Annotated in this window: 212 protein-coding genes, 5 tRNA genes, 3 pseudogenes and 1 riboswitch (2 of these 221 cut by a window edge); of the genes and pseudogenes, 103 read left to right on the top strand and 117 right to left on the bottom strand. The window is 62.8% G+C overall.

The genetic code is table 11. The features are described from left to right. Positions 1-118, top strand: the 3' portion of a protein-coding gene (locus tag I6L36_RS10645) for a hypothetical protein (protein WP_029313599.1). 308 nt of this gene lie to the left of the window's left edge; only the last 118 of its 426 coding nucleotides appear in the window; its start codon lies beyond the left edge, outside the window; the stop codon is at positions 116-118. A gap of 23 nt (positions 119-141) precedes the next feature. Next, complete coding sequence (locus I6L36_RS10640) at positions 142-756, top strand: superoxide dismutase (RefSeq protein ID WP_109112885.1); 615 nt, start codon at positions 142-144, stop codon at positions 754-756. A gap of 53 nt (positions 757-809) precedes the next feature. On the opposite strand, the gene I6L36_RS10635 is transcribed toward I6L36_RS10640, so the two are convergent. The 8 genes from I6L36_RS10635 to I6L36_RS10600 all read right to left on the bottom strand — a co-directional run bounded on the left by I6L36_RS10635 (position 810) and on the right by I6L36_RS10600 (position 11,864). Beyond that, a complete protein-coding gene (locus I6L36_RS10635) occupies positions 810-1,748 on the bottom strand; it encodes a vancomycin high temperature exclusion protein (RefSeq protein WP_109112881.1) in 939 nt (312 codons plus the stop codon). Between the two features lie 156 nt (positions 1,749-1,904). Further along, on the bottom strand, positions 1,905-4,652 hold the full coding sequence (locus tag I6L36_RS10630; protein ID WP_109112882.1) for a collagenase: 2,748 nt from the start codon (positions 4,650-4,652) through the stop codon (positions 1,905-1,907). Positions 4,653-4,828: 176 nt separating this feature from the next. Further along, positions 4,829-6,229 carry an o-succinylbenzoate--CoA ligase gene (menE, locus tag I6L36_RS10625; protein ID WP_109112883.1) on the bottom strand — a complete coding sequence of 467 codons (1,401 nt, stop codon included), beginning with the start codon at positions 6,227-6,229 and terminating at the stop codon, positions 4,829-4,831. Positions 6,230-6,232: 3 nt separating this feature from the next. After that, positions 6,233-7,162: an o-succinylbenzoate synthase gene (menC, locus tag I6L36_RS10620; protein WP_109112884.1), complete on the bottom strand. Its 930-nt coding sequence runs from the start codon at positions 7,160-7,162 to the stop codon at positions 6,233-6,235. After that, complete coding sequence (gene menB, locus I6L36_RS10615) at positions 7,162-8,010, bottom strand: 1,4-dihydroxy-2-naphthoyl-CoA synthase (protein WP_010672740.1); 849 nt, start codon at positions 8,008-8,010, stop codon at positions 7,162-7,164. The genes menC and menB overlap by 1 nt, the downstream gene beginning before the upstream one ends. A gap of 4 nt (positions 8,011-8,014) precedes the next feature. Further along, positions 8,015-8,779, bottom strand: a complete 765-nt coding sequence (gene menH, locus I6L36_RS10610) for a 2-succinyl-6-hydroxy-2,4-cyclohexadiene-1-carboxylate synthase (RefSeq protein WP_109112378.1) — start codon at positions 8,777-8,779, stop codon at positions 8,015-8,017. Further along, entirely contained in the window at positions 8,769-10,499 is a 1,731-nt protein-coding gene (menD, locus tag I6L36_RS10605; RefSeq protein WP_109112377.1) for a 2-succinyl-5-enolpyruvyl-6-hydroxy-3-cyclohexene-1-carboxylic-acid synthase, read from the bottom strand. Before menD ends, menH begins: the two co-directional genes overlap by 11 nt. Positions 10,500-10,532: 33 nt before the next feature. Continuing rightward, positions 10,533-11,864 carry an isochorismate synthase MenF gene (locus tag I6L36_RS10600; protein WP_109112376.1) on the bottom strand — a complete coding sequence of 444 codons (1,332 nt, stop codon included), beginning with the start codon at positions 11,862-11,864 and terminating at the stop codon, positions 10,533-10,535. Positions 11,865-12,074: 210 nt separating this feature from the next. On the opposite strand from I6L36_RS10600, the gene I6L36_RS10595 reads away from it, so the two are divergent. After that, on the top strand, positions 12,075-12,980 hold the full coding sequence (locus I6L36_RS10595) for a 1,4-dihydroxy-2-naphthoate polyprenyltransferase (RefSeq protein ID WP_029313608.1): 906 nt from the start codon (positions 12,075-12,077) through the stop codon (positions 12,978-12,980). A gap of 202 nt (positions 12,981-13,182) precedes the next feature. Here I6L36_RS10595 and I6L36_RS10590 read toward each other — a convergent pair whose 3' ends face one another. Further along, positions 13,183-14,577 (bottom strand): PepSY domain-containing protein, encoded by a 1,395-nt coding sequence (locus I6L36_RS10590; RefSeq protein WP_069651995.1) that lies wholly within the window; start codon positions 14,575-14,577, stop codon positions 13,183-13,185. A 255-nt stretch (positions 14,578-14,832) separates the two neighbouring features. Here I6L36_RS10590 and I6L36_RS10585 point away from each other — a divergent pair, with 255 nt between their 5' ends. Next, positions 14,833-15,255 (top strand): hypothetical protein, encoded by a 423-nt coding sequence (locus I6L36_RS10585; protein WP_069785431.1) that lies wholly within the window; start codon positions 14,833-14,835, stop codon positions 15,253-15,255. 9 nt (positions 15,256-15,264) lie between these two features. On the opposite strand, the gene I6L36_RS10580 is transcribed toward I6L36_RS10585, so the two are convergent. Together I6L36_RS10580 and dbpA are read right to left on the bottom strand one after the other, a co-directional pair. Next, positions 15,265-15,555, bottom strand: coding sequence for a YkgJ family cysteine cluster protein (locus tag I6L36_RS10580; protein ID WP_039039772.1), 291 nt, complete (start codon positions 15,553-15,555; stop codon positions 15,265-15,267). An 85-nt stretch (positions 15,556-15,640) separates the two neighbouring features. Continuing rightward, complete coding sequence (gene dbpA, locus I6L36_RS10575; protein ID WP_039039771.1) at positions 15,641-17,020, bottom strand: ATP-dependent RNA helicase DbpA; 1,380 nt, start codon at positions 17,018-17,020, stop codon at positions 15,641-15,643. A 525-nt stretch (positions 17,021-17,545) separates the two neighbouring features. On the opposite strand from dbpA, the gene I6L36_RS10570 reads away from it, so the two are divergent. Together I6L36_RS10570 and I6L36_RS10565 are read left to right on the top strand one after the other, a co-directional pair. Continuing rightward, the gene (locus tag I6L36_RS10570; protein WP_010672751.1) at positions 17,546-18,751 is read left to right on the top strand and encodes a NupC/NupG family nucleoside CNT transporter; all 1,206 of its coding nucleotides are present in this window, start codon (positions 17,546-17,548) and stop codon (positions 18,749-18,751) included. 119 nt (positions 18,752-18,870) lie between these two features. Beyond that, entirely contained in the window at positions 18,871-19,884 is a 1,014-nt protein-coding gene (locus I6L36_RS10565; protein ID WP_052815087.1) for an IS110-like element ISAeca3 family transposase, read from the top strand. A gap of 313 nt (positions 19,885-20,197) precedes the next feature. On the opposite strand, the gene I6L36_RS10560 is transcribed toward I6L36_RS10565, so the two are convergent. From I6L36_RS10560 to I6L36_RS10550, 3 genes are all read right to left on the bottom strand, one after another. Continuing rightward, a complete protein-coding gene (locus I6L36_RS10560; protein ID WP_103259422.1) occupies positions 20,198-20,755 on the bottom strand; it encodes a cytochrome b/b6 domain-containing protein in 558 nt (185 codons plus the stop codon). A gap of 47 nt (positions 20,756-20,802) precedes the next feature. Then, positions 20,803-21,072, bottom strand: coding sequence for a PepSY domain-containing protein (locus tag I6L36_RS10555; protein ID WP_010672753.1), 270 nt, complete (start codon positions 21,070-21,072; stop codon positions 20,803-20,805). A gap of 121 nt (positions 21,073-21,193) precedes the next feature. Then, positions 21,194-21,646, bottom strand: a complete 453-nt coding sequence (locus tag I6L36_RS10550) for a YaiI/YqxD family protein (protein ID WP_039039769.1) — start codon at positions 21,644-21,646, stop codon at positions 21,194-21,196. A gap of 131 nt (positions 21,647-21,777) precedes the next feature. Between I6L36_RS10550 and zntB the strand changes: the two genes are divergently transcribed. After that, complete coding sequence (gene zntB, locus I6L36_RS10545) at positions 21,778-22,743, top strand: zinc transporter ZntB (RefSeq protein WP_174213885.1); 966 nt, start codon at positions 21,778-21,780, stop codon at positions 22,741-22,743. Between the two features lie 9 nt (positions 22,744-22,752). Further along, a complete protein-coding gene (locus tag I6L36_RS10540) occupies positions 22,753-23,271 on the top strand; it encodes a mechanosensitive ion channel domain-containing protein (protein WP_052815684.1) in 519 nt (172 codons plus the stop codon). 36 nt (positions 23,272-23,307) lie between these two features. Here I6L36_RS10540 and I6L36_RS10535 read toward each other — a convergent pair whose 3' ends face one another. From I6L36_RS10535 to I6L36_RS10515, 5 genes are all read right to left on the bottom strand, one after another. Next, complete coding sequence (locus tag I6L36_RS10535; protein WP_010672757.1) at positions 23,308-23,556, bottom strand: hypothetical protein; 249 nt, start codon at positions 23,554-23,556, stop codon at positions 23,308-23,310. A gap of 69 nt (positions 23,557-23,625) precedes the next feature. After that, a complete protein-coding gene (locus I6L36_RS10530; RefSeq protein WP_109112374.1) occupies positions 23,626-25,416 on the bottom strand; it encodes a sodium:proton antiporter in 1,791 nt (596 codons plus the stop codon). A gap of 94 nt (positions 25,417-25,510) precedes the next feature. After that, the gene (locus I6L36_RS10525; RefSeq protein ID WP_010672759.1) at positions 25,511-26,032 is read right to left on the bottom strand and encodes an MltR family transcriptional regulator; all 522 of its coding nucleotides are present in this window, start codon (positions 26,030-26,032) and stop codon (positions 25,511-25,513) included. A 97-nt stretch (positions 26,033-26,129) separates the two neighbouring features. After that, positions 26,130-27,275 (bottom strand): mannitol-1-phosphate 5-dehydrogenase, encoded by a 1,146-nt coding sequence (locus I6L36_RS10520; protein WP_010672760.1) that lies wholly within the window; start codon positions 27,273-27,275, stop codon positions 26,130-26,132. Positions 27,276-27,312: 37 nt separating this feature from the next. Further along, on the bottom strand, positions 27,313-29,241 hold the full coding sequence (locus tag I6L36_RS10515; RefSeq protein ID WP_052815686.1) for a PTS mannitol transporter subunit IICBA: 1,929 nt from the start codon (positions 29,239-29,241) through the stop codon (positions 27,313-27,315). Between the two features lie 697 nt (positions 29,242-29,938). Between I6L36_RS10515 and I6L36_RS10510 the strand changes: the two genes are divergently transcribed. Continuing rightward, complete coding sequence (locus tag I6L36_RS10510) at positions 29,939-31,276, top strand: IS4-like element ISAeme15 family transposase (protein WP_041205620.1); 1,338 nt, start codon at positions 29,939-29,941, stop codon at positions 31,274-31,276. Between the two features lie 49 nt (positions 31,277-31,325). On the opposite strand, the gene I6L36_RS10505 is transcribed toward I6L36_RS10510, so the two are convergent. From I6L36_RS10505 to I6L36_RS10495, 3 genes are all read right to left on the bottom strand, one after another. Further along, positions 31,326-33,347 carry an exoribonuclease II gene (locus tag I6L36_RS10505; RefSeq protein WP_049637234.1) on the bottom strand — a complete coding sequence of 674 codons (2,022 nt, stop codon included), beginning with the start codon at positions 33,345-33,347 and terminating at the stop codon, positions 31,326-31,328. Positions 33,348-33,433: 86 nt separating this feature from the next. Further along, entirely contained in the window at positions 33,434-34,333 is a 900-nt protein-coding gene (locus I6L36_RS10500; RefSeq protein ID WP_010672764.1) for a LysR family transcriptional regulator ArgP, read from the bottom strand. A gap of 233 nt (positions 34,334-34,566) precedes the next feature. Continuing rightward, positions 34,567-35,196: an acyl-homoserine-lactone synthase gene (locus I6L36_RS10495; RefSeq protein WP_029313613.1), complete on the bottom strand. Its 630-nt coding sequence runs from the start codon at positions 35,194-35,196 to the stop codon at positions 34,567-34,569. Between the two features lie 64 nt (positions 35,197-35,260). On the opposite strand from I6L36_RS10495, the gene I6L36_RS10490 reads away from it, so the two are divergent. The 3 genes from I6L36_RS10490 (at position 35,261) to I6L36_RS10480 (ending at position 39,033) form a co-directional block, all read left to right on the top strand. Beyond that, entirely contained in the window at positions 35,261-36,043 is a 783-nt protein-coding gene (locus I6L36_RS10490; RefSeq protein WP_010672766.1) for a LuxR family transcriptional regulator, read from the top strand. Positions 36,044-36,305: 262 nt separating this feature from the next. After that, on the top strand, positions 36,306-36,926 hold the full coding sequence (gene lysE / locus I6L36_RS10485; RefSeq protein ID WP_042864503.1) for an L-lysine exporter: 621 nt from the start codon (positions 36,306-36,308) through the stop codon (positions 36,924-36,926). Positions 36,927-37,053: 127 nt separating this feature from the next. Continuing rightward, positions 37,054-39,033, top strand: coding sequence for a bifunctional 2',3'-cyclic-nucleotide 2'-phosphodiesterase/3'-nucleotidase (locus tag I6L36_RS10480; protein WP_162540585.1), 1,980 nt, complete (start codon positions 37,054-37,056; stop codon positions 39,031-39,033). Positions 39,034-39,147: 114 nt separating this feature from the next. Here I6L36_RS10480 and lpxL read toward each other — a convergent pair whose 3' ends face one another. Then, entirely contained in the window at positions 39,148-40,071 is a 924-nt protein-coding gene (lpxL, locus tag I6L36_RS10475) for an LpxL/LpxP family Kdo(2)-lipid IV(A) lauroyl/palmitoleoyl acyltransferase (protein ID WP_010672769.1), read from the bottom strand. 248 nt (positions 40,072-40,319) lie between these two features. Between lpxL and hldE the strand changes: the two genes are divergently transcribed. Beyond that, positions 40,320-41,747, top strand: coding sequence for a bifunctional D-glycero-beta-D-manno-heptose-7-phosphate kinase/D-glycero-beta-D-manno-heptose 1-phosphate adenylyltransferase HldE (hldE, locus tag I6L36_RS10470; RefSeq protein WP_039039759.1), 1,428 nt, complete (start codon positions 40,320-40,322; stop codon positions 41,745-41,747). A gap of 154 nt (positions 41,748-41,901) precedes the next feature. Here the strand turns inward: hldE and tolC are convergent, their stop codons facing one another. Then, entirely contained in the window at positions 41,902-43,227 is a 1,326-nt protein-coding gene (gene tolC, locus I6L36_RS10465) for an outer membrane channel protein TolC (protein ID WP_109112518.1), read from the bottom strand. 306 nt (positions 43,228-43,533) lie between these two features. Between tolC and nudF the strand changes: the two genes are divergently transcribed. From nudF to parC, 11 genes are all read left to right on the top strand, one after another. Next, entirely contained in the window at positions 43,534-44,175 is a 642-nt protein-coding gene (gene nudF / locus I6L36_RS10460; RefSeq protein ID WP_162540584.1) for an ADP-ribose diphosphatase, read from the top strand. A 99-nt stretch (positions 44,176-44,274) separates the two neighbouring features. After that, positions 44,275-44,721 carry a DUF1249 domain-containing protein gene (locus I6L36_RS10455; RefSeq protein WP_039039758.1) on the top strand — a complete coding sequence of 149 codons (447 nt, stop codon included), beginning with the start codon at positions 44,275-44,277 and terminating at the stop codon, positions 44,719-44,721. 27 nt (positions 44,722-44,748) lie between these two features. Continuing rightward, positions 44,749-45,567: a 3',5'-cyclic-AMP phosphodiesterase gene (cpdA, locus tag I6L36_RS10450; protein ID WP_041214382.1), complete on the top strand. Its 819-nt coding sequence runs from the start codon at positions 44,749-44,751 to the stop codon at positions 45,565-45,567. A 9-nt stretch (positions 45,568-45,576) separates the two neighbouring features. Continuing rightward, a complete protein-coding gene (locus tag I6L36_RS10445; protein WP_109112516.1) occupies positions 45,577-46,164 on the top strand; it encodes a YqiA/YcfP family alpha/beta fold hydrolase in 588 nt (195 codons plus the stop codon). A gap of 2 nt (positions 46,165-46,166) precedes the next feature. Continuing rightward, the gene (locus tag I6L36_RS10440; RefSeq protein WP_109112515.1) at positions 46,167-46,790 is read left to right on the top strand and encodes an NUDIX hydrolase; all 624 of its coding nucleotides are present in this window, start codon (positions 46,167-46,169) and stop codon (positions 46,788-46,790) included. 36 nt (positions 46,791-46,826) lie between these two features. After that, positions 46,827-47,231 (top strand): GFA family protein, encoded by a 405-nt coding sequence (locus tag I6L36_RS10435; protein WP_103243792.1) that lies wholly within the window; start codon positions 46,827-46,829, stop codon positions 47,229-47,231. Between the two features lie 170 nt (positions 47,232-47,401). Next, positions 47,402-47,644, top strand: a complete 243-nt coding sequence (locus tag I6L36_RS10430; protein ID WP_039039819.1) for a DUF1656 domain-containing protein — start codon at positions 47,402-47,404, stop codon at positions 47,642-47,644. Then, complete coding sequence (locus I6L36_RS10425; protein ID WP_109112514.1) at positions 47,637-48,503, top strand: HlyD family secretion protein; 867 nt, start codon at positions 47,637-47,639, stop codon at positions 48,501-48,503. Before I6L36_RS10430 ends, I6L36_RS10425 begins: the two co-directional genes overlap by 8 nt. A gap of 1 nt (position 48,504) precedes the next feature. Beyond that, a complete protein-coding gene (locus I6L36_RS10420) occupies positions 48,505-50,508 on the top strand; it encodes an FUSC family protein (protein WP_216987123.1) in 2,004 nt (667 codons plus the stop codon). A 113-nt stretch (positions 50,509-50,621) separates the two neighbouring features. Then, positions 50,622-52,532, top strand: a complete 1,911-nt coding sequence (gene parE, locus I6L36_RS10415) for a DNA topoisomerase IV subunit B (protein ID WP_042015440.1) — start codon at positions 50,622-50,624, stop codon at positions 52,530-52,532. Positions 52,533-52,705: 173 nt separating this feature from the next. Next, positions 52,706-55,000: a DNA topoisomerase IV subunit A gene (gene parC / locus I6L36_RS10410; RefSeq protein WP_109113122.1), complete on the top strand. Its 2,295-nt coding sequence runs from the start codon at positions 52,706-52,708 to the stop codon at positions 54,998-55,000. Between the two features lie 24 nt (positions 55,001-55,024). On the opposite strand, the gene I6L36_RS10405 is transcribed toward parC, so the two are convergent. Further along, on the bottom strand, positions 55,025-56,638 hold the full coding sequence (locus I6L36_RS10405; protein ID WP_049636888.1) for an IS1634-like element ISAs25 family transposase: 1,614 nt from the start codon (positions 56,636-56,638) through the stop codon (positions 55,025-55,027). A 427-nt stretch (positions 56,639-57,065) separates the two neighbouring features. On the opposite strand from I6L36_RS10405, the gene I6L36_RS10400 reads away from it, so the two are divergent. Further along, positions 57,066-58,270, top strand: a protein-coding gene (locus tag I6L36_RS10400; RefSeq protein WP_216987122.1) for an IS3 family transposase whose coding sequence is annotated in 2 segments (ribosomal slippage) — positions 57,066-57,384 and positions 57,384-58,270 — 1,206 coding nt in all. Because the reading frame shifts where the segments join, the coding sequence is not laid out codon by codon here. A gap of 222 nt (positions 58,271-58,492) precedes the next feature. Here I6L36_RS10400 and I6L36_RS10395 read toward each other — a convergent pair. Both I6L36_RS10395 and I6L36_RS10390 read right to left on the bottom strand, forming a co-directional pair. Continuing rightward, complete coding sequence (locus I6L36_RS10395; protein ID WP_109111733.1) at positions 58,493-58,867, bottom strand: hypothetical protein; 375 nt, start codon at positions 58,865-58,867, stop codon at positions 58,493-58,495. A 148-nt stretch (positions 58,868-59,015) separates the two neighbouring features. Continuing rightward, positions 59,016-59,267 (bottom strand): hypothetical protein, encoded by a 252-nt coding sequence (locus tag I6L36_RS10390; protein ID WP_039039818.1) that lies wholly within the window; start codon positions 59,265-59,267, stop codon positions 59,016-59,018. A 246-nt stretch (positions 59,268-59,513) separates the two neighbouring features. Here I6L36_RS10390 and I6L36_RS10385 point away from each other — a divergent pair, with 246 nt between their 5' ends. Further along, on the top strand, positions 59,514-59,837 hold the full coding sequence (locus I6L36_RS10385) for a hypothetical protein (RefSeq protein ID WP_045523112.1): 324 nt from the start codon (positions 59,514-59,516) through the stop codon (positions 59,835-59,837). 85 nt (positions 59,838-59,922) lie between these two features. Here I6L36_RS10385 and I6L36_RS10380 read toward each other — a convergent pair whose 3' ends face one another. The 4 genes from I6L36_RS10380 to I6L36_RS10365 are packed head-to-tail and all read right to left on the bottom strand — an operon-like array spanning position 59,923 to position 62,467. Continuing rightward, positions 59,923-60,825 carry a hypothetical protein gene (locus I6L36_RS10380; protein ID WP_109111734.1) on the bottom strand — a complete coding sequence of 301 codons (903 nt, stop codon included), beginning with the start codon at positions 60,823-60,825 and terminating at the stop codon, positions 59,923-59,925. A gap of 11 nt (positions 60,826-60,836) precedes the next feature. After that, positions 60,837-61,604, bottom strand: coding sequence for a hypothetical protein (locus I6L36_RS10375; protein WP_010672787.1), 768 nt, complete (start codon positions 61,602-61,604; stop codon positions 60,837-60,839). 12 nt (positions 61,605-61,616) lie between these two features. Further along, positions 61,617-62,159 (bottom strand): hypothetical protein, encoded by a 543-nt coding sequence (locus tag I6L36_RS10370; protein ID WP_109111735.1) that lies wholly within the window; start codon positions 62,157-62,159, stop codon positions 61,617-61,619. Between the two features lie 23 nt (positions 62,160-62,182). Then, the gene (locus I6L36_RS10365) at positions 62,183-62,467 is read right to left on the bottom strand and encodes a DnaJ domain-containing protein (RefSeq protein WP_005305278.1); all 285 of its coding nucleotides are present in this window, start codon (positions 62,465-62,467) and stop codon (positions 62,183-62,185) included. A gap of 267 nt (positions 62,468-62,734) precedes the next feature. Here I6L36_RS10365 and I6L36_RS10360 point away from each other — a divergent pair, with 267 nt between their 5' ends. Next, a complete protein-coding gene (locus I6L36_RS10360; protein ID WP_109111736.1) occupies positions 62,735-63,145 on the top strand; it encodes an EF-hand domain-containing protein in 411 nt (136 codons plus the stop codon). A gap of 77 nt (positions 63,146-63,222) precedes the next feature. Here I6L36_RS10360 and I6L36_RS10355 read toward each other — a convergent pair whose 3' ends face one another. The 4 genes from I6L36_RS10355 to I6L36_RS10340 all read right to left on the bottom strand — a co-directional run bounded on the left by I6L36_RS10355 (position 63,223) and on the right by I6L36_RS10340 (position 66,978). Beyond that, positions 63,223-63,675, bottom strand: coding sequence for a protein disulfide oxidoreductase (locus tag I6L36_RS10355; RefSeq protein WP_254203474.1), 453 nt, complete (start codon positions 63,673-63,675; stop codon positions 63,223-63,225). A 74-nt stretch (positions 63,676-63,749) separates the two neighbouring features. Continuing rightward, entirely contained in the window at positions 63,750-64,490 is a 741-nt protein-coding gene (locus I6L36_RS10350; RefSeq protein ID WP_109111738.1) for a DsbA family protein, read from the bottom strand. A gap of 10 nt (positions 64,491-64,500) precedes the next feature. After that, on the bottom strand, positions 64,501-66,543 hold the full coding sequence (locus I6L36_RS10345) for a protein-disulfide reductase DsbD (protein WP_109111739.1): 2,043 nt from the start codon (positions 66,541-66,543) through the stop codon (positions 64,501-64,503). 54 nt (positions 66,544-66,597) lie between these two features. Continuing rightward, positions 66,598-66,978, bottom strand: coding sequence for a hypothetical protein (locus I6L36_RS10340; RefSeq protein WP_039039817.1), 381 nt, complete (start codon positions 66,976-66,978; stop codon positions 66,598-66,600). Positions 66,979-67,141: 163 nt separating this feature from the next. On the opposite strand from I6L36_RS10340, the gene I6L36_RS10335 reads away from it, so the two are divergent. The 4 genes from I6L36_RS10335 (at position 67,142) to pspG (ending at position 69,213) form a co-directional block, all read left to right on the top strand. Continuing rightward, positions 67,142-67,870, top strand: coding sequence for a 1-acylglycerol-3-phosphate O-acyltransferase (locus I6L36_RS10335; protein ID WP_039039739.1), 729 nt, complete (start codon positions 67,142-67,144; stop codon positions 67,868-67,870). A 206-nt stretch (positions 67,871-68,076) separates the two neighbouring features. After that, positions 68,077-68,739, top strand: coding sequence for a phage shock protein PspA (gene pspA, locus I6L36_RS10330; protein WP_010672795.1), 663 nt, complete (start codon positions 68,077-68,079; stop codon positions 68,737-68,739). Between the two features lies 1 nt (position 68,740). Beyond that, positions 68,741-68,947 (top strand): PspC domain-containing protein, encoded by a 207-nt coding sequence (locus I6L36_RS10325; protein ID WP_010672796.1) that lies wholly within the window; start codon positions 68,741-68,743, stop codon positions 68,945-68,947. A gap of 47 nt (positions 68,948-68,994) precedes the next feature. Further along, positions 68,995-69,213, top strand: a complete 219-nt coding sequence (pspG, locus tag I6L36_RS10320; protein ID WP_010672797.1) for an envelope stress response protein PspG — start codon at positions 68,995-68,997, stop codon at positions 69,211-69,213. Between the two features lie 50 nt (positions 69,214-69,263). Here pspG and I6L36_RS10315 read toward each other — a convergent pair whose 3' ends face one another. Next, positions 69,264-69,599, bottom strand: a complete 336-nt coding sequence (locus tag I6L36_RS10315) for a GIY-YIG nuclease family protein (protein ID WP_052814382.1) — start codon at positions 69,597-69,599, stop codon at positions 69,264-69,266. Next, a complete protein-coding gene (gene rarD / locus I6L36_RS10310; protein WP_109111740.1) occupies positions 69,596-70,489 on the bottom strand; it encodes an EamA family transporter RarD in 894 nt (297 codons plus the stop codon). Before rarD ends, I6L36_RS10315 begins: the two co-directional genes overlap by 4 nt. A gap of 102 nt (positions 70,490-70,591) precedes the next feature. Here rarD and I6L36_RS10305 point away from each other — a divergent pair, with 102 nt between their 5' ends. Next, entirely contained in the window at positions 70,592-71,182 is a 591-nt protein-coding gene (locus I6L36_RS10305) for a uracil-DNA glycosylase family protein (RefSeq protein ID WP_103243779.1), read from the top strand. On the opposite strand, the gene I6L36_RS10300 is transcribed toward I6L36_RS10305, so the two are convergent. Beyond that, on the bottom strand, positions 71,179-72,036 hold the full coding sequence (locus I6L36_RS10300; protein ID WP_216987121.1) for a DMT family transporter: 858 nt from the start codon (positions 72,034-72,036) through the stop codon (positions 71,179-71,181). The genes I6L36_RS10305 and I6L36_RS10300 overlap by 4 nt on opposite strands. Before the next feature lie 91 nt (positions 72,037-72,127). On the opposite strand from I6L36_RS10300, the gene I6L36_RS10295 reads away from it, so the two are divergent. After that, the gene (locus I6L36_RS10295) at positions 72,128-73,045 is read left to right on the top strand and encodes a LysR substrate-binding domain-containing protein (RefSeq protein ID WP_042014956.1); all 918 of its coding nucleotides are present in this window, start codon (positions 72,128-72,130) and stop codon (positions 73,043-73,045) included. Between the two features lie 92 nt (positions 73,046-73,137). Here the strand turns inward: I6L36_RS10295 and znuB are convergent, their stop codons facing one another. Further along, positions 73,138-73,917, bottom strand: a complete 780-nt coding sequence (znuB, locus tag I6L36_RS10290) for a zinc ABC transporter permease subunit ZnuB (protein ID WP_010672803.1) — start codon at positions 73,915-73,917, stop codon at positions 73,138-73,140. 9 nt (positions 73,918-73,926) lie between these two features. After that, positions 73,927-74,691 (bottom strand): zinc ABC transporter ATP-binding protein ZnuC, encoded by a 765-nt coding sequence (gene znuC, locus I6L36_RS10285; RefSeq protein WP_109111741.1) that lies wholly within the window; start codon positions 74,689-74,691, stop codon positions 73,927-73,929. A gap of 94 nt (positions 74,692-74,785) precedes the next feature. On the opposite strand from znuC, the gene znuA reads away from it, so the two are divergent. Continuing rightward, positions 74,786-75,724 (top strand): zinc ABC transporter substrate-binding protein ZnuA, encoded by a 939-nt coding sequence (gene znuA, locus I6L36_RS10280; RefSeq protein WP_109111742.1) that lies wholly within the window; start codon positions 74,786-74,788, stop codon positions 75,722-75,724. 76 nt (positions 75,725-75,800) lie between these two features. Then, positions 75,801-76,475 (top strand): transglutaminase-like cysteine peptidase, encoded by a 675-nt coding sequence (locus I6L36_RS10275; protein WP_109111743.1) that lies wholly within the window; start codon positions 75,801-75,803, stop codon positions 76,473-76,475. On the opposite strand, the gene I6L36_RS10270 is transcribed toward I6L36_RS10275, so the two are convergent. Together I6L36_RS10270 and I6L36_RS10265 are read right to left on the bottom strand one after the other, a co-directional pair. Further along, complete coding sequence (locus tag I6L36_RS10270) at positions 76,470-77,411, bottom strand: TAXI family TRAP transporter solute-binding subunit (protein WP_109111744.1); 942 nt, start codon at positions 77,409-77,411, stop codon at positions 76,470-76,472. The two genes, I6L36_RS10275 and I6L36_RS10270, sit on opposite strands and share 6 nt — an antisense overlap. Continuing rightward, positions 77,408-78,718, bottom strand: a complete 1,311-nt coding sequence (locus tag I6L36_RS10265) for a LapD/MoxY N-terminal periplasmic domain-containing protein (protein ID WP_109111745.1) — start codon at positions 78,716-78,718, stop codon at positions 77,408-77,410. Before I6L36_RS10265 ends, I6L36_RS10270 begins: the two co-directional genes overlap by 4 nt. A gap of 270 nt (positions 78,719-78,988) precedes the next feature. On the opposite strand from I6L36_RS10265, the gene mepM reads away from it, so the two are divergent. Further along, positions 78,989-80,326, top strand: a complete 1,338-nt coding sequence (mepM, locus tag I6L36_RS10260) for a murein DD-endopeptidase MepM (RefSeq protein WP_109111746.1) — start codon at positions 78,989-78,991, stop codon at positions 80,324-80,326. A 63-nt stretch (positions 80,327-80,389) separates the two neighbouring features. On the opposite strand, the gene I6L36_RS10255 is transcribed toward mepM, so the two are convergent. Then, entirely contained in the window at positions 80,390-81,334 is a 945-nt protein-coding gene (locus tag I6L36_RS10255) for a D-2-hydroxyacid dehydrogenase (protein ID WP_043152907.1), read from the bottom strand. 161 nt (positions 81,335-81,495) lie between these two features. Here I6L36_RS10255 and I6L36_RS10250 point away from each other — a divergent pair, with 161 nt between their 5' ends. From I6L36_RS10250 to I6L36_RS10240, 3 genes and pseudogenes are all read left to right on the top strand, one after another. Next, on the top strand, positions 81,496-82,077 hold the full coding sequence (locus tag I6L36_RS10250) for a YjaG family protein (protein WP_042864483.1): 582 nt from the start codon (positions 81,496-81,498) through the stop codon (positions 82,075-82,077). 225 nt (positions 82,078-82,302) lie between these two features. Next, positions 82,303-83,646, top strand: a pseudogene (locus I6L36_RS10245) (potassium channel family protein). A 237-nt stretch (positions 83,647-83,883) separates the two neighbouring features. Further along, the gene (locus I6L36_RS10240; protein WP_109111747.1) at positions 83,884-84,483 is read left to right on the top strand and encodes a Yip1 family protein; all 600 of its coding nucleotides are present in this window, start codon (positions 83,884-83,886) and stop codon (positions 84,481-84,483) included. 109 nt (positions 84,484-84,592) lie between these two features. On the opposite strand, the gene I6L36_RS10235 is transcribed toward I6L36_RS10240, so the two are convergent. Continuing rightward, entirely contained in the window at positions 84,593-84,925 is a 333-nt protein-coding gene (locus I6L36_RS10235; protein WP_039039727.1) for a hypothetical protein, read from the bottom strand. Positions 84,926-85,307: 382 nt separating this feature from the next. Here I6L36_RS10235 and I6L36_RS10230 point away from each other — a divergent pair, with 382 nt between their 5' ends. Further along, the gene (locus I6L36_RS10230; protein WP_109111748.1) at positions 85,308-86,801 is read left to right on the top strand and encodes a histidine-type phosphatase; all 1,494 of its coding nucleotides are present in this window, start codon (positions 85,308-85,310) and stop codon (positions 86,799-86,801) included. A gap of 53 nt (positions 86,802-86,854) precedes the next feature. Here I6L36_RS10230 and I6L36_RS10225 read toward each other — a convergent pair whose 3' ends face one another. Continuing rightward, positions 86,855-87,730 carry a DMT family transporter gene (locus I6L36_RS10225; RefSeq protein ID WP_109111749.1) on the bottom strand — a complete coding sequence of 292 codons (876 nt, stop codon included), beginning with the start codon at positions 87,728-87,730 and terminating at the stop codon, positions 86,855-86,857. Positions 87,731-87,826: 96 nt separating this feature from the next. Here I6L36_RS10225 and I6L36_RS10220 point away from each other — a divergent pair, with 96 nt between their 5' ends. Beyond that, positions 87,827-88,285, top strand: a complete 459-nt coding sequence (locus tag I6L36_RS10220) for an Lrp/AsnC family transcriptional regulator (RefSeq protein ID WP_039039724.1) — start codon at positions 87,827-87,829, stop codon at positions 88,283-88,285. Positions 88,286-88,372: 87 nt separating this feature from the next. On the opposite strand, the gene I6L36_RS10215 is transcribed toward I6L36_RS10220, so the two are convergent. The 4 genes from I6L36_RS10215 to treR all read right to left on the bottom strand — a co-directional run bounded on the left by I6L36_RS10215 (position 88,373) and on the right by treR (position 93,310). Further along, a complete protein-coding gene (locus tag I6L36_RS10215) occupies positions 88,373-88,993 on the bottom strand; it encodes a sugar O-acetyltransferase (RefSeq protein ID WP_029314833.1) in 621 nt (206 codons plus the stop codon). Further along, positions 88,993-90,657, bottom strand: coding sequence for an alpha,alpha-phosphotrehalase (gene treC, locus I6L36_RS10210; RefSeq protein ID WP_109111750.1), 1,665 nt, complete (start codon positions 90,655-90,657; stop codon positions 88,993-88,995). Before treC ends, I6L36_RS10215 begins: the two co-directional genes overlap by 1 nt. A gap of 88 nt (positions 90,658-90,745) precedes the next feature. Next, complete coding sequence (gene treB, locus I6L36_RS10205) at positions 90,746-92,176, bottom strand: PTS trehalose transporter subunit IIBC (RefSeq protein ID WP_039039721.1); 1,431 nt, start codon at positions 92,174-92,176, stop codon at positions 90,746-90,748. 186 nt (positions 92,177-92,362) lie between these two features. After that, positions 92,363-93,310 carry a trehalose operon repressor TreR gene (treR, locus tag I6L36_RS10200; protein ID WP_041211765.1) on the bottom strand — a complete coding sequence of 316 codons (948 nt, stop codon included), beginning with the start codon at positions 93,308-93,310 and terminating at the stop codon, positions 92,363-92,365. A gap of 134 nt (positions 93,311-93,444) precedes the next feature. Between treR and I6L36_RS10195 the strand changes: the two genes are divergently transcribed. The 3 genes from I6L36_RS10195 to ansB all read left to right on the top strand — a co-directional run bounded on the left by I6L36_RS10195 (position 93,445) and on the right by ansB (position 95,889). After that, positions 93,445-94,395 (top strand): AEC family transporter, encoded by a 951-nt coding sequence (locus I6L36_RS10195; protein WP_010675784.1) that lies wholly within the window; start codon positions 93,445-93,447, stop codon positions 94,393-94,395. 111 nt (positions 94,396-94,506) lie between these two features. Further along, entirely contained in the window at positions 94,507-94,701 is a 195-nt protein-coding gene (locus tag I6L36_RS10190) for a heavy-metal-associated domain-containing protein (protein ID WP_109111751.1), read from the top strand. 129 nt (positions 94,702-94,830) lie between these two features. After that, complete coding sequence (ansB, locus tag I6L36_RS10185) at positions 94,831-95,889, top strand: L-asparaginase 2 (RefSeq protein WP_109111752.1); 1,059 nt, start codon at positions 94,831-94,833, stop codon at positions 95,887-95,889. A 94-nt stretch (positions 95,890-95,983) separates the two neighbouring features. Here the strand turns inward: ansB and I6L36_RS10180 are convergent, their stop codons facing one another. After that, positions 95,984-96,970, bottom strand: coding sequence for a sodium:calcium antiporter (locus I6L36_RS10180; protein ID WP_162540489.1), 987 nt, complete (start codon positions 96,968-96,970; stop codon positions 95,984-95,986). Between the two features lie 89 nt (positions 96,971-97,059). After that, positions 97,060-97,166: riboswitch (yybP-ykoY riboswitch) on the bottom strand. 191 nt (positions 97,167-97,357) lie between these two features. Here I6L36_RS10180 and I6L36_RS10175 point away from each other — a divergent pair. Beyond that, positions 97,358-97,945, top strand: a complete 588-nt coding sequence (locus I6L36_RS10175) for a superinfection exclusion B family protein (RefSeq protein WP_010675780.1) — start codon at positions 97,358-97,360, stop codon at positions 97,943-97,945. 64 nt (positions 97,946-98,009) lie between these two features. Here I6L36_RS10175 and I6L36_RS10170 read toward each other — a convergent pair whose 3' ends face one another. From I6L36_RS10170 to I6L36_RS10160, 3 genes are all read right to left on the bottom strand, one after another. Further along, positions 98,010-98,468: a methylglyoxal synthase gene (locus tag I6L36_RS10170; protein WP_041211864.1), complete on the bottom strand. Its 459-nt coding sequence runs from the start codon at positions 98,466-98,468 to the stop codon at positions 98,010-98,012. Positions 98,469-98,718: 250 nt separating this feature from the next. Continuing rightward, a complete protein-coding gene (bfr, locus tag I6L36_RS10165; RefSeq protein WP_010675778.1) occupies positions 98,719-99,198 on the bottom strand; it encodes a bacterioferritin in 480 nt (159 codons plus the stop codon). A 131-nt stretch (positions 99,199-99,329) separates the two neighbouring features. After that, positions 99,330-99,536, bottom strand: a complete 207-nt coding sequence (locus tag I6L36_RS10160; RefSeq protein ID WP_039039715.1) for a bacterioferritin-associated ferredoxin — start codon at positions 99,534-99,536, stop codon at positions 99,330-99,332. A 138-nt stretch (positions 99,537-99,674) separates the two neighbouring features. Here I6L36_RS10160 and I6L36_RS10155 point away from each other — a divergent pair, with 138 nt between their 5' ends. The 6 genes from I6L36_RS10155 to I6L36_RS10130 all read left to right on the top strand — a co-directional run bounded on the left by I6L36_RS10155 (position 99,675) and on the right by I6L36_RS10130 (position 106,618). Further along, positions 99,675-99,989: an HlyU family transcriptional regulator gene (locus I6L36_RS10155; RefSeq protein ID WP_041211748.1), complete on the top strand. Its 315-nt coding sequence runs from the start codon at positions 99,675-99,677 to the stop codon at positions 99,987-99,989. Next, positions 99,986-102,058 (top strand): tRNA(Met) cytidine acetyltransferase TmcA, encoded by a 2,073-nt coding sequence (locus I6L36_RS10150; RefSeq protein WP_109111754.1) that lies wholly within the window; start codon positions 99,986-99,988, stop codon positions 102,056-102,058. Before I6L36_RS10155 ends, I6L36_RS10150 begins: the two co-directional genes overlap by 4 nt. 367 nt (positions 102,059-102,425) lie before the next feature. Further along, complete coding sequence (gene coxB / locus I6L36_RS10145; RefSeq protein ID WP_223931077.1) at positions 102,426-103,556, top strand: cytochrome c oxidase subunit II; 1,131 nt, start codon at positions 102,426-102,428, stop codon at positions 103,554-103,556. A gap of 9 nt (positions 103,557-103,565) precedes the next feature. Beyond that, positions 103,566-105,164 (top strand): cytochrome c oxidase subunit I, encoded by a 1,599-nt coding sequence (gene ctaD / locus I6L36_RS10140; protein WP_069784288.1) that lies wholly within the window; start codon positions 103,566-103,568, stop codon positions 105,162-105,164. Between the two features lie 9 nt (positions 105,165-105,173). Beyond that, positions 105,174-105,734, top strand: a complete 561-nt coding sequence (locus I6L36_RS10135; protein WP_109111755.1) for a cytochrome c oxidase assembly protein — start codon at positions 105,174-105,176, stop codon at positions 105,732-105,734. Positions 105,735-105,736: 2 nt separating this feature from the next. Next, on the top strand, positions 105,737-106,618 hold the full coding sequence (locus tag I6L36_RS10130) for a cytochrome c oxidase subunit 3 (protein WP_042864889.1): 882 nt from the start codon (positions 105,737-105,739) through the stop codon (positions 106,616-106,618). An 8-nt stretch (positions 106,619-106,626) separates the two neighbouring features. Here the strand turns inward: I6L36_RS10130 and I6L36_RS10125 are convergent, their stop codons facing one another. Continuing rightward, the gene (locus I6L36_RS10125) at positions 106,627-106,833 is read right to left on the bottom strand and encodes a DUF2909 family protein (protein WP_109111756.1); all 207 of its coding nucleotides are present in this window, start codon (positions 106,831-106,833) and stop codon (positions 106,627-106,629) included. Between the two features lie 18 nt (positions 106,834-106,851). Here I6L36_RS10125 and I6L36_RS10120 point away from each other — a divergent pair, with 18 nt between their 5' ends. Genes I6L36_RS10120 through cyoE form a run of 4 tightly spaced genes read left to right on the top strand, consistent with a single transcriptional unit; the run spans position 106,852 to position 110,028 of the window. Next, positions 106,852-107,577, top strand: coding sequence for an SURF1 family protein (locus I6L36_RS10120; RefSeq protein ID WP_254052343.1), 726 nt, complete (start codon positions 106,852-106,854; stop codon positions 107,575-107,577). Further along, entirely contained in the window at positions 107,574-108,056 is a 483-nt protein-coding gene (locus I6L36_RS10115; protein WP_109111758.1) for a hypothetical protein, read from the top strand. Before I6L36_RS10120 ends, I6L36_RS10115 begins: the two co-directional genes overlap by 4 nt. Positions 108,057-108,115: 59 nt before the next feature. Beyond that, entirely contained in the window at positions 108,116-109,126 is a 1,011-nt protein-coding gene (locus I6L36_RS10110; RefSeq protein WP_109111759.1) for a heme A synthase, read from the top strand. Further along, a complete protein-coding gene (cyoE, locus tag I6L36_RS10105) occupies positions 109,123-110,028 on the top strand; it encodes a heme o synthase (protein WP_109111760.1) in 906 nt (301 codons plus the stop codon). The genes I6L36_RS10110 and cyoE overlap by 4 nt, the downstream gene beginning before the upstream one ends. 122 nt (positions 110,029-110,150) lie before the next feature. On the opposite strand, the pseudogene I6L36_RS10100 reads toward cyoE, so the two are convergent. From I6L36_RS10100 to nhaC, 7 genes and pseudogenes are all read right to left on the bottom strand, one after another. Further along, a pseudogene (locus tag I6L36_RS10100) lies at positions 110,151-111,553 on the bottom strand (gamma-aminobutyraldehyde dehydrogenase). A 29-nt stretch (positions 111,554-111,582) separates the two neighbouring features. Beyond that, a complete protein-coding gene (locus I6L36_RS10095) occupies positions 111,583-112,398 on the bottom strand; it encodes an ABC transporter permease (RefSeq protein ID WP_109111761.1) in 816 nt (271 codons plus the stop codon). A 7-nt stretch (positions 112,399-112,405) separates the two neighbouring features. Then, positions 112,406-113,374 (bottom strand): ABC transporter permease, encoded by a 969-nt coding sequence (locus I6L36_RS10090; protein ID WP_109111762.1) that lies wholly within the window; start codon positions 113,372-113,374, stop codon positions 112,406-112,408. Further along, entirely contained in the window at positions 113,371-114,384 is a 1,014-nt protein-coding gene (locus I6L36_RS10085) for an ABC transporter ATP-binding protein (RefSeq protein ID WP_109111763.1), read from the bottom strand. The genes I6L36_RS10090 and I6L36_RS10085 overlap by 4 nt, the downstream gene beginning before the upstream one ends. A 72-nt stretch (positions 114,385-114,456) precedes the next feature. Then, positions 114,457-115,591 (bottom strand): annotated as a pseudogene (locus tag I6L36_RS10080) (ABC transporter substrate-binding protein). 196 nt (positions 115,592-115,787) lie between these two features. Beyond that, positions 115,788-116,711, bottom strand: coding sequence for a LysR family transcriptional regulator (locus I6L36_RS10075; RefSeq protein ID WP_109111764.1), 924 nt, complete (start codon positions 116,709-116,711; stop codon positions 115,788-115,790). 105 nt (positions 116,712-116,816) lie between these two features. Continuing rightward, positions 116,817-118,226, bottom strand: a complete 1,410-nt coding sequence (gene nhaC, locus I6L36_RS10070; RefSeq protein ID WP_109111765.1) for a Na+/H+ antiporter NhaC — start codon at positions 118,224-118,226, stop codon at positions 116,817-116,819. 299 nt (positions 118,227-118,525) lie between these two features. Between nhaC and I6L36_RS10065 the strand changes: the two genes are divergently transcribed. Then, positions 118,526-118,735 carry a hypothetical protein gene (locus I6L36_RS10065; protein WP_052814427.1) on the top strand — a complete coding sequence of 70 codons (210 nt, stop codon included), beginning with the start codon at positions 118,526-118,528 and terminating at the stop codon, positions 118,733-118,735. Here the strand turns inward: I6L36_RS10065 and I6L36_RS10060 are convergent. The 9 genes from I6L36_RS10060 to rsmC all read right to left on the bottom strand — a co-directional run bounded on the left by I6L36_RS10060 (position 118,732) and on the right by rsmC (position 123,713). After that, positions 118,732-119,004, bottom strand: a complete 273-nt coding sequence (locus I6L36_RS10060; protein WP_029314828.1) for a late competence development ComFB family protein — start codon at positions 119,002-119,004, stop codon at positions 118,732-118,734. The two genes, I6L36_RS10065 and I6L36_RS10060, sit on opposite strands and share 4 nt — an antisense overlap. Positions 119,005-119,104: 100 nt before the next feature. Continuing rightward, a tRNA-Leu gene (locus tag I6L36_RS10055) sits at positions 119,105-119,190 on the bottom strand. Between the two features lie 71 nt (positions 119,191-119,261). Then, a tRNA-Leu gene (locus I6L36_RS10050) sits at positions 119,262-119,347 on the bottom strand. Positions 119,348-119,392: 45 nt separating this feature from the next. After that, positions 119,393-119,478 (bottom strand) — tRNA-Leu (locus tag I6L36_RS10045). Positions 119,479-119,523: 45 nt separating this feature from the next. Continuing rightward, positions 119,524-119,609, bottom strand: a tRNA-Leu gene (locus tag I6L36_RS10040). 55 nt (positions 119,610-119,664) lie between these two features. Then, positions 119,665-119,750, bottom strand: a tRNA-Leu gene (locus I6L36_RS10035). Between the two features lie 116 nt (positions 119,751-119,866). Continuing rightward, positions 119,867-121,327: a glycogen synthase GlgA gene (gene glgA, locus I6L36_RS10030; protein WP_039040607.1), complete on the bottom strand. Its 1,461-nt coding sequence runs from the start codon at positions 121,325-121,327 to the stop codon at positions 119,867-119,869. Continuing rightward, entirely contained in the window at positions 121,317-122,534 is a 1,218-nt protein-coding gene (glgC, locus tag I6L36_RS10025; RefSeq protein WP_109111766.1) for a glucose-1-phosphate adenylyltransferase, read from the bottom strand. The genes glgA and glgC overlap by 11 nt, the downstream gene beginning before the upstream one ends. A gap of 150 nt (positions 122,535-122,684) precedes the next feature. Continuing rightward, positions 122,685-123,713: a 16S rRNA (guanine(1207)-N(2))-methyltransferase RsmC gene (gene rsmC, locus I6L36_RS10020; protein WP_109111767.1), complete on the bottom strand. Its 1,029-nt coding sequence runs from the start codon at positions 123,711-123,713 to the stop codon at positions 122,685-122,687. Positions 123,714-123,991: 278 nt separating this feature from the next. On the opposite strand from rsmC, the gene dapA reads away from it, so the two are divergent. From dapA to I6L36_RS10005, 3 genes are all read left to right on the top strand, one after another. After that, the gene (gene dapA, locus I6L36_RS10015; protein WP_103243756.1) at positions 123,992-124,864 is read left to right on the top strand and encodes a 4-hydroxy-tetrahydrodipicolinate synthase; all 873 of its coding nucleotides are present in this window, start codon (positions 123,992-123,994) and stop codon (positions 124,862-124,864) included. Positions 124,865-124,959: 95 nt separating this feature from the next. Beyond that, positions 124,960-126,606: a diguanylate cyclase gene (locus tag I6L36_RS10010; protein ID WP_109111769.1), complete on the top strand. Its 1,647-nt coding sequence runs from the start codon at positions 124,960-124,962 to the stop codon at positions 126,604-126,606. Positions 126,607-126,742: 136 nt separating this feature from the next. Next, complete coding sequence (locus I6L36_RS10005) at positions 126,743-127,333, top strand: HAD family phosphatase (protein ID WP_043152842.1); 591 nt, start codon at positions 126,743-126,745, stop codon at positions 127,331-127,333. Positions 127,334-127,469: 136 nt separating this feature from the next. On the opposite strand, the gene hfq is transcribed toward I6L36_RS10005, so the two are convergent. Then, a complete protein-coding gene (hfq, locus tag I6L36_RS10000; RefSeq protein WP_039040603.1) occupies positions 127,470-127,829 on the bottom strand; it encodes an RNA chaperone Hfq in 360 nt (119 codons plus the stop codon). Between the two features lie 176 nt (positions 127,830-128,005). On the opposite strand from hfq, the gene I6L36_RS09995 reads away from it, so the two are divergent. From I6L36_RS09995 to I6L36_RS09985, 3 genes are read left to right on the top strand one after another with little or no spacing between them, the layout of a single operon-like run. Continuing rightward, positions 128,006-129,277, top strand: a complete 1,272-nt coding sequence (locus I6L36_RS09995) for a paraquat-inducible protein A (protein WP_043152840.1) — start codon at positions 128,006-128,008, stop codon at positions 129,275-129,277. After that, positions 129,270-130,916 carry an intermembrane transport protein PqiB gene (gene pqiB, locus I6L36_RS09990; protein WP_069651939.1) on the top strand — a complete coding sequence of 549 codons (1,647 nt, stop codon included), beginning with the start codon at positions 129,270-129,272 and terminating at the stop codon, positions 130,914-130,916. Before I6L36_RS09995 ends, pqiB begins: the two co-directional genes overlap by 8 nt. Continuing rightward, positions 130,916-131,485: a membrane integrity-associated transporter subunit PqiC gene (locus I6L36_RS09985; protein ID WP_043152838.1), complete on the top strand. Its 570-nt coding sequence runs from the start codon at positions 130,916-130,918 to the stop codon at positions 131,483-131,485. The genes pqiB and I6L36_RS09985 overlap by 1 nt, the downstream gene beginning before the upstream one ends. 55 nt (positions 131,486-131,540) lie before the next feature. Here I6L36_RS09985 and ompA read toward each other — a convergent pair whose 3' ends face one another. Together ompA and I6L36_RS09975 are read right to left on the bottom strand one after the other, a co-directional pair. Further along, a complete protein-coding gene (gene ompA / locus I6L36_RS09980) occupies positions 131,541-132,572 on the bottom strand; it encodes a porin OmpA (protein ID WP_109111770.1) in 1,032 nt (343 codons plus the stop codon). Between the two features lie 279 nt (positions 132,573-132,851). Further along, the gene (locus I6L36_RS09975) at positions 132,852-133,859 is read right to left on the bottom strand and encodes an SGNH/GDSL hydrolase family protein (RefSeq protein WP_109111774.1); all 1,008 of its coding nucleotides are present in this window, start codon (positions 133,857-133,859) and stop codon (positions 132,852-132,854) included. A gap of 234 nt (positions 133,860-134,093) precedes the next feature. Here I6L36_RS09975 and I6L36_RS09970 point away from each other — a divergent pair, with 234 nt between their 5' ends. Then, positions 134,094-134,474 carry a YgiW/YdeI family stress tolerance OB fold protein gene (locus tag I6L36_RS09970; RefSeq protein WP_039040598.1) on the top strand — a complete coding sequence of 127 codons (381 nt, stop codon included), beginning with the start codon at positions 134,094-134,096 and terminating at the stop codon, positions 134,472-134,474. A 57-nt stretch (positions 134,475-134,531) separates the two neighbouring features. Here I6L36_RS09970 and mltC read toward each other — a convergent pair whose 3' ends face one another. From mltC to I6L36_RS09945, 5 genes are all read right to left on the bottom strand, one after another. After that, complete coding sequence (mltC, locus tag I6L36_RS09965) at positions 134,532-135,635, bottom strand: membrane-bound lytic murein transglycosylase MltC (protein WP_010675743.1); 1,104 nt, start codon at positions 135,633-135,635, stop codon at positions 134,532-134,534. A gap of 119 nt (positions 135,636-135,754) precedes the next feature. Next, positions 135,755-136,027 carry an oxidative damage protection protein gene (locus I6L36_RS09960; protein WP_010675742.1) on the bottom strand — a complete coding sequence of 91 codons (273 nt, stop codon included), beginning with the start codon at positions 136,025-136,027 and terminating at the stop codon, positions 135,755-135,757. After that, the gene (gene mutY / locus I6L36_RS09955) at positions 136,024-137,109 is read right to left on the bottom strand and encodes an A/G-specific adenine glycosylase (protein ID WP_109111771.1); all 1,086 of its coding nucleotides are present in this window, start codon (positions 137,107-137,109) and stop codon (positions 136,024-136,026) included. The genes I6L36_RS09960 and mutY overlap by 4 nt, the downstream gene beginning before the upstream one ends. A 167-nt stretch (positions 137,110-137,276) precedes the next feature. Beyond that, positions 137,277-137,960, bottom strand: coding sequence for a GspB family T2SS assembly factor variant ExeB (exeB, locus tag I6L36_RS09950; RefSeq protein WP_010675740.1), 684 nt, complete (start codon positions 137,958-137,960; stop codon positions 137,277-137,279). Continuing rightward, a complete protein-coding gene (locus tag I6L36_RS09945; protein ID WP_162540490.1) occupies positions 137,960-139,603 on the bottom strand; it encodes an ExeA family protein in 1,644 nt (547 codons plus the stop codon). Before I6L36_RS09945 ends, exeB begins: the two co-directional genes overlap by 1 nt. A 229-nt stretch (positions 139,604-139,832) precedes the next feature. Here I6L36_RS09945 and I6L36_RS09940 point away from each other — a divergent pair, with 229 nt between their 5' ends. After that, positions 139,833-141,071: a multifunctional CCA addition/repair protein gene (locus I6L36_RS09940; protein ID WP_045522083.1), complete on the top strand. Its 1,239-nt coding sequence runs from the start codon at positions 139,833-139,835 to the stop codon at positions 141,069-141,071. 101 nt (positions 141,072-141,172) lie between these two features. On the opposite strand, the gene I6L36_RS09935 is transcribed toward I6L36_RS09940, so the two are convergent. Further along, positions 141,173-142,438, bottom strand: coding sequence for an inorganic phosphate transporter (locus I6L36_RS09935; protein WP_069784272.1), 1,266 nt, complete (start codon positions 142,436-142,438; stop codon positions 141,173-141,175). A gap of 25 nt (positions 142,439-142,463) precedes the next feature. Continuing rightward, positions 142,464-143,144 carry a TIGR00153 family protein gene (locus tag I6L36_RS09930; protein WP_010675736.1) on the bottom strand — a complete coding sequence of 227 codons (681 nt, stop codon included), beginning with the start codon at positions 143,142-143,144 and terminating at the stop codon, positions 142,464-142,466. A gap of 169 nt (positions 143,145-143,313) precedes the next feature. Between I6L36_RS09930 and I6L36_RS09925 the strand changes: the two genes are divergently transcribed. After that, positions 143,314-144,267 carry an inorganic triphosphatase gene (locus I6L36_RS09925; protein WP_216987120.1) on the top strand — a complete coding sequence of 318 codons (954 nt, stop codon included), beginning with the start codon at positions 143,314-143,316 and terminating at the stop codon, positions 144,265-144,267. 79 nt (positions 144,268-144,346) lie between these two features. Here the strand turns inward: I6L36_RS09925 and I6L36_RS09920 are convergent, their stop codons facing one another. The 7 genes from I6L36_RS09920 to hslR all read right to left on the bottom strand — a co-directional run bounded on the left by I6L36_RS09920 (position 144,347) and on the right by hslR (position 151,379). Further along, a complete protein-coding gene (locus I6L36_RS09920; protein ID WP_010675734.1) occupies positions 144,347-144,817 on the bottom strand; it encodes a glycine zipper 2TM domain-containing protein in 471 nt (156 codons plus the stop codon). 131 nt (positions 144,818-144,948) lie between these two features. Continuing rightward, entirely contained in the window at positions 144,949-145,401 is a 453-nt protein-coding gene (locus I6L36_RS09915; protein WP_010675733.1) for an N-acetyltransferase, read from the bottom strand. Positions 145,402-145,541: 140 nt separating this feature from the next. Beyond that, positions 145,542-147,344 carry an aminopeptidase P family protein gene (locus tag I6L36_RS09910; RefSeq protein ID WP_216987119.1) on the bottom strand — a complete coding sequence of 601 codons (1,803 nt, stop codon included), beginning with the start codon at positions 147,342-147,344 and terminating at the stop codon, positions 145,542-145,544. A 33-nt stretch (positions 147,345-147,377) separates the two neighbouring features. After that, positions 147,378-148,043 (bottom strand): GntR family transcriptional regulator, encoded by a 666-nt coding sequence (locus I6L36_RS09905; protein ID WP_029314822.1) that lies wholly within the window; start codon positions 148,041-148,043, stop codon positions 147,378-147,380. Between the two features lie 173 nt (positions 148,044-148,216). Then, positions 148,217-149,842 (bottom strand): phosphoenolpyruvate carboxykinase (ATP), encoded by a 1,626-nt coding sequence (gene pckA, locus I6L36_RS09900; protein ID WP_010675730.1) that lies wholly within the window; start codon positions 149,840-149,842, stop codon positions 148,217-148,219. Positions 149,843-149,991: 149 nt separating this feature from the next. Further along, positions 149,992-150,876: an Hsp33 family molecular chaperone HslO gene (gene hslO, locus I6L36_RS09895; protein ID WP_010675729.1), complete on the bottom strand. Its 885-nt coding sequence runs from the start codon at positions 150,874-150,876 to the stop codon at positions 149,992-149,994. Positions 150,877-150,980: 104 nt separating this feature from the next. Further along, entirely contained in the window at positions 150,981-151,379 is a 399-nt protein-coding gene (hslR, locus tag I6L36_RS09890; RefSeq protein WP_109112589.1) for a ribosome-associated heat shock protein Hsp15, read from the bottom strand. Positions 151,380-151,592: 213 nt separating this feature from the next. Between hslR and exeC the strand changes: the two genes are divergently transcribed. From exeC to exeN, 12 genes are all read left to right on the top strand, one after another. Next, on the top strand, positions 151,593-152,444 hold the full coding sequence (gene exeC, locus I6L36_RS09885; protein WP_272865916.1) for a GspC family type II secretion system variant ExeC: 852 nt from the start codon (positions 151,593-151,595) through the stop codon (positions 152,442-152,444). A 21-nt stretch (positions 152,445-152,465) separates the two neighbouring features. Beyond that, a complete protein-coding gene (gene exeD / locus I6L36_RS09880) occupies positions 152,466-154,520 on the top strand; it encodes a GspD family T2SS secretin variant ExeD (protein ID WP_010675726.1) in 2,055 nt (684 codons plus the stop codon). After that, complete coding sequence (exeE, locus tag I6L36_RS09875) at positions 154,520-156,025, top strand: GspE family T2SS ATPase variant ExeE (protein WP_042014784.1); 1,506 nt, start codon at positions 154,520-154,522, stop codon at positions 156,023-156,025. Before exeD ends, exeE begins: the two co-directional genes overlap by 1 nt. 1 nt (position 156,026) lies before the next feature. Then, positions 156,027-157,247, top strand: coding sequence for a GspF family T2SS innner membrane protein variant ExeF (exeF, locus tag I6L36_RS09870; protein ID WP_039040588.1), 1,221 nt, complete (start codon positions 156,027-156,029; stop codon positions 157,245-157,247). A 116-nt stretch (positions 157,248-157,363) separates the two neighbouring features. Next, on the top strand, positions 157,364-157,795 hold the full coding sequence (gene exeG, locus I6L36_RS09865) for a GspG family T2SS major pseudopilin variant ExeG (RefSeq protein ID WP_010675723.1): 432 nt from the start codon (positions 157,364-157,366) through the stop codon (positions 157,793-157,795). Positions 157,796-157,842: 47 nt separating this feature from the next. Further along, complete coding sequence (gene exeH / locus I6L36_RS09860) at positions 157,843-158,406, top strand: GspH family T2SS minor pseudopilin variant ExeH (RefSeq protein WP_039040587.1); 564 nt, start codon at positions 157,843-157,845, stop codon at positions 158,404-158,406. 74 nt (positions 158,407-158,480) lie between these two features. Then, positions 158,481-158,825, top strand: coding sequence for a GspI family T2SS minor pseudopilin variant ExeI (exeI, locus tag I6L36_RS09855; protein WP_039040586.1), 345 nt, complete (start codon positions 158,481-158,483; stop codon positions 158,823-158,825). Positions 158,826-158,869: 44 nt separating this feature from the next. Beyond that, positions 158,870-159,511 carry a GspJ family T2SS minor pseudopilin variant ExeJ gene (gene exeJ, locus I6L36_RS09850; RefSeq protein WP_109112590.1) on the top strand — a complete coding sequence of 214 codons (642 nt, stop codon included), beginning with the start codon at positions 158,870-158,872 and terminating at the stop codon, positions 159,509-159,511. 189 nt (positions 159,512-159,700) lie between these two features. Next, entirely contained in the window at positions 159,701-160,726 is a 1,026-nt protein-coding gene (exeK, locus tag I6L36_RS09845) for a GspK family T2SS minor pseudopilin variant ExeK (protein ID WP_041213947.1), read from the top strand. Positions 160,727-160,838: 112 nt separating this feature from the next. After that, positions 160,839-162,023 (top strand): GspL family type II secretion system protein ExeL, encoded by a 1,185-nt coding sequence (gene exeL / locus I6L36_RS09840; protein WP_080767872.1) that lies wholly within the window; start codon positions 160,839-160,841, stop codon positions 162,021-162,023. Beyond that, positions 162,020-162,511, top strand: coding sequence for a GspM family type II secretion system protein ExeM (exeM, locus tag I6L36_RS09835; RefSeq protein ID WP_010675717.1), 492 nt, complete (start codon positions 162,020-162,022; stop codon positions 162,509-162,511). Before exeL ends, exeM begins: the two co-directional genes overlap by 4 nt. Continuing rightward, positions 162,508-163,266: a GspN family type II secretion system protein ExeN gene (exeN, locus tag I6L36_RS09830; RefSeq protein WP_109112592.1), complete on the top strand. Its 759-nt coding sequence runs from the start codon at positions 162,508-162,510 to the stop codon at positions 163,264-163,266. The genes exeM and exeN overlap by 4 nt, the downstream gene beginning before the upstream one ends. A gap of 48 nt (positions 163,267-163,314) precedes the next feature. On the opposite strand, the gene I6L36_RS09825 is transcribed toward exeN, so the two are convergent. Beyond that, the gene (locus tag I6L36_RS09825) at positions 163,315-164,124 is read right to left on the bottom strand and encodes a helix-turn-helix transcriptional regulator (protein ID WP_109112593.1); all 810 of its coding nucleotides are present in this window, start codon (positions 164,122-164,124) and stop codon (positions 163,315-163,317) included. A 145-nt stretch (positions 164,125-164,269) separates the two neighbouring features. Between I6L36_RS09825 and tyrS the strand changes: the two genes are divergently transcribed. After that, the gene (tyrS, locus tag I6L36_RS09820) at positions 164,270-165,535 is read left to right on the top strand and encodes a tyrosine--tRNA ligase (protein ID WP_109112595.1); all 1,266 of its coding nucleotides are present in this window, start codon (positions 164,270-164,272) and stop codon (positions 165,533-165,535) included. Here the strand turns inward: tyrS and I6L36_RS09815 are convergent. Beyond that, positions 165,530-166,435 (bottom strand): LysR family transcriptional regulator, encoded by a 906-nt coding sequence (locus I6L36_RS09815; RefSeq protein WP_042864913.1) that lies wholly within the window; start codon positions 166,433-166,435, stop codon positions 165,530-165,532. The two genes, tyrS and I6L36_RS09815, sit on opposite strands and share 6 nt — an antisense overlap. Positions 166,436-166,551: 116 nt before the next feature. On the opposite strand from I6L36_RS09815, the gene I6L36_RS09810 reads away from it, so the two are divergent. Beyond that, complete coding sequence (locus tag I6L36_RS09810) at positions 166,552-167,658, top strand: NADH:flavin oxidoreductase (RefSeq protein ID WP_216987118.1); 1,107 nt, start codon at positions 166,552-166,554, stop codon at positions 167,656-167,658. Positions 167,659-167,737: 79 nt separating this feature from the next. Here I6L36_RS09810 and yrfG read toward each other — a convergent pair whose 3' ends face one another. Continuing rightward, positions 167,738-168,406: a GMP/IMP nucleotidase gene (gene yrfG / locus I6L36_RS09805; protein WP_109112759.1), complete on the bottom strand. Its 669-nt coding sequence runs from the start codon at positions 168,404-168,406 to the stop codon at positions 167,738-167,740. 147 nt (positions 168,407-168,553) lie between these two features. Between yrfG and nudE the strand changes: the two genes are divergently transcribed. The 3 genes from nudE to I6L36_RS09790 all read left to right on the top strand — a co-directional run bounded on the left by nudE (position 168,554) and on the right by I6L36_RS09790 (position 171,699). Next, entirely contained in the window at positions 168,554-169,153 is a 600-nt protein-coding gene (nudE, locus tag I6L36_RS09800; RefSeq protein ID WP_162540606.1) for an ADP compounds hydrolase NudE, read from the top strand. Between the two features lie 53 nt (positions 169,154-169,206). Continuing rightward, positions 169,207-170,019, top strand: coding sequence for a 3'(2'),5'-bisphosphate nucleotidase CysQ (gene cysQ, locus I6L36_RS09795; protein WP_010675709.1), 813 nt, complete (start codon positions 169,207-169,209; stop codon positions 170,017-170,019). Between the two features lie 411 nt (positions 170,020-170,430). Next, positions 170,431-171,699, top strand: coding sequence for an aromatic amino acid transport family protein (locus I6L36_RS09790; protein WP_109112760.1), 1,269 nt, complete (start codon positions 170,431-170,433; stop codon positions 171,697-171,699). An 84-nt stretch (positions 171,700-171,783) separates the two neighbouring features. On the opposite strand, the gene I6L36_RS09785 is transcribed toward I6L36_RS09790, so the two are convergent. The 3 genes from I6L36_RS09785 to metJ all read right to left on the bottom strand — a co-directional run bounded on the left by I6L36_RS09785 (position 171,784) and on the right by metJ (position 173,324). Beyond that, positions 171,784-172,122: a tRNA-binding protein gene (locus tag I6L36_RS09785; RefSeq protein WP_010675707.1), complete on the bottom strand. Its 339-nt coding sequence runs from the start codon at positions 172,120-172,122 to the stop codon at positions 171,784-171,786. A gap of 84 nt (positions 172,123-172,206) precedes the next feature. After that, the gene (locus tag I6L36_RS09780) at positions 172,207-172,965 is read right to left on the bottom strand and encodes an AraC family transcriptional regulator (protein ID WP_052815545.1); all 759 of its coding nucleotides are present in this window, start codon (positions 172,963-172,965) and stop codon (positions 172,207-172,209) included. A gap of 35 nt (positions 172,966-173,000) precedes the next feature. Next, complete coding sequence (gene metJ, locus I6L36_RS09775) at positions 173,001-173,324, bottom strand: met regulon transcriptional regulator MetJ (protein WP_005327165.1); 324 nt, start codon at positions 173,322-173,324, stop codon at positions 173,001-173,003. Between the two features lie 223 nt (positions 173,325-173,547). On the opposite strand from metJ, the gene metB reads away from it, so the two are divergent. Continuing rightward, positions 173,548-174,726, top strand: coding sequence for a cystathionine gamma-synthase (gene metB / locus I6L36_RS09770; protein WP_109112761.1), 1,179 nt, complete (start codon positions 173,548-173,550; stop codon positions 174,724-174,726). Next, on the top strand, positions 174,726-177,179 hold the full coding sequence (locus tag I6L36_RS09765) for a bifunctional aspartate kinase/homoserine dehydrogenase II (protein WP_109112762.1): 2,454 nt from the start codon (positions 174,726-174,728) through the stop codon (positions 177,177-177,179). The genes metB and I6L36_RS09765 overlap by 1 nt, the downstream gene beginning before the upstream one ends. Before the next feature lie 67 nt (positions 177,180-177,246). Here the strand turns inward: I6L36_RS09765 and I6L36_RS09760 are convergent, their stop codons facing one another. Both I6L36_RS09760 and I6L36_RS09755 read right to left on the bottom strand, forming a co-directional pair. Beyond that, positions 177,247-177,936, bottom strand: a complete 690-nt coding sequence (locus I6L36_RS09760) for an LrgB family protein (RefSeq protein WP_010675703.1) — start codon at positions 177,934-177,936, stop codon at positions 177,247-177,249. Next, on the bottom strand, positions 177,929-178,330 hold the full coding sequence (locus I6L36_RS09755) for a CidA/LrgA family protein (RefSeq protein ID WP_039040574.1): 402 nt from the start codon (positions 178,328-178,330) through the stop codon (positions 177,929-177,931). Before I6L36_RS09755 ends, I6L36_RS09760 begins: the two co-directional genes overlap by 8 nt. A gap of 128 nt (positions 178,331-178,458) precedes the next feature. On the opposite strand from I6L36_RS09755, the gene I6L36_RS09750 reads away from it, so the two are divergent. Continuing rightward, a complete protein-coding gene (locus I6L36_RS09750; protein WP_039040573.1) occupies positions 178,459-179,334 on the top strand; it encodes a LysR family transcriptional regulator in 876 nt (291 codons plus the stop codon). 15 nt (positions 179,335-179,349) lie between these two features. On the opposite strand, the gene I6L36_RS09745 is transcribed toward I6L36_RS09750, so the two are convergent. The 3 genes from I6L36_RS09745 to I6L36_RS09735 all read right to left on the bottom strand — a co-directional run bounded on the left by I6L36_RS09745 (position 179,350) and on the right by I6L36_RS09735 (position 182,578). Next, the gene (locus I6L36_RS09745; RefSeq protein ID WP_254203472.1) at positions 179,350-180,180 is read right to left on the bottom strand and encodes an ABC transporter substrate-binding protein; all 831 of its coding nucleotides are present in this window, start codon (positions 180,178-180,180) and stop codon (positions 179,350-179,352) included. After that, entirely contained in the window at positions 180,164-181,048 is an 885-nt protein-coding gene (locus I6L36_RS09740) for a hypothetical protein (RefSeq protein ID WP_254052370.1), read from the bottom strand. The genes I6L36_RS09745 and I6L36_RS09740 overlap by 17 nt, the downstream gene beginning before the upstream one ends. A gap of 102 nt (positions 181,049-181,150) precedes the next feature. Continuing rightward, positions 181,151-182,578: a PLP-dependent aminotransferase family protein gene (locus tag I6L36_RS09735; RefSeq protein WP_109112164.1), complete on the bottom strand. Its 1,428-nt coding sequence runs from the start codon at positions 182,576-182,578 to the stop codon at positions 181,151-181,153. A 252-nt stretch (positions 182,579-182,830) separates the two neighbouring features. On the opposite strand from I6L36_RS09735, the gene I6L36_RS09730 reads away from it, so the two are divergent. The 3 genes from I6L36_RS09730 to I6L36_RS09720 are packed head-to-tail and all read left to right on the top strand — an operon-like array spanning position 182,831 to position 184,511. After that, positions 182,831-183,298 (top strand): OsmC family protein, encoded by a 468-nt coding sequence (locus I6L36_RS09730; protein WP_216987117.1) that lies wholly within the window; start codon positions 182,831-182,833, stop codon positions 183,296-183,298. An 18-nt stretch (positions 183,299-183,316) separates the two neighbouring features. Continuing rightward, positions 183,317-183,754, top strand: a complete 438-nt coding sequence (locus I6L36_RS09725) for a rhodanese-like domain-containing protein (RefSeq protein ID WP_109112166.1) — start codon at positions 183,317-183,319, stop codon at positions 183,752-183,754. Then, complete coding sequence (locus I6L36_RS09720; RefSeq protein ID WP_232090081.1) at positions 183,744-184,511, top strand: GNAT family N-acetyltransferase; 768 nt, start codon at positions 183,744-183,746, stop codon at positions 184,509-184,511. Before I6L36_RS09725 ends, I6L36_RS09720 begins: the two co-directional genes overlap by 11 nt. A gap of 125 nt (positions 184,512-184,636) precedes the next feature. Here the strand turns inward: I6L36_RS09720 and ybaK are convergent, their stop codons facing one another. Beyond that, positions 184,637-185,107 (bottom strand): Cys-tRNA(Pro) deacylase, encoded by a 471-nt coding sequence (gene ybaK / locus I6L36_RS09715; RefSeq protein WP_109112167.1) that lies wholly within the window; start codon positions 185,105-185,107, stop codon positions 184,637-184,639. A gap of 221 nt (positions 185,108-185,328) precedes the next feature. On the opposite strand from ybaK, the gene I6L36_RS09710 reads away from it, so the two are divergent. Continuing rightward, positions 185,329-186,771: a sensor domain-containing diguanylate cyclase gene (locus I6L36_RS09710; RefSeq protein WP_216987116.1), complete on the top strand. Its 1,443-nt coding sequence runs from the start codon at positions 185,329-185,331 to the stop codon at positions 186,769-186,771. Positions 186,772-186,935: 164 nt separating this feature from the next. On the opposite strand, the gene ppc is transcribed toward I6L36_RS09710, so the two are convergent. After that, positions 186,936-189,569 (bottom strand): phosphoenolpyruvate carboxylase, encoded by a 2,634-nt coding sequence (gene ppc / locus I6L36_RS09705; RefSeq protein ID WP_010675692.1) that lies wholly within the window; start codon positions 189,567-189,569, stop codon positions 186,936-186,938. A gap of 213 nt (positions 189,570-189,782) precedes the next feature. Continuing rightward, on the bottom strand, positions 189,783-190,928 hold the full coding sequence (gene argE / locus I6L36_RS09700; RefSeq protein WP_052815516.1) for an acetylornithine deacetylase: 1,146 nt from the start codon (positions 190,926-190,928) through the stop codon (positions 189,783-189,785). 261 nt (positions 190,929-191,189) lie between these two features. On the opposite strand from argE, the gene argC reads away from it, so the two are divergent. The 5 genes from argC to argH all read left to right on the top strand — a co-directional run bounded on the left by argC (position 191,190) and on the right by argH (position 196,823). After that, complete coding sequence (gene argC, locus I6L36_RS09695) at positions 191,190-192,197, top strand: N-acetyl-gamma-glutamyl-phosphate reductase (RefSeq protein ID WP_042864921.1); 1,008 nt, start codon at positions 191,190-191,192, stop codon at positions 192,195-192,197. Between the two features lie 23 nt (positions 192,198-192,220). Further along, complete coding sequence (argB, locus tag I6L36_RS09690) at positions 192,221-193,000, top strand: acetylglutamate kinase (RefSeq protein WP_010675689.1); 780 nt, start codon at positions 192,221-192,223, stop codon at positions 192,998-193,000. Between the two features lie 25 nt (positions 193,001-193,025). Beyond that, entirely contained in the window at positions 193,026-193,943 is a 918-nt protein-coding gene (locus I6L36_RS09685; RefSeq protein ID WP_010675688.1) for an ornithine carbamoyltransferase, read from the top strand. Positions 193,944-193,999: 56 nt separating this feature from the next. Then, a complete protein-coding gene (locus I6L36_RS09680) occupies positions 194,000-195,235 on the top strand; it encodes an argininosuccinate synthase (protein ID WP_010675687.1) in 1,236 nt (411 codons plus the stop codon). A gap of 202 nt (positions 195,236-195,437) precedes the next feature. Beyond that, entirely contained in the window at positions 195,438-196,823 is a 1,386-nt protein-coding gene (gene argH, locus I6L36_RS09675; protein ID WP_216987115.1) for an argininosuccinate lyase, read from the top strand. A 113-nt stretch (positions 196,824-196,936) separates the two neighbouring features. Here argH and I6L36_RS09670 read toward each other — a convergent pair whose 3' ends face one another. The 3 genes from I6L36_RS09670 to I6L36_RS09660 form a co-directional block, all read right to left on the bottom strand. Then, complete coding sequence (locus I6L36_RS09670; RefSeq protein ID WP_216987114.1) at positions 196,937-197,659, bottom strand: hypothetical protein; 723 nt, start codon at positions 197,657-197,659, stop codon at positions 196,937-196,939. A 16-nt stretch (positions 197,660-197,675) separates the two neighbouring features. Then, positions 197,676-198,107, bottom strand: coding sequence for a hypothetical protein (locus I6L36_RS09665; protein ID WP_216987113.1), 432 nt, complete (start codon positions 198,105-198,107; stop codon positions 197,676-197,678). A 245-nt stretch (positions 198,108-198,352) separates the two neighbouring features. Beyond that, positions 198,353-199,057, bottom strand: coding sequence for a tetratricopeptide repeat protein (locus tag I6L36_RS09660; protein ID WP_216987112.1), 705 nt, complete (start codon positions 199,055-199,057; stop codon positions 198,353-198,355). 542 nt (positions 199,058-199,599) lie between these two features. Between I6L36_RS09660 and I6L36_RS09655 the strand changes: the two genes are divergently transcribed. Then, on the top strand, positions 199,600-200,235 hold the full coding sequence (locus I6L36_RS09655; RefSeq protein ID WP_052815511.1) for an FMN-binding negative transcriptional regulator: 636 nt from the start codon (positions 199,600-199,602) through the stop codon (positions 200,233-200,235). A 73-nt stretch (positions 200,236-200,308) separates the two neighbouring features. Here I6L36_RS09655 and I6L36_RS09650 read toward each other — a convergent pair whose 3' ends face one another. From I6L36_RS09650 to I6L36_RS09605, 10 genes are all read right to left on the bottom strand, one after another. After that, positions 200,309-200,770, bottom strand: a complete 462-nt coding sequence (locus I6L36_RS09650) for a hypothetical protein (RefSeq protein WP_216987111.1) — start codon at positions 200,768-200,770, stop codon at positions 200,309-200,311. A 136-nt stretch (positions 200,771-200,906) separates the two neighbouring features. Further along, a complete protein-coding gene (locus I6L36_RS09645; RefSeq protein ID WP_043154852.1) occupies positions 200,907-201,119 on the bottom strand; it encodes a hypothetical protein in 213 nt (70 codons plus the stop codon). A 94-nt stretch (positions 201,120-201,213) separates the two neighbouring features. Next, positions 201,214-201,552, bottom strand: a complete 339-nt coding sequence (locus I6L36_RS09640; RefSeq protein WP_216987110.1) for a DUF1294 domain-containing protein — start codon at positions 201,550-201,552, stop codon at positions 201,214-201,216. Further along, entirely contained in the window at positions 201,549-202,139 is a 591-nt protein-coding gene (locus I6L36_RS09635; protein WP_201933108.1) for a sugar O-acetyltransferase, read from the bottom strand. The genes I6L36_RS09640 and I6L36_RS09635 overlap by 4 nt, the downstream gene beginning before the upstream one ends. Before the next feature lie 134 nt (positions 202,140-202,273). Next, the gene (locus I6L36_RS09630; protein ID WP_128313080.1) at positions 202,274-203,527 is read right to left on the bottom strand and encodes an MgtC/SapB family protein; all 1,254 of its coding nucleotides are present in this window, start codon (positions 203,525-203,527) and stop codon (positions 202,274-202,276) included. Positions 203,528-203,747: 220 nt separating this feature from the next. Then, a complete protein-coding gene (locus tag I6L36_RS09625; RefSeq protein ID WP_039040560.1) occupies positions 203,748-204,584 on the bottom strand; it encodes a transporter substrate-binding domain-containing protein in 837 nt (278 codons plus the stop codon). Further along, a complete protein-coding gene (locus I6L36_RS09620; protein ID WP_109112179.1) occupies positions 204,581-205,342 on the bottom strand; it encodes an amino acid ABC transporter ATP-binding protein in 762 nt (253 codons plus the stop codon). Before I6L36_RS09620 ends, I6L36_RS09625 begins: the two co-directional genes overlap by 4 nt. Beyond that, a complete protein-coding gene (locus tag I6L36_RS09615) occupies positions 205,339-206,001 on the bottom strand; it encodes an amino acid ABC transporter permease (RefSeq protein ID WP_109112180.1) in 663 nt (220 codons plus the stop codon). The genes I6L36_RS09620 and I6L36_RS09615 overlap by 4 nt, the downstream gene beginning before the upstream one ends. Positions 206,002-206,075: 74 nt before the next feature. Then, positions 206,076-206,741 (bottom strand): amino acid ABC transporter permease, encoded by a 666-nt coding sequence (locus tag I6L36_RS09610; RefSeq protein WP_109112181.1) that lies wholly within the window; start codon positions 206,739-206,741, stop codon positions 206,076-206,078. After that, entirely contained in the window at positions 206,738-207,949 is a 1,212-nt protein-coding gene (locus tag I6L36_RS09605) for a threonine synthase (RefSeq protein WP_216987109.1), read from the bottom strand. The genes I6L36_RS09610 and I6L36_RS09605 overlap by 4 nt, the downstream gene beginning before the upstream one ends. 215 nt (positions 207,950-208,164) lie before the next feature. Between I6L36_RS09605 and I6L36_RS09600 the strand changes: the two genes are divergently transcribed. From I6L36_RS09600 to I6L36_RS09590, 3 genes are all read left to right on the top strand, one after another. Next, positions 208,165-210,312, top strand: a complete 2,148-nt coding sequence (locus tag I6L36_RS09600; protein WP_109113206.1) for a prolyl oligopeptidase family protein — start codon at positions 208,165-208,167, stop codon at positions 210,310-210,312. Positions 210,313-210,501: 189 nt separating this feature from the next. Next, positions 210,502-212,658 carry an AsmA family protein gene (locus I6L36_RS09595; RefSeq protein WP_216987108.1) on the top strand — a complete coding sequence of 719 codons (2,157 nt, stop codon included), beginning with the start codon at positions 210,502-210,504 and terminating at the stop codon, positions 212,656-212,658. Positions 212,659-212,796: 138 nt separating this feature from the next. Continuing rightward, a complete protein-coding gene (locus I6L36_RS09590; protein ID WP_041213919.1) occupies positions 212,797-213,531 on the top strand; it encodes an SDR family oxidoreductase in 735 nt (244 codons plus the stop codon). Between the two features lie 56 nt (positions 213,532-213,587). Here I6L36_RS09590 and glnE read toward each other — a convergent pair whose 3' ends face one another. The 3 genes from glnE to I6L36_RS09575 all read right to left on the bottom strand — a co-directional run bounded on the left by glnE (position 213,588) and on the right by I6L36_RS09575 (position 218,395). Further along, positions 213,588-216,461, bottom strand: coding sequence for a bifunctional [glutamate--ammonia ligase]-adenylyl-L-tyrosine phosphorylase/[glutamate--ammonia-ligase] adenylyltransferase (gene glnE, locus I6L36_RS09585; protein ID WP_254052362.1), 2,874 nt, complete (start codon positions 216,459-216,461; stop codon positions 213,588-213,590). A 135-nt stretch (positions 216,462-216,596) separates the two neighbouring features. Next, positions 216,597-217,037, bottom strand: a complete 441-nt coding sequence (locus I6L36_RS09580; protein ID WP_010675667.1) for a GNAT family N-acetyltransferase — start codon at positions 217,035-217,037, stop codon at positions 216,597-216,599. 107 nt (positions 217,038-217,144) lie between these two features. Beyond that, complete coding sequence (locus tag I6L36_RS09575) at positions 217,145-218,395, bottom strand: methyl-accepting chemotaxis protein (protein WP_109112033.1); 1,251 nt, start codon at positions 218,393-218,395, stop codon at positions 217,145-217,147. Positions 218,396-218,495: 100 nt separating this feature from the next. On the opposite strand from I6L36_RS09575, the gene I6L36_RS09570 reads away from it, so the two are divergent. The 5 genes from I6L36_RS09570 to I6L36_RS09550 all read left to right on the top strand — a co-directional run. Continuing rightward, on the top strand, positions 218,496-219,248 hold the full coding sequence (locus I6L36_RS09570) for a potassium channel family protein (protein ID WP_109112032.1): 753 nt from the start codon (positions 218,496-218,498) through the stop codon (positions 219,246-219,248). A 152-nt stretch (positions 219,249-219,400) separates the two neighbouring features. Further along, entirely contained in the window at positions 219,401-220,006 is a 606-nt protein-coding gene (locus I6L36_RS09565) for a TIGR04211 family SH3 domain-containing protein (protein WP_010675664.1), read from the top strand. A gap of 165 nt (positions 220,007-220,171) precedes the next feature. Next, positions 220,172-220,951 (top strand): NAD(+) diphosphatase, encoded by a 780-nt coding sequence (gene nudC, locus I6L36_RS09560; protein WP_109112031.1) that lies wholly within the window; start codon positions 220,172-220,174, stop codon positions 220,949-220,951. Positions 220,952-221,090: 139 nt separating this feature from the next. Continuing rightward, positions 221,091-222,158, top strand: coding sequence for a uroporphyrinogen decarboxylase (hemE, locus tag I6L36_RS09555; protein ID WP_109112030.1), 1,068 nt, complete (start codon positions 221,091-221,093; stop codon positions 222,156-222,158). A 152-nt stretch (positions 222,159-222,310) separates the two neighbouring features. Further along, positions 222,311-223,069, top strand: partial view of an ROK family protein gene (locus tag I6L36_RS09550; RefSeq protein ID WP_109112029.1) — the 5' portion only. 171 nt of this gene lie beyond the right edge of the window; the window shows 759 of its 930 coding nt (coding positions 1-759); it begins with the start codon at positions 222,311-222,313; its stop codon lies off the right edge, out of view.

Here is a 223,069-nt window from a genome sequence, read left to right as displayed (position 1 = left end):
CCGCAGCACCCGTACCGAGCTGCTCGCCTTTCTGGGCAAACACGGTCATCACGACGGTATCCAGCGCAGCCTGGGTCAATGTCTGTGTCAGACCGGCTCTGCCCATCAACTGCATTGAGCCCAACAGGAGAGACAATGAACATGAGCCATACCCTGCCAGCCCTTCCTTACGCCTATGACGCACTGGAACCCCATATCGATGCAAAGACCATGGAGATCCATCACAGCCGTCACCATCAGACCTATGTCACCAACCTCAATGCTGCCCTGGCCGATCTGCCGGAGCTGGCTACCCTGCCGCTGGAGGCATTGCTTGCCCGTATCGACAGCCTGCCGGCCCAGGTTCAGGGGGCGGTGCGCAATCACGGCGGCGGCCACGCCAACCACAGCCTGTTCTGGCAGGTGATGAGTCCACAGGGCGGCGGCGAGCCGGACGGCGAGCTGGCCACAGCGATGGAGCGAGATCTGGGTGGGCTGGAGGCCTTCAAGCAGGCCTTTACCCAGGCGGCGCTGAGCCGTTTTGGCAGCGGCTGGGCCTGGCTGGTGGTCGATGGGCGCGGCAAGTTGCAGGTGGTGAGCAGCGCGAACCAGGACAGCCCCCTGATGGAGGGGCTCACCCCGATACTCGGGCTGGATGTGTGGGAGCATGCCTACTACCTCAAGTACCAGAACAAGCGTCCCGACTACATAGCCGCGTTTTACAACGTGATCGACTGGGATGAGGTGGCACGGCGTTATGTGGCAGCGCTGGCCTGATCGCCGGAAATACCGAGCCCAATGAAAGAGACCCGCCTGTTGGCGGGTCTCTGCTATTGAGGAGTCAGTGTGCTGCCGGTTGGCTTTGCCGCACTGGCGGCAGCCGGATTATCCACGGGCGTAGCTTCGCTCGGCACGGCTGCGCTGGTGGCCAAGGCACTGCTGGTTGCAGCCGCCGCACTGGTGGCGGTTGCCGCGCTCACGGCCGCTGCCTGCTTGGCTTTCGGCTGATGAGGGGGCGGTGCAATGGGCAGGCAGGGCTGGCTCGCCCCTATGGTGCTCAACGCCTGGCAGGGGACCGGGCCGCCGATGACGATGGGCTCGCCGAGGAACTTGGGACCCTTGTCCAGCACGTAGAGGTCCAGCAGCCCCATCAGGCGGGCGAACACCTCGCGCACCCGGGTCTTGATGCCCTGATAGGCGCTGGGATCCACGGCGTTGAAGCCGACCGCCTCGATGCCGAAATGGCGGGCGATGAAGATGGCACGCTCGTTGTGAAAGGCCTGGGAGACCACGGTGAAGTGGGCCTGACCGAACACCTCCTTGGCACGCACGATGGAGTCCAGGGTCCGAAAGCCGGCGTAGTCGCTGTAGATGGCGTTGGCCGGGATGCCGGCCTGGATCAGGGCCCGCCGCATCTGGCGCGGTTCGTTGTACTGCACGGTGGCGTTGTCGCCGGAGACCAGGATGTAGTCCACCTTGCCGTTGTTGTAGAGCTCGGCGGCGGCCTTGATCCGGTATTTGAAGTAGTGGTTCGGGCTGCCGCCAATCAGGTATTTGGAGGTGCCGAGCACCAGGGCGACCCGGTTGTAGGGCACCGCGTTGACGTCGTCGTAGGTGTAGTGACGGGCGTCCGAGACGGTCCACTCGCTGTAGCCAAGCAGGGCGGCGATGGAGGCCAGCAACAGGCAGAGGCAGGCGAGCAGGATCTTGGCAAACTTCTTCATGCGCGGTGCGGTTCGGGTCTGAAGTAAGAGAAGACAGGGGGTCATTCTATTACAAGTTGTTGTGGCGCGTCAGGTTTGATGGCGGCGCAGGGGCTCACTCGGGCAGAGGTTGTCGCAGCGCGCGCCCCGATCCCGGGCTTATCAAACGGCTCCATAAACAAGGGGCGGCCATGGCCGCCCCTTGTCATAGCCGTCTCGTTCTCAGTGGGAAGAGTCGTTGGCCTTGCACTCGTCGGAGTCCTTGTTGGCTTCCCACCAAGGCAGCAGCTCGCGGCCGAGCCACTGCTGGTAGGCCTCGCTGTCATTGGCAATCAGCTGGTCCAGCTCGGCTTCGAAGGCGCTCATGGCCTGCTCTCGATCCGGGCCTCGCAGGGCCCGGGCCATGGCCAGCCAGCTGGCGCTGCGACCGGTTTCGTTCAGGAAGCGGTGCACCGTGTAGGACCAGGAGTAGACCATCTCGCCGCCCTTGTCGTAATCCAGGTGCAGGATGTCGGCCAGGGCCGGACGGTCGTTGGCCGGGCGGCCGGCGACGTTGTCCAGACCGCGGGCGAAGCACTGACCGTGGGCGATGAACTCCGCCAGCCCTTCCGACCACCAGGTGGTGCGGTTGAGCGGGTAGTGGCCGAAGCTGCCGTACTGGTTGAAGCGGCCGTCCAGGTAGTGCACGTACTCGTGGCGCAGGTTCCACACCTGGAACGCAGGGCGTTTCCACTCCGCCTCGTAGGCGAAGAAGCGGGCCTGGTTGCCGGGGCGCGCCGGATCCCCTTCGAGGTAGATGCCGCCGTTGTCGGTGGATACGCCGCCAAACAGAGCACTGCCGTAGCGTTTCCAGTCGGCAGAGGAGTTGAAGAGCACCAGTTCCAGCGCCTCGTTGTGATCATCCGCCACCGGCTGCCAGCCGGTCTCCATCTGCTGGTGGAACTGCTGCTCTTCGGCACCCAGCTCACGACAGATGCCCTCGGCCTGGCTCATGGTCAGGTCCTGGGCCCGCAGGCGCAGGGTCGGTGAGCAGGTGTGCTCGAAGGGCAGCACGTCCTCCACCCGGACAGGGGTGCAGAGCCCGGCGAAGTCACCGCTGATGCAGGCTTCGCTGGTGCGGTCCGTGTAGGTCAGGTAGTAGGTGGAGAGGGTCAGTGACATGTCTGCCAGCAGATCCTGGCTCTGCTGGCCACCGGGGATCAGGTCGTGGTGGCGAACCTGTGCGATGACGGAGTCATCCAGCAGCTTGCGATAGCCGTCGAGCTCGTCCTGTCGGGTGTAGCGGGCGACCCGGTAGAGGCGGGTGTAGGCATCCAGCACGTTGTTGAGCAGGAACAGATCGGCGCCATCCCTTCCTTGCCACAACGCGAGCTCGCTCATGCCGAGGGCGTGCAGCTGCTTGCGCAGCTCGCCATCCTGCTGGCGGAAGTCGTTGGCGAAGGGATCGCTGTAGTCGCTGGCGAAGTCGAGGAAGTTGAGCAGATCGAACAGACCGGTTGCCCAGGCGTGCTGACCGTTGATCTCGCTGGCATGGCGGGTGCTGTAGGCCAGCATCTGGTTGAACTCGCCGAGCAGGGTGCCAAAGCGGCTCTGCACTGCCGGGCTCTTGAACTGACCGTGCAGAGCGATGCTCCAGGCTCCCATGACGGCGCCTACTTCGTCGCTGGCCTGCTCCGGGAAGAGCAGCGGATGGGCACCGAGTGCCGTCAATGCCTCGGCCAGCGCCTCAGCAGCAGCCGGGCCGTCTTCCTTGTGCTTGCCGTAGTTGTGGTAGTTGTGGGCACGCACGTATTCCAGCAGCAGCTTCATGGCCGGATGAGCCGGCTGATTGGCCGCCAGCAGGCTCTGGATGCCGCGCGACACGGCCAGCAGCTTGGTGTCATCGTGACCATAGTTCTCCTGCCAGACCGGTGCGGGCTGGCCACTGGCATCCTGCATTATCTTGGCCGCTTCGGCGTCCAGTAGCTCGGTGCCCGGCAGATCCGTCTCGGAACAGGCGCGGCCGTCGGCACGGCGACAGTCGAGCTGCTCTTCCTTGCTGGCCAGCACGATGGGGCGGTTGAGCACCCGGCTCTCCTGCCACTCGGTTGTTTCCGGCAGGGTCTGCCATTCGCTGCCCCCCACCGGGTATTGATAGCCGGTGTCCTTCAAGACCACCTGCACTTCGCTGCCGGCGGGCAGGGTCTGACGGCACACCCGATAGCTGATGGTCTTGTCCCCTTCCTGACGGGTCTGGGGTTCATCGCACTCCTGTTGGGCCTTTGCCTGTTCCAGCAACCAGGTGTACTGACGCCAGACGTGCAACTCGCTCACCTGCTTGGCGGCCTGGCTGCCCGCGATGGGCTGCAGGCGGAAGAAGATCTGCTCGAGGCGGCCATCCCGTTCATTGGGGGTCTCTTCCAGCACCTTCAATTGCTGCCAGTTTTGCGGCTGGTACTGCCATGCCTGCTCGGCGCAGCGGCCTTCGGCGTTGAGCTCGCAGCGATCCAGCTCCTGCTCGCTGTGACCCAGGATGACCCGCTCAGCCAGCGGCAGACGATCCTGACGCGGCGCGGTCGGGGTGCCCGCCAGCGGCTCCCAGCGGCCCTGCTTCATGCCGTAGCCATAGTCATAGCTGCTGGCCGGGACGGCCTTGCCGGCCGGTACCACCTCTTCACAGCTAAGGTAGCGGATCTGCCAGCCCTGCTCGACCTTGAGCTGCGGCTCGCCGCACAGCTGCTCGGCCAGGGCCGCCAGGTTGGCGTCGCGCCAGTCGAAGCGGCGATACACCCTCAGCTGCTGATAAGAGGCGTCGCCGCTGCGGGCGCTCAGTTCAAAGGTCACTTCGGTGAGGCGATCCCCCAGCTGACGGCTGGATTCGCCTTTGAGTTGATACTGTTGCCAGTAGGAGGGGGAGTAGTTGGCCAGCGCCGAAGTGGCGAGCAGGCTAGGTGCTGCCAGGAGCAGCAGCCGGGGAGAGAGGTGCTTCATCATGATCCCTTTGGTGGATGGAGAGGCGTGGGGACCAGAGAGGTTATTGGGCTCCAAAGGAATATCAATTGGCCAGATGGCGCAGCGAAATGATGCATTCGGGAACAAACAACATAAAAACAGCCCCAAAGGGGGCTGTGTTGATAGCAAGGACTCCGCCCCATATGGGGGAGGCGTCACTCCTCTTGTCGCAAGCTGCGGGCGAGCAGGGTGCGGGAGGGTTTCAGATTGCCGCCGAGATCCGGCCAGGGATGCCACTGGTCCGGCACCATGAAGCCGGGTAACGACAGCCTGATCCAGGCGGCCAGTTCGGCAGGGGGGGCAGGTTCGCCGTGCCAGTCGATGAAGGCGGCGGGGCGCTGCCCCCACTCGTCGCTCGGGATGGGCACCACCAGCGCCTGGGCCACGGCGGGGTGATCCACCAGCCGCTGTTCTATGGTCTCGGGCTGGATGTTCTCCCCTCCCGAGATGAAGAGGTTGTCGAGCCGCCCCTCCACCACCAGATCACCCCCCGGAGTGAGGCGGCCCTTATCCCGGGTGTGGAACCAGCCCTCTTCATCGAGGGGGCGCACCAGCTCGCCTTCCCTGAAATAGCCGGCAAACAGGGTCTCACCGCGCACGCAGATCTCCCCCTGGCGGATGCAGACCTCCCGCCCCAGCAGCGGGCGACCCACCACGCCGGCGGCGCAGGGTTGCCCGGTGCAGACCTGGCTGCCCATCTCGGAGAGGCCATAGCTCACCTTGGGCTCCAGCCCCAGAGCGGTCAGCCGGTTGACCAGGGGCGCCGGGATGGCGGCGCCCCCGAGCAGCAGCTCTCGCACCCGGGTGCGGGATGGGTCGAACCCCTGTGCCAGCAGGCGCCAGAGCTGGGTCGGCACCAGCGAGAGGTGGGTGATGGGCTGATCCTCGAGCCGCGCCTTGAGGGGCCGGGTGCGATCGTCCAGCACCAGGGCGGCTCCCGCCAGGAAGACCCGAAACAGGATGGCGTAACCGCCGACGTGAAACAGTGGCAGGGAGAGCAGCCAGCCGCAGGCTTCGTCCAGGGGGATCAGGGTGGCGGAACCCCGGGCGGAGGCGAGGTGGTTGGCGAGGCGGTGGACCACCGCCTTGGGGGTACCGCTGGATCCCGAGGTGAGGATCATGTTGTTCGGCTGGTCGGGTACCAGCGGGGACTCCCCATCTGCGGCCAGCTCGCCCGTGAAGTCGAGGCTGAGGGCTTGCCAGTCGCCCGCCGGGATCTCGCCTGCCGACCAGAATGCCCGGGCCTCGAGCTGGCTCGCCAGTTCGCTGTGTCTGGTTGCCGGAAAGGCGGGATTGAGGGGGCAGAAGACGATGCCGCTGCGCACGCAGGCCCAGGCCAGCAACACATCCTCCAGGGCGCCGCGCACCACGGCGGCGAGATGATCTCCCCGTTCCAGCCCGGCTCGGGCGAGCTGATTGCACAGGCTGTTGAGGCGCAGGTCGAGGCGCTGGTAGCTAAGAGGCTCCCCGCTGTGGATGGCAATACGATGAGGGGCCAGTGTCGCCCAGCGTCGTACCGGGCAGGTTTCCTGCCGTGGGATCTGACGGGTCACCATGGGTCAGTCACGGTGAAACAGGGGGTCCATCCTGCCCGGATCGGGTTGCCCCTGCTTGTCCAGCAGATCCCTGGCCAGCCAGCGGCGGGTATCGAGGCCAGGGGCCTGATCCGGCGCCCACTCCCCCGCGAGGCGGGCGAGCTGGCCGAGGCCGAGACCGGACTCGAAGCAGGAGGAGACGATCACCTTGAGCTTCAGTTCGCGAGCGCGGGCCACCAGTGCCTCGCTGTTGGCCAGGGCGCCGAGCAGGGTCGGCTTGAGCACCAGGGCGTGCAGTTGCGGGATGGGCTCCCAGGGCTTGCCCTGGGCCAGCAGTTCGTCCAGCGCCACCGGCATGCCGGTGCGGCTGGCGACGAAGGCGATGTCCTCGAAGTCGGCGCACAGATCTTCGAGGTATTCGATGCGATTCGGATCCAGGTGGCCGCAGAAGGCCCAGGCCTCCTCGCGGGTCCAGCCCTGGTTGGCGTCCAGGACCAGCTTGAGGTTGGGGCGCCGATCGAGCAGCAGCCGGATCAGCGCCAGCTCGTCGCGCATGGGGTAGCGGGCTACCTTCAGCTTGGCCTTGAGGGGGGTCTCGTGCAGCCACTGCTTCCAGTTCTTGAGCAGCTCCTGGGGGGAGCCCTGGATCAGCGGATAGGGCTCGGGCAGGGGGGCACCCTGCTCGGGCCAGCTACGACGGGCGCAGTCGAGCCCGAACTGCACCGAGGGCAGCTGTGGCGTCGGGGTCTGTCCCCGCGCCAGCTGCGCCAGACAGTCGAGGGCCTCGGCCTGGGCGTCGGCCAGGGTCTCTTTGGAAAATCCTGGCAGGGGGGCTATCTCCCCCCAGCCATCGTCGATGCGTACCAGCAGGCCCTCGCGCGCTACCTGCAACTGACCGTGAAAGGCCAGGGGCTGGGTAAAGGGCAGTTGGTAGCGGTAGAGGGCGAGTGTCATCAGGGATTCCGCTTGTATTTGGAGAAGTCGGGACGGCGTTTCTCGTTGAATGCGTTGCGCCCTTCCTGACCCTCTTCGGTCATGTAGAACAGCATGGTGGCATTGCCTGCCAGCTCCTGCAAACCGGCCTGGCCGTCGCAGTCGGCGTTGAGGGCCGCCTTCAGGCAGCGCAGGGCCATGGGGCTGTGTTGCAGCATCTCGCGGCACCAGCGCACGGTTTCACGCTCCAGCTCGGCCAGGGGCACGACGGTGTTGACCAGCCCCATGTCGAGGGCCTGTTTGGCGTCGTAGAGGCGGCAGAGGAACCAGATCTCCCGAGCCTTCTTCTGGCCGACGATGCGGGCCATGTAGGAGGCGCCCCAGCCGCCGTCGAAGGAGCCCACCTTGGGGCCGGTCTGGCCGAACTGGGCGTTGTCGGCGGCGATGGTCAGGTCGCACATCATGTGCAGCACGTGGCCGCCACCGACGGCGTAGCCAGCCACCATGGCCACCACGGGTTTGGGGCAGGTACGGATGTCACGCTGGAAGTCGAGCACGTTGAGGTGATGGGTGCCTTCATCGTCCTTGTAGCCACCGTAGTCGCCGCGGATCTTCTGGTCGCCGCCGGCGCAGAAGGCCTTCTCGCCGAAGCCGGTGAGGATGATGGAGCCGACCTTGTCGTCGTAGCGGGCATCGGCCAGGGCTTGCAGCATCTCTTTCACGGTGCGGGGGCGGAAGGCGTTGCGCACCTGGGGACGGTTGATGGTGATCTTGGCAATGCCCTCTGGGGACTTGTGATAGAGGATGTCCTCGTAACCGGCGGAGCAGTCGTGCCACTCGACAGGGGCATAGAGCTCGGCTTCCGTCATTGCTTCAATCATGGATCTTCTCTTCTGGTTGGTGAGCCCACTCCTGCAGGAGCCGGGCAAAGGTATCGGGCTGGCTTGTGTGCAGATTGTGTCCGCCATCCAGAGCCAAGTGTTTGATATTGCAGCCTTGCTTTACCAACTGGCAAGCGAGGGCATGGAATTTGTGATCCCGGTTGCCGGAGACCCACTGCACCGGCAGCCGGGTATCCCGAAGCCAGGGGGCGAGATGCGGCTGCCGCCCCAGGGACGTGGCCCTCAGCATGGCGGCCACGGCCTTGCCGTCGTTGCCAAGGCGGCGTGCGGCCTGGCGGGTGCGGGCATCGTCGTCCAGGTCGGCGAAGACGCCCTGGCGGTACCAGTCGGCAAGCACCCGGGTCAGGGGCTCGCACTCGAAACGCCGGGCCCAGGCTTCATCGTGAGCGATGCGGGCCGGACGTTCACCGGCAGGCAGCCCGGGGTGGCAGTTCTCCAGCAGCAGGGCCTGCAACCCCGCCGGGGAATGGCTGGCGTGATGAAGCGCGAGCCGCCCCCCCAGCGAATACCCCACCAGCCGGTAGTGGGCGATATCCCGCGCGGCCAGCTCGTGGCAGAGCCAGCGATGGGCCTCGTCAAAGCCGCTCACCCGCAGTGCCCGGTTGCGGCCGTGGCCCGGCAGATCCAGGGCATGGCACGGGACGCCGGGCAGGGCCTGGATGACAGGTCGCCAGTCGTCAGCGTCCCCCAGCAGGCCGTGCAGCAGCACCAGCGGCGCGGCGGGATCAGAGACCACGGATAGCGGCTCCCAGTGCCTTGAGATCCTCGGCGACTTCACTGCTCGGTACCTTGATTTCAATCAGGGTTACCCCGTTTTTCAGGGCTGCGGCATAGTCCCGCTCAAATGCGTCGAGGGTGGTGGGGGTCCGGTAGTGCAGGCCGAACATGGCGGCGGCGTGCTCGAAGTGCAGGCCGTGGGGCAGGCAGTAGTAGGTCTCCAGCAGCGCGTCCTGGGTGGGCACAGGCAGCATGCGGAAGATGCTGCCGCCGTCGTTGTTGAGCAGGATCACCACCAGGGGGCGGCTCCCCTTGCCGAGCAGCGCCAGGCTGTTGAGATCGTGCAGGGCGCTGAGATCCCCGAGCAGCAGGGTGGTGGGCTCGCGACTGTCAGGCGGGACCGACTGTGCGAAGCCGTATGCGGTGGCGATAAGGCCATCGATGCCGGAGGCGCCGCGGTTGGTCATCACCCGGCTGGGGCCCTTGCCCACCTCGCCCAGCATGTCCATCAGCCGGGCCGGCATGCTGTTGCCGACGAACAACTGACCCTGGATGAGCTGATTCAGGCGGTGGCACACCCCTAGCTCCGAGAAGCGATCACAGGCGGTGCGGATCTGCTGGCTGATGGCCTGCTGGCGCGCGGCCAACTGGTGCCAGGGCTGCTGCGAATGGGGGATTGGATGGGCGGCCGCAAAGGCGGCGGGGTCGCACACCAGACGACGACGCAGCCGGTAGTCGGGGTCGAGGCGTGCCGGCTGCGGGTCCACCAGCCAGTAATCCTGCCAGGGGTGTTGTTTGATGAACTGGCCGAGGCGCTTGGAGATGAGGCGGGCGCCGAATTGCAGCAGTACCTCGGCGCGGGCCAGCTCGGCCACGAAGTCGCTGTGTTGCAGGGCGAGATCCGTGTGGACGAGGTTGCGATCATCGAAGCGGATCTGGCTTTGCAGATCTGCCAGCAGGGGCCAGCCGAGGCGGTCGGCCAGCTCGGCCACCGCCTTGCCTTGCACCGGATCCTGGATGCGTCCGGCGACGATGACACCGCGCTTGCCCTTCAGCTCCCCCCAGTCCGGCTGGGCGGGGCAGCCCGGCTCGCCCGCCAGCCAGGGGCTCCAGGGCTTGGCCGAGTGCAGCCAGTCGCCGAGGGGCGCCAGGTAATCGGAAAAGTCCAGATAGTGGTCGCCGGGGTAGAGGGGCTCGGGGTACATGCAGTTGAAATGCACCGGCCCCGGGGTGTGCGCCTGTCGGGCCAGGGCCTGATCCACCGAGCTCAGCACGAAGGCCGCCGGAATGGCGGGAGTGGGGCTCGGCAGATTTTGCTGATAGACGGGGTAGCGACCGAAGATCCCCGGCTGATCGATGGCCTGGTTGGCCCCGTTGTCGATGAGCTCGGGTGGCCTGTCGGCAGAGAGAATGATGAGCGGGACCCCGGTGAGCTGGGCTTCTGCCACCGCGGGCCAGAGGTTGGCCACCGCGGTGCCCGAGGTCATGATGACCGCCACCGGGCGGCCGCTCCCCTTGGCCAGCCCCAGCGCCATGAAGCCCAGACCCCGCTCGTCGAAGTGCAGATGGCGGCGAAAGCCCGGGTGGGCTGCGGCGGCCATGGTGAGCGGCGCCGAGCGGGAGCCGGAGGCCAGAGCGATGTCACGTACGCCGAGGCGAAAGAGCTCTTCCAGCAAGAGGGAGGACCAGACATGGTTGAAGGTGGCGTGATGGCTGGCAAAGGCGTGATGCGCGGACATGAAGCTCTCGCAGTGAGGAGTCGGTGAGAAACGCTATCCCAGCAGGGAGAGCACGTTGGCGATCTTGTTGTCGAGTTCGGCCCACTCGGCGGTGGGCTCCGATCCCGCCACTATGCCGGCACCGGCGAACAGGCTGATGCGCGGGCCCCTGATCCGGGCGCTGCGAATGGCGACGGAGAACTCCGAGGTCTCCCGGCTCAGCATGCCGCAGGCACCGGCATACCAGCCGCGATCATGGGGCTCGCATTCACGGATGAAAGCGAGCGCCGCCTCGCGGGGGGCGCCCCCCACGGCGGGAGTGGGGTGCAGGGCAGCCAGCAGTTGCCAGTCGCAGACGCCGGGTTTGAGCTCTGCCTCGATGTCGCACTTGAGGTGTTGCAGCAGCCGCAATTTCAGAATGCGCGGCTCGGTCAGGGTGGCATCGGTCGTGAGGGGGGCCAGGCGGCTGAGAATGTCGGCATGAACCAGCCGGTTCTCCAGCCGGTTCTTGCTGTCGGCCAGCAGCTCGGCGGCCAGGGCCGCGTCGGTCGCCTCATCCCCGGAACGGCGAATGGTGCCTGCCAGCGCCTCGGTAAAGAGGTGGCCCTTCTCCCGGCGGTAGAGGCGCTCGGGGGAGCAGGAGATGAAGCTCTGCTCGGGGGAGAACTGAAAGCCGAAGTGGAAGCACTCTTGGGCGTGGCGGGCCCACTGTGTCAGCAGGGACCAGGGGCAGAGGGGCGCATCGTGCGCCTCGCTCTGGAGCAGACTCTCCCGCGACAGCACCACCTTGGGGGTGCGGGCCTGGAAGTCGGGGGCCGTGACCTGCTCCACCAGGGTCTGCCACTGGGCAGGGCCCGGCAGGTCCTGGCGCTGCCATGGCCGCTTTTGCAGGGCGGGCAGAGGGGCCTCGGGTTGCAGGGCATCGAGCGCCGCCTCGGCGGCGCAGAGTTCGGCTTCGAATGCGTGACCCTCTTCCCGAGCGGGCAGCCAGAGATTGAGGCAGAGGCTGGTGCACTCCCCCCGGCGTACCAGCTCGATACGGGGCAGCACGAAGCGGCAGGGGCCAAAACCCTGCCAGCCGGGCAGATCCGGGTCGAACGCCAGGCCACCGTAGTAGCGAGGGCTGTCTTCACTGGCCGTGCCGGCAAGGTCGCAGACCCGCTGGATATCCTCCGGCCGGGTCAGCTCGTGAATGGCGCCAAGCGCCACGTACTCGGGGCTCTGTTGCCCTCTGGCGTGCCAATAGATGCGGGGGTAGAGCATCTGGGCCGCCAACCAGCCGGGAAAGACGTCGACGTGAGCGGCCACGCGCAGTCGCACGAAACCGCTGACAGTGCTGTGACGCAGGGCGTCCAGTTGTTGTTTGAGGTGGGTCTGAGCCAACATGGATGTCTAGTCTGAGCCGGATAATCGCGATCGCTCCGGGGGAGGATGGCGCAGGTTGATGCCAAAGGGCGACGATTTCCTATATATTATCTGCCCATTCGTCCATGTAAATTGCCCGGGGGAGCCGACGCCCCCGCGCAGCCAAGTATACCTAAATCCGGTTCGATAACCCTTAACACGATCAATATCTGATTGTTTGGCCATCACAATATGACAAATACCTTCTCTGTTTGGTTGCTGGCGGCGCGTTTGCGAACGCTGCCCCTGGCGTGCTCCTCCATCTTGCTGGGCTCGGGGCTGGCAGCCAGCCGGGGAGCGTTTGACGGCACCATCATGGGGCTCTCCCTGCTGACCGCCATCTTGCTGCAAATTCTCTCCAATCTGGCCAACGACTATGGCGATGCGGTCTCCGGTGCCGACAACGGGGAGCGGATCGGTCCCCAGCGCGCCGTGGTTTCCGGCCTCATCACCCGGCACCAGATGTGTGTGGCCATGGGGCTGACCGCCCTGGCGGCCGTGGTGAGCGGCCTCTCCCTGCTGGTCTGCGCCTTCGGGGAGGCGTGGCAGCAGATCCTGACGTTCATCCTGCTGGGGGGAGCGGCCATCGTCGCGGCCATCACCTACACGGTGGGCAAGAGCCCCTACGGCTATCGCGGCTTCGGGGACATCTCGGTATTCCTGTTTTTCGGCCTGCTGGGGGTGCTCGGTTCCTACTACCTCTTCACCCATAGCCTGGAGTGGGACCTGTTGCTGCCTGCCACCGCCTGCGGCCTGCTGGCGACTGCCGTGCTCAACATCAACAACGTGCGGGACATCGAGACCGATGCCGCCAGCGGCAAGATCACCCTGGCGGTACGCCTTGGCCGCAACCGGGCCATCGCCTATCACTGGGTCTTGCTGGGGGCTGCGCTGCTGGCGACCATCGCCTTCCTGCTGACCCAGCCTGCGAGCCTCTGGCCCTGGATCTTCCTGCCCGCCATGAAGCCCCTCACCGATGCCGCCCGTACCCTGCGAGAGAGTTTCGATGGCGAGGTGCTGACCGGCGCCCTCAAGAAGACCGCCATCAGCGCATTTCTGTTCAGCCTGCTGCTCTCCGCCGGGCTGGCGCTCACCTGAGGCCGACGCGTTTGGCAATGAAAAGGGCTCCCGAACGGGAGCCCTTTTTGCTGATGTGTCGATGCGTTGTTGTTCATCAGACCGATGTGATGATCGCCAGGGGAGGAGCATGCCGCCAGGCGAAGGATGATGCCAGGTGATGCAGACGACGAGGGCCCCCGACAGGGAGCCCTCGAGTGCATGAGGCGGGCTTGCCCCTGGGTCAGCTTGCCTGGGCTACGGCCGTGCGGCGAGAGAAGAAGAGACAGTCCAGCAGCCAGATGGCAACCATGGAGGCCCCCACCAGCGGGAAGCAGATCCCGAGCACGACCAGCACCGCGATGGCACTGCCCATGGGAGGCAGCTTGGCGGGCAGGGGCGGGGCGGCGAGGCGACCACTGGGACGGCGGCTCCACCAGATCCAGAGCCCGCTCACCGAGCTTGCCAGAATCATCAGGCAGATGAGCAGCATGACGAGCTGGTGCGGCCAGCCGTAGAGCTTGCCCATGTGCAGCATGACGCCGGTTTCCACCGTCTTGGCGACCGGGCCGTAATCCTGCCAGCGCACGTCGACCAGCACCTTGCCGCTGTATTGGTCGATGTGCAGGGTGGCGTCGTTGCGGGGATCATCGGCAAAGATGGCGATGGTATAGACGCCGGTTTCACCGACCGGGGGGGTGATGCTGTAACCCGGGCTGACCCCACGCTCGCTGGCGATGTCGACCACCTGTTGCAGCGGAATGCGATGGCTGGCCATGACCATGCCCTCGTGTCCGCCGCCATGGGTCATGGCGCTGTGATCATGGCTCTCTGCCGTGGGTTGGGAGCTCGGCATGGGCAGGGTCTCGGCTCCCCAGGAGACGGTCTGTTCGTGAGCCTGGTTGAGGCTGCGGGTGAGGGGGGCCGACTTGGGCACCTCGTTCCACATGGCCGCAGGGAAGCGATTCCAGACGTCGGCGAACTGGCCGCCCCAGAAACCGGTCCAGGTCATGCCCGTCAGCAGCAGCAGCAGCAGGAAACCTGCGCCCCAGAAGCCGACCACGGCGTGGAGATCACGCCACCAGAGACGGCCGCGCTGGTGCATTCTCGGCCAGAGGATGCCTCCCACACCCGGTCCCTTGCGGGGCCACCAGAGATAGAGTCCGCTGACGAGGAGCACGATTCCCCAGCCTGCGGCCAGCTCGATCAGGCGATCACCCGTGGTGCCAAGCATCAGCTCCGCATGGAGAGCGCGCGCCACCGCCTGCAGGTTCCACTTGTTGTCCATGGTACCGAGCAAGGCGCCGTTCGCGGGATCCATGAAGAGGGTCAGCTCCTGCCCTTCACGCATCACGACTATCTGGGCGCTCGCGTCCGCTGCCACCGGGGGCAGGTATTTGCGCAGGCTGGCGTCCGGCATGGCGATGGTTGCCTTGGCCAGCAGCTGGTCGGCACTCAGGGTCTGGGTGGCGGGCGTCACCTTCATCAGCTGGGGGTAGAGCAGGTTGTCCAGCTGCGGCTTGAACAGGTAGACGATGCCGGTGAGGGAGAGCAGGATCAGGAAGGGGGCGACGAAGAGACCGGCATAGAAATGCCAGCGCCAGATCCGTTGGTAATAACTTGCGTCTTGTTGCTTCATCGTTGTTCCCTGGGTGAACGCCAAAAGGTTTCAGTAGGTGGAATGTTTTGAGTGGCGCGGATAATAGCAGCAACGTTTTGTTAACTGCAACAGAACATGTCGAAGAAATGTACATTCCGCCACCGGGGTAAAAACGGGGGTTGAATGGAGCTTTCCGTTCACAATGCGGGGAGCTTCATGGACTTTTCGGGGATAAATTCTTACTTTGTGGCAACACAGGGCATATCAGCCGCAGCGAAGGACTCAAGGCAGGAGGTGAACGTGCAAGCACACGGCCATTTTGAGATGCAGCGACAAGGGCAACTGCTGATCTGTCGGCCGAGCGGCCCTTTCAACCTGGCAGGCGCCATGGCCTATGAGGGCAAGTTCAGCCAACAGATAAGCCGTTTGCAGGGAGCACCCTGGGGCATCGTCGAGGTCGCGACCGAGTTCGAGGCCGCCGGCCCCGAGGTGTTGGCCCGTTTTCGTCGCCAGTTCAACTGGTGCGCCACCCATGGCTGCGCCTTTCTGGCAGTGGTCATGATCGGGGATTTCAAACGTTATCTGGCGGATCACGTCTTCAGCGAGCTTCCCTTTCAGGAGGTGCGCTATTTCGAGGAGGAAGCGCAGGCCATCCACTGGCTGACACAGCGCCTCGAGGGGCTGCAAGGCAAGGAGAACCACGTCAGCACGGGTTGAACTTCCCGTTCATTCCAGCCTGATGAACCACTTGTCCCGCTCGTCGAGGCAGTCGGGCTCCCCCATCTCGAATTCACGGCAGATAAGCGGCCGCACCTCGTAGATGCGACACATCATGGTGTTGCGGTCGAGGGCGGCGCACCAGCCATCTTCCAGTCTGTGCATCACGGGCACTTCTCCTTCCCGCTCCTCGATATAGCGGTCCGGCACGCCGGTGTCGGTGAAGAGCATCACCTCGAGGCGGCAGCAGCAGGCTTCGCAGTTCTGGCAGCTCACATCGCTCTGGATTGCTTGGGTCATGTCACCTGTCTTGCCGCATGGCGGCGAATGATATGAAACAGGCGCCTGTCAGGCGCCTGTGGTCTGGCCGGGAGTGTGAAATACCTTAGCCCAGTTTGCGGGCACGGTAGCTGCGCCCCTTGATCTTGCCTTCCTGCAACCGCTTGAGGGCGGCGCTCGCCACCTGGCGCTTCACCGCCACGTAGGAGTACTGCTCGGAAATCTGGATTTTGCCCACATCGGCCCCGGCAATGCCGCCTTCGCCAGTCAGGGCGCCGAGGATGTCACCGGCACGCACCTTGCTTTTGCGGCCCGCATCGATGGAGAGGGTCACCATCTGCGGCGCGATCGGCTTGATGTCGCGGCCGATCCCGGCCAGGTCGCCCTGGGGAATGGGGGCCTGCTGGTACTCCTCGATGAAGTTGACGCGCTGGGCCTCGTTCGGCTGGTAGAGGCTCAGGGCCAGGCCCTGCTGGCCGGCGCGGCCGGTACGGCCGATGCGGTGCACGTGCACCTCGGGGTCGTAGGTGAGCTCGTAGTTGATGACGGCCCCCAGCTCCTTGATGTCGAGGCCGCGGGCCGCCACGTCGGTGGCGACCAGTATGGTGGCGCTGCCGTTGGCGAAGCGCACCAGCACCTGATCCCGCTCACGCTGCTCCAGATCGCCGTTCAGCGCCAGCGCCGAGAAGCCCTTGGCGGCCAGGTGATCGGCCACGTCGTTGCAGGCGCGCTTGGTGTTGCAGAACACTACACAGGAGCCCGGCTGGTAGTGGCTGAGCAGCCAGGTGAGGGCATCGAGGCGCTGGCCGGCCGGCACTTCATACAACTTCTGTTCGATGGCGCTCTCTTCGTGCAGGGACTCCACGCTCACCTCCACCGGGTTGCGTTGCACGCCGCGGCTCATCTGGGCGATCCCTTCCGGATAGGTGGCGGAGAACAGCAGGGTCTGGCGATCCCGCGGGGCATGGCTGATGACGCGGTTGATGTCTTCGCCAAAGCCCATGTCCAGCATGCGATCCGCTTCGTCCAGCACCAGCGTCTTGAGGTCGTCGAGCTCAAGGGTGCCCTGCTCCAGGTGCTTGAGGATCCGGCCCGGGGTGCCGACGGCGATGTGGGCGCCAAAGCCCAGGGTGGCGGATTGCGGTGCGGTCGGGGTGCCGCCGCACAGGGTCACCAGCTTGACGTTGGGCAGGGTGCGGGCAAGACGGCGGATCTCGGTGGCCACCTGATCCGCCAGCTCGCGGGTCGGACAGAGCACCAGCGCCTGCACGGCCAGCCGGTTGACGTCCAGCTTGGCCAGCAGACCCAGGCCGAAGGCCGCGGTCTTGCCGCTGCCGGTTTTCGCCTTGGCGATCAAATCTTTGCCGTCGAGCACCAGGGGCAGGCTCTGGGCCTGGATCGGGGTCATCTGCAGATAGCCCAGGCTGGCGAGGTTGTCCTGCAGGGCGGAGGAGAGGTTCAGGCTGCTAAATTCGCTGTTGTTCACAAAAGGACTCTATGTCGAAAAATCAGAAATGGGGGGGCGCGGTGCGCAAGGGGGCGCATCATACCAGAATGTGCCGCCGGATGCGGTGAATATTTGAACGGTTGGTGTCATGGGTTGCCGATGGAGGCTTCTGTCTGCGTTGGCGGGCTTGCGGTATGTAAAAAGAGCACAATGGAACAGGGTGGTCATGGCCAGATCATGATGAATGGCGAGAAAACGTTTTTAATTAAACATGTCCTGGTGATGATGAGTCATCGGAGGATGCCATATGGGATATAGCCGTTATGAAATATATACGAATGAGGGATAAAATGAATGAAAGAGCATAACTTATTGTTTTTTATTTATTTTTAAGCTTTCTCAATGACGATTAATAATCATGTGTCTTGGCAATTAATTTAAAAACGTTTGTATTATTCCGCATGCATATTTTTACCGCGGATTGTGATGATTCTCTGATTTTTAAATATGCAGTTCTTTATGATGGCGCCGGTCAAAAATAACAATTCAATGGGTGCTACTGGTATGGAATACGTTCATTTCGTGCTCGGACTCGTGATGGTCCTGGCATTGGCGTTGCTGGCAAACCGCCGCAACTGGAAACAGATCAAGCTGCGTTACATCGGCCAGCTGCTGGTGGTCGAGCTGGCGCTCGCCTGGTTCATGCTCAACTCCGAAGTAGGTCTGGCGGTGGTGGGTGGCTTTGCCGCCGGCTTCACCAAGCTGATGGAGTTTGCCAAGCAGGGGACCGACTTCGTGTTCGGCGGTCTGGTCAACGAAGGGGCCTTCTCCTTCTTCCTGATGGTGCTGATGCCCATCGTCTTCATCTCCGTGTTGATCGGCATTTTGCAGTACATCCGTCTGCTGCCCATCGTCATTCGTGGCATCGGCACCGTGCTGGCCAAGATCAACGGCATGGGCAAGCTGGAGTCCTTCAACGCCATCAGCTCCATGATCGTCGGTCAGTCCGAGAACTTCATCGCCCTCAAGAACATACTGCCGCACCTGAACGAGAAGCAGATGTACACCCTGGCGGCGACGGCCATGTCCACCGTCTCCATGTCCATCGTCGGTGCCTACATGCAGCTGATCGAGCCGCGCTACGTGGTGGCCGCGCTGGTGCTCAACATGTTCAGCACCTTCGTGGTGCTCTCCCTTATCAACCCCTACGAGCCCGACAATACCGTGACCGATGCCAAGGCGCTGGCCGAGGGTGACGAGCACCACACGCCGAAGAAGGAGAACTTCTTCGAGATGCTGGGGGAATACATCATGGCCGGTTTCACCGTGGCGGTGATCGTCGGTGCCATGCTGGTGGGCTTCATCGCCCTGATCGCCCTCATCAACTACCTGTTCGAGGCGGCGTTTGGCGTCAACTTCCAGCACGTCATGGGCTACATCTTCTATCCTGTTGCCTGGATCCTGGGCATCCCGGGCAGTGAAGCGCTGCAGGCCGGCTCCATCATGGCGACCAAGCTGGTGACCAACGAGTTTGTGGCCATGATGGATCTGGGCAAGATTGCCGCCGAGCTCTCCCCGCGCACCGTCGGCATCCTCTCCATCTTCATGGTGTCGTTCGCCAACTTCAGCTCCATCGGCATCATTGCCGGTGCGGTGAAGGCGCTCAACGAAGAGAAGGGCAACATGGTTTCCCGCTTCGGTTTGAAGCTGGTCTATGGCTCCACCCTGGTGAGCCTGCTCTCCGCCGTTATCGCCGGTGTGATGATCTAGGTCCTCCCCCCGCGCTGCTCATGACGACCCCCTGCCTTGGCAGGGGGTCTAATGAGATGGTCACCCCCACCCTGTGAGCGGTACGCTGACAGGGTGTTTTTCTTTCAGGAGAGGCCATCATGGAAAACGTTGCGCTTATTGGTATTGATCTCGGTAAACACTCTTTTCACATTCACTGTCAAGACCGGTTCGGCAAGGCTCTTCTTCGCAAGAAGTTCAACCGGACAAAGCTCATCGAATCCCTCGCAACTTTTCCTGTATGCACCATCGTCATGGAGGCATGTGCCGGAGCCCATTACATGGCTCGTCGGCTGGCTGAATTTGGGCATGAGAGTAAGCTCATTTCGCCTCAATTCGTGCGCCCATTCGTCAAGAGCAACAAGAACGACTTCATCGATGCTGAAGCTATTTGCGAGGCCGCCTGCCGTCCCTCCATGCGGTTTGTAACGCCCAAGACCGAAAGCCAGCAAACGTTGGGAGCACTGCATCGTGTGCGCGAATCGTTTGTGCGCGATCGGGTTAAGGCATCGAACCAGATACACGGCTTTTTACTCGAATTTGGCATCAGTCTGCCCGTCGGTCATGCCGCCATCAAGCGCCTGCCTTCTGTGATGGCTGAACACGAGTTACCAGCGCGACTGATTACCATGTTGGAGAGGCTGCATGCCCATTTCAAGTATCTGGAGCAGCAAATTGCCGAGATCGACAAGGAACTGGCCAGCCAGCTTGGCGATGACGATCTTGGTCAGCGTCTGATGACAATCCCTGGTGTCGGCCCGATCACTGCCAGCGTGTTGGCCGCCGAGCTCGGTGACGGAAAACACTATCGATGTAGTCGTGATTTCGCGGCGTCAGTCGGATTGGTGCCACGCCAGTACAGTACTGGGGGCCGGGCAAACCTGAAGGGTATCAGCAAGCGTGGCGACAAAAATCTTAGACGATTGTTGGTGCAATGTGCACGAGCCTATATGCAACGGCTAGAGCGGCAAACGGGACGATTGGCTGATTGGGTCAGGTCTATGTTGACTCGGCGACATTCGAATGTTGTGGCTTGTGCACTAGCCAACAAGTTGGCCCGCACGGCTTGGGCGCTGGCGGCACGGCATACCGAATTTCGGGCAATGCCAACCTGACGCGCCCCTATTTACTTTTGTACTGACACACCCACCTGGTTTTGCGACTGTGATATTGGATGACGTGAACGGCATACCGGCCTGACTGATAACCTGGTAAAAGAATAGGCTTTCTAGGCCGAGGGTCTTTTTAGGACAGTCAGGCGCGATTCTCATCGTGGCGCGGAGAACATTCTCCATCAAGACGCCGGATAGATTTAAGCAAGCCAACCACAACACCCGAAATCAAGGTTGCAAAAAAGGGGGTGACCATAGATTTTTTTGGGCAGATGAGCGGGTGAACAGAGGAGGGGACTGGTCGGCAGCCCGGCCATCAAGCGCGGGGGTCTTCCACCTTGATGTTGGCGGGGACCCGCTTTTTGCCCAGCACCATGGCGCGGACCAAATCGCTGCGGGTGAGGCGATCGGTCAGGAGTACCACTGCCGCATGGACGCCAACGGCGGCCATCAGGGTGTTGGCGATGATGCCGTGCAGCTCCTCCAGCCACTCCTCGCCCCAGAAGGCATCCCAGGTGGTGAGCCAGCCGGTGACGACGGTCCCGACCAGGGACAGCAGCAGCAGCCAGATCATCAGGGAGCCGACCGGATTGTGGCCGAGGTAGTAGGGGTGGCGCCCCTGGGCGAGCTGGCGCAGGTAGTAGCGGACCCGGGCAGGGGTTGGCCACCACTGGCCGAAGCGGGCGTAATAGGGGCCGATCAGCCCCCACAGTAGGCGGATGATGAGCAGGATGCCCACCGCGTAGCCAGCATATCTGTGGGGTTTGCTGCCCTCTTCCAGCACGAAGAAGTTGAGCAGGCAGAGGGTGACGGTCGCCCAGTGAAACACCCGGATGAGGGGATCCCAGACTTTCACTTCGGAGGCAGGTGTCATGGCAAGGCTCCATGGTGGGGGCCGGGGGAAGACCGGCCGGGGCGGCGTTACTCGTCGATCTCTTCTTTCACCTTTTTCAGGTCGGTCGGGTCGAAGTAGATCTCGACCTTGCGCTTCTCCTTGTCCCAGCCGTAGATCTCGTAGCAGCCGGTCTTGGTGGCCTTGAACTTCTTGATGTCGTAGCCCATCGCCTTGATCTGCTGCTGGGCGTCGGCTTCGCTCATCCACTTGCTCTTGTCGGCCTGGGTGCATTGGGGGTCGGCCAGGGCTGCACCGCTCAACAGGGGGATCAGTAACAACAGGGGGGTCAGTTTCATTGCTTGCTCCTTGCGGGTGGTTGGGTCAACAGTCGCAAGGCTAATCAAGGAGCATTAAGGAAGAATTAAGGGAAAAGGGAAATGAATGGCTCTCCCCGGCGGTGGGCCGGGGAGAGGGTGATCAGCTCAGCTTGCCCCTGACCAGCCACTTGTCCAGCGCATTGGCGAAGCGCTGCTTGTCGGCGGCGTTGAAGGGCGCAGGGCCACCGGTCTGGACGCCGGCAGAGCGCAGCTCCTCCATGAAGTTGCGCATCCCGAGCCGTGCCTGGATGGTCTCCCGGGTGTAGATCTCACCCCGGGGATTGAGCGCCTCGCCCCCGGCGTCGATGACCCAGGAGGCGAGGGGAATGTCGCCGGTGATCACCAGGTCGCCTGGCTTGACCTGCTGGGCGATGACATGATCTGCCACATCGAAGCCCTTTTCCACCTGCTGGGTCTTGATGAAGGGGGAGGGGGGGACTCTGAGCCCCTGGTTGGCCACTAGCGTGGTCACCACCTGGGCGCGGTGGGCGGCGCGGTAGAGGATCTCCTTGACCGGGATGGGGCAGGCATCGGCATCAACCCAGATGGGCATGGCATGGCTTCCTGTGTCTGGAACGGGTGGCGCATCTTAGCATGGCTGGTGCGGGGCGGCTGCCCCGGGGCTGAGTCGTCCCCGCCTTTGGTGTAAGCTGGGGCCTGCACATGAAACGAGAAGGAGACGAGATGGATCGGGTGCCCGGTGACGTGATTTATGGCCTGACCCTGGACGGCAAGGGGGGCATGACCCCGCTGGCCGAAGGTAGCGAGATCCCCTGTGCCCAGCCCGGCTGGCTGCATCTGGACTATGGCAACCCGGAGTCGGCGCGCTGGCTGCTGCAGACGCCGCTGCTGGGGGAGGCGGCCCGGGAGGCCCTGCTCGGCCAGAGCAATCGTCCCAAGCTGGTGCGGATGGGGGAGACGGTGCTGCTGATCCTGCGCGGCATCAACCACAACAAGGATCACAGGCCTGAAGAGATGGTGGCCCTGCGGATCTTCATCACGCCGGATCTCATCATCAGCAGCCGACGTCGTCCGCTGCTCTCCGAGAAAGATGTGTTCGAGCAGCTGTCGCTGGGTGGCGGTGCCGACACACCCGCCGACTGGCTGGTGGAGATATGCGACGCCCTGACCGACCGGGCCGGGGAGTTCGTCGAGGAGCTGCACGACCAGATCCTGGATCTGGAGGAGATGGTGCTGATGCGCGACCTGCCCGCCAACGGTCGGCTTGCGCGCATCCGCAAGCAGCTCATCATGATCCGTCGCTACCTCTCCCCTCAGCGGGATCTGGTGGCGCGCCTGGCCAACGAGAAGATCAGCTGGCTGGACGAAGATGACAGGCGACGCCTGCTCGACATCGCCGACCGCTTGCGGCGCTGGCTCGACGATCTGGATGCCGGGGTGGCGCGCACCGCCGTGCTGGCGGACGAGATCAACAACCTGATGGCGGAGGCGACCAACCGCCGTGCCTACCAGATGTCGGTGATGGCGCTGCTGTTCCTGCCCGCCAGCTTCCTGACCGGCCTGTTCGGCATCAACCTGGGGGGGATCCCCGGGGCCGAGAGTCCGACCGCCTTCTGGGTGTTCTGTGGCTTCCTGTTGGTGCTGGCGACCGGACTGGCGGTCTGGCTCAAGCACAGGCGCTGGTGGTAAGGAGTGAACATGACGACATGGGAATCTTTTGGCGTGACCCTGCTGCTGTTGCTGGGGCACACCCTGGTGCGCGGCCTCATTCACAAGAGCCTGATGGCCCTTGGCCAGAGCCGGCAGGTGAGCGAGAACCGGGTACTCTACGTGGAGCACGTATTCCACTTCCTGCTGGGCTGCGCCACCCTGCTGATCCTGGCCGGGGTCTGGGGGCTCGACTTCTCCCGGCTGGTGGTGCTTGCCTCCTCCTTCTTCGCGGTACTGGGGGTCGCCATGGTGGCCCAGTGGTCGATCCTCTCCAACATCACCGCCAGCATCACCATCTTCTTCGCCTTCCCCTACAAGATTGGCGATCGCATCCGCATCCTCGACAAGGATGACTCCGTCACCGGCATCATCACCGAGATCGGCCTCTTCTACGTGCGGGTGCGGGATGACAACGGCGATCTGGTCACCTATCCGGCCAACCTTATTCTGCAAAAGCCGGTGAGGCGGCTGGAGGGAAAGGAGGCTGAGCCTACGCAGCCGGAATGAGAAAAGGCTCCCTCGGGAGCCTTTTTCGATGGCTGTTCAGCGTTCGAAGAAGCGGTAGAGGTGCTCGACCTGGACGGGGCAGTCGGCCACCAGGTGGATGTGGTCCCGTGCCTCCTCGGTGGACGAGAAACTCATGGGGCACCCCAGGGTGTCCGTCATCACGTAGAGGTGGCCGTCCTGCCCCCTGAACTCCACGATCCAGCCGGGGGAGACGATGTCGTGCATGATCTCCGCCTCCTTGAACCTGTGCTGCTGGTGAAGCGCGCGCAATTCACTGACTGTCATGACATCCTCCTATGACTCATGGCGCCACCCTCAAGTCTAGTTCTCCTTCCCGGTGGCGCCGTCATCGGATCAGGGCACCGTCGCCCCCTCCCGGGGTGGCTGCAGGGCGATCAGCAGCTCCCCGGGCAGCGGCGTGACAGGGCCGGTGACCACCCTGGGTCTGGCCTTGGCATCCAGCACGAACAGAGGAATGGCGCCGGGATTGGCATCCTGATACTGGTCCCAGTCGAAGGTGTCGCTCAGGCGGGTCGCCTTGATCTGCCCGCCCCGGCTCAGCAGGCCGCTCAGCCTGGCGAAGTTGATGTCGGCACCGAACAGGTTCTGGCGGGCACGGAAGGTGGCGCTCTCCCGGTTGGCCTTGCCGTGCTGTTCGCTGGAACGCAGGGAGTGGACCTTCTCCTCCCCGTAGAGGTGGGCGAAGTGCAGCACCCCGAGGGCGTTGTTGTGGCGGCTTGGAGAGAGCGCCAGCACGGTGCTGATGCTGGTGAGGGGCAGGTGCCGTTCGGCGTGCTCCGACTGGGGGTTGCCGAAGTAGCAGGGCAGGCCGCTCATGCGGGCCAGCTTGCAGTGCTCCCAGGCAGGATCGGAGAGCTGCACCGGGATCCCCTGGTCCGCCAGCGCCTTGCCGATGGCCCGGGCCACCGAGTTGGCGCCGATGAGCAGCCAGACATTGGGGGCGCTCTGGCGCATGTCGAGCAATCTGGCCAATGGCGTGGCCGTCAGGCTCTGCAGCACCACGGTGAAGATGATGACCGCAAACACCAGGGGCACCAGCTTGTCGGCATCCTCGATGCCGGCCTCGTGCATGCTGATGGCGAAGGAGGCGCTGACCGCCGCCGCCACTATGCCCCGGGGGGCTATCCAGGCGAGCAGGGCGCGGGCGCGCCAGGGCAGGTCCGACCCCCGGGTCGAGACCAGGATGCAGAGCGGGCGGGCCACGAACTGCACCACGCACAGCAGGGCCAGCACCATGGGGCCGAGCTGCCAGAGCTGGGCCAGATCGAGGCGGGCCGCCAGCAGGATGAAGAGGGAGGAGATGAGAATGACGGCGAGATCCTCCTTGAAGGCCAGCACCTCCTCCAGATCCAGCCCGTCCTGGTTGGCGAGCCAGATGCCGAACACCGTCACCGCCAGCAGGCCGGATTCGTGACTGAGCCAGTCAGACAGGGTGAAGGTCACCAGCACCAGCGCCAGTACCCCGAACTTGTGCAGGCTGACCGGCAGCCAGTCCTTGCGGATGAGCAGGGTGGTGAGCCAGCCGGCACCGACCCCGATGAGCGACCCCACTCCCACCGTCTTGGCCAGGGCCAGCAGGGTATGACCGACCAGATCCCCCTGGCTGCCGAGGCGCACCGCCTCGAACACCAGTACCGCGAACAGGGCGCCGATGGGGTCGATGACGATCCCCTCCCAGCGCAGGATCTTGTCCACCTCCCGGACCGGGCGGATCACGTTGAGCATGGGGGCGATCACCGTGGGGCCGGTCACTACCAGCACGGCGCCGAGCACCATGGCGACCCGCCAGTCCAGCCCAAGCAGGAAGTAGCTGGCGGCGCCGATGACGGCAAAGCTGGTCACCATGCCGGTGGAGCAGAGGTTGCGTACCACCTTGCCGATCCCCTTGAGTTCGGTCAGGTGCAGGGTCAGCGCCCCTTCAAACAGGATGATGGCGACCGAGAGGGAAACCAGGGGAAACAGCAGATCCCCCAGCAACTGATCGGGATCGAGCAGACCGGTCACCGGGCCGAGCAATAGGCCGCTCAGCAACAGGAACAAAATGGCGGGAACGCGCACGGACCAGGCAAGCCATTGGGCGAGCAGGGAGATGAGGGCTATTCCGGCGAGGGAGAGAGCAATCATGCCAACCTCGTACAGGTGATGGGGTTGGACCTAGTGTAGCGGGGAAGGGGGGCAAGATGACACCCGCCAGGCGTGCAGGGGAGAGCCGCTCAGATCAGATGGGGCTCTCTTTGTGGAGTTCGGTGACGCAATCGGTCACCGCCAGCACTAGGGCGGAGCGCACCATCTGATCGAGCCGGTTGAGCTGCATCTGGTAGAGGGGCCAGTCCTCCTCGTTGGCCGGGGGATCCTGCGGCATCATGCTGCCCTGCTGGATGGCATTCAGGCGCTCGAGCAGATCGCGGACCGGCTTGTCGCTGAAGCGGTAATCCTTGGGGTCGCGTACCAGAAAGTCGCGGATCTTCAGGTACGCCTCGAGATCCTGATAGCGCTCGAGGGAGATGAGGCCGAGGGCGAAGATGAGCTTGAGGCGCACCTCCAGCTGGCCGAGGGGGCCGCTCTGGTTGAGCAGGGGTTCGATGGCGTATTTGACGGCATACTCCTCCTGACGAAAGGCTCGCCGCATCAGGGAGTCGACCGCCTCTTCCAGGATGGTCACGACCTCGAGAAAGAAGCCGCGGGGGCCATCCTGCTCGTTCAGTCGCTCCAGTACTTCATCTTCCTGGTGTGTGGTCATAAGTGCTTCGGGTCCGGCTGACAGGGGGAGAGCAGGCCCTCCCCCAGTTTGTATCGTACGGGGTCCGTCACGGGCGGTGTGACGCCACCCCATCAGGTCACTTCAAGTTGTTGTAACGGGCGACGATGGTGCGTACCACATCGCTGTGCTCATCCAGGCCGGTGACGCGGGCCAGGGTTCGTGCCGGACCAAGTTCCGCCAGCATGGCCTGCAGCTCCACCGCCTGGGGATCGTCCTCATTGCGGTAATGCAGTGCGGCGGCGATGCCCTCCTGCAGGTGATCGCTCGGCAGGCCGTACTCCAGGGTGCCGAGCAGCGGCTTCACCAGCCTGTCCCCCGCCGCCAGCTTGCGCAGCGGCTGGCGACCGACCCGGTCAATCTCGTCCACCAGATAGGGGTTGGCGAAGCGGGAGAGGATCTTCTCGATGTAGGCGGCGTGCAGGCGCGGGTCGAAGCCGTAGCGTTTCACCAGCACGGCCCCGCTCTCCTCCATGGCGCGGCGCACCTTGCTGCGGATCAGCGGATCCTCGATCGCCTCGCGCACGGTGCGATATCCCCTGAGCTTGCCGAGATAGGCGGTGACGATGTGGCCGGTGTTGAGGGTGAACAGCTTGCGCTCGACGAAGGCCATCAGGTTGTCGGTGGGCTCCATGCCCGCTACCTGGGGCATCTCCCCCTTGAACTGGGTCCGATCGACGATCCACTCGCTGAAGCTCTCCACCGTCACCTCCAGGGGATCGTCGTTCGCCGCGGCGGGCGGAACGATGCGATCCACCGCCGAGTCGACGAAGCCGACGCACTGCTCGAGGGTGGCATGATACGCGACCGGCAGGTACTTGAGTACCTCCTCCTTGAGGTGGCTGGTGCCGCGCACCATGTTCTCGCAGGCGATGACGTTGAGGGGAGTCAGGTTGCCAGCATCGAAGCGGGCCTGCAGCCCCTTGGCCAGGGTGCTGGCAATCTTGTCCAGGATGTTGGGGCCGACCGCCGTGGTGACCAGATCGGCGGTGATGATACGGGCGATCACCTCGTGTCCGGCGGAGCTGACGGCGGCAACGTTGCGCACCACGTCCAGCTTCTGATCCGTGCCCACCACGTGCACCTTGTACTCCTGGCGGTGGTTGAGCTGGTCGATCAGGGTCTCGTTGACGTCGGCGAAGGTGACCTGATGGCTGGCGTCAGCCAGCAGTTTGCCGATGAAGCCCCGACCGATGTTACCGGCACCAAAATGCAATGTTTTCATGATATTAACCTCTACAACCAAAGACGATGACGGATGATTACGCGGCCTGCTCGGCCCCCAGCAGATCCAGGAACTCCTGGGGATCCTGGGTGCTGGCCAGACGGTCGACGAGACCGGGCTCATCCAGTGCATTGGTCAGGCGGGTTATGACCTGTATGTGTTCATCGTTGCGGGCGGCAATGCCGATGACCAGGCGCGCTACCTCATCGGCGCCCTCGCCGAAGGCGACTCCGGCCGGGTACTGGCAGATGACGATGCCGGTACGCTTCACGTGCTCCTTGGCGGCGATGGTGCCGTGGGGCACGGCGATGGATTCGCCGAGGTAGGTGGAGACCAGCTGTTCGCGCTCCAGCATGGCGTCGACGTAGTCGGGCGCCACGTAGCCCCGCTCCGCCAGCAGCTTGCCGGCGGTCACGATGGCCGCTTCCTTGCTCTCGGCCTTGAGGCCCAGGTGCACGTCCTGCAGGCTCAGGGTGAAGACTTCCGGCTCCTGCGGATCGTAGCTGTCGTCGTTGGCCGCCACCAGCAGTTGCGGGTTGGCGACGTCATCGTTGGCCGCGTTGGCCAGGCTGAGGTTCTGCACCAGCTCCTGATAGAGGGCGTTGTCGAGGAAGTTGGTCAGCGAAATGTGCTGTGCATGCGGCGCATGGCGACGGGCACGGTCGGTGAGATCCTTGTGGGTGATGACCAGATCCACCTGATCGTCCAGGTTGTTGATGGCACGGTTGGTGACGCTGATGTCGAGACCGGCGGCCTGCACCCGCTTGCGCAGCATGCCGGCGCCCATGGCGCTGGAGCCCATGCCCGCATCGCAGGCGACGACGATGTTGCGCACTGCGGTCAGCTCGGTTTCCGGCTTCTTGGCGGCGGTGGTCTCGGGCTTGGCACCCTTCATGGCTTTCATCTTGCGGGTGGCTTCACCCAGGGCATCGGCCTCGTCGGCTTCCGGCTGCTGGGCACGGACGAACACGGCAGCGACCAGGAAGGAGACGGTGGCGGAGGCGACGATGGAGAGCAACACTCCGATGAGGGAGGCTTTCGGCGTCATCAGCAGCACGGCGAAGATGGAGCCCGGGGAGGCGGGGGAGACCAGACCGGCGTTGAACAGGGTCAGGGTGAAGACCCCGGTCATGCCGCCTGCGATCACCGCCAGGATGAGGCGCGGGTTCATCAGCACGTACGGGAAGTAGATTTCGTGGATGCCGCCGAAGAAGTGGATGATGGACGCACCGGCAGCGGACTGCTTGGCGGCACCACGGCCGAACACCATGTAGGCCAGCAGCACACCCATGCCCGGACCCGGGTTCGCTTCAATCAGGAAGAAGATGGATCGGCCCTGTTCGGTGGCTTGCTGGATCCCGAGCGGCGAGAAGATGCCGTGGTTGATGGCGTTGTTCAGGAACAGGATCTTGGCCGGCTCGACGAAGATGGAGGTGAGGGGCAGCATGTGGTTGTCCACCAGGAAGCCGACACCGCTCGCCAGCACGCCGGAGAGCACCTTGACGAAGGGACCGATGACGAAGAAGGCGAGAATGGCGAGCAACATGCCGATGATGCCGGCGGAGAAGTTGTTCACCAGCATCTCGAAGCCGCTCTTGACGCGACCTTCCATCGCCTTGTCGAAGCGCTTGATGGCCCAGCCACCCAGCGGGCCGACCATCATGGCGCCCATGAACATGGGGATGTCGGTCCCCACGATGACGCCCATGGTGGTGATAGCACCGACCACGGCCCCCCGGTCACCCCCGATCAGCTTGCCGCCGGTATAGCCGATGAGCAGCGGCAGCAGGTAGGTGATCATGGGACCAACCAGCTTGGCCAAGGTTTCATTGGGCAGCCAGCCAGTGGGGATGAAGAGGGCGGTGATGAAGCCCCAGGCGATGAAGGCGCCTATGTTGGGCATGACCATATTGGACAGGAAGCGTCCAAAATTCTGTATCTTGACTTTGGTATCCGGTGATAACATGTCGGGACCCCGTTTTAAGCCTGTGTGATTAAAAGTGGTAGTCGGGATGACGAGTTTTGCCGAACTCCCATCCCAGTCGTCTAAGCAACTTCAATCTACCAGCTTGTGATCAAATTAGGCTGAAAACGGGGTGTCTTGTGACCTGGGTCTCAAATACCCCGACCTCCCCCCTCCCGATATAGTGATGAAGATCACAGTTAGTCGCTGTATTTCGGCTACATTTCGATCTTCTCGCTTCTGGGTGTCAATTTTTTGTGATTGATGTCTCGTTTTGTGGTTTGCGAAAATGCGGTGTCAACGTGACTGTTGTCACAAAACCAAATTTTGCACTCAAATGAGTCATGGTTTGTCGCCTCGTATTTGCAAGGAATAACGATGGATATGCCGCAGTTCATCGTTAATCACCAATGAATCATTTATTTTGTAACCCACTTTCAGTTTTTCCCCCGAGAGGATCGGTTCTGAAAGGGCCTCTTGTGACGCCCGGGGGGCGGATCCTGATCCGCTCCCGTCTCGATCCTCCCTGCCGGTCGCGACGCAGGCAGGGGCCTGCGAGCGGGTCTCCCATCCCGTCTGCCCGCGGAGCGCAGCCATAAAAAAAGCCCGCAGGATGCGCAATGCTGATCAGTTAAGGATCCATTGACCGATCCTTCTGCTGTAGGACAATCCGGAACCAATCACTAGTTCCGGATTTTTTATGTCTATTGCAAACGATCTGAACGATGTTGTTGAGGCATCTGGCGACATGCTGGCTCGGCTGGCCATTTTTGCCGACCATATTCCCGACGAATGGATTACTGCCGCTGCCGCCTTGTCTGAAAAGGCCACTATCCGCCGACGCCGCTTACCTTCTGATATGGTCTTGTGGCTCGTCGTGGGGATGGCCTTTTTCCGCAATGAGCCCATCTCCGAGGTCGCTCGGCGCCTCAACATCTGTGCAGAAGGGTTGGCCAATGATGCCTTGCTCGCGGACAGTGCCCTGTCTCAGGCCCGTCAGCGACTCGGCAAACAGCCGCTCGAGTGGCTGTTCAAACAGTGCGCCGATGTGTGGGGGCGGGAACGTTATCCTGAAGACCATTGGCACGGTTTACAGGTCTTTGCCATCGATGGGGCCCTGTTCCGAACCCAGGATATGCCTGAACTCAGAGCACATTTCGGCTCGGGTAACACCTCAACCAACCGGCAGACACCCTACCCGATGCTGCGGTTGGTCACGCTCATGAATGTCCGCTCGCATGTCATTGCCAACGCGGCCATCAGCCCGTACCGCAAAGGGGAAATCCCCCTGGCCAGCGAGTTCATTCACTCATTGCCGGACAAGTCAGTGACCCTGCTGGATAAAGGCTTCTTCGGTGCCGACCTGTTGCTGCGTATTCAGGCCGAAGACACCGACCGTCACTGGCTCATCCCGGAACGCAAGGGGCTGGTATACACGGAACTTGAGCGCTATGGCGACGGTGACCGTCTGTTGCAAATGACGGTCTCGCCTCAGGCTAGCAAGAAAAACCCGGCGTTGCCGACACACTGGCAAGTTCGCGCAGTGACCTATGAGGTGGCAGGCAAGGAGAAAACGGTCTTTACCTCCCTGCCCGTGGCGCGATTCAGTGCAGCTCAGGTGGCGACCCTGTACCACGAGCGCTGGGAAATCGAGCTGGGATACCGGGATATCAAAAGCGCGATGCAGCACAACGCCATCACGCTGAGAAGCAAGAAAGTGGACTTGGTCTATCAGGAGCTGTGGGGATTGCTGCTTGGATACAATCTGGTCAGGCGGGAGGCCAGCCAGGCCGCCGTAGCCCATCAGCGAGCGCCCAATGAGGTGAGCTTTAAGTTTGCCTGTCAGTTCATCGCGAACCAGATGGCAGTGATGGCGGGCGCGTTATCGCCAGCCCATACGCCACGGAGGTTGGCGGAGTTGCGGGGCTGCATAGGCGTCATGTTCATAGAAAAACGCCCCAGGCCATCGAGACCCAGGGCGGTGAAGATATCAAAGACCCGTTTTCCGGTAAATCGCAATGCGGCTCCGCTTAAGTGAACAGCATTGCGCAGGATGCGGGCTTTTGCAGAGCAGACAAGCAGGGGGATCACTGCGCCTTGGGGGCCTCGTCGGCAGGCGCGGCATCGGCCTCGCTGGTCGGGGCCACCGGCGCCGGACCCGGCACCAGATCCACTGCCGGCTTGGCGATGAGGGAGCGGGTCTCTTCCACCGCTTCGGTCAGTTTGACCTCGATGATCTGGCCGAGCTCGTAGACCACCTCGGTCTTGTCCAGATAGACGCGGCCGTTGTCCCAGTTGCACTCCAGCCGATCCTTGTTGTCCAGGATATGGCGGGCGGGCATGAAGACCACGGCGCCGTTCTCCTGCAGGCGCAGCTTGAGGCCGGCGCGCATCACGTCGATGATCTCGGCGTTGAACACCTTGTCGGTGCCCGCATCGGCCTTGAGGTAGCGCACATAGAGCCAGTCGCCGATGTCGCGCTCCACCATGCGGTGCAGGCGGCGGCAGGCGGTCAAGTGCTCGGTCAGCTCCAGGCTGGGGCGCTCACCCGGGGTCTTGCCGGCGATGACCGCCTTGAGCAGGCGATGGTTGACCATGTCGCCGTATTTGCGGATGGGGGAGGTCCAGGTGGCGTAGGCATCCAGACCCAGGCCGTAGTGGGCACCCGGTTCGGCGGACATCAGGGCATAGCTCTGGAAGCGGCGGATCTTGCCGTCCAGCCAGCGGGTGTCCAGGTTGTCTATCCAGCGTCGCAGGGCGCAGAAGCCGGAGAGGCTGGCGATCTCTTCCTTCTCGAACGGGGCCTCGGCGGTCTTGAGCAGCTCGATGGCGCCGTCCAGGGACTCCTCGTCAAAGCCGGTGTGGACGTTGAAGATGCCGTAGCCGACCTCTTTGCCCAGCACGCGGCCGGCGCAGATGTTGGCGGCGATCATCGACTCTTCCACCATGCGGTTGGCGATGCGGCGCGGCTCCACGTGGATGGCCAGCACTTCGCCGTCTTCACCCAGCTCGAAGTCGTAGTCGGGTCTGTCCGGGAACACCAGGGCATGCTCGGTGCGCCACTTGATGCGGGCCTCCGTCATCGCCTTCATCAGGGGCAGCTGGGCCAGGACGCCGGCGTCGATATCCAGCGCTTTGCCGTGCTCGGCCCAGTCGGAGACGTCGTCATAGCTGAGACGGGCATGGGAATTGATGCGGGCGGCGAAGAACTCGGTCTCCTCCAGCAGCAGGCCGTCCTCGGCGATGAGCAGACGGGCGCACAGGGTGTTGCGCTCCTCGCCCTCTTTCAGGGAGCAGAGCTCGTCGGAGAGGGTGCGCGGGATCATGGGCACGTTGCGCCCCGGCATGTAGACGGTGAAGGCGCGCTGGGCGGCCTCCTTGTCCAGCTCGCTCCCCTCGGCCACATAGGCGGTCGGGTCGGCGATGGCTACCAGCAGCTCCCAGCCGTTCTCCAGCTTGGTGATGGCCAGGGCATCGTCCATGTCCTTGGTCTTGGCACCGTCGATGGTGAAGAAGGGAACCTGGGTCAGATCCCGGCGGGGCAGCTCTTCCTCTTCGATCACCTTCCACTCCGGCAGGTCCGCCGGTTCAATCTGGGCCAGGTTGTGGCGCGCGAGCACCACCCACCAGGGCACGTTGTGATCTTCCTGGGTGGCGATGAGCTGGGTGATCTCGGCGGAGAAGTTGCCGTCCACCAGGGCATGGCGCTTGAGGGTCGCCACCACCCAGTCCCCTTCCTTGAAGGATTTCTCGTCCAGACCCTTCTTGGCGCGGGCCTTGATGGCGTCCTTGATGAGGGGGTGGTCGGGCACCACGTTGAGGCGGTCGCGGAACATCTTCACTCGGCCGACGAAGCGGGTGACGGCCTGCTCCAGCAGGGCATCCGGCTCGGCCACCTCTTTCTCTTTTTCAGTGCGGATCAGGGCGCTCACCCGGTCACCGTGCATCACCTTCTTCATGTAGGGAGGCGGCACGAAATAGCTGGTCTTCTCATCGACCTCCAGGAAGCCGAAGCCCCGATCGGAGGCGCGGATCACACCCTCTTTCTTGGGGATGTTTTCGCGGATTTGTTGCTTGAGCTGGGCCAGCAGCGGATTGTCTTGGAACATAAATGGGGAACCTGAGTGGAGACCTGATGGTTAATCGCCCAGCACTATACGTTTTTACCCCCCCAAAGCCAAGGTGAATGGCCCCCTCAACGGGGTTGCAGTGCCCGTCGCCCCTGCTGGATCAGGCGCTGGGATATCTGCTTGTGCAGCCCCCGCTCCAGCACCCAGCGGTGCCAGTAGAGCTGCTCGACCAGGTGGTGATCCGGGTTGAGATCGAGCAGGCGCCCCTCTTCCAGTTGCTGGCGGATCTGCAATTCCGGGATGAGGCAGCAGGCCAGCCCCTGCTCCGCCATGGCGACGAAGGCCTCGGAGGATCGCACCGTGTGGCAGGGGTAGCCACCGGGGGGGAGGGCGAAATGACGGGCCATGTAGCTGATGTGCATGTCGTCGCGCTGATCGAAGGCCACCGCCGGCGCCTTGGCCAGGGCCGCCGCCGTGAGGCCGTTCGGGAAGTGGCGGGCGACGAAGGCGGGGCTGGCGGTAAGCAGATAGCGCATCTCGCCGAGTTCGTCGACGCAGCAGCCCGCCAGCGGCTGGGGTTGCAGGCTGACGGCGCCGAACGCCTGCCCCTCGCGCACCCGGTCCAGGGTGCGGCTCTCGTCATCCACCAGCAGGTTCAGCTCGATGGGGTATTGCTCCAGCAGTGGCGCCAGGGCGGGCAGAAACCAGGTAGCCAGGCTGTCGGCATTGACGGCGATGCTGACCCGGATGGGGGCCCTGGGCTCGTCGGGGGAGAGTTCGCCGGCCAGCTCCAGCTCCAGCTGGCGCACCTGGCGATAGTGGGCCAGCAGCTTCTGGCCGAGCCCCGTGGCCTGCAGCGGCTGGCTGCGGATGATGAGCGGCTCCGCAAACTGCTGCTCCAGCTGCTTGATGCGCTGGGAGATGGCGGACTGGGTGATGTGCAGGCGCTGGGCGGCGCGCTCGAAGTTTTGCTCCCGGATCACCGCGTCCAGGGCCAGCAGCAGCTTGTAGTCCAGCGTCTTCATCAGCATTCCTTATGAAAAGAGGGAGTTCAGCAAGAATGCTACTCAAGGGCGCGCCAGAGGACAACCTGACCGCCCCCATGAAGGGGGCCCGTCTCCGGGGCCGCCCCTGTGAGATGTGACAGTAGTCCTGACATGAGATTCATAAGATACTCACCCGGTCCGTTTTTGCATGGGGTGGAAACGGACCATAGCGAGCGTCTTGAATCCCGGGCCGGTCCCGGGACTTTTTTTGCTCAGATGACGGCGAGCAGAGCATCCCCCGCCGGCCGGTAATGGCCCTGCAGGGGGCGATGGACGGCGCGGTCGAAACGCTCGTCCAGGTGGAAGCGGATACCGACCCCGCGCACGGCCCCTAGATCCACCGCCTGGCGATGGCCGAGGCGTTCGATGGGCAGGCCGAGGCGACGGAAGATGCGCTCCACCGGCAGGCTGACCACGGCCACCAGCTCGCGGATCCCCTGCTCCCTGGCGAAGGCCAGCACCTCGCGGAAGATGACGCAGGTGAGTTCGCTGATGCCGTTCTCCAGGCGAGGGGCCCGGTCGGCGTCGATGGCGAGGCGGGTCAGCTCCCACACGTCGTTGCCGCGCGGCGGGGCTTCGCCAGCGAGGGCGGTGGGGAAGATGCTGGGCAGCATGTAATCCTGGGCGCAACTGAGCAGACGGATGCAGCCGCACAACCCCTGCTTGTCTTCAATCAGCACCCAGTGGGTGTCGGGCTTGTCGAAGTTGTCCCGCTCCAGGCCACGGCGGGATTCCACGTCCCAACCGAGTCGATCGGAGAAGACGCGGTTGCGAAATCGGTAGAGCTCGTTTTCGACCTCCCATCTGGGGTGTTCTTTCAATTTTCCTTTGAAAACAAGCATTCATGTCTCTCCATTTCATGGTTAGGCGCTATAATCCAAGGCCTTGGCCAGGGGAGGCTTGCCTATGACACGCGACCAACTGCTTGAGTACCTGGAACATTTCACGCTGGTGACCGATGGCAACCGGCTGTCCGAGCTCATCGGCCGCTTCACCCTGGGAATGGGCTACGACTACTACCGCTTCGCCCTCATCCTGCCCATGTCGATGCAAAGGCCCAAGGTGGTGCTGTTCAACCAGTGCCCCGACTCCTGGGTACAGGCCTACACCCTGAACAACATGCTGGCCTGCGATCCCATCATCCAGCTCGCCCGCAGGCAGACCCTGCCCATCTACTGGAACCGGCTGGACGAGAAGGCGCGCTTCCTGCAAGAGGGGAGCATGGATGTGATGGGGCTGGCGGCGGAATTCGGGTTGCGCAACGGCATCTCGTTCCCGCTGCACGGGGCGGCGGGGGAGAACGGCATACTCTCTTTCATCACCCGGGAGCGGGCATCGAGTGATCTGATGCTGGAGTCCTCGCCCATCCTCTCCTGGATGTCCAACTACATCTTCGAGGCGGCGATCCGGATCGTGCGCCAGAGCATGAGGGAGGACGATCCCCAGGAGCCCCTGACGGAGCGGGAGACCGAGTGCCTGTTCTGGGCCAGCGAAGGGAAGACATCGGGGGAGATCGCCTGCATCCTCGGCATCACGGAGCGCACCGTGAACTACCACCTCAATCAGGTCACCCGCAAGACGGGGTCGATGAACCGCTACCAGGCCATCGCCAAGGGGGTGAGCAGCGGCATCCTGCTGCCGAACCTGGAGCAGGTGGTGGTCACCAACTTCCCCTCCCTGTTGCAGTGAATACAGGCCCGGCGGCACCGGCTCGTCGCCCGGCATCCCCTCTGTCGCCATCACCGCTGTCCTGCGCCGTCCCATCCTGCCGCCGATTCTCGGGGCGGGGCTGTGACCCCACAATTGTCAGATCCTGCAATTGACAACCTTCTTTGTGTGGTTTCGGCCCGGTTTTCATCAGTTTTATGAATGCATCAGAAAATGAATGAATTTCTCTGATTGCCCGCGCCCCCTTATAGTGCGTTTCTCTCTTTCACAGGAACGCATCCCCATGTTCGCCACCACCCTGCAAGGCTTTACCCTCGGCCTTGCCATGATCATCCCCATCGGGGCCCAGAATGCCTTCGTGCTGAGCCGGGGCATTCACCGCAACCACCACCTGCTGACGGCGACCCTCTGCTGCCTGTGCGACCTCGTGCTGATCGGCATCGGGGTGTTCGGCGGGGCCAACCTGCTGGCAGCCAGCCCGATCGGCCTGGCACTGCTGACCTGGGGCGGCGTGCTCTTCCTCGGCTGGTTCGGTATCCGTTCCCTGCGCAGTGCCTGGCGCGGCCAGGAGGCGGCCCTGGCGGACTCGCCCCGGTTGATGGGGGTCAAGAGCGTGCTGGCCATGACCCTCGGAGTGACCCTGCTCAATCCCCACGTCTACCTGGATACCCTGATGTTGCTTGGCTCCTTCGGCAGCCAGTTTGCCGAGGAGCTCAGACCTGCCTTCGCGGCGGGGGCCATGCTGGCTTCTCTGGTCTGGTTCTACGGACTGGCGTTCGGGGCGGCGGCACTCTCCCCCTGGCTTGCCCGGGGCCGGGTGCAGCAAGCCATTGATCTTGTTGTAGGTCTCATCATGCTGGTGCTGGCGGCCAAGCTGGCATTGGGTGCTATATTGGCCTCATGAGGCTATTTTTGTGCCGGGCTTCATAAAAATGAGTCCCGGTGCCATCTGCTGACATATTCGTCTGTTAAATTCCCGGCGCTGGTAAAGCGTTACTCATAATAAAAGGGAAAAAACAGTGAATAACACCATGAAGCTGGGGGCTATTGCCGCCATCGTGCTGCTGTCTGCCTGCAGCAACGAGAATGACAGCAAGGCGCAGCCGGGGACCGTCTCCCTGCGCCTGATCCAGACCTCCGACATCCACTCCAACGTGCTGGGGTACGACTACTACCAGAACAAGGAGGATCGCAAGTTCGGCCTCTCCCGCACCGCCCTGCTGATCCGCGCCGCCCGCGCCGAGAACCCCAACAACCTGCTGCTCGACAACGGTGACCTCATTCAGGGCACGCCGCTGGCGGACTACATCTTCGAACAGTCCGGTGCCGGCTACCTCGAGAAGCAGGCGCACCCGGTGTTCAAGGCGATGAACGAGCTGGGCTACGACGCGGGCAACCTGGGCAACCACGAGTTCAACTACGGCCTGGACTACCTCGGCAAGGTGCTGGCGGGAGCCGACTTCCCCTATGTGAATGCCAACGTGTTCGAGGCGGGGGCCTTCAAGCGCGATGCCAAGGGACAGATTGACTGGAGCGGCAACAAGTTCACCCCCTATCTGCTGCTGGAGCGCGAGGTGACCGATGACAAGGGCCAGCGCCAGCGCGTCAAGGTGGGCATCCTGGGTCTGACCCCGCCCCAGGTGCTGCAGTGGGACAAGCGTCATCTGGAGGGCAAGGTGGTGGTGGCCGACATGGTCGAGACCGCCAATCACTATGTGCCCGAGCTGCGCGCCAAGGGCGCCGACATCGTGGTGGTGGTGGCTCACACCGGCATCAATGCCAGCAGCTATGAGGCCATGATGGAGAACTCCGCCTGGCATCTGGCCAAGGTGAAGGGGGTGGATGCCCTGATGCTGGGCCACGCCCACAAGAACTTCCCGGGTGACTTCCCGGATCTGCCGGAGGTGGACAATAAGGCCGGTACCCTGAGCGGCATCCCCACCGTGATGCCCGGCTACTGGGGCAACCACCTCGGCATCATCGACCTCAAGCTGGAACAGGTGGACGGCAAGTGGCAGGTGAAACAGAGCCAGGCCAGCCTGCGCAAGATAGACGCCAGCGAGGGCAGTGCGGTGGATCAGCGGGTGGTGGACCTGGTGCAGTCGGATCACGACGCCACCAACCAGTGGCTGGACGAGCCGCTCGGCAAGATCACCTCCCCCATCCACAGCTTCTTCGCCCTGGTGCAGGACGACCCCTCGGTGCAGCTGGTGAGCGATGCCCAGCGCCGCCACGCGGAGCAGTTGCAACAAGACGGCCTGCTCAAGGAGTCCTACCCGATCCTCTCGGTGGCGGCCCCCTTCCGTGGCGGTCGCAACGGCATCAACGACTTTACCTACGTGGCCCAGGGTGACATCTCCCTGCGCAACGTCTCCGACCTTTACATCTATCCGAACACCCTGCAGGTGGTCGAGGTGAACGGGGCCACCGTCAAGGAGTGGCTGGAGATGAGCGCCGGCCAGTTCAACCAGATCGACACCGGCAAGACAGAGGTGCAGTGGCTGGTGAACGAGAGCTTCCCCACCTACAACTTCGATGTGATTGACGGGGTCAACTACGAGGTGGACATCACCCAGCCGGCCCGCTACAGCAAGGACGGGGTCAAGGTGAGCGACGGCCAGCGCATCAGCGGCCTCACCTTCAACGGCCAGCCCGTGGACCCGGCCCAGAAGTTCTACGTGGTGACCAACAACTACCGCGCCAGCGGCGGCGGCCACTTCCCGGGCATCGACGGCAGCAACATCGTCCATGAAGATCCCTTCGAGACGCGGGAGATCATCGCCCAGTACCTGAAGGCCCAGTCTGCGGACAACCCGGCCGGCTTCAGCCCGGCGGCCAACAACAACTGGCACATGAAGGCCCTGCCCGCCAACGTGGACGTGCGCCTCTACTCCTCGCCGACCGACGAGGCCAAGGCCCTGGCGGGGGCGGATCTGTCGTACCAGTCCGCCCTGCCGATGGATGACGCCAAGCACCCCGGCTACGCCATCTACCGCCTGATCCGCCAGTAAGGCAGACGCTGGCAGCCAACAAAAAAGCCCTCGCAGTGCGAGGGCTTTTTCATGGGGCGCGGTGCCATCCTGTCCTGTCGTCTGGACTTGCCCGGTCGACGGGGCGGGAGGGCATCAGTAGTAGCCGGGATCGTCCGGATTGGGGCGGGTCTTGAAGCGGCGGTGCAGCCACATGTACTGCTCCGGCGCCTTGCGCACGGCGGCTTCAATCTCGCGGTTGGCGCGGCTGGCATCCGCCATGTCGTCACCGCTCGGGTAGTCCGCGAGCGGGGCCCCGATATGCAGGGTGTAGCCCTCCCGGGTACGGATGTTGTAGCAGGGCAGGGTGACGGTGTTCTTCACCCGGGCCAGGGTGGCGGTACCCGTGATGGTGGCGGCCTGCTCCACCGCGAAGTAGGGCACGAAGACGCTGGCATGGCTGCCGTAGTCGTGATCCGGTGCATACCAGAGGGCGTCGCCGTTGCGCAGCGCCTTGATCATCCCCTTCACGTCCATCCGGTCCACTAGGTATTTGTTGGAGGCGCAGCGACCGTGGTACTGGGCGTACTCCAGCACCGGATTGGTGTTGGGGCGATAGACACCGACCCCTGGGCGCACCAGGCCGAAGCAGCGGGCATTGAGCTCCAGCGTCAGGAAGTGGCAGGAGAGCAGCAGCATCCCCTGGCCCTTCTCCATGGCGTTGATGACGTGCTCTTCCCCTTCCACCTTCATCAGGCGGCGCATCCGCCAGTCTGGCCAGAACCAGGCCATGCCCACCTCGAAGATGGCGCAGCCCACGCTCTCGAAGTTCTGCACCAGGAGGGCTTCGCGCTCATCCCGGCTGAGCTCGGGCATCGCCAGCTCCAGGTTGCGGCGGGCAATCTTGACGCGGGATTTCAGCAGCTTGCGGGCCAGGGTGCCGAGCTGGCGGCCCAGCCACATCTGGCTGCGCCAGGGCAGCAACACCAGCAGCCAGAGCAGGGAGAGGCCCAGCCAGCTCCCCCAGTAACGGGGATGGAACAGACGGGGTTCGAGGCGGGGAGCGTGTTCTTGGGCCATGAAGAGTCTCTTGTTCGCAAAGGCAAAGGGGGGAGTCCGACCGAACCGGGGGGCCTGTGTGGGGTGGCCCGGCGCGGATGCGGTCACTCGCATGTGGAGGATTCTATCCGAAAAGCGGGGGCGGGCGCGAATCGCCGTCATCTGGTCAGAGGGGGCATCAGGGGGCAGGGCCGTGCTTTTTTCACGCCCCGGAAAAGAGTGTGATAAAATCGGCCGCTGAATTTTTCAGGTTTTGAGAGCCGATACAGATGAAAATCACCCTGCCCGAGTTTGAAAAAGCCCGCATCCTGGTCGTTGGCGATGTCATGTTGGATCGCTACTGGCATGGCCCTACCGGCCGGATCTCCCCCGAGGCGCCGGTCCCCGTGGTCAAGGTCGAACACATCGAGGAGCGTCCGGGTGGCGCCGCCAACGTGGCGCTCAACTCCGCCGCCCTCGGCGCCCAGGCCGTGCTGCTGGGCCTGACCGGTCAGGATGAAGCCGCCGATGCCCTCGCCAGCCAGATGGCCGGGGTCAAGGTGGCCTGTGATTTCGTGCGCCTGACCGACTATCCGACCATCACCAAGCTGCGGGTGCTGTCCCGCAACCAGCAACTGCTGCGTCTCGACTTCGAAGAGGCCTTCCACGACGTGGATGCCAGCCTGTTGATGGGCAAGGTGGAGCAGGCGCTGCCCCAGGCGGACGTGATGATCCTCTCCGACTACGGAAAGGGCGCCCTCAACGACGTGCCCGGCATGATCCGGCGTGCCCGCGCCGCCGGTATCCCCGTGCTGGTCGACCCCAAGGGGACCGATTTCGAGAAGTACCGTGGTGCCACCCTGCTGACCCCCAACATGTCCGAGTTCGAGGCCGTGGTGGGCAAGGTGAAGGGGGAAGAAGACCTGGTCGCCAGGGGGCTGGAGCTGGTCAAGCGCTTCGAGCTGGATGCCCTGCTGGTCACCCGTTCCGAGAACGGCATGACCCTGATCCGCGAAGGGCAGCCCGAGCTGCACCTGCCGGCCCAGGCCCACGAGGTCTATGACGTCACCGGTGCCGGTGACACCGTCATCTCCACCCTGGCGACTTCCCTTGCCGCAGGCAAGAGTCTGGATGAGGCCTGCGCCCTGGCCAACACCGCCGCCGGCATCGTGGTCGGCAAGCTGGGGACCTCCACCGTGAGCCCGGTGGAACTGGCCAACGCCCTCTACACCGAGCAGGAGACCGGCTTTGGCGTCATGTCCGAGGCCCAGCTCAAGGTGGCCGTCCAGGCCGCCCGTCTGCGCGGCGAGAAGGTGGTGATGACCAACGGCTGCTTCGACATTCTGCACGCGGGTCATGTCTCCTATCTGGCCAATGCGGGCAAGCTGGGGGACCGCCTGATCGTGGCGGTGAACACCGACGAGTCCGTGCGTCGCCTCAAGGGGCCGGGTCGCCCGGTCAACCCGACCGAGCGCCGTATGACTGTGCTGGCGGCCCTGGGTGCCGTGGACTGGGTGGTCCCCTTCAGCGAAGACACTCCCCAGCGTCTGATCGCCGAGATCCTGCCAGACCTCCTGGTCAAGGGGGGCGACTACAAGCCCGAAGAGATCGCCGGTTATGCCGAGGTGACCGCCAATGGCGGCGAGGTGCGAGTGCTGAACTTCGAGGACGGCTGCTCCACCACCGACATCATCAAGACCATCCGCGAACGCGGATAAGCGTAAAACCCGGCCAAGGCCGGGTTTTTTGATGGGGCTGCCGGGTCGGTGACATGGCCGCTGCCTGGCAGGCCCTGACCAACGCACTTCCAGCGGCGAACAGAGATGAAAAAGGCGACCCCGGGGTCGCCTTTTCTCATGGTGTGCGTCTGGCTCAGGACTTCTTGGTAACCTGGGCGGCGGGCATCAGACCCTGGTTCACCTCTTCCAGATCCTTCTGCTCCAGGATGCCGGCGGCCTGCTTGAGGGAGAGGATGCTGAGGATGTAGTTGTAGCGGGCCTCGGAGAGCTTCTGCTTGGCCTGATACAGCTTGCGGGTGGAGTCCAGCACGTCGACGATGGTGCGGGTGCCCACCTCGTAACCGGCCTCGGTCGCCTTCAGGGCGCTGTCGGCGGAGATGACGGACTGGCTGTAGGCGCGGACCGAGCCGATGCTGGCGTTCACGTTGTTGTAGGAGGAGCGGACCGTGCTCTGCACCGAGCGGAAGCTGCGCTCGAGCTGTTCGCTGGCGGCCACGTAGTTGAACTGTGCCTGCTTGACCTGGGAGGTGGTGGCCCCGCCGGTGTAGATGGGCAGCTTGAAGTTCAGGCCGATGTTGCCCTGATTGCTGTTGCTCTCGGGGTTGCGGATCTCGTCCTTGTAATCGTTGTAACCGGCGTTCAGGCCGGCGCCCAGATCCAGGGTCGGTTCATGACCGGTCTTGGCCAGATCGATCTGCTCCTTGGCGATGTCCTTGCCGATGCGGGCGCTGTGCAGCTCCAGGTTCTTGTCCAGGGCCAGTTCCAGCCACTTGTCGGAGTTGAACGCGGTCTTCTGCGGGCTGAAGCGATCGGTGTTGAGCACGTCCAGTTGACGGTGGTCGATACCGGTCAGCTCGCGCAGGCTCTCGTAGCTGTTGTCCAGGGTGTTCTCGGCATTGATCTCGTCCGCCAGCGCCTGATCGCGCTCGGCCTCGGCCTCGTGCACGTCGGTGATGGCGGTCAGGCCCACTTCGAAGCGCTGCTGGGTCTGTTCAAGCTGACGCTCGACCGCGGTCTTGTTGGCACGCACGAATTCCAGGGTATCCATGGCCTTGAGCACGTCGAAGTAGGCCTGGGCGGTACGCAGCATCAGGTTCTGGTACTCGAGGTTGTAGGCCACGTCGGACTGGGTGGCGCTCTTCTCGGTCAGATCCAGGTTGACCCAGTTGCTGCGACGGTAGATGGATTGATCCAGGGTCACGGAGCCGGTAGCGCCCGTGTTGGTCATGGTGTCGTTCTTGTTTTGCAGGTAGTTCAGGCCGGCGCCCAGGTTGATCTGGGGCAGCAGGGCTGCACGGGATTCGTTGATCTTCTCGAAGGCCAGGTCCCGCTTGGCCTTGGATTCCAGCAGCTGGGTGTCCTTGATCTGGGCCTGTTGGTAAATATCGAGCAGGTTTTCGGCATGAGCGGCGCCGCTCACACCCAGCATCACCATGACTGACAAGAGTGTTCTTTTCATATGATAGTTTTAACCTTTTGTATCAACCCAAAGCTGTCCGCTGGATGAAGGGGGGATTGTCACCGACCAAGCTTGATTTCAGCTTAACCACTCTACTATAAGCAGATTTCATTGCGAACTGTCTCTTTTCCAGCTGCGGAAACGTCAAGGTCCGGGGCGAGTTTTCTCGGCAACGCGCCTAGCCAAATGCCCTGTGGCTGCTAAAATCCTTCCCTCATCGTCGGCGAGAGCGAGTGAATGAATGTTCATTCATGCCCCCGAATATTATGGTCAAACCAAGCCAAGTCAAGCTGGCAGGAGTCTCGAATGTCACAGCAAGCCTTGCCTCAAACCTGCCACTACTCTAGCGATGATGTGAAAATCATTGAAAAATCAGCTGGATATAATGGCTTCTTCAAGGTGAATGTCTACCGCCTGCAACACAGGCTGTTTGCCGGTGGCTGGAACGCCCCCATCGTCCGGGAACTGTTCGAACGTGGCCATGCCGCCGCCCTGCTGCCTTATGATCCGGTGCGGGACGAGATCGTGCTGGTGGAGCAGTTTCGCATCGGCGCCATGGAGACCAGCTCCACCCCCTGGCTGCTGGAGCTGGTGGCCGGCATCATCGATGAAGGGGAGACCGCCGAGGCAGTGGTGCGGCGCGAAGCGGTAGAAGAGGCAGGGATCGAGGTGGGACGCTGCGAACACGCCATCAGCTATCTGGTGAGCCCGGGTGGCAGCACCGAGCGCATCGAGGTGTTCGTGGGCGAGGTGGATGCCAGTCAGGCCAAGGGGATCCACGGTCTGGCTGAAGAGGGGGAAGACATCCGGGTCCACGTGGTGAGCCGCGAGCAGGCCTATGCCTGGCTCAAAGAGGGGCGCATCGACAATGCCGCCTCCGTCATCGCCCTGCAGTGGCTGGCTCTGAACCACGGCGAGCTGCGGGCACGCTGGCTGGCGGGGCGCTGAGGTGACGCTCGTTCAGACCCGGGTCAGGTGCCCTGTGTCCGACTGGAACACTGTGCAGTGGGTCCACCCTTCATGGACCCTGATTGAGGGAGCCGCGACATGTCATTAGTCCAGAGCCCGATGAAGCGCTATGTGCCTGATTTGATGTCCTTGCAGCGTACTTGCGAGGTCAATTACATGGCGCTGATGAAACTGTTGCCGCCCGGCGGCAGCGTGGGTGCCGAGCGCCGCTATCAGGTCGGCAACGGCCTGCAGTTCCAGCTCACGGTGACCGAGGAGAGCCGCTTCACCAGCCAGGTGATCCTGGCCCAGCACAACCCCGAATTGCCGAGCTACTTGCAAGCCCGGATAGAGATTCGTTTGTATCATGATGTGCGAATGGCGGAAGTGTGTGCGGCGCAACAGATTTCAATGTTGCAACCACGTTATGATTATCCCAATCAAAAAATGCATCACAGGGATGAAAAGGAGCAGGTAAATCTATTCTTGGCCGATTGGTTGAGATTTTGTCTCAAACACGGCACCAGCCTGATTAACATCCTCTAGTCGAACCCATAAAAAAGAAGCGTGATTTTGGAAACAGAGCTACCTCAGGCGCCGGACGGCAGTGTGCGCCTGTTACAGATTACCGATACCCATCTCTTCGCCAGTGCCGAGGGGCGGCTGCTAGCCGTGCCCACGGCGCAGAGTCTGGCCGCCGTGCTGGAGCGGGTGCAGGCCAACGAGCACCCGTTCGATCTCATCCTCGCCACCGGGGATCTTTCCCAGGATCACAGCCCGGAGTCCTACCAGCGCTTCGCCTCCATGATGGCGCCCCTGGCTCGCCCCATCTACTGGTTGCCCGGCAACCACGACGACGGCCCCCTGATGACCGAATACCTCCATGCGGCCGGCATCAGCGAGGCCAAGCAACTGGTAGGCGAGCACTGGCAGGTGATCCTGCTGGATACCCAGGTGCGCGGCAAACCCCACGGGGTGCTGGGGGATCACCAGCTGGCGGCCCTGGATCAGGCCCTGCGCCAGCATCCCGAGCGCCATGCCCTCATCGCCCTGCACCATCAGGCGGTGCCGGTGGGCTGCGCCTGGCTGGATCAGCACAACCTCAAGAATGCCGACGACCTGTTCGCCGTGCTGGCCCGCCACCCGCAGCAGAAGACCATACTGTTCGGCCACGTCCATCAGGAGTTTGACGAGGTGCACCACGGAGTGCGGCTCATCGCCAGCCCCTCTACCTGCATCCAGTTCAAGCCGCTCTCCGACGGTTTCGCACTGGACGAATCCGGCCCGGGCTGGCGCTATCTCACCCTGCACCCGGATGGCCGGGTGGCGAGCCAGGTGTGGCGCCTGCCGCTGGGGCAGTTCGTGCCCGATCCCAATGCCACCGGTTACTGAGGGGTTGCCATGAAGCCCGTCCTGCTCTATCTGCACGGTTTCAATTCATCCCCCGGCTCTGCCAAGGCGCAGCAGATGGCGGCCTGGGTGGCCGAGAACAGGCCCGATATCGAGGTGGTGATCCCGCCCCAGCCCAACACCCCGGCGGCCGCCTGGGCTGCCATCGAGCAGGCCATCGCCGACCTGAAGGCCCGCCACGGCAGCGCCCTACGACTGGGCGCCGTGGGCAGCTCCCTCGGTGGCTTCATGGCCACGAGAGTGAGCGAGATGTACGGTTGCCGCGCCGCCCTCATCAACCCGGCGGTGCGCCCCCACGAGCTGCTCTGCGACTACCTCGGCCCCCAGACCAACCCCTACAGCGGCGAACGCTATGAACTGTTGCCCGGACACATGGACGAGCTGAGAGCGCTGGCGGTGCCGGTGACTGCCCCCGAGCGGCTCTGGGTGCTGCAACAGCAGGAGGACGAGGTGCTCGACTATCGCAAGGCGCTGGACGAATACCGCTTTGCCCGTCTCTCCCTGGAGTACGGCGGCGATCACGCCTTCACAGGCTTCGAGCGCTACCCCGCCCAGATCGTCCGTTTCCTCGGGCTCTAGCCGTGCAGCCGCCGTTGGCCGCCTTCCTCGAACAGGTGCTGGCCACGGCCCAGGCGGGGCTCACCTATTCCCGCGATCCCTTCGACATCGCCCGCTTCGAGGCGCTGCGAGCGGCCACGGTGACGCTCATCGCCAGCCAGAGCGAGCTGGCTCCCGATGCCATCGGCGACTGGATTGCCCTCGACAGCGGCTATCCCACCCCCAAGCTCGATGTGCGGGCCTTCATTCAGAACGACGCGGGCCATGTCCTGCTGGTGCAGGAGCGCAGTGACGGGCGCTGGACCCTGCCGGGGGGCTGGTGCGACATCGGCGATTCGCCTGCGGACGCCGTGGTGCGGGAAGTGAGCGAGGAGACCGGCCTCGCCTGTCGGGCGGTGCAGCTGCTGGCCCTGTTCGACAAGCTCAAGCATCCCCATCCCCCGCAGCTACCCCACGCCCACAAGGCCTTCTTCCTGTGCGAGGTGACGGGGGGCGCTCTGCTTACCGACACCGATGAAACCAAAGGGGCGGGGTACTTCCCCATCGACGCCTTGCCCGAACTCTCCCGCCACCGGGTGGTTGCGTCCCAGTTGCGCACCCTGCATGACCATCTGTCGCAGGGGCGGGGGGATACCCTGTTCGATTAACCGGTTCGCAGCCTGACACTGCGGCAAGGAGGCAGCATGATCAAGCGTATCGGCAATACCCCCATTCAAGAGAAACACAAGGCGAGCTGCCACTGCGGCGCCGTGGTGCTGGAGCTGACCCTGCCGGATGGCGTGGTGGATCCGCGCCGCTGCGACTGCTCCCTCTGCCGACGTCGTGGCGCCATCGTCGCCTCGGTGCCGCTCTCCGGCATCCGCATCCTGCAAGGGGAGGCGGCGCTTCGTTGCTACCAGTTCAACACCCGCACCGCGAAACACTACTTTTGCAGCGTCTGCGGCATCTACACCCATCACCAGCGCCGATCCAATCCGGCGGAATATGGCTACAACCTCGCCTGTCTGGAGGGGGTCAACCCGTTCGATCTGGGAGAGGTGCCGACCCGCGACGGGGTGCATCACCCGGCAGATACCGTAGCCGATTGAACGCGAGGTGACTGCCCGACGGGTGGCAGGGAGGACGGGCGAGGTGTTGCCGCGCCACTCCCGTGACGACGCCTCAGGGGGTCATCTGCCTGTGTAGCCCCCGCAATGGCTGTGTTAACCTTGCCCTGTCCGTCTCCCGGCGGACCCCGGCCTTTCTCTTCATTCCATCTCTGCCAACAGGGGGCACACCCGTGACGACTGCTTCAGCGCTGCCGGATCTGATCCTCGGGGCCTCGCTCTACTTTCCGCCCCTGTTCAAGGCCGTGCTGCTCGGCCTGCTGGGCTGGCTGCCGCTGCACCATCTGCTGCGGGACTGGCTCTACGGCGGCGAGGTCTGGCACCCCCTGCTGATGGATCTCTCCCTCTTCATCCTCGCCGTCAGCGGCGCCCTATGGATATTGCTACATGGCTAAATCACCCCTTGCGACCCTCAAATACTTCTCCACCCTGCTGGTCTTTGCCCTGGCGCTGGTGTCGCTCTGGTGGCTGTGGAACGACTACATGCAGGGCCCCTGGACCCGGGATGGCAAGGTGCGGGCCGAGCTGGTCAGCATCACGCCCCAGGTGTCGGGCAAGATCGTCAGGATAGGGGTCAAGGACAACCAGCTGGTGAAGGCGGGGGACCTGCTCTTCACCCTGGATCCCGAGCCCTATCGCATCGCGCTGGACAACGCCAGCGCGGCCCTGGCCAAGGCCAGGTCGGATCTCGACAAGGCGGAGCACGAGGCGAACCGTCGCCAGAGCCTCTCCCGCACCGTCATCTCCGCCGAGGCGGTGGATGAGTCCAGGCTCAATGCCCAGGCGATGAAGGCGGCCTATGAGGTGGTCCAAGCCAATCTGGAGCAGGCCAGATGGTCCCTTGCCCGGACCGAGGTCCACGCCGCGAGCGACGGCTACATCACCAATCTGCAGGTCAGGGTCGGCAACTACGCCACCGCCGGGGTGCCCCTGGTGGCTCTGATAGACACCCACTCCTTCTATGTGCAGGGCTATTTCGAAGAGACCAAGCTCAGGCACATCGCCCCCGGCAAACCGGCCGAGGTGGTGCTCTACAGTGGGGATCGGGTACTCAGGGGGGAGGTGGAAAGCATAGGGCGCGCCATTCACGATCAGAGCCTGGAAGGCAGCGAGGGGCTGCTGCTCGACGTCAAGCCGAACGTGCCCTGGGTGCGCCTGGCCCAGCGGGTGCCGGTGCGGATCAGGCTGCTGGCGATTCCCCCGGATCTGGTCTTGATCGCGGGCACGACCTGTACCATCACCATAGGGGACTAGAGTGATCCTCTCGCTCTGGCGCCAGACCCCCTGGGGCAAGGCCAACGGCGGCCAGTGGCGCTACGCCCTGCGCAATGCCCTGGCCATGTGCCTGTCGCTCTGGCTGGCGTTCGTGCTGCAACTCGACTCTCCCTACTGGGCCATGACCTCCGCCGCCGTGGTGAGCTTTCCCACCGTGGGGGGCGTCATCAGCAAGAGCCTGGGGCGGGTGGTGGGCAGCCTCATCGGCGCCATGGCGGCGGTGATGATCACCGGCCTTGGCATCGGTGATCCCTGGCTCTTCAGCCTGCTTATCGCCCTCTGGCTGGGGGGTTGCACCTACATCTCCAACCACCATCAGAACAACGTCTCCTACGGTTTCGCCCTGGCGGGCTATACCGCCGCCATCATCGCCTTCTCCTGCGTCAACCTGACCGACCCGCAGCATATCTTCGACATCGCCCAGGCCCGGGTGAGCGAGGTGATCGTCGGCATCCTCTGCGGCGGCCTGATGATGATGATCCTGCCGAGTTTCTCCGATGGCGAGACCCTGCTGGACTCCCTTGGCAAGAGCCAGACCCGGCTGCTGGAACATGCCCAGCTGCTCTGGCTCGGGGAGACGGGCGCCGATGTGCGCACCGCCCACGAGGGGGTGATCGGTCAGATCCTCACCCTGAACGTGCTGCGCATCCAGGCCGTCTGGAGCCACCACCGCCTGCGCCGCCACAACCAGTTGCTGAACTATCTGCTCCATCGCCAGCTGAGGATGGTCAGCCTCATCTCGGGGCTGCGCCGCATGCTGCAACACTGGCCAGAGGACGCAGTCGACCCGGCCCCCATGCTGGCCGCCGTGCTGCGGGAGCTGGGACAGGGGGGCTGCGACAAGCTGCGCATCGCCCGCCTGATGGCGCCCTTCGTGGCCCGTTCGGGGGACGATTATCGCTGTCAGGCCTTCTGGCTGCGGCTGCGCCACTTCTGCTGGAGCTACCTGGAGTGTCAGCGCTGGCTGGAAAGGCTGGCCCGCCACGATGGCCAGGAGTGGCCGGCGCCGCCGCGCCACAGCTCTCTGACCAGTCACACCGACGGCCTGGAGGCGGCCTACAACGGGGGGCGTACCTTCCTCTGCGTGATGCTGGGCTGCACCTTCTGGATCCACAGCCAGTGGGATGCGGGCGCTGCGGCCCTGACCCTGCTCGCCATCTGCTGCGTGCTCTATTCCGCCACCCCGGCCCCGGCCAAGGGGGCCCAGACCATGCTCAAGGCCATCGTGCTGCTCAGCTTTATCTGCTTCGGGGTCAAGTTCGGGCTGATGATCCGCATCGACGACTTCTGGATCTTCTGCGCCCTGCTGTTCCCCGCCCTCATCACCCTGCAACTGCTGAAATTGCAGCGACCCCAGGGGGCGGCGCTCTGGGGCCAGCTCATCGTGCTGCTCGGCTCCTTCCTCGCCATCACCAATCCGCCGAGCTACGACTACCTCGCCTTCGTCAACAGCAGCCTAGCGCAGGCACTGGGAGTGATGAGTGCAGGGCTGGCGTTCCAGCTCCTGAGGCCCAGCTCGGATCGGTGCAAGAGCCGCCGCCTGATGCATCGTCTGCGGCGGGATTTCGTGGACCAGCTGGCCCCGGCCCCGCAGCAGAGCGAGGGGGAGTTTGAGTCCCGGGTCTATCACGCGGTGAGCCAGCTCAGCCAGAGTCAGGATCAGGGGGCCCGGCTCTGGGTGCTGCGCTGGGGCGTGGTGCTGCTCAATTGCAGCCATATCGTCTGGCAGCTCAGGCTCTGGCGCAGCCGGGATCCGGCCCTCTATCTGGTGCGTGACGGCTGTCTGCGCTGCCTGAAAGGGATTCTGACCGAAGGGGGCGTGCAGCACGAGACCCTGGGGCGCACCCTGGCGGAGCTGGACCGCATCAGCCTGGGGCTGGGGGAACATGCAGATCCGGCGGCCCGGGCTCTGGCGGGGCTGGTGTGGCGACTCCACTGCTCCCTCTCCCAGCTTGTGCAGGCCCTGCCCGGGGAACCCGCCTGATCCCGGGCGGGGAGGCCGGAGCCCCTCTGGATCACCCTTTGCGAGCGCCCCATTTGTCCCGGGCCCTCCCAGCGAGTAAGATTCCCCCCAAACGTCAATTCGCAAGGCCCTCCATGTCCACTCAATACAATGCGGATGCCATTGAGGTCCTCAATGGCCTTGAACCGGTGCGTCGCCGCCCCGGCATGTACACCGACACCACCCGGCCCAATCACCTCGGCCAGGAGGTCATCGACAACAGCGTCGACGAGGCGCTGGCGGGTCACGCCCGCAATCTGGAGGTGATCCTGCACGAGGATCAGTCCCTCGAGGTGATCGACGACGGTCGCGGCATGCCGGTGGACATCCACCCGGAGGAAGGGGTCTCCGGCGTGGAGCTGATCCTCTGCAAGCTGCACGCGGGGGGCAAGTTCTCCAACAAGAACTATCAGTTCTCCGGTGGCTTGCACGGGGTGGGGATCTCCGTGGTGAACGCCCTCTCCGATCGGGTCGAGGTGACGGTGCGCCGGGACGGCCAGGTCTACGACATCGCCTTCGAGCGGGGCGACAAGGTGTCTGATCTGACCATCACCGGCACCTGCGGACGCCGCAACACCGGCACCCGGGTGCGCTTCTGGCCAGAGGCGCGCTACTTCGATTCGCCGCGCTTCTCGGTCTCCAAGCTCGAGCACCTGCTCAAAGCCAAGGCCGTGCTCTGCCCGGGCCTCACCATCAAGTTCCTCGACAAGAACACCGGCATCAAGCTGGAGTGGTGCTACGAAGACGGCCTCAAGGATTACCTCATCGATGCGGTCAAGCAGTTCACCTGCCTGCCGGAGCAGCCCTTCGTCGGCTCTTTCAGCTCCGAGCAGTCGGCGGTGGACTGGGCTCTGTGCTGGTTGCCGGAAGGGGGCGAATGCCTCGCCGAATCCTATGTGAACCTCATTCCCACCGCGCTCGGTGGCACCCATGTCAACGGCCTGCGCCAGGGGTTGCTCGACGCCATGCGCGAGTTCTGCGAGTTCCGCAACCTCTTGCCCCGCGGGGTCAAGCTCACCCCGGAAGACATCTGGGATCGCTGCGCCTACATCCTCTCCATCAAGATGCAGGACCCGCAGTTTGCCGGCCAGACCAAGGAGCGTCTGTCGTCCCGCCAGAGCTCGGCCTTCGTGTCGGGCGTGGTGAAGGATGCCTTCAGCCTTTACTTGAACAGCAACACCGAGCTGGCCGAACAGCTGGCGGAGCTCTGCATCTCCAGCGCCCAGCGCCGGATGCGCGCCGCCAAGACGGTGGTGCGCAAGAAGATAACCCAGGGCCCGGCCCTGCCCGGCAAGCTCACCGACTGCGGCTGCGCCGATCCCATGCAGGGGGAGCTCTTCCTGGTGGAGGGTGACTCCGCGGGCGGCAGTGCCAAGCAGGCGCGGGATCGCGAGTTTCAGGCCATCATGCCGCTGCGCGGCAAGATCCTGAACACCTGGGAGGTGGAGGCCGGTCAGGTGCTCGCCTCGCAAGAAGTACACGACATCTCGGTGGCGATCGGGCTCGATCCCGATTCCGACGACCTCAGTGGCCTGCGCTACGGCAAGGTGTGCATCCTCGCGGATGCGGACTCGGACGGTCTGCACATCGCCACCCTGCTCTGCGCCCTCTTTGTGAAGCACTTCCGCACGCTGGTGGAAAAGGGCCATGTCTATGTGGCCATGCCGCCCCTCTATCGTATCGACATCGGCAAGGAGGTCTTCTACGCCCTCGACGAGGACGAGAAGAACGGAGTGCTGCAACGGGTCGAGGCCGAGAAGAAGAAGGGCAAGGTGATGGTGACCCGATTCAAGGGGCTGGGTGAGATGAACCCGAAACAGCTGCGGGAAACCACCATGGATCCCAACACCCGCCGCCTGGTGCAGCTCACCATGGGCGCGGAAGGGGGGGCAGAAGGGGAAGATGGGGACGAGACCCTGCAACTGATGGACATGCTGCTGGCCAAGAAGCGCGCCGGTGATCGCCGCGAATGGCTGGAAGAGAAGGGCAACCTCGCCATCATCTAAAGCGAGTCGCAAGTACCCCGGCCCTCCCCTTCGCAAGGGGAGGGGGCCAAGCCTCTCCTCCCCCTCATGGAGGGGGAGGTTGGGAGGGGGTCTTGTGATTCACCGTCGGCCCCCTGCCGACCCGCATTTCCGGCGTGCCCTCTGAGGGCGTGCCATAGCAAGAGAACAACCTTATGAGTGATGCTATCGAGCTCAGTCTGGACGGGGTCGAGCGCCAGCCAATGCGCACCTTTACCGAACAGGCTTACTTGAACTACTCCATGTACGTCATCATGGATCGGGCCCTGCCGCATATCGGCGACGGCCTCAAGCCCGTGCAGCGGCGCATCATCTACGCCATGAGCGAGCTGGGTCTGTCGGCGCTGTCCAAGCACAAGAAGTCAGCCCGTACCGTGGGTGACGTGCTGGGTAAATATCACCCCCACGGCGACAGCGCCTGTTACGAAGCCATGGTGCTGATGGCCCAGCCCTTCTCCTACCGCTACCCGCTGGTGGACGGCCAGGGCAACTGGGGTGCGCCGGACGATCCCAAATCCTTCGCCGCCATGCGTTATACCGAGGCGCGCCTGTCGCGCTTCTCCGAACTGCTGCTCTCCGAGCTCGGCCAGGGCACGGTGGAGTGGACGCCGAACTTCGACGGCACCATGAAAGAGCCCGTGGTGCTGCCCGCCCGCTTGCCGCACATCCTGCTCAACGGGGTGACCGGCATCGCGGTGGGGATGGCGACCGACATCCCGCCCCACAACGCGCGGGAAGTGGCCCACGCCTGCGTGGAGCTTTTGGACAACCCCAATGCCGGCCTGGATGCCCTGATGGCACATGTGCAGGGGCCGGACTACCCGACCAACGCCGAGATCATCACGCCCCGCGATGACATCCGCAAAATCTACGAGACCGGCAAGGGCTCCATCAAGCAGCGGGCGGTGTGGTGCGAGGAAGATGGCGACATCGTCATCACGGCGCTGCCTCATCAGGCCTCCGGCGCCAAGATCATGGAGCAGATTGCCGCCCAGATGGTGGCCAAGAAGCTGCCCATGGTGACCGATCTGCGGGATGAATCGGACCACGAGAACCCGACCCGTCTGGTGATCGTGCCGCGCTCCAACCGGGTGGACGTGGAAGGGCTGATGGCCCACCTGTTCGCTACCACGGACTTGGAGAAGAACTACCGGGTCAACCTCAACATCCTGGGTCTGGACAACCGGCCCCAGGTGAAAGACCTCAAGACCATCCTCACCGAGTGGCTGAGTTTTCGCCGCGAGACGGTGCGCCGCCGCCTGCAGTATCGCCTCGACAAAGTGCTGGCGCGCCTGCACATCCTCGAAGGCTTGCTCATTGCCTACCTCAACATCGACGAGGTGATCGAGATCATCCGCACCGAGGAAGAGCCGGGTCGGGTGATGATGGAGCGTTTCAACATCAGCGAGACCCAGGCCGAGGCGATCCTCGAGCTCAAACTGCGCCACCTGGCCAAGCTCGAAGAGTTCAAGCTGCGCGCCGAGCAGAATGAACTGGCGGAAGAGCGCGACAAGCTGGAACTGATCCTGGGTTCCGAGCGCCGTCTCAGCACATTGCTCAAGAAAGAGATCCTGGCGGATGCCGAGAAGTACGGCGACGATCGCCGCACCCCGCTGGTGGAGCGCGCCACCGCCGTGGCCCTGACCGAGAAGGAGCTCACCCCGAGCGAGCCGGTGACCGTGATCCTCTCCGACAAGGGGTGGGTGCGCGCCGCCAAGGGCCACGACGTGGACGTGGAGGGCCTCTCCTACAAGGCGGGAGATGGCTATCTCGCCCACGCCCATGGCCGCAGCAACCAGCAGGCGGTGTTCCTCTCCACCCTGGGACGTACCTACTCGCTGGAGGCCCATACTCTGCCCTCTGCCCGCAGTCAGGGCGAGCCGCTCACCGGCCGCTTCGCGCTGGGGGCCGGGGAAGAGGTGCGCCATCTGGTGATGGGTAACGAGGGCGAGCCGTATCTCATCTGTTCTGACGCCGGTTACGGCTTCGTCTGCAAATATGACGACCTGATCGGTAAGAACAAGAACGGCAAGGCGCTGCTGACCGTGCCGGAAGGGGGCATCGTCATGGCGCCCCAGAGGATAGGCGCGCCGGACACGGATCTCTGCATGGCCATCTCCAACGAGGGGCGCATGCTGCTGTTCCCGCTCAATACCCTGCCGGTACTCGGCAAGGGCAAGGGCAACAAGCTCATCAGCATCCCCTCTGCTCGCGTGAAGGCGCGGGAGGAGTTTGTGGTGATGGCGGCCGTCATCCCGCAAGGCCAGTCCGTCACCCTGTTTGCCGGCAAGCGCAAGCTCACCCTCAAGCCATCTGACCTTGACTACTACCGCGGCGAGCGCGGCCGCCGCGGTGCCAAGCTGCCCCGCGGCTTGCAGCGCGTCGATCGTATCGAGATTGAACCCGCAGCCGGAACCGAACCGGCAGCCGGGGAAAATCAGGAAGGGTAATTAATCCGACATTCCGCACCTGATTTAGGAATAAATTTGCCGATAGCGCTCACCCAATACCTCCAAAATGATCTGCTGGTCTCCTGTTAGCTCCGTTACTTGTGGCGGAGCTTCTCCCAGTCGATATTCATGGATGCCACCAAAGCGCAAAAAGATCCAACGGGCCGTCGGCTGCTGGGTCGGTTTCTTTTTCATATCCGCCACACTGCGATTCTGCTCCACTAATCCCTGCCGGATCCGGTGCTCCAACGCTGCGTAAATCATCAGGCTACAGGTCATCACCATGAGCAACGCTTCAATCCGCTCCGGCTTTTTCAGGTACAGTGAGGAGGTTAAAAACTCCGGGCTCTTGAGAAAACGAAAGCCCCGTTCGACATTCTGCTGCGCTTTATAGGTGGCCAAAAGTTCGGCCATGGTCAGCGTATCGCTGTGGTCATTGGTCGCCAGGATGAACACCCCGGTCTGGTTGTGGGCCTCTTCAACGCAAGCCAGGCTAGTTGCCGCCAACCCAGTGATTTGAAACTGATGGCCAATTGGCTCTTCGCCACGCTTGGGTCTGCCACGTCCTGTATAAACGGGTTCACCTACCACTTCGGCATCCAGTTGCAGCAGCATCAAGCTGGCGGTAAAACAGCTCAACTCAGCTTGGGCATCCGCCTCACAAGCAAAGCGTCGGGCACACAATTTGGCGAAGGCTTTGAGCTCGCGGGTACTGTCTTTGAGCAGGTTTTTGGCCAATGTCTGCTGCTCGCGGTGGCTGGCTTGTTCGCTGCGCACCAGCAACCAACGTTGCGCGACCCCGGCATAATTCGCGTGTTGCCAACGGCCATGATAGCCATTGCCCAGAGCGGTCAGCGGTTGTGCACCTATGGTTGCCACGGCCTGCTTTGCCTCATTGAGAGTGACGGGCACCCGGGTCACAAATAGTTGCTGCTGTTGCGCCAGTAATTGCAAGGTATCGGCGCAGTACAGTGCGGCATCGCCGACCAGATAACGGCACTCCTGCGCGGCCTTGAGACTGCTCAAATGGCGACGAACGGTCTGGGCAAAGGCTTTGGTGTCATTACTATTGCCGCTCAGGGCCTGCATATAGACAGGTAGGCCGGCCTGATTTTCACAGATGAGCTCAAGGATCACTTGATTCAGCTCTGGCCGGTGATCACGACTATAACCACGCACCAGTTGCAGCTTACCGACCAGATCCCCATCGGCACAGTCATAGGCGCCATCGACGTGGAAGCTGGTAATATCGAGGTGCACTGCGGTGCTTTTGAGCCCCAGCCGCTCGACAACTTGCGCCGCCATCACCTGATACAAGGCGCTGACATCGGCCTCAAAGAGGGCATCGAGACAGCGACCGAGCACATCATCATTGAGGTCATCAGCACAGATCCCGGGGCCAATCAGGCGCTCAACCGGCTTGTTAGCGAAGAATTGCGGGAACATGTGCAGGGTGCTGCTGTGAAAGCCGAGGCCGTTCACTATCATGGCGACCAAGGCTTCACCATGTGAGACCTTGAAAGGCGGGGTTTTGGGGAGCAAGGCATCGATCATGCGGGCAATGCCCAGTTCCTGGCAGAGTGCGGCGACCAAACCAAGGTGATCGAGGTTACGGATCGAGATAGCGGGTGCGGCCATGATGATCTACCTGCAAAAGAGAGTAATAGATCAGAACGGCCGATCGCCGTCAAGCACTGAAAATAGCAAAATCAGGTGCGGAATGACGGATTAATATAGAAGGGCGCTAAAGCGCCCTTCATTTAACTGAAGTAATATGAGTGATAAATTTAAAGATAATATTTTCTAAGGAAAGTGCGAACAAGTATCCCACGAACAAAAAATGAAAATTTTAGTCATTTAATATCAATGGGTTACCAGTAAATGCTCTCGTGCCATATGACTTATTCGCACCTTCCTTAACGCTCTGCTGCTTGTCGGTGGCTTCTGTTGTGAGGGTTTGTTCCCCCTCATATCTAGATTGGCCCCTTGAAGATCCAGACACTTCGCCCCTCTTAACTTAAGAGGTAGTCTTGGAGCTATGTTCAGTACTAGTCACAACGAGAAGATGGTCGAAGTGTTAACAGGGGCCGAGCGCCGTCGACGCCGGACTCCACAAGAAAAGATCGCCATCGTGCAGCAGACCTTTGAGCCCGGGATGACCGTCTCTCATGTTGCTCGCTTGCACGACGTCAACGCAAACCAGCTTTTCAAATGGCGTAAGCAATTCCAAGAAGGGTCTCTCACGGCGATCACCGCCGGTGAGGATGTTGTTCCTGCTTCCGAGTTGGCTGCTGCCATCAAGCAGATCCGAGAGCTTCAGCGTCTGCTCGGGAAGAAGACCATGGAGAACGAGATCCTCAAAGAAGCCGTGGAGTATGGTCGAGCAAAAAAATGGATTGCGCATGCGCCCTTGTTGCCGGGGGACTACGATTAAGTGCTGTGAGCCAGGCTCTTAATGTATCGCGTGCGCAGCTATCCGTTCGTGTTCATCGAAAACCGGGTTGGCAAGATGGTCGTCATCATCGCCAGCGTGATGATGCAGCCTTACTTGGCCGTATCATGGAGGCGATGGCAGAGCTTCCCTCCTATGGCTATCGCCGGGTCTGGGCGCTGTTACGGCGTCAGTCTGAGGCAACAGAACAACCTGTGGTAAACGCTAAGCGGGTATATCGCGTCATGCGCGAACATGGCTTGCTGCTGGAAAGAAAACCAGCTGCACCATTGGCCCAGCAGGCACATAAGGGGCGTGTTGCCGTCAAGGAGAGCAATCGACGGTGGTGCTCAGATGGCTTCGAGTTTCGCTGCGATAACGGTGAAAAACTACGTGTCACGTTCGCCATGGATTGCTGCGATAGGGAAGCGTTGGACTGGGCGGCCAGTACTGGGGGTTACGATAGTGACACTGTGCAAGATGTCATGCTGAGGTCTGTCGAACATCGCTTTGGGGATTCGTTGCCGGCATCACCGGTGGAGTGGCTGACTGATAATGGCTCGGCGTATCGAGCCCATGAGACCCGCGCGTTTGCACGAGAAATCGGGTTGGAGCCCAGAACGACAGCAGTGAGAAGCCCACAGAGTAACGGTATAGCGGAGAGCTTCGTGAAGACGATGAAGCGAGACTATATCGAGATGATGCCAAAACCGGATAGCCGAACAGCGGTAGGCAATTTGGCTATCGCGTTTGAGCATTATAACGAGCACCACCCGCACAGCGCCTTGGGATACCGTTCACCACGGGAATTTCTGCGCAGTCGGGTATCACAACCCTAAGCGGGAAAAAGTGTCTGGACCTATGGGGTCAAATCCAATATCCGACCCTTCTCCCCTTATCTATGGCAAAGAGTGGGAGAAGGGAGCCCAGATCGCAGCAATTTTGGAATGTGTGACAGCTACACCGGTTGGCTGGCGGGATACGATCCCCTCTCCTCTTGGGAGAGGGTGAGGGGAGGCGCCGCTGGCTACAACACGCCAGGGGAATGGCACCGCCGCCAATCAGTTGTCGAAGTTCCACTCGATGGGCAGCTCAAGATCGAAAACAAGCTGATCTCCGTCGAGGGTGAAGGCCACGCTGGTCTGGTGCTGGTCGTATTCGTTGATAAGGCGGCAGCTCTCGGAAAAGTTGGATTCGTAGCCAAGGCGGGCAGTGCCGCCGGTGCGAGCCTCGTCGAGTTCCACCCCCAGCACCCGCAGGGGATCCTTCTGGCTGAGCTTGACCCGGCTGTCGCCCACATCCACCAGCCGCTCCAGCAGGGGGAAGAAGTCCTGCTTGTTGGCCTCGATGGCCCGGGCGATGGCTTGCTCCAGCTCGGTGGCGCTGGCAAGGGCGGGATCCAGCGTGTAGCGTGTCTGGATGCTTTCCTGAGTCATATTGTGCTCCTTGGGGCAATGAACCTGCGTCGGCCATCAGCACGATAGGCGGTGAGCAAGGCATGCCTAGCCATTAAATAAGGTGGTGATTCATTCTGGTGGATAAAACCATCACAAAAAACCGATGAAGGCAGCATATTGCTTCTCATCAGGCGGGAATGCGGCCATTGCGCACCAGGGCCCGGCGGATATTTTTGCACATCTTGCCGAAGCGGTTGAGCTCGTCGAAGCTGGGCGGGATGCCGCGATCGATCTGATATTGCCAGTAGCAGAGGTCCGTATCCACCAGCTCCATCAGCTTCTTGGGGCAGCCGATGCAGGTGTTGTCCGGCCCGCATTTGAAGGTATCCGGTTGATAGAGCGGAAATTCCGCCTTCACGGCGTCGATGATCTGCTGCATGGCGGTCATGCGGTCCGGCTTTCTGCTCACGGCTCGTTCCCCGGCGGCTTGTATGGGGGAGTCATTATATCCCTGACAAAATGTGGGCCAATGACGCTTAGGAGGTAGTCCGCCTTGCGTGCACGCCACCGCGCCCCGGATCCTGCGCCTGCTTCCCCCCTGGTGGCCTCTTCTGTCTGGCGCCGTTTCGGGTCATGATGAAAGCCCCGAACGAACCACTTTTTGACTGACTCCTCTGGAGGTGTGATGAGACCCTGTGCCCTGCTGTTGCTTTTTCCCCTGGTGTGCCAGGCCGAGGCCAGCCCGAGTGAACCCGTGCAGGAAGGTACCCTGGCCAATCAGCAGCTGATCCGGGATGCCATGGTGGGGGTCGCATCCTGGGTGGCCACCAAGGGGTGTGACGCGCCGGAGCGCTTCGTGCCCGTGGTGCTGCAACTTCCCGAGGGGGAGCCGGGCAGTCGCCACTGGCAGGAGCGCTGGACGGTGACGGGCTGTGGCAACGACTATCCCGTGGTGATCGATTTTCGGGAGACCGGGATGCAGAGCGCCATGTGGACCATTGCCCGATAGGGTCAGCGCCGCCATCTGCAAGCTGCAAAGATGACAACGCCCGGCAAGCCGGGCGTTGGAACAGGGTGAAGGGGAAAGCCCGTCATCAGAAGTCGTGGTAGAGGGGCCAGCCGAGCAGGGGGTGGCGGATCCCGGCGCGCATCTCCATGTTGTCGAGCTTCTCCGGCGAGGCGTTCTCTTTTTGCAGCAGCTGGTACTGGCGCACAAAGCCGAGGGTGTGCAGCAGGTTGGGCACAAAGCCCGGGCTCAGCTCCTGACGCAGGGCGGCGGCCATGTCGGCGGGCAGCGCGCTTAGCATCAGGGCCAGCTGGGCGGCGAGGTAGTCGGTGTCGTACCAGCCCTCGTCGAGCTCAATCTCCCGCGCCAGTTTGCGCTTGAGATCCTGCTTCACCTTGAGCGGGGCGGCGCCACTGCCCTTGCCGCAGAGGATCCGGTAGAGCAGCGCTTCGGCCAGCTTGTCCTCCATGGTGGGGTGGTCGCTCTCGCAGGCGAAGAAGTGCTGGTCGATGAGCGCCATCAGGCGGCTCTTGTTGTGCTCGGTCAGCGCCTTCTCGTACTCCTGCCACCCTTGCCACTCCTCCACATCGGGGGGGCTGGAGATCTTGTCCAAGAGCCGCGCATCCACGTCACCGTAGAGGCTGTTGCCAGCCTGCTTGGGGCTGACGGTGATGAGCATGGACCAACCCTTCTGGAACGGCTTGATGGGGCCTTCCGGCGCCTGCAACAGGGCCAGGGCCTTGGCCGGATCCCGTTGGGAGAGCTCCTGCAGACCGAGGCTCACCACGCCGATGACGTCGTGGGCGGCCTGCTCCAGCAGGTGCAGCTTGTACTTGTTGTAGTACTTGTCGGCGAATTTGAGGCTCATCAGCACCGCCTTGCCCTTGATGGCGGCGAGCTGCTGCTGGCTCAAGAGTTCGTTGTCGCGGCCAAAGCGCAGCACCTGGGTCAGAAAGGGGCCCTGGTTGGCATCGCGAATGACTAACTGCATGAATGGGCTCCTTAATCCAGAAAGCTGAACATGTCGTCGACGTCGCCGTACTCGTCTTCCTCGACCTTGTTCTTCTCTTTGGCCTGCATCACCAGCTCGGCGGCAAACTTGTTGATGATGCCGTCCCAGGTGGAGTGCTCGTTGCGCAGCAGCGACTTGATGGATTTTTCCACCTCGGGGGCCAGCTCGCGAATGAGCATCAAGAGGCTGCGGGGGTCGTCCAGCGCGTAGTCGTGGCTGTCTTCGGCCTGCTGGCGCTCGCTGTAGCGCAGGGACTCTTCGAGATCTTCCTCTTCGGCGTGCAGCACGTCGCGATAGCCCTCGTCCTCTTCATAGCGATCGCCGCGATAAAACTCGATAAAGGGGATGGCGAGGTAGAAGAGGCCGGCCGGATCCTCGGCCACGCACTCGAGGATCTCCCGCTGCTTGGCTTCGCTCTCCTGGGTGCGGATCAGGTAGTTGAGGAAGTCGAAGGTGTGCTGTTGCAGCTCGTCGGCGTTGTTCTTGATCGCCTCTTCCCAGTAGAGGGGCTGCTGGCAGACGATGTCGCGGATCCGCTCCGGGGTCATCAGCTCGGAGATGATGGAGGGGAAGGAGATGTCGTGCTGGCCGTTGATCTGAGTCAGGGTAACGATATCAATGTTTTCAATCACTTCTGCCAGCTGGTCGTCAGACATGGTCTTGGCGATCAGCTCGAACTTCTCGCTGGCCTGCTTCGGCTCGATGACGGCCAGCTCTTTGATCTCGATGGCGGTAATTTCTATCAGACTGTTGCTCATGCCTTGCCCCAATTAGAAACGGACTTCGTCGTACATATCCTGATCGCCGTCGTCATCACCATAGCGGTCACTGCCGCCGTGGTAGTCGGCGTCGGCATCTTCCCCGTCTTCCTCTTCTTCGTCCCGCAACTCATAGTCGTCATCACCGCGGTGGCTGCCGCGGGGCAGCGGGTTGTCCAGGAGGAACAGCACGGCGCAGGCCTCCATCAGCTGATCTTCGCTCTGTGTCCGCACCGCCTTGACCAGCGGCAGGATGGCGTTGTTGAAGCCGACGCTCACCTTGAACTCGTCCCAGGAGGGTTGCTCACCGCTGGCGAGCCACTTGTTCCACTGCGACTTGGCCTTGGGCGGGAACTGCACCCGGCCATAGAGGGCGAGCGGCAGGTATTCGGGCATGAACTCCAGCATGCTCATGTCGGCCAGCAGCAGGGCCTTCATCTGGTCGGTGAACTGCTCGAGCCCCCTGGGGTCGTCCTGATCCCGGTAGGATTCGATGTTCTCGCTGGCATCGCTTTGCAGGGCCTTGAGCCGTGCCTGGTCCCATTTTTTTTGCATAGTCGCTCTTCTTGCCTGGTGGCTCAGGGGTAGAACTGGTCCCACATCTCCTGCATGGCAGCAGCGGGATCGGTCACGATGACGTTGTTGAAATCCTTGATAAAAGCGGCCCGCTGTTTCGGATCGGACAGCACTTCATAAGCCTGCTTTACCTGGTGCAGCTTGAGGGCTGCCTGCTCTTTCTCTTCTTCGCTCGCCCCGTGCAGCTTGTCGGGGTGGTACTGGTTCGACAGCCGTCGATAGGCTTTTTTGATGTCGTTTTCACTGGCGTTGGACTTGACGCCCAACACCCGGAAGTAGTTGTTCATGACGGATCCTGCCTCACTGGCATGGTGGAATTCATCCTGTGTCGACCTGGTGGCGCAACGTCGGCAAACCAGGCTCGGCAAAAACCGGAGATTTTAACGGAAAGCCGGCGCCTCTGCCATGAAAGTGCGGTCTTTCTGTACGAAAAGAGCGGGCGGTGCGAGATGGCGGCGGGGCTACACTGGCAGAGGGGGGCGGCAGGCCCTGGCGTTGCCCGGCCCCCTCTTGTCCGAACCATCCGGATTCTGCCGTCACAAGGAGTCATCGCCATGGTCAAGTCCGCGTTTTTCGTGCTCGCGCTGGCAGGCAGTGCCGCCTCTGCCAGCGACATATTGCCCGCCTCGCCGCTGATGGGGGATGTCACCAGGGCCCAGTTCATGGAGCGCGCCGCCCAGCGCTTCGCCTTGCAGGACAAGAACGGTGACGGCGTGCTGTCGGTTGCCGAGAAAGAGGCCAACCTGGCAAAGCTGGCTGGCGTGATGCAACAGGCTGGCAAGCCGGTCCCGGAGGGGATGAGCCAGCTCAAGCCGTCGCGGGAGACCACCAGGGCCCAGTTCATGGCGCGGCAGGAGGCGCTCTTCTCTCGCCTGGACAAGAACGGTGACGGGGTGATCGGGGAGTCTGAGCGTCTCGACATCAAGGCCAATCTGGAGAAGCGGGCGATGGAGGCCGCCCAATAGGGCGGGTTGTCAGCCCTCTGATGAAAAAGAGCCCGGTAGCGATACCGGGCTCTTTGCATCTCTGGCATGAAGGGGGGCTACCAGCTTGCCCAGAGCAGCCGCAACCTGAGCCCCCAGGCGCTGCTCCAGCCGGTGGTGCTGCTCACCAGAGCCCCATCCTTGATGACGAGGAAGGTCGGCGTCACCCCCACCTGCCAGCGGGCGGCCAGATCCCCGAACTCGTCGTTGTGGGTGGGGAAGGTCAGCCCCTTCTTCGCCATCCCGGCGCGCAACGGCTCATCGCTGCCGGAGCGCAGTGCCACCGTCAGCACATTTTCACCCTCCTGCCAGAGCTGCTCCACCGTGGGAGTGGTGAAGCGGCACACCCCGCACCAGCTGGCCCAGTAGTAGACCAGCAGGGGCTTGCCGCGGCTCTGCTCGGTCAGAGTGGTGGTGGTGCCGTCCTGCAGGGTGAAGGGGGCCTCCATGGCCCCCGCCGGCAGCGTGGGGCTGCGCCACAGATCCACCAGGGTGGTGATGACAAGCGCCATCAGCAGCAGCCAGAGCGCCTCCTTGCCCCAGCGGCGCCAGCGGGGGCCTTTATGCCTGCATCCTCGGCCATGGCTTAGCTCCGCTTGGCCAGCTCGGCTTTCACCAGCTGCTCCAGCTCGTCATAGGGAATGGCGCCCGGCACCAGCTGGTTGCCGATAAGGGTCGCCGGAGTGCCCTGCACGCCGAGCAGGGTGCCGATGCGCAGGCTGTTGCGCAGCTCTTCGGTGGCCTTGCCTGCGGGCTTGAGGGTCAGGTTGTCGGTGGCGGCCAGCGCCTTGTTGATGTCCGTCTCGGTCAGCATCCCCTGCTTGCTCATGAGCTTGTCGTGCAGGGAGAGGAAGCGGGCAGGATCCTGTTGCCAAAGGGTCAGGCTGTACTGGGCTGCCTTGGCGGAGGTCTGTCCCTTGAACGGCAGCAACTTGATCACCAGCCCCAGATCGTCCGGATAGGCCGCGAGCAGCTTGGCGACCGCCGGGTCGAACTGCTTGCAGTAGGGGCAGTTGTAGTCGGTGAACAGCACCAGGGTCAGCTTGGGATGCTTGGCGCCGAGGCGCGGGCTGGTGGGGCTGTTGAACAGCACGTCCTGGTTGCCCTTGATGAAGTCACCCATCTGGGCCTGCTGGGTCGCGGCGTTCTGTTTCTCCCAGGATTCGGCTGCCTCGTCGAGGATCCCGGGGTTGGCGATCAGGGTCTCGCGAATGATCTCCTTGATGCGGGCCTCCTGCTCCGGGGTGAAGGGGGCGGCGTGCAGCGTGGGGGTGCCCAGGGTGGCGGCTACCAGGGCGGTGCAGAGGGTCAGGGTTCGCAGTCTCATGGCATTCTCCTTAGAAATGGGTGGCATCGGCCTGAACGAGGCCGGCCTTGTGCAAGCTGTCGAGCAAGTCGGCCTTGTCCAGCAGGGGAGAGAGGATCTCCCCTTCCGGCAGGCCGGGCCCGTAGATCTGGTTGAAGGGAACGGCGGCGGCGCCACGCTGGCGCAGGAAGGCGGAGATGGCATCGCTCGGCCGGCTCCAGTCGCCGCGAAGAGCCACCACGTCCGGGGCCGACAGGGCGCGCTGCACCTCGTCACGCAGCAGCACGTTGTATTTGTTGGCCTTGCAGGTGACGCACCAGTCGGCGGTGACATCCACGAAGACCCGCTTGTTCTGGGCCTGGGCGTCGGCGATGGCCTGCTCGGAGAGCGGCTGCCAGGCGATGCGATCGACGCTGCCACCCCCTTTCACCGTGAGGGCGCCCCCCAGCAGCAGGGCGCCGCCGATGAGTGCCGAGAGAGAGAGGGCCAGGGTGAAACCGCGCAGGCCATAGCGCCAGAGGATGCCCATCAGCAGCGCCAGCACCATGGCGGCCATCAGCCAGCCGGTGGCCGTGGTGCCCAGATGGTTGCCAAGCAGGCTCGCCAGCCAGAGGCTGGAGCCCAGCATCATCAGCCCGAGCAGGATGCGCAGTCGCTCCATCCAGCGGCCCGGTTTGGGCAGCCAGAGGGCGAAGCGCGGCAGGGCCGCCACCAGCAGCCAGGGCAGGCTCATGCCAAGGCCTAGGGCGGTGAAGATGAGCCAGAGCTGGCCGAGGGGCGCCGCCAGTGCAAAGGCCACCGCGGTGCCGAGGAAAGGGGCGGAGCAGGGGGTCGCGAGCAGGGTGGCGAAGCTCCCCTGCAGGAAGTGACCGCCGAGCCCCTTGCCGCCGCGGGTGGCGAGGCGAGTGTTGAGATCGCTGGGCAACCTTATCTCGAACAGCCCCAGCAGGTTGGCGCAAAACAGCAGGGTCACCGCCACCATGAAGCCGATGAAACCGGCGCTCTGGAACTGGATCCCCCAGCCGACCGCCCCTTGTGTGGCGCGCAGCATGCTGCTCATGACCGCCAGCACCCAGAAGGAGGTGATTATCCCGGCGCTGGCGGCGAGGAACTGTTTGCGCACGCCTCCTTGTTCGCTCTCTTGCTGCTGCAACACGGTGCCGAGTTTCAGGGCCAGCACCGGCAGCACGCAGGGCATCAGGTTGAGGATGAGACCGCCGAGCAGCGCCGCCCCCAGCAGCCAGAGAAGTGGCTGCTCGGGGGCCGGCAGGGCGAGGGGATCGGCGATGGTGGCGCGGGTCTGCCAGGCCTGCTCGCCGCTGGTGAGCAGCAGGCCGAGGGATTGACCGCGCAAGTCTGGGGCATCCCCCTGCCAGCCATCGCTGACCGGCACCCGGGCAATCAGGGTGGTGCCGCTTACCTCGAGCGCGGGCTTGCCGAACTCGGCCCCCTCCAGCGCATCGATGAAGAGCGCAGGCTCCTGCCACCCCTCGACCCGCTCGGCCCGCAGTTGCAGCTGGTTGTGCTGGTAGCCGAGCTCGACCCGGGTGTCGGCGGGCAGCGTCTGTGGCAGGGTGCTCATGGCCCGGGCCCAGGCGAAGTCGAAACCGGCCGGCGTCTGCCCATCCGCCGCCAGGGTGAAGGGGTAGTCGGTCAGGATGCAGACATTGCTGCAGGTGGAGAGGCGCAAGGTGCCCTTGAGCGGCTGCCCGGCCGGGTAGCCCAGGCTCAGGGGGAAGCGTACCTGCTCCTGATAGCCCTGGGTGTTGAGCCCGGCCACCTCGAAGGGGCGCGGCGTGGGCCAGTGCCACTGGAAGTCGCCGACCGGCTCATCCCACAGGATCTGGGGCGCAATGCCCCCTTCACCCGGGCTGTGCCAGTAGGTCTTCCAGCCTGACGCCAGCTGGACATCGAGCAGGATGCGGGTCTGATCCGGGACGCTGCGGTCGGCTTGCAGCCTGACCTTGGCGTGACTGTTCTGGGGGCGGGTGAGCCACCCCGTATCGCTGGCCAATCCGCTGGATTGCCACAGCAGGCTGCCCAGTAGCAGGGCTGCCTTGAAGAGATTCGACATGTGTTGGGTCTCGCAAAAAATGAGTGACAGCAGGCTGAAAAAGCGCGGCTGAACTCATTCCCGCCAGACGCAGAGGGTGAGGTGCAGTCGCCGCTCTGGCGGCGAGACATTGATGGGGGGAGGCAGTGCCGGCGCGCGCCGTGACAGGGGCACCAGCAGGGCAATCACGAAGGCGATGGCGAAGAAGAGTTGCTCCACGCACAGCAGACTGGCGGCGCTCAGCCACTTGCCGTTGAGCTGGCAGCTGTTGGGCTGCACACTGGCGGGCGTGCCCTTGTCAGCCTGGTCGTCGGCTGAGGCGAACTGGGGCAGGGTCTGGCAACTCACGGCGTGATCGAGCAGGGCGAGGCGGGCCAGCGGCTGGGCCGCGCAATTGAGCACCAGCAGGCAGACCAGCAGCAGGAGTCGTGTCGCCGCGCGTTGTTGCAAAATCATGCTCGCCCCGTTCATCAAGATGGCCACATCCTAGCGGGCAATGGCGGGTGGGGCAAGCCGGGGTGGCCGGTGGCGTCCGGGGCTGGTCGGTTCTGTCTGGCGAACGCTTGTTCGCTAAAAGGGGGACCAGTATACTGCGCCGAGTCAAATTCCGAGGTGTTCGATGCTCAAACTTGCCCGTGTGCTGCTGCTGGCACTGCTGCTCGTCTTCTGGTTCCTGTTCGGCCTGTTGCTTTGTCTGGTGCGCCCGCGCCACCCGAACAACGTCTATGTCTTCGCCCGCATGTATCATGCGGTCTGCCCGCTGATCGGCCTCAAGGTCCGGGTGACGGTGGCCGACGAGGTCAAATCGGTGGGGCCGGCGGTCTATGTCTGCAATCACCAGAGCAACTACGACATCTTCACCGTGACCGGCGCCGTGCAGCCCGGCGTGGTGGCGGTGGGCAAGAAGAGCCTGCTGTGGCTCCCCTTCTTCGGCCTCATCTTCTGGCTCTCCGGCAACGTGCTGATCGACCGCTCCAACCGCTCCCGCGCCATCGGCACCATCGGCCAGGTGGTGGATCGCATCAAGCATCGTGGCACCTCCATCTGGATGTTCCCGGAGGGGACCCGCTCCCAGGGGCGTGGTCTGCTGCCGTTCAAAGCGGGGGCCTTCCACACTGCCGTCCAGGCCGAGGTGCCCGTGGTGCCCATCGTCTGCTCCAGCTACTTCGGTCAGGTCGATCTCAACCGCTGGGACAACGGCGAGGTGCTGCTGGAGGTGATGGCCCCGGTGTGCAGCAAGGAGCACGGCGCCGCCGGCATCCGCGAGCTCTCCGACACCTGCCGGGAGAAGATGGAAGCCAAGCTGGCGGAGCTGGATGGCAAGCTTGGCCATCGGCCGGCGGCCTGAGCCCGGTTGCAGAGAAGAGAGGGAGCCGCTGGCTCCCTTTTTTATTGGTGAAAATCACCATCTTGTTGGTTTTTTTCACCACGTTGTATCCAATGGACATCCATCGTTAACTTTCATCTAATTGTAAATAAAGGAAAAAATGTTCTGGCACGGCTCTTGTAATGTCATGGGAAGAGAGTGACACCCCATCAACAAGGAGCCAGACCATGAGCGTATTCAGCCGCCTGACCGACGTGATCAATGCCAACCTGCACAGCCTGCTCGACAAGAGCGAAGAGCCGGAGAAGATGCTGCGGCTGATGATCGAGGAGATGGAGCAGGTCCAGGTCGAGATGAGAACCCAGGCCGCCCGCGTCATCGCCGAACAGAAACAGTTGGAGCGCCATCAGCAGGCGCTGCGCAACCAGATCCAGGAGTGGGCAGCCAAGGCCGAACTCGCCATCCAGAAGGGCCGCGAAGATCTGGCCCGTGCCGCCCTCACCGAGAAGCTGGCGGAGATGAAGCAGTGCGAGCGGCTGGAAGAGGACAAGGCGCGGGTGGCCGAAGTGCTGGCCCAGCTCACCGCCGACAGCGAGCGACTGGCGGCCAAGCTGACCGAGGCGCGGGAGAAGCAGAAGATGCTGACCCTGCGCGAGCAGACCGCCCACAGCCGCATCCGCGCCCGTGCCCAGGTGGACAACCAGCGCATGCACGAGCTGGTGGCCCGCTTCGACGGCTTCCAGAACCGGGTCGATCAGCTGGAGGCCCAGCTGGAGGCGGCGACCCTGGGGCAGAATCCGTCCCTTGAGGCCCAGTTCCGCGAGCTGGAGCTGAACGACGAGATTGAGCGGGAACTGGCCCGGCTCAAGGGTCAGAAGGTGGAGGCATAACATGACACCCTGGCCCAAGGATCTCGCCCATCGCAAGCTGACCGGGGTCTGCGCCGGTCTTGCCAGAGGGCTGGGGGTGTCCAGAGTGACGGTGCGGGTGGTGGCCCTGCTCGCCCTGATCCTGATGCCGCCGCTGGCCCTGGCGCTCTATCTGGTGGGGGTGCTCGTCATGCCTCCCCGCCGTGAACTTCAACGCTGGCTGGGGTGATCTCCGGATCGCCCCGTCGGCAAGTGCAAGCCCGTGAGGAGCACAACATGCTGGAATTTATCGTCTTGATCCTGGTGCTGATCGGCATGGCGCTGACCGGATTCACCGTGCTGGCCATGCTGCTGGTGAGCGGGGTCTTCGTGCTGTTTGGCGCCCTGGCCGGCATGTTTGCCCTCATCATCAAGCTGGCGCCCTGGTTGCTGGTGGTGCTGGTGGTGTGCTGGCTCCTCAGCAACAGGCGCAAGCAGTCGAACACCTACCGTTAAGCCCCCCTGATTTCGCATCCTTCCTTGGCCACTGCTTGCAGTGGCCCTTTTTATGGGGGCGACACAGGGTCGGTGTGCGGGGTGGCAAGCCAGGAAAGGCTCCAGCCATGCCACAGCGCCGGCTCGTGTACCAGGCGCTCCTTGAACGCCTTGCTCTGCTGCTTGAGGCGGTACTCGAGGCGCAGCGCCTCGGGTTTGCCGGGGACTTCCTGCTGCCATACCAGGGAGAGGGGTCCCTTGCCGCGCAGGGCTCTGGCCCCCTTGCCGCTCTGGTGCTGACGCAGTCGCCGCTCGGGATCCGTGCTGATCCCCGCATAGAGTGCCCCGGTGCCGGTGCGCACCAGATAGACAAACCAGCGGGAGGGAGTGGTGGTGGCGAGGGTCACGAGGTGCGCCACCTGGCCCGCTGGCGCCCAAGCCGGTGCAGGGGCAGCAGGCTCACCAGCAGGCCGGCCCAGACGAAGGCAAAGCCCACGGATTTCACCGGATCCGGGATCTCGCCAAACCAGAAGAGGGCGAGCAGGAAGGCGAGGCTCGGCTCTATGTATTGCAGCAGCCCCACCGTGCTCATGGGCGTGCGCGCCACCGCATAGCAGAACAGCCCCACCGGCAGCAGGGTGGCGGGGGCACTGCCCATCAGCAGCAGGCGCTCGGTCCAGTCACCGGCCATAAACTGGCTGGTGCCCTGCAAGGTCAGCCAGCCGATGATCAGCAGGGCGACGGGCAACTGCACCAGGGACTCCAGATAGAGGCTGGTACCGGCGTCCAGTCTCACCTTCTTCTTGATGAGGCCGTAGAGGGCGAAGTTGGCCCCCATCACGAGGGAGAACCAGGGCAGCTCGCCGTAGGAGAAGAGCATGTAGGCGAGCCCCGCCAGGGCGAGCGCCACCGCAAGGTGTTTTTGCGGGGTGAGCTTCTCTTTGAGGAAGAGCACCGCAAAAGCGATGTTGAAGAGCGGGGTCATGAAGAAGGCGAGGCTGGTGGCCAGCACCTGGCCCGTGGTCAGGCACCAGGTGAACATGCACCAGCTGATGGACATCACGGGGCCCGCCAGCAGCACGAGGCCGAGCTGCCGGGGATCGCCGCGCAGGGCCCCCCAGGGCACCCGCTGGCCGAGGAGCAGAAGCAGGCCTCCCAGCAGCACCACGGACCAGAGCACCCGGTGGGAGAGCAGTTCCCACATGTTGATCTCGGGCATGAACTGGTAATAGAGGGGCAGCATGCCCCACAGCACGAATGAGAGGGCCGCGCTGCCGGTGCCCATCCAGTTCTTCATCTGTCTCCGTTTATTAAACTAAACAATGGCGGCTGCATGATAAGTATCCGCCGCCCCTTTCACAAGCGGGAGCGGGGAGAAAACTCTGGTACTATCTGGCCCATGAACCGACTCGATCCCCTGTTTGAACAGATCCGGGCCTGCCGCCTGTGCGAGGCCCACCTGCCGCTCGGCCCAAGGCCGGTGATCCGCGGCAATGAGCGCGCCCGTCTGCTCATCATCGGCCAGGCCCCCGGCACCCGGGTACACGCCAGCGGCATCCCCTGGGACGATCCCTCCGGCGATCGCCTGCGCTTGTGGCTCGGGGTGGACAAGGCCACCTTTTACGATGAATCCCGCATCGCCATCATGCCCATGGGGCTCTGTTACCCGGGCAGGGGCAAGTCGGGGGATCTGCCGCCGCGCCCGGAATGTGCCCCCACCTGGCACGACAAGGTACTGATGCTGCTGCCCAACATCGAGCTGACCCTGCTCATCGGCCAGTATGCGCAGGCTTACTACCTGAGGGCGGCGGCGAAAGGATCGCTCACCGAGACGGTGCGACACTGGGCGGACTATGGCCCGGCCTGGTTGCCGCTGCCGCACCCGTCCCCGCGCAACACCCTCTGGCTCAGGAAGAACCCCTGGTTCGAGCAGGGGGTGATCCCCCATCTGCAGCAGCGGGTCGCCCCCCTGCTTGACTCGGCAGGCTAGAGCGCCGGCTCGGCCTGGGGCTTGGGCTTGCTGCGGGCCATGGCGACCAGCGGCAGTATGATGCACAGGCACCCCAGCAGCAGCGGCAGCCCCGGCTGTTCGTCAAACAGCCACACCCCGATGGCGACCGCCATCAGCAGCCCGGTGTACTCCGCCGAGGCGATCTTGCTCGCCTCCGCCTTGCGATAGGCCATCACGCACAGCCCCGCGTAGACCATGATGAGCGCCGAGGAGCCGAAGGCGGGCCACCACATCTGCCATTGCCACTCGCCCCCTTCCCACCAGGCCAGCGCCAGGATGAAGGGCATGCTCAGCACATTGGTGAAAAACAGGGTCTGGGCGATGGGCTGCTGGAGCGGGATGCGCTTGATCAGCAGGTTGTTGACCGCCAGGGAGAGCGCCACCCCGAGCGCCGCCAGGGCGGCCCAGTTTACCTCGGTCGGGCGCAGCACGATGAGCACCCCGACGAAGCCGAGCAGCGCCGTCAGCACCTTCTGGCGCGAGAGTGCCTCCCCCGCCAGCCAGACCGCGAGCGGCACCATCAGCAGCGGGGCGGCATAGAAGAGGGCGTTGGCGGTGGCGAGCGGCAGCCGGGTGAGGGCGACCACCATCAGGCAGACACCGAAGGCCCAGATATGGGCCCGCAGCAGGTGCCACTTGAGGGCTACCGGCGGGTTGCGCCGCCAGGACCAGAGCAGCCAGGGGGCGAGCAGCAGGGCCGCGGAGAGCTGGCGGAAAAAGACAAATTGGAAGATGGGCTGGTCCGGCTCCAGCACCTTGACCAGGGCATCGGAGAAGACCGCCACCATGTTGCCGAGCACCAGATAGAGGATGCCTATCCCGACTGCATTCATACCACCTCCAGATTCAGATGAGGGGAGGGTAGCCCGCGGCCTGTTATCCAGTAAAATGATAAAAAATCATCACGCATGAGAAATTTGGATAATGAAGCTGCCCCCCCTGCGCGCCGTTCAATATTTCGAGGTGGTTGCCCGCCTGCTGAGTTTTTCCCGCGCCGCCCTGGAGCTCAATGTCAGCCAGAGTGCGGTCAGTCACCAGATCCGTCTGCTGGAGGATTTTCTGGGGGAGCGGCTGCTGCTGCGCCAGGGGCGGCTGCTCTCCCTGACGCCCCAGGGGGAGATCTATTTCGAGGGGATCGCCGCCGGGTTGGTCCAGATTGCCCAGAGCAGCGAGCAGTTGCGCGGTGGAGGCGAGATGCGGGTGCGGCTCGCGGTCTACAGCTCCTTTGCGGTGAAGTGGCTGATCCCGCGCCTGGCCGGGCTGCGCCAGCTCTATCCCGAGCTGGATCTCAGCCTGGAGATGGTGGCGGAAGATCCCGAGCTCTCCGACAGGGTGGCGGACGGTTTCATCACCGTCTCCCCCGAAGGGCCGGGCTACATGCACGATCTGCTCTATCGGGAGCGGCTGATGCCGGTGTGCAGTCGCCGGATGTGGCAGCAGGTGGAAGGGGAGTGGCCCGCCACCCTGTGGCAGTTGCCGCTGCTCTCCATCCAGGCTATCTACCGCGAGAAGGGGGAAGATTGGCGGCGCTGGGCCGAAATGGGGGGGCTGACTATTCCCCCCGAGGCGAGGGTGCACCATTTCAGCCATATCCTGCTCGCGCTGGAGGCGGCGAACTGGGACCAGGGAATGGCGCTCATCAATGACTACATGTTGCAGCCGGAAGATCCGCGTCTGGTGCGGTTGCCCCTGCACGCCCTCGAGACCGGCGACAACTTCTATTTCGTCTTCAAGCGCTCGCGCGCCCATGAACCCGCCATCAGCCGGTTGCGTCAGTGGCTGTGGCAGGAGTCGCAGGCGAGCCTGAGACCCGGGGAAAACGAGCCTCTCAGGCGCGTCTGAACGTGCTGGGCGCCCTATGCAGAATGGACGGCACAGGAGTCTGATTCGGGAGGCCTGATGGCACTGGCGAGACCAGGGCCATCAGGAGCGGGTCAGGTGCGCTTGAACTGGCTCAGTACAAAGAGGGTGGTGGCGCAGACTACGACCGAGGGACCGGCCGGGGTGTCCTGATACCAGGAGAGGGCAAGGCCCCCCAGCACGGCGAGACAGCCTGTCAGGGCGGCAAAGCCGGCCATCTGCTCCGGAGTCTGGCTGAAGCGGCGGGCGGTGGCGGCGGGAATGATCAGCAAGGAGGTGATGATGAGCGCCCCGACGAACTTCATGGCCACGGCGATGACCAGGCCTATCAGCAACATCAGCACGCAGCGCAGCACATCCACCCGTACCCCTTCCACCCGGGCCAGCTCTTCCGAGATGGTCATGGAGAGCAGGGGATCCCAGAGTCGCCACAGGGTGAGCAGCACCAGGGCGCCGCCGCCGTAGATCCAGAGCAGGTCCATGGGCTGCACCGAGAGCAGGTCGCCAAACAGGTAGGCCATCAGGTCCACCCGCACGTTGTCCATGAAGCTCAGGGTGACCAGACCCAGCGACAGGGCGCTGTGGGCCAGAATGCCGAGCAGGGTGTCGGTGGCCACCTGCTGGTTGCGGCTCATGATGACCAGCAGCATTGCCATGGCGAGGCAGCAGACCACGACCGCCAGGGTGAGGTCCACCTGCAGCAGGATGCCGAGGGCGATGCCGAAGAGGCAGGCATGGGAGAGGGTGTCGCCAAAATAGGCCATCTTGCGCCACACCACGAAGCTGCCCAGGGGCCCGGCCAGCAGGGCGATGCCGAGTCCGGCCGCGAGGGCGTATAACAGAAAGCTGTCCACGTGAAGATCCTAGTTGTTGCGAGAGGGCAGGCGGATGACGGGAGCCTGCGGTTCATGATGATGGTGTTCGCCATCGCAGTGGTGATGGTGGGTATAGACCGCCAGCACCTCCCGCTCCGGTCGCCCGAACAGGCGGGCAAATTCCGGGTGCCGGGCCACGCTCTCCGGCTCGCCGTGGCAGCAGACGTGGCGATTGAGGCAGATCACCTCGTGAGTGCTGGCCATCACCAGGTGCAGATCGTGGGAGACCATCAGCACGGCGCAGTGGAACTCGGCGGCCAGCTGGCTGATGAGGGCATAGAGCTCGATCTGGCCCGTGATATCTACCCCTTGCACCGGTTCGTCCAGCACCAGCAGCTCGGGCTTGACCAGCAGGGCGCGGGCCAGCAGTACCCGCTGCATCTCGCCACCGGAGAGCTTCTGCATCCGGTTGTCCAGCAGATCCTGGGCACCGACCCGATTGAGCGCCTCCTCGATGGAGAGGCGGCTGTTTTTGCCAAGTTGCAGGAAGCGGCGCACCGTCAGGGGGAGGGTGGGGTCCAGATAGAGGCGCTGGGGTACATAGCCGATCCGCAGATCGCGGCGCCGGATGATGTCCCCCGAATCTGGGCGGAGCAAGCCCAGCACCAGCTTGCTCAGAGTGCTCTTGCCCGCCCCGTTGGGGCCGACCAGGGTGGTGATTTTGCCTTTGTTCAGGGTAAAGGAGACCTTGTCGAGCACGAGTCGTCCGTCAAATGAGAGACAGACCTCTTTCAGCTCCACCAGTTGGGTCATGACAGCTCCGGGGTTTACAGCCTGTGAGAGTTATAATATAACAGCGACGTTGGTTTGTTATATTATCACACACATACTCCCTGACGAGACCTCTATGCGAATTCTTGCTCTGATCACTGCCCTGATGGCGGTGAGTCTGCCTGTCCGTGCCCTCGAGGTGCTGACCACCATCAAACCCCTGGGCTTCATCGCGGCGGCGATCACCGATGGCGTGAGCGAGCCCGGGGTGCTGCTGCCCACCGGCGCGTCGCCCCACGATTTTTCCCTGCGCCCTTCCGACATGCGCAACATCAAGGAGGCCGATCTGGTGGTGTGGGTCGGTCCCGAGCTGGAAGGCTTCATGGCCAAACCCCTGGCCCGGCATCCTCATGTATTGACCCTGACCCAGGTTCCCGGCATGCCGCTGTACAACTATGCGACCCAGGGGGAACATGACGATCATCACCATGATGACAAGGATCATGACCATGCCGCCCACGACCACGGCTCGCACGACGAGGGCCATGAAGGGCACCACCACGAAGGGGTGGATCCCCACATCTGGCTGGGTCCAACCCAGGCCAAGGTGATTGCCAAGGCGATTGCGACCGAACTGGGCAAGCTGGATCCTGCCAACCAGGCGCGCTATGCCGCCAATCTCGCGGCCTTCGAGGGCAAGGTTGACGCCCTAGACAAGGTGATCGCCGTGCAGATGAAGGCGGTAGATCAGAAGGGCTACTTCGTGTTCCACGAAGCCTATGGATACTGGGAGCGCCACTACGGCATGAGTTCCAAGGGACACTTCACCGTGAGCCCGGAGCGTCGCCCGGGAGCCAAGACGCTGATTGACATCCGCAAGGCGCTGGAAGAGAAAAAGGCGAGCTGCATCTACGCCGAGCCGCAGTTCTCCCCGGCGGTGATCGAGTCGGTTGCCCGCAATACCGGGGCCAAGGTGCTGCTGCTGGACGAAGTCGGCGAGCAGGTGCCGCTCGGTCCGGACGGTTATACGCAATTCATGCAGCAGTTGGCGGACGCCTTCGCCCAGTGCCGCTAGGCCTTGCCCGACATTGACGATAGAGGCGGTGCGGCCAACTATACTGACCTCCAGCATCTGATATGGAGTGTCAGTCATGAAATGGTTGCTCGTCTCTGCCTGCACGCTGACCCTGCTGGGATCCGGCGTACAGGCATCCGGTCTTTCCGAACACATCGCCAGCCCGGAACTCAGGGCAAAAATGCAGGCGGTCTATGGCGCCAGAGCGATCCAGCGGTCCGAGGCCTTCTCTCGTCTGCTGACGCCAAGGGCCGGAACGACGGACCAGCAGAAGCTGGAGCTGGTGAACAACTACTTCAACAACCTGACCTACAGCGAGGATCCCAGACTGTGGGGGGATGATGATTATTGGGCCAATCCGCTGGAGTTCATCGGGGCGAGAGGCGGGGATTGCGAGGACTACAGCATTGCCAAGTACTACACCCTGATGGAGCTGGGGGTCGACGAGAAGAAGCTGCGGCTGGCCTATGTGAAGGCAATTCGTTACAACCAGTTCCACATGGTGACGTTGTACTTCCCGACCATCAAGTCAGATCCCCTGGTGCTGGACAACATCAATGGCCGCATCCTGCCGGGGAGCAAGCGCAATGATCTGCAGCCGGTTTACAGTTTCGATGCCAAAAGCATCTGGATCATGAAATCCCGCCGCGAGGGAACCCTGGCGGGGAGTGCCGATCGCCTGGCCCAGTGGACCTCGATGCAGAGCCGGTTCTCCAGCGAGCATCTGCGCTCCCCCCGTCGCCAGCTATAACTTGCCCGCCGCCTTCAACTCCTCGAAATATTTTCCCGCGCCCGGATGCTGTTCGACACTCAGCACCGGGCCTATTTTGTTGCGCGCCTTGTGAAACAGGTTCGCATAGCCATAGGTCTGTTCGTTGAAACTGGTTTGCTGGCTCAGCATGGCCCGGGTCAGCCGATAGACCTCGTCATCGGGAGTGGCGGCATTGGTCACCAGGGTGGCGGCGATGGCGAAGGTGGGGGTTGCCTTGAGGTTGCCCGGGTAGATGCGTGCCGGCACCTGGCTGCGCTGGTAATACCTGACCCCTTTGAGCAGCTGGTCCCTTACGGGCCCCTCGATCGCCAGGAAGCGCACGGCGCAGCGCTTGGCGGTGTCCAGCACGATGCGGTTGGGATGACCCATGACAAGGCCATAGGCATCGATCTGTTTATTGCACAACGCTTCGGTGAGATTGGCGACGCTCTTCAAATCGAGATCCTGCTCCTTTGCGCCCAGAACATTGAACAGGGCCAATGCCGTTTGACGAGTCCCTGAACTCTTCAGGCCCATGTCGATGGGGGCCAGCTTGAGCTGCTCCAGGGTGGTGATATCCCCATCGGCTCGCACCACTATGGTGAAAGGTTCGGCGTGGGTGGCAAAGAGCGCCCTCAGCTCGGGTTGTGGCTGGGCAGTGAAAGGCCCGGTGCCCTGGCTGGCCTGATAGAGCCAGTCGGACTGGACGAGCGCATAGGGTACCTCTCCCGTTTTCAGCTGGCGGAGATTTTCGATGGACCCGGAGCTGGCCTGTAGTTTGCAGGGCATCGTGGGGTCACTTTTTTTGGCCAGTCTGCAGAACTCCTTGATGACCTGGTAATAGATGCCTTGCTCCCCCCCTGTGCCTATGGTCATGGTGGTCGCGTGCAGGGTCGGTTGCCACAGCAGGGCGAGCAGCAGCAGCGGGATCCTCATGATGCATTCTCCTGAGTGGCATAACCATCGATGCCCCAACTGCGCAGCATGTCCACATCGCTTACGTCGCCGGCTTCCGCCAGCAAGGTGTAGCCGGAAGCATGGAGGCATTGGGAGAGCAGGTTCCAATAAAGGGGGGACTGGGTGAGCTGGCAACTGATGAAGACAGGTCTGATGGGGTCGAGCCTGGCCAGATTGTCGTTGTTCATCGGGATGTTGCTGAATGCCAGCTCAATCCCCTGGGACTGGAGTGCGGTCAGTCGTTCCTCGGCCAGGGGGGGGAAGATCGCCAGATCCCAGCGCCAGTCCAGCGTCTTGCCACGAGCGCTGGTCAGCACGGGGGCAAACTGCGCCCAGTCTGGGTGGCCGAGCAGGCTGAGAGGCAGCTGGAGCCCTTCCGCCTTCTGAGTCAGCCAGTCGTTGAGCAGCCCCCGAATTTCATCCGGCGAACTGTCCGTGGTGGGGGGGGGCTTGGGTAGCAGGCGGCTGTAGAGCCTGATACTCCCCTGAGTGGAGAAGAAATGCTGCTGATAGGTGTTGCCATCGGTGTCGACCAGCCCAACGAGCTTCTGGTGGGTCGGGAGAGCGTCGTGCTTGCCAAGCTGGGTGATCTTGAGCCGCTGTTGCAGCAGGTCCCGCTTGCGTTCAGAGACCAGCTGGTTGATGGAGACAACGACTTCCTGCAATTCGCGAAGCCACGGGGTTGGCAGGTTGCCGCTGAACTGGCGTTTGCGGATCCGGGCCAGTTGCAGACTGATCTGTTCGAGGGGGCGCAGCAGGCGGCGGCACACCCAGGTGATCACCAGGCTGAACACCAGCAGGCCGGCGAGCAGCGCAAGTCCGGTACGACTGATGGCGTTCCACAGATGTTGGTAGGCGTAACCCTTGTGTCCCTCGAGCGTGAGGGTACCGAGAATGCGCCAGCCGTCGGTCAACTCCTGCTCAATCTTGACCGGTGGCATGTCGATAACTGAGGGGAGCCAGCCTGGAACATTTTGCTGTGCGGTGTGGAACACCTTCTGGAACAGCACCTGGCCATCCGGATCCAGCAGAACGACGGAGTTGACGAAGCCTCCGTCGAACATGGCGTTCACTATGGTCTCGGCAAGGACCTTGTCATCGTTGAGCAGAGTGCCCTGCAGCACCAGCCCCAGTGCGGTGATGGCGGTTTCAAGGTTGGCCGACATCTGGTCGAGAATAGACTGTCGTACCGTCGTGATCTCCAGCACGAGCAGCAGCGCGGCGCCGATGGTGAAGAGGATTAGGATGATTACATTTAACAATTTTGCCAATTTTGCCAATGACATACCCACTCCATGGAGATGTTTTTGCAACATTTTCTGGGCCGGAGAGCACCACAACCGGACTTGGTTCTTAAAAATAGAAAAAAATGGCTGAAAATGACGATCATTTCTGCCCATGCTGGAAGGTTATGCATAAAATGTGAGTTTCGTGCATGGAGCTATGAACTTTTTGTAAGTATTTAGGTCTAAAAGCCAGATATTCGGTTTTCATAATAAAAACTCATAAAAACAGACCCACAACCACCACCCTTAGATCTAATAACAGGATAGCGGATGAAACGTCTCCGTCCCTTGGTAGCCCAGGCTGCCAATTGGGAACCCCCGGTTCCCCGCAAGCATTTCTATGCCATGCTATTGCTCACGGCCATGACGCTGTCAGCGGTAGCCGTATTGCCAGCTCCCGGTGACATCCTGGAGCGGCCACTGCGTCTGGAGTTGCCGATCGCCACCACGGGCACCGCAACCAACGAAGACAACACCGACTTCAACGACATTCCGGATCACGAGCTGGTCGAGTCAGCCGCTCCCGAAGACGACATCCCGGCCGATGCCACGCCTCAATGGCAAGATTACCGGGTTCGCAACGGCGAGAACCTGACCACCATCTTCAACAACTTGGGGCTGTCCACCACCACCCTCTACAAGGTGCTGGATGCGGATGCCAAGAACAACTTGGCGCGTCTCAAACCCGGTCAGACCATCGAGTTGCTGATCGATCAGGACAACATTCTGCAGCAGTTGAAGATCCGCCTGAACATCAAGCAGACCCTGGTGCTGGAGCGTACCGACGACACCTATAGCGCCAACATGCTCAATGAAGAGGTGGAGTGGCAACAGAAGAGCTATGACGGTGTCATCAACGGCAGCTTCTACGTCAGCGCCCGCAATGCCGGGATCCCGGCCAACCACATCCAGAAGATTGCCAACCTGTTCCAGTGGCGCCTCAACTTCGCCAAGGATTTGAAAAAGGGTGACAAGTTCAAGGTGCTGGTCCGTCAGGAGACGGTCGACGGCAAGAGTACGGGCAATACCCAGTTGCTGGGGGTCGAGGTGTTCAGCCAGGGCAAGGCCGTGTCAGCTTGGTTGTCGGAAGATGGCAACTATTATGACGGTCAGGCAAACAGCCTGGAGCGCGGCTTCCGCCGTTATCCGACTCACAGCCGTTACCGGGTCAGCTCCAGTTTCAACCCGAATCGCCGTCATCCCATTACCGGGCAGGTCCGGCCCCATGAGGGAACCGACTTTGCCTTGCCGGTAGGCACGCCCATCATGGCGACCGGTGACGGTGTGGTCCTCAAGGCAACCAGCCACCCGCTGGCAGGCACCTATGTCGTGATCAAGCACGGCCGTACCCTGATGACCCGTTATCTGCACCTGAGCAAGCTGCTGGTCAAGCCGGGCCAGAAGGTGAAGATGGGTGACAAGATTGCCCTCTCCGGCAACACGGGCCGCTCCACCGGTGCTCACCTGCACTACGAGGTGCGCATCAACAACCGCCCGGTGGATCCCATGAAGATCAAGCTGCCGATGGAGGAGCCGCTCTCCGGTAAGGACAAGCGTCAGTTCCTCGCCAAGGTGAAGAGCTACCGCAAAGAGATGGAGGCGGGCTGAACGGCTCCCTCCTGACGAAAAAGGCCCCGCAAACTGGCGGGGCCTTTTCATTGCAGAACGGCTTCAATAACCCTTGTCAAAGTCGATCCTGCCGTCCAGCTGCTGACCATCGATGAAGCGGATGTAGTTGCGGATGAAAATCTGGGCCACATCTTCCGGGAAGCTGTAGGCGCTGTTGTGGGGCGTCACGATGAGATTGGGCTGGTGCCAGAGCGGGCTGTCAGCGGGCAGGGGTTCCTGCTCGAACACATCGAGCACCGCCATGGCGGGCTTGCCGGCTTGCAGTGCCGCCAGCAGATCCCCCTCATGGACGGCATTGCCCCTGCCGACGTTGAAGAAGATGGCGCCCGGTTTGCAGTGGCCGAAGCGTTCGGCGGTGAAGAGATGGCGTGTCTCGCGGGTGGCGGGCAGCACGCTGACGATGACATCGGCCTGGGCCAGCATCTTGTTGAGTGCCGGCAATTGGTACACCTGATCGAACCCGGCACGCTCACGGCCACTGTGGCTGATGCCGAGCACCCTCATGCCAAAATGTTTGCCGGTGTGGGCGATATGCTGCCCTATGCTGCCGGTGCCGAGCAGCAGCAGCGTCTTTCCCTTCAAGCCCTGATAGGGATGGCTCTGCCAGACGCCCTGTTGCTGCTGCTCGCGATAGAGTGGCAACTGGCGGGTCAGGCTGAGCAGATGGCCGAACACATACTCGCTCATCAAGGGGCCGAAGATGCCGCGGACATTGGTGAGCAGGTAGTCGCGGCGGCAACTGGCGTCCAGCAGCACGTCGACCCCGGCATAAGTGGACTGGAGCCAGCTGAGCTTGCCGGCCTTGGCCAGCAGCGGCTTGGCCCGGGCAGGCTCGGCCATCAGGATATGAGCGTCACCGATAAGCTGTTCGGCCTCGGCCTGATTGTCGGCCCGAAGAATGTGCAGATGGGGAAGATGGGCCGCCTTGAGCAGGCGTTCATAGTGGCTGTTGTCCTGACTCAACAGCAGCAGGGTACGTTGGCTCATACTCTTGTTCCTTATCGTGTTTATGGCAAGGCGAGAGGGATGCTGTCTCCATCTTACCCCAGTTGATCGGGCAAGATAGTCGAGCAGGGCGCTTTTTCATTTTTAGACGGGGCCCTCGTGGGCTACAATCTGCCCCACATTTTGCAAAGGATCCGACTCCAGTGTTTGGTGACAAGTTTTATAAGCGACTGGCCGAGCTGCAGCCCTGGCAGCAAACCGTCTATACCCTGGCGCTGGCAGAGCGCATGTACCCCAACTATGTGCTCTTTACCCAGGCCTCCGGTTTCGGGGATGCGAGGGCATTCCGTCACGCGCTGGATCAGATGTGGAACTACCTGACGGTCAAGGGATCCCGCGTCAATCTTGGTGCCATTCTGGAAGCGTTTGAAGTCTACATTCCCGATCCCCGCAAGTTTGAATCCTACGGCGCCTATCCGGCACTGGACGCCTGCGTGGCGCTGGGTTGTGCCTACAACTCGGTGATCTGCCGGGTGGGGGAAGAGGCCAACGACGCCAGCCATGCGTCTGTCGGCACGGTCGCCGGCTTCATAGAGATGCTGGAAGAGCGGGATCTCAGCGATGAGGAGCTCTATGAGCACGAGTACATGGAGGCCGAGCTGGAGTTCCAGGTCGAACTGCTCAAACGGGTGGCCCATGAACGGGACAGCGATCGCATCCTTGCCATCCGCGCCTTCGCGGCCCAGGACGGCGTCTCCAACATCGGCATCAGCCTGGAGGCGTAACGCCATCGCGTACTGCCCATAGAAAAAGCTCCCGGTCGGGAGTTTTTTTTATCTCTGAGCGTTCATTTTTTGGTGTGTGAGAAAGCATTTATGCATTTTTTTCAAATGGTTAACTTTTTTTCTCCTGATTCTTAGGGGCCATTCGTTGCTGTTGTAAGCTCGCTTCTATTGGTTGCACTTGACAGAGAATCACCGACGAGAACATCTCCATTACTGAGGTCATCTATGAATGCAACAGAGCTTTGGCTGCTTTCCCCCGAGCAATTCAACGAGTGACGGCGTGAGAACGATTATCCCCGTATCTGGGCGCTGCTGGTGGCGTCGCTGCCCCATTTCGACGACTGGATGGCGGAGCAGAAGATAGAAAAAAGCGTGATCTTCCAGATCGGCATCGCCCGCTTCATCAGCTCCCGCTGCGTGCTGAGCCTTTGTGTCTACATGAGCGACGACAAGGTCCGCCTGTATGAGAGCGCCTCGAGTGCACTGGAATCCCTGCGCAAGAGCGGCCTCATCCGCTCGGAGACCCGTTTCGAGCCTTACAGCATGTGGCTGGCGGGAAAACATGGCAATGACGAGGTGAAACGGGTGCAAAGCCTGCTTTCGGTCTCGGAGAACAACAAGGGGGAGGCCCAGGTGCTGGGCAAGCATCGTTTGCTCAACATCGGCGGTGTTACCCTCAAAAGCCCCATCATCTCCGGCCGGTTGCTCGATTTTACCTGTCTCGACGAGCTCTCTCTCGATGGGGCCGTCAACAACTCCAAGGTTTATCTGTGGCACTGCTCGGCCAAGGGGGTCAGGGTCAATGGCGGGGTGATCGGGCTCGATCTGTTCGACTCCCTGCTGTGGGACCACAGGGCCTGGGCCAAGAAGCGGGAGCTGGCGCTGGAGGACGGGGTCTTTCAGGACTTCACCATAGAGTGCGAGGAGATCCGCTTCCACTCCTCCCGGGCGGTGCTGAAAAACTTCAGCGTCAGCGCCAAGAACTTCGATGCCACCATGGAGCACACCAACCTGGACAAGGTGGAGGTGGTCTACAACGACAATGGGCGGATCGACCACAACGAGGCGAGCAAACTCTATCGCAATGCCAAGCGTCTCTTCTCCAGCGTGGGTGACACCGTCGACGCCGGCGAGTGCTACTACAAGGAGAAGCTGCACGAGATGAAGTCCCTGGCGAGCCCGCGGGAGCTGTTCCGGGAGCGCTGGTTGCGCAGCGGTCCGATGACGAAGTGCTGGCTCTCCCTGTTGTGCTATCTCAAGTACGCGGGCAAGTTCATCAGCTTCATCACCTGGGGGTTTGGGGAGCGTCCCATCAGAAGCCTGCTGATGTCGATGGGGGTGATCCTGCTGGCGACCCTGACCTATTTCCTGGCACCGGAGTCTGCAACCCACGGCCATCTGGGGCGCTCCCTCTATTTCAGCATCGTCACCTTCGTGACCCTGGGTTATGGGGACATCTCCCAGACCTCCTCGCCGCTGCAACTGCTGTCGGCCATCGAAGCCTTCTGCGGCATGTTCCTGACCGGTCTCTTCCTCGCGGGTTTTGCCTCTAAAACCAAGCAGTATTGACGGGAGCGCCGACGGCGGGTGCCATCAGTGCCCGCCTCCGGTGCCCTCCTGCTGTCTTCCCATCCCTCCCGGCTGTCCCGGCGACCTTGCTTGACGCAGCGGCGGTGGAGCGACTTTATTTAAAGTCATCGCATGCCATGACAAGCGATGGCGCCACCAGCGCCCGGACATGACGCAATCAGAGGAGAAAGCCCGGTATCGATCCGCCAACCACCGATGTAGAGAAGGAATAACGCTATGATATTGAATCACTTATGGGGATTGTATGCCCATCCCCACACCGAATGGCATACCATAGACGAGCGGCACGACAGCTTCACAAACAGTCTGACCCACATCCTGCTCGTGGCCCTTATCCCTCCCATCTGCGCCTACTATTCCGCCGTTCACATCGGCTGGAGCATCGGGGTCGGCGATCCCATCACCCTGACCGCCAACAGTGCATTCAAGCTGTCGGTCGCCATGTACGTGACCCTCATCATCGGCGTGCTGGCACTCTCCTATCTGGTGCACTGGATGGGGCATACCTTCGGCTCGGATCCCAGCTACACGACCTCGCTGGAGCTGGCGGCCTACACCTCCACGCCACTCTTCATGGTGGGCTTCTCCGCTTTCTTCCCGCATCTCTGGTTCGTGATGCTCATCGGTTTGGTCGGGCTGACCTATTCCGTCTACCTGCTCTATATCGGCGTGCCCATCCTGATGCACATCACCAAGGAGCAGGGATTCATCTACGCCAGCTCAGTGGTGACGGTCGGCCTGGTGTTGCTGGTCTGCGTGCTGGCTGCCACGGCCATCCTGTGGGGATCCGGTTTCGGTCCCGTCTTCACCCAGTAGCCGTGCGTGCCGACGGCAACGACGACAAGGGCGCCTTGATGGCGCCCTTGTCGTTGATCTCTCGCCTGGTCGGCGTGTCTAGACCAGGGAGGGACGTCGTCTGCGTTGATCAGCGGGGATTGCCGCTGCCGATGCCGAACGGGATGCGGTAATCGCTGCTCTGATCGCCGAGGCTGACGGTCAGGTTGCCCTGGGCGCGACTCGGGATCTGTACCTGCTGGGTACCCATCAGGTTGGCGTGGACGGAGGCCACCAGATCACCGGATTCATCGCGCACCTCCAGCATGGGGTTGGCCTTGCCGGCCATGGCGGCGCTGGCATGCCAGTTCACGAACAGCACACCCGGGGTGGCGTTGAAGTCGGCGGGGACGGAAGCCTGGGCAACACCGGCACTCATCAGGCCTGCAACGGCCAGCATCTTGATCACGTTTTTCATGTTCATTCACTCTCTTGGTTTTTATGTCATTGGCAAGGCCTGACAGGCCTGCATCAATGCATCCTTGCAAGAGGTCATTCAAATGGTGTGTTGTTTTGTCACGGATGTTTGTCGCCCATATATATGAGGGACTGCCATGAACGACCAATTGTTTTGCGGCTTGGCGCTCCTGCCTAAGCGATGCGTGAATATTAAGCGCCTCACCCGGTCATTGTTAGCGAGATAAACTGGCCTACACGTTCAAAAAATATGAATGATGTTTTGTGGGGGGACATAGACGGGTTGGAGGGGAGTCACCCTTCCGGAGAGAGGTGCATGTCCCAGACCTGACACCAGATTGTCACATCCGGTGCGTACTGTGCGGCTTCATTTTCACACTGGTTCAAGGATGACTATGTTTCGCGTCTCTTCCCTTGCCGCCTGCGTGGCGGCCACCCTGCTGAGCGGCTGCAATTCGGGCAACGACTCCTCCTCGCCTGCCGTCGGCGACTATCAATACAGCACCAAGGCGGTCTATGCCGCCCGTCAGGCAATGAACAGCTATGAGGTTGCCCCTGAAGGCTTTAGTCCCGTCTTCACCGAACTGGTGGCACGCCATGGCTCCCGCTCGCTGTCCAGCCCCAAATACGATGTGCTGACCAAGCTGGTGTGGGAGGAGGCCGCGAGACAGGGTGCCTTGACCGAGCTGGGCCAACTGCTCGGCGCCAAGGTGGACGCCGTCACGGCCGCCAACCAGACCCTCGGCTATGGCCTGCTGAGTGCGCTCGGCAAGGAGGAGCACGCCAACCTGGCGACCCGGCTCGCCGAACGGCTGCCCACCCTGCTGGCCACTGAATCGACTCCCCTCTGCCTCAAGGTCGAGACATCGGGCAAGGATCGCGCCAACGAAAGCGCCTACTTCTTCATGCAGAGCCTGGCCAAACGGGTCTCTCTGGTGACCGACAGCCCCGACTGTTACGTAAGCCAGGAGAACCCTTCCGAGATCGACAAGGGGCTGCGCAACAAGTTCGAGCTCTACTTCCACAAGACCGAGCCGCAGGGGGAGTACACCCGGTATCTGCCCACCTTCCAGGCCTATCAGGCCTTTGTCGGGGACGAAGACAACGGGGTGGCTCCCGCTCCCGAGCTGACCGAGGCCCTCGATGCGCTCAAGGCCCTGCCCAGGACCCGGGTGATGGCCCGCGAGATGCTCGAGCGTCTCTACAGCAAGGCCTTCGTCGACGAGCTGGCCGCCGGGGTGGATTACGTGGCGGTGAATCCGGAAGACGGCGGCAAGACCCATGTGCGCGACGAGGTGGACGCCGCCCTCATGCTCTACAACCTCTTCATCATCGGCCCGGGGATGATCCGGGAGGCGCAGGCACAAGGCGGGTCCTGGGATCTCGAGCAGTTCATCACGCCAGAGGAGTCTGCCTGGTTCTCCTACCTTTCCGATGCCGAGGACTTCTACGAGAAGGGGCCGAGTGTTGCCAGCCAGAGCGCCACCTACGCCGTGGCCCAGCCCCTGCTTGACGGCCTCTTCAACGAGGTTCAGACCCAGGTGGTGGAAGAGGCGGGTGAGCATGTCGCCAAGCTGCGCTTTGCACATGCGGAGACCCTGATCCCGCTGGCGGCCCTGATGAAGCTGGAAGGGAGCCGCCAGAGCGCCCAGCCCGGCGTGCTGATGAGCCAGGAAAACAACGAATGGCGTGGCGGCTGGGTCTCTCCCTATGCGGCCAACATCCAGTGGGATGTCTACCGCAACGAGGCCGGCCGGGTGCTGGTGAAGATGCTTTACAACGAGAAGGAACTCGCCTTCAAGGCAGGTTGCGCCCCCATTGCGGTGGGCAGCTTCTTCTATGACTTCGGCGAGCTCAAACGCTGTTACGACTACTCGTCCTGACGCTCTCGTGCCATCCCCGGGGCCGGTCATCGCCGGCCCCGATTTTTTTTGGTTCAGGCGGAGCCGGCTTGTCGACGACCCGCCTGCCAGGTGGTGCCCATGGAGGCGGCGATGATGGCGGTTATCCCGAGCCATTGGGACGGGGGCAATTGTTCGCCCAGCCATACCAGTCCCATCAAGGCTCCCATGGCCGGTTCACCGCTGGTGAGAATGCCGTAGCTCTTGAGGGGAAGGCGGCGTAGGGCAAACATCTCGAGAGAGTAGGGGATGGCGCTCGAGAGCAGCCCCACCCCGATGATGGTGAGGATCACGGGGACGGTGAATGACGCCTCGATCGCACCCTCCAGCCCGAAGGGCAATACCAGCAGGGTGCCCACCCACATGCCCAGCGCCGGAGCCTGTGCGCCCAGCAAGGCTCCTGCCCGCTTTCCGGTGAGCATATAGAGCCCCCAGAAGAGGCCAGCCCCGAGAGCCAGTGTGGCACCCAGGGGATCGATGGCCTGCTGTGTTGCCCGCAGGGGCAAGAGCAGCAGCAGCCCGGCGATGGCCAGTATCAGCCAGATGAAGTCTGCCCGGTGGCGTGAGGAGAGCAGGGCTACTGTCAGGGGGCCGATGAACTCGATGGCCAGGGCAACACCGAGGGGAATGCGTGCGATGGCGAGATAGAAGAGCAGGTTCATGGCCCCAAGCGACAGGCCGTAGGGGATGGCGCCCAGCAGGGTGCGTCGGTCGAGGGGGACACGCCAGATGCGAAACACCAGGGAGAGAAGGAGGGCGGCGCACCCCAGCCGGAACAGGGTCGTGCCTGCGGCTCCGAGCAGGGGAAACAGGGATTTGGCCAGGGAGGCGCCGAGGGTGATCGACAGCATGGCGAGCAGGACGGCCAGAAGAGAGGAGAGGGCATTGGGATTGGGTTGCATGGTATTCATACCGGGCAGGACGATGGGCAGTAAAATATATCTGGAGACTTGGGTAAAACCGGTCTAATACTGGCCTTGTGCGATAATTTTTATCTAATGAACCCCATGACCGACAAATTTGATCTGCTCATCCTCGCCGAGCTGCAACAGGATGCCCGTCTGCCCACGCCGGAGCTGGCCCACAGGGTCGGTCTTTCCGCCCCAGCCTGCTACCGCCGCGTCCGCGCCTTGCGGGAGTCCGGTCTCATCGAGCGGGAAGTGGCGCTGGTGGCACCGTCCACCATGGGCTGGCCCATCACCATGCTGGTGCTGGTGACCCTGGAGCGGGATCATGGCCGCATCGTCGATGAGATGATCGCCAGCCTGCAGCGGGAACCCGAGGTGATGGATCTCTGGTATGTGACGGGGGAGCAGGACTTCGTGCTGCAAGTGGCCGCCAGGGACATGCAAAGTTACGAGCAGTTCACCCGTCGGGTGCTCCATGCCAGGGACCAGGTGCGCAGTTTCAAGACTCTGGTGGTCATGGGACAGCACAAGCGTTGCGGCGCCTTGCTGCCCGGGTAAAGAGGGGGTTGCGCCGAAGCCTTGCAGGCATTGCGGGAGCGCCGTCAGGGAAAGGAACAGGGGCAGGTACGGCCTGCCCCTTCTGTGTCAGCCAGGTTCCCCGGGCGCCAGCTCCTCTGCCGTCATGGGGCGCAAGACCCGGCAGGGATTGCCGACCGCCACCACGCCTGCCGGAATGTCTCTGGTGACAACGGACCCCGCCCCGATGACGCTGTTGTCCCCTATGGTGACGCCCGGGCAGATGACGACGCTGCCCCCAATCCAGACGTTGTTGCCGATGCGCACCGGCTTGCCGAACTCCACCCCCTTGATGCGCGGCGCTACCGCCACCGGGTGGGTAGCGGTGTAGATCTGCACTCCGGGGGCCAGCAGCACGTTGTCGCCTATGTGTACCTCGCACACATCCAGGATGGTGCAGTTGAAATTGGCGTAGAAATTCTCGCCGACAAAGATGTTGGCGCCATAGTCGCAGAAGAAGGGGGGCGTGATGAAACAGCGTTCTGCGCGGCCACCCAGCAGGCGGGTGAGGCGCTCATCCCAACCAGGGGCATCGGTTCGCTCCCGGTTCAGTTCTCCCAGCAGGGCGCGGCACTGCTCCCGCGCAGCCCGCAGTTCGGGGTCCCCTGCATCATAGGGCGCTCCCGCCACCATCTTCTGCCACTCGGGGCCACGCACGGCGGGCCGCTGCACTGTCGTTGCGTCAGTCATCATTGCTCCATCAGCCAGATCAGGGATTCGTAAGGGCGCAGCTTGCAGGATTGCGGGCGGGCCGGGCTATCCGGGTAGTTGCCAAGCAGCAGTCGCCCCTCCCCGCTTTGCAGCTCGGCAGGCAGGGCAAATTCCACCGGCTCGCCGTAGAAGTTGCTCACCACCACCAGAGTCTGGCCGCCGGCGCGGCGGACATAGGCCCAGATCTGCGGGTGCCCTGCCAGCAGCTCCTGATAATCCCCCTGAGTGAAGATGGGATGGCTCTTGCGCAGGCGGATCAAATCCCGGTAGTGCCAGAACACCGAGTGCTGGTCGGCCAGCGCCGCCTCGGCATTGATCTCGGAATAGTTGGCGGCAGGCTTGAGCCAGGGCGTCCCGCTGGTGAAACCGGCGTTGGAGGCCGCGCTCCACTGCATCGGGGTGCGCGAGTTGTCCCGGGACTTGGCGCCGAGAATGGCGAGGATCTCGGCCTCGCTCATCCCTTCCGCCTGCTTGATGGCGAAGATGTTGCGGCTCTCCACATCCTGATAGTCATCGATGCGCTGATAACCGGGGTTGGTCATGCCGATCTCCTCCCCCTGATAGATGTAGGGCGTCCCCTGCAGGCCGTGCAGCGTGCTGGCCAGCATCTTGGCGGCGACCACCCTATGCTCGCCCTCATCGCCGAAACGGGAGACGATGCGCGGCTGATCGTGGTTGCACCAGAAGAGCGCCGACCACCCCTTGCCATGCATACCGCTCTGCCAGTGGTTGAAGATGCGCTTGAGTTCGAGGAAATCGAACGGGGCCTTGGTCCACTTGTCGCCGCCCGGGTAATCCACCTTGAGGTGATGGAAGTTGAACACCATGGAGAGCTCGGAGCCATCCAGCGCGCCATAGCGCTGGCAGTGTTCCAGGCTGGTGGAAGACATCTCGCCCACCGTCATGGCCCCCACGGGGGCGAAGACGTCGCGGCTCACATCCTGCAAAAATTCGTGGATGCGCGGCCCGTCGGTGTAGAAGCGGCGGCCATCCCCCACCTCGTCGTCAGGGAATGCCTGATCCTTGGAGATGAGGTTGATGACGTCGAGGCGGAAACCGTCGACCCCTTTTTTCGCCCAGAAATGGATGATCTTCTTCACCTCGGCGCGCACGGCCGGGTTCTCCCAGTTGAGATCCGCCTGCTCGCGGGCAAAGAGGTGCAGGTAGTACTGGCCGGTGGTCGGGTCCAGCTCCCAGGCGCTGCCGCCAAACTTGGATTGCCAGTTGTTCGGCACGCCGCCGTCCACCGGATCTTTCCAGATGTAGTAGTCGCGATAGGGGCTGTGCTTGTCCCCCAGCGCCGACTTGAACCAGGCGTGCTCGGTGGAGGTGTGATTCACCACTATGTCCATCACGATGCGGATGCCGCGCGCATGGACGGCGGCCAGGAGCGCTTCGAAATCGCTCATGGTGCCGTAGGCCGGATCAATATTCAGGTAGTCGGCGATGTCGTAGCCGTTGTCCACCTGGGGGGAGACGTAGACCGGGGTCAGCCAGAGGGCATCGACGCCGAGGGTCTTGAGGTAGTCGAGGCGGGCCATGATCCCCTTGAGATCACCGGTGCCACGGGCGCCGGAATCCTGAAAGCTTTTGGGGTAGATCTGGTAAATCACGGCGCTTTGCCACCAGGGTGTCTGTGTCATGGTTGGTTCGCTCATTGGTTGAAACCGGATTAGTTGGAACAGGGCAACGATAAAGGGCGGAGCCAGGGCTCCGCCAAGGTTGTGTGGATCAGGCCGTGGCCAGATCCAGCTTGCCGGCAGCTTGCTGGCGCTTGTAGACCAGCAGGGTCAGCAGGGCGGGGACCACGATGGCCACCAGCATGGCGATGGCGTAGATGCCCCAGTATTGCGGCTGGATGGAGAGGATGCCCGGCAGGCCGCCCACCCCGATGCCGTTGGCCATCACACCGGCGAAGCCGCAGATGAGAGCCGCACAGCTTGAGCCCACCATGGCGCACAACATGGGGAACTTGTACTTGAGGTTGATGCCGTACATGGCCGGCTCGGTCACCCCGAGATAGGCGGAGATGGCGGCCGGGACCGAGATCTCCCGCTCGTTCTCCTTGCGGCTGATCAGGATGATGCCGACGACCGCAGACGCCTGGGCGATGTTGGAGAGGGCGATCAGCGGCCAGATGGGGGTGCCGCCCATGCTCTGCATCAGTTGCAGGTCCACCGCGTTGGTGGTGTGGTGGATGCCGGTGATGACCAGGGGCGCATAGAGGAAGCCGAACAGGGCTGCGCCGATGGGGGCAAACGAACCCGTCATGGCCGCCTTGGCGGCAAAGCCGACGCCGTCACCAATCCAGCGGCCGAACGGACCGATCAGGGCGTGGGCCACGATCACCGCCAGCAGCAGGGAGATGAAGGGCACAATCACTAGGTAGAGATAGGCCGGGATGATGCGCTTGAGGCTGGTCTCCACCCAGGCGAGGAAGACACCCGCCAGCAGGGCCGGAATGACCTGGGCCTGATACCCCACCTTCTGGATGACGAAGAGGCCGAAGTCCCACACTTCCGGGGTCTGCTGGCCGATGCCATAGGCGTTCATCAGTTGCGGCGACACCAGCGTGATACCCAGCACGATGCCGAGGATCTCGGAGCCGCCCATCTTCTTCACCGCAGACCAGCAGACACCCACCGGCAGGAAGTGGAAGATGGCTTCACCCAGCAGCCAGAGGAAGGCGTGCACCTGGGCCCAGAACTGGCTGATCTCGGTGAGGGTGTGGGTGCCGTCGTCGAACATCTTGATGTCGCCGATGACGTTGCGAAAGCCCAGGATCAGACCACCGGTGATGATGGCGGGCAGCAGGGGGACGAAGATCTCCGCCAGGTGGGAGATGCCGCGCTCCAACGGGTTCATGTTGTGGCGGGCGGCCTGCTTGGCGGCCTCCTTGCTGCCACCGCTCACGCCGATCTCCTGGGTGAGCGCCTTGTACCACTGATCCACCTCGTTGCCGATCACCACCTGGAACTGGCCGCCCTGGGTGAAGCTTCCCTTCACCGAAGGGATGGTCTCGATGGCCTTGGGGTCGGCCTTGGCCGGATCGGCCAGCACGAACCTGAGCCGGGTCAGGCAGTGGCTGACAGTGGTGATGTTCTCTTTGCCGCCGATCCGCTCGATCAGCTGCGCCAGATGCTGTGTGTTGACTTTTGACATGAGCCTTCCCTCTGTGACTCCATGAATAATGGTCGTGTCTTTACCGGCTGGCCAAGGACCGCCCGTTTATTGGTATCGTTCCCAATCAGCATGAAGCCAGTGGCTGGCATCGGCAATGGGAACGTTCCCAATTCGTGGCGCTGGTCACAAAAAGCGCAAAACGCCGGGAATGGAGGAAAAGATAGACTACAGGGGCTGACAGGGGGCGATGGTCGCTCTGGGGGGCTGCCCCTCTTCAATCTGGTCGAGCAGCTGTCTGGCGGCCAGGATGCCGGCGTCCTTGTAGCCGAAATCCAGGCTGAGGGTGTTGGCAAAGAGGAAAGTCAGCATGGGATTGCTGCCAAGGCCGCTCACCAGGATGTCGGTGCGACCCTGCTCCTGCAGGTATTTGGCGGCGCCGATGGCCAGGGTGTCGCTGGCGCAGACCATGGCCTGGGTGGTGGGGGTGAGCAGCTCGGCCGCGAGCCGATAGCCGCTTTGCAGACCGAGATCCCCGAGGGCGCTGCGGGGTGTGCGCCCCTGTTCCCGACAGTAGTCGAGGTAAGCCTGATGCCGACGCAGCCCAGTGGTGAGATCGCTGCGTTCCACCCCGAGATAGGCGACCTCGGTCAGGCCACGCTCCCCGAGGTGGGCGAGCACGGCGCGCACCGCCCCGTCATCGTCGAAGCAGACCGACGAGAAGCCGGGGCGCTCGCGGGCCATCAGCACCAGTTTCTCCCTGAGCGGCGCCATGGCGGCATAGTCCAGATCGTTGAAGGCAAACAGGATGATGCCGTCCACCCCGCGCCGCTCCAGCACCGCCAGGTGCTCGCTCACCTTGGCGGGGGAGAACTTGCTCTCCATCAGCACGGCGTCGTAGCCACGCTGGTAGAGGGTCTCCAGCATGCCGCGCACCGCCTGATTCTCGGAGCTGGAGTCGAGGCGCGACACCACGATGCCGACCACCTGCTGGCTCTGGCTGCGCATGGCCCGCGCCGATTTGCTCGGGACGAAACCGTGCTGGGCGATCACCGATTCGACCCTGGCCCTGGTCTGGGCATTGACCTTGGGATCCTGATTGAGCACCCGGGAGACGGTCGACTTGCCGACCCCGCTGAGGCGAGCGATATCGAGGATGGTCAGTTTCTTTTCCATGGGGGATCCGTGACAGGGGAGGGCGACAACCGGGATGCAGACATTGTTGTGATTAACTCCTGTGAATACAAGCCCATGGCGTTAGAATGCCCTTTCCCAGGCGACTTTCTTCGCCGTTGCACAGGACGCGCATCATGGATCTGTTGGCAAGTCTGCACTTCTCCCTCTCCATCACGGGCCCCATTTGTCTGGTGCTGGTACTCGGCATCTGGCTCAAGCGGCTGGGTCTTTTGCCCGACAGCTTCGTCGAGTCAGCCTCCCGTCTGGTGTTCCAGGTCACCCTGCCAGCTCTCTTGTTTCTGAGCATGGTGCGCACCGATTTTTCCACCATGCCGAGCCCCTGGCTCATCCTCTACGGCCTGCTCGGCACCCTCGCCGGTTTCCTGGTGCTGGAGGTGCTGGCGGCCCGTTTCATCAGCGAGCAGAAACTGCGGGGCATCTTCGTGCAGGGCAGCTTTCGCGGCAACATGGGGATCATGGGGCTGGCCTATGTGCAAAACGCCTACGGCCCGGAGGGGATAGGGGCCGCCGCCCTGCTGGTGGGCTCCATCACAGTGCTCTACAACATCCTCGCGGTGATCACCCTGACCCGCAGCCTGGGGGGCGGAAAGGGGCTCACACCCATACTCAAGGGGATCGTCAAAAACCCCCTCATCATCGCCATTCTGGCGGCCCTGCCTTTCGGTCTGCTCGGCATCGAACTGCCCCAGCTGGTTATCAGCACGGGCAACTATTTCGCCAACATGACCCTGCCACTGGCCCTGCTCTGCACCGGTGCCAGCCTCAACCTCAAGGCCCTGCGCGGCGGCGCCATGCTGACCGGCTGGGCCACGGTCAACCGGCTGTGCTGCATCCCCGTGCTGCTGGTGCTGGGGGCCTGGGCGCTCGGCTTCAGCCCGCAGGCCCTCGGCATCCTGTTTCTCATCAGCTCTACCCCCACCGCCGCCGCCAGCTATGTGATGACCCGTGCCATGGGCGGTGACAGTGCCCTCGCGGCCAACATCATCGCCACCACCACCCTGGGCTCGCTCGTCACCACCAGCCTGGGGGCCACCCTGATGAACTACCTGGGACTGATGGGGTGATGGGGCGCCGCCATGATGCACGACCTGGGGTTGACGGGATCGGCATTCACCCTTGACCTTGCCGGAGGCGGCAGCTTTAGGCTGATGTCACATCGACAGAGGAGAGAGCCCATGACCATCGAACTCACCGTTACCGGCATGTCTTGCGGCGGTTGCGCTGCCAGCCTGCGAAAGGCCCTGCTGGCCCAGCCAGCAGTCCGCACCGCCACGGTCGACTTTGCCAGCCGCAAGGCCGTCATCGAGAGCGATCTGAGCAAAGCCGAGTTGATCGCCCTGATCGAGGCGAGAGGCTTTCAGGTAGAGTGAATCATCACTTAATTGGTATAAATCAGACTAATATTCTGTTTACTTCTTTTTATTGGTGAGAGTGATCACTTAAATCCCGTTTAAAAAGAATAAAAATGCTGCAATTCCCTCATCCAAAAGGATTGCAGCATGACCCTTCCCATTCGCAAGACCCTGATCGCCGCCGTGCTCGGCCTGACCCTCTCCCCTATGGCTATGGCGCTGCCCAGCGTGCACATTCTGGCCACCGGCGGCACCATCGCCGGGGCGGGCCAGTCTGCCACCCAGTCCAACTACGAGGCCGGCAAGGTGGCCATCGAGACGCTGATCGCCGCCGTGCCCGAGATGAAAAACGTGGCCGACGTGCAGGGTGAGCAGGTGGTCAAGATCGGCTCCCAGGACATGAACGACGAGGTGTGGCTCACGCTCGCCAAGCGCGTCAACGCGCTGCTGGCCAGGGATGACGTGGACGGCATCGTCATCACCCACGGCACCGACACCATGGAGGAGACCGCCTACTTCCTCAATCTGACCGTCAAGAGCGACAAGCCGGTGGTGCTGGTGGGCGCCATGCGCCCCTCCACCGCCATGAGCGCCGACGGCCCGATGAACCTCTACAACGCCGTGGTGACCGCCTCCGACCCCGCCTCAAAGGGGCGTGGCGTCATGGTGGCAATGAACGACACCGTGCTGGATGCCCGCGACGTCACCAAGACCAACACCACAGGAGTGCAGACCTTCGCCTCCCCCAACTTCGGCCCGCTCGGCTACATCCACAACGGCAAGATCGACTACCAGCGCAGCCCGGCCCGTCTGCATACCAGCAAGACCCCGTTCGACGTGAGCAAGCTCGACAAGTTGCCCCAGGTCGGCATCGTCTACAGCTACGCCAACGCCTCGGACCTGCCGGCCAAGGCGCTGGTGGATGCCAAGTTTGACGGCATCGTCAGCGCCGGGGTGGGCAACGGCAACCTCTACCACTCCCTGTTCGACACCCTCGCCAAGGCGAGCAAGGACGGCATTCGAGTGGTGCGCTCCGCCCGCGTGCCGACCGGCTCCACCACCCTGGATGCGGAGATCGATGATGCCAAGTACGGCTTCGTCGCCGCCGAGACCCTCAACCCGCAGAAAGCGCGGGTGCTGCTGATGCTCGCCCTGACCCAGAGCAAGGATCCGGTCCAGATCCAGCGCTGGTTCCAGCAGTTCTAAGACCTCGGCTCGGCCTGATTGACACTACCCCGTGAGATGAAGGGCAGGATGGGATCCTGCCCTTTCTTGTTGCGCCAGAGGCAGATGCCGGCCCTCAGCTCATCATCAGCCAGCCGCATAAACTCAGGTAAACCAGTCCCACCAGGGCGAGCCTGCCCGCCGTCATCCGCTCCCGACTGAACCCCCTCCACAGCAGCGCGACCGCCAGCAGCGTCACCAGGGAGGAGGCCATCATGGTGCTATCCAGCAGCCAGGGGGTGAACAGCAGGCAGAACGCCTTGGGAATGGTGCCCTGGATCATCATGGCCCCCGAGATATTGGCCAGTGCCAGCCGGTGTTTGCCCTGCCGCACCCAGATGAGCACGTTCATCAGCTCGGGCATTTCGGTGGCCACCGGGCTCAGCAACAGGGCCGCCAGCACCGGAGAGAGGCCGAACAGCTCGCCCATGCTCTCCAGCTGGTGAACGAACAGCTGAGCCGCCAGCGCCACCACACCGAGCGCCATCAGGGTTTGCAGCAGCACCTTGCCGAGCGCCGGGATCCTGGCGTGCGGATCCAGCTTGAGGGGGGAGGGCAATTCGGCATCGTGGCTGTCGGTCTGTTTCAGCTCACGTCGCACATAGAGGAGGTAGATCAGCACGAACAGGGGGGCCAGCCAGGTTTTACCGGTGAAGGCCACCATGCCAAGCAGCACGGCCAACAGGAAGATGCCAGCAAACCAGGTCTGATCGCGGCCTATCTCCCGCTGCACCTCGCCATTGATGGCTCTGTGCTCCCGGCTCATGCACAGCAGCAGGGTCACGCCGACGGCAGCATAGCCTATGGTAGCCAGCACCAGCGGGCCGCCGAGGGCAGCACCTATGCCTATCTGCTGCTGGGCGGGGGCATCCTCCATCAGCAGGGCGGTCAGGGTGACGATGCATTCGGGCAGGGCCGTGCCGAGGGCGGCCAGCAGAGAACCGGTGGCGCTTTGGGACAGTTTGAAATGATGGCCGGTCCATTCGATGCCGTTGACGAAGTATTCGCAGGCCAGATAGATGGTGACGGCAGAGATCAGAAATAACAGCAGGGTGATCAGCATGATGAGTAACCGCCAGGCGAGCAGAACAACCGATGGACCCGATACGGCTCGCCCGGCTGGCGTGCATATCGAGGCCAAAGGTCTTGCAGGACGACAGGTGCTATCGCCGCCCATGCCATGGATCTGCGGATCCAAGAGTGTTGACATGGGCCCTGCCCGGATTTCGGGCGGGTTGCTACTCCCCAGTGACAGTGCGGGCTTTTTACCAAGTGGCTCGGTGAGGCGCAAGGCCAACAGGAGATGATCCGCGCGACAAGTTGTAAAAGGATGTGACAACCCCCTCGACTCTCCCGTCCGGGATCCTGATCTTTTTACGGGGATCCTTGTGCTGGCACAGCGATTGCTACGAGTTGGCTACTGTCCACATTGACTTGGGAAGGGTGAACGATGAAACGGTGGATCCAACATTTTTACCAGCTTAATCGCCTCAACTGGCTGATGGTCTGGCTGCTGCTCTGCTGCAGCATCATCCTGCTGTTTCCGGCCGGATTGATGAAAGGTGCCGTGAGCCAGTGGGCCACGGCTCATGCGGCTTGGCTTGGGGTCGGCATGTTGATCGCCATCTCCTATTTCTGCAGTCAGGGCTTCCTGATCGCCTGGGAGTGGGCCTGTGACGAGTGGCAGTCCCGCCGCCAGCAGGATCAACTGGCCCAGATGATTGGCTTCCTCGACTTCAACGAGAAGGCGGTGCTGCGGGAGTTCGTACTGCAACGGAAAAGCGTCATAAACCTGCCGATCACCGAACCCGCCGTCAAAAACCTGATGGATGCCGGCGTGCTCACCTACGCCTACGGCAAGCCGACGCGAGAGAAGGAGGACGAGAACCAGATCCGCGCCCTGATGATCGCCCTGCCAGCGCGCCCTCTGCTGACCTACAAGGTTCTGGGGCTGTCGCGGGGCAAGATGAGCGACGAGCAGGTGGAGCAGATCATGAATGCCAGGCCCAAATTCGCGCAGAAAAGCCTCCAGCGCTGACCTTCTCCCCCCATGAAAGAAAAGAGCCGGACATCTGTTCCGGCTCTTTGCTGTCTGGCGTTGCTTATTCGGTTCTGGCCTTGAGGTAGCCGGCGTAGTCGGGCACCTGGACGCTGAATGCCTGCTGCATGTGTGGGCTGTCCATGATGAAGTCCGCCGTCGCCTCGTTGGTAGCGACCGGGATGTTCCAGACAGCCGCGAGGCGCAGCAGGGCCTTGACGTCAGGGTCGTGGGCGGCGGGATTGAGGGGATCCCAGAAGAAAATCATCACGTCTATCTTCCCTTCGGCGATGAGGGCGCCGAGCTGCTGATCCCCGCCCATGGGGCCGGAAAAGAGGCAGGTAATGGGCAGCTGTGCCTTCTTGCCGAGCAGGGTACCCGTGGTGCCGGTCGCATAGAGATGGTGGAGCTTGAGCTCCTCCTTGCGGCGCAGCACCCAGTTCAGCAGAGGGGCTTTCATGTTGTCGTGAGCCACCAGGGCAACCCGTTTGTGGGGCGCCATCTCGCGTGCAATCAGTTCCATGGAGGTCATCCGTAGCAAAATGATGGGAATGGGGTCGTATCCTAATCGAAAGCGGCGCCTGCCGCTGCCCCATGCATCGTAACTGTGATCCCGGAGGCGGTTCAATCCGGCGCCTGCCATCCTGACAGCCTCTGGCCTGCCTTGTCAGCAACCAGGTTGGCTACCGTATCGTTGGGTAAGATCTCTGCCGCTGGTGCCATGAAAAAACCCGCCTGGGCGGGTTGGGATTGTCTCTTGATGTCATCGCGATTCAGGATGACTCGGCATGGAGCTGGGATTGCTGGTAGTTTTCCAGACCGATGCGGGCGATGAGATCGAGCTGGGTTTCCAGCCAGTCCACATGCTCCTCTTCATCTTCCAGGATCTCCTGAAACAGGTCGCGGCTGACGTAGTCCTGCACGGACTCGGCATAGGTGATGGCGACTTTCAGGTCGGGGATGGCGTCCATCTCCAGAGACAAGTCACAGCGCAGCATCTCTTCCACCGTCTCACCGATGCGCAGCTTGCCCAGATCCTGCAAGTTGGGCAGCCCTTCCAGAAACAGCACCCGCTTGACCAGCTCGTCGGCATGTTTCATCTCATCGATGGATTCGTGATACTCCTTGTGCCCCAGCCCTTTGAGGCCCCAGTCATCATAGATGCGGGCATGCAGGAAGTATTGGTTGATGGCAACCAGCTCATTGGCCAGCACCTTGTTGAGGTGGGCAATGATTTTGGGATCTCCTTTCATCGACATTACTCCTCGTGTTCGAGCCTAGGCAACGATCACTAGAGCTTAGTCCAGAAACATTACCATAACGTGATGGGGAAAGTCGTCCCCTGGAGGGCAGAAGGAGAGATGAAGACGAGAAGTCGGCGGTTTTACGCCACTTCGTAATAGAGCGGTGCCTGCTCTGACTCCATCTTGTCGATTTCGGTAGCGATGATCTCCATCGCCATGCGCACACATTTACCACATTGAGTACCGACTTCCAGCGACTGTTTCAACTGTCGGAATTCAGTCTTGCCTGCCTGTACCGCCTTGCGGATCTGGTTATCTGTGATGCCGCGGCACAAACACACGTACATAATCTGGACCTCATGCTGGAATGAGATGAAATCTAAATGAGAATGGTTCGTAGTGCAAAGAACGAATGGTAATAAGATCCCGTGCTTGCCAGTGATTCCACCCTTGGGGAGAATGCCTGCATCAGAGAGGATGCGAACATGTTCAAAAAACTATTCAATGCCCTGTTCAAGGGAGAGATCGCCCAGAGCCCCGAGGTTGAGCCCATCGAATACATGGGCTATCTCATCTACCCCGAGCCCATGGCGGAAGGGGGGCAATACAGGCTGGCCGGTCGCATCACCAGGGAGATCGACGGGCAATTACAGACCCATCGCTTCATCCGCTCCGATCTCTTTGCCAACCCGGCGGATGCCGAGCGCTTCATGGTGCAAAAGGCCCATACCTTCATCGACCAGATGGGGGAGCGCATGTTTGAACCCCGCGTGAAGCCAGACGCCAGCCCAGCTCCATGATGTCAGCTGAGCTGCTCGCCTTGCGCCACGCTATCGCTCATGCCGGCGAGCGGCGTCTGATCTGGCTGGAAGGGGAGGAGGATGACTGCATCGTTCGTGCCGAATCCTTGCTGTGGGGAGAGGTGTTCTGGCTGGGGCAGGGTCCTGAGCGTCATGCTCCGCAGCCTGCCGCCAAGGCGCTTCAACGGCTCGGTCAGGAGTGCGACACCTTGGTATTCAATGCCTTCAGCGGTTTTCACCCCGATGCATTCGGTGCCTTGGCGGGGACATTGAGGGCTGGGGGGCTCTTGCTTCTGCTGACCCCGCCGCGGGAGGTATGGCCGACCTACCCAGACCCTGATCGTCAGAGGCTGGTCGCCCAGCCAGAGGAGGCCGATCGTGCCGGGCAGGGTTTCATCTCCCGTCTGGTACGGTTGCTGGCAGAAGATCCGGCGCGAGATCTGACGCCTGCCTCTTGTGATATTACCTGGCAGCCTCTCGACGGGAGCCGACCGCTGAGCGCGGATCAGGCCCGTGCGCTGCCCGCCATCCACAACGTGTTGCACGGCCATCGCCGCCGCCCCCTGGTGCTGAGCGCCGATCGCGGTCGTGGCAAGAGCGCCGTGCTGGGGCTGGCGAGCGCCGACTTGCTGAGTCGGGATCCGGCCTTGGCGATAGCGGTGACGGCCCCTTCCCACGCTACAGTGGCGACACTTTTTGCCCATGCAGAGCGCGCGCTGGGAGAGATGCCTGAGCGGCTGGCCGGTCTGAGCTATGTGTCCCCTGATCGGGTGGCTCAAGGAGATGTGCTGGCGGATCTGTTGCTGGTGGATGAGGCCGCCGCCATCCCGACCCCGCTGCTGGAAGCCATGCTGGCCCGTCACAGTCGCATTGTCTTCGCTACAACGGAGCACGGCTATGAGGGGACGGGGCGCGGCTTTCATCTGCGCTTCAAGAAGGTACTCGATGAGCAAACCCCGGATTGGCAGGAGCTGCACCTGGTGGAGCCCATTCGCTGGAGCCTGAGCGATCCGCTGGAGCCTCTGATCTTCCGGCTCCTTGGTCTGAATGCCGACATATCGGCACCTCATCCCCCGACATCACCGACCTGGCGCCTGGTCGGACAAGATGAGCTGGCCCGTGATGACGCGCTGCTCAATCGGGTGTTCGGCCTGCTCGTACTGGCTCACTACCAGACCAGCCCCAGTGATCTGCGGTATTTGCTGGAGGGGCCGGATCTCGACATTCATCTGATGGAGCAGGGACAGGAGTTGCTCGGGGTGGCGCTGGTCGCGCGGGAGGGCAATATCCCCCCTGATCTGGCGCACGCGATCTGGGCCGGACGAAGGCGCCCTCGTGGACATCTGCTGCCCCAGTCGCTGCTGGCCCACGCCGGTTTCGTGACGGCGGGGGAGCGCTCTTATGCCAGGGTGATGCGCATCGCCATCCATCCTGCCCTTCATCGTCTCGGGCTGGGGTCTTGGTTGCTGGACAAGCTGGTATCACATTATCGGGTATTAGGGGTCGATTATCTGGGATCTGCCTTCTCCGCCAGTCCAGATCTGCTGCCATTCTGGCTCAAGGCGGGATTGAAGGTGCTGCGTCTTGGTCTGCAGCGCGATGCGGCCAGCGGCAGTCATGCAGCTTTGCTGCTGATGCCGTTGCAATCGGAATATCACGCCGAGCTGGCGCAATGGCGACAGCGTTTCATGAGCCAGTTGCCGGCCCTGCTGGCGGGTGAACTCAAGAGGCTGGATACCGAACTGGTCTGGCTATCCCTCAGAGGCGGACCTGTCACTCATGTGCCGGATCTGGATGAATTCGAGCATCGGGAACTCGATTGTTTTGCCCACCATCACAAGCCATTCGAATTGTGCCAGGCGACACTGCAACGCTGGCTGCTCCGGCGAGTGATGATGCTGGACGGGTTGAGTCAGGATGAACGACGGTTGCTGATCGCCACCATCTGGCAATATGCGTCCTGGTCCGAGCTGGCTGCCCGACAGGGTGTCGCGGGCAAACCCGCCCTGATAAAAGCATTGCGCTCCCTGCTGGCCAGACTGCTGGCTCAGCAAGCCCCAGCGGGCTGACCCCACCTCTGGCACGGCAGAAAACCACGGAGCCCAGGAGGAACCAATGGCCCCTCCCGGGTTCTGCACATCGATTCGACTCACCATGGCTGAAGCTCTCCCCGTTCAAGGCGCGGCCACCCCGGGACCCGTTTCTCCTTCTTCCCTGCTCGCGTTTTGCCCATTGCCACTGCTCTGATGAGCCTGGTCAGGGCTGTCTGCATTTTGGTTTTTTCTGAATATGGACTAATACTTGAATATGAAATGAATTTTAATAAATGCATTATTTTCAGATGGTTAGCGTTGGGCGTATTGAATGCAGGCCATCTTCTCCAACGTGCACAGGGAGTGCAATGTGAGAAACGATGCAGCTCAGGCAGGTGCCGGAATGATGATGTGGTTCATCAGCAGCAGCGCCTTTGCCAATGAGATCCGGTTCAACATGACGCGTGGGGCGACCGCCATCAGCCAGCAGGTCTATGACCTGCACATGACGATTTTCTATATCTGTTGCGTCATCGGTCTGCTCGTCTTCGGCATCATGTTCTGGTCCATCGTGCACCATCGAAAATCGCGCGGTGCCAAAGCCGCCCAGTTTCACGAAAGCACCCGCATCGAGTTGCTGTGGACGGCCATCCCCGTGTTGATACTGATCGCGATGGCGGCACCGGCAACCTCGACCCTGTTGAAGATGGAGGATACCTCCAAGGCCGATCTCACCGTCCTCGTCACGGGCTCGCAATGGAAATGGCATTACAAATACCTCGAGTATCCGGTGGCGTTTTATTCCCTGCTGGCGACCAGCAAACAGCAGATCTCCGGTGATGCCCCCAAGGGCGGCAATTATCTGCTGGAGGTGGATAACCCTCTGGTATTGCCGGTTGGCAAGAAGATCCGTTTCCTGATGACCTCGGACGATGTCATTCACTCCTGGTGGGTTCCCGCCTTCGCCGTGAAAAAAGATGCCAATCCTGGCTACATCAACGAGTCCTGGACCCGGATCGACAAGCCGGGCACCTATCGTGGGCAGTGCGCCGAGCTGTGCGGGAAAGATCACGGTTTCATGCCCGTGGTTGTGGTGGCCAAATCCGCAGAGGAGTTCGAGAAGTGGATTGCCAGAAAGGGAGACGAGCAGGCAACTGCCAAGGCACAGCAACAGGCGCAGGCAGCGGAGACCATGACGTTGCCACAAGCCATGGCGCAGGGGGAGAAAGTCTATCTGGGGCACTGTGCGGCCTGTCATCAGCCCGCGGGTACCGGATTGCCGGGCATCTTCCCGGCGCTCAATGGCAGCAAGGTGACCACACAGGCGGACCATCGGGCCCAGCATCTGGACATCGTCCTGCATGGCAAGAGCGGCACGGCGATGCAACCTTTTGGCAAACAGTTGACGGCGCAGGAACTGGCCGCCGTCATCACCTATGAGCGCAATGCCTGGGATAACAAGACCGGTGACCTTGTGCAGCCAGCTGAGGTGCAGTCCCTTCTCAACCCGGCCAATCCGGACAAGGACAAGTGAGGCGTCGGCATGAGTGATGGAATCACGGATACCCCGCACAGCGAACATGTCCACCAGCCAGCGGCCGGTCTGAGGCGCTGGCTCTACACCACCAATCACAAGGACATCGGTACCCTGTATCTGTGCTTTGCTCTCACCATGTTCTTTACCGGTGGCGCCATGGCCATGGTGATCCGGGCAGAACTGTTCCAGCCCGGACTGCAACTGGTGGAACCCCTGTTTTTCAACCAGATGACCACGGTACACGGCCTTATCATGGTCTTTGGTGCCGTCATGCCCGCCTTCACCGGCCTCGCCAACTGGCTGATCCCCATCATGATTGGGGCCCCTGACATGGCGTTGCCCCGCATGAACAACTGGAGCTTCTGGATCCTGCCGTTTGCTTTCCTCATCCTCCTGTCGAGCCTGTTTATGGAGGGAGGCGGCCCCAGTTCTGGCTGGACCTTCTATGCCCCCCTGTCCACCCAGTACAGCGGCAACAGCACGGCCCTGTTCGTCTTTGCCATTCACATCATGGGGATCTCCTCCATCATGGGGGCCATCAACGTCATCGTGACCATCTTCAACCTGCGGGCGCCGGGCATGGGTTGGATGCAGATGCCGCTGTTTGTCTGGACCTGGCTCATCACGGCGTTTCTGCTCATCGCTGTCATGCCGGTGCTGGCGGCTGCGGTGACCATGGTGCTGACGGACAAGTATTTCGGGACCAGTTTCTTCGATGCGGCCGGTGGGGGGGATCCTGTCCTGTTTCAGCACATTTTCTGGTTCTTCGGGCACCCGGAAGTCTACATCATGATATTGCCGGCTTTCGGCATCGTCTCCAGCATCATTCCGACCTTCTCCCGCAAGAAGCTGTTCGGTTATCGCTCCATGGTCTATGCCACCAGCAGCATCGCCTTGCTCTCCTTCATGGTCTGGGCGCACCACATGTTCACCACCGGATTGCCCGTGGTGGCGGAGCTATTCTTCATGTACACCACCATGCTGATCGCTGTGCCGACAGGGGTAAAGGTATTCAACTGGCTTGCCACCATGTGGCGTGGTTCTCTGACATTCGAGACCCCCATGCTGTTTGCCATCGCCTTCATCACCCTGTTCACCATTGGCGGTTTCTCCGGGCTGATGCTGGCCATGACGCCGGCTGATTTTCAGTATCACGACACCTATTTCGTAGTGGCCCATTTCCACTATGTGCTGGTGACCGGTGCCGTCTTCTCGATCCTGGCTGCGGCCTACTACTGGTTGCCGAAATGGACGGGGCACATGTATGACGAGCGGCTCGGCCAATGGCACTTCTGGTGTTCGCTCGTCTCGGTCAATGTGCTGTTTTTCCCCATGCATTTTGTCGGGCTGGCGGGCATGCCTCGCCGCATTCCCGATTACGCCCTGCAATTTGCGGACTTCAACATGCTGATCAGCCTGGGGGGCTTTGCCTTCGGCCTGTCCCAGCTGCTGTTTGTCTGGGGTGTGATCAAATGCATCAGAGGCGGAGCCAAGGCGAGCGATCGGGTATGGGAGGGGGCCGAGGGGCTGGAATGGACGCTCTCTTCTCCCCCTCCCTATCACAGTTTCCAGACTCCACCGGATATCCGGTCGGAAGAGCGTTAGGGAGGTCATATGACCCAGGTCAGTCATGCCCCCTTGCTCAGAAAACTGGCTCTGGTCGTGCTCGTCATGTTTGGTTTTGCCTTTGCGCTGGTGCCGCTTTATGACGTCTTCTGCCGGATCACCGGCCTCAATGGCAAGACGTCTGATCAAGCGGCCAGTACGGAGCGGGCGGTGATCGACAGCAAGCGGAGCATCCAGATCGAGTTTCTTGCTCATGCGGATACCCGGATGCCGTGGGAGTTCAGCGGTGAGACGGCTCGGCTGTCGGTGCGGCCGGGGGAGGTGAAGATGGTCAACTTTCGGGTGTTCAATCCCACGGAGCGGACCATGGTGGGTCAGGCGGTCCCGTCGGTCTCTCCCGGTCCCGCCGCAGCCTATCTGAAGAAAGTGGAGTGTTTCTGTTTCAATCGCCAGGAGCTGAGGGCAGGGCAGAGCAAGCTGATGCCGCTCAAGTTCTATATCGATCCGGCACTACCGGACAGCATCAATACCATCACGCTTTCCTACTCGCTCTATGACATCACGGAGTCCGTACCTGCACCGGCACCGGCACTCGCACAGAGGAAATGACCATGGCCAAGGTGAACCAGACCTATTATGTCCCGGACCAGAGTCGCTGGCCCATCATTGGTGCCATTGCACTGTTTTTCCTGGCGTTGGGGGCGGGGCATCTGGTCAATGAAGTGGCGAGTGGGCAGACCGGTTTCGGCCGGTATCTGATGATGGCCGGTGTCGCGCTGCTGGCATTCATGTTGTTTGGCTGGTTCCGTCACATCATCCGGGAGTCCATGACCGGACTTTACAGCGCCCAGATGGACAGATCCTTCAGGCAGGGCATGGTCTGGTTCATCTTCTCCGAAGTGATGTTCTTTCTGGCTTTTTTCGGAGTGCTGTTCTATGCCCGCCAGCTTGCGGTGCCCTGGCTGGATGGTGCGGGCCACAGGGTGATGACGGGCCAGCTGCTGTGGCCGGATTTCACCGCTCACTGGCCCCTGCTCAAGACGCCCGGCGGGGCCACGACCCAGGCCATGCCCTGGCAGGGGATCCCCCTTATCAATACCTTGATCCTGCTCGGATCCTCCGTGACCCTGCTGTTTGCACACATGAGTCTGGAAAACGGCAGACGGATGCGGCTCAAGGGGATGTTGCTGGCCACCGTGGTGCTCGGGCTGACATTCCTGTGGTTTCAAGGTTATGAGTATCTGCATGCCTATCGGGATCTCGGGCTGCGGCTGGATTCCGGCATCTATGGCAATACCTTCTTCATTCTGACCGGGTTCCATGGACTGCACGTGCTGCTGGGCACCCTTTTCCTGACCATCATCTGGCTGCGCATCATGTTGAGGGATCATTTCACCCCACAGCGTCATTTCGCTTTCCAGGCTGCGGCCTGGTATTGGCACTTCGTCGATGTGGTCTGGCTCTGTCTGTTCGTCTTTGTCTACCTGCTTTGATGCCGTGCTCAGTAGGGGCGCGGGTTGGGGTCCAGCCAGCCCATCGCGAGAGAGAGCAGCAGCATGATGACCACCAGCAGGGAGAAGAAGACGCGCCGGCCCAGAGGTACCGACATCTTTTGCGTATTGCCTGGACTGAGCATCAGCCAGAGGGCGTGAAACAGCTGACCGATGATGAGCAGCAGCATGAGTACCAGCACGACCTTGATCAACATCTTGGGATCCTCCTCGATATGCGCGATTCTGCTGCACGAGACAAGCGACGACCATGGCATCACAGACGCTGGTTCGTCTTGTTGTTCACTCTGGTGGTGACGGCCGGTTTGTGCAAGCTGGCGTTCTGGCAGTGGCAGCGCGGAATGGAAAAAACGGCCTGGCTGGCGCAGATGGCAAAGATGCAGCAGGCCGGGCCAAGGACATTGGCCCAGATCGACTGGCAACACCCGGAGTCACTGGATGGCCAGCCTCTGCAAGGGAAAGCCGAGTGGGTCAGCCCTTATGTCTGGTTGCTGGACAACCAGATCGTCAACGGGGAGGTTGGCTATGACGTGCTCATTCCGGTACGCGCAGAGGGGGGATCCTCACTGTTGCTGGTCAACCTGGGATGGGTGCCCGCACCATCCGACAGGTCGCAATTGCCCAATCCCGCCATCCCCGCCTCAATGACCCTTGAAGGTGTGCTGCGCATGGCTCCCGGCGGCTTCCTGCTGGGACAGAACATAGAACCAGGCCCCTACCCGAACCGGCTGCAATCCATCAGGGTCGAGACCCTGCGACAGGCAATCGGAGCCCCGCTTGCAGACGCCGTGTTGTATCAAAGACGAACCCCATTCCTCTATCACTACCAGCACAATGTCATGCCTCCTGAAAAACACCGGGCCTATGCGGTGCAATGGCTCGGCTTGGCGCTGGTGGTTCTGTCAGGGGGGGGCATACTGACAAGGAGGTGCTCCCCATGAGCGGATGGCAACGCTGGAGGGTGCCAGCGCTCTTTGCTGCGGTGATCCTGCTGCCTGTGGTGCTGGCGGCTCTGACTCTTCACCAGGGCTGGTATGAACCCGGCACGCGCAGCAAGGGGCACTGGCTGCACCAGGAGATCTACCTGTTGCAACCGCTTCCTGCCCATCAGCGCCAATGGCGACTGGTCTATCTGGTGGCCCCTCGCTGCGAGGGGCAATGCCGGCAGGTCCCTGTGCTGATGGCGCGCATCCAGGCTGCACTTGGCCGCAACCTGGACAAGCTGGAGCTGGTCCAGTTGACGCCACCTCACGAGGCAAACAGTGAAATGAGGGAGGGGGATATACTGCTGGTGGACGCCCGCGGGCTGGCCATCTTGCGTTACGAGGTACCCGGCAGCACGACGACCTGGCCGTTGCTTGGCAAGGCGGTACTGTCGGATCTGCAGCAACTGCTCAAGTATCAGCGTGGGGTGCAGTGACGATGCAGCCGGCATGGAACTCGCATCTTCTGGCTACTGCACGGTCAGCGAGGCGGCATATGAAGATGCACAAGAGGCTGGCATCCGTGGCCATTGCGCTGGCAGTTCTTGTCATCGCGCTCGGTGCTTATACCCGGTTGACGGATGCCGGGTTGGCTTGCCCCGATTGGCCTGGTTGCTATGGTTCCCTGGCCATTCCCCGCGCCGAGCATGCGGAACTGGCGGCACAGCGCTATCCGGCCAGCCCGCTTGTTCCTCACAAGGCGCGCAGCGAGATGGTGCATCGCTACTTCGCCGGGGTGCTGGGAGGCGTGATTGTGCTCCTGTCCGGCTTGGGCTGGCGTACAGGCGGCCGACTGCGCCACCTCTCGCTCATCTTGCTGGTGCTGGTTGCGGGTCAGGCGGCACTGGGTATGTGGACGGTGACCCTGGCCCTGCATCCCCTGGTGGTGACCACTCATCTGCTGGGCGGCTTCGCCATCCTGACCTTGCTATGGCTCTATCGGGCCGAATTGGCAGGTTTCCCTTCACCCCCGCCCGTACACCAGGGCGTTTCCTGGCTTGGCAGCATGGCCTGTGGCGTGCTGCTGCTGCAGATCGCGCTGGGGGGCTGGACGTCGGCGAACTATGCGGCCATGGCGTGTGTGGAGTTTCCCTTGTGCCAGGGCAACTGGCAGGCAGAGCTGAATTGGGCGCAAGCCTTTCATCTCCCTCTGGGGCACGCCAGCTATGAGTTCGGCGTGCTGGGCAAGGAGGCGCGCCAGACCATTCACATCGCCCATCGCCTGGGAGCGCTGACCACGGCCTTGCTGGTGGGTGCTTTCGCCCTCGCGCTGCTCTGCCAGCGGCCCCCCTTGAGAGGGTTTGGCTGGTTGTTGCTGGGTCTGCTGACCGTGCAGATTGCCTTGGGATTGGCGAACGTCCATCTGGCCCTGCCGCTGGCCAACGCCCTTGCACACAATCTGGTGGCCGCCCACCTGCTGGCCTGTTGTGTGCTGGCGCGCGGGAGCCTCTCTTTGCATCATCACGACCCCTTGGCATCCCCTGGGATGGTCAGGAGCCGGACATGAATGGGAGAGGGCGGGTACAGCGCTTCGCCCTCCGCCGGGTGCACGATTATTGTCAGTTGACCAAACCAAAGGTGGTCGCCCTGCTGCTCCTGACCGCCTGGGTGGGCATGCTGCTGGCCGAGCCGACACGCGCCTCTCTGGACGAGATGATACTGGGCCTGGCGGGGATTGGACTGCTCGCTGCCGGGGCGGCGGCCATGAACCATTCTCTGGATAGCGGCATCGATGCCCGGATGCGCAGAACGCGCTGGCGCCCGGTCGCCATGGGACGGATCACGCCGGGGCAGGCGATGAGTTTCGCGATCTGTCTGGCACTGTCGGGGTTTGTTCTGCTCCATTGGGGCGTAAATCCCCTGACTGCCTGGCTAACCCTGGCCAGCCTGTTCGGCTATGCGGTCGTCTATACCCTGCTGCTGAAGCGGGCCACGCCGCAGAATATCGTCATCGGCGGATTGGCGGGAGCCATGCCACCGCTCTTGGGCTGGACCAGCATCACGGGGCAGCTTTCGGCCGAGCCCTGGCTGCTGGTGATGATCATCTTTACCTGGACGCCGCCCCATTTCTGGTCTTTGGCCATCCACCGGCGCGATGACTATGCCGGTGCCGATATTCCCATGCTGCCCGTCACCCACGGCTCCGATTTCACCAAGACCGCCATCCTGCTCTATCTGCTGATCCTGACGCTCGTCTGCCTGCTGCCCTATCTGATCGGCATGTCGGGGCTTGTCTACCTGGTCGGCAGCCTGGGGCTGAACCTTGGATTCTGCTGGCATGGCTGGTTGTTGAAATATGAGGAGCGCCCCGGCCAGGCGATGCGCACCTGCCGTTTCTCCATCTATCACCTGATGCTGCTGTTTGGTCTGCTGATTCTGGATCACCACTGGCTGTGGCGGTTGTCATGATGTTGATGCGGGTCGCGGTCGGGTGAATGGTGACGCTGCGTCGGTGCACAGCAGGGATGCACAGACCTGATGCAAAACAAGATGGCCCCAAGGGGCCACCTTGTTTTCAGGGGGACGGGAGCCTAGAGCTTGACCATGATGTGGCGCGGCACCGTGTAGTCCTCCAGCGCGTAGAGGGAGAGATCCTTGCCGTAGCCCGACATCTTCATGCCGCCGTGGGGCATCTCGGAGGTGAGCATGAAGTGGGTGTTGATCCAGGTGCAGCCATATTGCAGGTGGCTGGCCACCTTGCTGGCAAGGCCGAGATCCCGGGTCCAGACCGAGCTGGCGAGGCCGTAGTCCGAGTCGTTGGCCCACTGCACCACCTGCTCGGCGTCGCTGAAGCGGGTCACCGACACCACGGGGCCGAATACCTCGCGCCGCACGATTTCATCCTCCTGACGGGCATGGGCGATCAGGGGCGGATCTTGCCCCCCGCCGTCACCTCCACGTGGCCGCTGCTCTGGGCCCGCTCCACGAAGCTGGCCACCCGGTTGCGCTGCCGGTCAGAGATGAGCGGCCCCATCTCCACCCCCTCCTCGCGCGGACCGCCCACCTTGATGGAGGCCACCGCATCCGTCATGGCGGCGACAAACTTGTCGTAGATCTTGCCCTGGGCATAGATGCGGCAGGCGGCGGTGCAATCCTGGCCTGCGTTGTAGAAGCCGAAGGTGCGAATGCCCGCCACCACGGCCTCCAGGTCCGCGTCGTCGAAGATGATGACAGGCGCCTTGCCCCCCAGCTCAAGGTGGGTGCGCTTCATGGTGCGGGCGGCGCTTTGCAGGATCTTCTGGCCGGTGGCGATGTCACCGGTCAGAGACACCATGCGCACCAGCGGATGCTCCACCAGCGGCGCCCCCACGCTCTCGCCCCGGCCGCAGACGATGTTGATGACGCCGCGGGGGAAGAGCTCGCTGGCGAGCTCCGCCAGGCGCAGGGCGGTGAGGGGGGTCTGTTCGGAGGGCTTGAGCACCACCGTATTGCCGGCGGCGAGCACCGGGGCCATCTTCCAGGCCGCCATCATCAGTGGGTAGTTCCAGGGGGCGATACTGCCCACCACCCCGATGGGGTCGCGGCGGATCATGCTGGTGTGCCCCTCGATATACTCCCCCGCCAGCGGCCCCTGCAGGCAGCGGGCCGCACCGGCGAAGAAACGGAAGCAGTCCACCACCGCCGGCAGCTCATCGTTCAGCACCGCCAGATAGGGCTTGCCGCAGTTGAGGGATTCCAGCGCCGCAAACTCCTCGGCGTGGCGTTCGATGGCATCGGCCAGGCGCAGCAGCAGGGTACTGCGCTGGGCTGGCGTGGTGCGGCTCCACTGGGCGAAGGCGCGCTGGGCGCCGTTCACCGCCCGGTTCACCTGCTCGAACGAGGCTTCGGGCACCGAGGCGAGAAGCTCCCCGGTGGCCGGGTTGAGGATGGGCTCGGCCGGGCCGTCACCGGTGACGAACTGGCCGTCGATCAAGAGTTGGGTAGAGAGTTTCATGGTTGCATCCTTGCGCACGCGTTGAGTCGTTATTTGCCGCTGCCGGCGACGTCCTGGCCGTCGCGGGTGAGGTAGTAGGCAAGCAGAATGGGAATGGTGGTGAAGGCCACTATGATGAGCGCCACCACGTTGGTGACCGGCCTGTCCCGTGGCCGGATCAGCTCCTGATACATCCAGATCGGCAGCGTGGTCTGCTGGCCGGCGGTGAAGGTGGTGACAATCACCTCGTCAAAGCTCAGCGCAAACGCCAGCATGCCCCCCGCCAGCAGCGCGGTGGCGAGGTTGGGCAGGATCACGTAGCGCAGGGTCTGGAAGCCGTCGGCACCGAGATCCATCGACGCCTCGATGAGGCTCTGGTTGGTGCGGCGAAAGCGTGCCAGGGCATTGTTGTAGACCACCACCACGCAGAAGGTGGCGTGGCCGATGACGATGGTCCAGAAGCTGAAGGGGATCTCCATCACCCCGTAGGCGGAGCGCAGCGCGATGCCGGTGACGATGCCGGGCAGGGCGATGGGCAGCACCAGCAAGAGCGACACCACCTCCTGACCGAAGAAGCGGCTGCGGGCGATGGCTCCCGCCGCCAGGGTGCCGAGCACCATGGCCACCAGGGTAGCGAGCCCGGCCACTTCCAGCGACAGCTGGATGGCGCGCCATACGTCGGGGCGGTTGAGGGTCACCTCGAACCACTTGAAGGTGAGCCCGGGGGGCGGGAACTGGTAGCTCTTGCTCTCGCTGGTGAAGGCGTAGAGGAAGATGAACAGGATCGGGAAGTGCAGGAACAGGAGGCCGCCGATGGCCGCGTACTTGAGCAGGCCGGAGGGCTGGTTGCCATGGTCTCGTTTCATGGAGGTATTAGAGCGCATCGAAGGCCCCCAGACGTTTCGCGATGGTGAGATAGATGGCGATGATGAGGATGGGCACCAGCGAGAAGGCGGCGGCGAAGGGCAGGTTGCCCGCCGTGCCCTGTTGCATGTAGACCACCTGACCTATGTACATGGTGGAGTTGCCTATGATGCCGGGGATGATGTAGTCCCCCAGCGTCAGGGAGAAGGTGAAGATGGAGCCCGCCACCACGCCGGGCAGGGCCAGCGGCAGGATCAGGGTACGAAAGGTCTGGGCCGGGGTGGCGCCGAGATCGCCGCTCGCTTCCAGCAGGGAGCGCGGGATCCGCTCCACCGCCGCCTGGATGGGCAGGATCATGAAGGGCAGCCAGACGTAGACGAACACGATGAAGGTGCCGATGCGCGAGAACGACAGCGACGGTCCCCCGATCACCGGCAGCGAGAGGATGGCGTCCAGCAGCCAGTCCAGTCCCAGAGTATCTACCAGCCAGCTGATGACCCCCTCCTTGGCCAGGATCAGCTTCCAGGCGTAGACCCGCACCAGATAGCTGGACCAGAGCGGCAGCATGATGCCGACGTAGAACAGGGCCCGGGTCTTGCCGCTGGTGTAGCTCGCCATGTAGTAGGCCACCGGAAAGCCGAGCAGGGCGCAGGCCAGAGTCACTAGCAGCGACATGCCGACGGTGCGCAGGATCACGTCCAGGTTCTCCGCCCGCAGCAGGGCGACGAAGTTCTGCAGCCCCAGTTCGTGGCGGATCTGGCCGCTGAACTCGTCCAGCCCGAAGAAGGCGTTGGAGAGCAGCATCAGCAGGGAGCCGACATAGATGATGCCAAGCCAGAGCAGCGACGGCCCGAGCAGGACGGCCAGCAACAGACCCGGCCGCCCGTAGAGCAGGGTGGAAAGGCGCCGCAGCGGCCGATAGGAGAGGGGGGCAGTGGGTTGGCTCATGGCAAGGCTCGCACTGTGGGGGGCGCTCATGGTTGAGCTCTCTGAGGGGCGGTGTGCAGGCGATGGATCGCCTGCTCCGGCCAGCTGAGGCTGACCCGGGCGCCACGGGGCAGGCGGGCCTGGCCCTCGTTGGGGTGGTTGACGATAAGCTCGAGCTGCTCGCCGAGATCGACCCGGTAGCGCACGAAGGGGCCGAGATACTCCACCTCGCGCACTTCCCCGGACCAGCCCGGTGTGCCGGCCTCGGCGAGGCGGATCCGCTCCGGGCGCACCATCATCTGGCGCTCATCGCCGCACAGACGGCGGGCCTGCTCCCCCTCGAACAGGTTGACGGTGCCGACGAAGCGAGCGACGAAGGGCGTGGCGGGGGCGTCGTAGACAGTATCCGGCGCGGCGATCTGCTCGATCTTGCCCTGATTGAAGATGCAGATCCGGTCGCTCATGGAGAGCGCCTCCTGCTGATCGTGGGTGACGAAGATGAAGGTGATGCCGAGCTGGCGCTGCAAGGCTTTCAGTTCGAGCTGCATCTGCTCGCGCAGCTTGAGGTCGAGGGCCCCGAGCGGTTCGTCCAGCAGCAGGATGCGCGGCTGGTTGATCAGTGCCCGGGCGATGGCGATGCGTTGGCGCTGGCCGCCGGAGAGCTGGCCCGGCTTGCGGTTGCCGACGCCGGGCAGGCGCACCAGCTCCAGCATCTCGTCCACCTTGCGGTAACGCTCCGCCTTGGCGACGCCCTTGAGCATCAGGCCATAGCCGATGTTGTCGCGCACATCCATGTTGGGAAACAGGGCGTAGTCCTGAAACACGGTATTGAGGTTGCGATCGTAGGGGGGCACGGTGGAGCAGGGCTCGCCGAACAGCCGGATCTCCCCCTCGCTCGGGTATTCGAAGCCCGCAATCATCCGCAGGCAGGTGGTCTTGCCGGAACCGCTCGGCCCCAGCAGGGTGAAAAACTCGCCAGCCGGGATCTGGAAGGAGATGTCGTCGACCGCCTTCACCTCGCCATAGTTGCGGCTGACCCGGTCAAATTGTACGGCATTCATGGGGCGTCCTTGTCTGTGTGGGAAGCGGGCCGGACTCCTGTCCGGCCCCATATCGGCATTTACTGAGGCACCTCAGCGACCACCCAGGATGGCGATATAGTCCGAGACCCAGCGGTAGTAGGGCACGCAGGTTCCCTGGCTCTTGCACTGGGAGACGGGAGTACGCCAGAAGTGAACCCGATCGAAGTTGTCGATGCCGTTGGTCTTGCACCCCTCTTTTCCGAGCAGGGCATTGCCTTCGCAGGCGGCCGGCACCACGGGCACGGAGCCGAACCAGGAGGCGAGATCCCCCTGCAGCTTGTTGTTGAGGGAGTGCTCCAGCCATTTGTAGGCACAGGTGAGGTTCTTGGCCTCGCTGTGCACCATGCTGGTGTCGGCCCAGCCGGTGACCCCTTCCTTGGGCACCGTCGTGGCGATGGGCTGCTTGTCGGCGATCAGGGTATTGGCCTGGAACGGCCAGGAGCCGGAGGCCACCACCCCCTCGTTCTTGAAGTCATCGATCTGGACGAAGGCATCGTGCCAGTAGCGTCCCACCAGCTTGCGCTGCTGGCGCAGGAGGTCGAGGGCGGCCTTGTACTGATCCTCGTTCAGCTCGTAAGGATCCTTGATGCCGAGCGCCGGCTGGTGGCTCATCAGATAGAGGGCCGCATCGGCGATGTGAATGGGGCCGTCGAACGCCTGCACCCGACCCTTGTTGGACTTGCCGTCCGGCAGGGTCTGCTCCTCGAACACCACGCTCCAGGAGTCAGGCGCCTTGGGAAACACCTTGGTGTTGTACATCAATATGTTGCCGCCCCACTGGTAGGGCACGCCATAGTGCTTGCCGTCTACCGTGTGCCAGGGGGCATTCTGCAGGCGGGGGTCTATCTTGCCGTAGCTCGGGATGAGCGCCAGGTTGAGCACCTGCACCTTGCCGCCGGCGATGAGGCGCAGGCTGGCGTCGCCGGAGGCGGTCACCAGGTCGAAGCCCCCCTCGTTCATCAGCGCCACCATCTCGTCCGAGGTGGCGGCCGTCTTGACGTTGACCTTGCAGCCGGTCTCTTTCTCGAAGCCGGTGACCCAGTCGTAGTTCTTGTCGGTCTCGCCGCGCTCCACATAGCCGGCCCAGGCCCTGGCCTTCACCCTTGCCGAGGGTGGTGGGGGCTGCCTGGGCCTGGCCTGCCAGCAGCGCCGGGATCAGGGCCAGGGTCAGAGGGGTCAATTTCATCTTGCTCTCCTTGCATGATTGGCAACCGTGGCGGCGTCACAGTAGGAATTAACATCTTGTTAACCAGCCAGGAGCGTAGGAGAAGCCGGGAGCAATGAGAATTTCAATTTTTAACGGCTTTGGTATCTGTAAAATCGATATCGAGTGCAGATGAATCTGATTTTTTTGCCGGAGTCACGGCTGTTCAGGCTCAGTCCTAGCGGGGGAGGTGCTGGCGGGCCCGTAGCCGGCTCTGGTCTCTGGCGATGTCGATGAACTCGCGTGCGGCCCAGTCAAGGCGCGAGCCGCGCCGCCACACCAGACCGATGTCGATGGCGGGGATGGGCTCCTTGATGGCGCGGGCCTCGACCCGCTCCTGCTCCAGGGACCAGGGACGGTAGGCAAAGTCCGGCAGCAGGGCGAGCCCGAGCTGGCTCGCCACCAGGCTGCGCACCGCTTCCACCGAGGCGGTACGCAGCACGATGCGCGGCGCGATACCGTAGCGGCGCAGGCCGCCGCCGATGATCTGGTCCAGCTGGTCGGCGGTCAGCGAGATCATGGGCTCCTCGCCGAGCGCCTTGAGGGAGAGGGTCGACTCGGCGCAGAGGGGGTGGTTGGCGGCGAGCCAGACCCGCAGCGGCGAGCGGGTCAGCAGCTCGGTATCGAACGCCTCCTGGCGGATGGTGCGGTTGGTCATCAGGATCCCCACGTCCACCTCACCGTTGACGATCTGGTGCTCGAGGTAGGGCTGCTCATCCTCTTTCACCTCGATCTGTACCGCCGGGAAGGCGCGGCGAAAACGGCCGAGAGCCTCCGACAGATAGTAGCCTGCCACTAGCGTGGTTACGCCTATGGTAAGCCGCCCCTGATCCTGCAGGGCCACCGCCTTGAGGGACTGGCCGGCTTCGGTCATGGCGCTTAGGATGCGACGCGCGTGCAGCAGAAACTGGTGACCCTGGGTGGTGAGGCTGACGCCGCGCGGGTTGCGCTCGAACAGGGCGGCGCCGAGCTCGGTCTCCAGCTCGCGGATGGCGCTGGTGACCGCCGACTGGGAGATGTGCAGCTCGGCGGCTGCCCGGCTCACCGAGAAGCTGTCGGCCACCGCCACGAAATAGCGGATCTGGCGAAAGGTGAAGTTCATCTGGGCGTCCTGCCACGTGCGATCAAGGTGAGTGCCAGCTTAACCTCGAATCGCACCCAGACAAAAGGCGCCGTGATGGCGCCTTTGTCGTTGTTTTTACGGAAATTAGCGGGTTGTCACCGCCTCTGTGACCGGTACACGGTTCACCCCCTTGCCCAGATAGGCGAGGGTGATGGTCACTATGATGCAGGTGAAGCTGAGCCACATGTAGGGCAGGTAGTCGAGGGTCGCCACCCCCAGTACCCCGGCCATGAAGATGCCGTTGTCGCTCCAGGGCACCATGCTGCAGGTGAGGGTGCCGCCAAACTCGGCGTTGCGGGAGAGGTTCTTGCGCGCCAGCCCCAGTCTGTCGTAGTTCTTGGCCATGATCTTGGGGGTCAGGATCAGCGATACATACATAGCGGAACCGAACACGTTGGCCAAGAAGGCGGTGCCGATGGTGTGGCTGGTCAGGCTGCCGGCGCTGTTGATGCGCTTCTCGAAGGCACTGGCGATGACGGAGAGGATGCCGACCTTCTCCAGCAGACCGCCGAAGCCCAAGCCGAAGATGATGACGGCCACGGAACCCAGCATGGACTCCATGCCGCCGCGGCCGAGGATGTTGTCGATGAAGTCGACGCCGGAGGTAATGGCAAACGGGCTGTAGGCGGAGTGCATTGCCTTCACCGGATCCATGTCCTGGAAGACGATGGCCCAGACAAGACCCAGCAAGGCGCCGAAGCTGATCACCGGGAAGGCGGGCTTGCGGTTGGCCAACAGGCCCAGCACCAGCACCACGGGCACTATGGCCATGGGGGTGATGTTGAACTGCTTGTCGAGGGCGTCCATCACCAGATTGACCTGCTCCAGGCTGACGTTGCCGGAATACTGCATGCCGACCACGGTGAACAGGGCGGCGGTGATGACGTAGGAGAACAGGCTGATGGGCAGCATCCCCTTGATGTGTTCCATCACGTCGACGTTGGACATGGTCGAGGCCAGCACCACGGAGTCGGAGAGCGGGGAGAGCTTGTCACCGAAGTAGACGCCGGAGAGCACGGCACCGGCTACCAGCGGCGCGGGTACCCCCAGGCTGTGGCCTATACCCATCATGGCGATGCCGGCGGTGGCCGCCGAGCCCCAGGAGGTGCCGGTGGCCAGCGAGGTGAGAGAGCAGATGATCAGGGTCGCCAGCAGGAAGATGGAGGGGTGTATCACCTTGAGGCCGAAGTAGATGATGCTGGGGACGATGCCGCCGGCAATCCAGGTGCCCACCAGGGCACCGACGGAGATCAGTATCAGGATGGCCCCCATCCCCTTGGCGACGCCGTCGACTGCCGCCTGTTCCAGGGATTTGTAATCATGGCCGAGCTTGATGCCGAGTCCCATGATGACGAACCAGGCGATGAACAGTGCCAGCTGGATTGGCAGATCCAGCACGCTGGTGAAGGAGAAGGCCAGGGCCAGGAAAATGGCCAGGCAGGCAAATACTTGCGACATGCCCGGCAATCGGATGTGGTGTTGTTGGTTTTGCATAGACGCTCCCTAAACTCTTGCTCGCCAAGGTCAGCCCCTCTCGTCCTGCGGATGCGTCGATCCCGAGAGGCTTACCAAAAGAGGGCGCAATCTACCATAAAGCGGAGGTGTAAAATCCCTGCTCATTCGGCAAAACAGCTTTAAAATTTTAAAATCCCACAAAATAGTTGATCTAATCGGCATTTTTCACTGTTCAATCGACACCGTTTGATAGCCGGAGATCCATAGGCAAGTTCGATTGCAGATGGCAACACCAAAGATGATAATAGTTATCATTAATCTTTTTCGGACCAATGCCAATGAACTGGATAGCACGCGCTCTGCTCTTGGCCGCCCTTCTGGCGGTGCTGGTCTGGGGTCAGGAGAAGGAATACGGGTTCTGGAGCCTGGGGTTCTTGCTGGCTGCCTGGGTCATGCTGGAACCCAGGCTGAGACCGGTGTTGATCCTGCTGCCGGTTGCGGGAATCACAGGGGTCGTCACTCTGCTCTGGCAGCAGGGTTGGCATTAAGCCTGGCGAGTGGGGACGGCCTGGATCTTGTCGTAGGCCTGGCGCAGGGAGGCGATGACCTTCTTCTCCATCTCGCTGCGTTCGGCGTCTGTCGTGAAGTAGATCATGTCGACATCGTGGCGGATATAGTGGGAAGGAAGCTGGTTGAGTGTCAGGCAGCAGAGGTCTGCCAGCTGATAGGGGGTCAATGTTCGAGCCAACCCCTGTTTTTCTATCTCCTTGAGCACCAGATGCTCATAGAAGTTGTGAATATCGGTATCCAGGATCATGGGAAAACCCCCGTGGTGGCGCAGCATCTTCAACAGCATAGCCATGGGGCATGAAAACACAAAAGGCCCGTTACTCTCGTAACGGGCCTTTGCAGAATAATGGTGCGAAGAGAGGGACTCGAACCCTCACATCCGTGGGACACTAACACCTGAAGCTAGCGCGTCTACCAATTCCGCCACCTTCGCACACTGATTTTCTCCAGCTGGTTTTTAAATGCGGTTGGAGCGCATTTTCTGTGTTTTACATGCCAGAAGCATGGTGCGAAGAGAGGGACTCGAACCCTCACACCCGGGGGGCACTAACACCTGAAGCTAGCGCGTCTACCAATTCCGCCACCTTCGCACATCGGGTTATCAGTCTGGATTTACATGCTGTCTGATAAAAGCATGGTGCGAAGAGAGGGACTCGAACCCTCACACCCGGGGGGCACTAACACCTGAAGCTAGCGCGTCTACCAATTCCGCCACCTTCGCACATCGGGTTATCAGTCTGGATTTACATGCTGTCTGACAAAAGCATGGTGCGAAGAGAGGGACTCGAACCCTCACACCCGGGGGGCACTAACACCTGAAGCTAGCGCGTCTACCAATTCCGCCACCTTCGCACATCGGGTTATCAGTCTGAATTTACATGCCGTCTGATAAGAGCATGTTGCAGTATGGTGCGAAGAGAGGGACTCGAACCCTCACATCCGTGGGACACTAACACCTGAAGCTAGCGCGTCTACCAATTCCGCCACCTTCGCATCACTGCGGTGGGGGATTCTATAGAGTTTTGGGGGGGCGTCAACAGCCAAAGGGGACTTTTTTCGCTGTTGACGGATAAAGGCGTGCCAAGGGCACAAAACTTCAGCAATCGGCGTCAGACGGTGGCCAGCGCATCCTGATACATCTGTTCGTACAGGATGACGGAGTCTGCCCAGTCGAAGCGGGTGTTCATGGCGTGGTGCTGCACACGGGCAAAACGTGCCGGCTCCTGCAGATAATGGAGCAGGCTGCGGCGCATGGCATCGAGCAAGGTGCTGGCAGTGGGATCGTTGAAGCAGAAACCGGTCGCGTGCGTCGGGTCGGCATCCCAGTCCACGACGGTATCTTTCAATCCGCCGACAGCCCGAACCAGGGGCAGGGTGCCATAGGCCAGACTGTACATCTGGTTGAGCCCGCATGGCTCGAACAGAGAAGGCATCAGGAAGAAGTCGGCGCCGGCCTCCACCAGGTGGGCCAGACGGTCGTCATAGGCATTGATGAAGGCAAACTTGTCGGGATGCTGCTGGGCAATGCTTTGCAACTGGGCGGCGAGAGAGGGATCACCGGAGCCCACGATCACTACCTGGACCTGATGTTGCAAGAACTTGTCCAGCGCCGGGATGAGCAGGTGTACTCCTTTCTGCTCGGTCAGTCGACACACCATGCCATAGATGGGGAGGTTGCCGACGGGGAGCCCCGTCTCCTGCTGCAGGATGCGCTTGCAGGTGTGTTTGCCATCCAGGTTGTCGGCATCATAGGTGGCGGGCAACAGAGGATCGAAGGCGGGATCCCAGTCCTGATAGTCACAGCCGTTGAGGATGCCACGCAGGTCAGCAGCCCGCTGCTGGAATACGCTGGCCATGCCGTGAGCGCCCAGGTGCGTCAGCAGCTCGCTGGCGTAGTTGGGGCTGACCGCATTGATCTTGTCTGCGTAGAGCACACCGCACTTGAGCAGATTGATGTGACCATAGTCGTAGTTGATGCGCTGCTCGTAGTCGTGGATTTCCGGCACGGCCCAGAACTGCTGGCGATCGAATACCCCCTGAAAGGCCGCGTTGTGAATGCTGATGACCGACCGGGTGCGCTGGAAGAAGGGGTTGTGGGCATGACGGGTTTTCAGCAGCAGCGGCAGCAGACCGGTGTGCCAGTCGTTGCAGTGGGCGATGTCGGGAGCGAAACCCAGCTGTTCGCACGCATGCAGAGCCGCCGCGGCCAGAAAGGCAAAGCGTTCACCGTTGTCGGGATAGGCCTGGTTGTTCTCGGCATAGAGCTGGGGGCGGTCGAAATAGTGCGGGCAATCGAGCAGATAGACGCAGATCCCGTCCAGTTCCAGCTGATGGATGCGATAGCTGATATCACTGCGATCCTGGGGGGTGGGGAGCCAGCGCGAGGCGAGGAGGGTGGCCTCGTCCCGGCGCTTGATGGTCTTGTAGAAGGGCATAATGATGCGCACATCGTGCCCCTGACGGGCGAGATGCTGCGGCAGGGCCTTGGCCACATCCGCCAGGCCCCCGGTCTTCACCAGCCCCTCAACCTCCGAGGCTACAAACAGGATTTTCAGTGGGTTAATAGCCAACTCTTGCTCCCTTAGGTACCACGACGATACCGCCTTCGGATACGGTAAACCGCTCTCTGTCATGGTCCAGATTCTCACCGATCACGGTGCCGGGTGCAATTTCAACGTTTTTGTCGATGATGGCGCGGCGAATGGAGCAACCTTCGCCGATTTTCACATCCCCCAGCAGCACGGATTCACTGATGTGGCTGCAGGGGCCTATGTTGCAGCGAAATCCCAGTATGGATCGCTGGATCTGGCTGCCCTGAATGAAGCAGCCACCGGAGATCAGGGAGTTGGCGATCTTGACCTTGCAGTCGTCGGTATCGATGAAGGTGGCGGGGGGCAGGGGCGGGTAATGAGTGTGCAGCGGCCACTTGCGATTGTAGAGAGAGAAGGGGGCATCATCGGCCACCAGGTCCATGTGCGCCTGCCAGTAAGAGTCGAGCGTCCCCACATCGCGCCAGTAGACGTTGGGCTTCTCGCCCGGGATCACGTTGGTGCTGTAGTCATAGACATAGACGGGGGCACGGGGGAACAGGCTGGGAATGATGTCCTTGCCGAAATCGTGACTGGAGTTCTCCTCGGCGGCATCCCGCTTGAGCTCCCGATAGAGGGCCTCGGTCTCGAAGATGTAGTTGCCCATGGAGACCAGGACCTGGGTGGGATCCCCGGGTATGTGTTTCGGGTGACGGGGCTTTTCTTCAAAGCCAATCATGCGCCCTTCCTGATCAACCTCGATCACCCCGAAGGCGCTTGCTTCCTCGATGGGCATGCGCAGGGCAGCGACGGTCAGGGCGGCCGCTTTCTGCTTGTGGAAGCTCACCATCTGGCTCACGTCCATCTTGTAGATGTGATCGGAGCCGAAGATGCAGACGTGCTCGGGGTCGGAGATCTCGATGAAGCGCAGGTTCTGGTAAATGGCGTCTGCGGTGCCGTCATACCAGCGTTTGCCCATTCGCATCTGGGCCGGAATGGGGTCGATGAAGCGATCCGTGATGCCGACGATGTTCCAGCCCTTCTTCATGTGCAGATAAAGGGACTGGGACTTGAACTGGGTGAGTACATAGATGCGCAGGAAGTCGGCGTTGACGAAGTTGTTGAGCACGAAGTCGATCAACCGGTAACTGCCGCCAAAGGGTACGGAGGGTTTGCTGCGGGTGGTGGTCAGCGGTTGCAGTCGGGTACCTTCACCGCCTGCCAGTATCATGGTGAGTATGCCTGCCATCGTCGTTCTCTCCCTGAGATCATGATGTTGAAAAGGTTTTCATGTTGCTGCGAAAAAAACACCCCTAAAGGGGTGGTAAACGTTTTCTTGGTACCTTAACAGATCCCGTCTGGCACTCTCTACTTGTTTTATTACAACCGTTGCACTTCTTTAAGCTTTGCTCAGATACACCTTGAATTTGGTATCGCCCGCGATCACCTCGGTCTGTTTGAAGTGCGCATCCAGTATAGGCTGGTATCGCAGGAAGGCATTGGCGACTATGGTCAGGGCGCCATTTGCGGTCAGGTACTCAGGAGCCTTTGCCAGGAAGGTTTCGGTGGCGGCGTAGAAGGTCTTGAGCCCGGCATGGAAGGGGGGATTCGAGACAATCTGTTGGAATGTTTCGGCAATGTCGGAATAGACATCGGAGGCATGAACACGCCCGCTCAGACCGTTGACCGCCAGGGTTCGGCGGCTGGACTCCAGTGCCAGGGCATTGATATCCACCATGGTGACGGCCAGGGCCGGGTTGCGCTTGGCCAGCACGGAACCGATGACGCCGGCGCCGCAGCCAAAGTCGAGCAGCTTGCCCGTCACGGGGGGGAGGCTCGCCAGCAGCATCTGGGTGCCGAGATCCAGGCCGTCTGCACTGAAGACCCCGGGCAGGGCCATGACGGTCAGGGTGGTGTCGCCTGCCTGGCACTCATAGCGACTGAACCAGGCGTCCAGCTCGAAGGGGACGACCGGTTTGTCGAGCATGCCGTGGTAGAGAGAGCAGCGGCGCGCAGAGTCGCGTTTGATCGGTTTCTCGCCATAAGGTGCCAGCAGCTTGTCTGCCCCGTTGATGCCGCCCCGGTTCTCGCCGGCGAGGAACAGGTCGGCCCCGCTTTCGAGCAGCGGCGTCATCATGGCCAGCAGGTATTGCGCCTCGGCCTTGGCCTTGGGCATCAGCAGCAGCAGGGCATCGAAGCGGGGGGCGCCACCCAGCTGGTGATCGAACAGGATGGCGTCTCCCAGAACGGCCTGCTGGCTGCGGTAATAGCAGTAATCCGTGGTGAAGACGGTCAGGCTTTGTGCCAGCTCGGCCAGTTGACGAGGATAATCATCCTCCAGGGCACCGCACACCAACAGCCGCTTGCCGACAAAGAGGGCTTGGTTACGTTCCAGCATCTGGCTGACGGCACTGACAGGACGGCTCATTGGGTCTCTCCACGCATTTTTGGGCGGCCATTATACATGGCCGCTTTCGCCTTGACATTTATGCCGTGTTCCCGAAATATGCCCAGACGCCTTATTTACCCAGAGATGATGCAATGCGGTCATGCGTATCGAAACGAAAGCATAAACACAGCCTGACAATCGGGCCTGCTGGCGTGCGCGCGTAACCTCTCATCCCTGAGACGATTCAAGCCCCGGTAGCGACTCCCGTACCGGGGCTTTTTATTGACCAATCCATCTGTTTAGGAGAAGGAAATCCCATGTTTCAAGGTTCGATAGTTGCCCTGATCACCCCATTTCGACAGGGCCAGCTGGACGAGGCCGCACTGGCTCGCCTGGTAGAGTGGCACATAGAGCAGGGAACCCATGGCATAGTGCCGGTCGGCACGACCGGGGAGAGCCCGACCCTGACCCACGATGAGCATTGCCGCGTGGTGGAGCTGGTGGTCAAGCTGGTGGCCGGGCGCATTCCCGTGATCGCAGGTGCAGGCTCCAACAACCCGGTTGAAGCCATTGAATACACCCGCTATGCCGAGCAGATGGGAGCGGATGCCACCCTGCATGTGGCCGGTTACTACAACCGCCCCAATCAGGAAGGGCTCTACCACCACTTCAAGGCGGTGCACGACGCCACCACCAAACCCATCATCGTCTACAACATTCCGCCCCGCGCCATCGTTGACGTGCAGCCGGCGACCCTGGCCCGTCTGGCCGAGTTGCCGCGCATTGCCGGCGTGAAGGATGCCACCGGTGATCTGGCCCGCCCCTGGGTTGAACGCCAGCTCATCAAGAAGCCGTTTGCCTGGCTCTCCGGTGAAGACGCCACCGCCGTGGCCTACAACATCGGTGGTGGCCAGGGTTGCATCTCGGTGACGGCCAACGTGGCCCCCAAGCTGGTGGCCGAGGTGCAGAACCTGGCGCTGGCCGGTGAGTGGCAAGCTGCCCGCGAATTGCAGGACAAGCTCATTCCGCTGCACCAGGCCATGTTCGCCGAGCCGAGCCCCGCAGGGGCCAAGTATGCGGTCTCCCTGCTGGGTCTGTGCAGCGAAGAGTGCCGTCTGCCGGTGATGCCGCTTTCCGAGGCCACCCGCGAGCGCATCCGCAGTGCCATGCAGACATTGAATCTGTTGTAAAAACTGGGCTCTGGATCTCGCTTTTGATTGCCCGGTCAATTAATGGCCGGGCTTTGCCGATATACTCGCTTGGATACAACCAAGGATGATTTGGCATGGAAGAATGGGATCCGGAGCACTTCACCAGTTTTGAACATCTCTGTGAAGTGACCTTGTCTGCGGTCAGGGAAAAAACAGAGGCTGAACAGATCTATCTGTGGCTGCGTGCTCCGACGCCCCAGCTCTATCACTATCGCCCGGAACAGGGTCTGCTCTGCCTGAGCGCTGACATCCTCTCTTCCCTCGAGTTGCCCATCCTCTTCATCGAACGTTCCCTTGCGCTCGGCCAGTTGCTGGTGGAGTCCATCGCGCCGACCCGTGCCATCTGGGAGCGGGAGAGCGTCGAACCCGAGATCCCGCGCCTGCGCGCCAGCTTCCCCCTCAAGCGTCACAAGGGGCTGGAGGCCGTGGTCTATCTGGAAACCCGCCGTCGTCTCGATCGCCTGCCAAGACGCCAGCAGCAGAGCATCCAGCTGCTCATGCATTATCTCGCCGCCGAGCTCGAGAGTCGGCGACTCGCGGGACAGGTGGATCTGGAGCGGGATCAGCGGCTCCACACCCAGGCAGACCTCGTGCGCAGCCAGGCCCTGCAGGACTCTTTCCTCAGCATGCTGCAGGCGCTGCATCAGGTGGGGGTCAAGCTCTCCCGCTGCGAGAGCGAGGATCGTCTGCTGCACGACGCGGTGGCACTGGCCCGCCAGGAGTTGCAGTTCGATCGCATCGCCATCTTCCTGACAGACAGTGAATTCAAGACCATGCACGGTACCTGGGGGACCAACGAGGCGGGTGAGCTTATCGACGAGCGCCATTTCATCAGCCCCATTCCGGATCACCCCACGGTGCAGGAGGCGCTGCGTCGCAAGGACTATGTCCTGGTGCTGGAGGACACGCCTCTCTATTACGAGAAGCAGGAGGTGGGTCGCGGCTGGAACGCCATGGTGTCGCTCTGGGACGGGAGTACCCCCATCGGCTGGATCGCCGCCGACAACCTGCTCTGGCGGCGCCCCCTCAAGGCGTATCAGAGCGAGATCTTCAAGCAGTATGCCGCCGTGCTCTCCCAGTTGCTGATCCGACAGCGCACCCAGGAGAAGCTTGAGCGCTTCAATCGGGAGCTGGAGCTGAGGGTGCAGGAGCGCACCCGGCAACTGGCCGATACCAACCGGGCGCTGGAGGAGGCTAACCGGCACCTCTCCTTGCTGTCTCTGGAAGATCCCCTGACTGGCATCGCCAACCGCCGCCAATGGGACATCACCATGGAACGGGAGTGGGAGCGGGCTCGCCGCCATCAGGGGGTGCTGGCGGTGCTGATGATCGATGTGGACGAGTTCAAGTCCTACAACGATCACTTCGGCCACGGCAAGGGGGATCAGTGCCTGCAGCGGGTGGCGGCACTGCTGCAGGACACCGAGCGGCGGCGCACCAACCTGGTGGCCCGCTATGGGGGGGAGGAGTTTGTCATCCTGCTGTGTTCACCGCAGCCGGGAGAGGCGGAGCGGCTGGCGGAGCAGATCCACCACGGCCTTGACGCCTTGCAGATTCCCCATCCGGCCTCCCGGGTGGCGGCGACACTCACCGTCAGCATCGGGTTCAGCTATTTGGTTCCGTCATCGGACAAGGAGTGGCAAACCCTGACCGAGCAGGCGGATCAGGCACTCTATCACGCCAAATCACAAGGGCGTGCCTGTACCCTGGCCTATCGCTGACACCTGCGTGGGGGCTGCTTCCTGGCATCGCCCTGTATAAATAAGGTGGCAAGCGTTTCTCGCCATCTGGCGCATGGCGATGCGCCCGCGCTCTGGCTAGAATGGGGGCCCATTTTTCACAGACAGATCCTGCACCATGACCCTATCCGGATTTCAAGGCCTGGTTTTCGACCTCGACGGCACTCTGGTGGACTCCATGCCCTTGCACCTGGCCGCCTGGGAGCACACCGCCCGCGAGTTTGGCTTTCGGTTCGACGCCGACTGGTTTTATGAGCTGGGAGGCATGCCCAGCCGCAAGATAGCCCTGCTGGTGGCCGAAGTGCAGCAGATCGCGCTGGATCCCCTGGTGGTGACACGCTGCAAGACCGAACACTATGTCGCCAACCTGCACAAGGCCACCCCCTTCCCGGCCATGCTGGATCTGGTGGAACGCTATCACGGCCGGATCCCCATGGGCATAGGGACAGGCTCTCCCCGTATCAATGCCGAAGCGGTGCTGCGCAACACAGGGCTGGATCGGTATTTCCCCGTGGTGGTCACCGCCGACGACGTGGAGCTGCACAAACCCCATCCAGACACCTTCCTGCTGGTGGCGCGACGCCTGGGGGTCGAGCCCGGTCAATGTCTGGTGTTCGAGGACACGGGCATAGGCGCACAGGCCGGTGAAGCGGCCGGCATGCAGGTCTGCATGGTCAGAGAGGGAAAACCGGTCGGGTTGACCTGCTGAGTGACGAAGACGAGCGGGTCAACAACCTGCTCGGGAGAGAAGCCCCACTCTCATACGGGACAGGCGAAACATGAGAGTGGGGAGCAGATGTCACTGGCTGACGCAGCGACACCGTCAGGATGGGCGGGGGCGAGATTTACTGCTCGCTGCCGCCACCCTGGTTGTCGTCATAACGGCTGGGTGCGCCATGGGGGCGCGGCGCCATGGAAACCCGTGGCTTGCGGGCCCGCTGGATGCTGACGGCAGGACGGCCGGAGTGCATGGCAATGGTGGAAATCTTGGCCTTGTAGACCAATTGCTGATTGCCATGGGCATCGGTCAACAGCACGCTGTACTGGTCAAAACCGCTGATGGTCCCCTCCAGCTTGATGCCGCTCACCAGGAAGATGGCGACCTGGCTACGGTTTTTGCGCAACCAGTTGAGGGCAGAATCTTGCCCGTTCCCGAGGGAGAAGGCCTGCTCGATAGTGGAGTAGCTTGGGGATTCAGTTGTCATAAATTATTGTCCCGCGGAAAAAAAGTGGCGTTTGATTGTGCTAAATGGTCACTGCCTTGTCAAAGTCATTCTCACACCCGGGCAGGATGGACAACGACAGGGCTGGTCGGCAGGGGCCGCTGCTGCAATAATTGGCGGCTCTGGCCCCGTGGCGGGCCTCATGCTGGGGTCTTATCTTGCATCCGGTTTCACACCAACATCCACCCACCTATACCCATGACGCGACCGCCTGCGAAGAGTGTGACCTGCTGGTGCCGGCCACCGAGCTGGCCGTGGGGGAGACAAGCAGTTGTCCGCGCTGCGGCCATACCCTGACTCGTCATCTGCCGGAGCAGGAGCGCAGGCCCATCGCCTATGGCTTTGCGGCCATCATCATGTTCGTGCTCTCCAACGCCTTTACCTTCATGTCGTTCTCGGCCAAGGGGGTGGGGCAGGAGATGACCTTCCTGCAGTGCATCACCACCCTGGTGGATCAAGGCTACCTGTTCCTCGGGGCCGTGCTGAGCATTACCCTGATCGGGTTGCCGCTGGTCTATATCGGCTCCATCATGCTGGTGCTGTGGCGCCTGGACAAGGATCTGCACAGCAAGGCCCTCCGCTCCCTTGGCCGCCTGCTGTGCCGGATCAAGCCCTGGCTGATGGTGGACGTCTTCCTCATCGGGGTGCTCATCTCTCTGGTCAAGCTGATGGGGATGGCCGACATCAAGATGGGGCTGTCGTTCTGGGCGTTCGTTGGCTACACCCTGCTGCTCATCAAGATGATCTCCTCCCTGGATCGGATGTGGCTGTGGCAGCGGCTGTTCGGCCCGACGGCGGCGAGGGAGCTGGATCCCGAGGAGAGCGCCCTGTCGTGCGGTCTGGTGGGCTGTCACATCTGCGGCGCCCTGAACGAGCAGGATGCCCATAGTTGCGTTCGCTGCGGGGATCACCTGCACAGCCGCAAGCCGGGTGGTCTGAACCGTACCTGGGCCCTGCTGATCACCTCGGTGATCCTCTATGTCCCAGCCAACCTGTATCCCATCATGGACACCGTGTTCCTGGGGGATGACAGCCCCTCGACCATCATGGGCGGGGTGGTGCTGCTGTGGGCCATGGGCTCCTACCCCATTGCCGCCGTCATCTTCTTCGCGAGCGTGGTGGTACCGCTGGTGAAGATCCTGGCGCTGCTGTGGCTCTGCTACGTGGTGCAGCGCGGCCAGGGGACATCTCCCCTCGGCAAGCTCAAACTCTATCGCATGACCGAATTTGTGGGGCGCTGGTCGATGATCGACGTCTTCGTGGTGGCCATCCTGGCCGGTCTCATCCGGCTCGACAATCTGATGACCATCTACCCTGGCCCTGCGGCCGTAGCCTTTGCCGGGGTCGTACTGGTCACCATGGTGGCTGCCATGAGTTTCGATTCCCGCCTGATCTGGGATTTACAACAAGGAGAACGCGAACGTGAGTGAGCGTAAGACAAGGTGGAAACCGGGCTCTGATTTTATGAGTTCGGCTGCCGCTATCTGGATGGTGCCTTTGCTGGCGCTCTTCATCGGCGCCTGGATGCTGTTCCAGCACTGGTATTCACAAGGGCCGAGCTTCACCCTGACGGTGGCGACCGCCGAGGGCATAGTGGCGGGCAAGACGGTGATCCGTTCTCGTGAAGTGGAGGTGGGCCGTATCGAGACGGTGGAGCTTAGCGAGGATTACAGCCATGCCGTGCTCAAGGCTCGCCTGACCAATGCCGCCGCCGGCATGCTCAAGAAAGACAGCCAGTTCTGGGTGGTCAAGCCCAGGGTCGGGCGTGAGGGCGTTTCCGGTCTTGGCACCTTGCTCTCCGGTGCCTATATCGAGCTTTCTCCCGGCAAGAAGGGCAGGGCGCGAAGCGAATACGCCATGCTGGACAGGCCACCCCTGGCATCCCTGGATGCCAAGGGATTGCGGCTCTCCCTGTCCAGTCGGGATGCCAACGCGCTGGGTGCGGGCTCCCCCATCAGCTATCAGGGATTCACCATCGGCCAGGTCGAAGAGGCCAAGTTCCTGCCCGAGAAGAGCGAGATGCAGTACCAGCTCTTCATCAACGCGCCTTATGACGTCCTGGTGAGCAGCAACTCCCGGTTCTGGTTGACGCCCGGCTTCGAGGTCTCCATGAGCAGCGAGGGGATGAAGGTGAAGATGGACTCGCTGGAGAGCCTGATCAACGGCGGCATCACCATGGGGCTGCCTCCCGGCTGGTTGCCGGGGGAACCGGTGAAACAGAACGACGAGTTCGTGCTGTTCAAGGACGAGGAGAGCGTGCTGGCCGGTAGCCTGGATCAGTTCATCGACTATGTCTTCCTGTTCGACAATGATGTGGGCGGGCTGCATCCCGGCGCGGCGGTACAATATCGCGGCATCCGGGTCGGTACCGTCATCTCGGCTCCCTATCTCATCGACGACAAGGGCGTCCAGCTGTTCAAGAGCCGGCAGATCCCGGTGCTGGCGCGCATCGAGGTGCAGCGTCTCTCCCACCGTTATGCCAATGCGGAGAAGGAGCAGTGGCGGGCCCTGTTCAACAAGCAGTTCAAGGAAGGGCTGAGGGCCAGCCTCAAGACCGCCAGCCTGCTGACGGGGGGCAAGGTGATCGATCTGAACTTCTATCCGGATGCGCCAGTCTATCAGCCGCTCAAGATGGCGGGCTATCAGGTCTTCCCGACCGCCCAGGCCGGGCTGGATCAGATCGAGCGCAAGGTGAACCTCATCCTCGACAAGTTTGTCGACATGGACATGGCCACCACCCTCACTCAGGTCAACAGCACCCTGATGACGCTGGACAAGACGCTCAAGCATGTCAGTGCCGTGAGTGCGAATTTGGAGCAGTTTACTGGTCAGCAGTCGACCCAGCAGTTGCCGGCCTCCCTCAACCAGAGCCTCAAGCAGTTGCAGGAGACATTGCAGACCTATGATGCCGGTTCCCAGACCAATCAGGAACTGCGCCAGTCGGTGCAATCCCTCAACCAGCTGATGAGCGAGTTGCAACCTCTGGTCCATTCACTGAACGAGCAGCCGAGTTCACTGATCTTTGACCGCGCGCGTCCGCGGGATCCCGAGCCCAAGCGAGGAAAATGATGAAAAAACGGATGATGACGCTGGCCTTGCTGGGCCTGCTGGCGGGATGTGGCAGTGCGCCGACGACGCTGCATTACTATTCGCTGGATGCCGACACGGCGCCGTCGAGTGTCACCACGGCGCAGCCGCAGCACCAGTTGGTGCTGCGCCCCGTCGCCCTGTCCGGTCAGCTTGACCGGATGAGCCTGGTCTATCAGCTGGAGGGCAAGGAGCTGCACTTTGCCGAGTACCATCGCTGGGCAGGTTCCCTCGATGCCCAGTTGAACCAGTTGACCCTCAATGGCCTCTCCAGTCGCTTGCCTGGCTGGGTGGTGCGTCAGGACGGGGCCCGCAAGGGGCCTGTCCTGAGCATCTCGGTCGAGCGTTTCCAGGGGCGGCACGACGGCCGCGCCCTGCTTAGCGGTCGCTGGCGCCTGCTGACGGAGGAGGGGGTCGTGTTGAGAGATGTTCCCTTCCAGCAGGAGCGGGTGCTGCCTGCCGATGGGTATGGCGCCCTGGTGAACGAGCTGGGGCAGGGCTGGCAACTGTTGCTCGATCAGATTGCGGCGGATGTGCGCACGCGCAGCTGAGGAAGCATAAAAAAAGACGGGAGGCCATGGCCTCCCGTTTTGTTTGGGGTCGTCGTTATTGCTGTACTTCCGAGACGCCCTGTACCTTGACCTCTACCCGGCGATCCGGGGCCAGGCAGACGATCAGCTCGCGCTTGGATTTGCTGGTGCAGCTGTCGCCGGTGACGGGAGACTGCTTGCCACGCCCTTCCACATTGACCTTGCCGGCAGGCAGGCCCTTGCCAATCAGGTAATCGGCCACGGTCCGGGCACGCTGCTCGGACAACTTCTGGTTGTAGGCCTCGGAACCGATGCGGTCGGTATAGCCGATGACGGTGGCTGACCCGTCTTTGGGCCTGGCCTCTTCAATCTGGCTGTAGAGGGTATCCAGCGCCTGCCCGGCCTGGGGCTTGAGGGTGGCCTTGTTGAAGTCGAACAGTACGTCCGAGCTCAGGGTGAACTGTTTGTCGACCACCACCGGCTCGGGCGCCGGGGCGGGAGCTGCGACCGGCAGAGCCGGTGCAACCTGACCGAAGCGGTAGACGGCGGCCAGGGAGAGCAGGCCGTTGTCCATGCGCAGGCCGGTATCGTCACGGCTGCCATACGGGGTGCTGTACTGGTATTCGAGGCGGGCTGCCCAATCCAGGCTCAGGGCATACTCCGCTCCGAGCGCGCCGACGAAGGTGAAGCGGCTGTCGTTTTCCAGCTGATCGCTGTCGGTCCAGCCATAGCCGCCCCCGACACGGCCGTAAAGGTCCAGATTGTCCGCAACCGGGAAGCCCAGTTTCAGCGTGAGCTGGGCCAGCTGGGCTTGCACGGAGTCATTGAAGGCCGCGCCATTGCGGGTGCCGCTGTACTTGAGCTTGCCAAGGTAGTCATAACCGAGTTCGACACCCAGATTCTGGTTGATCTGGTAACCGGCGAACGCACCGGCGCCGACTTCATCGTCGTCTTTGTCGGTGATGGCGATGGCGTTGCTTTCATCGACACCGTAGAAGTTGGACCAACCCAGTTTGGCACCGCCATACCAGGTGTTGTCTTGTCCGGCTGCCTGGGCGTTGGCCGCAAGCAAGCCTGAAACCAGCAAGGTAATCAGTGTTTTGTTCATAGATGCCTCTGCAATCTTGTGTGTGGGGAGCGCGAATTCATGTCGCCTCGCCTCGTGGGTTGGGCCTGTGTTCGACCACAACACGTTTAAACGTAGCTCGCTTTTCTCGATCTACAAGCAACTGATATAAAACATATTGTGATATCCATCTGCATCATAGTGGAGACAGAAGACCGCCGGGGAACCGTGACTCGAATCTGTGATGGGTGTCATATGGGGTTGCTTGCCCTTGTCGGCAAGAGGGCCGGCGAAGCGCCGGCCCTGGCAGGATGGCCTCCGTTATCGAGGGAGGAATTCGTACTCCTGTTCGATGAAGGCGGCAGCCCGCTCGCTCAGGGCGGCGTGTACCACTGTGGTGGGGTGGACCTGGTCCCAGAACATCTTGCCTTCACAGTTCAGCTCGCCCGCACTGCGGCGCGCCATGGGCGTTGCGACGGCCTGAGCCAGCAGGGGGTTGCCGGCGATGGCAAGGCGCTCCTCGGGATTGAAGGGGGCCAGCCGACTGTCGGTGGCGGCGCTGCGGGAGGCAAACGGCTTCCACACATAGCCGCCGCCATAGCAGGCGTGCTCGGTGTCGCTCAGGCCGAAGTTCTGCGGCTCGCGCAGCATCTCGGCGAACTGCTTGTCGATCTCGAACAATTTCACCATGCCGGTGGGGGCCAGCTGGCGTGCCAGGTTCAGCAGGAGCTGGTTGTGGTAGGCGGAGACATGGCTGGCTGCCTCGACCACTTTCTGGCTGCGGGCCGAGGGGTTCTGGCCCAGATCAGGCAGGTTGAACAGCAAGATCTGCTTGGCGCCATTCAATACCATGCGGTTGGCCGCATCGCTGATGGCATCGCGCACCCGCTTGGCATCCTGCTCGGTGTTCCAGCCATAGGCCAGGTAATCGTTGGCACCGACCCAGAGGATCACCAGATCGTCGGGCTTGAAGCTGTCCTTTTGCAGGAACTGGGTCACCTCGTAATCCAGGTTGTTGATGACCTGATACTTGGGATTCCAGGAGATCTTGTTGTAGGCCACGGCAGTGGCGCCCCCTTCCGCCTCGTTGGCGATGGCGAGGCCCGGGAAGTGCTGGTTGAGCTGCTCCAGCCAGACCGGTCCGTTGGAGAAGCGGCCCTGATGGTAGGGCGGGCTGGAGGGGAGGTAACCACGCATCTTGTCGTACATCTTGCCGGTATCGGAGAGGCTGTCGCCGAACATCACGATGCGGGAGAAGGGGGGACGCGTCTCGGCGGCATGGACCGTGAGGGCGAAGAGTCCCAATAAACACAAAAGCCATTTGTTCATGTAGCTGTTCTCATGGATGGGGCAGGGCGGGCCTGCGGGCTGTTCCTCGATGGCGGCGGGCTGGGAACCCGCATGGCCAGGTGAAAAGGTATCCACTCGAATACATTTTTGCAGCATGCCGTGGCCATTTAATCGCTTGCGATCACATCACTCCTCCCTGAATGGGGAGGCTTCACGTTTGTTTCACGCGCCCCCGGGCAAGATGCCCTCATACCGCAAAGACAGGAGCATGAAATGAACAACGCAAAAGCAATCGCCCTGGTGGCCCTGATGTCCGTCTCTTCCTTCGCCATGGCGGCCTACACCGGCCCCAAGGAGCAGAACAAGGTATCGGTCGCCCAGTTGAAAGACGTGGCCGATGATCAGTGGGTGACCCTGGAAGGCAAACTGGTCAAACACCTGGGTGGCGAAAACTACCTGTTCCGTGACGACAGCGGCGAGGTGGAAGTGGAGGTGGACGGTGACGTGTGGCGCGGTACCGAGGTGGGCCCTGACGATCTGATCCGCGTGCGCGGCGAGGTGGACCACAGCTGGAACAAGACCGAAGTCGAGGTGGAACACCTGGAGAAGGTGGGGGCAGCGCCCCTGAGCAAGGGTGGCTTCATCGCCAAGTAAGCTTTCAGGCCACAGTAAATGAGAAGGGCGCTCCAGGAGCGCCCTTCTTGCATGCCATCAGCCAGCCCGGCTTGCGACGGTTCGCTTGAACCCCTTCTCGGCCTGATTGACCTTGTAGAGATAGCGGCGAGCCTCTGCCTTGGGATGCTGTTCGGTCAGTACCTGATAGACGGCCTCGGGGGAGAGGCGGTTGATCATGCCGGGGGCCGCCTTGCGATCGTTGGAGAAGGTGTTGAGCACCCCTCCCGCACCACCGTTGTAGGCGGAGATCACCGCATAGCGGCGGGACTGGGGATCCTGGATATCCGCCAGATAGACGGTCTGCAGCAGGTGCAGGTAGGCGGTTCCCACATCGATGTTGTAGGCCGGATTGAACAGATCTTCCCTGGTCGGCTGGCCATCCTTGCCCTTGACCCTCACATAGACATCCCGCCCAGCGGTAGCCGGGATCACCTGCATCAGGCCATAGGCGTTGGCGTGGCTGACCGCATAGGGGTTGAAGCTGCTCTCGGTCTTGATCACCGCGTAGATGAGACTCTCGGCGACCCCGTACTTGCGGGAGGCATCGCGGATGATGCTGGCGTATTTGTAGCCGCGCCTGTCTTCGTGGTTGGCCACCATGGGAATGTCGATGAAGAAGATGTTGCGGATCCCGAGGGTGCGCTTCTTCATCGCGTTGGCGATCAGATAGTCGGCATAACGCTCTGCACGCCAGCTGGAGCGGATCGCTTGTCCCTGATTGTCCAGCACCTGGCCATAGAGGAAGGGCTCGCCACCTGGCATGATCTCACGGTCGGAATAGAGGTCGACCTCTGCCGGATCGTCCGGGGTCAGCAGGGTTTCGATGATGGCGCGACGCAGGTGGGCACGGGGATCCAGACCCGAGACGGTCTCCACCATGATGTGACCGCTGGAGAAATCGATGTGGGCGCGGCTCTTGTACTGATCCGTGTATTTGACGTAGTCAAACTTGCCCGCGAACAGCGCCTCGCGCCCCCATATCTCGTTCACGTTATGGGAGAGCGCACTGATCATGTGTTCAAAACCGCGCACGTCCTTGCCGTTGACCAGATCATCATCGCCACTCCCGCTGGTCTGGGGTGTGGATGAACAGGCAGAGAGAAACAGCAGGGCGCACAGCAGCCCAAAAAAACGACCCATAAGATCCTCAAACCGGGCGGTGGGGCCGCCCGTCACTGACTGGCCTGAGCCAGGATTGGTGTCATCCTGAGGCATGTCGACGACTCAGGGGGACGCTGGCCCTTTGACTCGATTCCCGCTCACTGGCTGGGAGGGGTGTAGCCGTCGATCTGGACTTCACCCGCGTCGAACAGATAGCTGACCATCTCTTTTTCCAGCAACTGGCGGTGCTCGAGATTCATCATGTTCAGCTTCTTCTCGTTGATCAGCATGACCTGCTTCTTCTGCCACTCGGTCCAGGCTTCCTTGCTGATGTTGTCGAAGATCCGCTTGCCGAGTTCACCGGGGTAGAGTTGGAAATCGAGACCCGGCGCTTCTTTCTTCAGGCGCAGGCAAAATACGGTACGGCTCATGTTGACCTCTGTGGTTGCAAGTCTGGTTGTAAGTCCGGGTAGGCGAGCAGACGGGCCGTGGCCGCCGCCAATCCCACCTCGGCAGGATGGCGTAAGTTATACCAGAGTCGGGTATCCGCTTCCATGAGCAGGGGGGCGGGCGGAATAGCCATTTCGATCAGCAAAGGGCGGATATCGAGGTGGAAGTGGCTGAAAGTGTGACGAAATCCAGCGAGCTCCTGATAGGCGGCATCCTCCAGCCCCAACTCCCGCAGTCGTCCGGTCACCTCGGTGAGGGATTCCACCTGCGGGAAGCAGTAGAGCCCGCCCCAGATCCCTTGCGGCGGACGCTTCTCCAGCAGCAGCTGATCGCCGTGGCGGATGATCAGCATAATGCCGTTGCGTGCCGGAATGCTCTTCTTCGGCTTGCTGTGAGGGTAGGAGGTGGGGTTGCCCTGCGACAGCCCCTGGCAATCGGCCTGCACCGGGCAGCGCTCGCAGGCGGGCTTGCTGCGGGTGCAGACGGTGGCCCCCATGTCCATCATGGCCTGGTTGTACTGGGCCACCCCGACGCGCGGGGTGAGGCGGGTCGCCAGCTCCCAGAGATCGTGCTCGACCTGCTTCTGGCCCGGCCAGCCCGCCAGCGCCAGCCAGCGGGTAAGTACCCGCTTCACGTTGCCATCCAGGATGGCGTGGGGCTGGCCCAGAGAGAGGGAGAGCACGGCCCCGGCGGTGGAGCGACCGATGCCGGGCAGGGCCATCACCTCTTCCAGTTGTTCCGGAAAGAGGCCGCCGTGCAGATCGCGGATCTGCTGGGCAGCCTTGTGCAGGTTGCGCGCGCGCGCGTAGTAGCCAAGCCCGGTCCAGTGATGCAGCACCTCGTCGATGGGGGCGTTGGCCAGGGCCAGCACGTCGGGGAAGCGGGCCATGAACCGCTCGTAATAGGGGATGACAGTGGCAACCTGGGTCTGTTGCAGCATGATCTCGGAGACCCAGACCCGGTAGGGGGTCTTGTCCTGCTGCCAGGGCAGGGTCTTGCGGCCGTGGATCTGGTACCAGTCCAGAATGCGGGTGGCGAAGGTGGTGTTGTCTGAGTGGCTCACAGTGTGCTCATGTTCTGATGATAAGTCCGCCCGCCATCAGGAGGGCGATCCCCGACCCGGCGCATGGCAAAGGTCGAGTGTAGGTTATTGATTAAAAAGGGGAGCTCTCGGGCTCCCTCAGAATGGGCGGTGACCCTCCCGGGGGAGGGCCACCGGATGCCGGCAGATCAGCCGCGCCAGTCTTGCAGCGCCTTGAGGCTGGCATACTGGCCGCCGACCTGCAGGACGATGTAGTCTTGGGCGATGGCTGCCAGGATGACGCCGGGGGCGATCTCATTGCCCTCGCGCCACTCCCGTCCATTGAGCACGACGGCCCGCTTGGCAGGGTCGGAGGAGTAGTTGTGGGCACCATAGGTCAGGGACGGTACCTGCTGTTTCAGGGCCGGGGCCAGGGCGCCGAGGGGGATGGCACTGGTCTGGACCTGAGCCTGGGGCGCACTCTCTTCCACCAGCGGCGTGTTGTTGAGGGCGGCCATCAGCCGTTCTGCCAGACTCTGTCCCCCCTGGTTTGCGGTAGTCGCAGCCGGGGTTGCGGCAGGTCTTGGAGCGACCACGGGCTCCGGCAAGGGGGGCGGCAGCGGCCGGGTGATCATGGGCCTGGGTTCGACCCGCACGAAGGGGGGAGTCACCACTTCCTTCACTTCGACCTGCTGTTCCACGGGTTTGAGGTGATAGAGGTGCCAGCCATAGTTGGCGGCGGCGCCCATCACCAGGGCCAGGGGCACCAGGGCCCACCAGATCCAGCGGCGGTTGGGCTCCTCTTCCTGGCTCACGGGCAGACCCATGAGCGGCATATGGGGGGTGAACTGGGGCTGGTCGGCCCGGCGCAGGGCCTTGAGCAGGGTGGACATCAGGAGGCCTCCTCGACCATGGGATCCGTCTCATCATCTGCCACGCTGTCGAGATCGACCGGCGTGCTGGCTCGCAGGGATTCATCCTCCAGCCTGGGCATGGGTTCGCCGGAGGCCACATTCAGCCGCAGCAGGGTGTTGCTGCCGGCGATGCCGTCCGGGGTCAGTCCCTGCTCGCGCTGGAACTGTTGCAGCTTGTTCTTGAGGGTGGCATCAAAGCGGCTCACCTTGCGATCGGGTTGCTGCATGGCACGGCTAAGGGCGTTGTCCAGCCACTGCACCTGGGCTGCCCCTGCATTGCTCGCTATCAGGGGCACGTTGCCCCTGGGCATGCGCCAGAGCAGGGTGTAGCTGCCGCCCCAGGCGTCGGAGAGCCACTGCCTGTCCACCTGCCAGCTCTGGTTGCCGATGAGCAGGGAAGCCTTGTCCGCCCCCAGGCTGACCAGGGTGGCGTAATAGAGGCCGCCGGTCTCGTCGGTGAGACTGATGAGGGCCGGGTATTGCAGCGCCTGCAATTGTGCCAGGGAGGCTTCTCCCTCCTGGCAGCGCAGGCCCGCACGGGGGGCATTGTCGCAGGTTGCCTCCTCCAGCTCGGCCTGGTAGCCCCATACCTTGTAGAGATTCTGCATGGCGACGTCCGGCTCCAGCGCCTGATTGATGGCGCGGGTCAGCTGGGCCTGCTGCTCTGGCGTGTCATCCACCTTGACCGGTACCTCGACCTTGACCAGGGGGCGGGCTGGGAAGAATCCAAAGAATTGCCAGCCCCACCAGCCGGTGGCGACCAGCAGGGCGCCCACCAGGGCGACCGTGAGGCCGGATTGCCAGCTCCCCTCGTCGCGAATACCGCTCACCTCATACGCGGACTGGCTGATGTCCCCGTGCACTATCTTGTGGCTGCCACGGGCGAAGGCGGCGATGAGGGCGCGGTCGCAGATGAGGTTGATGAGGCGGGGAATGCCCCCGGAGAGGCGATGCAGGGTCTGGATGGCCCTGGGGGTGAAGATGGGCTGGACGCAGCCTGCCACCTGCAACCGGAAGCGGACATAGGCATCCACATCCTGGCGCGACAGCGGCAGCAGGTGATAGCGGGCGGTGATCCGCTGCGCCAGCTGGCGCAGCAGGGGCTGGCGCAGCATCTGTTGCAGCTCGGGCTGGCCGATGAGCACCACCTGCAGCAGTTTCTTCTCGTCTGTCTCCAGATTGGTGAGCAGTCGCAACTGCTCCAGCACGCCGGGCAGCAGGTGCTGGGCTTCATCCACCAGCACCACGCTGCGCTTGTCTGCCGCCAGATTCGCCAGCAGATGATCCCGGATAAGGTCGAACAATTGCTTGAGGCTGGCCTCTTCGCCGTAGGGCAACTGGAATTCGTCGCAGATGGCGGCCAGCAGATCCCGCTCGGTCAGAGAGGGATTGAGGATGTAGGCGATCTCGGTGTCGGCGGGCAATTGCTGCAGCAGACAGCGGGAGACGGTGGTCTTTCCCGTACCCACTTCCCCGGTCAGCAGCACGAAGCCACCACCGTCCTGCAACCCGTAGTTGAGGTGGGCGAGGGCCTCCCCGTGACGCTCGCTCATATAGAGGTATTTGGGGTTGGGCGAGATGGAGAACGGGGACTCCGACAGACCGAAGAACTGTGTGTACATAAGGATCCATTCCATTGTTATGGGCGGCAGGTTAAAGCCTCCCAAAAGGGATGTCAAAGACCCGGATACCATAAGGGGAGCTGGCTCGAACCACGGGCTGACTCACCCAGGACGATGGCGGAAAGCGGCCGCCCGGCCAAGTGATGACGAGCCCGGTGCGGCGGGGGCACATCGTCTCTCTTGGCCAAAAGCGGTATCATCGGGGCAAGTTTATCGAGGGAGAGTGCGCGTGCAGATTTATCTGGTAGGAGGGGCGGTACGGGATCGCCTGTTGGGACTGCCCCAGGGTGACAGGGATCACCTGGTGGTCGGCGCCACGGTGGAGCAGATGCTGGGTCTCGGATTCACCCAGGTGGGCCGAGACTTTCCGGTCTTTCTTCACCCCAAAACCCAGCAGGAGTACGCCCTGGCGCGCACCGAGCGCAAGCAGGGGCAGGGTTACACCGGCTTCGTCTGCCATGCCGCCCCCGAGGTGACGCTGGAGCAGGATCTGCTGCGCCGGGATCTCACCATCAACGCCATCGCCGAAGATGAGGACGGGCAACTGCACGATCCCTACGGCGGCGTGCAGGATCTGGAGGCGCGGTTGCTGCGCCATGTCTCGCCGGCCTTTGCCGAGGATCCTCTGCGCATCCTGCGGGTGGCGCGCTTCGCCGCCCGTTTCCATGCCCAGGGGTTCGTGGTGGCCCCCGAGACGCTGGGGCTGATGCGCGAGATGACGGAGGCTGGAGAGCTGGCCCACCTGACCCCGGAGCGGGTCTGGAAGGAGCTGGAAAAAGTGCTGCTGGGGCCGACACCCCAGATCTTCTTCGAGGTGCTGCGCGAATGCGGCGCCCTCAAGGCGCTCTTCCCCGAGCTCGATGCCCTGTTCGGTGTGCCGGCCCCTGCCAGATGGCACCCGGAGATCGACACCGGCATCCACACCATGATGGTGCTGGCGCAGGCATGTCGTCTCTCCCCCGAACTGACCGTGCGCTTCGCGTCCCTCTGCCACGACTTTGGCAAGGGGCTGACCCCGCCCGCCTTCTGGCCGAGCCATCACGGCCATGGTCAGAAGGGGTTGCCGCTCATTCGCGATTTTTGCGAGCGCTTCCGGGTGCCGAACGAGTGTCGCGATCTGGCACTGCTGGTGAGCGACCTGCACACCCATATCCACATTGCCTTCGAGCTCAAGCCCGCGACCCTGCTCAAGGTATTCGACAAGGCCGATGCCTGGCGCAGACCGGAGCGCTTTGCCCAGCTGCTCGATGCCTGTCGCGCCGACTTCCACGGTCGTACCGGCTTCGAAGAGAAGGTCTACAGTCAGCCGGACTATGTCGCCGAGGCCCTGGAGGCGGCGCAGGCTGTGCCGGTCAAGGAGATAGTGGCGGCCGGCTTCAAAGGGGAGGCAATCCGCGAGCAGCTTGCCAAGCGGCGGCTCGATGCCATCAGCCGGGTGCGCGACGAGTGGACCTTTATCGAGGAGTAAACGCCGCAGCCGATCGACGCTCAATCGACGGCGTGATATGGGCGAAGCATAAAAAAGCCCGGGTCAATGACCCGGGCTTTTTGTCGTGCGGCGTGGGCTGCTCAGGAGAAGCAGGCCTGCAACACGTAGAAGATGGCGATGGCCAGGATGGCGCCCGCGGGCAGGGTGATGACCCAGGAGACCACGATGTTGCGCAGCACGCCCAGGTTCAGGGCCGCGATGCCCCGTGCCAGACCGACGCCCATGACGGCACCGACCAGGGTCTGGGTGGTGGAGATGGGCAGACCGGTGCCGGAGGCTATCACCACGGTGGCGGCGGTGGCCAGCTGGGCTGCGAAGCCACGGCTCGGGGTCAGGTGGGTGATGCCGGTGCCGACGGTCGCCATCACCTTCTCGCCCATGGTGGCCAGACCGATGACGATGCCGATGCCGCCAAGGGGCAGGATCCACCAGGCGATGTGGGAGCTGCCGCCGATCTCGCCGCCGGCCGCCACGATGGAGGCGACTGCAGAGAGCGGACCGATGGCGTTGGCCACGTCGTTGGAGCCATGGGCGAAGGCCATGGCGCAGGCGGTGATGATCATCAGGATGCCGAACACCTTCTCCACGTTGGCGAAGTGCATCTTGCTGTCATCTTTCGGGTTGTACTGCTGGCCGCGGATATAGATCCAGCCGGCAAACGCCACCGCGATGGAGATGGCGACGGAGAGCAGCGCGCCTTCGCCATTGCTCAGGTGCAGACCGACGTGGGTCAGCCCCTTCTTGATGGTCACCAGGCAGATGACCAGGGACGTCAGGAACATGTAGAAGGGGACATAGCGCTTGGCGTTGTCCAGGGGATTGTCCGTGTTGAAGATGAGCTTCTGCACGCTGATGAACATGAAGTAGGCGATGATGCCCGAGATGGCCGGCGTGATGATCCAGGAGCCGACGATGCCGCCAAACTTGTTCCACTGTACCGCTTCCGGACCGATGCTCACCACGGCGAAGCCCACGATGGCGCCGATGATGGAGTGGGTGGTGGAGACGGGCCAGCCGAAATAGGAGGCCAGGATCAGCCACAGACCCGCAGCCAGCAGGGAGGCGATCATGCCAAGCACCAGCAGATCCGGCGTGTCGGCAAAGGCGTTGCTGTCGATGATGCCGCTGCGGATGGTTGCCGTCACTTCGCCACCGGCCAGATAGGCACCGGCAAATTCAAAGATCATGGCGATGATGATCGCCTGACGGATGGTCAGGGACTTGGTGCCGACCGATGTGCCCATGGCATTGGCGACGTCGTTCGCACCAATACCCCAGGCCATCAAAAAGCCGAACAAGGCCGCCACGAGCACCAGGGTGGTGCCGTAATTCGCGATAATGTCCATTAGTAGTGTTTACCCAGTCAGTCGATTACGAACGAGCCAGCATCAATTCCAGACGGGCGCCAACGCGCTCTGCCTGATCAGCCAGGTCACCTACCCATTCGAGGATCTTGTAGAGGAACATAACGTCGATCGGATTGTATTTGTGCTCAACGGCTTGCAGCTGTTGGCGCAGCCCGATCTGCATGGTGTCAGTATCGTCCTCGATGAGATCCAGCTGGTGGATCATCTCGGCAACCATTTCAACTTCACGTCCTTTAAAGCCGGTTTCGAGCAGCTCATCGAGTTCTCCGATGGCTTTTTCGGCTTGGGCGGTCGCATCGATACAGCGTTTGAGATAGGCCATGAAATCGGCGCGCATCTCGGTGGGGAATTCCATCTTGCGGCCAAGCATGCGACCGGAAATATCCTTGGCACGGTTGGCAATCTTGTCCTGCTGGGTCAAGAGCTCCAGCAGATCGGTACGGGCGACCGGCAGGAACAGGCCGCGGGGGAGTTTCAAGCGGATTTCGCGCTTGAGGATGTCCGCTTCTTTTTCCAGCTGGGCGATCTGTTGCCGGATCTTCTCGGCATCTTCCCAGCGGTCTTCAGCGACGGCATCAAAGAAGGGAATGAGCTGTTCGCAGCACACGTGAACCTTGACGATATGCTTCTGCAGCGGCTTGATGGGGGACTTGGCAAAAAGACCCAAAATAGTATTTACTGGCATGGCCAAACCTGTGTCGGTGAAAAAACACTCGATACGATTTTATGAGGGGCGCATGGTAACCGAACTGTGCCATCAATAAAACCGTGAATTAATCGTGAACTGTCGCTGGCATTATATCCTCGCGACCCTGAACATGCCCCCCAAAGTTGCCCGCCAGCCCGGAATGACTATGCAAACTGAGATCGAGATAAAGTTTTTCGTCACCAGCAATATTCAAGAATCCCTCTCCAAGCTTCTGAATTCACTAGATATTATATCTTCCAATCAAGCCGCTCTTGGCAACGTCTATTTCGACACGCCCGACCTGGGTTTGCGTGGGCTCGAGATGGGGTTGCGCATTCGTCGCAGCGATGATTTTTCCGAGCAGACCATCAAGTGCCGGGGGCAGGTCGTGGGCGGATTGCACGCCAGACCCGAGTACAACACCCCGGTAGAGGGAACCATTCCGACCCTGTCTGCCTTTCCTGCCGATATCTGGCCGAGTCTGGCTGTGCGCGATGAACTCCAGAGCCGTCTGGTGGCCCAGTTCAGCACCGATTTCCTGCGCCGCCACTGGCTGATCGCATTCGGAGATGCCGAGATCGAGCTGGCCTGGGATCAGGGGGAGATTGTCGGTGCCCTGGGGCGTACCGGGATCGACGAGCTGGAGCTGGAGCTGAAATCCGGTGATGCCCGCGCCCTGTTCACCCTGGCGAGCAAGCTGGCGGCGCTGGGAGGATTGCGGCTGGGTGCCCAGTCCAAGGCGCAGCGCGGATACAGGCTGGCTGGGCTTGGCAAACCACTGGCCGTGCAGCCCCTGCAAGGGATTGAGGGCAAAGATCAGAAGACCAGCATTACCCTGGGTCTGCAGCACTGGCTGTATCATGAGCAGCTCTGGCTCGAGAGTGGCGATGCTGGCGAACAACAACGGGCGCTGCATGCCCTGCTCGAGGGGGTATCCCTGGTTGCCGAGGCGGCAGGCACGCTGACGGTGCCCCCCTCCTGGCTGGCCGACCTGCAGGCGCAACAGCGTCTGATGATGCAGGTATCCGGGGATCGTGCATCACTTCATGCCCTGTTCCACCATGCCGACCTGGTGGGCCTGCAGCTGTCCATCGCGGCCTGGCTGCATCTGGGGGCGTGAATCCTCTGTGGTGCAGAGCGCAAAAAGGTGAGCCCGGGCTCACCTTTTTTTATGGCATTTTGCATCTTGAGCGGCGCTATCAGTTCACCACGGCCACGTTGATGGTGCCGTTGCCCTGGGTCATGCGGACCCGGGCACCAGGTACAAAGGTGGGGCTGGCCTTTTGTACTACCACGATGGATTCGCCGTTCTCTTTCTTGATCTCGAGCTCGACCCCGTCAACCTGGTTGAGTTTGTCCCCTGCCGCCTTGCCGGCCGCCGCACCCGCGATGGCGCCACCGGCCGCCGCGATGTCACTGCCACGACCGCCGCCTATGGTGCTGCCGAGCAGACCGCCGACCACGGCACCGCCAATGGTGCCGATCAGGGAGTTCTCATCGGCCTGGATCTTGACGGGGCGGGTGGAGAGGATGGTGCCATAGCTGACGGTCTGTACCTGCTTGGCGCGATCCTTGGTGTAGACATCGCCGGAGTAGACGTCGCTGTTGGCACAGCCGGTGATGGCGGTGGTGGCCGCCAGCAGGGTGACGAGAGCAATACGTTTGAACATGATGGGCCTCCTGGGCGGGCATCGGATTAATCTGGTGATGAATTGCACTTTACGCCAACCAGATTGCGCATTAAACCCGCAAAGTGTAACCAATTATGTGGCCGGAAGGCTCTCGTGCCGGTGGTGGATGGTCAGGTCAGGGCTTTTTCCAGCAGCAGGCGATCCTCGCCCGGCCCGAAGTAGCCTCTCTCTTCTGCCAACTGCTGATAACCCAGCCTGAAGTAGAGGCGCTGGGCCGGATTGGCGGGATCAACGGTCAGTCTGACCCGCTCAACTTCCAGTTTCAGCAGTCCCTGCTCCACCTGCAACATCATTTGCTCGGCCAGGCCGAAGCCGCGCGCTTCGGGGCGTACCGCGAGGGAGAGCAGCCAGCCCTGCGACCGATCCTGACCAAGCCCCCCGAGGGCATAGCCCAGCAGCCGGCCTTCCCGTTCCGCGACGACCAGCAGTTCGGGCCACAGATCCATGGCCTGGCGAAAGAAGAAACCGGGGTAGACATCCTCGCCGAAGACATCGGCATCTATCTGCCAGATGGCGTGCATGTCGGTATGGGTGGCAAGGCGCAATACGGGGGACGAGTGCATCGGGGCTCCTCTCATCGGGTCTCTGCTGCGGGGCAGCCAAAAAGGAGGCACAGGGTAGAAGGGGCGGGGAGTCGATGCAAGTGGGGGGGCGTTTGTGGCATGCCGCGGATAAAGAAACAGGGCCCGCAGGCCCTGTGTCATCAGAGGAGGCTGGTCGCCTGCTCCAGCCAGGCGAGATCCTCGCCCTCCAGCAGCGGGCTCAGACGGCGGTAGACCTCCGCATGGTATTCGTTGATCCAGCGGAACTCCGCCGGACTCAGCAGGCTGCGATCGATGAGGCGGATGTCGAACGGCACATAGGTCAGTCGCTCGAAGCCCAGCATCGGCAGCTCGCCACGGGCCTCCTGTTCGGTCACCACCACCAGGTTTTCACAGCGGATGCCGAAGGCATCTTCCCGGTAGTAGCCCGGCTCGTTGGAGAGCACCATGCCCGGCTGCAGGGCCACCAGGCTGCCCTTGGGGGCGATGCGCTGCGGGCCTTCGTGCACGCTGAGGAAGTGGCCGACGCCGTGGCCGGTGCCATGGTCGTAGTTGTAACCGGCCTGCCACAGGGGCATGCGGGCCAGCACGTCGAGCTGGATGCCGGCAGTGCCACGGGGGAAGCGGGCCTGATCCAGGGCAATATGACCCTGCAGTACCCGGGTAAACATGGCTCTGTGCTCGTCGGTTACCTCACCCACCTTGACGGTGCGGGTGATGTCGGTGGTGCCGTCCAGGTACTGGGCGCCGGAGTCCACCAGATAGATGCTGTCCTGGCCGAAGGCGCGCGGGGTACCGTTGGTGTGGCGGTAGTGGCACATGGCGGCGTTGGGGCCGAGTGCCGAGATGGTGTCGAAGCTCGGCTCCACATAGTGCTCCTGCTCGTGGCGGAAGGCTTCCAGCTGGTCGGCCAGGGTGCCTTCGTCCACACCGTCGAACTCGCCGCTGGCGATCAGGCGATCCAGCCAGGCCAGGAAGCGGGTGACGGCAACGCCGTCGCGCAGGTGGGCGGCACGCATGCCGGCCAGCTCCACGGGGTTCTTGCACGCCTTGGGCAGCATGGTGGGATCCTGGCCGGCCACCAGAATGGCGCCCGCCTCTTCCATCACGAGCTGGGTCCAGGCGTTGGCGGTGTTGGGGTCGGCCAGCACCTTCTGCTGATCCTCGCCGATGCGCTGCAACACGTCACCCAGCTTGTCGATGGGGTAGACGGAGACATCCTGCCCCACGTGCTGGCTGAAGGCGAAGCAGTCGATCTTGTCGGTATCGACGAAGAAATCCATGGTGGCGTTGGCGTAGAGCACCGCAAAGCCCAGCACCACCGGCAGGCGTTCCACGTCGCGACCACGCAGGTTGAGCAGCCAGTTGATGGGCTCGGCCTGGGTCAGCAACACCGCATCCAGCCCGCGCTTGCGCAGATCGCTGGCCAGCATTTCGCGCTTGGCCTGGCTAGACTGGCCCGCCAGCTCCTCGCTGTAGAGGATGACAGGGCTCTTGGTCGGAGCGGGACGATCGCTCCAGTGCAGATCGATGGGGTTCTCGTCGATGCGCACCAGCTCGATGCCGTGATCGGCCAGCACGGCGTTGGCGTTCTGATACCAGGCCAGGCTATGCAGGCGGGCATCGAAGCCGACCCGGGAGCCTGAGGGCAACTGCTCCGCCAGCCACTGCACGTGGGGGTCTTCATTGAGGTGGAGAAACTCGAACAGCTCGGCCGGCGCCTGCATGCGCGCCTGCACGGTATAACGACCGTCGATGAACAGGGCCGCCCGATGCGCCAGGATGATGGCGAGCCCGGCGGAGCCGTTGAAACCCGTGATCCAGTCCAGCCGCTCGGCATAGGCGGGAATGTACTCCCCCAGATGCTCGTCGTCGTGGGGAACGATGAAGGCGTCCAGCTCCAGCGTGGCCAGTGTGGCCCTGACCTGGGCGACGCGGGTTTCAATAATCTCGAAATGGTTCATGTCGTTATTGCCAGCTTGTGGTGATGTGAGTGTTCATTGATGGTGGCCGCTTGCCAGGATCTGTCTGATCGATTGGCCTGCCGCCTCGATGTGTTGCTTGAGCAGTACCACTGCTTCGTGCTTGCGCCGGGCGCGGCACAGTTCAAGGAGTCGGGCGTGCTCCCGCTCGGCCTTGTCCACGCCGCCCTGGGCGAACAGCAGTTCGAAACGCACATAGCGGTCGCAGCTCAGATTGATCTGGGCGATCAGTTCCAGTGCCTGGGGGCGATTGGCTGCCTGGTAGAGGGTGGCGTGAAAGCGGTGATTCAACTCGGCCCAGTGTTCGATCTGGGTGCCAGACTCCAGCGCCAGATCAAACTGGGCGAGGATGGCTTGCGCCTGGGCGAAGGTCTCCTCCGTCATCAGGTCGACGGCGTGGAACAGGGTATCGGCTTCGAGCAGTGCCCGCAAATAAAAGAGCTCCTCGATGGCTGAGGCATCCAGCATGGTCACCACGGCGCCGCGATGGGCCTCGAACTTCACCAGCCCCTGGGCTTCCAGTTGCATCAGGGCTTCCCGTACCGGGATACGGCTCACCGCCAGCTCCTTGGCGATGGCGTCCTGGCGCAGGGGGGCGCCCGCTGCAAACTCGCCACGCAATATCCGGCCGCGGAGGTTCTCCATCACCATCTGGGTTCGGGTCTTGTAAGGTGGGGTCATGCTGGGGTCACGGGCAGGTTGCAAAATTGTATATTGTATAAAGTTTGGCTGAATCTAACGCGCAAGGGCCGTCAAGGCAAGGCTTGGCGGGAGCCATATGCCGCGCATCGGCCAAAAAAATACCGGCCAGCAGGGCTGACCGGTACGGGATTGTGAGACGCGAGGCGCGTTTCTTACAACTGCGGGCCCGCCGCGACCAGGCGTTTGCCTTCGTCGTTGTCGGTGAAGCGCTCGAAGTTCTTGATGAAACGCCCGGCCAGATCGGCCGCCTTGGCATCCCACTCGGCCTGGTCGGCATAAGTGTCTCGCGGGTCCAGGATGGCGGGGTTGACGCCCGGCAGCTCGGTCGGCACTTCCAGATTGAACACAGGCAGTACCTTGGTCGGCGCCTTTTCGATGGAACCATCCAGGATGGCGTCGATGATGCCACGGGTATCCTTGATGGAGATCCGCTTGCCTGTGCCGTTCCAGCCGGTGTTGACCAGATAGGCTTCAGCCCCTGCCGCTTCCATCCGTTTCACCAGCTCCTGGCCGTACTTGGTCGGGTGCAGGCTGAGGAAAGCCGCGCCGAAGCAGGAGGAGAAGGTCGGGGTCGGCTCTGTGATGCCGCGCTCGGTACCGGCCAGCTTGGCGGTGAAGCCGGACAGGAAGTGGTACTTGGTCTGCTCCTTGGTCAGCTTGGCGACCGGGGGCAGCACACCGAAGGCGTCTGCGGTCAGGAAGATCACCTTGGTGGCGTGACCCGCCTTGGAGACCGGCTTGACGATGTTGTCGATGTGATAGATGGGGTAGGAGACCCGGGTATTCTCGGTGCGGGAACCATCGTCGAAGTCGATGGTGCCATCGGCGGCCACGGTCACGTTCTCCAGCAGCGCATCGCGGCGGATGGCGTGGTAGATGTCCGGCTCGGCCTCTTCGGAGAGCTTGATGGTCTTGGCGTAGCAGCCCCCTTCGAAGTTGAACACGCCGTGATCATCCCAGCCGTGCTCGTCATCGCCGATCAGCTGACGCTTGGGATCGGTGGAGAGGGTGGTCTTGCCGGTGCCGGAGAGGCCGAAGAAGATGGCCACGTCCCCATCCTTGCCCACGTTGGCGGAGCAGTGCATGGAGGCGATGCCGCGCAGGGGCAGGAAGTAGTTCATCATGGAGAACATGCCCTTCTTCATCTCGCCACCGTACCAGGTGCCGCCGATGAGTTGCATCTTCTCGGTCATGTTGAAGGCGACGAAGTTCTCGGAGTTGAGACCTTGCTCCTTCCAGTTCGGGTTGGTGCACTTGGCACCGTTCATCACCACGAAGTCCGGTTTGAAGGTCTTCAGCTCCTCTTCGCTCGGGCGGATGAACATGTTCTTCACGAAGTGCGCCTGCCAGGCCACCTCGGTGATGATGCGCACCGCCAGGCGGGTGTCCGGGTTGGCGCCGCAGAAGCCGTCCACCACGAACAGACGCTTGCCGGAGAGCTGTTTGGTGACCAGCCCTTTCAGATGTGACCACACTTCCGGGGTAATCGCCTTGTTATCGTTTTTACCCTGGTCAGACCACCACACAGTATCCTGGGTAGTGGCATCTTTGACGATATATTTATCTTTAGGGGAGCGGCCGGTGAAGATGCCGGTGTTGACGTTGACGGCGCCAAGCTCGGTGACGACGCCACGTTCGAAGCCCTCAAGGTCTGAGCGGGTCTCTTCAGCGAAAAGCTGCTCATAGGAGGGGTTGCGAACGATTTCCTGGCTGTTTTTGATACCGTATTGGTCCAGCTTCAGTTGTTGGGCCAGGGTGGGTTCTACCACGATTGTCATTGTATTCTCCTGGGTTCAGAGGTGTGTAGGGTTCTATCTGACGTTCATGCTACCACCTAGGTGGTAGTTTTTAGCGATCGCCATCAAACTTTATAAAATAGGGTATTTTTTTGTTATTTAAGTTAAAGGCGGGTTTTGCCCGCCTTTGATTAGTGTAACTGGTTTGCATCATTACCGGGAGCCCTGCTGAACAGGGTTTCGATGTCTATCCCGTCGAATTCGTAGTGGGCGCCGCAGTAATCGCAGTGCATGTCGATCTTGCCGAGCTCCTGCACCATGGATACCGCTTCTTCCTTGTCTATCTGCAGCAAGGCCCCTTCGCAACGGGCGCGGGAGCAGGTGCAGCGGAACTCGATGGCCTGGGGATCGAACACCCGTACCTTGTCCTGGTGGTAGAGGCGGTAGAGGATCTCTTCCGCGTCCAGACCGAACAGCTCTTCGTCCTTGATGGTGGTGGTGAGCTGGACCAGGTGGTCGAAATCTTCGCTGTGATCCTCGCTCTGGGCCGGCAGCTCCTGCAGCAGGATGCCCGCCGCACGGGGCTCGCCCTCGTGGTGGCCGGTGCGGATCCAGAGGCGGGTGGCCAGTTGTTCGGACTGGGCGAAGTAGTGCTCCAGGCATGCCGCCAGGGTGTCGGCCTCCAGGGCGATGATGCCCTGATAGCGCTCTCCCTGATCCGGGGTGATGGTGATGACCAGATGGCCGTTGCCGATCAGGCTTTGCAGCTTGCCGTCCGTCGGCAGTTCCCCTTCATAGCGTGCCACGCCGCGCAATTGCTGGTTGTTGTCGCCGTTGATGACGGCCAGACGCACCGGACCATCCCCCTGCAGCTGCACCGTGATGGAGCCTTCGAACTTGAGGGTGGCGGTCAGCAGGCTGGTGGCAACCAGCAGCTCGCCCAGCAGGTGCTGCACCTGTACCGGGTAGTTCTGGGCGTCGATGATGTGGCGGTAGGTACGATCCAGCTGGACCAGCTCTCCACGCACTTCGTACTCTTCGAACAGATAGCGATACAGAAGGTCTTGGTTACTCATCATGGTTTCCTAGGATGTTCTTGGGGGAAAATAAACACATTGTTAAACAGGTGGTTAGGAACTAATTCCTCCACCTGTCGTCATAAAGGGGCCACAGACGCGGATTAGGATTGCTTGACCCGGATAAGCTGGCGTCGCTCCTGCTTGTCAGGTCGGCGCTCCGGGCTTGGGGCAAACTGGCTGTTGAAGCGGCGGGCTTCGCTGTTTTCGGCCCGTTTCTTCAGGCTGGCCTCTGTCTCTTCATAGAGTTGCTGGGCCAGCGGGGCGGATTTGCGCTGCTCGCTCACCTCGAGCACCCGCACCTCCCGCTCGTCCTGGCCTTGCCAGAATCGCACCAGGGCGCCGACCTCGACCGCCTTGCCCGGCTTGGTGCGCTGGCCGTTGTAGTGCACCTTGCCGCCGTCGATCTGATCCCGCGCCAGACTGCGGGTCTTGTAAAAGCGGGCGGCCCACAGCCACTTGTCGAGACGGACCTGAGTGCTGCCTTGTGCTGGATTCGACATGGATCGGCTCCGGGATGGCTGAAAAGGTGCCTGATTATACCAGAGGCGGGCCCCGGGATAGAAACAGGGGGCATCCGGGTGTGACGGAAACTGAATTTTCACCCCTTGGTCCCATCCGGTCGGTTGTCTCTGGGTCCATTGCCGTACACAATAGCCAACCGACTTGGATGCCAGACAATTTTGAGAAAGATGACGCTACCGTTCAGGGATGATTTGTTGACTTCCCTTCTGGCTCGCTGCAAGGCCATGCCACTCTCTCGTTTCAGCCAGCCCCTGTTCTGGCTTCTGCTGCTGTTGCTGGCCCAGCAGTGTGCCGTGCTCACCTGGCGCCTGTACGAACTGGCCCAGCCCGCTCCCCTGACCCCCTGGCAACCCTCGGTCACCTCGGTGCAGGGGAGTGGCGGCGATCGCCTCGATCTGGGCAACCTCAGCCGCCTCTCTCTCTTTGGCAAGGCGCTGCAACCCCAGGCGGACAAGGCGGCAGAGACGGTGGCGGCGGATGCCCCGAAAACCCAGCTCAACGCCCAGCTCAACGGGGTGCTGGCAAGCTCGGATCCCGCCAAGTCCATCGCCATCATCGCCCACAACGGGACACAGAACTCTTACGGCATCGGAGACTACATCGACGGTACCCAGGCCAGGATACGCCAGGTGTTTGCCGATCGGGTCATCATCGCCCGGGACGGCCGTGACGAGACCCTGATGCTGGACGGGGAAGAGTATGGCAAGCCCCTGCCCAAACCGGCCCGCCAGGAGGGGCTCTCCTCCGTGCGCAGCGAACTGCTGGGCAACCCGGGCAAGATCACCGATTACCTCAATATTTCTCCGGTCCGGGTGGACGGTCGCATGACCGGCTATCGCCTCAACCCAGGTCGCAATCCGGAACTGTTCAATCAACTCGGACTGGTCGCCAACGATCTGGCGGTCAGCATCAACGGCCTGGATCTGCGTGACAACGCCCAGGCCATGCAGGCGATGCAGCAGGTGGCGGGCGCCACGGAAATGACCGTCACCGTCGAGCGGCAAGGACAGCTCTACGACGTCTATGTCGGCTTGTCAGAATAATGAATTGGAGTAGCACCAAGAATGACAAATAAAGGGAAGGGCTGGCGTCTGGCCACCATGGCGGCAGCCTTGATGATGGCCGGTTCTGCCTGGGCCACCGAGTATTCCGCCAGTTTCAAGAACGCCGACATCGAGGAGTTCATCAACACGGTCGGCAAGAACCTGAACAAAACCATCATCATAGAGCCATCGGTACGCGGCAAGATCAACGTGCGCAGCTATGACCTGCTCAACGAGGATCAGTACTACCAGTTCTTCCTGAGCGTGCTCGACGTTTACGGCTTTGCCGTGGTGCCCATGAACAACGGCGTGCTCAAGGTGGTGCGCTCCAAGGATGCCAAGACCTCGGCCATCCCCGTGGTGGATGACACCAACCCCGGCGTGGGTGACGAGATGGTGACCCGGGTCGTGCCGGTGCGCAATGTCTCGGTCCGTGAACTGGCCCCCCTGCTGCGTCAGCTCAACGACAACGCCGGCGGCGGCAACGTGGTCCACTACGAGCCCTCCAACGTGCTGCTCATCACCGGCCGCGCCGCCGTGGTCAACCGCCTGGTGGAGGTGGTTCGCCGGGTGGACAAGGCGGGGGATCAGGACATGGACGTCATCAAGCTCAAGTTCGCCTCCGCCGGCGAGATGGTGCGGCTGGTGACCAACCTCAACAAGGATGGCAGCAATCAGGGGGCCAACGCCTCGCTGCTGCTCTCCCCCAAGGTGGTGGCCGACGAGCGCACCAACTCCGTGGTCATCAGCGGCGAGCCCAAGGCCCGTGCCCGCATCATCCAGATGGTGCGCCAGCTCGACCGGGATCTGCAGAGCCAGGGCAACACCCGGGTCTTCTACCTGAAATATGGCAAGGCCAAGGATCTGGTGGACGTCCTCAAGGGGGTCAGCTCCAGCATCGCCGCCGACAAGAAGGGCGGGGCGGCTGCCACGGCCACGGGCGGCGCCAGCATCGGCGGCGGCCAGCTCGCCATCTCCGCCGACGAGACCACCAATGCCCTGGTGATCACCGCCCAGCCGGACGTGATGGCCGAGCTGGAGCAGGTCATCGCCAAGCTCGACATTCGTCGTGCCCAGGTGCTGGTGGAGGCCATCATCGTCGAGATATCGGATGGTGACGGCATGAACCTCGGGGTGCAGTGGGCCAACACCAATGGCGGCGGCACCCAGTTCACCGACACCGGTCTGCCCATCGGCTCCTTGGCCATCGCCGCCAAGGATTACAAAGACAACGGCAACACCGACGGCCTGTCATCCCTGGCGGGCAGCTTCAGCGGCATGGCGGCAGGCTTCTATCACGGAGACTGGGCGGCGCTGGTGACGGCGCTCTCCACCAACAGCAAGAACGACATCCTCTCCACCCCGAGCATCGTCACCATGGACAACAAGGAGGCCTCCTTCAACGTCGGTCAGGAAGTGCCGGTGCAGAGCGGCTCCCAGAGCTCCACCACCAGCGATCAGGTGTTCAACACCATAGAGCGCAAGACGGTGGGGACCAAGCTGGTGGTGACGCCCCAGATCAACGAAGGAGATTCCGTGCTGCTCAACATCGAGCAGGAGGTCTCCAGCGTGGCACAGAAGCAGGCGACCGGGACCGCCAACCTGGGCCCCACCTTCGATACCCGCACCGTGAAGAACGCCGTGCTGGTCAAGAGCGGCGAGACAGTGGTGCTGGGCGGCCTGATGGACGAACAGACCCAGGAGCAGATCTCCAAGGTGCCCCTGCTCGGGGATATTCCGGTGCTGGGCTACCTGTTCCGTTCCTCCAAGACCTCCACCGCCAAGCGCAACCTGATGGTCTTCATCCGCCCGACCATATTGCGTGACGCCAATGTCTACTCCGGGGTCTCCAGCAACAAGTACACCCTGTTCAGGGCCGAACAGCTGAGCCGGGCTGCGGAAGAGGGCTATGCCACCTCGCCGGCTCGCCAGGTGCTGCCCGCCTATGGCCAGGACGTGATGATGTCCCCCGAGGTGCAGCAGCAGATCCAGAGAATGCAGGCCCAGCAGCAGGCGACCGCCACCGGCGTGCGCGCCCAGGTGCAGGAGCAGCCCTTCGTGCAGAGCAAGCCCTGATGGCCGCCTACCAGCTCGATGGCAGCGAGCTGCCGGCTCCCCTGCCGGAACTGCCGTTCGCGTTTGCCCGCAACTTCGGGGCCATCCTGACCGAGCGCCAGGGTGCCCCGGTGCTGCTCTGTCGTCAGGGGATCTCCCCCCAGACCCTGCTGGAGGTGCGACGGGTGGCGGGCTGTGCCTTCGCGGTGGAGCAGCTTGGCAACGACGAGTTCGAGACGCTCCTTATGGCCCACTATCAGCGTGACTCCTCTGAGGCGCGTCAGCTGATGGAGGATCTCGGCAACGAGATGGACTTCTTTGCCCTGGCCGAGGAGCTGCCCCAGAGCGAGGATCTGCTGGATGCCGACGACGACGCCCCCATCATTCGCCTCATCAATGCCATGTTGAGCGAGGCGATAAAAGAAGAGGCGTCCGACATCCACATCGAGACCTTCGAGCGGGCCCTGGTGATCCGTTTTCGCATCGATGGGGTGCTGCGGGAGATCCTGCGCCCCCATCGCAAGCTCGCCTCCCTGCTGGTGTCGCGCATCAAGGTCATGTCGCGCATGGACATCGCCGAGAAGCGGGTGCCGCAAGATGGCCGCATCTCACTGCGCATCGGCGGCCGGGCGGTGGACGTGCGGGTCTCCACCATGCCGTCCAGCTACGGCGAGCGGGTGGTGCTGCGACTGCTGGACAAGAACAACGTGCGCCTCGAGCTCAAGCAGCTCGGCATGACGCTGGCCAACCGCAACATCATCAGCGAACTCATTCGCAAGCCCCACGGCATCATTCTGGTGACGGGCCCGACCGGTTCGGGCAAGTCCACCACCCTTTATGCGGCCCTCTCGGAGATCAACTCCCGGGATCGCAACATCCTGACCGTCGAAGACCCCATCGAATATGACCTCGAAGGGGTGGGCCAGACCCAGGTCAACAGCAAGGTGGACATGACCTTCGCCCGGGGCCTGCGCGCCATTCTGCGCCAGGATCCGGACGTGGTGATGGTGGGGGAAATCCGTGACCTCGAGACCGCCCAGATCGCGGTGCAGGCATCCCTCACCGGTCATCTGGTGATGTCGACCCTGCACACCAACACCGCCATCGGCGCCATCACCCGGATGCGGGACATGGGGATCGAGCCCTTCCTGCTCTCCTCGTCGCTCCTGGCGGTACTGGCCCAGCGGCTGGTGCGCACTCTCTGCCCGGATTGCCGCGCACCGCACCCTGTCACCGAGCAGGAGCGTGTTGCCATGGGCATCGAGCTTGCGCCGGATCAGCAGATCTGGCGTCCGGTGGGCTGCGAGCAGTGCAACCACACCGGCTATCGCGGCCGGACCGGCATCCACGAGCTGGTGGTGGTGGACGAGGCAGTGCGCGAGGCGATCCACAGCGCCAGCGGCGAGCTCGCCATCGAGCGGCTGATCCGGGGTCACACCCCCAGCATCCGCCGCGACGGCATCGACAAGGTGCTCAAGGGGCAGACCAGCCTCGAAGAGGTGCTGCGCGTGACCCGGGAAGACTGAGATGGCGGCATTTGAATACAAGGCCCTCGACGGCAAGGGGCGCAACAAGAGCGGCGTGCTGGAAGGGGATTCCGCCCGCCAGGTGCGCCAGCTGCTGCGCGAGCAGGGGCTGACCCCCCTCGAGGTGAACGAGACCACCGAGAAGGCCAAGCGGGAGGCGAACCGCTTCGTGCTGTTTCGCCGTGGTGCCTCCACCGCAGAACTGGCCCTCATCACCCGCCAGCTGGCGACCCTGGTGGGGGCCGGTCTCACCATCGAAGAGGCCCTCAAGGCGGTCGCCGAGCAGTGCGAGAAGGCCCACCTGCGCAGCCTGGTGGCGACGGTGCGCAGCAAGGTGGTGGAGGGGTATTCCCTGGCCGACTCGCTGGGGGCCTTCCCCCATGTGTTCGACCAGCTGTTCCGCTCCATGGTGGCGGCCGGCGAGAAGTCCGGTCACCTGGAGAAGGTGCTCAACCGTCTCGCCGATTACACCGAGCAGCGCCAGCACATGCGCACCAAGCTGCTGCAGGCGATGATCTATCCCATCGTCCTCACCCTGGTGGCGGTGGGGGTCATCTCCATCCTGCTCACCGCCGTGGTGCCCAAGGTGGTGGCCCAGTTCGAACACATGGGCCAGCAACTGCCGGGTACCACCCGTTTCCTCATCGGCACCAGCGAGCTGTTGCAGCACTACGGCCTCTGGTTCCTGCTGCTCCTTGGCATTGGCGGCCTGATCTGGCGCTGGTGGCTGACCGACGACAAGCGTCGCCGTCGCTGGCACCAGGTGATACTGCGCCTGCCGGTGATCGGTCGGGTCAGCCGCGGTCTCAACACCGCCCGCTTTGCCCGCACCCTGAGCATCCTCAACGCCAGCGCCGTGCCCCTGCTGGAGGGAATGAAGATCGCCGGCGAAGTGCTCTCCAACGACTATGCCCGCATGCGCATCGGTGAGGCCACCGAGCGGGTGCGGGAGGGGACCAGCCTGCGCAAGTCGCTGGATGAAACCAGAATTTTTCCGCCCATGATGCTGCACATGATCGCCTCGGGCGAGCAGAGCGGCGAGCTCGACAGCATGCTGGAGCGGGCGGCGGACAACCAGGACAGGGAGTTCGAAACCCAGGTGAACATCGCCCTCGGGGTGTTCGAGCCCATGCTGGTGGTCTCCATGGCCGGGGTGGTGCTGTTTATCGTGATGTCGATCCTGCAGCCGATCCTGGAGCTCAACAACATGGTGAATCTGTGAGGGTCGGGTGCCCGAATAGGCTTCGCCATTCGAACCTGCAAATTCAATCGAACGATCGTGGTTTAACAGTTAATCGTTGATGGCTCATGCCATCTCATTTCGTTAGGGAGTCAGTCATGCAAAAGCGTCGTCAATCGGGTTTTACCCTGCTGGAAGTGATGGTGGTCATCGTGATCCTGGGGATCCTGGCCAGCCTGGTGGTGCCCAACCTGATGGGCAACAAGGAGAAGGCGGATCAGCAAAAAGCGGTCTCCGACATAGTGGCGCTGGAAAACGCCCTCGACATGTACAAGCTGGACAACAACCGCTACCCCACCACCGAGCAGGGGCTGGACGCCCTGGTCAACAAGCCGACCGCATCCCCTGAGCCGCGCAGCTACCGTGAAGGGGGCTACATCAAGCGCCTGCCGCAGGATCCCTGGGGCAACCAGTACCAGCTGCTGAGCCCGGGCCAGTTCGGCAAGATCGACATCTTCTCCATGGGGATGGACGGCGAAGCTGGGACCGATGACGACATCGGCAACTGGAACCTGAAGGACTTCCAATAAGTGATTCCGCCGCGTCGTGCTCACTGCGCCACCCCGGGGCTGCCTGAATGAAGGTGGCCTCTTGGGCCCGTCACCAGGCCGGTTTTACCTTGCTGGAAGTGTTGCTGGTCGCCATGTTGATGGGACTGGTGGCCACTGCCGTCACCCTCAGCATGGGGGGAGCCAGGGGGGATCGGGAGCTCGACAAGCAGGCGCGCCGCTTCATGGCGACCCTGCAGCAGGCCCAGGAGTATTCGGTCATGGATGGCAGGCTGCTGGGGCTGCGGGTCGAGGAGAACGGCTGGCAGTTTATGTCCCGGGATCCCAAGGATCGCAAGTGGCGCGCCCTGACCGGTGACAAGTTGCTGGGGCCGGTGACGTTGCCGGAGGGGATGACCCTGGCGGTGGAGCTGGAAGGTTTCAACTGGCGTACTGCGTCGGACGAACGCCAGGAGCAGGGTCGGGACGAGCGCGAGCGGACACCCCAGATCCTGGTCTTTCCGGGGGGAGAGCTCTCTCCCTTCGTGCTGACCCTGAGCCAGCAGGACGAGGATCTGCACTACCTGCGCACCGTCAGGGGGGACGAGTTCGGTCGTCTCTCCCTGTTGCAGGATGAAGAGGAAGAAGAGTGAGGAGCGCCAGGCCCGCAGGGGGCGTTCTAGCGCGTCGCACCGCTCTGTCGGGCGGCCCCGCCCGGGGGCGCGGCATGACGCTGCTGGAGGTGATGGTGGCCCTGGCGGTGTTTGCCATCGCCGGGCTGGCGGTGATGAAGACCGCGAGCGAACACCTGGCCGGCCTCAATTATCTGGAGCAGAAGACCCTGGCGACCTGGGTGGTGGAGAATCAGCTGGTGCAGCAGAAGCTCGAAGGCAAGTGGCCGGGAGACAGCTGGGTGGAAGGGGACGAGGAGATGGCCGGGCAGACCTGGTACTGGCGCTATCGCGGCGTCGCCACGGCGGACAGCAACTTCAGGGCGCTGGACATGGAAGTGCGCACCGCGCCCAAGGCCGAGAGCCCGGTGGCCATGATCCGGACCTATCTCAGCCGATGAACATTCATCAACGTGCGTCCATGATCCGGAGCCGGTGTCAGCCGATGATCCAGAGCAACACCCGCCCATCGCACCACCGCGGCTTTACCCTGCTTGAGATGCTGGTGGCCATCGCCATCTTCGCCACCCTGAGCCTGGGGGCCTATCAGGTGCTGCAAGGGGTGCTGACCAGCGACGAGGTGGCTAAGCGCAAGGAGGCCCGCCTCTCGGAACTGCAGCTCGCCTTCAGCCTGCTGGAGCGGGATGTCACCCAGATGGTGCCGCGCAGCGGTCGCATCGACGGCGAGAACAACAAGGTGCTGCTGGCGGCGTCCCGCTTCGGCCAGCAGAGCGACGACTGGGGCATGGCCTTCAGTCGCGGCGGCTGGCTCAATCCGGACGGCATACTGCCGCGCTCCGGCCTGCAACGAGTGGGTTGGCGTCTCAAGGGGCAGACCCTGGAGCGGTTGAGCTACCTCTATCCGGATCCGGCCATTGGCACCGAGCCGCGCATTCAGCCCGTGCTGACCGGCGTGACGGCGCTGCGCCTCTATTTCTACGACAAGGGACAGTGGAAGGAGGAGTGGACCCAGCGCGACCTGCTGCCCTACGGGCTGGCGGTGGAGCTGGAGCTTGAAGACTACGGCACCATCCGTCGCCAGTTTCTGATCGGAGCCGGTGGTCAGAGGGCAGAGAATGGTAACTGATCGTCGTTTTCCCCTGTCTATCACGGAGGATGACGGCACTATTCGACGCCGCCAGTTCTTGATCGGTGCTGGTGGCCAGAGGGCAGAGAATGGTAACTGATCGTCGTTTTCCCCTGTCTATCACGGAGGATGACGGCACTATTCGACGTCGCCAGTTCCTGAACGGTGCTGGTGGCCAGCGAGCGGACAATGGCAATTAAGCGCGGCCGGGGCCGATCCCGCACTACACTGGGCCGCCAGGGGGGCATGGCCCTGCTGGTGGTGCTGCTCATCCTCGCGGTGATGGTGATCGTCGCCAGCAACATGAGCGGCCGCCTGCAACTGGAACTGCGCCGCACCGCCAACCTCACCCTGGGCAAGCAGGCCTGGTGGTATGCCATGTCGGCGGAGGCCCTGGTGATCAAGGTGCTGAACCAGGACTTCAAGGATGACCCGGATCGGGTGAGTCTGGGACAGAACTGGGCGCGGGAGGACGGGGTCTTCCCGGTGGAGGATGGCACTCTCTCGGGCCGGGTGCGGGATCTGCAATCCTGCTTCAACCTCAACAGCCTGAGCGTGCCCCTCAAGGAGGGGGAGAACGGCGACGATCTCGATGCCCAGCCTTACCAGTTCAAGGTGTTCCGGGCCCTGCTCGCCCAGCTCGAGGTGGATGATTACGAAGCGGTGCAACTGACGGACGCCATCCGCGACTGGACCGACAAGGATACCCAGCTGGTCTCGAGCAACGGGGCCGAGGATGCCTACTACGAGGGACTCAATCCCCCCTACCTGGTGGCTAACCAGCGGATGCTGGGCACCGACGAATTGCGGGCGGTGCGCGGGGTGAGCGCCAGCCTGTACGCCCGGTTGGCCCCCTATGTGTGCTCCCTGCCCAATGACAAGCTGGTGGTGAACATCAACACCATCCGGCCGGAGCAGGCGGCCCTGCTGGTGGGGCTCTACCAGGGGAAGATCGGGCTGGACGATGCCAAGCGGGTGCTGACCAGCCGCCCCAAGAAGGGGTGGAAGAACAAGCAGGAGATGACGGAACAGTTGCAGGTTCAGCCGGGTGCCATCACCGGGCTGGATGGCGCCCTGGACATCAAGAGCAGCTTCTTCGAGGCCCGCCTGCTGGCGGAGGTAGGGGAGACCCGCGCCAGGCTTGAGACCGTCTTCCAGCGTGGCAAGGACAACAAGCTGGTGATGCTGCGTCGCCTGAGCGGCGGCGCCGAATAACAAGGGGGCGTGGGGCGGTTCAGCTGCCCTGCGCATCCCCCGATTGGACTGCAACCCATGGCTGTGCGCCCGCCCCCCTGAGGGAGGAGCGGGCATGGCAGGAGAGACATTAGTGAGCGAGAGTCTGGTCATCCGTCTGGGGACCAATGCGCAGCAGCCAGTGCACTGGCTGGTCTGGTCGGCGCAGGAGCAGGAGATCATCGCCTCCGGCATCCTGGCATCGGCGCACGCCCTCGGCGAGCTGCAGGAGCGTGCCGGTGGTCGCCCCGTGGTGACCCTGGTGCCCGGCAGCGATCTTATCTTCCGGCGGGTCAATCTGCCGGGCAAATACAGCCGCCAGAGTGCGGCGGCCCTGCCTTATCTGCTGGAGGAGCAGATCGCCTCAGACGTGGACGATCTGCACCTGGTGGTGCTCGGCCATCAGGGCCGCGAGGTGGATCTGATGGCGGTGGACAAGGGGAAGATGCACTCCTGGCTCGGTTGGCTGGAGCAGGCAGGGCTCAAGACCCTGCACCTGCTGCCCGACGTGCTGGCGCTGCCGCTCGCCGCCGATGGCTGGTCAGCCCTGCAACTGGGGGAGGAGTGGCTGGTCCGCCAGGGCCCCCGTCAGGGCATAGTGGCGGAGGAATCCCTGCTGGCCATGCTGCTGGCAGCGCAGACCGAACCCGTCACCCTTCACTGCCATACTCCCATCCCCGCCATGGCGGCGGGCAACTGGCAGGGGGCTGACCCGGAACTGCCCATGCTGTTGCTGGCGAAAGGGGCGCTGACCTGCCAGGCCAACCTGTTGCAGGGGCCCTATCGTCCCCAGACCGAATACGCCCGCTACTGGTTGCAGTGGCGCAAGGTGGCGGTGCTGGCAGGCGTATTGTTGCTGGTGGCCTTGGTGCAGCGCGGTGTGCATCTGCACCAGCTGGCGGAACAGGACAAGGCCCTCAAGGCTGAGATCCGGCAGGTCTACACCCGGATCTTCCCGGGGGAGACGCGCATCGTCAACGTGCGCAGCCAGATGACCCAGCACCTCCAGCAGTTGGGGCAGGCTCCCCAGGATGGCGTCCTGTTGCTCCTGACCGAGCTGGCCCCGGTGTTTGCCGAGGTGCCCGGCCTCAAGCCCGAGGTGCTGCGCTTCGATGCAGCCCGGGGCGAGCTGAGGTTGCAGGTGACGGCCCCCGGCTTCACCGAGATCGAACGTTTCCGCGAGCTGGCGGGCAAGCGCTTCGAGGTGCAGCAGGGTGAGGTGCGAAGCACCGAAGGCAAGGTCGAAGGGGCGCTGGTGCTCAAGGGGAGGTCGTCATGATGGACAAACTGCAGAGCTGGTGGCGCGGCATCAGTGCCCGCGAGCAGCGGCTGGTGGCGGTGGGGGGCAGCGTGCTGCTCATCGGGCTCTTCTACTGGGCGATCTGGCAGCCGGTGGCAAATCGCATAGCCGAGCGCGAGCGGCAGGTGGTGAACCAGCAGCAGACCCTGGCCTGGCTCAAGGAGAAGGGACAGGAGGTGCTGGCGATGCAGGGGGGACAGGGGCGCCAGATCGATACCGGCGGTACCCTGGACGGTGTGGTGAACCGCACCGCCTTCAACCAGAAGATCAAGATTGCCCGCTTGCAGCCCCAGGGTCAGGAGCTGCAGGTATGGATAGACACAGTGCCGTTCGATGATCTGCTGATCTGGCTTGCGACCCTCTCGGATCAATACGGCGTCCAGGTGCAGATCATCGAGCTGGCCCGCGAGGGGCTGGCCCCCGGGCTGGTCAAGGTCAGACGTTTGCAGTTGAGTCGTTCCCAATGAAGCGAAAAATAGTGATCGCCAGTCTCTTCCTGCTGGCCTATCTCGGTTTCCTGCTGGCCCAGTTGCCTGCATCCCTGGTGGTGCGCCATCTGCCGCTGCCCCCCAATCTGGTGCGGCTGGAGGGGGTGAGCGGCACCCTCTGGAGCGGTCAGGCCGCCCGGGTGCAATATGCCAGCGAGTCCCTCACCCAGTTGCGCTGGGATCTCGATGGCTGGTCCCTGCTGCGGCTGGCGCCCGAGGTGTCGGTGCGCTTTGGCGAGCGCAGCGGACTCAACGGGCAGGGGATCCTGGGTTGGAACGGTGCCGCTTTCGGGCGCGACATCACCCTGAATGCGCCGGCCCCCTGGGTGCTGGAGCGGGTGCCGATGAGACCCCCTTTCCCGTTGACGGCGGCGGGTCAGTTGCAGCTCAAGATCGACCAGTTTGCCCAGGGCAATCCCTGGTGCGACAACCTTTACGGGGATCTTCACTGGTATGACGCACAGGCGGACACCCCGGCGGGCAAGCTGGCCCTGGGGGATCCCGAGATCACGCTCACCTGTCTCGACTCCCGGCTGGTGGCCGAGATCAAGCAGGGCTCGGAGGCGGTGCAGGTGCTGGGCAAGCTGGAGTTGCAGGCCAATCGCCAGTACCTGTTCCAGGGCACCCTGAAACCGGGTCCCGAGCTGCCGGACCAGATGAAACAGGGGCTCCCCTTCCTCGGCCAGCCCGATGGGCAGGGGCGCTTCCCGCTGCGTTATCAGGGCCGCATCTGACGGCGTTGCCCATGGTTTGAACCACCCCGCCCCGGCGGGGTGGTGTCGTTATGGGGGCGCGCCGGCTGGCGCCGTGATGAGGTGATTGAGGAAGAAGCTGAACAGCTCGGCCCGGGAGTGCAGGTTCAACTTGGCGTAGAGATGCTTGCGGTGATTCTTCACCGTGCCGCTGCCGATGCCGAGCGCACCGGCAATGGCCTCGGTATCCAGCCCCTGCAACAGCAAACCCGCCACCTGGCGCTCCCGCCGGGTCAGCTGATCTCCCCCCACACTGGCGATAGCCTGCTCCACGGCTCCCTTGAGGTCAGTGCCATCTGACCTGGCCGGGCTGCGGGCCAGGCGGGGTGTCTCTTCCCGCCAGTGCTGGCGACACAGGGAGTGGACCAGCGGGAACAGTGCCTCCAGCCTGGTCAGCTCGTCACGGCTGAGGGAGCGGCGCTTGTCGAGGCGGCCCAGAAACAGCATCAGGGTGAGGCCGCCGCGCACCGGCAGGATCAGCCCCACCTCTTCCTGCCAGCCGGTGGCCTGATAGAAGTGGTGGCGATACTCGGGGTCGAGCCGCCCCCGCGACACCTGCGCCAGGGTCCAGACCCCGGCACCCAGCCCCTGCTCCAGCGCCTGCATGAAGGGATCCTGACTGAAGTGGCGTGTGAGGTAGCGGTCGAATAATAGGGCCCGCTGATGATGCAGGTTGTCGTAGAGGTAGACGGGGCGCAGCCCCACCCCGAGCAGCAGGGCACAGTCGAACGCCACCTGTTGCTGGATGAGGCGCACCAGGGCTGCTGGGAAGCCGCTGCCGTGCAGGGCATCGACGGCGGCGGTCAGGCTCAGGGTATCCGTGGCAGGAGACGGGGGCATGGCGATGGGCTCCGGGTCAGGGAATGGTTTCCCCACGATGGCAGGATGCTAGCACGGGAGTGGCAAAACTGTCCCCTGGGGGACATATCTGCCAGCACCGCAAACGGCGAGGATGGCCCTCTTTCTCTTGCTGTTGGAGCCCTCCATGACAAATCCTCACCTGCTCGATGAGCTGACCCAGCGCGGCCTGGTGGCCCAGAATTCCGACCCGGTGGCGCTGGCCGACCATCTTGCCACCCCGCGCACCGTCTACTGCGGGTTCGATCCCACCGCTGGCAGCCTGCACATCGGCCACCTGGTGCCACTGCTGATGCTGCGCCGCTTCCAGCTGGCGGGCCACACCCCGGTGGCCCTGGTGGGCGGGGCCACCGGCCTTATCGGCGATCCCAGCTTCAAGGCAAGCGAGCGTACCCTCAACAGCGCCGAAACGGTGCAGGGCTGGGTCGCCAGCCTGTCGGCCCAGATAAGCGCCCTGCTGACGGCGAGCGATGGGCTGGCGGCGCCGCTGCTGGTCAACAACGCCGACTGGATGGGGCAGATGTCCGCCCTCGATTTTCTGCGGGACATCGGCAAGCACTTCTCGGTCAACGCCATGCTGGCCCGCGAATCGGTGCGCCAGCGCCTGGCCCGCCCGGATCAGGGGATCTCGTTCACCGAGTTCTCCTACGCCCTGCTGCAATCCCAGGACTTCGCCGTGCTCAACCAGCGCCTCGGCTGCACCCTGCAGATCGGCGGCAACGACCAGTGGGGCAACATCACCAGCGGCATGGATCTCACACGGCGGCTGCATCAGGCCCAGGTCTATGGCATGACGCTGCCGCTCATCACCAAGGCCGATGGCACCAAGTTCGGCAAGACCGAGGGGGGCGCCGTCTGGCTCGACCCGGCGCTCACCTCCCCTTACGCCTTCTACCAGTTCTGGCTCGGCACCGCAGACGAGGATGTCTACCGCTTCCTGCGCTACTACAGCTTTATGCCGCTGGCCGAGATTGAGACGCTGGAAGCGGAGGATGCGAAGCGGCAGGGGCGCAAGCTGGCCCAGCAGGTGCTGGCGGACGAGCTGACCGAACTGGTACACGGCAAGGGGGCGCTGGCGGCGGCGCAGCGCATCAGCGAATTGTTGTTCAGTGGCGAGGTAGGGCGCCTTGGGGAGAGCGATCTGGCCCAGCTGGCGCAAGATGGCATGCCAAGCAGCCCGATCAAGGGGGAAACGGATCTGGTGACCCTGCTGGTGGAGTGCGGCCTGGCCAACTCGAAGCGGATCGCCCGCGAGCTGCTGGCGGCGGGAGCCGTCAGCGTCAACGGTGCGATCCGCCAGGATGAGCCGCTCACCGCCGACGATCGGCTGTTCGACCGCTACCTGCTGCTGCGCCGGGGCAAGAAGCAGTACCACCTGGTGATCCGCTCATGAAGGGGTGAGCGCCTCGATGACGTAGTCGAGGAAGTGGCCGACCAGGGCCGACTCGGCCCGGCGCTGGGTATAGAGGGCGTAGAAATGGGCCCCCTTGGGGCGATAGTCCGGCAGCACTTCGCGCACCACCCCCTCGGCCAGCTCGGCCGCCACCAGGTAGCGCGGCAGGCGGGCTATCCCCAGTCCCTGGCGCATCCCTTGGTGAATCGCCTTCTTGCTGCTGAAGGCCAGTTCGCCCGCTACCTCGAGAGGGATCTCGCGCCCCTGGGCAAGCAGGGGCCAGCGCTCGTGGCGGCCGTACTCCTGGCTGCGGGTGATGAGGCTGTGCTGGTGCAGATCCTGCGGTGTGCTGAGGGGCGGGTGGCGGTCGAGGTAGTCGGCGCTGGCGCAGAGCACCAGATCGTCCACCGCGATGGGGCGCGCCAGGTAGGGCTGGGTGCCGAGCTCGGTGCTGCGAAACGCCACGTGCAGGTTGTCGCGCAGCAGGTCGGCCGGGGTATTGCTGAAGTCGGCGATGATCCGCACCTCCGGGTGATCGGCGCGAAAGCGCAGCAGCACCGGAGTCAGCACCACCTCGCCCCACAGATCCGGCGCCGTGATGCGCAGCTCCCCGCACAGTGCCGAGCGGCGGCGCTGCAGGCCGTCCAGCAACTGCTCGTGCAGGGCGATCATCTGGTCGGCCTGGCGGTAAGCGAGCTCTCCTGCATCGGTCAGTTGCACCCGGCGGGTGGTGCGACTCAGGAGCACGCTGCCGAGGCTCTGCTCCAGGTGGCGCAGATCTTTTGACGCCTTGCTCGGGGTGATGCCGAGCTGGGCCGCCGCCGCGGCGAAGGATCCACAGCGGACGATGGCGACCAGCAGGCGCATCAGGTAGAGGGTGTCGAGCTTGTGATGACTCATGAGGGGTGGCCTATTGTGTCTTGCTGGGAATGAATGTATTGCTTGTGCGCCTGATTATATCCTCATAGCCCGGGTTTATAGTGGCCGCCATGCCATTGCGATCCCGGGAGAGGACGATGAACAAGACACTGGGCGACAGCTTCCACTTCGAGCGAGCCGGATTGCGGCTCAAGAACCGGGCCGTGCTGGCCCCTTTGACCCACAACATGAGCGGCGCAGGCGGTGATCCCGGCCAGGCCGAGCTCGACTGGCTGGCGCGCTGCGCCCGTGGCGGCTTCGGCCTGCTCATCGCCGCCGCCACCCAGGTGCGGCCCGGCGGACGCTGCTGGGCGGGGCAGCCTGCCCTGATGACGGACGCCCAGCAGCAGGCCTTCACGGCCCTGGCCGACAGTGCGCGGCAGGCCGGGGCGATGGCGGTGGTGCAACTGCATCACGGCGGGATGCGGGCTCTGCCCGAGCTGAACGACGGGGTGCCGGTCGGCCCGTGCGCGCTGGCGCCGGGCGGGCGTTACCCCCTCGGGGTCAAGGGGCTGAGCGAGGCGGAGATTCTGACGCTCATTGACGCCTTTGTGAGCGCTGCGGAGCGGGCCCATGGCGCCGGCCTGCACGGGGTCGAGCTGCACGCAGCCCACCACTTCCTGCTCTGCAACTTCCTTAACCCCCTGCACAACCGGCGCACCGACCGCTGGGGTGGCAGCCTCGCGAACCGGGCGCGGATCCTGGTGGAGATAGTGCGCGGCATTCGCGCCCGTCTACCCCGGGGCTTCCTGGTCGGGGTGCGTCTCTCCCCCGAGAGCTATGCCCATATCCAGGGCATCGAACTGGCCCATCAGCTGGCGGTGGCGCGCCTGCTGGCTGACGAGGGGATCGACTACCTGCACTTCTCCATGGGGGACAGCTTCAAGGCGGTGGCGGGGGATCCCGACGGCGGCGCCCTGCTGGAGGCGGTAAGGGTCGGGTTGGCCGGGCGGGTGCCGCTCATGGTGGCGGGCAAGATTAGCGACGCAGTTTCGGCGGAGCGGGCTCTGGCCGGCGGCGCCGATCTGGTGGCGGTGGGCACGGCGGCCCTTGGCAATCCGGACTGGATGGAACGGGTGAGCCGCGGCCTGCCTCTGCATGCGGCCCCTTTCACGGCGGCGCACCTCACGGAGGTCGGCTTCACCCCAAGCGCCCTCGACTACCTGGCCGGCATGGGGGTGCTGGCCCCGCGCGATGCGGCCTGAGGGCTTTCATGAACGGGATGCGTTCGGCAGGCTGTTGAGCTTATGTGACAAGGCCCTCGTGAAGAGGGCCTTGTGCGTGTCAGGCGCCGAGAGGGAGCAGGTCGGCGTAGTCGTCGAGCGCCGGGAAGTGCTGGAAGGTGAGCGGCGGCATCTGGCTGTCGGGGTGACGGATGCCGAGCTGGTGAGCGATGCCGAACTCGGCCGAGGCGGCCAGGATCCGCTCGCTGTCATCCACGAAGAGGGTGCGGGCCGGGTCGAAGGCCAGCCGCTCGGCCAGTGCCTGCCAGCAGTGCTGGCTCTCCTTCGACCACCCGAGTTCATGGGTGCTCACCATCAGATCGAGGTGCTGGGCGAGGCCGAGGCGTGCATCCTTCACCGACAGGCTGGCGGGATGGGCATTGGTGAAGAGCACCACCTGCTTGCCGGCGGCCTTGAGTGCGGCCAGGAAGGGAATGACGTTGGGGCGCCACTGGATCTTCTCCAGGATCTCCTGTTTGAGGGCGCGGATGTCGAGCCCGAGCGTCCGGGTCCAGTAATCCACGCAGTACCAGTCGAGCGTGCCGTTGACCGCATGATAGTGGGTGTCTATCTGCACCTTCGCCTCGGCCAGCGGCAGGCCGAGTCGCTCGGCGTAGCGCGCCGGCACCAGGGTTTGCCACAGATGGCTGTCAAAATGGAGATCGATCAGCGTGCCATCCATGTCGAGCAACACGGTATCAATCTGGTGCCAGGGCAGGGGAGTCGGCATGGGGCCTCGCGATGTCTGTGGTGATGGGAAAAACGGGGCGCATTATAACGGATTTTTCAGACATCTTTCCCCTCTTTGCCCCGTGGTGTTCGGCAGGGGAGTCGTTTACTCTTGAAACACGATTTTTTAACGAGCAGTCAGCCCCCGATGAGCGATCCCCACAAGCGCAATCCCGTCCACCTCAGTGTCGAGACCATGGCCCATGACAAGAGCAAGCCGGAGATCCTCAAGGCCGAGATCGTGGCCGAGAGCCGGCTGTTCAAGGTGGAGTCCCTTCACCTGAAATTCTCCAACGGCGAGGAGCGGGTCTACGAGCGGATGCGCGGCGGCAACCGGGGTGCCGTCATGGTGGTGCCCCTGTTCGATGCCCACACCCTGCTGCTGGTGCGTGAATACGCGGCGGGCACCCACTCCTACGAGCTGGGTTTCCCCAAGGGATTGATAGACCCCGGTGAAAATGCCTTCGAGGCGGGCAACCGGGAGCTGATGGAGGAGGCGGGCTTCGGTGCGAGCAGCCTGACCCTGCTCAAGCAGGTGTCGCTGGCGCCGGGGTATTTCTCCAGCCGGATGGACATCTTGCTGGCGCGGGATCTCTACCCCGAGCAGCGGGTCGGTGACGAGCCCGAGCCTCTCGAGGTGATCCCCTGGCCCATCAACCGGATCGACGAGTTGCTGGCGCGACCGGACTTCACCGAGTCTCGCAGCATCAGTGCCCTGCTGCTGGCCAGCAAATGGCTGGCGGAGTAGGGAAATTAGCCCGCAGAGGGTCTGTTTGGCAATCAGAGGCAGAGGTAAGCACCATGCAGGAGTTGTTGGCCTGGATACCCGAGGTCAAGGAGATCGCCCGTGAGGCGGGCAGGATCCTTCACGAGATCTATCGCGGCGGTCAGTTCGAACGCCAGTTGAAGGAGGATGCGACCCCGGTCACCAGTGCCGATCTTGCTGCCGATGCCTACCTCAAACAGGCGCTGGCAGCGCTCACTCCCCATGTCCCCGTGCTGACCGAAGAGGCGGCCGACATCCCCTTCAGCCAGCGTGCGAACTGGCGCCAGTACTGGCTGGTGGACCCGCTGGACGGCACTGGCGAGTTCATCGCAGGCAGCGGCGATTTCGCCACCCTGATCGCCCTGGTGCGGGACAATGTCCCGGTGCTCGGGGTCATCTATGCCCCCGAATCCGATCTGCTCTACTGGGCGGTGCGCGGTCACGGTGCCTTCAAGGAGGCGAACGGCGAGAGTCGTCCCATCAGCGCCATCCATCATGAACACGATCAGCCTGACTCCCTGGTGGTGGCCATCAGCCGCCGCCAGAAACTGGAGAACCTGACCCGTCGCCTCAACCCGGCCATCCACTACGAGCTGATCCCGCTCGGCTCCAGCTCCCTCAAGTCCTGCCTGGTGGCGGAAGGCGTGGCGGATTGCTACGTGCGCCTGGGCCCCACCGGGGAGTGGGATACCGCTGCCGCCCAGTGCATCGTGGAGGCGGCAGGGGGGCGCATCCTCAGCCTGGCGCTGCAACCGCTGAGCTACAACGAGACCGAGTCGCTGGAGAACCCGGACTTCATCGTGATGGGGGACCCGGATCTCGCCTGGGGTCGCATTCTGGCCCACTGACGGGTCGACCAGCTCGCAGGGAATGCAATCAGGCGACCACAGGGTCGCCTGATTGCATTGGTGTGATCAACTGGTTGGTTACGGGGATTTCAGGGAGATTCGCTAGTGATGGCGAGAACGGCAGTGGATCATCACATCCAATCTGGCTGTGCTGGCATAAATTTCAGTTAATTCTGAAAACATGCATTTCATCGAAACAAAGAATCGGCGTGGGTTTTAATTTTGGTTTTATATTCCTAGCTTTTGGTTAATGTCAGGATTAATTGAATAATCCGGGGTGAAATTTCCTCCCAATCTCACTGGTGGAACAGGGCTTTGCCAGTGAGATCTGCCAACCTCCATTTTTGAGAATTAAATGCTAAAGGAGCACAATGTTTTTAGATTTTAATACTACGTAAAAGTGATTTATCGATGAGTTTATCTGCAGACGTCTCGCGGGAGCTGTCCGGTTCCCCCTCCACCATGGCCAGCACCGGCTGGCGTCGCCACGACACCCACTGGGTCATCAGCCTGTTCGGCACCGCCGTCGGCGCCGGCATTCTGTTCCTGCCCATCAACCTGGGTCTGGGGGGGATCTGGCCCCTCATCATCGTCGCCGTGCTGGCCGGTCCCATGACCTTCCTGGCCCACCGCGGGCTGGCGCGTTTCGTGCTCTCGTCGTCGCGCCCCCAGGCCGACTTCACCGAGGTGGCCGAGGAGCACTTCGGCAAGATGGCCGGGCGCCTCATCTCGGCGCTCTATTTCCTCTCCATCTTCCCGATCCTGCTCATCTACGGCGTCGGGCTGACCAACACGGTGGAGAGCTTCATGGTCAATCAGCTCGGCCTGGCCTCCCCGGATCGGGTGATGCTCTCCGGCGTGCTGGTGTTCGCCATGATCGCCGTGATGCTGGCCGGCGAGAAGGCGATGCTGCGGGCCTTCGCCGTCATGGTCTACCCGCTGGCGGCGATCCTGCTGGCCCTCTCCTGCTATCTCATTCCCCAGTGGCAGTGGCCGGAAGTGACCGCCTTTGAAGGCACGATCTTCCTCAACACCGTCTGGCTGGCGCTGCCGGTCACCGTGTTCGCCTTCAGCCACGCCGCCGCCATCTCGGGCTTTGCCAACGTGCAGCGCCGGGAGTACGGGGAGCAGGCCGAAACCAAGAGCGGCCTGATCCTGCGCAACACCACTGTCATGCTGGTGGGCTTCGTGCTCTTCTTCGTCTTCTCCTGCGTGCTGAGCCTCTCCCCGGCTCAGTTGGCTGAGGCCAAGGCCCAGAACGTCTCCGTGCTCTCCTATCTCGCCAACATCACCGACAACCCGGTGATCGTGACCCTGGGGCCGCTCATCGCCTTCATCGCCATCAGCTCCTCCTTCCTCGGCCACTTCCTCGGTGCCCGCGAGAGCCTGAAAAGCCTGATCGCCAAGCCCACCGGCCTGCCGCTGGCGAAGGCGGACAAGCTCGGCATCGTCCTGATGTTCTTCGCCATCTGGGGCGCCGCCATCATCAACCCGGGCATTCTGGGGTTGATGGAGACCCTCTCCGGCCCTGTCATCGCCATGATCCTCTTCATCATGCCGGTGGTGGCCATCTACAAGGTGGAGGCGCTGGCCCGCTTCCGTCACCGTTGGGTCAACGGCTTCATCCTGCTGACCGGTGCCCTGGCGGTCTCGGCCCTGCTGTTCAGCCTGCTGAAATAAGCCGGGCCGTCAGCATCAAGCAAGAGAGGCGACCCCCGGGGGTCGCCTCTCTTGCTTCTGCTCTCTGGTTGCCTTGCCGTCGTCTCACCCCAGCTTGGCGCCATTCTCCACCGCCTGCTCGGGGATGGCGATCACCACGGCGCCATCCGGGCGATAGAAGCCGGTCAGCAGAAACTCCGACTGGATGGGGCCTATCTGCTTGGGGGGAAAGTTCACCACAGCGACGATCTGGCGGCCCACCAGATCCTCCGGTCGATAGAGGTCGGTGATCTGGGCGCTGCTCTTGCGCACCCCGAGCTCGGGGCCGAAATCCGCCCACACCTTGTAGGCGGGGCGGCGCGCCTCGGGGAAGGGCTCGACCCGCACCAGGGTGCCCACCCTGAGCTCCACCATCTCGAAATCCTGCCAGCTTATGGTCTGCATCTTGGCTCCTCGTTGCTCATACCTTGCATGAGCCTCAGCATGCCTCGAATGCCCGGGGATTGTCTTCGGCAAAGAGCCGACCGATTACGGCAGGCAGCCGTTTTGCCGGCGCCAGAGGGAAGGGGTCAGTCCGGTCTCGGCCAGGAAACGCTCGGCAAAGGCTCCCTGGTTCTGGTAGCCGCAGCGGCTGGCCACTTCACCGACGGGCAGCCGGGTGCGGGCGAGCAGGGTGCGGGCCAGTGCCATACGCCGCATCCTGAGGTAGTGGGAGACGCTCGTGCCCACCTGCTGGCGAAAGGCGTGTTTGAACTGGCTCAGGCCGAGGCAGGCGATGGCGGCGAGTTCCTCGTTGGTGAGGGGGTCTGCGAGGTGGGCTTCCATATGACGCTGCACCTTGGCGATACGAGGGGCTATGCGGGGAGCGACGGCGGGGCCCATGCCGCGTCCCTCGGTCAGCAGCCCGAGCCACACCTGATCCATGCCGGCCACATGGCGCCCCTCGGCCACCATGCGGTGCAGGAAGGCGAGGTAGTGGCGCTGAGCCTCATCCAGCTCGACGAAGGGGTGGTCCCCCAGGGCTGCCGGCAGCCAGTGGCTCTCCTGCACCAGAAACACGTGCGCCGGGTCGGCGGCGTAGTCGTGGCGAAGGCCAGGGGCGATGATGCAGGCAAAACCGGGGGCGAGGCGACATCCCCGGCCCTGCACCTCGATCTCGAGGGGGCCGACGAGGGGGATCACCAGCTGGGCGTGGTCATGACTGTGGCTCTGCATGTCGCTCTGGTAGTGACGCAGGCTGAAGGGGGAGGCGGCAGATAAGCATGACGCGGCACCGGGCCGCGTCATTGAAAGGGATGCATCGTTTGCCATGGGCAGCCGCATTACTCGGCGTCGAAGTCTTCGATCTCTTTGCCAAGGGCTTCCATGATGGCGCGGGCCTCGGCGGGGACGCTGTCCGGGTGATCCTTGCGCAGGTCGTCGTCACAGGGCAGCGGCTGGCCGGTGAAGGCGTGCAGGAAGGCTTCGCAGAGCAGCTCGCTGTTGGTCGCATGACGCAGGTTGTTCACCTGGCGACGGGTGCGCTCATCGGTCAACACCTTCAGCACCTTGAGCGGGATCGAGACGGTTATCTTCTTGACCTGTTCGCTCTTCTTGCCGTGCTCTGCATAGGGGCTGACGTAGTCGCCGTTCCACTCTGTACCCATGTTCCACCTGTAGTCGTTTGGCCGTGAGCGCGGATTTTAACCCTTAAGGAATTCAATGGCAATCCAACAGCAAAGCCATTTAGACGTCTAGAAGTGTTGACGGCTTTTTTAAGGTGGCGTAGTGTGGTGCACCATGGGCCGGCAGTCCGGCCAGCGAAAATGAGAGCGGGGCTGGACGACCCACGAGGCGGACCGGCTCCGGCAACCCATCAAGGAGAGTGACATGACCCACAAGGCCACCCTGGCGGTACGCACCGGGATTGAGACAGATACGCAGCACGGTGCCGTGGTGCCCCCCATCTACCTCTCCAGCAACTACACCTTTGCCGACTTTGGCGAGCCCCGTCAATACGACTATGCCCGCTCCGGCAACCCGACCCGCACCAATCTGGCGGATGCCCTGGCGGCCCTGGAAGGGGGGGCCGGCGCCGTGGTGACCGGCACCGGCATGGGGGCCGTTCACCTGGTGACCACGGCTCTGCTCAAGGCGGGGGATCTGCTGATCGCCCCCCACGACTGCTACGGCGGTACCTGGCGCCTGTTCGAGTATCTGGCGGCCAAGGGCCACTACCAGGTGCAGTTCGTGGATCAGGGAGACGAGGGGGCGCTGGCCGCCGCGCTGGCCCAGAAACCCGCACTGGTGTGGGTGGAGACCCCCTCCAATCCGCTGCTGCGGGTGGTGGACATCGCCGCCATCGCCGAGGCCTCCCACGAGGTGGGGGCCCAGGTGGTGGTGGACAACACCTTCCTCACCCCCTTGCTGCAACAGCCCCTGGCCCTTGGTGCCGACGTGGTGGTCCACTCCACCACCAAGTACATCAACGGCCACTCCGACGTGGTCGGGGGTGTGGCGATCGCCAAGGATCAGGCTCTGGCCGACTCCCTGGTGTGGTGGGCCAACTGCCTGGGGCTCACCTCCGGTGCCTTTGACTCCTACCTCACCCTGCGGGGCCTGCGCACCCTGGCCCCGCGCCTGCGCACCCATCAGGAGAACACGGATCGCATCCTCGCCTTCTTGCAGCAGCAGCCGTTGGTCAAGCGGATCTATCACCCCAGCCTGCCGAGCCATCCGGGCCACGACATTGCGCGCCGTCAACAGTCCGGCTTTGGCGCCATGCTAAGTTTTGAGCTCGATTGCAACGAGACGGGGCTGCGTGCCTTCCTCGCGGGGCTGCGCCTCTTCTCGGTGGCGGAGTCCCTCGGCGGGGTGGAGAGTCTGGTGGCCCATCCGGCCAGCATGACCCACAGGGCCATGACCCCTGCGGCCCAGCAGGCGGCGGGTATCAGTGCCCAGTTGCTGCGCCTGTCGGTGGGGATCGAACACGGTGAGGATCTGGTGGCCGATCTGGCTCAGGGGTTTGAACAGGCGCAGTTGGCACAACAGGCAGAGCAGGTGAAGTAATGGAACAACAACAAGGAGAGTGTGTGGTGGCAACAGAGGCAGTCTTCAAGCGGCGCCATGTACACAAGTTCGGCGGCAGCAGCCTGGCGGATCCGGTCTGTTATCGCCGGGTCGCCAGCATCGTCGAGCAACAGGTGGGGGGCAACGAGCTGGTGGTGGTCTCCGCCGCAGGCAAGACCACCAACCGGCTGATCCAGCTGGTGGAGCTGGCGGAAGCGGGGGATGAGGCCGCAGGCGAAGCCATCACCGCCCTGCACGCCTATCAGCAGAGCCTGATCGACGGCCTGCTGGAAGGGGAGCTTCACCTCGATCTGAGCCAGCAACTGACGGACGACATGCAGTTGATCGCCAAGACCCTGGAGGGGCAGTTTGACCGCTTCGAGCGCAACGGCCTGCTCGCCTTTGGCGAGGTGTGGTCCGCCCGCCTGCTGGCTGCCCTGCTCACCAGCCGGGGTGAGGCGGCCGCCTGGCTCGATGCTCGCAGCTTCCTGCGCGCAGAAGACGGCGCCCTCATCAAGGTGGATACCGCCCTCTCCAGCGAGCTGCTCAAGGCCCGCCTGGCCGAGCACGCCGGTCGCATCGTGGTGACCGGCTTCATTGCCGCCGACATGGAGGGGCGTTCCCTGCTGCTGGGACGCAACGGCTCCGACTACAGTGCCAGCCTCCTGGCGGCGCTGGCGGACGGCGAGTCCACCACCATCTGGAGCGACGTGGCCGGGGTCTACAGTGCCGACCCGCGCCGGGTGAAAGAGGCGCGTCTGCTTGAGCGCCTGAGCCTGGCCGAGGCCAACGAGCTGGCGCGCCTGGGCTCCTCGGTGCTGCATTCGCGTACCCTGCAGCCAGTGGCCGACAGCCGTCAGCGCCTCACCCTGCGCTGCAGCTACAATCCGGACGAAGGCTGCACCCACATCCTGCGCCGTGCGCCCCGCTCCGGCGGTGCCCGCATCGTCTCCTCGGTGGATCAGATAGCCCTCATCGAGCTCAAGGTGCTGCCGCAGACTGACTTTGAGCAGACAGTGGCGGTCATCGAGGCCCATCTGGCCCGCCATCGCCTCCATCCGCTCACCCTGCAGCGCCAGCCGGATCGGCGGGTGCTGCGTTTGGCCTACACCCTGGAGGTGGCACAAGGGGCCTTCGAGGTGCTCCGTGACTTCCAGTTGCAGGGCAACTTTACCGGCCTCATCCAGAAGGAGGGGTTCAGCCTGGTCGCCCTGGTGGGGGCCGGCGTCACCGACAATGCCGAGCAGTGCCACCGTTTCTACCAGCTGCTGGCGGATCAGCCTCTGGAGTTCGTGCAGGTGGCCAAAGACGGCCTGAGCCTGGTGGCCGTGCTGCGCCAGATCGTGCTGGAGCCGCTGCTCATCGCTCTGCACAGTGCCCTGTTCAGCCGCCCGACCCGGGTCGGGCTGGTGGTGTTCGGCAAGGGCAATATCGGCGGTCACTGGCTGGGGCTCTACGCCCGCGAGAAGGCGCGCCTCGAGCATGAGCTCAATCTGGCGCTCACTCTCTACGGGGTCTTCGACTCCAAGGGCGGGCTGCTGGACGAAGAGGGGCTGGATCCCCTCAAGGTACAGGACAACTTCAATCCCAAGCCGCTCATCTGGCCGGAGCTGCTCTCCCAGCTGGAGCAGCACAGTTTTGACTCCCTGATCGCGCTCGACATGACCGCCAGCGAGACGGTGAGCCGCTACTACCCGGACTTTGCCCAGCTCGGCATCCACATCATCGCCGCCAACAAGTTTGCCGGTGCCGCCGACAGCGAGTTTTACCAGCGCATCAAGCAGACCTGCCGCGACCATCAGGTGCAATGGCGCTACAACGCCACCGTGGGGGCCGGGCTGCCCATCCAGTCCAGCATCCAGATGCTGCGCCAGAGCGGTGACCGCATCCAGGGGGTCTCCGGCATCTTCTCCGGCACCCTCTCCTGGCTGTTCCAGCAGTATGACGGTACTCGCCCCTTCTCCGAACTGGTGGATGAGGCGTGGCAACACGGCCTGACCGAGCCGGATCCCCGGGAGGATCTCTCCGGTCAGGATGTGCGCCGCAAGCTGCTCATCCTGGCGCGGGAGGCGGGCTTCGAGCTCGACTCCGCCGACATCGAGCTGGAGAACCTGGTGCCGGTGGCCCTGCGCAAGGTGACTGCGGATCAGTTCATGGACAGGCTCAAGGAGCTGGATGACCCTATCCAGACCGCCTTCGAGGGGGCGCGCCGGGTCGGTAAGGTGCTGCGTTATGTCGCCCGCTTCGAGCACGACGGCAAGGCCCGCGTCGGGCTGGAGGCGCTGGAGCCCCATCACCCGTTTGCCAACCTCTTGCCCTGCGACAACGTGTTCGCCATCGAGAGCGACAGCTATCGCACCAACCCCCTGGTGATCCAGGGGCCGGGAGCGGGCCGGGAAGTGACTGCCGCCGCCATCCAGTACGATCTCTGGCAGATCTGCGCCAGCCTCTGAGGCTGCGTGACACGATGCAATGAGAAGAGGCGCCCCAGGGCGCCTCTTCTGTTATCGGGTGGCGGAGTTACCAGAACAGCCTGCCCAGAAGGGGGGCGAGCAGCACGGTGGCCATGCCGGCTATCATCATTACCATGCTGGAGACCACCCCCTCCTCGTTGCCCATCTGATAGGCCCTGGCTGTCCCGGCCCCGTGGGCCGAGGCACCAAAGCCCGCGCCTTTGCCGAGGCGGCTGCGGATGGCGAGCACGGTGAGCACGCTTTCTCCCACCGCCATGCCGATGACGCCGGTCAGCACCACGAACAGGGCGGTGAGATCGGCGTTGCCACCCACGGAACGGGTCGCCTCCACCGCGAAGGGGGTGGTGATGGATCTCATGGCCATGCTGCGTTGCAACAGCTCGGAGAGGTTGAGCCAGCGGGCCAGCAGCACTGTGCTGCCCACCGCCATCACCACGGACGCCACGACCCCGACCGAGAGGGAAAGCCAGTGGCGGCGCATCAGCTGGCGATTCTCGTAGACGGGCACCGCGAAGGCGACGGTGGCAGGGCCCAGCAGCCAGAGCAGCCAGTGGGATTCGGCCATGTAGTCCCGGTAGGGAATGTGGAACAGCATCACCACGGCCACCAGCAGGGTGGGGGCCAGCAGCAGCGGCATCAGGGGCAGGATGCGCTTTTTGCCATAGAGCCACTTGCTGGCGTAGTAGAAGAGCAGGGTCAGGGCGAAGCAGAGCAGGCCGAGCAGGGTGTCAGACATGGCGGCGACTCCGGCGGGCCAGCTTCAGCTCGAGGCGATAGACCCTGTCCACCACCAGGGCCGTGGTGCCGAGCACCAGCACGGTGCTGACGATCAGGACCACCATGATGCGCCACCCCTCCTGCAGCAGCAGCTCCTGATAGTTGACCACGGCCACTACGGCAGGGACGAAGAAGAGCAGCATCTCCGCCAGCAGCCAGCGGGCCCCGGCACTGAACCACTGGGCCTTGACCACCCCGAGCAGGATGCAGACCAGCAGCAGCAACATGCCGGTGAGGTTGGCGGGCAGGGGCAGGTGCAAGGTGCGCACTGCGATGTCGGCCAGCAACCAGATGGCCGCCAGCAGGGCGATTTGGAAGGGGGTTTGCAACCAGCGAAGGCAGAGGGTTTTCATGGCAAGCGTCTTTCTGTGAACCTGCTCACAGTATAGAGAGGGACCAAACCTGCAAAAAATGAATTTAAATTATCAAAATCATGCCAAAGAGGCATGATTTAGCCAGCCATCCCCGTCAAGAGAGCACCATGGATATTCGAGCCCTGCGTTACTTCGTCGAGCTGGTGCGGGAGCAGAGCTTCACCCGCGCCTCCGAGAAGCTGTTCGTCACCCAGCCCACCATCAGCAAAATGATCCGCAACATGGAAGAGGAGCTGGGCCAGCCCCTGCTGAGCCGGGTCGGCCGCCGCTTCACCCTGACCGACAGCGGCCAGGTGCTGTTCAATCGGGCCCAGACCATCCTGGCGGAGATGCAGCAGCTGGAGGCGGAGCTGGCGGATCTGCAGAGCCTGCAATCCGGGCGTCTTGCCCTCGGCATCCCGCCCATGGTGGGTCATGTCTATGCGGATCTCATCCGTACCTATCGCAGCCGCTACCCCGGTGTGGAGCTCTCCATCGTCGAATATGGCGGGCGGCGCATCGAGCAGGCGGTGCTGGCGGGGGAGCTGGATCTCGCCATCACCATGCTGCCGACCAGGGAAGAGGGGGCCCTCTGCGCCCTGGATCTGGACAGTTACCCCATCCGGGTGGTGCTGCCGGACCTGCCCCGCTGGCGCGAGGGGGGCGAGATCCGGCTGGAGGCTCTGCGGGACGAACCCTTCCTGCTCTATACCCAGGCCTTCACCCTGAGCGAGCGGCTGGAGCAGGCCTGCGAGCAAGCCGGGTTCGTGCCTCAGGTGGCGGCCCGCAGCAGCCAGTGGGACTTCCTCACCGCCATGGTGCGAAGCGGCATGGGGGTCGCTTTCCTGCCGGAGCCCATCTGCCGGCGGCTGACGCCGGATGGGCTGGTGTTGCGCCCTCTGGCCCCGGCGCTGAGCTGGCGGCTCGGGGTGATCTGGCCAGGGGATCGCTACCTCTCCCGCACCGCCGAGGCCTGGCTTGCCCTGTGCCGCGAACAGGGCTGAAGAGAGGGTCTGGGGTTAGGGGGTCCCCTGTGACGCCATGCCTGTGACTAAGCGGGCATAGGCTGCGGAGTGTCGCACCTCCTCAATCTCGTCCCACACCTGTTGGCTGAGATCGGGGTGGGCTTGATGGAAGGGGTGGGAGAAGATGAGGTAGTAGGGTTTTTCGACCAGGGGAGGGGTGATCCGCTCGAGTGTGGCCTGCAACTGCGGGTGGGCGGCCAGGGTCCGTTCTGCGACCCCGGTTTGCAGGGCGGCGGCAACGGCGCGCTGCATCGCGACCTTCTTGAGCAGGATCAGTGGTTCCCTGCTGGAGTCATCCACCCTGACACCGCTCTCCTGCAGCTGGGCGACGATGGAGAAACCGGACTGCGCCGCAATGACGCCATGGGCGACGAGCTGCCGGCCATCCCAGCGAACCTGTCCGCCTTTTGGCTGGTAGAGGCTGTAGCTCTCGGTGAGCAGGCGCTTGGCGGGATCAGGTGCTCCGTGTCGCATGGGGTAGACCCCTATGGTGCGAGCACGCTCTTCGCTGTAGCTCAGCTTGACGGCGGCATCGAGCTGGCCCTGGCTGACGAGGGAGAGGCAGCGTTTCCAGGGCAGGGGGGTGAGAATGATGGGATGCCCGATCCGGTTTGCCACCTCCTTGAGGTGGAACTGCACTATCCCCTCGCCGGACATCAGCAACCAGGGAGGCGAATCGCTGTTCTCCATGCAGGCACGAATGCTGCCGGGGGCGGCCATGACGCAGGTCGGCAGCAACCAGAGCAGCAGCGCCAGGCAGAGAGTGCGCAAGGGGAGCCTGCCTGACAGGGGAGAACCGGCGAGCCAGTCAGGGAGCGATGCCAAAGTCATCCCTCATCGGGTCATAGAGATAGGCGCGGTAGTCGGTGCTCTCGTCGGGCAACTGCGGGTTGGTCAGCCGGAAGATCTGGCGTGAATCGAGCCGGGCAAAGACCAGGGAAGGCTGGAAATGATGGCGCCAGAGGCGCTGCAGGGAGCCATCTTTCCAGGCCAGTTGCAGGCCGCGCAAAAGGCGCTCGCGCTCCTTGCTGTAGGTGGCGTGGCTGTAGAGGGAGTGGATGAGCGGATAGAAGAGGGCGACATGGCTATCCACGGTCAGCCCCGGCAAGCCGGGTCTGTGGTTTTTCCACTCGCTCAATATCTCGTTGGCACCACGGCAGAAGAGATCGATCCGGCCACGGGCCACCAGGCGAAACAGTGACTCATAGTTATCCACCTCCTGCACCCTGAAGCCGTTGTAGCGCAGGATGTCGGCATCCCGCCAGCCGGTGCCCACCCCTTGCGTGAACTGCTGCAACTGGGACAGGGTGTGAACCCCGGCCAGTGCCTGGGCACGGGCGCTGCCGACAAAACAGACCCGGTAGCCGAGCACGCCCAGATCGATGGGGAAGGGGACCAGGCTGACGCCGGGTTGAGGGATCTCCTGGGGCCAGCTGTCGACGATGAAGAGGGTATTCTTGCCCGGCGTTTGCACTTCGAGCCGCATCCTCGCCTTGTTCATCCTGATGGCGTCGAGCAGTTCATAGTCGCCGTAATCGGGCCTTGTTTTCTCCAGCGCCAGCCGCATCGCCGCCCGGTAATAATTCATGCGGACATCCTGTTGGGTTTCCCCGGTGATCAGGGTGAAGCGGGTGGCCGCCATCGTGAGGGACGGGAGGGAGAGGGCGAGCAAAAGGAGCAGGATTCGATGCATCTTGACCGGGTTCGGCAACGGGATTGTGCCCAGTATAGACGGGCCATTCCCGTCGACACAGCGCTATCAGGCTCTGGCAGATCTGACCTCTTGAGAAGGGGGTCATGCGGATTTCATCAAGAGACCCAGGCGACGACAGAGTTGGCGCAGCGTCTGGTTGTCGAGGCAGCCGAAGCCGAGCAGCCACCCCTCCAGTGTCGGCGGGCCCAGGTAGAACTGGCCCAGATGGCGCAGCCCCAACCCGCAGGTATTGGCGGCATTGGTCCAGCGCGCCTCGCCACCGGGGGGCAGCAGCACGGCGCACTGCAGGCCGGCGCCGCTGTTGATGGGGGTGAGCCCCGGGCAGTGCTCTGCCAGTTCCGCCAGCAGCAGATCCCGTCTGCTCTGGTAGAGAAGGCGGCTCTGGCGCAGGTGGGTGGCGAAGTGCCCGCCCCGGATGAAGTCTGCCGTGACCGCTTGCTGCAACTGGTTGCTGTGGCCGTCGACGGCGGCCCGGGCGCGGCAGAAGGAGTCCATCAGCGGCCTGGGCAGCACCAGGTAGGCGAGGCGCAGCGAGCCGAACAGCACCTTGCTGAAGGTGCCCACATAGATCACCCGCCCCTGGCCGTCGAGCCCCTGCAGGGCGGGCAGGGGACGCTGATCATACTGGTACTCCCCGTCGTAATCGTCCTCCAGGATCCAGGCGCCGTGACGCTCTGCCTCGGCCAGCAGCGCCATGCGGCGGGGCAGGCTCATGGGGACGCCAAGGGGATACTGGTGTGCCGGGGTGCAGTAGATGAGGCGCGGTGCAGGATGATCCCCATGAGGGTTGAGCCCCTCTTCATCCACCGGCACCGGATGCACCCGGGCACCGGCGCTCTCCATGGCGGTGCGAGCCCCGGGATAACCGGGGTCTTCCACCCAGACGGTGTCACCGGCATCGATGAGCAACTGGGTCGCCAGCAGGATCCCCTGCTGGGAGCTGGTGAGGATCAGGATCTGATCCGGCTCGCACACCACGCCGCGGGACTGCACCAGATAGCTGCTGATGGCGGCGCGAAGTTCCCCAAGCCCCTGGGGATCCCCGTAGTTCATCCAGTCGCTGGCGCGCTGGCGCCACTGTTGCTGCATCAGCCGACCCCAGAGTGCCTGGGGGAAGAGACGGGGATCCGGCTGGCTGGAAGCAAAGGTGGTGCCCACCTCGGGCACGTCGTGACAGGCGCCACCCTGGGCCATCTCCTGGCCGCGACGGGAGAGGCCAGCCGCTGACTGGGGCGGGCGCGGCGCGGGGCGCACCGCCGCCAGGGCGACAAAGCTGCCGGCGCCCACCTTGCGCACCAGATACCCCTCCGCCTCAAGCCGGCCATAGGCCAGTTCCACCGTGCTGCGGGAGATACCGAGATCCCGGGCCAGGAGACGGCTGGCGGGCAGGCGGCTGTGCAGGGGCAGGTGGCCCGCCAGGATGGCCTCGCGCAGGGTACGCACCAGTTGTTCGTGCAGGGGTAGATCCCCTTGTTGCTGGCTGGCGAAGAGCGTTGGCAGAACGGTCATGATGCGCTCCCGTTGGCTCGGGGGTTGCGCCCCTTTCGAGGCAGGGATCCTGCCCACAGGGCATGGCGCGGCTGTGGGGCTGGCGACCGACGGGCAGAGCGGGTGGGGTGGATGGTCATGGTGGCGGCTCGATGAAATTGGTCTGCCCATATTGGCAAAATTGGTCGGCGTGGCAAGGCCATTTTGTCGCTACATTGGTGGTCACAGGGTGGCGCCAGCGGGCGGCACGGATTGGCAACACAAGGAGTCTGCATGTCGGAATACAGTGCCACCATCAGTTGGCAGCGGGGGGAGCACGAGCCCTTCGTCGATCAGCGTTACAGCCGGGCCCATGAGTGGGCGTTTGATGGCGGGGTCAGGGTGCCGGCCTCCTCCTCTCCCCATGTGGTGCCGCTGCCTTACTCGGTGGCGGAACATGTGGACCCGGAAGAGGCGTTTGTGGCGGCCCTCTCCAGTTGCCACATGCTCACCTTCCTCTGGCTGGCGGCGAAGGCGGGCTATCGGTTAGAGAGCTACCGGGACGAAGCGGTCGGCATCATGGCGAAAAACGGACAAGGTCGCCTCGCCATGACCCGGGTCACCCTGCGTCCCAGGGTGATCTTCGGGGGAGAGCGGGAGCCCGCCCTGGCGGACCTGGAGCAGTTGCACCACCAGGCCCATGAGGAGTGCTTCATCGCCAACTCGGTCAACACCGTCGTCACCACAGAGATCGTCATCTAGTCATCAGGAGCGTTCAGGATGAGTCATGTATTGAGCACAGGGGTGGCAGGGGCCGCCGAAGCCAGCGCCTTTTTCGAGGCCCAACTGAAGTTTCGTACCGATCCGGCGGATCTGGCCGCCGATCTGCTGGCCGGGGTGGCGGGGATCGTGGTCATCGATACCCGCTCCCCCGCACACTATGCCGAGGGGCACATTCCCGGCGCCATCTCCTTCCCCCACAGGACCATGACAGCGTCGACCACGGAGTTACTGGACCGGAACCTGGTGTATGTCTGCTATTGCGACGGCATCGGCTGCAACGGTTCGACCCAGGGGGCCTACAAGCTGGCGTCCCTCGGGTTTGAGGTCAAGGAGTTGATAGGGGGTCTGCACTGGTGGCGTCAGGACGGTTTCGCCGTCGCCACGGGCAGCGAGCCCGGAGTGCTGCTGGAAGGGGGAATTGCCTGTGCCTGTTGAACGTTGCAATGAGGGGGGCGACGCCTCTCTGTCCGGCGCCGCCCTTTTCAACGACTTTGGGCAGCCTCTGGGGCGTGCGCTGCCAGAATGGCGCGGCGCCGAGTTCCCTCCCCACCGCGCCCTGCATGGCTGGGGCTGTCGTCTCGAGCCCCTTGATCCCGAGCGCCACCTGGGGGATCTGTGGCAGGCGTTCGGTGCCGACAGCGGGGCCATGTGGACCTACCTGACCAGCGGCCCTTTCGCGGACGAGGCCGCCATGGGGGTCTGGCTGCGGGAGGTCGCCACCAAGCGGGATCCCCAGTTCTACGGCATCATCGACGAGGGGAGCGGACGGGCGCTGGGGCTGGCGAGCTACCTGCGCATCGATCCCCTGGCGGGCAGCATCGAGGTGGGCTGGCTGCACTTCTCCCCCGCCATGCAGCAGTCACGGCTGGCGACGGCGGCCATGGTGTTGATGATGGCCAATGCCTTTGCTCTGGGATACCGGCGCTACGAGTGGAAGTGCAATGCCCTGAACCTGCCTTCGCGCCAGGCGGCCCTGCGCCTGGGCTTTCACTATGAGGGGACCTTCCGTCAGGCGCGGGTGGACAAGGGACACAACCGGGATACGGCCTGGTTCTCCGTCATCGACAGCGAGTGGCCCGCCCTGAAAGGGTGCTTCGAGCGCTGGCTGGAGGACGGCAACTTCGACCATGCCGGGCGTCAGCGTCGCCGACTCTCCGAACTGACCGCCGCCTGCCGCTCTGCGGCGTGCTGAGGGCGGCAGATCACCCGCCGGGACGGGGCGGTTTCCGGTCGGGTTCCTTGGGCGCTTCGCCCGCAAGGCGCCAGATCCGACATCCAGACGCAAGAGGCGCCAGTCATGGTGCCTCTTCTGTTTGTTCAGTCGTGGTGATCGCCGATGGGGGCCGCAATCCAGTTCATCAGCCGAACCATGTCCCCGGGGGCCACGCCGACCGAGAGCCCCCGCTTGCCACCGCTCACCAGGATCTCGTCGAAGGCCATGGCGGAGTCGTCCAGCACGGTGGGCAGCAGCTTCTTCTGGGCCAAGGGACTGATGCCGCCCACCTTGTAGCCGGTCAGCTTCTCGGCTTCCGCCGGCTTCATCATCTCCACCTTCTTGAGCCCGGTAGCCTTGGCGAGCTGCTTGAGGCTGCACATGCCCGAGGAGGGCACGATGGCCACCACCGCCTGCTTGTCGTGATGGGTGAGCAGGGTCTTGAACACCTGCGCCTCAGGCAGACCCAGCTGGGTAGCGGCATGCTTGCCGAAGTCGTCGTGGGCTTCGCACTCGTAGGGGTAGAGCCTGTGGGGGATATTGAGCTTTTTCAGCAAGTTGATGGCGGGTGTCATGGGGTCTCCTCGAACCGTGGCAAGGCCAGACAGTCTGCGCCCGGGAGCCGGATGTGGCAAGAACCAGTCTTCACACCCAATCGGGGCCTGTGTTAGCGTAACCAGGTGCCGGATCCTATGATTTGGGCACTTGTCCCCGCATTCCAATGTAATGCACCGGCGATCGAAAGGAATCGTAGCCATGAATACCACAGCACTTTGCGCTCGCGATATTCGACGCGATGGATCGATATGAGACCCTTGCCAGGCTGACCGCCCTTGATCGGGCCTATGGCATGGTCGAGTTCGATCTCGATGGTCGCATGGTGTCGGTCAACCCCCTGTTTTGCGACATGCTGGGCTATCCCCCCGAAGCGCTGGTGGGCCAGTCCCATCTCATGCTGTTGCCGCCGGATCTGCAGGCGGAGCATGATCTCTTCTGGCAGAAGGTATTGGGTGGCGAGATCCAGTCGGGGGAGTTTCGCCGGGTCAGGCAAGGTGGCAGCCCCCTCTGGCTCCATGCCACCTACATGCCCGTGAGCGACGAGGCAGGCACCCTGCTGGGGGTGGTCAAGCTGGCGCACGACATTACCTCGGCTGTGATGGCCAAGCAGCGGGTCGAGCAGCAGAGCCAGCTGTTTGACATCGTGGTGGCCGCGCACCAGAGTTTTCTGCTCGATCGCAATCTCGGCTCCGCCTGCGACACCGTCTTCGAGCGGCTGCTGAGCGTGAGCGAGAGCTCCTATGGTTTCATCGGCATCATCCAGTACGAGGATGGTCGTCCCAGTCTCTATGTCCCCTCCATCTCCAATGTCTCCTGGGACGAGGCGACCCACGCCTGGTATGAGCAGCAGCGCCAGAGTCGGGGCGGGCTCATCTTCAGCAAGCTCGACAACCTGTTTGGGCACGTGGTGACCCACAATACCCTGGTGTGCTGCAACGATCTGCCGAGCCATCCAGCCAGTCGCGGTGTCTCCCCCCGTGGTCATCCGCACCTGGAGAGCTTCCTCGGCATTCCCATCCGCCACAAGGGAGAGGCGATCGGCATGATCGCTCTGGCCAACCGCCCGGGTGGCTTTGACGAGACCCATGTCAGCCTGCTCGAGCCCCTCACCACGGCCCTTGGCACCCTTATCCACGCCCGCAACCTGGAGGACGAGCGCAGCCACATGGAGCGGGTGCTGCGCTTCAACGCCGAGCACGACTTCTTGACCAAGCTGCCCAACCGCAGCAGCTTTTTCCAGCAGGCAAACGTGTTGCTGGATCACGTCCAGCACCATCCCGCCGAAGGGGAGGCCTGCTGCCTGGCCTTGATAGATATCGACTTTTTCAAGCAAATCAATGATGTATATGGACACCTTGCCGGAGATGCCGTGCTGGCGTCGCTGGCGGGGCTCCTGATGCAGGCGGTGCGCAGCAAGGATCTGGTGGCGCGATTTGGCGGGGAGGAGTTCATCCTGCTGCTGCGGGGCACGACCCTGGAGGAGGCCCACACCATCATGGAGCGCATCCGGCGCCAGGTGGAGCAGCACACCTTCCTGTACCAGCACCAGGCGATCACCGTCACCATCAGCGTGGGGCTCACGCCCTATCAGATGAGTTACAGGCGCATGGATGACTGGCTTCAGTGCGTGGACCAGCGACTTTACGAGGCAAAACGTCGGGGTAGCAACCAGGTCTCCTGATGAGAGGCTATATCGCGAAATAAAACAGGGCACCATCATGGCGCCCTGTTTGTTGTGGATGTTTTTTTCCCTTAGAGGGGGGGGCTGGCGGGAATATCGGGATCCCCGTGCCCGGCAGAGACGAAAAAGGGCGCTGAGGCGCCCTTGTTTGCAACGGTCCAGGATCAGCCGGTGTTGCGCATGCCGGCGGCGATGCCGGCGATGGTGACCATCAGCGCCTGATCCAGCTCGGGGTGCAGGGTCTCCGGGTGGTTGCGGGAGCGATTGAGCAGCTCGGCCTGCAGCACGTTGAGCGGGTCGGTGTAGGGGTTGCGCAGCTTGATGGACTCCTTGATCCAAGGCTGATCGTCCAGCAGGTCGCCCTGCGGGCGCAGTTTCAGCACCACCTCGATGGAGTCGGCAAGCTCCTGACGCAGCTGCTTGCCGAGTGCCCACAGGTTCTCCGGCACCAGGCGGGTGTCATAGTATTCCGCCAGCCAGAGGTCGGCCTTGAGGAACACCATCTCCAGCATTTCGAGACGGGTGCGGAAGAAGGGCCACTGGCGGCTCATCTCGTCCAGCACGCTCTTCTGGCCGTCGTCGATGGCCTGTTGCAATCCCTTGTGGGCGCCGAGCCAGGCCGGCAGCATCAGCCGGTTCTGGGTCCAGGCGAAGATCCAGGGGATGGCGCGCAGGCTCTCGACACCGCCGTTGGGCTTGCGCTTGGCGGGGCGGGAACCAAGCGGCAGCTTGCCGAGCTCCATCTCCGGGGTGGCGGCACGGAAGTAGGGCACGAAGTCCGGGTGACCGCGCACGATACTGCGGTAGTGATCGCAGGAGACAGACGCCAGCTGCTCCATCACGGCGCGCCAGCTCTCTTTCGGCTTGGGCGGCGGCAGCAGGTTCCCCTCCAGCACGGCGCTGGTGTAGAGGTTCAGGCTCTGGATGGCCACTTTCGGCAGGCCGAACTTGAAGCGGATCATCTCCCCCTGTTCGGTGACCCGCAGGCCGCCGCGCAGGGATCCCGGGGGTTGCGACAGGATCGCCTGATGGGCGGGGGCGCCGCCACGGCCGACGGTACCGCCGCGGCCATGGAACAGGGTGAGGCGGATGTTGTTGGCTTCAGCCAGCGCCACCAGGGATTCCATGGCGGCGTACTGGGCCCAGCCTGCGGCCATCATGCCCGCATCCTTGGCAGAGTCGGAGTAGCCGATCATCACGTACTGACGGCCCTGGATGTAACCGCGATACCAGTCCACCGACAGCAGGCGTTCCATCACGGCGGTGCCCGCCATCAGGTCTTCCTGGGTCTCGAACAGCGGGGCAACCGGCATGCGGAACTTGCAGCCGGCTTCCTTCAGCAACAGCTGGACCGCCAAGACATCGGACGGGGCACCGGCCATGGAAATGATGTAGATGCCGAACGCATCGGGGTCGTGCTGGGCGATGACGCGACAGGTGTCGATGGTCTCGCGGGTCTCGGCACTGGGATCCCAGTCGCTCGGGATGAGGGGGCGGCGGGAGTTCAGCTCGCGCAGCAGGAAGGCCTGCTTGTCCTCTTCGCTCCACTCGGCGTAGTCGCCCACACCCAGGTAGCGGGTCAGCTCGGAGAAGACCTGGCCGTGACGCTCGCCATCCTGACGGATGTCCAGCTTGACCAGGTGGATGCCGAAGCAGGCCAGCTTGCGCAGCACGTCCAGCAGCATGCCGTCGGCGATGTTGCCCATGCCGCAGGCGTGCAGGGAGTGGTAGCAGAGCTCCAGGGGCTCGCGCAGCTGGGCGGTGCTCTTGACCAGATCCCGGCTCTCGCTCGCCTGGCCCTGTACCTTGGCGGTCAGGTACTCCTGGGTCTCGCGCAGCTGCTCGCGCAGCTCACGCACCAGGGCGCGATAGGGTTCCGGGTTATCACCGACCCGGGCACGCACGGCGTCGGTGCAATCGGCCATGGAGAGCTCGGAGGTGAGCTCCTTGATGTCTTTGTAGAACAGGCTCACCGCCATCCAGCGGCCCAGCTCCAGCACTTCGGCGGTCACCTTGGCGGTGACGAAGGGGTTGCCGTCGCGGTCACCGCCCATCCAGGAGGTGAACTTGACCGGCGCGGCGTCCAGCGGCAGCCGCACACCCAGATGGTGTTGCAGGCGCTCGTCCAGATTGCGCATGAATTCGGGGATGGCCGGCCACAGGCTGTTTTCCACCACGGCGAAGCCCCACTTGGCTTCGTCCACCGGGGTCGGGCGCTGTTCGCGGATCTCGTTGGTGTGCCAGGCCTGGTTGACCAGCTGCTCGATGCGACTCTGGATCTTGTCCCGCTCGCGGGGCAGCAGATCGGAGAGTTCCAGGGCCTCGAGGCAGTCGTTGAGCTGCACGTGCTTGTGGATCAGGGTACGACGGGTCACCTCGGTGGGGTGAGCGGTCAGCACCAGATCGATGTCCAGCTCGCGCACGGCCTGGATGATGGCCTCCTGGGACAGGTTGGAGGCTTTCAGCTTGTCGAACATCTGCTCCAGCGGGTCCGGGGTGCAGACCTGCTCTTCGCAGCGACGGGAGATGGTGTGGAACTGCTCCGCCACGTTCGCCAGGTTGAGGAACTGGCTGAAGGCACGGGCCACGGGCAGCAGTTCGTCATCGGAGAGGGTACGCAGGGTGTCGAGCAGGCGCTCTCTGTCTGCCTCGTTCCCCTTGCGGGAAGACTTGGCCAGTTGGCGAATGGTCTCAATCTTGTCGAGGAAGGCCTGCCCCTGATGATCCTTGATGGATTTACCCAGCAGTTGGCCCAACATGCCTACGTTGGCCCGTAGTGCGGCGTACTTTTCGTTCATTCCACATCCTTATTTTGTTGGTGCCTCCTGACCTTCCAGGCGGGAGGCGACCTCACTTATTGTTGTGCGATTACAACATATGCTCCGTCATCTTAGGGGGACAATCTACCCAGATTGTCTGCGCAAGGTCAAATAACAAGCCGATTCAGAACATGTATTTCCCTCACCTGTCCCAAGGCGCCTGTCATGTAACTTACTTACATCCCTATTTGGCTAGACGCAGAAGCGCCGGATCAGGTGCTGCAGCACCGCCGTGGTCGGTTTGACGAACGACAGATCCAGGTATTCATCGGGCTGGTGGGCCTGGGTGATATGGCCTGGGCCCATCACTATGGTCTCGCAACCCAGCTGCTGGATAAAGGGGGCTTCGGTGCAATAGTTCACGGACTCGGCGGCCCGGCCGCTCGCCTTTTCCGCCTCCCGCACCAGCTCGGAGTCATCCTGGCAGGCATAGGCTGGAATGGGTTCGTGCAGGTGCTGCAGGTGCAGGCAGCCGGGCTGGTGGATCTCGATGGGGGAGAGCGCCTCTTTCAACATGCCCATCAGCTCGTCGGGGCCCACCTGCGGGGTGGGGCGCATGTCGATGTGCAGCTCGCAGCAGCCGCAGATGCGGTTTGGGCTGTCGCCCCCCTGGATGTAGCCGAGGTTCAGGGTGGGCTGGGGCACGGCGAAGCGGTGATCCGCGTACTTCTCCTTCAGATCCCGCTGCAGCTTGAGCACCTGACCCATGGCCTTGTGCATGATCTCCATGGCATTGACGCCGTTGGCGGGATCCGAACTGTGGCCGCTTCGGCCTGTGATGCGAATGGCTTCCGACATGTGGCCTTTGTGGGCCACCACGGGCACCAGCCCGGTGGGTTCGCCGATCACCGCGTAGTCGGGTTTGAGTTCGGCTGCGGCGGCGATAGCGCGGGCCCCGGCCATGGTGGTCTCTTCATCGGCGGTGGCAAGAATGCGCAGCGGTTTGCTCAGGGTCTTGAGGTCGACCTCCTTGAGCGCTTCCACGATAAAGGCGAAGAAGCCCTTCATGTCGATGGTGCCGAGCCCGTACAGGCGGTTGCCCTCTTCGGTCACCTTGAAGGGGTCTTTGGTCCAGGCTCCTTCATCGAAGGGAACCGTATCCGTGTGACCTGCGAGCAGCAGCCCCCCTTCTCCCTGACCATAGGTTGCCACCAGGTTGAACTTGCCCGGCAGATCCGGCAGGGCCGTCACCTCGCACTGGAATCCAAGCTGGCCGAACCAGTCGGCCAGCAGCCGGATTACCGCCTCATTGCTCTGATCCCAGCGAGTATCCGTGCTGCTGATAGAGGGAATCGCAATAATATTCTTATAAAGTGAAAAAAAATCCAGTTTAGCCATCAGCTCCTCCTTGCGTCCCCGGAGTGTTTCTGTTAGAAAATACAAATGCAAAGTGAGTGCATTAATATTCTATTCAAGTGCTCATCGACAAGGCCTCTAGTTGTAAGGGAAAGTTAATGTTCTGTCACCTGATCTGTAACCGACGACGCATATCCGCCTGAATTGCCCCTCCGCACTCGTTGCATTAAAGGGGCGATAGCCGACCCCTTGCACCGCAGCACCATGCTGTGAATTTCGAACCCAGACTTGGAATACTCAAACATGCTTAAGACCGTTATCGTCGGTGCCAGTGGCTACGCGGGGGCCGAACTGGCCGCTCTGGTCCAGAACCATCCACAACTCGAGCTGTTCGGCCTCTATGTTTCCGCCGGCAGCCAGGACGCCCACAAGCGCTTCTCTTCCCTGCATCCCCAATGGGTGGGCAAGCTGGATCAGCCGCTGCTGCCCCTGGACGAAGACGGCATGACCCGGATCCTGACCCAGGCCGATCTGGTGGTGCTGGCCACTGCTCACGAGGTGAGTGCGGAACTCGCGCCCAAGTTCCTGGCCAAGGGGTTGCCGGTGTTCGATCTCTCCGGTGCCTTCCGGGTCAACGATCAGCAGTTCTACTCCTCCTTCTACGGCTTCACTCACGAGAATGAGCAGTGGCTGGAGCAGGCCGCCTACGGTCTGGCCGAGTGGAATGCCGATGCCGTCAAGGCCGCCCAGCTGATTGCCGTGCCGGGATGCTACCCGACCGCCTCCCTGTGCGCCCTCAAGCCGCTGCAACAGGCCGGGCTGATTGCTCAGGGATGGCAGCCCATCATCAATGCGGTTTCCGGCGTCTCCGGGGCCGGTCGCAAGGCCGCCATCAACACCAGTTTCTGCGAAGTGAGCCTCAATCCCTACGGCACCTTCAATCACAGGCACCAGCCGGAGATCAGCCACCACCTTGGCAAGGAAGTGCTGTTCCAGCCCCACCTCGGCAACTATGTGCGGGGCATCCTGGCCACCATCTATGTGCAACTGGCGGAAGGGGTGACGCACACCCAGGTGGATCAGGCCTACCTCAAGGCCTACGAAGGCAAGCCGCTGGTACGCCTCACCGGCCAGATGCCCTCCATCCGCGGCGTGGCGAGCACGCCCTACTGCGACATCGCCTGGCAGCAGCAGGGCAACATGCTGGTGGTGGTTTCTGCCATCGACAACCTGCTCAAGGGGGCCGCCTCGCAAGCCATGCAGTGCATAAATATCAAGTTTGGTTTTGAACCGGCCACCGGCCTGATTTAACGCTTTAAGAAAGGATCGAGAAGATGGACAAGCAGACGCTGGTAATCAAGTTGGGTGGTGCCCTGATCGAGAACGACGAGGCCCTGACCGCCCTGTTCGCCACCCTGAAGACCTTCCTGGATGATCAGCACCGTCCTCTGGTGCTGGTGCACGGTGGTGGCTGCCTGGTGGACGACCTGCTCAAGGGGCTGGGCATGACCTCCACCAAGAAGAACGGCCTGCGGGTGACCCCGTTCGAGCAGATCCCCGTGATTGCCGGTGCCCTGGCCGGGACCGCCAACAAGATGATGATGGCCAAGGCCATCTCCACCGGCATTCCTGCTGTGGGTCTGTGCCTCGCCGACGGCGGTCTGTGCCAGGTGACCCAGCTCGATCCGGATCTCGGTGCGGTCGGTGACTGCAAACCGGGCAACCCGGCGCTGGTGGCCGGCATCCTGGGACAGGGCTTCCTGCCGGTGGTGAGCTCCATCGGCATCACCGCCGACGGACAGATGATGAACGTCAATGCGGATCAGGCGGCCACCGCCATCGCCGAAGCGCTGGGCGCCGATCTGGTAATGCTGTCGGATGTGAGCGGCATTCTGGATGGCAAGGGCAAGCTGGTGCCGCAACTGGACAAGCAGAGCGCGCTGGACCTGATGGAGAAGGGAGTTATCACGGACGGCATGGCCGTCAAGGTGAAAGCCGCCCTGCACGCCGCAGAGACCCTGGGCAAGCCGGTCTGTGTCGCCAGCTGGCGCTACCCGGATCAGCTGCTCAAGCTGCTGGCTGGCGGCGCTGTTGGCACCCAGGTCACCCTCTGATCTCCACCGGGAAAAGGACAATCCGATGCAACATCTTCTGAAAGACAGTGATTTAAGCAAGGCCCAGATCGAGGCGCTGCTGGCGCTTGGCAAGGCGGTCAAGGCCGATCCGAAGAAATACAGCCAGGCCCTGGCGGGCAAGAGCGTGGTCACCCTGTTCGAGAAGCCCTCCCTGCGCACCCGGGTCACCTTCGACATCGGCATCGCCAAACTGGGTGGTCACAGCGTCTATCTGGATCAGCAGAACGGGGCGCTCGGCAAGCGGGAGTCGGTGAAGGATTTCGCCAGCAACCTGTCCCGCTGGTGTGACGCCATCGTCGCCCGGGTGTTCGATCACCAGACTCTGGTCGAGCTGGCCGAGTTCGGCTCGGTGCCTGTGGTCAACAGCCTGTGCAACCTCTACCACCCCTGCCAGGGGCTGGCGGATTTCATGACCATCAGCGAGCACTACAGCGATCTGTCCAAGGTGAAGCTGGCCTATCTCGGCGATGGCAACAACGTGAGCCACTCCCTGCTGCTGCTGGGGGCGACCCTCGGCACCGACGTGACCCTGGTCTGCCCTAAAGGTCATGGCCCGGATACCCAGATCTTCCTGCAGGCCCAGGCGCTGGCAGCTCAATCTGGCGCGACCATACATATCAGCGATGATGTCGCGGATATCGAAGGCTTTGACGTGGTTTATACCGATACCTGGGTTTCCATGGGTGACAACACACCAATGGAGCAGGTAAAAGATATCTTCATGCCTTATCAGATCAACCAGGCCCTGCTCGATCGGACCGGCATCCAGCACGTGCTGCACTGCCAGCCGGCCCACCGGGAGCTGGAGATCACCTCGGAGGTCATGGACGGCCCAGCCTCCCTCATCATGGATGAGGCAGAAAACCGGATGCATATCCAGAACGCCGTGCTGCTGACCCTGTTCGGACAGGGCCAGAAGTAATCCGGCAACCGACCCGGAATCACCCCTTTTTATCGAATCATCACGGAGAGAAGTAAATGAGCGGAATCAACAAGATCGTACTGGCTTACTCGGGCGGACTGGATACCTCGGCCATCATTCCCTGGCTGAAGGAGCACTATGACGCTGAAATCATCGCCTTCGTTGCCGACGTGGGCCAGGAGCGTGACGATCTGGAAGGGATCGAGCAGAAGGCCATCGCCTCCGGCGCGGTCAAGTGCATCGTCAAGGATCTGCGGGAAGAGTTCGTCAAAGAGTATGTCTACCCGACCCTGAAGACCGGTGCAGTCTATGAAGGTACCTACCTGCTGGGCACCTCCATGGCCCGTCCGGTGATCGCCAAGGCGATGGTCGAGGCTGCCCTGGCGGAAGGGGCTGATGCCATCTCCCACGGTTGCACCGGCAAGGGCAACGACCAGGTGCGGTTCGAAGGGGCGGTAGCTGCCCTGGCTCCCCAACTGAAAGTGATTGCCCCGTGGCGGTTGTGGGACATGCGTTCCCGGGAAGATCTGCTGGCCTATCTGGAAGCCCGCAACATCCCCTGCAAGGCGACCCTGAAGAAGATCTACAGCCGCGACGCCAACGCCTGGCACATCTCCACCGAGGGTGGCGAGCTGGAGAGCACCTGGAACGAGCCGTCCGAAGCCGTCTGGCAGTGGACCGTCTCTGCAGAGGATGCCCCGAACGAGCCGGAATACGTCAAGCTGACCGTGGCCAAGGGCGAAGTGGTCGCCGTTGACGACCAGCCGCTCAGCCCGCACCAGATCCTGACCACCCTGAACGAGCGTGCCGGCAAGCACGGTGTGGGCCGGATCGACATCACCGAGAACCGGATGGTGGGCATGAAGTCCCGTGGCTGCTACGAGACCCCGGGTGGTACCGTAATGGTTGCCGCACTGCGCGCCGTGGAAGAGCTGGTACTGGACAGACCGACCCGCGCCTGGCGGGAAAAGCTGGGTGCCGAGTTCTCCCACCTGGTGTATGACGGTCGCTGGTTCACCCCGCTGTGCAAGGCCATTGTCGCCTCCGCCAACGCCATCGCCGAGGAGCTCGACGGTGAAGTGGTGCTGAAGATGTACAAGGGTCAGGTCACCGCGGTGCAGAAGAAGTCGCCGAACAGCCTCTACTCCGAAGACTTCGCCACCTTCGGTGCCGACGAAGTGTACGACCAGAGCCATGCCGAAGGCTTCATCCGTCTCTACACCCTGGCGAGCCGGATCCGCGCCATGAAAGAGCAGCATCAAGCCATCGGTGGCGACCATACCCACGGCTAAGCAAGCGCTATCACCCGTTGATACGAGGGGGCATGGCCCCCTCTTTTACAGGCAGAGAGGCCCTTTGCCATCCTCATCGGGTGTGACAAGAGCGGCTGCGCCCTGGCCGCTTCTGTGAGATAACAGGCTCGCAGAAAAACAGGGCAAGATTTCAAGTTCGACGGCGCAAGGCGCCGCCGACAACGCATTCAAGGAGAGCAGTATGGCACTTTGGGGTGGACGCTTCAGTCAGGGAGCCGATAGCCGGTTCAAGCAGTTCAACGATTCGCTGCGGTTCGATTACCGTCTGGCGGAGCAGGATATTCAAGGCTCCATGGCCTGGGCCAAAGCGCTGGTCAAGGTGGGGGTGTTGACCGAGGGTGAGCAGGCTCAGTTGCAGCAGGCGATGGAGGTACTGCTCGCCTCCGTGCAGCAGGATCCCCAGCAGATCCTCAGCTCGGACGCCGAAGACATCCACTCCTGGGTCGAGAGCCAGCTCATCGACGCCGTCGGCGCCCTTGGCAAGAAGCTGCACACCGGTCGCTCGCGCAACGATCAGGTCGCCACCGACCTGAAACTCTGGTGCAAGGCACAGGGTGAACTGCTGCTCGCCTCCATTACCGCCCTGCAACAGGGGTTGGTGGCCTCCGCCCGTGCCAACCAGGCCGCGGTGCTGCCCGGTTACACCCACCTGCAGCGGGCCCAGCCGGTCACTTACGCCCACTGGGCCCTGGCCTATGTGGAGATGCTGGAGCGGGACCATTCCCGTCTGCAGGATGCCCTCAAGCGCCTCGACACCAGCCCGCTCGGCTGCGGCGCCCTGGCGGGCACCGCCTATGCCATCGACCGCGAAGCCCTGGCGCTCGACATGGGCTTTGCCGGCGCTACCCGCAACAGCCTGGATTCGGTGTCCGATCGGGATCACGTGGTGGAGCTGATGCACGTGGCGTCCCTCTCCATGACCCACCTGTCGCGCTTTGCCGAAGACCTTATCTTCTACAACACCGGCGAGGCGGGCTTTGTCGAGCTGTCTGACGCCGTCACCTCCGGCTCGTCCCTGATGCCCCAGAAGAAGAACCCGGACGCGCTGGAGCTCATTCGTGGCAAGACCGGCCGGGTGGTCGGCGCCCAGATGGGCATGCTGATGAGCCTCAAGGCGTTGCCGCTGGCCTACAACAAGGACATGCAGGAAGACAAAGAGGGGCTGTTCGACGCCCTCGACACCTGGCACGACTGCCTCGACATGGCGGCGCTGGTGCTGATCGATCTGAAGGTCAATGGCGAGCGGACCAAGGCGGCGGCCCAGGGCGGTTACGCCAATGCCACCGAGCTGGCGGATTATCTGGTGGCCAAGGGCATTCCGTTCCGCGAGGCGCACCATATCGTCGGCGAGACCGTGGTCTATGCGATCCAGGTGAAAAAGCCCCTGGAGGAGCTCTCCCTCCCCGAGTTCCAGCGCTTCAGCCCCGTGGTAGGGGAGGATGTCTACCCGAACCTGGAGCTGGAGGCGACCCTGGCCAAGCGGGTCGCCAAGGGGGGCGTCGCTCGCGAGCAGATCGAAGGCGTACTGGTCGCCGCCGAAACCTGGCTGGCCAAGCGGGCGGGTTAATCGCTGGTTGGGTATCTGTGTATAAAAAATGGCAACCAATGGTTGCCATTTTTAATGGTGCTAGTGTTATTAGTAGCGAGCTTGAATATATATTTAACATTCGTCATAATATTTTAGCGAAAAAACTCCATTGTTGCATCCTGAGGGTTTCGAGCCCCTTGAGCCCTTACCCAAATTCTAATACTGTCTTTCAATGGAATAACATAGTTAAAGTTATCGTCAAAACCTAACATGGCAGAATGATCAAATATGCCGAGTGCTTCGGAGAATGCACTTAAAATCCCTGCTTTAGAATTTAATTGCTGAGGGTTTCGTATGTATATTTCAGAGAACACTTTTACAATTGATGTTTCAATCATCGCAGAGAAAAACCAAGAGACGGGAACTTTGTAGCTAAAGACCCAGTTTGGACCATAATTTTCATTTATAGCTGCTCGCTCGCCAATGTTATAAGACCATCCCATTGACTCTTCAAGAGTGTTGCTTTTTGCTGCCCAGCAAGAGCTAATTATCAACCCCTTAATGTTTTTCCCATTTGTTTTTATTGTTTCACTTACTTTTTTTAGAGAGGCTTTTGCTATTCTATTACCGTCGCCATGTGCTCCCAAATACATTATCTGTCTATTTTCACTAGTGTTTACTAAATGCTGAACAGCATACTCAAGAGACTTTGCATCATAGAATGAACAGTCATAAATATTTAGTTTTCCTTCATTTAGTCTTCCATTAACAATACTTTTTACACCATGAAAATATGATGTGCAGCTTGCTTGAGAATGATTTTCTTTTGGGGAAAACCATGGTGCTTCAGCGATAAGAAGAGCAATGTTATTCATTTTTTATCCATTTTTATCAGCTGTTAATCATTGACCACTCTATTTCGTCTTCCTGTTGCCATGCTTCATTGTTCTGAATATGTATTCTTGGCTCCCACCCCTCTCGTAAACTGGGTTGCACAAAATCAGACAAGCGAACGCTGGTCCCAAATTCTTCAGTGAGATAATCCAGTAATGCCTCAAGATATGAATCAGGAAGACCAAACTGCGCGATAAAAACAGAGTATCCCGGATGGCCAAATGAGATACTAAAGGTGTCAAATTTCCATATGGTAGCAGGACCAGTAACACGATGTTGCTTTATCCATTTTGCAGTGAATGACTGAACAAGTTGATTCCACCCCCCATTGGCATACAGTCCTGTAATCCTGTCGAGATCGATCTCAATAGCAGGAGTGAGCGTCCCTCGTTTAATGATGACTGTCGGATTACTGATTACTTTAGTCATAAATAGTCCTCTTTCTGGGGGGGGGATTTATAATCTTAAGCCGCATCAATGCATATCTTGGCTACTTGTGTTTTATTTTTAGTGTAAAAGCGTGATTTCCTCCACAAAAATAAATTTATACTCGGAAGTGCTTTTGACAAAGGCAGCTGAGTGAGCGTATTGAGAGTAATCGCTGTACTCTTTTGCTATTGGCCGCTAAATTTTTGGATATCGCTTATTGTTCTGATTGTTAACGAGCCTATATATTAAAGCTGCTGCCATGTCGGGCTACTGTCATGAGTTGAAGCTTGATGATACCAAAAATCAGCCTTAGAAGAGCTTTGTGAAACACCAAGACCAAGGGCGTAGTGAATAGCAAGTCGATATTGTGCAGATCGGTGCCCTTGTTTGGCTGCTTTACTAAACCAAGTTGCTGGCTGTAAGAGAGTGCTCTGACTGTATATAAAACAAGATGCTTGAATCCCCAGCCAAAATTGAACGTCGGGATCATCCAGGTCATCCAACTCGTAATATGAAATCATACTATCTAGATCGAATCCTGGAGGGGGAATGTCCTTCTCGGTTATTTTCCATAATTGCAATAATGCTTCCCTTACTCCTTGTGCTGCAGCCTTGCTCAGCCAGTAATATGCCAGCTCGTCGTCCTGAGGTACACCACTGCCAGAGAGGTAAAGTTTACCTAAGGATAATTGTGCTTCGCCATACCCTTGCATGGCGGATTTTTTGTACCAAGTTGCGGCCTTGGCCGTGTTTTGTGTGACACCTAGGCCAGATAAATATAGCAATCCTAATTCGTATTGAGCGCCGAGATGCCCTGCGGCGGCGGCTCTATGGTAGTGATGATATGCCAGACGATAGCTTTGTTCTATACCTTGGCCAGATGCGCATTTTTGACCCAGGAAATAGTGCGCATGTGATAGTTTTTTGGCTGTTTTATCTGCAATAAACATAGCAAGCTCCTATATCTGGACGACTTGACTGGATAGTGGGGTCCTTAGGGAAGGTGCGAATAAGTCATATGGCACGAGAGCATTTACTGGTAACCCATTGATATTAAATGACTAAAATTTTCATTTTTTGTTCGTGGGATACTTGTTCGCACTTTCCTTAGCCTGACCAAGGGCGGGACCGAGAGAATATAGGTATAAAAGAATGGAAGAGAGCATGAAATTGCCTGTTCTCAATAAGCAAAGGATATCAAATGGAAACCTATCAACCTAGTCCGATTTTCGTCAACGATGAAGTCATTCTAACGTGTTGATTAATATGATTTTATGTTCTTAACTGTTAGGGTTTGCGTCATCCGCGAGCAGATCGAAGCTACCCTTGTCGCCGCCGAACAGTGGTTGGTCAAGCGCGACTGATCATCAAACAGGATGATACCAAGAGGGATAAGTCCCTATTTTTTTATGTCTTTGCCATCGCCTGCGGATCCCGATTGCGCAAGAATGGGCTTCTGCATGGAAGCCAATGCCTCGCTCAAGGAGCCCTTATGTACCTGCCACCCCATTTCGCCGTTACCGACCCCGAGGCGCTGCACCAGCTGATGCAGGCGCACCCTCTGGGGGCCCTGATCACCTGTGGTGAAGGGGGGCTGGATGCCAACCATCTGCCGTTCGAGTTCGATGGGGAGCAGGGGGCCCACGGTGTGCTGCGGGCCCATGTGGCCCGCAACAACCCGCTCTGGCAGGAGGTGAAAGACGGCGATGAAGTGCTGGTGATCTTCCGCGCCGCCGAGGGTTATATCTCCCCCAGCTGGTATCCGGGCAAGCAGGTGCATCACCAGCAGGTGCCCACCTGGAACTATGCCGTGGTGCACGCCCATGGCCGTATCCGGGTGAGGGACGATGCCCGCTTCGTGCGTCGCTTGCTCGCGACCCTGACCCGTACCCACGAGGCGGGAGAGTCCATTCCCTGGAAGATGGCGGATGCACCGAGAGACTATCTCGAGACCATGGTGCAGGCTGTGGTGGGCATAGAGATCGAGGTTGAGCGGCTGGTCGGCAAGTTCAAGCTGGGTCAGAACAAGGAGACAGCGGATCGCCTGGGTGCGGCCAATACCTTGCAGGATCGCGGGCAGAGCACGCTGGCAGAGGCGATGCTGAGTCCACCTTCCTCACTACCCTAGCGTGGCATCATGGGATCCGGCCCGACAAAAACGGCAACCTCCAGGTTGCCGTTTTTCATGGTTCCACTCCCGTTCACGCGCTGGCATTGAGCAGTTTGCCGACACCTTCCCCCTTGCCATTGGGCAGGGTTTGCTTGAAGGCGTAGAGCAGCTGATCGAGGTTGAGGTCGCTGTTGCCAAGGGAGCCTTTGAGGGTGTCGAGCTCGCTCTGCAGCGCGTCGAGGCGGGTGCTCTGGGTGCCGTCTGCCAACTGGATGCGGGCGGCATCGATGGCCTGGGGCAGCGACTGGCCCGAGGATTCCTGGCCCAGGGTCTGCATCAGCGCCCCCATGAAGTGGTTGATGGCAGGGCGGTTCTGCTCGCTGTCAGCCTCCTGGATGCCAAGGCGCTGGAACAGGCTCTGCACCGTGGGGGCAAGGTGCTCTTCCTGCACGGTAGGCTCGGTCTGGGCGGGCGGCGTGCCGTCGCCCAGCAGCTTGCTGCCGAGCTTGATGGCAAGGGAGGCGAGGGGAAGCAGGGTGCCGATGGCGATCATTCAGCCGAAAAATGGCAGGGGATTGATCCTGCTGTAAATTTCGTTTTGCTAGGCAGAGGGCGAGCGGGTGCGAACGGGGGCGGCGGCAAACCCTTGCAGCCCGGGGGCTGGTTGGTTTGCCACCCGGCTTGCCGGATCAGAGATCCTTGAACGGGCGGCGTTTCTCCTCCTCGATGACGATGGCCTCCAGATTGGCGATGCGCTCCTGCAACTCCTTGATGATCATGTCCTGCTTGCCAAGACGGTCGGTAATGCGGGCATCCCCCATCTGGTAGCGGGCGCGCTTGGTGAGATAGCTGAACGACACGCTGATAAAGACGATCAGAACGATACCTGTCCACATGGTCATGAATGACTCCTTTCAAGATTTGAACGAGAGGATCTGTCTCCCGCGCTGTCGTTGTCTCATACCCGACCTTGGGCGGCAATGCCCGCCTGGTTGTTCAGAGCGGCCAGATCGGCCAGCCGAGCCAGATCCCGAGCAGCAGCAACTGCCCCCAGACGATGGCCCAGAACCGCAGGCGGTAGCTCCCCTTCTGGGTCTTGTGGCGCAGCCACTGGCGGGCGACCAGGGCGCCGGGCCAGCCGCCGCACAGCTCAAGCAGGTGCAGGCGGGCCTCGGGCACGCGCCAGCCGCCACGAATGGCCTGGCGCTTGTCCCAGGCGTAGGCAGCCAGGGCCAGCAGGCTCATCAGCAGGATCAGGGCCAGCGGCCACCAGTTGGCATCGTGCAGGCCGAGCCAGCCTGCCCAACCCAGGGGCAGCAGGGCAAGGGCCATCATGACAGCAGCGCCGGATCCCGGGTCTCGTCCGGGCTTAACGTGCGGATCACCCGGGCCGGATTGCCCACCGCCAGGGAGTCCGCCGGGATGTCCCGGGTGACCACGGCGCCAGCCCCTATGATGGAGCGCGGCCCTATGGTGACGCCGGGGCAGATGATGGCCCCGCCGCCAATCCAGCAGTCATCGCCTATCCGCACCGGCTTGTTGTAGGCGGTCCAGTTGCGTCGCTCCAGATAGTCCATGGTGTGGGTGGCGGTGTAGATCTGCACGTTGGGGGCCAGCAGCACATGGTTGCCGATGTGCACCTCGCCCACGTCGAGTATGGTGACGTTGAAGTTGAAGAAGGTCTTCTCGCCGATGTGGATGTTGCGGCCGAATTCGCAGGTGAAGGGGGTGCTGATCCAGCAGGAGTCGGGGCAGTGGGCGAAGAGGTCGCGGCAGATCTGCTGGCGCAGGACGTGATCCCCCGCCGGTGAGGCGTTGAGCCGGCTCAGCAGCGCCTGGCCGCGAATGCGGTCGTTCGCTATCTCCTCGCTCTGGCTGTCCAGGGCGCCCCCCGCCAGTACCTTGTCCCAGTCGCTTGCCATGGTCATCTCCTCCTGCTGCAAGAGGGGGCAGTATACGCGACAAGGGGAGGGGGTGTCAGAGTGCCGGGCCCGTCAGGTGATCCCCGTCATCCTGTCATCCTGTCATCCTGTCATCCTGTCATCACGCCATCACGTCACAGGACAAGGGGCAGGATGAGCAGGATGGAGACGAGGTAGGGGAGCAAGACCCGCCGCCCCAGGCTGCGTCCGCCAATCACCAGTGCCAGCACCCCTTTCACCAGGGAGTTGACCAGCCCGGCGAGCAGTATGCCCCTGGCCGCCACCTCCAGGGCCAGCTCCTTCTGGGCGAGCTGGGAGAGGGAGAGGGTGATGGCGTCCACGTCCGTGATGCCGGAGACCAGCGACAGCAGATAGACCCCGGAGTTGCCCACCTTGCTTTGCAGCAGGGTGGCCATGAAGCCGATGAGGGCGAGCAGCAGACCGAACTTGATGGCGGTGGCGAGATCCAGCGGGTTGCGGGTTTCGGGCTGTACCGGGCCGTCCGGCATCTCTTCCCGCTGGCGCCAGAACCAGAAGGCAAAGCCGTAGACGATGGCTGCCAGCAGCAGCAGGGGGACAGCCAGACGCAGCGCCAGCTCTCCGTGGATGATCAGCACCAGTGCCAGCAGCCTGAGCCACATGGTGGCCCCCGCCAGCAGGATGCCGGTGGCCAGCAGCCGCTCCAGCCCTCCCTGCTCCTTGTTGAGGCGGGCAAATTGCAGGGTGAGGGCGGTGGAGGAGGCGAGCCCCGCCAGCATGCTGGTGAGCACCAGCCCGGAGCGGGTGCCGAGCAGGCGCACCGCGAAGTGACCACAGAACGAGATGCCGGCGATCACCACCACCATGAGCCAGATCTTGAAGGGATTGAAGGCATTGAGGGGACCCATCTCGGTATCGGGGAGCACCGGTAGCAGCACCAGGGAGATGAGCAGAAAGCGCAGGGTGGCGTGAAACTCCATTTCGCTCAAGAACAGCATCCCCTGCTGGATCTTGCCCTTGAGCCCCATCAGGAGGGCCGCCAGCACGGCGCAGGCCACCGCCTCGCTCGGGCTCTGCAGCACCGACATCAGCCCCAGCAGGTAGGTTAGCACCATGGCTACCGAGCTGGTGAGGCCGAACTCCCCCTGCCAGCGCTGGGCCAGCCAGACCGAGAGGCCGCACCCCGTCACCACGGTCAGCAGACCGAGCAGGGCCAGCCAGGCGCCCAGGGTGGGCAGCAGCAGGGCGCAGACCCCGCCGAGCAGACCGATGAGGCCATAGGTGCGCATCCCGGCGATGCGCTGGTTGTCTCCGAGCTGGCGCACCTGCCAGCCCCGCTCCAGCCCGATGATGAGCCCGATGGCCAGGGACACCAGGGCGCCGTAGACGGGCTCGGCCTCTATCCACATGGGTTTCTCCTCCCGCTGCCGTTTCAGTGAGGATGGCACAGGGCATCCCGGGGCAGGGGGAGCTGGCTCACAGAGCGGGTGTCCCGCCTGCCGGGGTCTTGCAAACAAAAAAAAGGCGCCACCTGGAGGGGGCGCCTGGAAAGGTCAAACCTTGCGGTTTGCAGACCAAAGGAACCAAAGATCACACACTTCACACTCAGCACTGCTGTGGGGGCAGGGCTCAACCCTGCCACTTGCCTCCTTCCACTATCACGTCGTTGGGATCGGTATCGGCGCTCAGTTTGTCGCGCACATACTGGTCGTAGAGTTTGAGCAGGTACTTCTCTTCCCCCAGCTTGGCGAGACGGTCGTTGACCCAGTCACGCAGCTCGATATTGCCCTTCTTCACCGCCGGCGCGATGGGGTCTTCCGAGCCCAGCTTCTCGGGCAGCACCCGATAGCCCGGGTTCTCCTTGGCCCAGCTGAACAGCACCAGGTTGTCCTGGGCATAGGCATCGCCGCGGCCCTGGGCCAGGGCCTGCAGGGATTCGGTGTTCTTCTCGAACTTGAGCACCTTCCAGTCCGGGTGGTTGCGGGTCAGCCAGATGTCGGCCGTGGTGCCGGTAGTGACGATAAGCCGCTTGCCGGCCAGATCGTCGAGCTTCTTGGCGTCGCTGCCTTCCGGCACCAGCACCTGCACCGCGACCTTGAGGTTCGGGTTGGTGAAGTCCACCACCTGCCGCCGCTCCGGGGTCACCGTCATGTTGGCGAGGATGAGATCCACCTTGTCGCTCTGCAGGAAGGGGATGCGGCTGGCGGGCTCCACCGCCACGAACTCGACCTTGTTTTCGTCCCCCAGCAGATCCTTGGCGAAGCGGCGGCCGAGATCGGTGTCAAAGCCGACGTAGTTGCCCTTCTCGTCCACATAGCCAAACGGCGGCTTGTCGGTGAAGACGCCGACGATGAGCTTGTCCCGCGCCTTGATCTTGGCGAGGGAACCGTCTTCTGCCTGGGCGGCGCCGCTGGCGAGGCCCAGGCCGATGAGGGCGCTAAACAGGACCGAGGTAATTATCTTCATGCTGACTCCTTTCGTTTGCTGACAGTTGTATAAGAAAACTTGGCGAGGAACTGGCGGGCACGCTGGCTCCTGGGATTGTCGAAAAATTGATGGGGGGCGGCCTGCTCCAGGATGTGGCCGCCGTCCATGAAGACGATGCGATCCGCCACCGCCTGGGCGAACGCCAGCTCGTGGGTGACGATGAGCAGGGTCATGCCACTGCCGGCGAGATCCCGGATCACCTCCAGCACCTCCTGCACCATCTCGGGATCCAGCGCTGCGGTCACCTCGTCAAACAGCATCACCTGGGGGTTCATGCACAGGGCCCGCACGATGGCGATGCGCTGCTGCTGGCCGCCGGAGAGCTGGCGCGGATAGTCATGGCGCCGCTCCCACAGGCCGATGCGGGTCAGCAGCTGTTCCGCCTGCAGCAGGGCCTCGGCCCGTTCCCGCTTCTGCACCTGCACAGGGCCGAGCAGCACGTTCTCCAGCACCGTCAGGTTGGGGAAGAGGTGATAGCTCTGGAACACCATGCCGATGCGCTGGCGTATCCGCTGCCAGTCGGTGCTGGCATCCAGCAACTCTCCGTCGAAGCGAATGTTGCCCCCCTGAATGGGTTCGAGCCCGTTGAGAGTGCGCAGCAAGGTGCTCTTGCCGCAGCCGCTCGGCCCCAGGATGACGATCACTTCCCCTGGGTTCACCGTGAGGCTGACCCCGTCCAGTACCCGGTGTTGGCCGAATTGTTTGCTGACAGCATTGAGCTCAAGCAGAGGTGTCATACCGCATTACCCCATTGTTGCTCCAGCCGGCGCGAGGCTAGCGAGAGCGGATAGCAGACCAGAAAAAAGAACAGGAACAGCAGACCGTAGATAAGCAGCGAGCCATAGGTGCGCTCGATGATCTGCTGGCCCACCTTGATCACCTCCACCACCCCGATCAGCACCGCCAGGGAGCTGGTCTTGATGATGCGGGTGTAGATGTTGATGGTCGGCGGTGTCAGCCGTTGCAGCGCCTGGGGCAGCAGCACGTGGCGATAGAGCTGCCAGCGGGAGAGCCCTAGCGCCAGGCCAGCCTCCTGCTGGCCGCGGGCGAGGGATCCCAGGCCGCCGCGCACCACTTCGCCCACCTCACTGGCGCCCCAGAGGGCCAGCACCAGCACGGCGCACCAGAAGGCCGGGATATCCAGGCCAAAGAAGATCGGCAGCCCGAAGAAGAAGAGGTAGAGCCAGACCAGCACGGGCACCACCCGAAACAGCTCCAGATAGACCCGCAGCACTCCCCGAGTCAGCCTTCCCCCTTGCTGGGCCAGCACGCCGTAACCGACCCCGCCCAGGGTGGCGAACAGGATGGCGAGCAGGGAGATGGCGAGGGTCTGACCCGCGCCCACCGCCAGCAGCGGCAGCGCCTGCGTCAGCTGTTCAGTGACTGGACTGGCCATAGTGATCCCTCCTTTCCTCTGCATGGGTGGCGAGTGACGGCGGCAGCTGGAAAATAGGTGTCTGCATCAGTTGCTCAATGACCGAACTGACCATGTTGCAGCCTCCCTTCAACGACGCGCAGGGCAAGGGAGAGCGGCAGAAAGATCAGCACGCACATCAAGGTCAGCACCGCCAGCATCTCGTAGGTCTTGTAGTAGAGGGCGATGTAGTTCCTGGTGGTGTAGAGGAGCTCGGGCACCGCCACTGCCGAGGCCACCGTGGTCTCTTTGAGCAGAAAGATGAAGTTGGCAAACAGCGCCGGCAGGCTGGCGAGCCAGGCCTGGGGCAGCTGGACGTGGCGCAGCAGCTGCCAGCGGGAGAGGCCGATGGCCCGGCCCGCCTCCAGCTGGCTGGGGGGGATTGCCTGAATGCCTGCCCGCAGCGCCTCGGTCAGGTAACCGCCGCCGAGGAAGGTCATGGCGATCTCCGCCGTGGCAAAGCCGGAGAGCGAGATGCCGAACGCCGGCAGCCCGAAGTAGAGAAAGAACAGCTGGATCAAGAGCGGCGTGTTGCGGGCCAGCTCCACATAGGCACGGATCACCCCGTTCAGCCAGGGCTTGTGCAGGCTTTGCAGCGTCACGTTGAGCAGCGCCACGGCGAGCGAGGTGAGGATCACGATGGCGCCGAGCTGCAAGGTGACCCAGACCGATTGACCGAACGCCGGCAGGGTGGTGAGAACAAAGGACCAGTCGAAGCTCATGCCGGGATCCTCCCGTCGCGGCGCAGCCGCTGGGGCACGACAGTGATGGCGTCCGGGTACTTGATGCCGGCGCCGGTGTTGAGCACCACCACCCGCTCGCCCCCCTGGATCCAACCCGCTTCCCGCAGCTGGCGGGCGGCGGCGAAGGCGGCCGCCCCTTCCGGGCAGATGAAGCAGCCCTCCTGGGAGGCGAGTTGACGCAGCTCGCGCTGGATGGCGCCATCTTCCACCGCGACGGCGCAGCCCTCGGTGCGATAGAGGGCATCCAGCACCAGAAAATCCCCCAGCGCCTTGGGCACGTTGATGCCAAAGGCGAGGGTCTGGGAATCGGGCCAGAAGCGCGATTCGCGCTCCCCCTGCTGCCAGGCCTGGACGATGGGGGCGCAGCCGCTCGCCTGCACCGCCACCAGTCGCGGCAGCGGCCCCTTGACCCAGCCCAGCTCCTGCAACTCCCGCAGCGCCTTGTAGATGCCGATGAGACCAACCCCGCCGCCGGTGGGGTAGAGGATGACGTCCGGCAGGGTCCAGCCGAGCTGCTCGGCGATCTCCAGTCCCATGGTCTTCTTGCCCTCGATGCGATAGGGCTCCTTGAGGGTGGAGGCATCGAACAGCCCCTGCTCGGCCACCGCCTCGGCCACCTGGCGACCGGCGTCGCTGATGAGGCCGTCCACCAGATAGAGGCGGGCACCGGCCAGCGAGGTCTCCAGTCTTGTGATGGCGGGGGCCGCCTGGGGCATGACTATGGTGCTGCGCAGCCCGGCGCGGGCGCCGTAAAGCGCCCAGGCCGCCCCGGCGTTGCCGTTGGTGGGCATGGCGAAGTGGGTGACGCCGAGTTCCCGGGCGCGGGAGACGCCGACCGCGGCGCCGCGGGCCTTGAAGGAGCCGGTGGGGGTGAGGCTCTCATCCTTCATCCAGAGATCCGGAATGCCGACCTGCTTGCCGAGGCGCGGCAGCGGCAACAGCGGGGTGAAGCCTTCCCCCAGGGTGACCACCTGGGCGGGGTCGCGCACCGGCAGCAGCTCGTGGTAGCGCCACAGGCTGGCGGGGCGCCCCAGCAGCGCGGCCGGGTGCCAGGCCTGTTTCAGGGCCTCGAGGTCGTAACTGGCCAGCAAGGGGGCACCGACCGGGCTCAACTGCTGGGGCTGATCGGCATCCACTATCTCGCCGGTCTTGCTGCAACGCAGATGTGATAGGTAGCTGTACGGCATGCTTTATCCTGAATGGCTCACGTTGGCTGGTGTCTTATTCCATCCTGTGACCCAAGGGCCGGATAACAAACAAAATAAAGCGGCAAACTTAAGCGAAAAAATTCATATGGCTCCCCCGTGTCGGCGGGCCACCCTCTGCCACCGGTCGGGGGGTTGGGCCATCCGGCGCGCTTTGTTAACCTGCCCGCTCACTCAAACCGCAGGGAGCCGCCTCGATGCGAGCCATTGTCAGCCTGCTGGCCCTGTCACTGCTCTGTGCGTGCAGCGGCCAGCCAACCAGAGAGGATGCCATGTCAGGGAATACGCGCCTTCACTACCCCGTCACCCGCCAGGGTGAGCAGGTGGATCACTATTTCGGCCAGGCCGTGGCCGACCCCTATCGCTGGCTGGAGGATGATCGCAGCCCCGAGACGGAGGCCTGGGTCAAGGCCCAGAACCGGGTGACTCAGGGTTACCTGGCGCAGATCCCGTATCGCGCCGCCATCAAGGAGAAGTTGGCCGCCTCCTGGAACTACGCCAAGGAGGGGGCACCGTTTCGCGAGGGGCGCTACCACTACTTCTTCAAGAACGACGGCCTGCAGAACCAGAACGTGCTGTGGCGCCAGCAGGAGGGCAAGCCGGCCGAGGTGTTCCTCGATCCCAATACCCTCAGCCCCGACGGCACCACGGCGCTGGATCAGCTGAGCTTCTCCCGCGATGGCCGCATCCTGGCCTACTCCTTGTCGCTGGCCGGCAGCGACTGGCGCGAGATCCACCTGATGGACGTAGAGAGCAAGCAGCCGCTGGAGGCGCCACTCAAGGACGTGAAGTTCAGCGGCATCAGCTGGCTCGGCAACGAGGGCTTCTTCTACTCGAGCTACGACAAGCCCGACGGCAGCGAGCTGTCGGCCAGGACCGATCAGCACAAGGTCTATTTCCACCGGCTCGGCACGGCGCAGGAGGATGACCGGCTGGTGTTTGGCGCCATCCCGGCCCAGCACCACCGCTACGTGGGGGCGACCGTCACCGAAGATGACCGCTTCCTGCTCATCTCGGCGGCGAACTCCACCTCAGGCAACCGCCTCTATGTGAAGGATCTGAGCCAGGAGAACGCGCCGCTGCTGACGGTGCAGGGGGATCTGGAGGCGGACGTTAGCCTGGTGGACAACAAGGGCGGCACCCTTTACCTGCTGACCAACCGGGACGCCCCCAACGGCCGGCTGGTGACGGTGGATGCCGCCAATCCGGGCCCGGCCCACTGGCGGGATCTCATCCCCGAGCGTCAGCAGGTGCTGACGGTACACAGCGGCAGCGGCTATCTGTTCGCCGAGTACATGGTGGATGCCACCGCCCGGGTCGAGCAGTTCGACTACGAAGGCAAGCGAGTGCGCGAGGTGGCGCTGCCCGGCCTTGGCAGCGTCAGCGGCTTCAACGGCAAGCACGATGATCCCGCCCTCTACTTCGGCTTCGAGCACTATGCCCAGCCGCCGACCCTCTACCGATTCGAGCCCAAGAGCGGCGCCATCAGCCTCTATCGCGCCTCGGCTGCGCCGTTCAAACCGGAGGATTACGTCTCCGAGCAGCGCTTCTACCAGAGCAAGGACGGCACCCGGGTGCCGCTCATCATCAGCTACCGCAAGGGCCTCAAGCTTGATGGCAGTAATCCGACCATCCTCTACGGCTACGGCGGTTTCGACGTGAGCCTGACCCCGAGCTTCAGCGTGTCGGTAGCCAACTGGCTGGATCTGGGGGGCGTCTATGCGGTGGCCAACCTGCGCGGGGGCGGCGAGTACGGCCAGGCCTGGCACCTGGCGGGCACCCAGCAGAACAAGCAGAACGTGTTCGACGATTTCATCGCGGCGGCCGAGTACCTCAAGGCCGAGGGCTACACCCGCACCGATCGGCTGGCGATCCGCGGTGGCTCCAACGGCGGTCTGCTGGTGGGGGCGGTGATGACCCAGCGGCCGGATCTGATGCGGGTCGCCCTGCCGGCGGTGGGGGTGCTCGACATGCTGCGCTACCACACCTTCACCGCCGGGGCGGGCTGGGCCTATGACTACGGCACCAGCGCCGACAGCGAGGCGATGTTCGACTACCTGAAGGGCTACTCGCCCCTGCACAACGTCCGGCCCGGGGTCAGCTACCCCTCGACCCTGGTGACCACGGCGGATCACGACGATCGGGTGGTGCCGGCCCACTCCTTCAAGTTTGCCGCCACCCTGCAGGCCGACAATGCCGGCCCCCATCCCCAGCTCATCCGCATCGAGACCAATGCCGGGCACGGGGCGGGCACGCCGGTGGCCAAACTTATCGAGCAGAGTGCGGACATCTATGCCTTCACCCTGTACGAGATGGGCTACAGGGAGCTGCCGCGTCAGCCTTGATCCGGGCGAGACGGGCGCCAGCCATCCACTCTCATCAGGGCCCTGCGGGGCCCTTTTTATTGCCGCGTGTTTGAACGTGGGCCTGCGACCATCCCTGTCTCGCCGCTGGCCCGTTTTGGCAGACGGGCCCCATCTGTCATCCCCCCGGTGGTATAGTCAGCCACAAGATCCGCATTCAAGGAGTCCATCGTGAAGAAGATCATCTACATCCTGCTGGGGTTGGCGCTGGCGGCCGTGGTGGCCATCGCCGCCCTGGTGTCCCTCATCGATCCCAATCAGTTCAAGCCCCAGCTGGTGGAACAAGTGCGCAAGAGCACCGGCCGCGAGCTGGTGATACAAGGGGATATCGGCTGGCGTTTCTGGCCAAGCCTGGGCCTCTCCCTCGAGAAGGTGGCGCTGCGCAACCCCGCCGGCTTTGCCGAGCCCGATCTGGTGCGCTTCACGCGCGGGGAGGCCTCGGTGGGCCTGCTGCCCCTGCTCTCCCACAAGCTTGAGATAGGCAAGGTGACCCTGAGCGGCGCCCATCTGTTTATCCAGACCAGGGCTGACGGCAGCTCCAACCTGAGTGACCTGCTCAAGGCCTCCGCCGAGCCTAAGGGGGAAGCGACCTCCGAGCCTGCCGCAACGACGCCCCCGCCCGCCAATGACAAGCAGCCCTGGCAGATCAGCCTGCAAGGAGTGGAGCTGCAACAGGCCAGCGCCCTGGTGCAGGACGATCGCAACGGCACAGTCTCTCGTCTCGAACAGCTGGACCTGAACCTGGGCCAGCTGGCGGTCGATCAATGGGTACCGGTGACTCTGGCCGCCAAGGGGGCCCAGGGTGAGCTGGCGTTTGATCTCAAGGGGTCGGCCCAGCTCAAGCTGGCGTCCGATGCCAGCCGCAGCGAGCTGAAAGACGTCGCACTGGCGGGGAGCCTGAGCGAACCGACCCAGCGGCTCGATGCCTTCACCCTCAAGGCCGATCGGCTGGCATTGGGGGAGTGGAGCAGTCTGAGCCTTAGCCTCAGCGGGGCACAGGGGGCGGCGGACAAGCCGACCCTGGCCGGTACGCTGGAGGGGACCCTCAAGGCGCGCCTCGATGAAAACCGGCAACTGCTGGAGATATCGGATGCCGTGCTGGCCGCCAAGCTGAGCGGCGACGCCCTGCCGCGCCCGCAGATGCAGGTGAAGCTGGCGGGCTTTGCCCGCGCCGAGCTGGGCAAACAGGCTGTCACCCTCAGCAACCTGGTGATGGGGGTGGATGACGCCCTGCTGAGCGGCAGCGGCGCCGTTCGTCTGGGGGCCGTACCCAAAGTGGACTTTGACCTCAAGGGGGACAAGCTCGACCTGGACAGTTGGCTGGGTCAGCCAGCCAGGACGGCGTCCGCTGCGGCCACCTCGGGAGCGGCTGCACCGGCCGGAGCAAAGGAGCAGGCTGCGGCGCCCGCCAACAGGGCGCTCTCCACGGTAGAGCCTGATCTGACCGCCCTCAAGGCGGTGGACCTGTCTGGCCGCCTGCAACTGGGCAGCCTGCGCCTCAAGGGGTTGGATCTGAGCGCCGTCGATCTGCAACTGGCCTTGGCCGGTGGTCAGCTCACCCTCAAGCAGTTCAGTGCCGGGGTGGCCGGTGGCAAGGTGACGGCGAGCGGTCTGCTCGATGCCCGTCAGCAACCCGCCCGCTATCAGGCGCACAAGCGGGTGCAGGGAGTCGATGTGCGGCCCCTGCTGCAGACCCTGGCCCAGACCGACCTGCTGGAAGGCAAGGGGGATCTGGAGGTCGAGGCGCAGGGCTCAGGCCTCTCCGAGCAGGCGCTGCGCAGCCGGATGCAGGGCCAGGTGAACCTCAAGTTGAGCGACGGTGCCCTGCACGGCATCAACCTGGCGGAGATGATCCGCGAGGCGCGGGCCACCCTGACCGGCAAGGGGGCGGATCAGGTGAAGGAGGTGCGCAAGACCGACTTCAGCGCCCTCACCGCCAGCTTCCAGATTGCCAACGGGATTGCCAGGAGCGATGACATCCAGCTCTTTGCCCCCGCCCTGCGAGTGAAGGGGCAGGGCCAGACCGCCCTGGTGCCGGAGACCCTCGACTTCCTGTTCCTCACCTCCGTGGTGGAGAGCAGCAAGGGGCAGGGGGGCAAGACGGTGGATGAGCTCAAGGACATCACCATACCGGTGCGCATCGGCGGCCACTGGCAGGCGCCGAGCTACAAGCTCGACGTGAAGGCACTGCTCAGCAACAACAAGGTGCTGGAGGAGAAGGCCCGCAAGGAGGCCGAGCGCGGTCTCAAGAAGCTGCTGGGTGACAAGGCCGACAACGAAGGGGTGAAGGGGGTGGCGGACCAGCTGCTCAAGGGCCTGTTCAAATAGCCAGCCTCCCGTTGTTGTCATCAAGAGCCCGCCCCGTGCGGGCTCTTTGTTGTGGTGCCGGGCGTCACGGGACGAGGTGTGGTCGCCAACATGAGGTACTATGCGAAGCAGTCATCGAAACCGGGAACAGGAGGGTTCATGAACAAACGGGTGCTGATCACCGGCGGCGGCAGAGGTATCGGGGCCGCGACAGCCCGCTATCTGGCGGCGCAGGGTTACCATCTCTGTCTCAACTATCGTCAGGACAGGGCGTCCGCCGAGGCGGTGGTGGCCGAGATCCTGGCCACCCATCCGGTCGAGTGCATCGCGGTGCAGGCCGATGTCAGCGTAGAGGCCGAGGTGGTGCGCCTGTTCGAGGAGATGGACGCGCGGCTCGGCCCCGTCACTCATCTGGTGAACAACGCCGGCAGGTTGCAGCCCCAGATGCGGGTGCTGGAGATGAGCGCCGAGCGCATCAACCAGACCCTGACCACCAATGTCACCAGCTGCTTTCTCTGCTGCCGCGAGGCGGTGCGCCGCATGACGGCGGGGGGCGCCATCGTCAATGTCTCTTCCGCCGCCGCCCGGCTGGGCTCCCCCGGGGAGTACGTGGATTATGCCGCCGCCAAGGGGGCCGTCGACGTGCTGACCAGAGGCTTGTCGCTGGAGCTGGCGGCTCAGGGGATCCGGGTCAACGGGGTGCGTCCTGGTTTCATCTACACCGACATGCATGCCGACGGCGGCGAGCCCGGCCGGGTGGACAGGATCAAGGGGGCCATTCCGCTGCAACGGGGCGGCGAACCCCGTGAGGTAGCGGCCGCCATCGCCTGGCTGCTGTCTGACGAGGCCTCCTATGCCACCGGCACCTTTATCGATGTGGCAGGCGGGCGCTAGGTCATCTTCAACAAGCCTCTCGTCAACGAGAAGGGGCGCCATGGCGCCCCTTCTGCTTATTCTCCCAGCAGCTGTTGCCAGACCGCCAGCACATGGCCCCGCTCTCGCGGCAACTGATCGTCCCCCACCTTGCGGGAGATCTCCGAGAGATTGAGGCGATGGCCGAGGTTGCGGATCTCCAGATAGGCCTGCTTGAGCCCCTCTGCCTGCTCCAGTGTGAGCACCCCCGCCATCACGCACTCATCGAAGATGCGCACATTGTCTGACCAGCGGGTGAGGGCGTCCGGCTCACCGCAGGCATGGGCCAGCACCAGGTACTGGGCGATGAACTCGATGTCCACCATGCCGCCGGGGGACTGCTTGAGATCGAACTCTCCCTCTCCCGCCTTGAGCAGGTGATCCCGCATCTTCTGGCGCATCTCCCGCACTTCGCGGGCCAGGGTGGGCAGATCCCGCTCCTTGGCCAGCACGTCGCGGCGGATGCGGGCAAATTCGGCGACCACGGCATCATCGCCATAGATGGGACGGGCTCGCACCAGGGCCTGATGCTCCCAGGTCCAGGCTTCCTGCTGCTGGTACTGCTCATAGGCCGACAGCGATGAGACCAGCAGGCCTGAGTCGCCGGAGGGGCGCAGCCGCATGTCGATCTCGTAGAGGATGCCGGACGGAGTGCGGGTGCTGAACAGATGCAGGATCCGCTGGGCCAGGCGCAGGTAGAACTGGCGGCTGTCGATGGGCTTGCGGCCATCGGTGTAACTGTTGGGGTCGCCGCCGTGCAGGAACACCAGATCGAGATCCGAGCCGTAGCCGAGTTCGATGCCCCCCAGCTTGCCGTAGGCCACCACCGCAAAGCCGCGCTGGCCGCTCACCGCCACCTCGGGCGGCACCCCGTAGCGTTCGCTCATCTGGGCCCACGCCTGATTGACCACCTCCTCGGTGATCGCCTCCGCCAGCCAGGTGAGGTGGTCGCTCACCTTCATCAGCGGCAGGGCGCCGGCGATGTCGGCGGCGACGATGCGCAGCAGCTGCACCTGCTTGAACTGGCGCAGCGCCTCCATCTGCTGCTCCACGTCCTCCTCGGGGATGCGCAGCAGGAACTGGCGCAGCTGGGGCTTGTACTGATCCAGCGGGGTGGGGTGGTAGAGGTGCTGGGGATCCAGCAGCTCGTCCAGCAGGATGGGGTAGCGGGCCAGCTGCTCGCTCACCAGGTTGCTCTCGTCACACAGGCGCACCAGCTGGCGCAGGGCGGCGGGGTTTTCCGCCAGCAGTTGCAGATAGGCGCTGCGGGTGAAGATGCGGGTCAGCAGGGTGCAAACCCGCTCGAACAGGCGGGCGGGCTCGCGGCTCGCCACCACCAGCCGCAGCAGCTCCGGCATCAGCCAGTCCAGGGCGATGCGCCCCTGGGGCCCCACCTGACGGCGCTTGTACTCCTCCTTGAAACGCAGCAGGGCGGCGCAGAGGGGGGCAGGCTCCACCACTCCCTGTGTGGTCAGCAGTTTTTCCAGCTCGGCGGCATCAAGCTCGGTGCGCCAGAGATCGAGCCAGAGCTGTTCCAGGTGGGCGGGGGCCTCCTTCTCTTCCCCCACCACGGCGACGAACTCCTGATGGACAGCGGCCATCTCCTCATCGAGGTGGGCCATGAAGGCGTCCCAGTCGGTAAAGCCGAGGGTGGCGATGAGCCGCTGGCGATCCCGCTCCTCGGTGGGCAGAGTCTGGGTCTGCTGATCGCCGATCTCCTGCAAGATGTTTTCCACCCGGCGCAGGAAGCGATAGGCGGTGAGCAGGCGTTCGCACTGGCTCCCCTCCAGGGCACCCCCCTGGGCGATGGCGGCCAGCGCCTCGGGCAGGTGGCGTACCCGCAGGGCGGGCTCGCGCCCGCCACGGATGAGTTGCAGCGCCTGGGCGATGAACTCCACCTCGCGAATGCCCCCGGCCCCCAGCTTGATGTTGCCCTCCAGTCCCTTGCGGCGCACCTCGGCGGCGATCATCGCCTTCATCTGGCGCAGGCCGTCGATGACGCCGAAGTCGATATAGCGGCGGAACACGAAGGGGCGCAGCAGTTCGGTCAGGGCCATGGCGTGTTCGCACTGGGGGCCCAGCACCCGCGCCTTGACCATGGCGTAGCGTTCCCAGTTGCGGCCGTGATGCTGGTAGTAGTCCTCCATGGCGGCGAAGGAGATGGCGAGCGGCCCCGCATCGCCAAAGGGGCGCAGCCGCATGTCGACCCGGAACACCTGACCATCCTGGGTGGGCTGGTGGAGGGCGTTGATGAGACGCTGCCCGAGCTTGATGAAGAACTGCTGATTGGCGAGCTCCCGCCGCCCGCCAACGGTGTAGCCGTTCTCGGGGAAGGTGAAGATAAGGTCGATGTCCGAGGAGAAGTTGAGCTCGCCGCCGCCGAGCTTGCCCATCCCGAGGATGAGCAGCGGCTGGGGGTTACCATCGCCGTCCATGGGGGTGCCCAGCTCGCTGCACTGTTTGGCGTAGAGCCAGTCGCGGGCTCCACAGATGAGGGCATCCGCCAGCTTGGTGAGATGGATGAAGCTCTCTTCGACCTCGGACTCCCCGAGCAGCTCGCGCCAGGCGATCACCAGCATGCGGCTGCGGCGGAACTGGCGCAGGATGCGCTTGAGCGCCTCCTCGTCCGCGACCTCGGCGAGCAGGGCTGCGAGCTCAGGTTCATAGGCGGGCCAGCGCTCGGCCCGGGTCAGTGCGTCCGATGCCAGGGTCTCGGCCAGCAGCCCCGGCTGCTTGATAAGGGAGTCGGCGACAAAGTCGGAGAGGCCGAGCAGGGTCAGCAGGGTCTGGCGGGTGGGCTCGGGCAGTGCGTCATACTGGGGCGCCAGAGCGAGCAGCCGCTGCCAGTGGCGCAGGGCCTGCTCCTGCAGCAAGGGAGAGAAGGCGGAGAAAGAGGGAGAGTGCTGGGCCACGGTTGCCATCCTTGTGGTTGACGAGTCTGCAGGGAGAGTGAAATGCCGGCTGCCAATCTAGCACTCCCGGGCGCTGGCGTCACAGCGCCGCTGCCCGGAAGGTGATCCGGCGACGGATCTGGCGATCGGCCGGGCTCAGGGACGCCGGTAGATCTCGGGGTCGTAGATTTCCATCAGGCTGCCGGGGCTTCTCGGCGGCACAAAACCGAAACCGGCGTAGAGGCCGTGGGCATCGGAGGTGGCGAGGGAGAGACGGCGCAGCCCTTGCAGCTCCGGGTGGGCGAGGATGGCTGCCACCAGGGCCTTGCTGTGACCGCGCCCGCGATGTTCGGGCAGCACGAAGACGTCGGCGAGATAACCGAAGGTGGCCTTGTCGGTGATGACCCGGGCGAAGGCGACCTGCTGGCCGTCGAGATAGGCTCCGAAGCACAGGGAGTGGTTGATGGCCCGCTGCAGGGTGGCGAGGGGAATGCCGAGGCACCAGTAGGCCTCTTCACTGAGGAAACGGTGAATGAGCGGGACGTCGAGGCGCCCCTTGTCGTCGCTTATCTCAAGCGCACGTTCTGTGGTCTGCATCCTGGCTCCTTGCCGTGATGAAAAAAGAAAGGCCCCTAAGGGGGCCTTCCAGTGTACTCAAATCACGACCTCAGGCCAGCCTGTAGGTTTGACGACGGGCGCCAGCATCAGGCCAGCTTGAAGGCCTGGATATGGCTGTCCAGCGTCTGGCTGTGGTGTTCCACCAGTTCGGAGGCATCTTTCAGCTCCCGCAGCACCACGACGGAGCCTTCCACCACCTGTTTGACCTGCTCCAGGTTGGCATTCATCTCCTCGGCGACCGAGCTCTGCTGCTCGGAGGCGGCGGCGATCTGGCGGTTCATGTCGGCCACTCCCTGCACCCGTTGCACTATGGTGTCGAGCTGGGTACCTGCCTGGGTCACCTGCTCCACCCCCTTGTCCGCCTGCTGCACGCTCTCGGCCATCAGGCCGACGGCCTGGCGGGCGTTGCCCTGAAGCTGCTCGATCATCTTCTGGATCTCGACGGTGGCTGCCTGGGCACGGTTCGCGAGTTCGCGCACCTCGGAGGCGACCACGGCAAAACCGCGACCCGCCTCACCGGCGCGGGCGGCCTCGATGGCGGCGTTCAGGGCCAGCAGGTTGGTCTGCTCGGAGATGCTGCGGATGGTGTCCACCACGGAGCCGATGCGATCGACCCCGTGCTCCACTTCGTTGACCACGGTGGAGGAGCGCTGGATGTTGCCGGAGAGAGTGTCGATGGTGTTGACGGTAGCCGCCACGCAGCGGCTGCCCTCCTCGGCCAGCTGGCTGGTTTCGGCGGTGGCGTGGGACGCCTGCTCCGCGTGGTTGGCCACTTCTCGAATGGCACCCACCATCTGGCTCATGGCGCTGGCAAGCTGCTCAATCTGGGTGAACTCCTCGTTGATGGCCTCGTTCGCCTCATCCATGCAGAGAGTCACCTGGGAGGCGATCTCGTTGAGCTCCTTGCAGGCGGCACGCTGGGTCCCGAACACCTCCTTGAGGTTCTCCTGGGAGTGGGCCACCGCCTTGGCGATGTCGCCGAACTCGTCCCGGGACTTGAGCAGCACGCTGTGGCTGAGATCCTTGTTGGCGAAACGCTCCAGTAGCCCCACCAGGTAGTGGACCTGCTTGACCATGAGGCGGGAGCCGGTGAGCAGCAGCACCACGAAGACGACCCCCATGAGCGCCGTCTCCACCAGCCCGGTCCAGAGCAGGCGATCGGCAATGGCATTGGCCTTGGCGGCATCAATGCCCTCGCTGAGCAGGGTCGCTTCCAGGTTGCTGGCATCGAACCAGAGTTTGGCCAGCAGCAGCAGGGTGCTGAACACCATGAGCAGCACCACCTTGGGCACCAGTCGGATGTTGCTCATGCGCCTCTCCAGCGGGTTCAACTGCATAATTTTTCTCCTTCCAACGTCCATTATTCCTTTGCCGTCATAGCTATCGGCATTATCTTCCTTTTTATTAATTTGCACCGTGCTTAAAGTTGGAAAATGTATGCGACATCACTTAACTCATTTGCGTACCATGGATCTGCTGATGGGGTTTCTCTCCGTGATTTCGGTCTGCCTGGTGGCCGCTCGCTGGCTGGGGCACGGTGAACTGAGCCCCCAGACCCTGCAGCTCTTTTATGATGTCGACAGTCTGATCTGCTACTTCTTCCTCGCTCACTTCGCCTATGGCTGGGCGCGCGCCTCCGACAGGATGGCTTTCTTCAAGAGCAACTGGTTCTATCTGCCCGGCAGCCTGCCCATGGTGGAACAACTGCGCTGGGCGCGGCTCATCCAGCTGTGGCGGGTCTACCAGTTGCTCCGGGACAGACCGGATCTGCTGGCCATGTTCCGTCGTGAACGCAACGAAACCACCCTCTCCGGCATTCTCTTCCTCTTCTTCCTGTTGCTGGGGGTCGGCTCCGGCGTCATGTACTGGCTGGAAACGGAGCAACCCGGCAGCCAGATCCAGACTCCTTACGATGCCTTCTGGTGGACGCTGGTGACCCTCTCTACCGTGGGATACGGGGATCTGGTGCCCAAGACGGAGGAGGGGCGCTTCGTCGCCAGCCTGCTGATCCTCTTTGGCGTGGGGTTGTTTGGCGCCCTCAGCGGCTTCATGGCCAGCCTGTTCGTCCATCCCGGCAAGACCAACGACGACACCGCTGTGTGGCGACGCCAACAGAGCGAGCAGCAGGCGCAACTGCTCAAAGAGCTCAAGGCCCTGCGCGCCGAGGTGCAGGCGCTGAAACAGAAGTAGGTGCGACGTCTGGAATGGTCGCGTCGTAAACCGGCGGTGCTGCGAGACAGCTCTCACTCGGGGAGATGGCGCTTTTCTTTGCTTGTCCTTTGACCCGCAGGCGGCTTAACATTCGGCCTGCAACCTAATCCAACGAAGAGAATCGATCGACCATGCGCGCCCTTCTCGGGATCCTGATCTGCTTGTGTGCCCAACAGGCACTGGCCGATACCCGCTATGTTTCAGACAACATCTTTACCTATATCCACAACGGTCCGGGTACCCAGTACCGGATCCTCGGCAGCGTCAAGGCCGGTGAGCCGCTGGAGGTCAAGGCGGTGAACCAGGAGGCCGGATTCACCCAGGTGGTGGACGGTCGTGGCCGCGAGGGCTGGATCAAGAACAGCGAGCTGCAGGGGGAGATCAGCCTGCGTGAACGCCTTCCCCAGGTTCAGAAAGAGCTGGACGAAGCCAAGGCCCGTCTGCTGAACCTCAATGGCGACAACGAGAAACGCTTCGCCGAGAAGGATGGCAAGATCGCCGAGCAGAGCAAGGAGATCGCCAGCCTCAAAGCCCGTCTGGACAGCCAGAGCGCCGAGATGAGCAGCCTCAAGGAACAGAACGACGCCCTGACCCAGAGCTATGACAACCGTGAGCACGACATGCAGATGGACTGGTTCATCCGCGGTGGTGCCATGGTGGGGGGCGGCATCCTGCTCGGGATCCTCCTGCCCATGCTCCCGCGCCGTCGCAAGAGCAGCGAGCGCTGGATGAACTGATCGCCCGGGCGGTCAACAGGATGAAAGGTCGCCAGAGGCGGCCTTTTTTCATGGTGTGTCTGGCGAGAAGAGGGCCATGTCGGGGGTCGCCATCGGCCCTTCCCGCTCGTAAGATGAGGCGAACGATCCTGTGCCGCGCGCATTCTCAACAAGAGCCTTCATCATATGTCATCAACTGAACAGGCCTTCTGGTTCGTGCTGGGGGGCGATCACCTCGTCCTGCTGGATGAACAGGGGCGCATTCCACAAGGACCCCGCGCCGTTTTGCCCACCCATCTGCACACCGCCCCCTTCGAGCGCTTCGACGAGTGGGACGGCCTGCCTTGCCATCTGCTGGATCTGGGGGCAGAGGCGGAGACCGGGGCCATGGCCCCGCTGCGCCAGCTCATGGTGGCGGGGGACGAAGAGGGCTTTCGCCTCGCAGGACGGGCCTGGCAGCTCGCCACTTTTCGCCGAACCCATCGTTTCTGCGGTGAGTGCGGCGCCCCCATGACCCCGAGGGAAGGAGAGTGGGCCCAGGGGTGTCATCACGGCCATGTCGTCTATCCGCGCATCTCCCCCTGCATCATCGTCGCGGTGCGCAAGGGGCCGGCCATCTTGCTGGCAGCCCACCGCCGTCACTATCAGGCGGATGATCCCATGTATACCGTGCTGGCCGGCTTCGTGGAGGCAGGGGAGAATCTGGAGCAGTGCGTGGTGCGGGAGGTGTTCGAGGAGAGCGGCATCCGGGTGGCCAATGTGCGTTACGTGGCGAGCCAGCCCTGGCCCTTCCCCCACAGCCTGATGATGGGCTTCACCGCCGACTACGAGAGCGGCGAGATCAAGGTGCAGGATGACGAACTGGTGGCGGCAGGGTTCTTTGAGGCTGACCGGCTGCCGCGCTTGCCCCCTCATGGCACCATAGCGCGCCGGCTCATCGAACAGTGCCTCGCCGAGGCGCGTTGAGGGAAAACGGGGGCGCTTGTATGCGCCCCCTCACATCTTTGCACTCCTGCGGCGATGTGCGGCGTCAGGGTCGCCCTCAGCCTTGCACAAAGTGGTATCATGTCCGCCATTTTATGCGTGACATGACTCAGGAACTGGGATGAAAGAGCTGAAAAACGATCGATACCTGCGTGCCCTGCTGCGCCAGGAAGTGGACATGACCCCGGTATGGATGATGCGTCAGGCTGGCCGTTATCTGCCGGAATACAAGGCGACCCGCGCCGTTGCGGGGGATTTCATGTCCCTGTGTCGCAACGCCGAGCTGGCCTGTGAAGTCACCCTGCAGCCCCTGCGCCGCTATCCACTCGATGCCGCCATCCTCTTCTCCGACATCCTGACCGTGCCCGATGCCATGGGGCTGGGCCTCTACTTCGAACACGGGGAAGGCCCGCGCTTCGAGCGCCCGATCACCTCCATGGCCGAGGTGCAGGCCCTGCCCATCCCGGATCCGGAAGACGAGCTCGGCTACGTGATGAATGCGGTGCGCACCATCCGCCGCGAGCTCAAGGGCGACGTGCCGCTCATCGGCTTCTCCGGCAGCCCCTGGACCCTGGCCACCTACATGGTGGAGGGGGGCAGCTCCAAGGCCTTCACCAAGATCAAGAAGATGATGTATGCAGAGCCGCAGACCCTGCATCTGCTGCTCGACAAGCTGGCGGACAGCGTGATTAGCTATCTCAATGCCCAGATCAGGGCGGGTGCCCAGGCGGTCATGGTATTCGACACCTGGGGCGGCGTGCTCACCCCGCGGGATTACCGCGACTTCTCCCTGCAGTACATGCACAAGATCGTCGATGGCCTGATCCGTGAACATGAGGGCCGCCGTGTGCCGGTCACCCTGTTCACCAAGAACGGCGGCCAGTGGCTGGAGCAGATCGCCACCACCGGCTGTGATGCCCTGGGGCTGGACTGGACCACCGACATCGCCGACGCCAAACGCCGGGTCGGCGACAAGGTGGCGCTGCAAGGCAACATGGACCCCTCCATGCTCTACGCCACCCCGGAGCGGATCCGCGAAGAGGTCGCCACCATTCTGGCTGGTTTCGGTCATGGCAACGGTCATGTCTTCAACCTGGGGCACGGCATCCATCAGGATGTGGACCCGGAACACGCCGGCGTGTTCGTCAACGCGGTGCATGAGCTCTCCGCCCGGTACCACGGTCGCTGAGCGCGGCAAACAGCGTGATGAACGGGGCCTGCGGGCCCCGTTTTGCTGTCCGTGACACAGGGGGCTGCATCCTGGTCGCGGCTCGGGTTACACTGCACCCCCCATGTTGGCCGTCGTGGCCGGGATGGGGTCGTTGAAGGGCAGGAGGCTGGATGGAGAAGCGGGCGTGGGATTGGGGCATCGACCTTGGCGGGACCAAGTGCGAGTGCGTGGTGCTCGATGGCGACGAAGTGTTGCTGCGCCACCGCATTCCCACTGAACGGCACGGCGGCTACCAGCACATGCTGGGCCAGATCGCCAAACTGGTGGACGAGTGTGCCGCCAAACTCGGTCAGCGTCCTGCACTCATCGGCATGGGGACGCCGGGGGCCCGGGACCCCCAGACCGGGCTGCTGAAAAACAGCAACACCACCGAGTTCAACGGCAAGCCGCTCAAGGAAGATCTGGAGCGCAGGCTGGGCGTCCCCGTGCTCATCGCCAACGACGCCAACTGTTTCGTCCTGGCGGAAACCCATCTGGGGGCGGTGCGCCAGCATCATCCCGATGCAAAATTGGTGTTCGGCATCATCATGGGCACCGGGGTCGGGGCCGGCATCGTCATCAACGGCCAGATCCTCAACGGTCACCACGGCATCGCCGGGGAGTGGGGGCACAACGTCCTGTTGCCGGAGGGGCCAGAGTGCTACTGCGGCAAGCGCGGCTGCGTCGAAACTCTCATCAGCGGCCCGGCGCTGGAGGCCTGGTACGAGGCCAGGACCAAACGCCGTCTCTCGCTCGCCCAGATTGCTGCGGCCAGTGCCCATGATCATGTCGCCAGGCTCACCATGGACAGGTTGCACCTGCTGTTCGGCCAGGCCCTCGCCAACGTGATCAATATTCTCGATCCGGACGTCATCGTCATCGGTGGCGGC

This window comes from Aeromonas sp. FDAARGOS 1406, assembly GCF_019048565.1.
GTDB classification, from domain to species: domain Bacteria; phylum Pseudomonadota; class Gammaproteobacteria; order Enterobacterales; family Aeromonadaceae; genus Aeromonas; species Aeromonas caviae.
The sequence above is the reverse complement of the archived record's forward strand: the minus strand, read 5'-3'. Positions and strand labels throughout refer to the sequence as shown.

Bases quoted from the DNA above. Each gene is read 5' to 3' on its own strand.
- I6L36_RS10635 (WP_109112881.1), bottom strand. From the start codon at position 1,748: ATGACCCCCTGTCTTCTCTTACTTCAGACCCGAACCGCACCGCGCATG.
- I6L36_RS09760 (WP_010675703.1), bottom strand. From the start codon at position 177,936: ATGTCTGACACCCTGCTCGGCCTGCTCTGCTTCGCCCTGACCCTGCTC.
- I6L36_RS09630 (WP_128313080.1), bottom strand. From the start codon at position 203,527: ATGTGGATAGAGGCCGAGCCCGTCTACGGCGCCCTGGTGTCCCTGGCC.
- I6L36_RS10480 (WP_162540585.1), top strand. From the start codon at position 37,054: ATGAAGCTGGGGGCTATTGCCGCCATCGTGCTGCTGTCTGCCTGCAGC.
- yrfG (WP_109112759.1), bottom strand. From the start codon at position 168,406: ATGCCGACTCCCCTGCCCTGGCACCAGATTGATACCGTGTTGCTCGAC.
- nhaC (WP_109111765.1), bottom strand. From the start codon at position 118,226: ATGCAAAACCAACAACACCACATCCGATTGCCGGGCATGTCGCAAGTA.
- nudC (WP_109112031.1), top strand. From the start codon at position 220,172: ATGTCATCAACTGAACAGGCCTTCTGGTTCGTGCTGGGGGGCGATCAC.
- I6L36_RS10505 (WP_049637234.1), bottom strand. From the start codon at position 33,347: ATGTTCCAAGACAATCCGCTGCTGGCCCAGCTCAAGCAACAAATCCGC.
- I6L36_RS10455 (WP_039039758.1), top strand. From the start codon at position 44,275: ATGTCATTAGTCCAGAGCCCGATGAAGCGCTATGTGCCTGATTTGATG.
- metJ (WP_005327165.1), bottom strand. From the start codon at position 173,324: ATGGGTACAGAGTGGAACGGCGACTACGTCAGCCCCTATGCAGAGCAC.
- I6L36_RS09815 (WP_042864913.1), bottom strand. From the start codon at position 166,435: ATGAGTCATCACAAGCTCGACACCCTCTACCTGATGCGCCTGCTGGTC.
- I6L36_RS10345 (WP_109111739.1), bottom strand. From the start codon at position 66,543: ATGTCGAATCTCTTCAAGGCAGCCCTGCTACTGGGCAGCCTGCTGTGG.
- argC (WP_042864921.1), top strand. From the start codon at position 191,190: ATGCTTAAGACCGTTATCGTCGGTGCCAGTGGCTACGCGGGGGCCGAA.
- exeE (WP_042014784.1), top strand. From the start codon at position 154,520: ATGGCCGCCTACCAGCTCGATGGCAGCGAGCTGCCGGCTCCCCTGCCG.
- nudF (WP_162540584.1), top strand. From the start codon at position 43,534: ATGTCACAGCAAGCCTTGCCTCAAACCTGCCACTACTCTAGCGATGAT.
- I6L36_RS10220 (WP_039039724.1), top strand. From the start codon at position 87,827: ATGACCGACAAATTTGATCTGCTCATCCTCGCCGAGCTGCAACAGGAT.
- coxB (WP_223931077.1), top strand. From the start codon at position 102,426: ATGATGATGTGGTTCATCAGCAGCAGCGCCTTTGCCAATGAGATCCGG.
- I6L36_RS09780 (WP_052815545.1), bottom strand. From the start codon at position 172,965: ATGACGCGGCCCGGTGCCGCGTCATGCTTATCTGCCGCCTCCCCCTTC.
- exeM (WP_010675717.1), top strand. From the start codon at position 162,020: ATGATGGACAAACTGCAGAGCTGGTGGCGCGGCATCAGTGCCCGCGAG.
- I6L36_RS10350 (WP_109111738.1), bottom strand. From the start codon at position 64,490: ATGAGACTGCGAACCCTGACCCTCTGCACCGCCCTGGTAGCCGCCACC.
- I6L36_RS10265 (WP_109111745.1), bottom strand. From the start codon at position 78,718: ATGTCATTGGCAAAATTGGCAAAATTGTTAAATGTAATCATCCTAATC.
- I6L36_RS10010 (WP_109111769.1), top strand. From the start codon at position 124,960: ATGGAAGAATGGGATCCGGAGCACTTCACCAGTTTTGAACATCTCTGT.
- I6L36_RS09785 (WP_010675707.1), bottom strand. From the start codon at position 172,122: ATGCAGACCATAAGCTGGCAGGATTTCGAGATGGTGGAGCTCAGGGTG.
- I6L36_RS09655 (WP_052815511.1), top strand. From the start codon at position 199,600: ATGTACCTGCCACCCCATTTCGCCGTTACCGACCCCGAGGCGCTGCAC.
- tolC (WP_109112518.1), bottom strand. From the start codon at position 43,227: ATGAAAAGAACACTCTTGTCAGTCATGGTGATGCTGGGTGTGAGCGGC.
- treB (WP_039039721.1), bottom strand. From the start codon at position 92,176: ATGTCAAAAGTCAACACACAGCATCTGGCGCAGCTGATCGAGCGGATC.
- I6L36_RS10640 (WP_109112885.1), top strand. From the start codon at position 142: ATGAGCCATACCCTGCCAGCCCTTCCTTACGCCTATGACGCACTGGAA.
- I6L36_RS09600 (WP_109113206.1), top strand. From the start codon at position 208,165: ATGCGAGCCATTGTCAGCCTGCTGGCCCTGTCACTGCTCTGTGCGTGC.
- I6L36_RS10180 (WP_162540489.1), bottom strand. From the start codon at position 96,970: ATGCTGATCACCCTGCTGTTATTTCTGATCTCTGCCGTCACCATCTAT.
- I6L36_RS09610 (WP_109112181.1), bottom strand. From the start codon at position 206,741: ATGAGCTTCGACTGGTCCTTTGTTCTCACCACCCTGCCGGCGTTCGGT.
- I6L36_RS10365 (WP_005305278.1), bottom strand. From the start codon at position 62,467: ATGAACAACTACTTCCGGGTGTTGGGCGTCAAGTCCAACGCCAGTGAA.
- I6L36_RS10175 (WP_010675780.1), top strand. From the start codon at position 97,358: ATGAAACGGTGGATCCAACATTTTTACCAGCTTAATCGCCTCAACTGG.
- pspA (WP_010672795.1), top strand. From the start codon at position 68,077: ATGAGCGTATTCAGCCGCCTGACCGACGTGATCAATGCCAACCTGCAC.
- exeH (WP_039040587.1), top strand. From the start codon at position 157,843: ATGAAGGTGGCCTCTTGGGCCCGTCACCAGGCCGGTTTTACCTTGCTG.
- exeD (WP_010675726.1), top strand. From the start codon at position 152,466: ATGACAAATAAAGGGAAGGGCTGGCGTCTGGCCACCATGGCGGCAGCC.
- znuC (WP_109111741.1), bottom strand. From the start codon at position 74,691: ATGACCCAACTGGTGGAGCTGAAAGAGGTCTGTCTCTCATTTGACGGA.
- I6L36_RS10235 (WP_039039727.1), bottom strand. From the start codon at position 84,925: ATGAACATGAAAAACGTGATCAAGATGCTGGCCGTTGCAGGCCTGATG.
- I6L36_RS10190 (WP_109111751.1), top strand. From the start codon at position 94,507: ATGACCATCGAACTCACCGTTACCGGCATGTCTTGCGGCGGTTGCGCT.
- I6L36_RS10335 (WP_039039739.1), top strand. From the start codon at position 67,142: ATGCTCAAACTTGCCCGTGTGCTGCTGCTGGCACTGCTGCTCGTCTTC.
- I6L36_RS09935 (WP_069784272.1), bottom strand. From the start codon at position 142,438: ATGGACATTATCGCGAATTACGGCACCACCCTGGTGCTCGTGGCGGCC.
- I6L36_RS10255 (WP_043152907.1), bottom strand. From the start codon at position 81,334: ATGAGCCAACGTACCCTGCTGCTGTTGAGTCAGGACAACAGCCACTAT.
- I6L36_RS09575 (WP_109112033.1), bottom strand. From the start codon at position 218,395: ATGCAGTTGAACCCGCTGGAGAGGCGCATGAGCAACATCCGACTGGTG.
- glgC (WP_109111766.1), bottom strand. From the start codon at position 122,534: ATGGCAGGCATACTCACCATGATACTGGCAGGCGGTGAAGGTACCCGA.
- I6L36_RS10530 (WP_109112374.1), bottom strand. From the start codon at position 25,416: ATGATTGCTCTCTCCCTCGCCGGAATAGCCCTCATCTCCCTGCTCGCC.
- rarD (WP_109111740.1), bottom strand. From the start codon at position 70,489: ATGAAGAACTGGATGGGCACCGGCAGCGCGGCCCTCTCATTCGTGCTG.
- I6L36_RS09740 (WP_254052370.1), bottom strand. From the start codon at position 181,048: ATGCATCGAATCCTGCTCCTTTTGCTCGCCCTCTCCCTCCCGTCCCTC.
- I6L36_RS10630 (WP_109112882.1), bottom strand. From the start codon at position 4,652: ATGAAGCACCTCTCTCCCCGGCTGCTGCTCCTGGCAGCACCTAGCCTG.
- I6L36_RS10580 (WP_039039772.1), bottom strand. From the start codon at position 15,555: ATGACCCAAGCAATCCAGAGCGATGTGAGCTGCCAGAACTGCGAAGCC.
- ansB (WP_109111752.1), top strand. From the start codon at position 94,831: ATGACCCTTCCCATTCGCAAGACCCTGATCGCCGCCGTGCTCGGCCTG.
- I6L36_RS10540 (WP_052815684.1), top strand. From the start codon at position 22,753: ATGACGACATGGGAATCTTTTGGCGTGACCCTGCTGCTGTTGCTGGGG.
- hemE (WP_109112030.1), top strand. From the start codon at position 221,091: ATGAAAGAGCTGAAAAACGATCGATACCTGCGTGCCCTGCTGCGCCAG.
- I6L36_RS09605 (WP_216987109.1), bottom strand. From the start codon at position 207,949: ATGCCGTACAGCTACCTATCACATCTGCGTTGCAGCAAGACCGGCGAG.
- ppc (WP_010675692.1), bottom strand. From the start codon at position 189,569: ATGAACGAAAAGTACGCCGCACTACGGGCCAACGTAGGCATGTTGGGC.
- I6L36_RS09930 (WP_010675736.1), bottom strand. From the start codon at position 143,144: ATGCCAGTAAATACTATTTTGGGTCTTTTTGCCAAGTCCCCCATCAAG.
- I6L36_RS10495 (WP_029313613.1), bottom strand. From the start codon at position 35,196: ATGCTTGTTTTCAAAGGAAAATTGAAAGAACACCCCAGATGGGAGGTC.
- I6L36_RS09570 (WP_109112032.1), top strand. From the start codon at position 218,496: ATGCGACATCACTTAACTCATTTGCGTACCATGGATCTGCTGATGGGG.
- I6L36_RS10500 (WP_010672764.1), bottom strand. From the start codon at position 34,333: ATGAAGACGCTGGACTACAAGCTGCTGCTGGCCCTGGACGCGGTGATC.
- I6L36_RS09790 (WP_109112760.1), top strand. From the start codon at position 170,431: ATGAGTTTATCTGCAGACGTCTCGCGGGAGCTGTCCGGTTCCCCCTCC.
- nudE (WP_162540606.1), top strand. From the start codon at position 168,554: ATGAGCGATCCCCACAAGCGCAATCCCGTCCACCTCAGTGTCGAGACC.
- I6L36_RS09925 (WP_216987120.1), top strand. From the start codon at position 143,314: ATGCAAACTGAGATCGAGATAAAGTTTTTCGTCACCAGCAATATTCAA.
- I6L36_RS09640 (WP_216987110.1), bottom strand. From the start codon at position 201,552: ATGATGGCCCTTGCCCTGCTGCCCCTGGGTTGGGCAGGCTGGCTCGGC.
- I6L36_RS09670 (WP_216987114.1), bottom strand. From the start codon at position 197,659: ATGAATAACATTGCTCTTCTTATCGCTGAAGCACCATGGTTTTCCCCA.
- rsmC (WP_109111767.1), bottom strand. From the start codon at position 123,713: ATGAGCCGTCCTGTCAGTGCCGTCAGCCAGATGCTGGAACGTAACCAA.
- I6L36_RS09960 (WP_010675742.1), bottom strand. From the start codon at position 136,027: ATGAGCCGTACCGTATTTTGCCTGCGCCTGAAGAAAGAAGCGCCGGGT.
- treC (WP_109111750.1), bottom strand. From the start codon at position 90,657: ATGACACAGACACCCTGGTGGCAAAGCGCCGTGATTTACCAGATCTAC.
- I6L36_RS10515 (WP_052815686.1), bottom strand. From the start codon at position 29,241: ATGTTATCACCGGATACCAAAGTCAAGATACAGAATTTTGGACGCTTC.
- I6L36_RS10295 (WP_042014956.1), top strand. From the start codon at position 72,128: ATGAAGCTGCCCCCCCTGCGCGCCGTTCAATATTTCGAGGTGGTTGCC.
- I6L36_RS10525 (WP_010672759.1), bottom strand. From the start codon at position 26,032: ATGACCACACACCAGGAAGATGAAGTACTGGAGCGACTGAACGAGCAG.
- hslR (WP_109112589.1), bottom strand. From the start codon at position 151,379: ATGTCGAATCCAGCACAAGGCAGCACTCAGGTCCGTCTCGACAAGTGG.
- I6L36_RS10390 (WP_039039818.1), bottom strand. From the start codon at position 59,267: ATGCAGCAGATCATCGACGCCGTGAAGGCGGAATTTCCGCTCTATCAA.
- I6L36_RS09665 (WP_216987113.1), bottom strand. From the start codon at position 198,107: ATGACTAAAGTAATCAGTAATCCGACAGTCATCATTAAACGAGGGACG.
- I6L36_RS10120 (WP_254052343.1), top strand. From the start codon at position 106,852: ATGCGCGATTCTGCTGCACGAGACAAGCGACGACCATGGCATCACAGA.
- I6L36_RS09825 (WP_109112593.1), bottom strand. From the start codon at position 164,124: ATGCCCCCGTCTCCTGCCACGGATACCCTGAGCCTGACCGCCGCCGTC.
- I6L36_RS10215 (WP_029314833.1), bottom strand. From the start codon at position 88,993: ATGACTGACGCAACGACAGTGCAGCGGCCCGCCGTGCGTGGCCCCGAG.
- I6L36_RS09750 (WP_039040573.1), top strand. From the start codon at position 178,459: ATGGATATTCGAGCCCTGCGTTACTTCGTCGAGCTGGTGCGGGAGCAG.
- I6L36_RS10370 (WP_109111735.1), bottom strand. From the start codon at position 62,159: ATGCAAAAAAAATGGGACCAGGCACGGCTCAAGGCCCTGCAAAGCGAT.
- I6L36_RS10150 (WP_109111754.1), top strand. From the start codon at position 99,986: ATGATGTCAGCTGAGCTGCTCGCCTTGCGCCACGCTATCGCTCATGCC.
- menB (WP_010672740.1), bottom strand. From the start codon at position 8,010: ATGACGGAAGCCGAGCTCTATGCCCCTGTCGAGTGGCACGACTGCTCC.
- dapA (WP_103243756.1), top strand. From the start codon at position 123,992: ATGTTTCAAGGTTCGATAGTTGCCCTGATCACCCCATTTCGACAGGGC.
- I6L36_RS10445 (WP_109112516.1), top strand. From the start codon at position 45,577: ATGAAGCCCGTCCTGCTCTATCTGCACGGTTTCAATTCATCCCCCGGC.
- I6L36_RS10550 (WP_039039769.1), bottom strand. From the start codon at position 21,646: ATGCCCATCTGGGTTGATGCCGATGCCTGCCCCATCCCGGTCAAGGAG.
- I6L36_RS09945 (WP_162540490.1), bottom strand. From the start codon at position 139,603: ATGTACACACAGTTCTTCGGTCTGTCGGAGTCCCCGTTCTCCATCTCG.
- I6L36_RS10085 (WP_109111763.1), bottom strand. From the start codon at position 114,384: ATGAATGCCGTACAATTTGACCGGGTCAGCCGCAACTATGGCGAGGTG.
- I6L36_RS10170 (WP_041211864.1), bottom strand. From the start codon at position 98,468: ATGGAACTGATTGCACGCGAGATGGCGCCCCACAAACGGGTTGCCCTG.
- I6L36_RS10600 (WP_109112376.1), bottom strand. From the start codon at position 11,864: ATGTTGGCTCAGACCCACCTCAAACAACAACTGGACGCCCTGCGTCAC.
- I6L36_RS09735 (WP_109112164.1), bottom strand. From the start codon at position 182,578: ATGACCGTTCTGCCAACGCTCTTCGCCAGCCAGCAACAAGGGGATCTA.
- I6L36_RS10155 (WP_041211748.1), top strand. From the start codon at position 99,675: ATGTTCAAAAAACTATTCAATGCCCTGTTCAAGGGAGAGATCGCCCAG.
- I6L36_RS09755 (WP_039040574.1), bottom strand. From the start codon at position 178,330: ATGAAAACCCTCTGCCTTCGCTGGTTGCAAACCCCCTTCCAAATCGCC.
- parC (WP_109113122.1), top strand. From the start codon at position 52,706: ATGAGTGATGCTATCGAGCTCAGTCTGGACGGGGTCGAGCGCCAGCCA.
- I6L36_RS09590 (WP_041213919.1), top strand. From the start codon at position 212,797: ATGAACAAACGGGTGCTGATCACCGGCGGCGGCAGAGGTATCGGGGCC.
- I6L36_RS10125 (WP_109111756.1), bottom strand. From the start codon at position 106,833: ATGTTGATCAAGGTCGTGCTGGTACTCATGCTGCTGCTCATCATCGGT.
- I6L36_RS10490 (WP_010672766.1), top strand. From the start codon at position 35,261: ATGACACGCGACCAACTGCTTGAGTACCTGGAACATTTCACGCTGGTG.
- zntB (WP_174213885.1), top strand. From the start codon at position 21,778: ATGGATCGGGTGCCCGGTGACGTGATTTATGGCCTGACCCTGGACGGC.
- exeJ (WP_109112590.1), top strand. From the start codon at position 158,870: ATGATCCAGAGCAACACCCGCCCATCGCACCACCGCGGCTTTACCCTG.
- I6L36_RS10325 (WP_010672796.1), top strand. From the start codon at position 68,741: ATGACACCCTGGCCCAAGGATCTCGCCCATCGCAAGCTGACCGGGGTC.
- I6L36_RS10405 (WP_049636888.1), bottom strand. From the start codon at position 56,638: ATGGCCGCACCCGCTATCTCGATCCGTAACCTCGATCACCTTGGTTTG.
- I6L36_RS10380 (WP_109111734.1), bottom strand. From the start codon at position 60,825: ATGCAGTTAGTCATTCGCGATGCCAACCAGGGCCCCTTTCTGACCCAG.
- I6L36_RS10595 (WP_029313608.1), top strand. From the start codon at position 12,075: ATGACAAATACCTTCTCTGTTTGGTTGCTGGCGGCGCGTTTGCGAACG.
- I6L36_RS09905 (WP_029314822.1), bottom strand. From the start codon at position 148,043: ATGACCCCACCTTACAAGACCCGAACCCAGATGGTGATGGAGAACCTC.
- I6L36_RS09615 (WP_109112180.1), bottom strand. From the start codon at position 206,001: ATGGCCAGTCCAGTCACTGAACAGCTGACGCAGGCGCTGCCGCTGCTG.
- I6L36_RS10135 (WP_109111755.1), top strand. From the start codon at position 105,174: ATGACCCAGGTCAGTCATGCCCCCTTGCTCAGAAAACTGGCTCTGGTC.
- I6L36_RS09730 (WP_216987117.1), top strand. From the start codon at position 182,831: ATGTCGGAATACAGTGCCACCATCAGTTGGCAGCGGGGGGAGCACGAG.
- I6L36_RS10555 (WP_010672753.1), bottom strand. From the start codon at position 21,072: ATGAAACTGACCCCCCTGTTGTTACTGATCCCCCTGTTGAGCGGTGCA.
- mepM (WP_109111746.1), top strand. From the start codon at position 78,989: ATGAAACGTCTCCGTCCCTTGGTAGCCCAGGCTGCCAATTGGGAACCC.
- I6L36_RS10305 (WP_103243779.1), top strand. From the start codon at position 70,592: ATGAACCGACTCGATCCCCTGTTTGAACAGATCCGGGCCTGCCGCCTG.
- I6L36_RS10095 (WP_109111761.1), bottom strand. From the start codon at position 112,398: ATGAAACGAGACCATGGCAACCAGCCCTCCGGCCTGCTCAAGTACGCG.
- I6L36_RS09910 (WP_216987119.1), bottom strand. From the start codon at position 147,344: ATGAACCATTTCGAGATTATTGAAACCCGCGTCGCCCAGGTCAGGGCC.
- exeG (WP_010675723.1), top strand. From the start codon at position 157,364: ATGCAAAAGCGTCGTCAATCGGGTTTTACCCTGCTGGAAGTGATGGTG.
- ctaD (WP_069784288.1), top strand. From the start codon at position 103,566: ATGAGTGATGGAATCACGGATACCCCGCACAGCGAACATGTCCACCAG.
- I6L36_RS09635 (WP_201933108.1), bottom strand. From the start codon at position 202,139: ATGGCAAGCGACTGGGACAAGGTACTGGCGGGGGGCGCCCTGGACAGC.
- pckA (WP_010675730.1), bottom strand. From the start codon at position 149,842: ATGACAATCGTGGTAGAACCCACCCTGGCCCAACAACTGAAGCTGGAC.
- I6L36_RS10230 (WP_109111748.1), top strand. From the start codon at position 85,308: ATGACTATGTTTCGCGTCTCTTCCCTTGCCGCCTGCGTGGCGGCCACC.
- I6L36_RS10270 (WP_109111744.1), bottom strand. From the start codon at position 77,411: ATGAGGATCCCGCTGCTGCTGCTCGCCCTGCTGTGGCAACCGACCCTG.
- I6L36_RS10005 (WP_043152842.1), top strand. From the start codon at position 126,743: ATGACCCTATCCGGATTTCAAGGCCTGGTTTTCGACCTCGACGGCACT.
- I6L36_RS09765 (WP_109112762.1), top strand. From the start codon at position 174,726: ATGGAACAACAACAAGGAGAGTGTGTGGTGGCAACAGAGGCAGTCTTC.
- menE (WP_109112883.1), bottom strand. From the start codon at position 6,229: ATGGTGACCCGTCAGATCCCACGGCAGGAAACCTGCCCGGTACGACGC.
- I6L36_RS10570 (WP_010672751.1), top strand. From the start codon at position 17,546: ATGGAATACGTTCATTTCGTGCTCGGACTCGTGATGGTCCTGGCATTG.
- I6L36_RS09650 (WP_216987111.1), bottom strand. From the start codon at position 200,770: ATGATCGCCATCGGCACCCTGCTTCCCCTCGCCTCCCTTGCCATCAAG.
- I6L36_RS10110 (WP_109111759.1), top strand. From the start codon at position 108,116: ATGAAGATGCACAAGAGGCTGGCATCCGTGGCCATTGCGCTGGCAGTT.
- argE (WP_052815516.1), bottom strand. From the start codon at position 190,928: ATGGCTAAACTGGATTTTTTTTCACTTTATAAGAATATTATTGCGATT.
- argH (WP_216987115.1), top strand. From the start codon at position 195,438: ATGGCACTTTGGGGTGGACGCTTCAGTCAGGGAGCCGATAGCCGGTTC.
- I6L36_RS10160 (WP_039039715.1), bottom strand. From the start codon at position 99,536: ATGTACGTGTGTTTGTGCCGCGGCATCACAGATAACCAGATCCGCAAG.
- I6L36_RS10275 (WP_109111743.1), top strand. From the start codon at position 75,801: ATGAAATGGTTGCTCGTCTCTGCCTGCACGCTGACCCTGCTGGGATCC.
- I6L36_RS10130 (WP_042864889.1), top strand. From the start codon at position 105,737: ATGGCCAAGGTGAACCAGACCTATTATGTCCCGGACCAGAGTCGCTGG.
- exeF (WP_039040588.1), top strand. From the start codon at position 156,027: ATGGCGGCATTTGAATACAAGGCCCTCGACGGCAAGGGGCGCAACAAG.
- lysE (WP_042864503.1), top strand. From the start codon at position 36,306: ATGTTCGCCACCACCCTGCAAGGCTTTACCCTCGGCCTTGCCATGATC.
- exeB (WP_010675740.1), bottom strand. From the start codon at position 137,960: ATGTCCACCCTGCTCAAGGCCCTGCGCCGGGCCGACCAGCCCCAGTTC.
- I6L36_RS09970 (WP_039040598.1), top strand. From the start codon at position 134,094: ATGAACAACGCAAAAGCAATCGCCCTGGTGGCCCTGATGTCCGTCTCT.
- cysQ (WP_010675709.1), top strand. From the start codon at position 169,207: ATGCAGGAGTTGTTGGCCTGGATACCCGAGGTCAAGGAGATCGCCCGT.
- I6L36_RS09620 (WP_109112179.1), bottom strand. From the start codon at position 205,342: ATGACACCTCTGCTTGAGCTCAATGCTGTCAGCAAACAATTCGGCCAA.
- argB (WP_010675689.1), top strand. From the start codon at position 192,221: ATGGACAAGCAGACGCTGGTAATCAAGTTGGGTGGTGCCCTGATCGAG.
- I6L36_RS10360 (WP_109111736.1), top strand. From the start codon at position 62,735: ATGGTCAAGTCCGCGTTTTTCGTGCTCGCGCTGGCAGGCAGTGCCGCC.
- I6L36_RS09710 (WP_216987116.1), top strand. From the start codon at position 185,329: ATGGATCGATATGAGACCCTTGCCAGGCTGACCGCCCTTGATCGGGCC.
- exeI (WP_039040586.1), top strand. From the start codon at position 158,481: ATGACGCTGCTGGAGGTGATGGTGGCCCTGGCGGTGTTTGCCATCGCC.
- ompA (WP_109111770.1), bottom strand. From the start codon at position 132,572: ATGAACAAAACACTGATTACCTTGCTGGTTTCAGGCTTGCTTGCGGCC.
- menD (WP_109112377.1), bottom strand. From the start codon at position 10,499: ATGTCCGCGCATCACGCCTTTGCCAGCCATCACGCCACCTTCAACCAT.
- I6L36_RS10395 (WP_109111733.1), bottom strand. From the start codon at position 58,867: ATGACTCAGGAAAGCATCCAGACACGCTACACGCTGGATCCCGCCCTT.
- I6L36_RS09660 (WP_216987112.1), bottom strand. From the start codon at position 199,057: ATGTTTATTGCAGATAAAACAGCCAAAAAACTATCACATGCGCACTAT.
- hslO (WP_010675729.1), bottom strand. From the start codon at position 150,876: ATGAGTAACCAAGACCTTCTGTATCGCTATCTGTTCGAAGAGTACGAA.
- I6L36_RS10560 (WP_103259422.1), bottom strand. From the start codon at position 20,755: ATGACACCTGCCTCCGAAGTGAAAGTCTGGGATCCCCTCATCCGGGTG.
- I6L36_RS09625 (WP_039040560.1), bottom strand. From the start codon at position 204,584: ATGAAGATAATTACCTCGGTCCTGTTTAGCGCCCTCATCGGCCTGGGC.
- treR (WP_041211765.1), bottom strand. From the start codon at position 93,310: ATGGAAAAGAAACTGACCATCCTCGATATCGCTCGCCTCAGCGGGGTC.
- I6L36_RS10340 (WP_039039817.1), bottom strand. From the start codon at position 66,978: ATGATTTTGCAACAACGCGCGGCGACACGACTCCTGCTGCTGGTCTGC.
- I6L36_RS09725 (WP_109112166.1), top strand. From the start codon at position 183,317: ATGAGTCATGTATTGAGCACAGGGGTGGCAGGGGCCGCCGAAGCCAGC.
- I6L36_RS10240 (WP_109111747.1), top strand. From the start codon at position 83,884: ATGATATTGAATCACTTATGGGGATTGTATGCCCATCCCCACACCGAA.
- I6L36_RS09685 (WP_010675688.1), top strand. From the start codon at position 193,026: ATGCAACATCTTCTGAAAGACAGTGATTTAAGCAAGGCCCAGATCGAG.
- I6L36_RS09680 (WP_010675687.1), top strand. From the start codon at position 194,000: ATGAGCGGAATCAACAAGATCGTACTGGCTTACTCGGGCGGACTGGAT.
- I6L36_RS09580 (WP_010675667.1), bottom strand. From the start codon at position 217,037: ATGCAGACCACAGAACGTGCGCTTGAGATAAGCGACGACAAGGGGCGC.
- I6L36_RS10355 (WP_254203474.1), bottom strand. From the start codon at position 63,675: ATGGCGCTTGTCATCACCACCCTGGTGGATCTGTGGCGCAGCCCCACG.
- I6L36_RS09915 (WP_010675733.1), bottom strand. From the start codon at position 145,401: ATGCACTCGTCCCCCGTATTGCGCCTTGCCACCCATACCGACATGCAC.
- I6L36_RS10510 (WP_041205620.1), top strand. From the start codon at position 29,939: ATGTCTATTGCAAACGATCTGAACGATGTTGTTGAGGCATCTGGCGAC.
- I6L36_RS09975 (WP_109111774.1), bottom strand. From the start codon at position 133,859: ATGAACAAATGGCTTTTGTGTTTATTGGGACTCTTCGCCCTCACGGTC.
- tyrS (WP_109112595.1), top strand. From the start codon at position 164,270: ATGACAAATCCTCACCTGCTCGATGAGCTGACCCAGCGCGGCCTGGTG.
- I6L36_RS09810 (WP_216987118.1), top strand. From the start codon at position 166,552: ATGAACAAGACACTGGGCGACAGCTTCCACTTCGAGCGAGCCGGATTG.
- I6L36_RS10065 (WP_052814427.1), top strand. From the start codon at position 118,526: ATGAACTGGATAGCACGCGCTCTGCTCTTGGCCGCCCTTCTGGCGGTG.
- I6L36_RS10060 (WP_029314828.1), bottom strand. From the start codon at position 119,004: ATGATCCTGGATACCGATATTCACAACTTCTATGAGCATCTGGTGCTC.
- I6L36_RS10520 (WP_010672760.1), bottom strand. From the start codon at position 27,275: ATGAAAACATTGCATTTTGGTGCCGGTAACATCGGTCGGGGCTTCATC.
- parE (WP_042015440.1), top strand. From the start codon at position 50,622: ATGTCCACTCAATACAATGCGGATGCCATTGAGGTCCTCAATGGCCTT.
- mltC (WP_010675743.1), bottom strand. From the start codon at position 135,635: ATGGGTCGTTTTTTTGGGCTGCTGTGCGCCCTGCTGTTTCTCTCTGCC.
- pspG (WP_010672797.1), top strand. From the start codon at position 68,995: ATGCTGGAATTTATCGTCTTGATCCTGGTGCTGATCGGCATGGCGCTG.
- metB (WP_109112761.1), top strand. From the start codon at position 173,548: ATGACCCACAAGGCCACCCTGGCGGTACGCACCGGGATTGAGACAGAT.
- I6L36_RS09645 (WP_043154852.1), bottom strand. From the start codon at position 201,119: ATGACCATGTGGACAGGTATCGTTCTGATCGTCTTTATCAGCGTGTCG.
- I6L36_RS10590 (WP_069651995.1), bottom strand. From the start codon at position 14,577: ATGAAGCAACAAGACGCAAGTTATTACCAACGGATCTGGCGCTGGCAT.
- I6L36_RS09920 (WP_010675734.1), bottom strand. From the start codon at position 144,817: ATGTTCAAACGTATTGCTCTCGTCACCCTGCTGGCGGCCACCACCGCC.
- cyoE (WP_109111760.1), top strand. From the start codon at position 109,123: ATGAATGGGAGAGGGCGGGTACAGCGCTTCGCCCTCCGCCGGGTGCAC.
- I6L36_RS09985 (WP_043152838.1), top strand. From the start codon at position 130,916: ATGAAAAAACGGATGATGACGCTGGCCTTGCTGGGCCTGCTGGCGGGA.
- I6L36_RS10075 (WP_109111764.1), bottom strand. From the start codon at position 116,711: ATGAACTTCACCTTTCGCCAGATCCGCTATTTCGTGGCGGTGGCCGAC.
- ybaK (WP_109112167.1), bottom strand. From the start codon at position 185,107: ATGACACCCGCCATCAACTTGCTGAAAAAGCTCAATATCCCCCACAGG.
- I6L36_RS09565 (WP_010675664.1), top strand. From the start codon at position 219,401: ATGCGCGCCCTTCTCGGGATCCTGATCTGCTTGTGTGCCCAACAGGCA.
- znuA (WP_109111742.1), top strand. From the start codon at position 74,786: ATGCGAATTCTTGCTCTGATCACTGCCCTGATGGCGGTGAGTCTGCCT.
- I6L36_RS10225 (WP_109111749.1), bottom strand. From the start codon at position 87,730: ATGAATACCATGCAACCCAATCCCAATGCCCTCTCCTCTCTTCTGGCC.
- I6L36_RS10090 (WP_109111762.1), bottom strand. From the start codon at position 113,374: ATGAGCGCCCCCCACAGTGCGAGCCTTGCCATGAGCCAACCCACTGCC.
- I6L36_RS10435 (WP_103243792.1), top strand. From the start codon at position 46,827: ATGATCAAGCGTATCGGCAATACCCCCATTCAAGAGAAACACAAGGCG.
- lpxL (WP_010672769.1), bottom strand. From the start codon at position 40,071: ATGGCCCAAGAACACGCTCCCCGCCTCGAACCCCGTCTGTTCCATCCC.
- exeN (WP_109112592.1), top strand. From the start codon at position 162,508: ATGAAGCGAAAAATAGTGATCGCCAGTCTCTTCCTGCTGGCCTATCTC.
- exeK (WP_041213947.1), top strand. From the start codon at position 159,701: ATGGCAATTAAGCGCGGCCGGGGCCGATCCCGCACTACACTGGGCCGC.
- hfq (WP_039040603.1), bottom strand. From the start codon at position 127,829: ATGACAACTGAATCCCCAAGCTACTCCACTATCGAGCAGGCCTTCTCC.
- I6L36_RS10425 (WP_109112514.1), top strand. From the start codon at position 47,637: ATGGCTAAATCACCCCTTGCGACCCTCAAATACTTCTCCACCCTGCTG.
- bfr (WP_010675778.1), bottom strand. From the start codon at position 99,198: ATGAAAGGAGATCCCAAAATCATTGCCCACCTCAACAAGGTGCTGGCC.
- I6L36_RS10195 (WP_010675784.1), top strand. From the start codon at position 93,445: ATGGATCTGTTGGCAAGTCTGCACTTCTCCCTCTCCATCACGGGCCCC.
- I6L36_RS10565 (WP_052815087.1), top strand. From the start codon at position 18,871: ATGGAAAACGTTGCGCTTATTGGTATTGATCTCGGTAAACACTCTTTT.
- I6L36_RS10385 (WP_045523112.1), top strand. From the start codon at position 59,514: ATGAGACCCTGTGCCCTGCTGTTGCTTTTTCCCCTGGTGTGCCAGGCC.
- I6L36_RS10375 (WP_010672787.1), bottom strand. From the start codon at position 61,604: ATGAGCAACAGTCTGATAGAAATTACCGCCATCGAGATCAAAGAGCTG.
- hldE (WP_039039759.1), top strand. From the start codon at position 40,320: ATGAAAATCACCCTGCCCGAGTTTGAAAAAGCCCGCATCCTGGTCGTT.
- I6L36_RS10535 (WP_010672757.1), bottom strand. From the start codon at position 23,556: ATGACAGTCAGTGAATTGCGCGCGCTTCACCAGCAGCACAGGTTCAAG.
- I6L36_RS10115 (WP_109111758.1), top strand. From the start codon at position 107,574: ATGAGCGGATGGCAACGCTGGAGGGTGCCAGCGCTCTTTGCTGCGGTG.
- I6L36_RS10300 (WP_216987121.1), bottom strand. From the start codon at position 72,036: ATGAATGCAGTCGGGATAGGCATCCTCTATCTGGTGCTCGGCAACATG.
- menC (WP_109112884.1), bottom strand. From the start codon at position 7,162: ATGACACTCGCCCTCTACCGCTACCAACTGCCCTTTACCCAGCCCCTG.